At 49.8% G+C, this 230686-nt stretch carries 217 protein-coding genes, 5 tRNA genes, 1 riboswitch and 2 other annotated features (2 of these 225 cut by a window edge); of the genes, 67 read left to right on the top strand and 155 right to left on the bottom strand.

The window, feature by feature from the left end; genetic code table 11:
- Together ACAN54_RS12900 and ACAN54_RS12895 are read right to left on the bottom strand one after the other, a co-directional pair.
- A protein-coding gene (locus ACAN54_RS12900; protein ID WP_379155881.1) for a YigZ family protein crosses the window boundary here: on the bottom strand, positions 1-121 show its start. The gene continues 512 nt to the left of window position 1, outside the view; the window shows 121 of its 633 coding nt (coding positions 1-121); the start codon lies at positions 119-121; its stop codon lies off the left edge, out of view.
- Positions 122-250: 129 nt separating this feature from the next.
- Positions 251-1606 carry a glucose-6-phosphate isomerase gene (locus ACAN54_RS12895; RefSeq protein ID WP_379155073.1) on the bottom strand — a complete coding sequence of 452 codons (1356 nt, stop codon included), beginning with the start codon at positions 1604-1606 and terminating at the stop codon, positions 251-253.
- A 248-nt stretch (positions 1607-1854) separates the two neighbouring features.
- Here ACAN54_RS12895 and ACAN54_RS12890 point away from each other — a divergent pair, with 248 nt between their 5' ends.
- Both ACAN54_RS12890 and ACAN54_RS12885 read left to right on the top strand, forming a co-directional pair.
- Entirely contained in the window at positions 1855-2757 is a 903-nt protein-coding gene (locus tag ACAN54_RS12890; RefSeq protein ID WP_379155070.1) for an NAD(P)-dependent oxidoreductase, read from the top strand.
- A gap of 118 nt (positions 2758-2875) precedes the next feature.
- Positions 2876-3292, top strand: a complete 417-nt coding sequence (locus ACAN54_RS12885; RefSeq protein ID WP_379155067.1) for a GNAT family N-acetyltransferase — start codon at positions 2876-2878, stop codon at positions 3290-3292.
- Between the two features lie 127 nt (positions 3293-3419).
- On the opposite strand, the gene ACAN54_RS12880 is transcribed toward ACAN54_RS12885, so the two are convergent.
- The 3 genes from ACAN54_RS12880 to tkt form a co-directional block, all read right to left on the bottom strand.
- On the bottom strand, positions 3420-4895 hold the full coding sequence (locus ACAN54_RS12880; protein WP_379155064.1) for a M14 family zinc carboxypeptidase: 1476 nt from the start codon (positions 4893-4895) through the stop codon (positions 3420-3422).
- 238 nt (positions 4896-5133) lie between these two features.
- Positions 5134-5451, bottom strand: coding sequence for a pyrimidine/purine nucleoside phosphorylase (gene ppnP / locus ACAN54_RS12875; protein WP_379155061.1), 318 nt, complete (start codon positions 5449-5451; stop codon positions 5134-5136).
- A gap of 34 nt (positions 5452-5485) precedes the next feature.
- Positions 5486-7534 (bottom strand): transketolase, encoded by a 2049-nt coding sequence (gene tkt, locus ACAN54_RS12870; RefSeq protein WP_379155058.1) that lies wholly within the window; start codon positions 7532-7534, stop codon positions 5486-5488.
- A gap of 470 nt (positions 7535-8004) precedes the next feature.
- Between tkt and ACAN54_RS12865 the strand changes: the two genes are divergently transcribed.
- Complete coding sequence (locus ACAN54_RS12865) at positions 8005-8769, top strand: hypothetical protein (RefSeq protein ID WP_379155055.1); 765 nt, start codon at positions 8005-8007, stop codon at positions 8767-8769.
- Positions 8770-8876: 107 nt separating this feature from the next.
- Here ACAN54_RS12865 and ACAN54_RS12860 read toward each other — a convergent pair whose 3' ends face one another.
- The 14 genes from ACAN54_RS12860 to ACAN54_RS12795 all read right to left on the bottom strand — a co-directional run bounded on the left by ACAN54_RS12860 (position 8877) and on the right by ACAN54_RS12795 (position 24922).
- Positions 8877-12776 carry a glycoside hydrolase family 78 protein gene (locus ACAN54_RS12860; protein ID WP_379155051.1) on the bottom strand — a complete coding sequence of 1300 codons (3900 nt, stop codon included), beginning with the start codon at positions 12774-12776 and terminating at the stop codon, positions 8877-8879.
- Between the two features lie 64 nt (positions 12777-12840).
- Entirely contained in the window at positions 12841-15126 is a 2286-nt protein-coding gene (locus ACAN54_RS12855; protein ID WP_379155048.1) for a hypothetical protein, read from the bottom strand.
- A 5-nt stretch (positions 15127-15131) separates the two neighbouring features.
- On the bottom strand, positions 15132-15725 hold the full coding sequence (locus tag ACAN54_RS12850) for a hypothetical protein (protein ID WP_379155045.1): 594 nt from the start codon (positions 15723-15725) through the stop codon (positions 15132-15134).
- A 30-nt stretch (positions 15726-15755) separates the two neighbouring features.
- Positions 15756-16253, bottom strand: coding sequence for a hypothetical protein (locus tag ACAN54_RS12845; RefSeq protein ID WP_379155042.1), 498 nt, complete (start codon positions 16251-16253; stop codon positions 15756-15758).
- Between the two features lie 20 nt (positions 16254-16273).
- Positions 16274-16654, bottom strand: coding sequence for a hypothetical protein (locus ACAN54_RS12840; protein WP_379155039.1), 381 nt, complete (start codon positions 16652-16654; stop codon positions 16274-16276).
- 15 nt (positions 16655-16669) lie between these two features.
- The gene (locus ACAN54_RS12835; RefSeq protein ID WP_379155036.1) at positions 16670-16813 is read right to left on the bottom strand and encodes a hypothetical protein; all 144 of its coding nucleotides are present in this window, start codon (positions 16811-16813) and stop codon (positions 16670-16672) included.
- Between the two features lie 5 nt (positions 16814-16818).
- The gene (locus ACAN54_RS12830) at positions 16819-17031 is read right to left on the bottom strand and encodes a hypothetical protein (RefSeq protein ID WP_379155033.1); all 213 of its coding nucleotides are present in this window, start codon (positions 17029-17031) and stop codon (positions 16819-16821) included.
- A 205-nt stretch (positions 17032-17236) separates the two neighbouring features.
- Positions 17237-18106, bottom strand: a complete 870-nt coding sequence (locus ACAN54_RS12825) for a hypothetical protein (protein WP_379155030.1) — start codon at positions 18104-18106, stop codon at positions 17237-17239.
- A 16-nt stretch (positions 18107-18122) separates the two neighbouring features.
- Positions 18123-19172, bottom strand: a complete 1050-nt coding sequence (locus ACAN54_RS12820; RefSeq protein WP_379155027.1) for a hypothetical protein — start codon at positions 19170-19172, stop codon at positions 18123-18125.
- Between the two features lie 17 nt (positions 19173-19189).
- Complete coding sequence (locus ACAN54_RS12815; protein ID WP_379155024.1) at positions 19190-20746, bottom strand: ATPase, T2SS/T4P/T4SS family; 1557 nt, start codon at positions 20744-20746, stop codon at positions 19190-19192.
- Positions 20743-21807: a CpaE/TadZ family protein gene (locus tag ACAN54_RS12810; RefSeq protein WP_379155021.1), complete on the bottom strand. Its 1065-nt coding sequence runs from the start codon at positions 21805-21807 to the stop codon at positions 20743-20745. The genes ACAN54_RS12815 and ACAN54_RS12810 overlap by 4 nt, the downstream gene beginning before the upstream one ends.
- Before the next feature lie 20 nt (positions 21808-21827).
- Positions 21828-22604: a CpaB family protein gene (locus ACAN54_RS12805; RefSeq protein ID WP_379155018.1), complete on the bottom strand. Its 777-nt coding sequence runs from the start codon at positions 22602-22604 to the stop codon at positions 21828-21830.
- A gap of 245 nt (positions 22605-22849) precedes the next feature.
- Positions 22850-23746, bottom strand: coding sequence for a formyltetrahydrofolate deformylase (gene purU / locus ACAN54_RS12800; RefSeq protein ID WP_379155015.1), 897 nt, complete (start codon positions 23744-23746; stop codon positions 22850-22852).
- A gap of 48 nt (positions 23747-23794) precedes the next feature.
- A complete protein-coding gene (locus ACAN54_RS12795; protein WP_379155012.1) occupies positions 23795-24922 on the bottom strand; it encodes a deoxyribonuclease IV in 1128 nt (375 codons plus the stop codon).
- A gap of 171 nt (positions 24923-25093) precedes the next feature.
- Here ACAN54_RS12795 and ACAN54_RS12790 point away from each other — a divergent pair, with 171 nt between their 5' ends.
- Together ACAN54_RS12790 and ACAN54_RS12785 are read left to right on the top strand one after the other, a co-directional pair.
- Positions 25094-25558 carry a DUF2621 domain-containing protein gene (locus ACAN54_RS12790; protein ID WP_379155877.1) on the top strand — a complete coding sequence of 155 codons (465 nt, stop codon included), beginning with the start codon at positions 25094-25096 and terminating at the stop codon, positions 25556-25558.
- 16 nt (positions 25559-25574) lie between these two features.
- Positions 25575-26480, top strand: a complete 906-nt coding sequence (locus tag ACAN54_RS12785; RefSeq protein ID WP_379155009.1) for a TIGR01777 family oxidoreductase — start codon at positions 25575-25577, stop codon at positions 26478-26480.
- Between the two features lie 15 nt (positions 26481-26495).
- Here ACAN54_RS12785 and ACAN54_RS12780 read toward each other — a convergent pair whose 3' ends face one another.
- From ACAN54_RS12780 to ACAN54_RS12735, 10 genes are all read right to left on the bottom strand, one after another.
- On the bottom strand, positions 26496-28166 hold the full coding sequence (locus ACAN54_RS12780) for a DUF6382 and FHA domain-containing protein (protein WP_379155006.1): 1671 nt from the start codon (positions 28164-28166) through the stop codon (positions 26496-26498).
- Positions 28167-28183: 17 nt separating this feature from the next.
- Complete coding sequence (locus tag ACAN54_RS12775) at positions 28184-28693, bottom strand: A24 family peptidase (RefSeq protein ID WP_379155003.1); 510 nt, start codon at positions 28691-28693, stop codon at positions 28184-28186.
- On the bottom strand, positions 28693-29709 hold the full coding sequence (locus ACAN54_RS12770) for a TadE/TadG family type IV pilus assembly protein (protein ID WP_379155000.1): 1017 nt from the start codon (positions 29707-29709) through the stop codon (positions 28693-28695). The genes ACAN54_RS12775 and ACAN54_RS12770 overlap by 1 nt, the downstream gene beginning before the upstream one ends.
- 16 nt (positions 29710-29725) lie before the next feature.
- Positions 29726-31948, bottom strand: a complete 2223-nt coding sequence (locus ACAN54_RS12765; RefSeq protein ID WP_379154997.1) for a hypothetical protein — start codon at positions 31946-31948, stop codon at positions 29726-29728.
- A gap of 84 nt (positions 31949-32032) precedes the next feature.
- On the bottom strand, positions 32033-32695 hold the full coding sequence (locus ACAN54_RS12760; protein WP_379154994.1) for a TadE/TadG family type IV pilus assembly protein: 663 nt from the start codon (positions 32693-32695) through the stop codon (positions 32033-32035).
- Positions 32692-32880 carry a Flp1 family type IVb pilin gene (locus tag ACAN54_RS12755; protein ID WP_379154991.1) on the bottom strand — a complete coding sequence of 63 codons (189 nt, stop codon included), beginning with the start codon at positions 32878-32880 and terminating at the stop codon, positions 32692-32694. Before ACAN54_RS12755 ends, ACAN54_RS12760 begins: the two co-directional genes overlap by 4 nt.
- Positions 32881-32896: 16 nt before the next feature.
- Entirely contained in the window at positions 32897-33769 is an 873-nt protein-coding gene (locus tag ACAN54_RS12750; protein ID WP_379154988.1) for a type II secretion system F family protein, read from the bottom strand.
- A 14-nt stretch (positions 33770-33783) separates the two neighbouring features.
- A complete protein-coding gene (locus tag ACAN54_RS12745; RefSeq protein WP_379154985.1) occupies positions 33784-34581 on the bottom strand; it encodes a type II secretion system F family protein in 798 nt (265 codons plus the stop codon).
- The gene (locus ACAN54_RS12740; protein WP_379154982.1) at positions 34578-35810 is read right to left on the bottom strand and encodes a TadA family conjugal transfer-associated ATPase; all 1233 of its coding nucleotides are present in this window, start codon (positions 35808-35810) and stop codon (positions 34578-34580) included. The genes ACAN54_RS12745 and ACAN54_RS12740 overlap by 4 nt, the downstream gene beginning before the upstream one ends.
- Positions 35803-36972 (bottom strand): CpaE/TadZ family protein, encoded by a 1170-nt coding sequence (locus ACAN54_RS12735; RefSeq protein ID WP_379154979.1) that lies wholly within the window; start codon positions 36970-36972, stop codon positions 35803-35805. The genes ACAN54_RS12740 and ACAN54_RS12735 overlap by 8 nt, the downstream gene beginning before the upstream one ends.
- 274 nt (positions 36973-37246) lie before the next feature.
- Here ACAN54_RS12735 and ACAN54_RS12730 point away from each other — a divergent pair, with 274 nt between their 5' ends.
- Entirely contained in the window at positions 37247-38437 is a 1191-nt protein-coding gene (locus ACAN54_RS12730; protein ID WP_379154977.1) for a copper amine oxidase N-terminal domain-containing protein, read from the top strand.
- A gap of 84 nt (positions 38438-38521) precedes the next feature.
- On the opposite strand, the gene ACAN54_RS12725 is transcribed toward ACAN54_RS12730, so the two are convergent.
- The 3 genes from ACAN54_RS12725 to ACAN54_RS12715 all read right to left on the bottom strand — a co-directional run bounded on the left by ACAN54_RS12725 (position 38522) and on the right by ACAN54_RS12715 (position 40036).
- A complete protein-coding gene (locus ACAN54_RS12725; RefSeq protein WP_379154974.1) occupies positions 38522-38944 on the bottom strand; it encodes a thiol-disulfide oxidoreductase DCC family protein in 423 nt (140 codons plus the stop codon).
- 102 nt (positions 38945-39046) lie between these two features.
- Positions 39047-39325, bottom strand: a complete 279-nt coding sequence (locus ACAN54_RS12720) for a hypothetical protein (RefSeq protein ID WP_379154971.1) — start codon at positions 39323-39325, stop codon at positions 39047-39049.
- Between the two features lie 291 nt (positions 39326-39616).
- Positions 39617-40036, bottom strand: coding sequence for an organic hydroperoxide resistance protein (locus ACAN54_RS12715; RefSeq protein ID WP_379155872.1), 420 nt, complete (start codon positions 40034-40036; stop codon positions 39617-39619).
- A 185-nt stretch (positions 40037-40221) separates the two neighbouring features.
- On the opposite strand from ACAN54_RS12715, the gene ACAN54_RS12710 reads away from it, so the two are divergent.
- Positions 40222-40704: a glutathione peroxidase gene (locus tag ACAN54_RS12710; protein ID WP_379154969.1), complete on the top strand. Its 483-nt coding sequence runs from the start codon at positions 40222-40224 to the stop codon at positions 40702-40704.
- Positions 40705-40876: 172 nt separating this feature from the next.
- Here the strand turns inward: ACAN54_RS12710 and ACAN54_RS12705 are convergent.
- A tRNA-Leu gene (locus ACAN54_RS12705) sits at positions 40877-40959 on the bottom strand.
- Positions 40960-41043: 84 nt separating this feature from the next.
- Entirely contained in the window at positions 41044-41409 is a 366-nt protein-coding gene (locus tag ACAN54_RS12700; protein WP_379154966.1) for a helix-turn-helix domain-containing protein, read from the bottom strand.
- 146 nt (positions 41410-41555) lie between these two features.
- On the opposite strand from ACAN54_RS12700, the gene ACAN54_RS12695 reads away from it, so the two are divergent.
- Entirely contained in the window at positions 41556-41753 is a 198-nt protein-coding gene (locus ACAN54_RS12695; RefSeq protein ID WP_379154963.1) for an XRE family transcriptional regulator, read from the top strand.
- A 95-nt stretch (positions 41754-41848) separates the two neighbouring features.
- Here the strand turns inward: ACAN54_RS12695 and ACAN54_RS12690 are convergent.
- The 11 genes from ACAN54_RS12690 to ACAN54_RS12640 all read right to left on the bottom strand — a co-directional run bounded on the left by ACAN54_RS12690 (position 41849) and on the right by ACAN54_RS12640 (position 49586).
- A tRNA-Leu gene (locus tag ACAN54_RS12690) sits at positions 41849-41931 on the bottom strand.
- 3 nt (positions 41932-41934) lie between these two features.
- Positions 41935-42009 (bottom strand) — tRNA-Glu (locus tag ACAN54_RS12685).
- A gap of 170 nt (positions 42010-42179) precedes the next feature.
- On the bottom strand, positions 42180-43316 hold the full coding sequence (gene ald / locus ACAN54_RS12680) for an alanine dehydrogenase (RefSeq protein ID WP_379154960.1): 1137 nt from the start codon (positions 43314-43316) through the stop codon (positions 42180-42182).
- Positions 43317-43443: 127 nt separating this feature from the next.
- Positions 43444-44643 (bottom strand): ABC transporter substrate-binding protein, encoded by a 1200-nt coding sequence (locus ACAN54_RS12675; RefSeq protein ID WP_379154957.1) that lies wholly within the window; start codon positions 44641-44643, stop codon positions 43444-43446.
- Positions 44644-44719: 76 nt separating this feature from the next.
- Complete coding sequence (locus tag ACAN54_RS12670) at positions 44720-45421, bottom strand: ABC transporter ATP-binding protein (RefSeq protein ID WP_379154954.1); 702 nt, start codon at positions 45419-45421, stop codon at positions 44720-44722.
- Between the two features lie 4 nt (positions 45422-45425).
- Positions 45426-46208, bottom strand: coding sequence for an ABC transporter ATP-binding protein (locus ACAN54_RS12665; RefSeq protein ID WP_379154951.1), 783 nt, complete (start codon positions 46206-46208; stop codon positions 45426-45428).
- Positions 46177-47145: a branched-chain amino acid ABC transporter permease gene (locus ACAN54_RS12660; protein ID WP_379154948.1), complete on the bottom strand. Its 969-nt coding sequence runs from the start codon at positions 47143-47145 to the stop codon at positions 46177-46179. The genes ACAN54_RS12665 and ACAN54_RS12660 overlap by 32 nt, the downstream gene beginning before the upstream one ends.
- A gap of 12 nt (positions 47146-47157) precedes the next feature.
- Entirely contained in the window at positions 47158-48063 is a 906-nt protein-coding gene (locus tag ACAN54_RS12655; protein ID WP_379154944.1) for a branched-chain amino acid ABC transporter permease, read from the bottom strand.
- Between the two features lie 509 nt (positions 48064-48572).
- Positions 48573-48661, bottom strand: a tRNA-Ser gene (locus ACAN54_RS12650).
- A gap of 7 nt (positions 48662-48668) precedes the next feature.
- Positions 48669-48744: transfer RNA gene (locus ACAN54_RS12645), tRNA-Asn, on the bottom strand.
- Positions 48745-48833: 89 nt separating this feature from the next.
- Positions 48834-49586, bottom strand: a complete 753-nt coding sequence (locus ACAN54_RS12640) for an MBL fold metallo-hydrolase (RefSeq protein WP_379154941.1) — start codon at positions 49584-49586, stop codon at positions 48834-48836.
- A 133-nt stretch (positions 49587-49719) separates the two neighbouring features.
- On the opposite strand from ACAN54_RS12640, the gene ACAN54_RS12635 reads away from it, so the two are divergent.
- Both ACAN54_RS12635 and ACAN54_RS12630 read left to right on the top strand, forming a co-directional pair.
- A complete protein-coding gene (locus ACAN54_RS12635) occupies positions 49720-50148 on the top strand; it encodes an Lrp/AsnC family transcriptional regulator (protein WP_379154938.1) in 429 nt (142 codons plus the stop codon).
- A 33-nt stretch (positions 50149-50181) separates the two neighbouring features.
- The gene (locus ACAN54_RS12630; protein ID WP_379154935.1) at positions 50182-50835 is read left to right on the top strand and encodes a pentapeptide repeat-containing protein; all 654 of its coding nucleotides are present in this window, start codon (positions 50182-50184) and stop codon (positions 50833-50835) included.
- Between the two features lie 5 nt (positions 50836-50840).
- Here the strand turns inward: ACAN54_RS12630 and ACAN54_RS12625 are convergent, their stop codons facing one another.
- Complete coding sequence (locus ACAN54_RS12625) at positions 50841-51326, bottom strand: SprT family protein (protein ID WP_379155870.1); 486 nt, start codon at positions 51324-51326, stop codon at positions 50841-50843.
- Between the two features lie 120 nt (positions 51327-51446).
- On the opposite strand from ACAN54_RS12625, the gene ACAN54_RS12620 reads away from it, so the two are divergent.
- On the top strand, positions 51447-51806 hold the full coding sequence (locus ACAN54_RS12620) for a hydrolase/acyltransferase (RefSeq protein WP_379154932.1): 360 nt from the start codon (positions 51447-51449) through the stop codon (positions 51804-51806).
- Between the two features lie 87 nt (positions 51807-51893).
- Positions 51894-52031 carry a cortex morphogenetic protein CmpA gene (gene cmpA / locus ACAN54_RS12615; protein WP_379154928.1) on the top strand — a complete coding sequence of 46 codons (138 nt, stop codon included), beginning with the start codon at positions 51894-51896 and terminating at the stop codon, positions 52029-52031.
- A gap of 81 nt (positions 52032-52112) precedes the next feature.
- Here the strand turns inward: cmpA and ACAN54_RS12610 are convergent, their stop codons facing one another.
- Together ACAN54_RS12610 and ACAN54_RS12605 are read right to left on the bottom strand one after the other, a co-directional pair.
- Positions 52113-52280 (bottom strand): hypothetical protein, encoded by a 168-nt coding sequence (locus tag ACAN54_RS12610; RefSeq protein WP_379154925.1) that lies wholly within the window; start codon positions 52278-52280, stop codon positions 52113-52115.
- 142 nt (positions 52281-52422) lie between these two features.
- Positions 52423-52917: a DinB family protein gene (locus ACAN54_RS12605; protein ID WP_379154922.1), complete on the bottom strand. Its 495-nt coding sequence runs from the start codon at positions 52915-52917 to the stop codon at positions 52423-52425.
- A 182-nt stretch (positions 52918-53099) separates the two neighbouring features.
- Between ACAN54_RS12605 and ACAN54_RS12600 the strand changes: the two genes are divergently transcribed.
- Positions 53100-53699 (top strand): CGNR zinc finger domain-containing protein, encoded by a 600-nt coding sequence (locus ACAN54_RS12600; RefSeq protein ID WP_379154919.1) that lies wholly within the window; start codon positions 53100-53102, stop codon positions 53697-53699.
- A 183-nt stretch (positions 53700-53882) separates the two neighbouring features.
- On the opposite strand, the gene ACAN54_RS12595 is transcribed toward ACAN54_RS12600, so the two are convergent.
- The 3 genes from ACAN54_RS12595 to ACAN54_RS12585 all read right to left on the bottom strand — a co-directional run bounded on the left by ACAN54_RS12595 (position 53883) and on the right by ACAN54_RS12585 (position 56804).
- Positions 53883-54443 carry a histidine phosphatase family protein gene (locus ACAN54_RS12595; protein ID WP_379154916.1) on the bottom strand — a complete coding sequence of 187 codons (561 nt, stop codon included), beginning with the start codon at positions 54441-54443 and terminating at the stop codon, positions 53883-53885.
- Positions 54444-54487: 44 nt separating this feature from the next.
- Complete coding sequence (locus ACAN54_RS12590) at positions 54488-54754, bottom strand: hypothetical protein (protein ID WP_379154913.1); 267 nt, start codon at positions 54752-54754, stop codon at positions 54488-54490.
- 70 nt (positions 54755-54824) lie between these two features.
- Positions 54825-56804: a GTP-binding protein gene (locus ACAN54_RS12585; RefSeq protein WP_379154910.1), complete on the bottom strand. Its 1980-nt coding sequence runs from the start codon at positions 56802-56804 to the stop codon at positions 54825-54827.
- Positions 56805-57134: 330 nt separating this feature from the next.
- Here ACAN54_RS12585 and ACAN54_RS12580 point away from each other — a divergent pair, with 330 nt between their 5' ends.
- Positions 57135-58115: an S-layer homology domain-containing protein gene (locus ACAN54_RS12580; protein ID WP_379154907.1), complete on the top strand. Its 981-nt coding sequence runs from the start codon at positions 57135-57137 to the stop codon at positions 58113-58115.
- A gap of 294 nt (positions 58116-58409) precedes the next feature.
- Here ACAN54_RS12580 and ACAN54_RS12575 read toward each other — a convergent pair whose 3' ends face one another.
- From ACAN54_RS12575 to ACAN54_RS12520, 12 genes are all read right to left on the bottom strand, one after another.
- The gene (locus tag ACAN54_RS12575; RefSeq protein ID WP_379154904.1) at positions 58410-59090 is read right to left on the bottom strand and encodes an HAD family hydrolase; all 681 of its coding nucleotides are present in this window, start codon (positions 59088-59090) and stop codon (positions 58410-58412) included.
- Entirely contained in the window at positions 59060-59332 is a 273-nt protein-coding gene (locus tag ACAN54_RS12570) for a hypothetical protein (protein WP_379154901.1), read from the bottom strand. The genes ACAN54_RS12575 and ACAN54_RS12570 overlap by 31 nt, the downstream gene beginning before the upstream one ends.
- An 83-nt stretch (positions 59333-59415) precedes the next feature.
- Positions 59416-60186: a hypothetical protein gene (locus ACAN54_RS12565; RefSeq protein WP_379154898.1), complete on the bottom strand. Its 771-nt coding sequence runs from the start codon at positions 60184-60186 to the stop codon at positions 59416-59418.
- A 377-nt stretch (positions 60187-60563) separates the two neighbouring features.
- Positions 60564-61475 (bottom strand): GNAT family N-acetyltransferase, encoded by a 912-nt coding sequence (locus ACAN54_RS12560; RefSeq protein WP_379154895.1) that lies wholly within the window; start codon positions 61473-61475, stop codon positions 60564-60566.
- A 224-nt stretch (positions 61476-61699) separates the two neighbouring features.
- Entirely contained in the window at positions 61700-63859 is a 2160-nt protein-coding gene (locus tag ACAN54_RS12555) for a Tex family protein (protein WP_379155867.1), read from the bottom strand.
- 169 nt (positions 63860-64028) lie between these two features.
- Positions 64029-65237, bottom strand: coding sequence for an MFS transporter (locus tag ACAN54_RS12550; protein WP_379154892.1), 1209 nt, complete (start codon positions 65235-65237; stop codon positions 64029-64031).
- Positions 65238-65344: 107 nt separating this feature from the next.
- Positions 65345-65902: a TetR/AcrR family transcriptional regulator gene (locus ACAN54_RS12545; protein ID WP_379154889.1), complete on the bottom strand. Its 558-nt coding sequence runs from the start codon at positions 65900-65902 to the stop codon at positions 65345-65347.
- A 214-nt stretch (positions 65903-66116) separates the two neighbouring features.
- Positions 66117-66467: a type II toxin-antitoxin system PemK/MazF family toxin gene (locus tag ACAN54_RS12540; protein WP_019913013.1), complete on the bottom strand. Its 351-nt coding sequence runs from the start codon at positions 66465-66467 to the stop codon at positions 66117-66119.
- Between the two features lie 3 nt (positions 66468-66470).
- Positions 66471-66752 (bottom strand): CopG family ribbon-helix-helix protein, encoded by a 282-nt coding sequence (locus ACAN54_RS12535; protein WP_025708964.1) that lies wholly within the window; start codon positions 66750-66752, stop codon positions 66471-66473.
- A 213-nt stretch (positions 66753-66965) separates the two neighbouring features.
- Positions 66966-68147 carry an alanine racemase gene (gene alr, locus ACAN54_RS12530; protein ID WP_379155864.1) on the bottom strand — a complete coding sequence of 394 codons (1182 nt, stop codon included), beginning with the start codon at positions 68145-68147 and terminating at the stop codon, positions 66966-66968.
- A gap of 280 nt (positions 68148-68427) precedes the next feature.
- Positions 68428-69513 (bottom strand): LolA family protein, encoded by a 1086-nt coding sequence (locus ACAN54_RS12525; RefSeq protein ID WP_379154885.1) that lies wholly within the window; start codon positions 69511-69513, stop codon positions 68428-68430.
- A gap of 167 nt (positions 69514-69680) precedes the next feature.
- Positions 69681-70523 (bottom strand): methyl-accepting chemotaxis protein, encoded by an 843-nt coding sequence (locus tag ACAN54_RS12520; RefSeq protein WP_379154883.1) that lies wholly within the window; start codon positions 70521-70523, stop codon positions 69681-69683.
- A gap of 314 nt (positions 70524-70837) precedes the next feature.
- Between ACAN54_RS12520 and ACAN54_RS12515 the strand changes: the two genes are divergently transcribed.
- Positions 70838-72931 carry a methyl-accepting chemotaxis protein gene (locus ACAN54_RS12515; RefSeq protein ID WP_379154880.1) on the top strand — a complete coding sequence of 698 codons (2094 nt, stop codon included), beginning with the start codon at positions 70838-70840 and terminating at the stop codon, positions 72929-72931.
- A gap of 196 nt (positions 72932-73127) precedes the next feature.
- Here ACAN54_RS12515 and ACAN54_RS12510 read toward each other — a convergent pair whose 3' ends face one another.
- The 3 genes from ACAN54_RS12510 to ACAN54_RS12500 form a co-directional block, all read right to left on the bottom strand.
- A complete protein-coding gene (locus ACAN54_RS12510; protein WP_379154877.1) occupies positions 73128-74831 on the bottom strand; it encodes a methyl-accepting chemotaxis protein in 1704 nt (567 codons plus the stop codon).
- Positions 74828-76150, bottom strand: coding sequence for an ABC transporter substrate-binding protein (locus ACAN54_RS12505; RefSeq protein ID WP_379154874.1), 1323 nt, complete (start codon positions 76148-76150; stop codon positions 74828-74830). The genes ACAN54_RS12510 and ACAN54_RS12505 overlap by 4 nt, the downstream gene beginning before the upstream one ends.
- Before the next feature lie 251 nt (positions 76151-76401).
- A complete protein-coding gene (locus tag ACAN54_RS12500; RefSeq protein WP_379155861.1) occupies positions 76402-77604 on the bottom strand; it encodes an MFS transporter in 1203 nt (400 codons plus the stop codon).
- A 269-nt stretch (positions 77605-77873) separates the two neighbouring features.
- Here ACAN54_RS12500 and ACAN54_RS12495 point away from each other — a divergent pair, with 269 nt between their 5' ends.
- Positions 77874-78449: a TetR/AcrR family transcriptional regulator gene (locus tag ACAN54_RS12495; RefSeq protein ID WP_379154871.1), complete on the top strand. Its 576-nt coding sequence runs from the start codon at positions 77874-77876 to the stop codon at positions 78447-78449.
- On the opposite strand, the gene ACAN54_RS12490 is transcribed toward ACAN54_RS12495, so the two are convergent.
- The 4 genes from ACAN54_RS12490 to ACAN54_RS12475 form a co-directional block, all read right to left on the bottom strand.
- Positions 78423-78602 carry an aspartyl-phosphate phosphatase Spo0E family protein gene (locus ACAN54_RS12490; RefSeq protein WP_379154868.1) on the bottom strand — a complete coding sequence of 60 codons (180 nt, stop codon included), beginning with the start codon at positions 78600-78602 and terminating at the stop codon, positions 78423-78425. The genes ACAN54_RS12495 and ACAN54_RS12490 overlap by 27 nt on opposite strands.
- A 166-nt stretch (positions 78603-78768) precedes the next feature.
- Positions 78769-79530 (bottom strand): DUF3600 domain-containing protein, encoded by a 762-nt coding sequence (locus ACAN54_RS12485; RefSeq protein WP_379154865.1) that lies wholly within the window; start codon positions 79528-79530, stop codon positions 78769-78771.
- A complete protein-coding gene (locus tag ACAN54_RS12480; protein ID WP_379154862.1) occupies positions 79520-80104 on the bottom strand; it encodes a sigma-70 family RNA polymerase sigma factor in 585 nt (194 codons plus the stop codon). Before ACAN54_RS12480 ends, ACAN54_RS12485 begins: the two co-directional genes overlap by 11 nt.
- Before the next feature lie 282 nt (positions 80105-80386).
- On the bottom strand, positions 80387-81790 hold the full coding sequence (locus ACAN54_RS12475) for a family 43 glycosylhydrolase (RefSeq protein ID WP_379155858.1): 1404 nt from the start codon (positions 81788-81790) through the stop codon (positions 80387-80389).
- A 534-nt stretch (positions 81791-82324) separates the two neighbouring features.
- Between ACAN54_RS12475 and ACAN54_RS12470 the strand changes: the two genes are divergently transcribed.
- Together ACAN54_RS12470 and ACAN54_RS12465 are read left to right on the top strand one after the other, a co-directional pair.
- Complete coding sequence (locus ACAN54_RS12470; protein WP_379154860.1) at positions 82325-83464, top strand: stalk domain-containing protein; 1140 nt, start codon at positions 82325-82327, stop codon at positions 83462-83464.
- Positions 83457-84236 carry a TatD family hydrolase gene (locus tag ACAN54_RS12465; RefSeq protein WP_379154857.1) on the top strand — a complete coding sequence of 260 codons (780 nt, stop codon included), beginning with the start codon at positions 83457-83459 and terminating at the stop codon, positions 84234-84236. The genes ACAN54_RS12470 and ACAN54_RS12465 overlap by 8 nt, the downstream gene beginning before the upstream one ends.
- Before the next feature lie 61 nt (positions 84237-84297).
- Here the strand turns inward: ACAN54_RS12465 and ACAN54_RS12460 are convergent, their stop codons facing one another.
- The 11 genes from ACAN54_RS12460 to ACAN54_RS12410 all read right to left on the bottom strand — a co-directional run bounded on the left by ACAN54_RS12460 (position 84298) and on the right by ACAN54_RS12410 (position 95106).
- The gene (locus tag ACAN54_RS12460) at positions 84298-85578 is read right to left on the bottom strand and encodes a B12-binding domain-containing radical SAM protein (RefSeq protein WP_379154854.1); all 1281 of its coding nucleotides are present in this window, start codon (positions 85576-85578) and stop codon (positions 84298-84300) included.
- 115 nt (positions 85579-85693) lie between these two features.
- Positions 85694-86950 carry an MFS transporter gene (locus tag ACAN54_RS12455; protein WP_379154851.1) on the bottom strand — a complete coding sequence of 419 codons (1257 nt, stop codon included), beginning with the start codon at positions 86948-86950 and terminating at the stop codon, positions 85694-85696.
- Between the two features lie 84 nt (positions 86951-87034).
- Positions 87035-88189, bottom strand: coding sequence for a winged helix-turn-helix domain-containing protein (locus tag ACAN54_RS12450; protein WP_379154847.1), 1155 nt, complete (start codon positions 88187-88189; stop codon positions 87035-87037).
- Between the two features lie 45 nt (positions 88190-88234).
- Complete coding sequence (locus ACAN54_RS12445) at positions 88235-88939, bottom strand: YjgB family protein (protein ID WP_379154844.1); 705 nt, start codon at positions 88937-88939, stop codon at positions 88235-88237.
- Between the two features lie 253 nt (positions 88940-89192).
- Positions 89193-89744, bottom strand: a complete 552-nt coding sequence (locus tag ACAN54_RS12440; RefSeq protein WP_379154841.1) for an RDD family protein — start codon at positions 89742-89744, stop codon at positions 89193-89195.
- Positions 89745-89758: 14 nt separating this feature from the next.
- Complete coding sequence (locus ACAN54_RS12435; RefSeq protein ID WP_379154838.1) at positions 89759-90244, bottom strand: hypothetical protein; 486 nt, start codon at positions 90242-90244, stop codon at positions 89759-89761.
- 26 nt (positions 90245-90270) lie between these two features.
- Positions 90271-90699, bottom strand: coding sequence for a hypothetical protein (locus ACAN54_RS12430; protein ID WP_379154835.1), 429 nt, complete (start codon positions 90697-90699; stop codon positions 90271-90273).
- 130 nt (positions 90700-90829) lie between these two features.
- On the bottom strand, positions 90830-92656 hold the full coding sequence (gene abc-f / locus ACAN54_RS12425; protein WP_379154832.1) for a ribosomal protection-like ABC-F family protein: 1827 nt from the start codon (positions 92654-92656) through the stop codon (positions 90830-90832).
- Positions 92657-93109: 453 nt separating this feature from the next.
- Positions 93110-93424: a hypothetical protein gene (locus ACAN54_RS12420; protein WP_379154830.1), complete on the bottom strand. Its 315-nt coding sequence runs from the start codon at positions 93422-93424 to the stop codon at positions 93110-93112.
- A gap of 6 nt (positions 93425-93430) precedes the next feature.
- Positions 93431-93988, bottom strand: coding sequence for a P-loop NTPase family protein (locus ACAN54_RS12415; protein WP_379154827.1), 558 nt, complete (start codon positions 93986-93988; stop codon positions 93431-93433).
- 140 nt (positions 93989-94128) lie between these two features.
- Positions 94129-95106: a L,D-transpeptidase family protein gene (locus ACAN54_RS12410; protein ID WP_379154824.1), complete on the bottom strand. Its 978-nt coding sequence runs from the start codon at positions 95104-95106 to the stop codon at positions 94129-94131.
- Positions 95107-95349: 243 nt separating this feature from the next.
- Between ACAN54_RS12410 and ACAN54_RS12405 the strand changes: the two genes are divergently transcribed.
- Positions 95350-95826 (top strand): hypothetical protein, encoded by a 477-nt coding sequence (locus tag ACAN54_RS12405; protein ID WP_379154821.1) that lies wholly within the window; start codon positions 95350-95352, stop codon positions 95824-95826.
- Between the two features lie 119 nt (positions 95827-95945).
- On the opposite strand, the gene ACAN54_RS12400 is transcribed toward ACAN54_RS12405, so the two are convergent.
- The 3 genes from ACAN54_RS12400 to ACAN54_RS12390 form a co-directional block, all read right to left on the bottom strand.
- The gene (locus tag ACAN54_RS12400; protein WP_379154818.1) at positions 95946-96929 is read right to left on the bottom strand and encodes a diacylglycerol kinase catalytic domain-containing protein; all 984 of its coding nucleotides are present in this window, start codon (positions 96927-96929) and stop codon (positions 95946-95948) included.
- A complete protein-coding gene (locus tag ACAN54_RS12395; protein ID WP_379154815.1) occupies positions 96926-97981 on the bottom strand; it encodes an SPFH domain-containing protein in 1056 nt (351 codons plus the stop codon). Before ACAN54_RS12395 ends, ACAN54_RS12400 begins: the two co-directional genes overlap by 4 nt.
- Positions 97982-98209: 228 nt before the next feature.
- Positions 98210-101569 (bottom strand): Ig-like domain-containing protein, encoded by a 3360-nt coding sequence (locus ACAN54_RS12390; RefSeq protein WP_379154812.1) that lies wholly within the window; start codon positions 101567-101569, stop codon positions 98210-98212.
- A gap of 327 nt (positions 101570-101896) precedes the next feature.
- Between ACAN54_RS12390 and ACAN54_RS12385 the strand changes: the two genes are divergently transcribed.
- Entirely contained in the window at positions 101897-102406 is a 510-nt protein-coding gene (locus ACAN54_RS12385; RefSeq protein WP_379154808.1) for a GNAT family N-acetyltransferase, read from the top strand.
- 308 nt (positions 102407-102714) lie between these two features.
- Here the strand turns inward: ACAN54_RS12385 and ACAN54_RS12380 are convergent, their stop codons facing one another.
- From ACAN54_RS12380 to ACAN54_RS12360, 5 genes are all read right to left on the bottom strand, one after another.
- Complete coding sequence (locus ACAN54_RS12380; protein WP_379154805.1) at positions 102715-103683, bottom strand: sugar phosphate isomerase/epimerase family protein; 969 nt, start codon at positions 103681-103683, stop codon at positions 102715-102717.
- Positions 103684-104415, bottom strand: a complete 732-nt coding sequence (locus tag ACAN54_RS12375) for a ThuA domain-containing protein (protein ID WP_379154802.1) — start codon at positions 104413-104415, stop codon at positions 103684-103686.
- 316 nt (positions 104416-104731) lie between these two features.
- On the bottom strand, positions 104732-105808 hold the full coding sequence (locus tag ACAN54_RS12370) for a Gfo/Idh/MocA family protein (protein WP_379154799.1): 1077 nt from the start codon (positions 105806-105808) through the stop codon (positions 104732-104734).
- 6 nt (positions 105809-105814) lie between these two features.
- A complete protein-coding gene (locus ACAN54_RS12365) occupies positions 105815-106762 on the bottom strand; it encodes an AraC family transcriptional regulator (protein WP_379154796.1) in 948 nt (315 codons plus the stop codon).
- Between the two features lie 137 nt (positions 106763-106899).
- A complete protein-coding gene (locus ACAN54_RS12360) occupies positions 106900-107352 on the bottom strand; it encodes a NanQ anomerase/TabA/YiaL family protein (RefSeq protein WP_379154793.1) in 453 nt (150 codons plus the stop codon).
- Between the two features lie 208 nt (positions 107353-107560).
- Here ACAN54_RS12360 and ACAN54_RS12355 point away from each other — a divergent pair, with 208 nt between their 5' ends.
- From ACAN54_RS12355 to ACAN54_RS12345, 3 genes are all read left to right on the top strand, one after another.
- On the top strand, positions 107561-108160 hold the full coding sequence (locus tag ACAN54_RS12355; protein WP_379154790.1) for a hypothetical protein: 600 nt from the start codon (positions 107561-107563) through the stop codon (positions 108158-108160).
- 189 nt (positions 108161-108349) lie between these two features.
- Positions 108350-109087 carry a glycerophosphodiester phosphodiesterase gene (locus ACAN54_RS12350; RefSeq protein ID WP_379155855.1) on the top strand — a complete coding sequence of 246 codons (738 nt, stop codon included), beginning with the start codon at positions 108350-108352 and terminating at the stop codon, positions 109085-109087.
- A 4-nt stretch (positions 109088-109091) separates the two neighbouring features.
- A complete protein-coding gene (locus tag ACAN54_RS12345) occupies positions 109092-110291 on the top strand; it encodes an SLC45 family MFS transporter (protein WP_379154787.1) in 1200 nt (399 codons plus the stop codon).
- Positions 110292-110318: 27 nt separating this feature from the next.
- Here the strand turns inward: ACAN54_RS12345 and ACAN54_RS12340 are convergent, their stop codons facing one another.
- Entirely contained in the window at positions 110319-111236 is a 918-nt protein-coding gene (locus ACAN54_RS12340; protein WP_379154784.1) for a diguanylate cyclase domain-containing protein, read from the bottom strand.
- A 179-nt stretch (positions 111237-111415) separates the two neighbouring features.
- Complete coding sequence (locus tag ACAN54_RS12335; RefSeq protein ID WP_379154781.1) at positions 111416-112006, bottom strand: histidine phosphatase family protein; 591 nt, start codon at positions 112004-112006, stop codon at positions 111416-111418.
- Positions 112007-112291: 285 nt separating this feature from the next.
- On the opposite strand from ACAN54_RS12335, the gene ACAN54_RS12330 reads away from it, so the two are divergent.
- The 15 genes from ACAN54_RS12330 to ACAN54_RS12260 all read left to right on the top strand — a co-directional run bounded on the left by ACAN54_RS12330 (position 112292) and on the right by ACAN54_RS12260 (position 127996).
- Positions 112292-113446 (top strand): phosphodiester glycosidase family protein, encoded by a 1155-nt coding sequence (locus ACAN54_RS12330; protein WP_379154778.1) that lies wholly within the window; start codon positions 112292-112294, stop codon positions 113444-113446.
- 119 nt (positions 113447-113565) lie between these two features.
- Positions 113566-114264, top strand: a complete 699-nt coding sequence (locus tag ACAN54_RS12325) for a response regulator transcription factor (RefSeq protein WP_379154776.1) — start codon at positions 113566-113568, stop codon at positions 114262-114264.
- The gene (locus tag ACAN54_RS12320; protein ID WP_379154773.1) at positions 114261-115259 is read left to right on the top strand and encodes a sensor histidine kinase; all 999 of its coding nucleotides are present in this window, start codon (positions 114261-114263) and stop codon (positions 115257-115259) included. The genes ACAN54_RS12325 and ACAN54_RS12320 overlap by 4 nt, the downstream gene beginning before the upstream one ends.
- Positions 115260-115444: 185 nt before the next feature.
- Positions 115445-117070, top strand: coding sequence for a spore germination protein (locus ACAN54_RS12315; protein ID WP_379154770.1), 1626 nt, complete (start codon positions 115445-115447; stop codon positions 117068-117070).
- Positions 117067-118170, top strand: a complete 1104-nt coding sequence (locus ACAN54_RS12310; RefSeq protein WP_379154767.1) for a GerAB/ArcD/ProY family transporter — start codon at positions 117067-117069, stop codon at positions 118168-118170. The genes ACAN54_RS12315 and ACAN54_RS12310 overlap by 4 nt, the downstream gene beginning before the upstream one ends.
- A complete protein-coding gene (locus tag ACAN54_RS12305) occupies positions 118167-119399 on the top strand; it encodes a Ger(x)C family spore germination protein (protein WP_379154764.1) in 1233 nt (410 codons plus the stop codon). The genes ACAN54_RS12310 and ACAN54_RS12305 overlap by 4 nt, the downstream gene beginning before the upstream one ends.
- A 12-nt stretch (positions 119400-119411) precedes the next feature.
- Positions 119412-119645 (top strand): hypothetical protein, encoded by a 234-nt coding sequence (locus ACAN54_RS12300; protein WP_379154762.1) that lies wholly within the window; start codon positions 119412-119414, stop codon positions 119643-119645.
- An 8-nt stretch (positions 119646-119653) separates the two neighbouring features.
- The gene (locus tag ACAN54_RS12295; protein ID WP_379154759.1) at positions 119654-120751 is read left to right on the top strand and encodes a GerAB/ArcD/ProY family transporter; all 1098 of its coding nucleotides are present in this window, start codon (positions 119654-119656) and stop codon (positions 120749-120751) included.
- 166 nt (positions 120752-120917) lie between these two features.
- Positions 120918-121688, top strand: coding sequence for an ABC transporter ATP-binding protein (locus ACAN54_RS12290; RefSeq protein WP_379154756.1), 771 nt, complete (start codon positions 120918-120920; stop codon positions 121686-121688).
- Positions 121663-123612 (top strand): FtsX-like permease family protein, encoded by a 1950-nt coding sequence (locus ACAN54_RS12285; protein ID WP_379154753.1) that lies wholly within the window; start codon positions 121663-121665, stop codon positions 123610-123612. The genes ACAN54_RS12290 and ACAN54_RS12285 overlap by 26 nt, the downstream gene beginning before the upstream one ends.
- A gap of 84 nt (positions 123613-123696) precedes the next feature.
- Positions 123697-124653: a helix-turn-helix transcriptional regulator gene (locus ACAN54_RS12280; RefSeq protein WP_379154750.1), complete on the top strand. Its 957-nt coding sequence runs from the start codon at positions 123697-123699 to the stop codon at positions 124651-124653.
- A 207-nt stretch (positions 124654-124860) separates the two neighbouring features.
- Positions 124861-125319 carry an SRPBCC domain-containing protein gene (locus ACAN54_RS12275; RefSeq protein ID WP_379154746.1) on the top strand — a complete coding sequence of 153 codons (459 nt, stop codon included), beginning with the start codon at positions 124861-124863 and terminating at the stop codon, positions 125317-125319.
- 307 nt (positions 125320-125626) lie between these two features.
- Positions 125627-125881, top strand: a complete 255-nt coding sequence (locus ACAN54_RS12270) for a FeoA family protein (protein ID WP_379154743.1) — start codon at positions 125627-125629, stop codon at positions 125879-125881.
- Positions 125878-126609: a FeoB small GTPase domain-containing protein gene (locus ACAN54_RS12265; RefSeq protein ID WP_379154740.1), complete on the top strand. Its 732-nt coding sequence runs from the start codon at positions 125878-125880 to the stop codon at positions 126607-126609. Before ACAN54_RS12270 ends, ACAN54_RS12265 begins: the two co-directional genes overlap by 4 nt.
- Entirely contained in the window at positions 126587-127996 is a 1410-nt protein-coding gene (locus tag ACAN54_RS12260) for a nucleoside recognition domain-containing protein (RefSeq protein ID WP_379154738.1), read from the top strand. Before ACAN54_RS12265 ends, ACAN54_RS12260 begins: the two co-directional genes overlap by 23 nt.
- Before the next feature lie 112 nt (positions 127997-128108).
- Here the strand turns inward: ACAN54_RS12260 and ACAN54_RS12255 are convergent, their stop codons facing one another.
- The 3 genes from ACAN54_RS12255 to ACAN54_RS12245 form a co-directional block, all read right to left on the bottom strand.
- Positions 128109-128660 carry a hypothetical protein gene (locus ACAN54_RS12255; protein WP_379154735.1) on the bottom strand — a complete coding sequence of 184 codons (552 nt, stop codon included), beginning with the start codon at positions 128658-128660 and terminating at the stop codon, positions 128109-128111.
- Between the two features lie 209 nt (positions 128661-128869).
- Positions 128870-130138, bottom strand: coding sequence for an alkaline phosphatase (locus ACAN54_RS12250; RefSeq protein WP_379154729.1), 1269 nt, complete (start codon positions 130136-130138; stop codon positions 128870-128872).
- A 147-nt stretch (positions 130139-130285) separates the two neighbouring features.
- Positions 130286-131698 (bottom strand): aminotransferase-like domain-containing protein, encoded by a 1413-nt coding sequence (locus ACAN54_RS12245; protein ID WP_379154726.1) that lies wholly within the window; start codon positions 131696-131698, stop codon positions 130286-130288.
- 185 nt (positions 131699-131883) lie between these two features.
- On the opposite strand from ACAN54_RS12245, the gene ACAN54_RS12240 reads away from it, so the two are divergent.
- The 4 genes from ACAN54_RS12240 to glpX all read left to right on the top strand — a co-directional run bounded on the left by ACAN54_RS12240 (position 131884) and on the right by glpX (position 136074).
- The gene (locus ACAN54_RS12240; protein WP_379154723.1) at positions 131884-132843 is read left to right on the top strand and encodes a DMT family transporter; all 960 of its coding nucleotides are present in this window, start codon (positions 131884-131886) and stop codon (positions 132841-132843) included.
- 703 nt (positions 132844-133546) lie between these two features.
- Positions 133547-134191, top strand: coding sequence for a helix-turn-helix transcriptional regulator (locus ACAN54_RS12235; RefSeq protein ID WP_379154720.1), 645 nt, complete (start codon positions 133547-133549; stop codon positions 134189-134191).
- Between the two features lie 19 nt (positions 134192-134210).
- Positions 134211-135023, top strand: coding sequence for a pyruvate, water dikinase regulatory protein (locus tag ACAN54_RS12230; RefSeq protein WP_379154717.1), 813 nt, complete (start codon positions 134211-134213; stop codon positions 135021-135023).
- Between the two features lie 55 nt (positions 135024-135078).
- A complete protein-coding gene (gene glpX / locus ACAN54_RS12225) occupies positions 135079-136074 on the top strand; it encodes a class II fructose-bisphosphatase (RefSeq protein WP_379154714.1) in 996 nt (331 codons plus the stop codon).
- Between the two features lie 120 nt (positions 136075-136194).
- On the opposite strand, the gene ACAN54_RS12220 is transcribed toward glpX, so the two are convergent.
- On the bottom strand, positions 136195-137382 hold the full coding sequence (locus ACAN54_RS12220; RefSeq protein ID WP_379154711.1) for a YsnF/AvaK domain-containing protein: 1188 nt from the start codon (positions 137380-137382) through the stop codon (positions 136195-136197).
- Positions 137383-137733: 351 nt separating this feature from the next.
- Between ACAN54_RS12220 and ACAN54_RS12215 the strand changes: the two genes are divergently transcribed.
- The 4 genes from ACAN54_RS12215 to ACAN54_RS12200 all read left to right on the top strand — a co-directional run bounded on the left by ACAN54_RS12215 (position 137734) and on the right by ACAN54_RS12200 (position 141110).
- The gene (locus tag ACAN54_RS12215; RefSeq protein WP_379154708.1) at positions 137734-138045 is read left to right on the top strand and encodes a (2Fe-2S) ferredoxin domain-containing protein; all 312 of its coding nucleotides are present in this window, start codon (positions 137734-137736) and stop codon (positions 138043-138045) included.
- A gap of 198 nt (positions 138046-138243) precedes the next feature.
- The gene (locus tag ACAN54_RS12210; RefSeq protein WP_379154706.1) at positions 138244-139092 is read left to right on the top strand and encodes an AraC family transcriptional regulator; all 849 of its coding nucleotides are present in this window, start codon (positions 138244-138246) and stop codon (positions 139090-139092) included.
- Between the two features lie 86 nt (positions 139093-139178).
- Positions 139179-140168, top strand: coding sequence for an aldo/keto reductase (locus ACAN54_RS12205; protein ID WP_379154703.1), 990 nt, complete (start codon positions 139179-139181; stop codon positions 140166-140168).
- Between the two features lie 33 nt (positions 140169-140201).
- A complete protein-coding gene (locus ACAN54_RS12200) occupies positions 140202-141110 on the top strand; it encodes an aldo/keto reductase (protein WP_379154700.1) in 909 nt (302 codons plus the stop codon).
- Between the two features lie 55 nt (positions 141111-141165).
- Here ACAN54_RS12200 and ACAN54_RS12195 read toward each other — a convergent pair whose 3' ends face one another.
- Both ACAN54_RS12195 and ACAN54_RS12190 read right to left on the bottom strand, forming a co-directional pair.
- Positions 141166-141897: a ZIP family metal transporter gene (locus ACAN54_RS12195; RefSeq protein ID WP_379154697.1), complete on the bottom strand. Its 732-nt coding sequence runs from the start codon at positions 141895-141897 to the stop codon at positions 141166-141168.
- An 87-nt stretch (positions 141898-141984) separates the two neighbouring features.
- On the bottom strand, positions 141985-142500 hold the full coding sequence (locus ACAN54_RS12190; RefSeq protein ID WP_379154694.1) for a GNAT family N-acetyltransferase: 516 nt from the start codon (positions 142498-142500) through the stop codon (positions 141985-141987).
- A 189-nt stretch (positions 142501-142689) separates the two neighbouring features.
- On the opposite strand from ACAN54_RS12190, the gene ACAN54_RS12185 reads away from it, so the two are divergent.
- Entirely contained in the window at positions 142690-143187 is a 498-nt protein-coding gene (locus tag ACAN54_RS12185; protein ID WP_379154692.1) for a DinB family protein, read from the top strand.
- 24 nt (positions 143188-143211) lie between these two features.
- The gene (locus ACAN54_RS12180) at positions 143212-143580 is read left to right on the top strand and encodes a DUF1304 domain-containing protein (protein ID WP_379154689.1); all 369 of its coding nucleotides are present in this window, start codon (positions 143212-143214) and stop codon (positions 143578-143580) included.
- Between the two features lie 128 nt (positions 143581-143708).
- On the opposite strand, the gene ACAN54_RS12175 is transcribed toward ACAN54_RS12180, so the two are convergent.
- The 11 genes from ACAN54_RS12175 to ACAN54_RS12125 form a co-directional block, all read right to left on the bottom strand.
- Positions 143709-144191, bottom strand: coding sequence for a GyrI-like domain-containing protein (locus ACAN54_RS12175; RefSeq protein WP_379154686.1), 483 nt, complete (start codon positions 144189-144191; stop codon positions 143709-143711).
- Between the two features lie 60 nt (positions 144192-144251).
- Positions 144252-144998 carry a leucine-rich repeat domain-containing protein gene (locus ACAN54_RS12170; protein WP_379154683.1) on the bottom strand — a complete coding sequence of 249 codons (747 nt, stop codon included), beginning with the start codon at positions 144996-144998 and terminating at the stop codon, positions 144252-144254.
- 192 nt (positions 144999-145190) lie between these two features.
- Positions 145191-146576, bottom strand: coding sequence for an amino acid permease (locus tag ACAN54_RS12165; RefSeq protein WP_379154680.1), 1386 nt, complete (start codon positions 146574-146576; stop codon positions 145191-145193).
- Positions 146577-146706: 130 nt separating this feature from the next.
- Positions 146707-146786, bottom strand: a riboswitch (glycine riboswitch).
- A gap of 126 nt (positions 146787-146912) precedes the next feature.
- The gene (locus ACAN54_RS12160; protein ID WP_379154677.1) at positions 146913-148052 is read right to left on the bottom strand and encodes a 5-methyltetrahydropteroyltriglutamate--homocysteine S-methyltransferase; all 1140 of its coding nucleotides are present in this window, start codon (positions 148050-148052) and stop codon (positions 146913-146915) included.
- 146 nt (positions 148053-148198) lie between these two features.
- Entirely contained in the window at positions 148199-149590 is a 1392-nt protein-coding gene (locus ACAN54_RS12155; protein ID WP_379154674.1) for an aldehyde dehydrogenase, read from the bottom strand.
- A gap of 29 nt (positions 149591-149619) precedes the next feature.
- On the bottom strand, positions 149620-149922 hold the full coding sequence (locus ACAN54_RS12150) for an ArsR/SmtB family transcription factor (RefSeq protein WP_379154671.1): 303 nt from the start codon (positions 149920-149922) through the stop codon (positions 149620-149622).
- Positions 149923-150120: 198 nt separating this feature from the next.
- On the bottom strand, positions 150121-150501 hold the full coding sequence (locus ACAN54_RS12145; protein ID WP_379154668.1) for a hypothetical protein: 381 nt from the start codon (positions 150499-150501) through the stop codon (positions 150121-150123).
- A gap of 238 nt (positions 150502-150739) precedes the next feature.
- Positions 150740-152755 (bottom strand): sugar-binding protein, encoded by a 2016-nt coding sequence (locus ACAN54_RS12140; protein WP_379154664.1) that lies wholly within the window; start codon positions 152753-152755, stop codon positions 150740-150742.
- A 750-nt stretch (positions 152756-153505) separates the two neighbouring features.
- A complete protein-coding gene (locus ACAN54_RS12135; RefSeq protein ID WP_379154661.1) occupies positions 153506-154069 on the bottom strand; it encodes a dihydrofolate reductase family protein in 564 nt (187 codons plus the stop codon).
- A gap of 166 nt (positions 154070-154235) precedes the next feature.
- Positions 154236-154589 (bottom strand): DUF4260 domain-containing protein, encoded by a 354-nt coding sequence (locus ACAN54_RS12130; RefSeq protein ID WP_379154658.1) that lies wholly within the window; start codon positions 154587-154589, stop codon positions 154236-154238.
- An 11-nt stretch (positions 154590-154600) separates the two neighbouring features.
- The gene (locus ACAN54_RS12125) at positions 154601-155017 is read right to left on the bottom strand and encodes a MerR family transcriptional regulator (RefSeq protein WP_379154655.1); all 417 of its coding nucleotides are present in this window, start codon (positions 155015-155017) and stop codon (positions 154601-154603) included.
- 144 nt (positions 155018-155161) lie between these two features.
- Here ACAN54_RS12125 and ACAN54_RS12120 point away from each other — a divergent pair, with 144 nt between their 5' ends.
- From ACAN54_RS12120 to ACAN54_RS12110, 3 genes are all read left to right on the top strand, one after another.
- The gene (locus ACAN54_RS12120; RefSeq protein WP_379154653.1) at positions 155162-156337 is read left to right on the top strand and encodes a sensor histidine kinase; all 1176 of its coding nucleotides are present in this window, start codon (positions 155162-155164) and stop codon (positions 156335-156337) included.
- Entirely contained in the window at positions 156324-156977 is a 654-nt protein-coding gene (locus ACAN54_RS12115; RefSeq protein WP_379154650.1) for a response regulator transcription factor, read from the top strand. The genes ACAN54_RS12120 and ACAN54_RS12115 overlap by 14 nt, the downstream gene beginning before the upstream one ends.
- An 88-nt stretch (positions 156978-157065) precedes the next feature.
- Positions 157066-157893 (top strand): CPBP family intramembrane glutamic endopeptidase, encoded by an 828-nt coding sequence (locus ACAN54_RS12110; protein WP_379154647.1) that lies wholly within the window; start codon positions 157066-157068, stop codon positions 157891-157893.
- Positions 157894-158106: 213 nt separating this feature from the next.
- Here the strand turns inward: ACAN54_RS12110 and ACAN54_RS12105 are convergent, their stop codons facing one another.
- A complete protein-coding gene (locus tag ACAN54_RS12105; RefSeq protein ID WP_379154644.1) occupies positions 158107-158844 on the bottom strand; it encodes an SDR family oxidoreductase in 738 nt (245 codons plus the stop codon).
- Positions 158845-159029: 185 nt separating this feature from the next.
- Here ACAN54_RS12105 and ACAN54_RS12100 point away from each other — a divergent pair, with 185 nt between their 5' ends.
- Positions 159030-159935 (top strand): AraC family transcriptional regulator N-terminal domain-containing protein, encoded by a 906-nt coding sequence (locus tag ACAN54_RS12100; protein WP_379155852.1) that lies wholly within the window; start codon positions 159030-159032, stop codon positions 159933-159935.
- Between the two features lie 256 nt (positions 159936-160191).
- On the opposite strand, the gene ACAN54_RS12095 is transcribed toward ACAN54_RS12100, so the two are convergent.
- The 4 genes from ACAN54_RS12095 to ACAN54_RS12080 form a co-directional block, all read right to left on the bottom strand.
- On the bottom strand, positions 160192-161751 hold the full coding sequence (locus tag ACAN54_RS12095) for a histidine kinase N-terminal 7TM domain-containing diguanylate cyclase (protein WP_379154641.1): 1560 nt from the start codon (positions 161749-161751) through the stop codon (positions 160192-160194).
- Between the two features lie 331 nt (positions 161752-162082).
- Positions 162083-162658, bottom strand: a complete 576-nt coding sequence (locus ACAN54_RS12090; protein ID WP_379154638.1) for a dihydrofolate reductase family protein — start codon at positions 162656-162658, stop codon at positions 162083-162085.
- 127 nt (positions 162659-162785) lie between these two features.
- A complete protein-coding gene (locus tag ACAN54_RS12085; protein WP_379154635.1) occupies positions 162786-163376 on the bottom strand; it encodes a YdeI/OmpD-associated family protein in 591 nt (196 codons plus the stop codon).
- Positions 163377-163682: 306 nt separating this feature from the next.
- A complete protein-coding gene (locus ACAN54_RS12080; protein ID WP_379154632.1) occupies positions 163683-164714 on the bottom strand; it encodes a LacI family DNA-binding transcriptional regulator in 1032 nt (343 codons plus the stop codon).
- Between the two features lie 156 nt (positions 164715-164870).
- Between ACAN54_RS12080 and ACAN54_RS12075 the strand changes: the two genes are divergently transcribed.
- Both ACAN54_RS12075 and ACAN54_RS12070 read left to right on the top strand, forming a co-directional pair.
- A complete protein-coding gene (locus ACAN54_RS12075; protein ID WP_379154628.1) occupies positions 164871-166238 on the top strand; it encodes an MFS transporter in 1368 nt (455 codons plus the stop codon).
- A gap of 95 nt (positions 166239-166333) precedes the next feature.
- A complete protein-coding gene (locus ACAN54_RS12070) occupies positions 166334-167041 on the top strand; it encodes a DUF4386 domain-containing protein (protein WP_379154625.1) in 708 nt (235 codons plus the stop codon).
- On the opposite strand, the gene ACAN54_RS12065 is transcribed toward ACAN54_RS12070, so the two are convergent.
- Entirely contained in the window at positions 166998-167594 is a 597-nt protein-coding gene (locus ACAN54_RS12065) for a Crp/Fnr family transcriptional regulator (RefSeq protein WP_379154622.1), read from the bottom strand. The two genes, ACAN54_RS12070 and ACAN54_RS12065, sit on opposite strands and share 44 nt — an antisense overlap.
- A gap of 54 nt (positions 167595-167648) precedes the next feature.
- Positions 167649-168611, bottom strand: coding sequence for a peptide-methionine (S)-S-oxide reductase MsrA (msrA, locus tag ACAN54_RS12060; protein ID WP_379154620.1), 963 nt, complete (start codon positions 168609-168611; stop codon positions 167649-167651).
- Positions 168612-168750: 139 nt separating this feature from the next.
- Between msrA and ACAN54_RS12055 the strand changes: the two genes are divergently transcribed.
- Positions 168751-170247 carry an NAD(P)H-binding protein gene (locus ACAN54_RS12055; RefSeq protein ID WP_379154617.1) on the top strand — a complete coding sequence of 499 codons (1497 nt, stop codon included), beginning with the start codon at positions 168751-168753 and terminating at the stop codon, positions 170245-170247.
- Positions 170248-170329: 82 nt separating this feature from the next.
- On the opposite strand, the gene ACAN54_RS12050 is transcribed toward ACAN54_RS12055, so the two are convergent.
- Entirely contained in the window at positions 170330-170515 is a 186-nt protein-coding gene (locus tag ACAN54_RS12050) for a hypothetical protein (protein ID WP_379154614.1), read from the bottom strand.
- Between the two features lie 184 nt (positions 170516-170699).
- Here ACAN54_RS12050 and ACAN54_RS12045 point away from each other — a divergent pair, with 184 nt between their 5' ends.
- Positions 170700-171107 (top strand): hypothetical protein, encoded by a 408-nt coding sequence (locus tag ACAN54_RS12045; RefSeq protein WP_379154611.1) that lies wholly within the window; start codon positions 170700-170702, stop codon positions 171105-171107.
- 2 nt (positions 171108-171109) lie between these two features.
- Positions 171110-172396 carry an ammonium transporter gene (locus tag ACAN54_RS12040; RefSeq protein WP_379154608.1) on the top strand — a complete coding sequence of 429 codons (1287 nt, stop codon included), beginning with the start codon at positions 171110-171112 and terminating at the stop codon, positions 172394-172396.
- Between the two features lie 146 nt (positions 172397-172542).
- Here ACAN54_RS12040 and ACAN54_RS12035 read toward each other — a convergent pair whose 3' ends face one another.
- Entirely contained in the window at positions 172543-173169 is a 627-nt protein-coding gene (locus tag ACAN54_RS12035) for an SdpI family protein (RefSeq protein WP_379154605.1), read from the bottom strand.
- A gap of 602 nt (positions 173170-173771) precedes the next feature.
- On the opposite strand from ACAN54_RS12035, the gene ACAN54_RS12030 reads away from it, so the two are divergent.
- On the top strand, positions 173772-174743 hold the full coding sequence (locus ACAN54_RS12030) for a tRNA dihydrouridine synthase (protein ID WP_379154602.1): 972 nt from the start codon (positions 173772-173774) through the stop codon (positions 174741-174743).
- 154 nt (positions 174744-174897) lie between these two features.
- On the opposite strand, the gene groL is transcribed toward ACAN54_RS12030, so the two are convergent.
- From groL to ACAN54_RS11995, 7 genes are all read right to left on the bottom strand, one after another.
- Complete coding sequence (gene groL / locus ACAN54_RS12025) at positions 174898-176529, bottom strand: chaperonin GroEL (protein ID WP_379154599.1); 1632 nt, start codon at positions 176527-176529, stop codon at positions 174898-174900.
- Positions 176530-176595: 66 nt separating this feature from the next.
- The gene (gene groES / locus ACAN54_RS12020) at positions 176596-176877 is read right to left on the bottom strand and encodes a co-chaperone GroES (RefSeq protein WP_379154596.1); all 282 of its coding nucleotides are present in this window, start codon (positions 176875-176877) and stop codon (positions 176596-176598) included.
- Between the two features lie 392 nt (positions 176878-177269).
- Positions 177270-178043 carry a twin-arginine translocase subunit TatC gene (gene tatC / locus ACAN54_RS12015; RefSeq protein ID WP_379154593.1) on the bottom strand — a complete coding sequence of 258 codons (774 nt, stop codon included), beginning with the start codon at positions 178041-178043 and terminating at the stop codon, positions 177270-177272.
- A gap of 128 nt (positions 178044-178171) precedes the next feature.
- On the bottom strand, positions 178172-178414 hold the full coding sequence (locus ACAN54_RS12010) for a twin-arginine translocase TatA/TatE family subunit (RefSeq protein WP_379154591.1): 243 nt from the start codon (positions 178412-178414) through the stop codon (positions 178172-178174).
- Between the two features lie 130 nt (positions 178415-178544).
- Positions 178545-179030, bottom strand: coding sequence for a MogA/MoaB family molybdenum cofactor biosynthesis protein (locus ACAN54_RS12005; RefSeq protein ID WP_020429419.1), 486 nt, complete (start codon positions 179028-179030; stop codon positions 178545-178547).
- Positions 179031-179083: 53 nt separating this feature from the next.
- Positions 179084-179590: a cyclic pyranopterin monophosphate synthase MoaC gene (gene moaC, locus ACAN54_RS12000; RefSeq protein WP_379154586.1), complete on the bottom strand. Its 507-nt coding sequence runs from the start codon at positions 179588-179590 to the stop codon at positions 179084-179086.
- Positions 179581-180228 (bottom strand): 5-formyltetrahydrofolate cyclo-ligase, encoded by a 648-nt coding sequence (locus ACAN54_RS11995; protein WP_379154583.1) that lies wholly within the window; start codon positions 180226-180228, stop codon positions 179581-179583. Before ACAN54_RS11995 ends, moaC begins: the two co-directional genes overlap by 10 nt.
- Positions 180229-180540: 312 nt before the next feature.
- Here ACAN54_RS11995 and ACAN54_RS11990 point away from each other — a divergent pair, with 312 nt between their 5' ends.
- Positions 180541-182496, top strand: coding sequence for an ABC-F family ATP-binding cassette domain-containing protein (locus ACAN54_RS11990; RefSeq protein ID WP_379154580.1), 1956 nt, complete (start codon positions 180541-180543; stop codon positions 182494-182496).
- 381 nt (positions 182497-182877) lie between these two features.
- Here ACAN54_RS11990 and ACAN54_RS11985 read toward each other — a convergent pair whose 3' ends face one another.
- The 7 genes from ACAN54_RS11985 to ACAN54_RS11955 form a co-directional block, all read right to left on the bottom strand.
- Positions 182878-184398 (bottom strand): 2-isopropylmalate synthase, encoded by a 1521-nt coding sequence (locus tag ACAN54_RS11985; RefSeq protein WP_379154577.1) that lies wholly within the window; start codon positions 184396-184398, stop codon positions 182878-182880.
- 195 nt (positions 184399-184593) lie between these two features.
- Positions 184594-184874 (bottom strand) — a binding site (T-box leader).
- 62 nt (positions 184875-184936) lie between these two features.
- Positions 184937-185256: a binding site (T-box leader), on the bottom strand.
- Between the two features lie 81 nt (positions 185257-185337).
- Positions 185338-186378 (bottom strand): tRNA (adenosine(37)-N6)-threonylcarbamoyltransferase complex transferase subunit TsaD, encoded by a 1041-nt coding sequence (tsaD, locus tag ACAN54_RS11980; RefSeq protein WP_379154574.1) that lies wholly within the window; start codon positions 186376-186378, stop codon positions 185338-185340.
- Positions 186375-186899 carry a ribosomal protein S18-alanine N-acetyltransferase gene (rimI, locus tag ACAN54_RS11975; protein WP_379154571.1) on the bottom strand — a complete coding sequence of 175 codons (525 nt, stop codon included), beginning with the start codon at positions 186897-186899 and terminating at the stop codon, positions 186375-186377. Before rimI ends, tsaD begins: the two co-directional genes overlap by 4 nt.
- Complete coding sequence (gene tsaB, locus ACAN54_RS11970; protein WP_379154568.1) at positions 186899-187720, bottom strand: tRNA (adenosine(37)-N6)-threonylcarbamoyltransferase complex dimerization subunit type 1 TsaB; 822 nt, start codon at positions 187718-187720, stop codon at positions 186899-186901. The genes rimI and tsaB overlap by 1 nt, the downstream gene beginning before the upstream one ends.
- Positions 187717-188208: a tRNA (adenosine(37)-N6)-threonylcarbamoyltransferase complex ATPase subunit type 1 TsaE gene (gene tsaE / locus ACAN54_RS11965; protein WP_379154565.1), complete on the bottom strand. Its 492-nt coding sequence runs from the start codon at positions 188206-188208 to the stop codon at positions 187717-187719. The genes tsaB and tsaE overlap by 4 nt, the downstream gene beginning before the upstream one ends.
- Positions 188209-188393: 185 nt before the next feature.
- Complete coding sequence (locus tag ACAN54_RS11960; protein WP_379154561.1) at positions 188394-188579, bottom strand: H-type small acid-soluble spore protein; 186 nt, start codon at positions 188577-188579, stop codon at positions 188394-188396.
- Entirely contained in the window at positions 188576-188746 is a 171-nt protein-coding gene (locus ACAN54_RS11955; RefSeq protein WP_379154558.1) for a hypothetical protein, read from the bottom strand. The genes ACAN54_RS11960 and ACAN54_RS11955 overlap by 4 nt, the downstream gene beginning before the upstream one ends.
- A gap of 139 nt (positions 188747-188885) precedes the next feature.
- On the opposite strand from ACAN54_RS11955, the gene ku reads away from it, so the two are divergent.
- The 3 genes from ku to ligD are packed head-to-tail and all read left to right on the top strand — an operon-like array spanning position 188886 to position 191725.
- Complete coding sequence (gene ku, locus ACAN54_RS11950; RefSeq protein ID WP_379154555.1) at positions 188886-189854, top strand: non-homologous end joining protein Ku; 969 nt, start codon at positions 188886-188888, stop codon at positions 189852-189854.
- Positions 189855-189857: 3 nt separating this feature from the next.
- Entirely contained in the window at positions 189858-190805 is a 948-nt protein-coding gene (locus ACAN54_RS11945; protein ID WP_379154552.1) for an ATP-dependent DNA ligase, read from the top strand.
- A 35-nt stretch (positions 190806-190840) separates the two neighbouring features.
- Positions 190841-191725, top strand: coding sequence for a non-homologous end-joining DNA ligase (gene ligD, locus ACAN54_RS11940; protein WP_379154549.1), 885 nt, complete (start codon positions 190841-190843; stop codon positions 191723-191725).
- A gap of 195 nt (positions 191726-191920) precedes the next feature.
- Here the strand turns inward: ligD and ACAN54_RS11935 are convergent, their stop codons facing one another.
- Entirely contained in the window at positions 191921-192829 is a 909-nt protein-coding gene (locus ACAN54_RS11935) for a YitT family protein (protein ID WP_379154546.1), read from the bottom strand.
- A gap of 121 nt (positions 192830-192950) precedes the next feature.
- Complete coding sequence (gene cls / locus ACAN54_RS11930; protein WP_379155849.1) at positions 192951-194381, bottom strand: cardiolipin synthase; 1431 nt, start codon at positions 194379-194381, stop codon at positions 192951-192953.
- 188 nt (positions 194382-194569) lie between these two features.
- Here cls and ACAN54_RS11925 point away from each other — a divergent pair, with 188 nt between their 5' ends.
- A complete protein-coding gene (locus ACAN54_RS11925; protein ID WP_379154543.1) occupies positions 194570-195766 on the top strand; it encodes a M23 family metallopeptidase in 1197 nt (398 codons plus the stop codon).
- Positions 195767-195796: 30 nt separating this feature from the next.
- A complete protein-coding gene (locus ACAN54_RS11920) occupies positions 195797-196252 on the top strand; it encodes a bactofilin family protein (RefSeq protein WP_379154540.1) in 456 nt (151 codons plus the stop codon).
- Between the two features lie 44 nt (positions 196253-196296).
- Here ACAN54_RS11920 and ACAN54_RS11915 read toward each other — a convergent pair whose 3' ends face one another.
- The 5 genes from ACAN54_RS11915 to ACAN54_RS11895 form a co-directional block, all read right to left on the bottom strand.
- Positions 196297-197082, bottom strand: coding sequence for an ABC transporter permease (locus tag ACAN54_RS11915; protein WP_379154536.1), 786 nt, complete (start codon positions 197080-197082; stop codon positions 196297-196299).
- The gene (locus tag ACAN54_RS11910) at positions 197075-198001 is read right to left on the bottom strand and encodes an ABC transporter ATP-binding protein (protein ID WP_379154533.1); all 927 of its coding nucleotides are present in this window, start codon (positions 197999-198001) and stop codon (positions 197075-197077) included. Before ACAN54_RS11910 ends, ACAN54_RS11915 begins: the two co-directional genes overlap by 8 nt.
- A 474-nt stretch (positions 198002-198475) precedes the next feature.
- Positions 198476-203071 carry a glutamate synthase large subunit gene (gene gltB, locus ACAN54_RS11905; protein ID WP_379154530.1) on the bottom strand — a complete coding sequence of 1532 codons (4596 nt, stop codon included), beginning with the start codon at positions 203069-203071 and terminating at the stop codon, positions 198476-198478.
- Between the two features lie 380 nt (positions 203072-203451).
- Positions 203452-205806, bottom strand: coding sequence for a YhgE/Pip family protein (locus ACAN54_RS11900; RefSeq protein ID WP_379154527.1), 2355 nt, complete (start codon positions 205804-205806; stop codon positions 203452-203454).
- Between the two features lie 170 nt (positions 205807-205976).
- Positions 205977-206561, bottom strand: coding sequence for a TetR/AcrR family transcriptional regulator (locus ACAN54_RS11895; protein WP_379154524.1), 585 nt, complete (start codon positions 206559-206561; stop codon positions 205977-205979).
- 263 nt (positions 206562-206824) lie between these two features.
- Between ACAN54_RS11895 and ACAN54_RS11890 the strand changes: the two genes are divergently transcribed.
- Positions 206825-208024: an MGDG synthase family glycosyltransferase gene (locus ACAN54_RS11890; protein WP_379154521.1), complete on the top strand. Its 1200-nt coding sequence runs from the start codon at positions 206825-206827 to the stop codon at positions 208022-208024.
- A 121-nt stretch (positions 208025-208145) separates the two neighbouring features.
- On the opposite strand, the gene ACAN54_RS11885 is transcribed toward ACAN54_RS11890, so the two are convergent.
- Both ACAN54_RS11885 and thpR read right to left on the bottom strand, forming a co-directional pair.
- Entirely contained in the window at positions 208146-209039 is an 894-nt protein-coding gene (locus ACAN54_RS11885) for a cell wall hydrolase (protein ID WP_379154518.1), read from the bottom strand.
- Positions 209040-209122: 83 nt separating this feature from the next.
- Entirely contained in the window at positions 209123-209728 is a 606-nt protein-coding gene (gene thpR / locus ACAN54_RS11880; protein WP_379154514.1) for an RNA 2',3'-cyclic phosphodiesterase, read from the bottom strand.
- Positions 209729-209817: 89 nt separating this feature from the next.
- Between thpR and ACAN54_RS11875 the strand changes: the two genes are divergently transcribed.
- Positions 209818-210774: a D-2-hydroxyacid dehydrogenase gene (locus ACAN54_RS11875; RefSeq protein WP_379154511.1), complete on the top strand. Its 957-nt coding sequence runs from the start codon at positions 209818-209820 to the stop codon at positions 210772-210774.
- Positions 210775-210875: 101 nt separating this feature from the next.
- On the opposite strand, the gene ACAN54_RS11870 is transcribed toward ACAN54_RS11875, so the two are convergent.
- The 3 genes from ACAN54_RS11870 to ACAN54_RS11860 form a co-directional block, all read right to left on the bottom strand.
- Positions 210876-212666, bottom strand: a complete 1791-nt coding sequence (locus tag ACAN54_RS11870) for a methyl-accepting chemotaxis protein (RefSeq protein ID WP_379154508.1) — start codon at positions 212664-212666, stop codon at positions 210876-210878.
- A gap of 270 nt (positions 212667-212936) precedes the next feature.
- On the bottom strand, positions 212937-217727 hold the full coding sequence (locus ACAN54_RS11865; protein ID WP_379154505.1) for a glycosyl hydrolase: 4791 nt from the start codon (positions 217725-217727) through the stop codon (positions 212937-212939).
- 422 nt (positions 217728-218149) lie between these two features.
- Positions 218150-219559 (bottom strand): deoxyguanosinetriphosphate triphosphohydrolase family protein, encoded by a 1410-nt coding sequence (locus tag ACAN54_RS11860; protein ID WP_379154502.1) that lies wholly within the window; start codon positions 219557-219559, stop codon positions 218150-218152.
- A gap of 197 nt (positions 219560-219756) precedes the next feature.
- Here ACAN54_RS11860 and ACAN54_RS11855 point away from each other — a divergent pair, with 197 nt between their 5' ends.
- Positions 219757-220752 carry a substrate-binding domain-containing protein gene (locus tag ACAN54_RS11855; RefSeq protein ID WP_379154499.1) on the top strand — a complete coding sequence of 332 codons (996 nt, stop codon included), beginning with the start codon at positions 219757-219759 and terminating at the stop codon, positions 220750-220752.
- Positions 220753-220779: 27 nt separating this feature from the next.
- On the opposite strand, the gene ACAN54_RS11850 is transcribed toward ACAN54_RS11855, so the two are convergent.
- From ACAN54_RS11850 to ACAN54_RS11795, 12 genes are all read right to left on the bottom strand, one after another.
- Entirely contained in the window at positions 220780-221178 is a 399-nt protein-coding gene (locus ACAN54_RS11850) for a hypothetical protein (protein WP_379154496.1), read from the bottom strand.
- Positions 221175-221567 (bottom strand): hypothetical protein, encoded by a 393-nt coding sequence (locus ACAN54_RS11845; protein WP_379154493.1) that lies wholly within the window; start codon positions 221565-221567, stop codon positions 221175-221177. Before ACAN54_RS11845 ends, ACAN54_RS11850 begins: the two co-directional genes overlap by 4 nt.
- A gap of 33 nt (positions 221568-221600) precedes the next feature.
- Positions 221601-221921 carry a hypothetical protein gene (locus ACAN54_RS11840; RefSeq protein ID WP_379154490.1) on the bottom strand — a complete coding sequence of 107 codons (321 nt, stop codon included), beginning with the start codon at positions 221919-221921 and terminating at the stop codon, positions 221601-221603.
- A complete protein-coding gene (locus tag ACAN54_RS11835) occupies positions 221921-222487 on the bottom strand; it encodes an RNA polymerase sigma factor (RefSeq protein ID WP_379154487.1) in 567 nt (188 codons plus the stop codon). The genes ACAN54_RS11840 and ACAN54_RS11835 overlap by 1 nt, the downstream gene beginning before the upstream one ends.
- A 171-nt stretch (positions 222488-222658) precedes the next feature.
- A complete protein-coding gene (gene modB / locus ACAN54_RS11830; protein WP_379155846.1) occupies positions 222659-223318 on the bottom strand; it encodes a molybdate ABC transporter permease subunit in 660 nt (219 codons plus the stop codon).
- Positions 223319-223376: 58 nt separating this feature from the next.
- Entirely contained in the window at positions 223377-224156 is a 780-nt protein-coding gene (modA, locus tag ACAN54_RS11825) for a molybdate ABC transporter substrate-binding protein (RefSeq protein ID WP_379154484.1), read from the bottom strand.
- Positions 224157-224357: 201 nt separating this feature from the next.
- On the bottom strand, positions 224358-225251 hold the full coding sequence (gene nikC / locus ACAN54_RS11820) for a nickel transporter permease (RefSeq protein ID WP_379154481.1): 894 nt from the start codon (positions 225249-225251) through the stop codon (positions 224358-224360).
- Positions 225252-225261: 10 nt separating this feature from the next.
- Positions 225262-226266 carry an ABC transporter permease gene (locus ACAN54_RS11815; protein WP_379154477.1) on the bottom strand — a complete coding sequence of 335 codons (1005 nt, stop codon included), beginning with the start codon at positions 226264-226266 and terminating at the stop codon, positions 225262-225264.
- A gap of 81 nt (positions 226267-226347) precedes the next feature.
- Positions 226348-228012, bottom strand: coding sequence for an ABC transporter substrate-binding protein (locus ACAN54_RS11810; protein ID WP_379154474.1), 1665 nt, complete (start codon positions 228010-228012; stop codon positions 226348-226350).
- Between the two features lie 121 nt (positions 228013-228133).
- Positions 228134-229126, bottom strand: coding sequence for an ABC transporter ATP-binding protein (locus ACAN54_RS11805; protein ID WP_379154471.1), 993 nt, complete (start codon positions 229124-229126; stop codon positions 228134-228136).
- Positions 229123-230112 (bottom strand): ABC transporter ATP-binding protein, encoded by a 990-nt coding sequence (locus ACAN54_RS11800; RefSeq protein WP_379154468.1) that lies wholly within the window; start codon positions 230110-230112, stop codon positions 229123-229125. The genes ACAN54_RS11805 and ACAN54_RS11800 overlap by 4 nt, the downstream gene beginning before the upstream one ends.
- 251 nt (positions 230113-230363) lie before the next feature.
- On the bottom strand, positions 230364-230686 hold the 3' portion of the coding sequence (locus ACAN54_RS11795; protein ID WP_379154465.1) for a helix-turn-helix transcriptional regulator. 643 nt of this gene lie beyond the right edge of the window; 323 of the gene's 966 nt are visible here — the last part of the coding sequence; its start codon lies beyond the right edge, outside the window — the gene reads right to left on this strand; it ends in the stop codon at positions 230364-230366.

Below are 230686 nucleotides of genomic sequence, written 5' to 3'. Positions count from 1 at the left end.
CGATAAATTGTACCGCTTCTTCTTCGTTCTCTACCGGCATAACATGGCCGATAAAGCGTGATTTACGGATTACGACTTCCCGGGAACCGGGAGAGCGCACCGTCCGGTAATGTTCCAGCATCATTATTCCATTCCTAACATCTATATAATTACTTGATATATATGAGGAGCAGGCCATGGTATAGGATTACCTATGGACTGCTCCCGTGTGTTCACTGCTAGTATGAATGATCTGCGATGTTCAGCAATACTATTCGGTAAGTCTGGCTTCGAGTTCTGCTTTTTCTTTCTCGTAGCCCGGTTTGCCGAGGAGCGCGAACATGTTCTTCTTGTATGCTTCTACGCCCGGTTGGTCAAATGGGTTAACGCCCATCAGGTATCCGCTGATGCCGCAGGCTTTTTCAAAGAAGTACACCAGGTAACCAAAGGTATAAGGCGTTTGGTCAGGGATGGTCACGATCAGATTCGGTACTTGTCCGTCTGTGTGGGCCAGCATTGTACCCTGGAACGCTTTTTTATTGACAAAGTCCATGGTCTTGCCTGTCAGGAAGTTCAGACCGTCCAGATCATCCGGATCATTCTCAATGGATACATGATGCTGAACCTGTTCAACCTGAATGACTGTTTCAAAAATATTGCGGTTACCCTCTTGAATGAATTGGCCCATGGAATGCAGATCCGTGGAGAAATCAACAGAGGATGGATAGATGCCCTTGAAATCCTTGCCTTCGCTTTCGCCGTACAGCTGTTTCCACCATTCGGATACAAAGTGCAGGGAAGGCTCGTAGTTAACGAGAATTTCTGTTGTTTTGCCCTTGCGATACAAAGCATTGCGGACTGCCGCATATTGATAGCTCTGGTTGGTAGCCACATCAGGATTGTTGAACTCATCGGCTGCGGCTGCGGCCCCTTGCATCATTTCTTCGATGTTAATTCCGGCTACTGCGATTGGCAGCAGGCCTACTGGTGTAAGTACGGAATAACGTCCGCCTACATCATCAGGAATAATGAACGACTCATAGCCTTCTTCATTTGCAAGCTTCTTGAGTGCGCCCTTCTCCTTGTCAGTAGTAGCATAGATACGTTTGCGTGCTTCTTCTTTGCCGTATTTCTTCTCCAGTGCTGCACGGAAAATGCGGAATGCGATAGCCGGTTCAGTAGTTGTTCCGGATTTGGAGATGACGTTCACGGAGAAGTCTTTGCCTTCTACAAGGTCAAGCAGGTGGGTAATATATGTCGAGCTGATGTTGTTTCCTGCAAAATAAACTTCTGGTGTTTTGCGTTTGTCTTTGGACAGGTTGTTATAGAACGAGTGCGAGAGGGCTTCAATCGCCGCACGCGCGCCCAGATAAGAACCGCCGATACCGATTACGATAAGTACATCGGAATCCCCTTGGATCTTCTTCGCAGCCTGCTGGATACGGGCGAATTCTTCCTTGTCATAAGCTGTAGGCAGATCAATCCAGCCCAGGTAATCGGAACCTGCGCCACTTTTGTTGTGGAGCTGCTCATGGGCCAGCTTCACCGGAGCGGCAAAGTAGTCAATCTCATGCTGGCTAAAGAAAGAAAGAGCTTTGGTGTAGTCAAAATTAATCTTCTTGGACATCGGTAATGGTAACCTCCTGTTTATCTCTTTAGATTTGACACCGTTTGTTACAACTTTATAATAGGATACTTTAATTTACCTTTACTGGCAAGGTCTTAAGGCACATCCCGGGCTTTTGAACCATGTTTTTGAAAGTTTTGTGGAAGCGTTTGCCGCATAGAGCCAGGCACGGTTTTGTGGAACAAGCCCGGGGGGCGTGATAGAATGTAACAAAGCATATCATTTCAAAGAGCGAAGGTGGAAACGGAATGAAACAGATCGGCTTTATCGGACTCGGAACAATGGGAGCACCTATGGCTTCCAACCTGCTGCGCAGCGGATTCGGAGTTACAGTGTATAACCGGACATCCAGCAAAAGCGAACCCCTGAGAGCAGAAGGTGCCCAGGTGGCCGCAACATCACAAGATGCCGCCAAAGGCAAGGATGTTATTATTACCATGATCAGCAATGATGATTCTATCCGTGAAGTATTCTATGGCGAGAACGGTATCCTGGATGTTATCAAACCAGGCGCAACGGTAGTCGATTCCAGCACAATATCTCCTGACTTGGCCCGCGAAATCGCTGCAGCCGTGGAGGAACGGGGTGGAAAGTTCCTGGATGCTCCAGTAACGGGCAGCAAGCCCGCCGCCATTGAAGGTACCTTGGTATTCATGGTTGGCGGCAGTGCGGATGTCATTGAAGAACACCGGGATATCTTCGACTCTATGGGCAGACTGCTGCTGCATATGGGCGGAAATGGCAGCGGGGCAGTTGCGAAGCTGGCACATAACGCCATGGTCGGGATTCATAATGTTGCGCTCGCTGAAGGCTTCTCCATCGCGGTGAAATCAGGCGTTCCCGCTGACAAGTTCCTGGAACTGGTCAAGAACGGATCGGCAGGCAGCAAACAAGCCGAGCTGAAGGGGCAGAAGATTATAGATAATGATTTCAGCAACCAGTTCTCCCTTGCTCTGATGCTGAAGGATCTCAAGCTGGCTTCCTCGCTCAGTGACTCTACAGGCGTACCTTCCCCTATGCTTGGCGTAGCGAAGAGTATGTTCCAGGCCGGGTTCAACCACGGCTTCGGGGACGAAGATCTGTCCGCAGTGGTCAAATCGTATGAAGAATGGATCGGCCAGAAAATCGGCGGCAAAACCGACAAAGAATAGACTTAAGATTCATTCAGAAAATAAGCAAGTGCAATCAGGCGCAGCCGACAACATAGGCTGCGTCTTCCCACGTTTCATAGCAGAATTACTACATAACCATATCAAGGAGGACATACCTATGCTGTCCATTCGTTCAGCTGATCTTCAGGATGCTGACAAGTTAGCGGAGATCCAAAAAAGAACCTTCGATGAGGACGCCCGGCGTTTTCAGAACAAAGCTGAAGACGGACCGCCGGGATATAGCTCCAGTTCCTGGCAGAGCGAGATGATGGAGAAAGGCTTATATTACAAGCTGCTCGCGGAGGACTCCATCATCGGCGGAATGATTGTATTCGCTTCACCCGATGAACAGGAGGTTCATCTCGGCCGTATCTTCATCGACCCGCTGTATCAGAATCGGGGCTACGGGCAAGCTGCATTCCACTTCCTATTTAGCACTTTCCCCAATGCGCACAAATGGACACTGGATACACCCTCCTGGCGTTCAGAAACCAATATTTCTATGAAAAGCTCGGGTTTGTGCAGATTGCAGTAGTTCCGCTCAATGATAGTGGAGAATCACTGATTCAATATGAACGGACCGGACAATTTGAACAGGTACAAAAGAGCCCCGCTGAATAGCAGGACTCTGTAGTTATAGCAGTTATGAATTAGATTGCTTTTTATGGAGTAATTGCAGGTTCTGATGATATTTCTCCAGGTGTCTCCACATCCGTTGCTGGAGTTGCCACAGGTGCTGGAGTTGCCGCAGGTTCCTCTATTGGCCACTGGAGCTCTGCCAATCGCCCGTCGATCCACCAGTTCCCGCTTGGGGTAGAGGCCAGCAGCCAGGTTCCCCATCTTCCTGATACCTGGACGGTTTGCGGAGCTAGCATGCTCACCTTAGGAGAGAAAGCATCCGGATATTTATAGGCGGGTGAACTTACTTTTAATTCAGCAGTTGCGGTAATCTCCTCGATGATTGTCAGCTTTCCAGGGGATGGATGAATCCATCCCAGACCTTCCTTGGCCTGAACCTGATACCAATCCCCCTTCCGGGCAATAACATGAATCTTTTGCGGTTGCAGCTGGGTATGGCCCACTGAGGCTCCTATTGAAGGATACAACTCTGTTCCCCCTAGGAGACTCATGGATTGCTGAAGATACTGCACCTTCTGCTTCTTAAGCCATAGTGAATAGGATTGCATCGCGGTATACAGCCCCACCTGCTTATTCTCAGACCAAATGCTGCTGAACTGGCTTAACGGTACACTGCTCTCGCCGGCATAATTGGCAATCTCAATAGTAAACCCGGGACGGCCATATTCTTGGATGAACCAATCCTTATACCCGCCGCCCGAAGGGTTTTTCTCTGGAGTCACTAGAGAGTAACCTGTCAGGTTGGCAAGTGTCCGGGCCATTGTTTTGTCGCGAGTCAGATTGCTGCTCAGGGTATTGAAATGCCAGAATATGATCTCACCGGAGCTATGGTAGGAAACCGTAACTTCCGGATCAATCTTATGGGTGAAATCCATCATCATCTGCACTTCAGGAGCTTGCCCCGGCTTCTGCCCCTTATAATTCTGATAGGAAGGATACTTAGCTGCATTCTTAATCGTATTCCAGCTTGCCGGATATTGACGATTGAGGTCTATTCCCTGCATATTTGCTTTCCAGCGGGTGAAATTTGTACTATTTCCGTTATACTTACGCAGTGTCTGGGCCAGATTCGCCGGCAACCCCGCTGTGCCTTGTTGGGCCAGCGTCACACCGTCCGGATTCACCATCGGAACGATCCAAATGCTGACTTCATCCAGCAAACTGCGTATATTATAAGCCCCGATTGTTCCATTATTCATATAGGCATCAGCATAGGTATCGATCATTTTCATCAACAAGGAACTTGTCATCCATTCTCTGGCATGATGAGAGCCGTTAAGAAACAGCACCGATTCCCCTCTCCCTAACTTTACAGCCAACAGCTGACGCCCGTATGCAGTCTGTCCCAGCGATTCATAAGAAACCAGGTCAGGGTATTGCTTCACTAATCTATCAATATCCCTTTGCATTATCGTATAGGAATAGACCTGATTGGGGTTCACGATGTTTGCCGATGCCTGTACAGGTCCGGTAATAAAGAATAACGAGACTAGTAACATACAACTGAATAAGAATAGCGTAACCTTATGTATTTCCTTGCAAAATCCTGACTTTATCACATTCACATCTCCCATTCTATCTGCTTGAGGCATGCTGGCCTCTCTGGTAGCTAGAGGAAGTATATGAGAATGTACCTACATCGTCAATATTAATAATTGGTAGATTTATTGGCCTGCACAAAAAAAAGTGTCCCGACAGCCTAAGCTGCCGGGACACTTTACATTCCTGTGGTTTGAATTACAAATTCGGGTAAGAACAGCAATAATCAGTTAATGCGAATACTTCCAGCGAAAACTTGGAGTTACCTGGAACATGGAAGGTGTCCGTACCTTTAATTTCCTTCCACACGTCTGAGCCGGGAAGCAGTACTTTTAGATCGCCGGACAGAATTTCCATCGTCTCAGGGCCTTCGGTACCGAATTCATACACTCCAGGCAGCATGATGCCGAGTGTCACCTTGGTGCCGTCCTGCAAAGTAACTGTACGGCTGGTAACTTTTCCATCGTAATAAATATTAGCTGCTTTTTGAATTGTCGCGTTGGTGAACTGACTCATCTGCTTATTCTCCCCTTTGTCGTTAATCCATCTATTATAGCAGGGCTTTAACGCGGCTGACTACATTTTCAACCGTAAAGCCATATTCTCTAATTACAGTATCGCCAGGTGCGGAAGCGCCAAACGTTGTAATCCCAAGGATGTCACCCTGATCGCCGGTGTAACGTTCCCAGCCGAAGGTTTGCGCCATTTCAATCGCCAGCCGGGCTTTAACTTCAGGCAGAATGACGGAATCACGGTAGGCTTTATCCTGCTTCTCGAACAGATCCCAGCTCGGCAAGCTGATGACACGGACATCGATGCCTTCTTCGGCAAGCGCCGCCTGTGCTTTCACAGCCAATTGAACCTCGGAGCCTGTAGCGATAATTTGTGCTTGCGGTGTAGCGTTCTTGGAATCGGAAACCACGTATCCGCCGCGTTTGATGTTATCACGCACTCCGTCTACAGTACCTTGGAGAATCGGCAGGTTTTGGCGGGTCAGCACCAGCGCTACCGGATTCGAAGTATTTTCCATTGCATAGGCCCAAGCTGCAGAGGTTTCATTGCCGTCAGCCGGACGAATCACCGTAAGACCTGGAATGATACGCAGGGAAGCGAGCTGCTCGATAGGTTCATGCGTTGGACCGTCTTCACCAACAGCGATACTGTCATGCGTAAGCACATAAGTTACCGGAAGCTTCATAATCGAAGCCAGACGAACCGCCGGACGCAGGTAGTCGGTGAATACGAAGAACGTACCGCCGAATACTTTGAGACCACTGTGCAGTGCAATCCCGTTCATCGCTGCAGCCATCCCGAACTCACGTACACCAAAATAGATATTGCGGCCATCGTAAGAATCCGGAGTGAATTGCTCTAGACCATTCAGATGGGTCATCGTCGAGCTCTCCAGGTCGGCGGAACCGCCCACCAACTGAGGAACTCCAGCAGTCAATCCGTTCAGGGCGTTACCGGAAGCAACACGTGTGGACACTGCTTTGTCTTCAGCTTTGTAGAACGGAAGATTTGCATCCCAGCCTTCAGGGAGTTCACCCTTCAGAGCGGTTTCGAGCTGCGCTGCAAGCTCTGGATATGCTTTTTTATAGGCTGCGAACTTCTCATCCCATGCTTTGTTGGCTGCAATGCCTTTTTCCTTCACTTCAGCAAAACGGGCACGGACTTCATCAGGCACATAGAAGTTTTCTTCGTATACCCATTTGTAGAAATCCTTCGTCAGCTTGGCTTCATCTGCTCCCAGTGGGGAACCGTGAGTACCGCCGTGGCCGCCTTTACCTTGTTTGTTCGGACTGCCGTAGCCGATAACCGTCTTCACTTCGATGAGTGTTGGCTTGCTGCTGTCGGCCTGTGCTTCACTAATAGCTTTGCCCAGTGCAGGAAGGTCGTTGCCGTCTTCAACGCGCAGTACCTGCCAGCCATAGGCTTCAAAACGTTTGGCTACATTCTCGGAGAACGCCAGATTCAGCTTGCCGTCCAGCGAGATATCATTGGAATCGTACATGACAATCAGTTTGCCAAGCTTCAAATGGCCAGCAAGCGATGCGGATTCCGAAGAAATCCCTTCCATCAGATCGCCGTCACCGCAGATTGCGTACGTATAATGGTCAATTACATTGTGTTCACCTTTATTGTAAGTAGCGCCCAGCTGAGCCTCAGCCATCGCCATCCCTACTGCCATCCCGATACCCTGTCCCAGCGGTCCGGTAGTAGCATCAACACCTGCAGTATGGCCGAACTCCGGATGTCCCGGTGTCAGGCTGCCCCATTGGCGGAATTGCTTCAATTCTTCCATCGGAAGATCATAGCCGCTCAGGTGCAGCAGGCTGTACAGCAGCATGGAACCGTGTCCCGCAGACAATACAAAGCGGTCGCGGTTGACCCAAGTCGGGTGCTCCGGATTATGATTCATAGTCTTCGCAAACAGCTGATACCCCATTGGAGCTGAACCCATCGGCATTCCCGGGTGTCCGGAATTTGCTTTTTCAATCGCATCGATAGCAAGCGTACGGATTGTCGTGATGGCCAGGTTGTCCACTGTGGAGTTTTCTTTTTTGTGGATTGCTTGTTCTTTTGCCTGTTCAGTCATGAAAATAATCCTCCTCGAATTCAAGAATGTCATTTTGACTATTATTGTATCACTAAAGTGGAAGCATTTCCAATTGTTTTTGCAAACCCTATGTTCGAACAGCTTATATTTTGCGGCTTCAGCCGGATATATACATCAGTTCATCAGGTTTCCAGAGCCCCTTGGAGCCTCTCCCTTCTCACAGCAACAGAACAAAAACAGCCCGTCCTATGAAAAGAACCGACTGCTAGAGTAAATATAGAGTATGATGAATTTAACAAAAAACAATTTATTCCATATAAAAAAGAATATGCATCCCTCCAAATGTTCTGCAGTACACCTTAGACCAGCTTACGACTTAGGCTTTGGTCCAGTATCGGGATTAGACTAAAGTACGTTTTACGATGCTGGAATGTACAGTAAGATGGAATCACTGAAGTGAGCGGATATACCAAGTTATCCAATATTTCCTGCAGAAAGGGATCGCGAAAATGACAGCAAACCACGATATTTACGTTGTGCTTACCGGGACAGGCACTGCTTTTAGCGGGCTCATTAAATGGTTCACCAAAGCCGAGCTTAATCATGCTTCGATTGCCTTTGACAGTGAACTGCGCGAGGTCTACAGCTTCGGGCGAAAAAAAGCCTATAACCCCTTTATTGCGGGACTGATCCGCGAAGACTTTATCCACCCCTTTTATAACAGGGCAGACTGCGCCATCTATCGGCTAAGAGTGAGCAAAGCAGAATACGAGAAAATGTATAACCACGTGAAGGGTATGATGGAGCACCAGGATCGCTACAAATACCATTTGTTAGGCTTGATCGGTGTCCTGCTGAATGTGAAAATCGATCGGGAAGACGCATATTTCTGCTCCCATTTTGTCGCCTCAGTATTCGAAGAGTCTGCCGTTCATCCGGTACCCAAACCCTCCTGCTTCGTGACTCCCGAAGATTTCGCCGACTCCTTGTACGCTCATAAAATCTTCAGCGGCAAGCTGTCCTATTATATGCGCAGAACGCATGGAATGACAGTCCATACTTCTGGTGTACATACTTCTGGAGTACACATTTCTGGAGTACATACCTCTGGAGTACATCCTTCTGGAGTGCATACCTCTGGTGGACATACTTCTGGAGTACACACCTCTGGAGTAAATCCTTCTGGAGCACATCCCCCCGGGTCTGCAGTTCCCGCTTCAGTTGCGGCAAGATTGATGAGGCTGCAGGATGAACGTGCGGAAGAGGTTGTCTGAACGTCCTCGCTCCGCACGTGGATGCTTACATAGAATAAATTCCTTACAGCTAATATTCACAATTAGATGATTCGTCTCAAATTAAGACTCGTATATTCTCATCTGCTCTATTTGACCCTGTGATTCTGAAAGTATTCTGTCCAGTCTCCCAGCACGGTAACAGTTACCGTATCTATTTTGGTATTATATTCATTCTTCGCGGTAAACGTAAATGTAACTGGGCCGTCCGGCAGTTTTTCAAAAGTGGGATTATACAATTCCCCTCTCCACAGCGTTTTGCTGTTGTCTGTAGGACTGAGCTGCGCCGTGTACCCACCAGACATGACTACAACAATCGTATCCGGCAGCCCGGTTGCATTCGCCTGGAGCACAAAACTTTCTCCCGCCCAATATACACTATAGCCTCGCGGACTCTCCATACTCCCGCTTTTATTCAAATTATAGGCTTGGCGGTTCGCATTCCACTCTGCTGTATGCTGTACCCCACCCATAACTGTAAGCAGATTGACCATAAAGTACTTACGAGGAGAGATATGGCTCCAATTGAAGCCGTCATATACCTCTACTTCTGCTGCGTACTTCTGATTCTCCACCAAGGCGTTGGCCGGTACCTGCCACTGCGTGTCGCTAGTCGCCTGCTCTCCAGACTGAACTTCAACAGCCCCTGTTGTCAGATTAATAATCCTAACTTTGTAGCGCTGCTGCAAATCTCTATCTTCATCCTCGTACTCCCATTTGATGATGGGGGTTATCGTACTGACAATCGTGAAATCGGCCTGACTGGTGCCAGCGGGATACGTAATATTGGCCGTTGGAATACGATTCACGACCGTGATCGTCTGTATCTTTTCCCGGAACAGCCCAAGTGAATCCGTGACCCTCTGCCGCACACTAAAAGTGCCGTTGGAGCTGAATTGCTTGGTGAACGAACCCTGCGTATTCGCCAGCCCCTCCGTCCCGCCTGAAGCCTTCAGAAAATATTGATGGGTGATGCTGTCCCCCTTCACTGTGTCTTCATCTAAGGCGGTACTCTGGATATGCACAACATCTGTACGGTAGATAGGATCGGCTGCTGCATTTTTGCCCGTATCAGTCATCAGGGTAAAGCCCGGCTCCGGCGGGTTATCAATGATGAATGCTTTTTCGTTCGAAAAATCCGACCACTTCCGCTTTGAAAAAGCGCGCCCCTGAACCGTGTAGAGCAAAAATCGTTCGAGTGATAGATTAGGCAGCTGATATTGCCGAATGCCCCCCGTACTATCGCTATTCTCCACGGTTTTGGCCAGAAGTCCATTCTTCGTAAAAAACTCAAGCCGGTAGTTTTCCTGCGGATCACTCTCCGGATCGGAGTAAGTCCATTTGATCAGCGGATCTCCTTCTTTTTCTGCGTCAATAACTGTAGGATTGTTAATCGTCCCTGCAGGTGAAGTCAGAGTCATGCTTGGCGGCAGATTTTCGGCAACCATCACCTTGAGTATTGCAATATTCGATTTGTCTCCAATCTGGTCAACCACCCAATGCTCGAGAGTATAGGTACCGACTTCATCGAAGGTCTGGTTCATATTAGCGGTATTGAACATCGTTATTTTGCCGTCACTCCCGGTAACTCGCCAGTAATACTGCAGGCTGCTGCGGTCGGCCGAGTCCTCATCATCATCTGCCGATGTAAAGGTATGACTGTCATATTGATATACGACTGAGGGTCCGGTAATCGCAGCCGTTGGAATATGGTTTTTTACACTGAACAGCTGAGTCGCATAGGATGTCAAACTTCCATCGGTAACGTTCAGCCTCATTTCCCAGCCGTCCGAAATCGCTTTTTTAGCGGTAATCCCATAATTCGCCATAACATTACTGATTGTAAAGGGCTGCGTACGCTTGCTCCCTGCCCAGTTGTAAGGGTCGCTGTTCAGGCGTGTGTACCAACCATATTGCAGGCTATCCCCGTCTTCATCCGGATCCGGGGTAAGGTTGGTTGGGGTAATAACCGTGTCTCGATATACCTCGTTAGGCAGCGTAAAGCTTGCATTCGGCGGGTGATTGATTACCTGTACGGTTTGGCTGTACACCCCTGACCAAAGCCCGCGGTTATCGTGCACCTGTAAATTAATCTGATACGAACCAACTCCATATAAAGCCACATTCGGAGGAGCAACGACACCACCGTAGGAGGACCACACTTGATTCCATCCATCCTTCACGATAGACCAGCTATAGATGTCCAGCGGATCATTGTCCGGGTCAAACGACTTATCTATAACCGTAGCCGTCTTTCGGTAAGAGACGTTCAGCGGATCAACGGTAAACAGGGCGACCGGGGGTAGATTGCTTGGACTGCCTACAGTCTGCTTCATCCAGTCACTCCACACCCCAATACCGTTGGAACCATCCATATCCCTAACCCGCAGCCGGATCTCATACGGATTGGTTGTCGGCAGCTGCGCTGGGGGCTGGCCCTCGGTCCACACTTGATCTCCAACCTTTCGCCATTGCCACTGCCAGGTGATTAGCCCCTTCGTAGGGCTAGTCGTATGATCCAGATCGTAAGAATTGTCTGTGAGCTGCAGCGAGCCATTCACCAGCTTGGCCGTAAATAAGGCGACTGGTTTGCGGTGAATCATAAAGGTCATGCTCGACAGGTTATCCCGACTCCAAAGACGGTAGGCATCCAGCCGGTTGTCCGCATCCGGATTGTCTCTAGCCTGAAAGATCGCTGTATACGCTCCAGTATAGGGGAAAGACGGATACTTGCTACTGCGCCATAGTCCGCTGTCCGGGATCATTCCCATGGAATTATCGAATAGAGATGGGTCCTGATCATATCGGTAACGCTCGGCGTATTTGCTGTCATTTTCATAGTCTGAATAGGAAGTCCCTATGTCAATTGGAGTATTAATCAAGAAAAAGGCTTTATTCCTTAACCGGTTCGTTACCGAAAAAGAAGTTGACGCTTCCGCATAAAAATTAAAGGGATCGACCACTTTCACATTGACCGTATAGTTTCCCGGTGGAATTCCCTCACTGAGCACATCAATAGGAATGCTGAAATTTTTCGGGGAGCCTGTGCTGGCTATAGAGATCTTTTTATAGAACACGTTAGGGATCTCCGCAATGACGTCCACGGTGTCATTATCCACATCTTGTACGTACCCTTCCACGTTAAAAGTACTAAATCCTGGATCGTTCATCACCGTCTGGTTAGGTTGAGAAGTAAGTGTGATATTGGGTTTCTTGTTCGTGGTGAGTGGAATTATCTGTACATCCGACATTCCATATGGATAATGAACAGTACCTTTATAGTTAAGGGCGTCATACGTTACGTAATATTCAGCAAAGTTTACGGTCAATCTTAAAGATACAGGAATTTTATCAGTATAATATTGAAGATATTCAGAATGCGGAATGATGGAATATGAATTCCAATCAAAATAGCCTCCATAAGAAGGGTTCGAATACATAATATATGGGTGATACTTCATCGGATCATCTTTTAGATACGATGTGACGAGGCTATTGGCGTATCCAGACAAATCTCCATTGGCAAATGCTGTTCCCCCATAGCCTGTCCCTAGATTCGCAATAGTTTCTGCTGTACCATCCTTGTAAACTATTTCTAAAGACTGACTCCATACCGGATAATGCCCATGATATGCCCTATCTTTGTTAGCATTTTTAGGGCTATTTCCAAGTGCTTCCCGATAACTTTCCCATCTTGTTGGCAAATAGCTGTTGCTCATATCAACATAGAGGAAATGTGTTACCTGATTCCACTTCACCTTAAAAGTATTCGATGGCATATCGACATACATTGTACTTGCATACCAATCGGGATCACCCACATAATTGGCGGCCGGGCGGGACGCAACATAGCTTCTCGCTGGAGAAGTATACTCGTTGTATTCAATGATTTCGCCAGCTGCTGCGGCTTTATTAGGTATTAGATTAACCCAGAGCAAAGCTGCACCGAATAGTACTAAGGTTAACGCTATTTTCATGTAAAATTTCATTTGTTTCCCCCTACCACATCCGAACGTGAAACATAATCGTTTTTCGTTCTTATTCTTCTGGGCTCTACCACGTCCAATCCACTACAGGAGCACGGTTATAGACTTCAATTACTCGTTCGGCTAACGGCTGCGCAGGAACGCTGTTATAGGAATTCCTCGATCTCCGATCTGCCGCTGTGACAAATTCATCCATGGTGGGTTGATCAAACTCTTCTGTGGCAGTAAGCCTTACTTCATACTTCCCGACTCTGGTAAGCGACAATGTTAACGTACTGAGATTTGCATCACTAAATGTAGTCCAGGCGTTATTCGAAAAGTCTCCATCATTCTCTGCATCATAGCGATATTCCCATTTCCGGTGGCCGATAAAATCATAATCCGGTGAAAACGACATATCGATTAACGATGCCGGAGCTATATTCCCGTTCGTCGGGTCGCGGAATATCTTGCTTGGTGCCGCAAAATAGACGACCGGTGGTTCATCTGGAACAATATCAAAAGTAATACTTGCCACATCCGAATACCCTACATTATTCTCGACATAGATCGTAGCTTTGTAGGTTCCCGCCTTTTTGAACACCACATCTTTGTCATCTGTACCATTCAGCGTTCCACTATACTTGATGTCCGCTGCCGTTCCGCCTGAAACCGCCTCGATGGTAAATCTTGTTTTCGCATCGACAATTGGAAAGTGTTCAGCCGGATTATGGCTGGCATTATGTAGGGTAACTTTACGGTTTTCCTTCTTAGTCCCCAGGATGGTTATAGCTGCCCTTGGTATGGGAGCGTTGACCTCCAATTTAGCAGAGGTAGATGCAGATAGACCATCATTGTCTGTGACACGCAGATTGATCGACTTCCATTTGTCTATCTCTGATAATGGATACCAGGTGAATCCGTATTCCCCCGTGACCGTATCCATGGCTCCTGGCGTAGCGTATTTGTAATTCTCGATTCTACCATCCGGATCATATGAATTTTTGCCGTATACCAAAAACTCTTCACCGGCCATCACAGAGTCCGGGATATCCAATACTGCTACAGGCGGCTTATTACTACCGGAAGGCGGCGGATTATTTGCCGGGGTTTTAGAAACACCCACCCTGGCTTTCATTGTTTTACTCAGTGAGGTAATGCTCCCAGCAGACGTAATCACTGGTTTTGAAAAACGAACGGTGACCGTTACCGTATATTCCTGTTCAAAGTCGCCTCCAGCAAACTTCGCCTTCGGAATGATGAAATTATCAAACGCCCTTGAGCTGGCTAGTACCTTAGTGCCGTCCTTCTTGGTGCTGACCGCTGAAGAGTCCGATTCCTTAGCGTAGAATACCCACTCCATGATATTAGAGTTATCCGTGTAGGCCAGCAGATCACCGGTGATCTTCAGCGTAACTGGAATGTCCTTACCCTCATCCTTCGCAGGATTCGGGCTGGGACTCACAACGGCTACGCTGCCGTCTAAGGTTGGTTCGGTTGGTAGGGAATAGTCAAAGCTTATTGATCCAGAGTAACTATATGACGTCACCTTTGCGTCAGCCAAATAGTAGTAATAGCCGGTTACTTGATACCGCCGGCCTTCCGCATGTCCGGAAAGATCATGGTGTCCATCATCAGGCTCAGCACGATAAATAGTATCTAAAAGACCTTTTTGAGATTCCGGAATGTAATAATCAATGAGTATTCGTTGGTCTTTAAAATACACTTTTGATATATTTGCAGTTTTCTTGATATCTTTGTTAGAAAACTCTAAAACTCGCACTGATGACTGAATAATTGCTCCTGAATCAATCACTACATTTGATGAATTGTAAAACCACTCCAGTCCAGTTGTTGTCAAATTAGACTTGGTTGTAACCAATCTTTTAGGCGGATTTTCGGATGGTGTTTTCCTATCATCTGCATTTAAGTCAAAGGAGTCCATTGTATTCGTTGTTGCATTGTAGTCATTAATCTGCCAACGTCGTCCATCCGAATATAGCCAAATGGAATTCCCTGGAGTCGTACTAAATGGTTGTTGGAAACTCCCATCAAATCCCTGAACATTACTTATGGTTTCTGTGATGCTTTTCCCCTTAAGTGTAGCTTTTATTTTGCCGTTTTCGATAGCTAGACTTATAACTTCATTATTCCCATTGTACTTTAAACTACTTGTTGAGACCAAAGAAGCACTGATGCCACTTGGTAGATCCAAATAAAAGCTTTTCGCGCTATTATTTGATCCTGTCAATCCATTTGTAACTGGTAAGCTTACGGTAGCCGACTTTGTACTAGCTGCCTGTGTGTTAGAACAGTTGAAGAATGAAAATATAAGCGAGAAGCTCAGAAGAATCAGACCAATCTTACTTTTCATCCCCCCTACTCCCCACGATTCACTATATATTTCTCTGCTTTACTTCCTTTGATATTTAGCCAAATCACAAAATGGTCAAATTTTGTTCCTGAATACATAAGCCCTTGATACGTAGTTAATTTTTCTCCTGGCTTTAAACTCCAATCCCATATAGCTTCCTTATTATTTTTCTTTTTCACATTTATTCTCGGCATAGTTTCAGCAAGAATACCACCATCAGTTAAAGACAATCTCCATTTAGGATCAGGACTGTTTGCAGACTGTTCAATCGGAATTCCCCCTTTATTTTCTATTATTATTTTTGTCCAAACAAAGTAGTTTCCTGTCCCCGTATATCCATATTTCTTAATCAACGCTTGTGCATCTTTGGACTTAATATCATAAATCATAATCTTCTCCAGCGTGTAGCTCAATCCTCCGGCTGTGAGCGTCACAGGCAACTCCACATCTTTCACTAATCCATACTTGGAGAGATTATCTCTCATAATTGGTGCTGCTGTTGGTTTTGCGGTTGTTGCATGAACAGAGCCCACTTGACCTAAAATCGAACCAACCAACATTGCAGCTGCCAAAACTGCTTTCATCATTGTTTTTTTCATTTTCAAAATCCCCCTATTTGTTTTGTTTGATTAATCATTCATCTTATACTCCTGTACAGCTGGTACAACAATGGCCTCCTGCACTTTCGCACGGGAGATCAGCACTGGATGGGCCGTCTCAATGACGGCAACAACGGAAGGGCCTTGTATGTATTTGGTAATGCCATAGTTGCTGTCTTCGTAGAGAAAAGGAAAGGTAACTCCGCTGGATTGATCGATAATATCGAACTTTACGATCCTTACTTGGGTTTGAAGACGACTTCCCGTCAGAGGAGACAGGTCGTCGTCCAGCCCAAGATTAGCCTGCAGAGATTGCCGGAAGGTCGCAACAGCTTCAACAGGATCAATAATCAGACGTCCTTGTGCACGCGCGGACTCATTCAGTTCCTGTGAAGCATCATGAACAGCAATGTTATTGGCATCTTTCAACATGCTGCGCAGCGTATCCCATTCCTGATTCTGAATCTGAAAAAACCAGGAGTAAATAAAGATGAGCAGTACAAACGCCAGCTTAATAATATAATCCATAGATTAGCTTCATCCCTTAATCAGTCGAGATACTCACTCATGATCGACCCGTGGCCATAATAACGTGTAGGCTGGGCCGTGCCAGAAAAATTATAGGGAAACAGATTCATCCGTGGTGCTGAGATGTATACATCCATCCGCTGTTTGCGTTCCTGTACGGTGTCTGTTCTGCTTGTGATTTGAATAGAGCCCTCAGGAAACCCGACTGCCATCAGATTAGAGATGACTTCACTTTTCATTGAAGTTGTAACCATCCCCTCTGTTGCCGCTTTTTGCGTAATATAGGAGGTATTAGCCTTGACCTGCAAATCGAGCAGATAATCAATGTAAGTGAAGATCGGCTGCAGGATAATGAACAATACAAGCCACAAGAATAATGCCCGGAGAACGGTAGCCTTCAATGCTTACGCCCCCTATTAATACTGCTCGACTTGTTTGGTGTGTGTGATGATATCATCTTGACTGCTGCCGATAATATTCGTTGCCACTGCGATGAACATGCCCGCAATTACAAACCCGATGGCCAGAAACATTGCGACTGAGATGGAATCTTTCTTCATCGTGATTAGACCGAAATATGGGACTGGGTCTGAGCAAGTATAGCTGATGGTACGGACTCTATCGGTTGAACCATAGTTACACCCGGTATTGTCGGTCTGTTGTCGTCTGTGGCGTTAATGACATCCCGAACAACTGGAATCAAAATGGCAATTACGATGGCAACACACAGGAATCCGATAGCGATGAACAATCCAGTAGAAATGGCGTCTTTTTTCATTGTTAATATCTCCCTATTCATTTTATATTTTTAAAAGATTCTTGAATATAACAAAAATTTCAATCGATGCAATTCATGGATGCTGGACCGCGTTAGTTGGACATTTATTGTTGCGATCTCAAGGAGCAGAATCAAGCAACTTAGCCAATTCGAGATCTTAACAAAAATTTCATTCGATGCAATTGATAGATGCTGGACCGCAAAATCACTGAAACATCCCCACCCCATTGAAATTCCCTTTGATCAGCAAAATGTACTGCATTGCCAGCGACACTATCATCAGAAAGGTAGCGATAGATGGAATCACGTTGATGATGGTGGAGATATCTCCGATGAATGACCATTTTTTCAAATATTGATCACTGGAGATCTTGGAAATGATCCTGCCTTGCTCCCGCAAATAATTAGCAGCTTCCGTATCGTCGTCCATCCCCTCCGTAGCGAGCAGAATAGAGCGGATATCGTTGATAAAAGCGTGGTTGTCCGGGAATTTGCCGCAGAACCATTCAATTGCCCGCTCGGTCCCCTCGTCTACTGCCCGCTCAGACAGCTCATACAGATCCTGACGGATGTAGTTGAAATGTCCGGCCGTTCCGGCGCAAAAAGCTCCAAACTGCATATAGCCCCGCTTGCGCAGCCGGTTATTTTCATAGAGACGTATGAAGGAGATTAATTCGCCGTCTTTTTGAATAAGTGTCTTTTGATGAAGCCAAGCGAGTAGCCACCCTAGCGGAAGATATCTTAAGGGACTGGTGATCACAAGGATCAGAACAGCAACAAGCAGATCATAAAGGGAAAACGGCTCCGAGCGCAGAAAGTCGCCAGCAATCTGAACAAGTATGTAGATCAGTGCGGCCGAATAACGGAACAGTGTGATTTTGCTTGCGGAAATGGCTAGACCGCTGTTATTCAGAAGCCGCTGCAGCCGCTCATTATGCAGCCGCTCCCCAAGCAACCTCCACCTGCTACCCACCTGAAGAAGATAACGCTCCTGTCTAGTGCTGCTGCTCACAAAAACCAGCAACGAGAGATATGCAATTCCCAGTACGGCAATCAAAAGTAAAAGTCTATCCATAATTCAATTCATCACCTCAGTGGTAGTCCAGCTTTGGCCTGGCGAGTATGGTACTGATCATGAAAGAGATGAACAGCCCGGCAATAATAACCATCAAAAAGGTTAATCCAACCGTAGTCTGAAACTGCAATTTTATATAAACATCCGGCTTCAGCATGTAGATAAACGTTCCCACAGAAGACACAAGAACCACCAGATTACCGTACAGCCCAAGACTGATCGCATCCCTGCTGCCCGCCTTCACGGTCAGAATAGTCTCCCGCTGCTGCTCCATAGAACGGCTAAGCATCATAAGTGTGTTCTTCAGATATCGGGTCCCTTCTTTCTCGCAGTAGAGCAAATCCGAGACAAATTCCACCGCAAAGGTAGTACCAATTGCCCCCGCAAAGCGTTCTGCCTCACGTGTCAGCTCCCGCTCATTGCTATAGTTGGAGAAGGAGGCTCCCAGCAGTCTCAGCGGAGTTTTCAGCACATTATCTTTCGTTAAAAGTTCAGCGGTTTTGGTTAAAATCGAGTCTACCGACAGATGAGTGAATTTGGTCGCAATTTTGATGACATCCAGTAGATCGTAGCTTCCACGTACCTTGCGCTGCGCATAGAGGTATCTCGTCCGCAAATAGGGAATACTGGCTGCAATAACTGCAACAAAGAGCGGAAAGCGCCAACTTCCTTGAACCGGAATCCGATCATCGAAGCTGATGCCCTCCAAAAACGGATTGTTGAGACTCAAATGCCCAGGCAGCTCAGTTAGGGTCAGCAATCCGGAGAGAGACACTGCGCTGAAGAGAAACAACGTGCGAATCGCAAAACGCGTGACACTAATTCCCGGCTCATACTTACGCTTAGAAAAGTAGAGCAGATCATCCAAATGCCGGTACAGCCACCTCCGCTTTTTATTCGTGCTGACCTTTTTACCAAAAAGACTGATCCGTAGGCTCATATGCTGGTCGATCTTTTGTCCAAACTGCCTTAAATGCCTCTCAATGAGCGGCTTTACTAGTAGCCACAGACCACCGGCAATCAATAAATGAAAGGCAACCTGAAGCACATATAGCAGCAGTTCCACAAGCTCTCCCCCTCATTTCATTCGTTCAGGACAATCTTTGACTTGAGACTTTCTTTCAGTGGTCCGTCCATCGGTTTCAGCGCAGCCAGATGCCCAAGCTCTTGCAAAAGCACCCGTGATGCACGCGGATTTTTCTTCTTCATCTTCCTCATCAGGCCAGTCGTCAGCTTGTCATTATAACTCCATGCGGACTGTTCATCTTCCCAACGCATCAGATCATTGGCGAATACAGAGTTGGCGGCTTCGTCATAATAAACCTCGGAGATCCGCGCCAGCCGCTTTTTGCCGTCAGCTACACTTTCGAGAATAAACACCAGTTCACAGGACTTGAGCGCAGAGATCAGATGCCCCTTCAGGCTCCCGCCGATCCTTGTGGATACCGCAAAAGCACCCTGATATGGAATATCCTCCGAATCCACTGTATGAAAGGTTCCCGTAATCCCGTCATAGCCCTTTTCGCCGCTCCACAGATAAAACTCCCATTCGTTGTAACGCATCTCTGTCATATAGAGAATGTTCGGGTCATGCCGCAGCGACTCCACCCCCACCTCCATCAATTCCTCGTTGGCTGCCTGAATCGGAATAATCCGGTGTCCTTTGATCTGATACGGTAGAATCGACTCCGGATGCTTCTCGATCATCACAACCCCCATGCAGGAAGAAGAACCGAGCAACTGCTCACCGACAATCGTGTTGGCAAAGGTGGTTTTTCCTGATCCGACCGCACCGGCGATAATGGTATTCCGGAATGTACCCGACAGTGCGCGGATCAACTCAATGGCTTCTGCGGGAATACATTCAGTGCCGGCTTGATCTTCAAGGTCCAGGAACTCTACCACCTGCCGCCGCAGCGAGATCGTGGTGAAGCCTTCCCACACTCTGGGCGACACCCAGATCGCGAGCCGGATGAAGCGGCCGGGCCAGAGGGGATCATCCATTTTGAACTCTACTGAGGGGTTATCCTTGTTGAGTTTTTTATTGGGATCGCTTTTCAGCAAGGAGCGTTTGAGCTGTTCTACCCGGTCCAGTGAAGGCATCTCATAGGGATACACCACAAATTTCCCATGATGGTTGTAAAATATCTGCCGTCCAATCATCTGCAGCCCGGTAGATTCGCTATAGGACCGGTCAGTGAACCAGCGGTAAGCGGGTCCAAATCCCTTCCATTCGTGAAACAGCGCCTCTGCTGCTGTTCCGTATGCTTCCGGCACTTTGCCGGTAAACGGTGTTTTGCGCAGATATTTCTCAATCTCATTCATGAAAAAGCTGACGGCCTGTGGATCACCAATCAGTGCCTTTGCATTAAGCTCAAAATAACCATCATCCTCACGCTCCAGCTCGGCGTTCATGTCGCTTTTCATTTTTTGCAGAAACCCGTAAAATTCCTCCTTGCCCGGCTTGCTGATACTCAGCACACTTCGCTTCAGGGAGAACAGCCTGCGGTTGTCCTGAGGATTCGGCAGCCAAACCGCCCTATGAACCTGTTCAAGATCCGTGTCAATCCCCCGAACATGAACCTGCGGCTGTGCTTCGCTCCGCTTCTCCAACCACGCCTCATCCCGGTATTCAATCATTGAAAGATCCCCTTCTTTCGTGTTTCCGGTGCCAGGCCGATTGAGACGAGCAATGCGTGAACCTTGTCGTCCACCTGCTGCAGCTCTCTTTTGCCGAGTGGAAGACTGTCCTGAAGTGGCTGGTAATAGGGCAATTCAAGCAAAATCTCACTGCCGAAGCGGAGCGCCAGATTCTTGGATGAGCTCATTTCCTCCACATTGCTGCGGTTGATGATCCACTGGAAATCCTGCGGATGCAAGTCCATATGACCGGCAAGCTCCATAAGGGGCTGAAGGCGGTACTCATGCTTCGGATGCGTAACCATCATGCGCAGAGCGGATTTGTGCATCCCCACATACCATGCCGCACTCTCTGGAATAGACCCAAAGTCAGCAATCACCACATCGGCATTCTCAGCAGCTTGGGCAAGCAGATATTCAATCTCCTCTTCCTGATAATCCTGAACACTTAAATAATCGAAGTTACCTGGCAGATAGGCGTAACCCTCCTGCTTAACCAATCCATCAAAATCCGCTGCCTGCAGCATTTTACCAGTCAACCGGGGACGAAGCCGGTCGAGGCTGATGGCCGTCTTACGGTCGAATCCGGGATCATACAGATCAAGTCCGAGCAGAATCACACGTTGCCCCGCAGCAGCAATCCGCCGGGCAAAGAGTTTGGCTATACTCGTACAGCCGATGCCTGGGCCAGAGCCGAAAAATCCGACAAGATTGCCGCTCCCTTCGCGCTCCTCCTCCAGAATGAAGCGAAGCTTGTCCACAATCGCCGAAGTGGTCGCCCGTGGCGGGATGAAGAAGATCCCCAGACTTTCACATAACATATGAATCGCCTGATAGCTCCTCACCCCCTTTTGCCGGTAAATATATAATATGGAGGAGCCCGGATATCCCTGCCGCAGTTCACTTAAGCCTGAAAAGGGTACCTGTTCGCTTGTAACCATCAGCAGCTGCCCTTGAGTCTGGGAAGGCTCAGGCAGGACATTTTGCGTAACTACCGTAAACCCCGCAAGCTTAATCTCATTGATGGTGAGCTGATCCATCCCATAACTGAATATTTTCATTTCATTCTCCTCCTTCCTTCTTACTCAACGCGCACAATCCACAGCTTTTTGCCTTGCTCCAAATATTGCCCCAGCCGTTCACCGTCACTTTTTTTCAACTTCAGTTCGGGTGTTGCCACTTTGCCGGTCGAGGTGAAGCGGTTGTTCGTGTTGCCGTTATCGGAATCCTGGACATCGTTGTTGTCCTCAGTTCTCACATAATTAACAGTCACACCGGTGAGAAACACCCTGCGCGGGAGTACGGAAGGCTCTGAGTCTTTGTCTCCTATCCCCGTTGTTGAACCAACTGTTCCTGAGATTTCACTACTCGCAGCTGTTGATTCGTAGCCGCCTCGCCGGGCGGGGTTCGCCGTGTCCCCTTCGACCAGATAAATATCCACCTTGTCTCTGCTGCGCAGTGAACCGTTAATCGCATAGATCGCCTCCTTGGGAATCGGAAAAATCCCCTCGTCCTGCTGCGGCTCCAGATCACTGACATCCACAAGAGATGCCGTCAGAATACTTCCGTTCGTCAGATTCACATTAGTGATCTTATGCTCCACCTGGCTGATATCCGTGATTACCCCTGAAGGAATGTCCTTGGTCTGGACAGAATCCAGATAAAGATCGCCTGGCTTAAGTTCATAATTTTTCGGCAAAAAGCTGTCTTGAGCCACTTTGATCTTCACTACAGTCTGCGACAAGACATATGGCTTGAAGTAGAGATCGTAGCCAAGCAGACCACCGAAGCCAATAACCAAAATGAGAATAGCCAACAAATAATTGCGTCTTAACAAATGTCCCCGTTGTGAAGCCACACTTCTTACCCCCTTATTAATGCAATAGTGGACATGACAAAATACACTTTGGCATAGTGCGCCAAAATGTCGGTAAAATGCTTTTTCACCTGTAATAGTTGAGAAAAGTATTAGATTATCAATGTGGGGTTTCTAAGCTTGAGGTTAACTGCGGGAGTGAAATCCCGCCCGGAGAAGGAATCCGGTGAACCGCAGACATTGCCCATATGCGGGCAAGGCTGCTGATATTCACCGGAGTAAAGTCATTAATTAAATACTACTGTCTTATTATGGTGGACAAGGATTCTGTCTTCGATATGCCATTTGACCGCCCGGGCCAGAACAACCCGCTCAATGGTGCGTCCGATACGTTTCAGTTCATTCACGTCATCACTATGGCTGACCCGCTGCACGTCCTGCTCAATAATCGGACCACCGTCCAGCTCTTCAGTAACATAGTGGGCGGTTGCGCCGATGATTTTGACCCCACGCTGATAGGCCTGTGCGTAGGGCTTGCCCCCAACGAATGCAGGAAGGAACGAATGATGAATATTAATGATCCGGTGGCGGTAATGTTCTATGAACGACGGTGAGATAATCTGCATGTAACGCGCCAAAATAATCACGTCAATATCATCCCCGATGACCTCAAGCTGGCGTTGCTCCGCTTCCGCTTTGGTGTCTGCTGTGACCGGAATATGATGAAATGGGATGCCGAAGGATTCCACATAGGCCTGCATATCCGTGTGGTTGCTGACAACCAGTGCGATATCTGCATCGAGATCCCCTGCCTGCCACTGCCAGAGCAATTCCACCAGACAATGGTCCTCTTTGGACACAAAGATAGCCAGCCGCTTCTTGTGGCTAACACTAAAAATTTGCCAGTCCATCTTGAACCGTTCAGCAACCCCGCCGAAGATGGAACGCACCTCATCAATCCGCTCATCCAGCTTGGGCAGATCAAACTCCACTCTCATAAAAAACATTCCGCCATCCGGGTCCATGGTGTATTGATCCGATTGAACAATGTTTGCGCCATGCTGGTACAGAAAATGCGATACTGCGGCTACAATTCCCGGACCATCCGGACAGGAGATGAGCATGCGTGCCCGGTCCGGGTATTGTCCGCTTGACGAATGATCTCTTTTCACATGCAACTCCATAATTCTCTTTCCATCCTCTCATCTACGTTGCGTAATCTATAGGGTGACTTAAGCGTTCACTAAGAGTTGCTTGCCTGCAAGCCAGGCAATAAGCCTCTGATTGATGGCTTCCTCGCTTAGCTGCGAAAATAACTGGGCCTCGGCAACCATATCGTACAGACGTTCCAGCGGCTCACGCGGATCAGCCTTTTTGGCTTTGGCATCGTTCTTCAGCAATTCCCATACATTCAGCACATACTGGCGGGGATCAAGCTCCTGTTTGGCAAAAAAAGCTTGCAGCTGCTCAACCTCATTCAGAAACTCTGCTCCAAACCGTTCAACTACATTCCCGCGCAGCAAGGCAATTTCCACTTCATACATTGGACGTAGTGTCTTCGGATCTTTTCCGATCCAAGGCGTCTCCAGAATGAATGGCAGACCTGCAAGAGCTTCGTGATGAACTACCTTGTTGATAGTCTCAAAGCCTATATATCCTGAGCCAATAGGAGTATGGCGGTCTTTGCCTGCCCCGCGCGGATTTTTGCTGTCATTAATATGGATGACACCCAGCCGGTTCAGGCCAATGATCCGGTCAAATTGCTGAAGCACACCATCCAGGTCGCCGACAATATCGTATCCGGCATCATGAATGTGACAGGTATCGAGGCAGATGGACAGCCGCTCGTTATGTGTGACTTTGTCGATAATCGAGGCGATTTCCTCGAAGCTGCGGCCCACCTCTGTTCCTTTACCAGCCATCGTTTCGAGTGCAATATGCACTTCCGTCTCGTTAGTACCGCCAAGCACCTCATTCAGGCCATCAGCAATCCGCTGCACGCCGTATTCAGCATCCTTGTCTGTGTATGCTCCCGGATGGAGTACAATATGTTTCACCTCAAGCGCATGGGTACGGCGGATTTCCTCCTGCAGAAAATCAACAGCCAATTGAAATGTGCTTTCCTTATAGGAACCCAAGTTGATGATATAGGGGGCATGGACTACAATTTCTTCCACACCGTTCTCCTTCATCGCCAGCTTGCCCTCAGAGGGATACATCGATTCAATCGGTTTGCGGCGCGTGTTCTGCGGCGCACCTGTATATATCATAAATGAGGTCGATCCGTACTCATTGGCTTCATTGGCCGCACTCAGGAGACCCTTGTCCGCACAGGACACATGTGAACCTATTTTCAGCATGCTTTTTTCCCTCTTTCCTTCACGAATTAACCCTTATTCTACCGTGATCGGGAAAATAAATCTAGGCAAGCTCCATGTGCCTGCTTCCGCTTCGCAAAACTATGGAAATACGCTATACTTTAAATGAGAATGAAGTTTGTGACAATCATCATTGTCAAAGGCGGTGTAACCATGTCATTTAAATCAGGCTTAAGCTTGTTATCCGCAGCACCAAGCAATTGGTTTATGAACTCCATCGCATTTTGGACTTTTTTGCTGCTGGGCTGCATGTGCATCGGCGGCTATTTCATGTTCCGCAAATTCCTCAAAGTATTGCCCAAAGCCGATGGCAAATCTAAGTTGGACTGGCAAAATTATTGGGTCGAGCGCAGCCGTCCTCTGTGGAGCGACGAAATGAAGGCTTTCCTGGATCAGCTTGTCCAGCCTGTGCCGGGTCCCTTCCGCGATATCGCCAAGCACTCCATAGCTGCCGAGATTGGCAGGATCGCTGTGGAGAGTCAGGCGCCGGAAGTCACACGCGAGCATTGTATCAGAGGTTATATAGTAGCTACACCACGGCGCGACAACCGTTTTCTCATCAGCTTCCTTGAAAAGAACGGCATTGACTACTCTCCTTACCAGCATCTGATCAAGTAATCGAAGGAGCGATTGTATGAAATACGTAATCTGCGGCGGCAGCGGATTTATCGGACGCGAGCTTACTGAATACTGGCTGCAGGCCGGGCATCAGATCATCGTTGTCGGCCGCAAAAAGCCTGAATCCCAAACCGCTGCCCATCCAGGCCTTAGCTTCCTCACCTGGAACAATCTGACCTCAAATCCGGAGCTAGCTGAAGGTGCAGATGCTCTAGTCAATCTTGCCGGTTCCTCGCTCAGTCAGCGCTGGAGTCCAAGCGGCAAGAAGGCCATTATGCAGTCACGTCTTGAAACCGTTTCAGCGGTAGCCAAACTGTTGAATGCTCTGCAAAATAAGCCTAAAGTGGTTATCCAATCTTCAGCAGTAGCTATCTATGGCACATCACTGCAGGATACGTATGACGAGAACTCACCAGCCCATGTCATGGACTTTCCGTCCGAGGTTGTTAAGGCTTGGGAAGCGGCTGCGGACGAAGCTTATAAGAACGTAAGAGTGGTCAAGCTGCGCACAGGAGTAGTGCTGGGTAACGAAAGCGGCGCTTTCCCCAAAATGAAGCTGCCCTACATGCTCGGCTTTGGAGGTAAAATCGGCAGCGGACAGCAGTGGCTATCCTGGATTGATCTCACAGATATTGTCCGGCTGATCGATTTCTGCGTTCAAACTCCCGGAATTGAAGGTCCTGTTAATGCCACTGCCCCGCACCCTGTTACCAATGAGGCATTTGGCAAAATGATCGGCAAGGTTTACCATCGTCCGCACTGGTTCCCCATCCCGGCATTTCTGCTGAAGACTGCCGTCGGCGAGCTGTCGGAAATCTTACTGGAAGGGCAGAAGGTACTCCCTGCCAAAGCCTTGGAACACGGATTTGTTTTTACTTACCCTGCCTTGCAATCTTCATTGGAACATCTGAAATCGGAATAAACGTCTGCTCCCCTCTCAAGCGGACCGGAAGGTGTAGCAACCTTTAACTATTGTAAACATTGCTCCCTCAGTCAGCGGATACTCCTTGTAGGGGATCATGGCCTCTCCTTGAAACATTGTTCCGTTTCTGGAATCCAGATCCTTCAGGATGTACCCCCCCGCGCTCTTGGAAATCTCTGCATGCACTCTCGAGACCCCCTCGGATTTCTCTACATATTGGGCTACATCAGGAGACCGGCCAATAAGAAAGCTGGGACGGTTCAGTTCGATTTTCTCAGGAATTCCGCCTGCATTTTCCTGAATTCTTTCAAGATAGGGCGCTCCCCGCAGCCTTCCTTCCTGCTCCTGTTCCTTTTTAGAGGGATGCTCATGCTGCAGCAGTGCTGTAGCCTCTACAAACAATGCAGGCTTTGGAATAGGTGGTTGGATTAGACTACGTTCAGGCAATTCGGCTTTCATCACTGTATTTTGAAGGTCAGTGTGGGTAGCCGTATCCATTTTCCGTGCCGGCAAGGGTATCCCTGGAGCAGCAGATCCATTGAGAGGAACTACAGTGCTTCGGCCAAAATCCCATTCCAACTCTTTTGAATTCCTCCAGCCCTTAGCCGTAATTTCGTTCTCTCCCCCTTCTTCTTCCTTCGAACCACCCAAAATCAGTCTTCCACTCCACACCAGCCAGCAGAATATACCTAATAGGAATGTCATTAGTACACAGATGGCCATCCAAAGCGGTTTGGGATGATTCAAATATAGAAACTTCCACAGAACCGCATCAGCCAAAACACCGCTCAGCATCGCATAGGTTCTGTAGGCAGAGGAATCAGAAGCTGCATCACTCTCAAGATCTCTATCATCCGGCTGCAGCTGCAGCTGTTCCTCTTTGAGCTTAAGCCGCGGATAACCGCTCAGCCCTGAAGCCGGCTTGGGGGATTCTCCAGCCACATTTCCGAAGCTCAGATCCGGCCTGCGCAGCTCATCACCAACGGGAGCAATGCCAGACACCGCGCTGCTTCTTCCCTGTATACTCCGTTCTGCAGCAGGTACATGCACATCAGGCACACGGGTATTTGATGTGGGTCTGGCAGTATCCGTATGCCATTGTGTCCCTTCACCTTCTGTCAACAGCCCAGCCAGCAACTCCTTTAGCCTCCCCGGAGTGAAACCCTCTTCCCCACAATATTGCAGCAGCCTCTGAACCCCGTCACCAGACAGCTCTCTGACAGACGCCATAAGCGCCATAATCAATGTTTTTAGCACACTCCCTGTATTTACCGAAACGTCTGCCGATTGGATAGGTAGGTAAGTGAGGTATACTTTGCCGCCTTGCAGGGGACCATCGATAAAAATATAGTCCTCATGCAGCGCATACTGCTCTGCCTGCAGCATGTACAGTCGCCCTTCCTCCATCCCTGACGCAATCTGCAGCAGCAGTCCAAAAAAATCAGTCATGCCGAGCTTCTCACCCTTCAGTAGATGACTGAGCATTTTCCTGCGGGACAGCGAATATTCCAACGTTACCTCCAAATCTATTTCCCTGAGCTGCAGCCGCAGATGTTGGGGAATTCCGGAATTCATCAGCATCTGGGCCTGAACCATGTTGAGCTCAACCGGCTTCAGACCCCCGGGCTTGCTGAGCAGCATCGAGATGCCATCCTGCTGTACAAAATCACGGCTTAATCCAAACAATACCCCTCACCTCTTCATTATAAGTACAAATAAGCGCAGATGAAGCCTGGCATAACCGCCAGCATAAAAGGGAATTTCAACGCTTCCTTGCTGCCTATCTTCAATATCCGGGAATCCCGGAGCATGAGAAACCCGGCACTTCTGCTGATCATTCCCCTTACACGGCTCCCCGTTTCTCGCCTGGCGAGGACGATGATCCAACCAATCACTGCGCCGAACAACACAGAATATACAGTGACCTGCAGCGTAAATAATATTCCAGTCCAGGCACCAATCCCTGCAAAAAGCTTTACGTCCCCGGCACCAACTGCCCCCAAGAGATGCATGATCAGCAGCAGTAACAACCCTGTACCTGCACCGCATATAGACATTAGAATTCCGTGACGTCCGGCAATCACTCCTTGTGCAATCAATCCGGCAATCAGCAGCGGAAGCGTAATCCAGTTCGGTATTCTCATGAAACGGATATCCATAAGGAGTGCTATTGTTAGGAATGGCAGGCAGCCCCAGAATGCCCATACCGTCATTATCCTTTCCCTTCTTCCACTTGATTTCTTTTCACCACAGTAAAAGTCGCCTCCAGAGAGGTTCCATCCTCCAGTTGAATAACAAAAGGCCAGGTTCCCGGTGTTGTGTTGACCCCGATTTTCCATTCCCACTCGAGATATCCGTTCTCATCCGCCTGCTTCGACCCCAGATATTTAGCGGTACTCTGGCCGCTTTTATAGAAGATAGACAAGCTCGCAGAAGCATTTGGCGGAATCTTGACCCGAATCCTGCCCTGGTGATTCGCTATTCCAGGATTGGGTTTCTCCAGAATCACAATGTTACTATGCTCTTCTTCACCTTCTGCGCTGCCTTCATTCCCTACCGCATCTACATTCCCTATCCACAACCGTTCCACCGCACTGGCCTCAAGCACAATGCGCTGATTCAGAAAAGGAACCTTCATCGGCAGCGCATAGCTCATAACGAGTCCAAAGTATGGCTTCTCCCCCGTCTTCAGGTCCGGAACAATCACATTCGAAACATGTATGCGGTCATAATCCAGCCAGTCCGTTGAAAGATAAGGCTTTATTACAGGCTTGAGCGCCAGATCTAGCGCTGCTTCAGATGCCTCTGCCTGCAATTCCTGCAAAGGTTCCTCGCCCCGCTTCACGGCAGTGCTGACCCAATCCGCTATGGGCTGCGGCAGATCAGCCACATAGCTGTCACTCCACTCTTCAAGCGAGAGCCGCGGGACGCTCCATTTATCCGGTGATGCGGCATCACCCGGAACCTCTCCTGATTCATCAGACCCGCTGACAGTATCTCCTTTCTCCCCCCATTTCTGCGCTGCCAATGCAGCAGGGTACATATGAGTCGAGATTACCTTAACTGTATCTGAAGCAGTGCTCTGCAGAGCCGTCGAATATAAGGTCATTTGCACGATGAAGATCAGGAACAGAACAAAGAGCAGAAACATAGGCAGGACCATTGCGGCTTCAACTACCATACTGCCTTCAGTTCCCGGATTTTCTTGTCTCCGATTCCTATATCCCACCTGGTTCAACCTCCCGCTAGTAAGAAAAATCAGCCTGCACATTCCGGAAATATAATTTGCCCTTCACTTCACCGGGAAGACCTGCGCTATAGTCCAGCAGCTTCACCACTCCCGGCAAAAACCATAACGGCATAGCCATTTTGATATTTGCTGCTGTGTATGTGAATTTCTCATCCGGATTACTTCCGGTATTCAGCCGGATTAAGGCGAGCATACGCGACAATTGAACATCACCGCCTCCATGCAGTACCAGAAACAAACGCAGGTAGTCCCGGTAGCTCAGTTTGACGGGTATGTATTTGGACAATGGAATTTCACCATTCGTGCATAACATCAGCATATCCTGTACAGCCTGCTCAACTCCGTACAGAAGTGCTGAAGCCAATATAAGCAAGGGATTGGCAAGTCCGGCGCATTCTGTGAATCCCTCCATAGTACGTATAGCCAGCCGTACTGCAAAAATCTCTCCGTAAGCCGCCGCTATATTCCCCGCAGGATTATAAAATCCATACAGAATATACTCCAGCTCCTGGGCATTTGGATCAAGCTGATCCGCCAGCATACCTGTGCCTTCATCTATAGAGCTTGAAGCCAGACCAGCCAGCCGGGAAATATCAAAGGGAGGAAAATACATCGCTGAATACTCTGTCTGAAACAGTCTGTCCCTGGCCCCTTCCATCATATTGCCCATTGCACTGTAGAGACTGTCCACTTTGACCATCGCGGTGCTCCCGGCAGTATAGGGATTCTGATCGGACATTCCTATCTCTGTTCCCTGGTCAACTCCCGAGTTGAAAGCAATATTATCATTGTAATACTCATGCAGACTCTGGTACCGCTTCATAGCTTCGCCGGCACTCGCGCCAAGCCCGCGGATCTGGTCCAGCAGCTTCATCGCATCGCTAAGCTTGCCTTTCGCTTCCTGCTCTACCTGCTTGCGCTGAGCATCATAGGTGCGATGGGCTTCAATTTGAGCACTTTCACCAGCAATGAGCGTCCCCGCGTTTCCATAATTGCCTATATAATTGCTTACCGCTTCTGAAGCGTTGAGAATACTGGCGTTCATACTGGAAATATCGGCATTCAGTCCAGAAGCTGAGCTCAAGCTGCCTGGTATAAGGGCCGCCTTCTCTACCACAGTCTGCGAAGCCGCCCGCTGTGCCGACAAGCTGTTATCCATCGTGCTGATCTCACTTGCCTTGAGGATAAGCGAATCCTCCTGCTCCCGCAGCTTTTTAATAGGATCTGCACTTAATTCAGCAGAAGTGTCCGGGATATCCCAGTCACGTGCTGAGTCCTGAGCAGAATCCGGCCCACTGTTCCGGGACTGCTCAAGCAGGCTATTCATTTCACCATTCAGAGTTTTCACCCGATCCAGTGCGGCTGCCGCTTCCTCTAAATAACGTACCTGTTTCGCCTGATAAGCAGCCTGTGTACCGGAAAAGCGGGCAAGCAGTTGACTGGATTGCTGTAGATATGACGCCAAAAGCCCCTGGTATCGTGCAGGCTTCTTCTCTTCACGATACAAATCGGCATTATATTTATCTACATAGTCTCCGTACATAGCTGGAATATCTGCTGCAGTGCCAATGTTGCCTATGGGAGCAGGCAAGATACTTCCACCAGGCGGATTCATGATAAGCTCCTGTAGTGCTTGTCCACTCTCCCCTGCCTGCTTCCGCAATTTCATCATCTGATCCAATGCTTCCTCACGCTCATCGTACAACGGCTGCAGCTTGCCGAGTACTTTGGTTGTCCGTGAAGCTTCGCCCATGGCCGCCGACATGGGCTTGAACTTGCCGGCCAGCTCCAGGGCAAAATCAATCGGTGCCTTGTATTTCATCTCTTCCACAATCTGACGGCGGAAGATGTCATAGCTTCCAAGCGGACGGCTCCAGCTAAAGGAGGAGGAATCCAGACCCAAAGGCAGCAGATTAAAAGAATCGCCCCGTCCGCTCTCATACAGATTATCATTCAGCACACTGGCCAAAAGCTGATCACCATCGTTGCCGCCATAGGCAAACAATCCGTACTTATCTTTCAGTTCGATATCATAAGAAGACATGACTGAGCGGACTGCAGCCCTGGCCAAACGCTCTTCCTGCACATTTACAGCGGCAATGCGCGCATAGTCGATCAGTACAGCGGTAAACAAAAAGACAAATGCCAGCACCATAATTAAAAAGATAGAGACTGAACCTTCAGATTTCCTGAACATACGCCCTACGACCTTCTTCAATCCATCTTCTCCTCCTTCCTTGCCGCTGTTGCTGCTCCCAGCCATTGATAATGGATCCCTGTATTTCAATACGGATCCTCGTGTTCAATGCAGCTTGTTCAGCATGACGGCAGCATTTTTCCTATCCATGCCTGTCCCTGACTTAGCGTTTTCCGTATTACCCTTAAATTTGGCCCCATAGTAACGCATAAGATCAATGGTCCGAATGAACTCTACAGGTTCGGCAACCACGGAACGGGCCTGCACCACCGGCACTGCCTTATCTGACAGAATCTCATCCAGCACAGGCAAATTCAGCATCCGCTTCAGCTCTGCGCTGACTTTACGTCCCGTAAGGCTATAAGCATAGTTCATCTCTCCTGGCATATTTGCCGGAATCATAGCAGATGCATGCGTTAGCTTGACCACAGGCAGTGCACCCTCTTCCCCGGCTGCAGGCAGCGTAATCGATGCTCCACCATTTGGTGCATCGATACCGAACAAAGAGGAGAGCAGATCATCGTCTCCAATGCGCCAATAGAGAGAGTCGTATTCGCCAATAGCGTAAGAACCTTTGGTTTCTTTGCGGCTGTTATCCCAATTGTAGGCGGCACGTTCCGTAGCGGCCGAAGCTACCTGCAGCAGCATCGACTTCTGGTAGCTGTACAAGCAGAAGAACAGCAGCAGCATGGTGATGCACATAATAATCGGCAGCAGTAGAGAGGCTTCAATCGTAAAGCTGCCCTCGTCTTTCCGGAGTGTGCTCACTCGAAAACTTCCTGGCTCTTTTCACCGGCTGTTTTAATCAAAGCTTCAACTACGTCCTGTATTTTGTCCTTAAAAAGAAGCACTACCGCAATCAACACAGCGATGATCATAATCATCTCCAATGTACCCAGCCCTTCCTCATCCTTCCAAAAGCTCTTTGCAGCCTTCACCATCATTGAACTCATCATCAGCTTCCTCCTTTTACATTTTGAGCATCATGAACGCCGGTGTTCCCACCAGCACAATAACAATCAGAAAGATAACCACCATTGGAAAAACCAGTTTCGATGAAGCCTGCTCCCCACGTGTCCGGCTGATAGATTTCCGTTTCTCCCAGAGTATCCGCGAGAGATCACGCAGCGACAGGACAAAATCAGCTCCGCCCCTGCGGTAATTAAGCAGTACCGTGGTAGTGAATAACGAGACTTCCTGCACCGCACAGCGTTTACTGAAATTCTCAAAAGCCTGCTGAAACGAATAGCCACTGTCCCACTCATCAGTCATTTTGTATAACTCCTTATAGAGCGGGTGTGTCATATCTCCTCTGCGGCTTTCCACACAACGGATGATTGCCCGCTGCACCGTCTCTCCTGCACCCACCAGAAGCACTATGCTGTTCAGAAGTTCCGGAAGCTCAAGCATGATATTCTGTTCCCGGAGCCGAACCTTCTTATGCAGGTCACTAACCTGGGCAACCGGTAATATAACCGCCAGTACCCCACCTAGTGCCACTCCGGTTGTCTCCCCGCTAAATAGCGTATACGCACATCCAGCTGTCAGAAACAGCCAACTATAAGTGATCATCTCTCCCATAAAAAGCAGTGTGCGCTCCGCACTGTAACGGTTTCCGTAGGTCCGCTGAAGTGAACGCTGTATGCGGAACATGACAGTTGGAGCATGACTTCCAAGCTTCCATCTGTCGATCAGCCAAAGGAACGGTTCACCAAGCCGCCGCAGCCGCAGCCCTTCCATGGGAATGGCACGTAGTCCCGCGTAGCGGTTGCCGCATTTCAGGCGGAGCAGGCCCCATCCAAGTGTCAATAACAGCATGACGGCGCCGCTTAGCCAAATCATTTATTTCACCTCCTTTACAGGGGAATATTCATGATTTTGGAAGTCCACAGATAACATAAGAACAGCACCCCGAGAGCTAGCGTAGAAATGGCTATCCCTGCACCTGTATACATAGGCTCCATATAATCTCCTGCTGTAAGACTCATGAAAATCACCATAATGAGCGGCGAAACCAATAGGGCCTTGGCCTCAAATTTCTTCTGGGCGATACTGACGGCAATATCCTGCTGAATATCCAGCTTCTCGCCGATGATGGTTGAAGTGCGCCTCACGATCTCTACCAGGTCACCCCCAGTACGCTTACAGACAGAGAATACATCCGCGAACCGCTCAACATCTTCCATGCCGGCCCGTTTGCTAAAGTCATTCAGCGCTTCTTCTACCGGCTGCCCGTACTCCATGCGTGTACAGATGATGTTGAGCTCAAAGATCATATCGCCGCCCCCTTCCGGGTCAAGCATGAGCAGGTCCTGCACTGCTTCACGAAATGCATTCTCAACCGAGCGGCCGGCGGACAGGGAAGAAGAAAGCGAGAACAGCATTTGCTTAAATTGCAGATTGAGTGCAGCACGGCGCCGCCGGTGCAGGTACTCTCGTAGCAGCCGCGGAGCATAAGCCCCGCCCGGCACCAGCAGCAGTGACAACAGCACATTGTGATAAAAAAGATACCCGGTCGCCCATAGCAGCGTTCCGCCAGCCAGCCTCGCCATAATTTTTTGCATAGAAGTTAATATGTACACTGTATAATCGGGCAGTTGTGCCTTCGCTCTGGTATCACGTATTCTTTTCGGCTTGTTTTTGAATGAGATCAAAGTGCTTTCTCCTTCTTGTAAATTCCAGCCATTCTGAGCTTAGCGGTATGCAGCATCGGATTCCCGCTGGGAATTAGTCCCCCTTGTACCCGCCCGTTCTTCTCCCCTGTTTCACGGAATTCATATAGCGGGCTCAGGATCACCTCTCCTTCCCGGACCCCCGTAACCTCACAGATCTCCATCACCCGGCGTGATCGGTCACGCAGACGCGATAGATGCACGAAGATATCAATTGCGGAGCCAATCTGCTGCCGGACAACCGACACTGGCAAATCGGCTGCACTAAGTACCATCGTTTCCAGACGGCTGAGCATATCTTGCGCACTGTTAGAGTGGCCAGTAGATAAGCTGCCATCATGGCCTGTATTCATCGCCTGCAGCATATCGAGGCATTCTGCTCCCCGAACCTCGCCGACTACAATGCGGTTGGGCCGCATCCGCAGCGAGGAGCGAATCAGATCACGGATGGTGATCTCGCCGCGTCCCTCCGTATTGGCGTTTCTTGTCTCCAGTGAGACGAGATTCGGTACGGTCACGATCTGCAGCTCCGCTGAATCCTCTATAGTGATCACGCGTTCCTGCGGCGGAATGAATTGTGACAAAGCATTCAGAAAAGTAGTTTTACCCGACCCTGTGCCGCCGCTGATAAAAATATTGTATTTGGCCACCACAAGCATCTGCAGCATTTCCGCTGCTTCCGCGCTTATGGCTTCCCGGCGGATCAGCTCGTTCATTGTCATCGGAGTTTCGGGAAACTTACGAATGGTCATCGCCGGTCCCTTGAGAGCTACCGGCGGCAGAACGATATTGACACGGGAACCATCCTTCAGCCGCGCATCAACAATTGGTGAGGAATCATTAACCACCCGGTTCACACCCGATACCACAGACTGGATAATATCCTCGAGCCGGCTTCTGGACTCAAAAGCCAGCGGCAGGCGCCGGATCTGTCCCTCCTCCTCTACGAAGATTTCATCGTGACTGTTAATCATGATCTCGGTGATAGCCGGATTATCCACCAGCGGCTGCAGTACATCCAGCCCCCGGAAGGAATCAAACAGCTTCTTGACCAGGGCATGTTTCTCTTGTGCCGTCAAATACCGCAGGCTATCCCGCGCAAGAATTATCCGCTCTATATACGCCGTAAGCTCACGGTTGCCTACAGCAGAAGTCAGATCCAGTCCGGAACGAATCTCACTGCGCAGCGACCTGAACATTTCCTCATTCATATACATTCCCGGTAAAGACATGCGGCAGTGCCGGTTCAATGACTCCTGAGCATAGCTGCTGCACACCCGCCGTGAATTGTGGGGAATTGAGACACAGCTCCCCATGGTGCTGCATACTCCAGGATGGAATATAAGGAAGCACAGTATCCATCTGTACCCCTTCAGGAAGAATCCCTGCGTTATGCGCATCAGCTGCAAGGTTCATGACAAACCTGCTTTTGGCAGCAACCTCCTGCAGAATTCCAGCGTGTGGATTACTGCAGTGCTTCAGCCACCCCGCAGTCTTATGCTGACTGGTCTTAGATCCCGTCACTACCCAGAGCAGAAGTCCGCATCTGTGGAGGACTGCCTGGGTTTGCTCCTCTTCAAGGGCTCCCGTATCAACAATGACAACATCATAGCGCCCTGACCCGGACAGCTGTTCCAGCACATCCAGCGTATCCTTGCGTGTCATTTGCAGCTTTTCCTTAAGATTCTCCACAGGTCTGAAGGCTTCACTCCTTAGACTCTCGTGCCGGATTACGTACCTTTCAAGCTCCAGCTCTGCCTTTACTTGACCCCCTTCCCCTTCATTCGACTTCAGTTCGTAGAGCAGCCGCTCCAGACCGGGGGCATTTCCATCCGGCATACGCAGATACAATCCGCTGCTATCCACACTCTCCAGATTCAGATAAAAAACAGACAATCCCAGCCCTCCAAGCTGCTTGGCCAAGTTGAGGGCAAGCGTCGTTTTGCCGCTGCTGCCACTGGCGGAAAGAACCCCAATCAGCAGCGTCTCCTCCTTGGGGATAGATGCCATTCTGCTGCGCTTCACATCACACAACTGGAGAATAGAGTCCAGCAAAGAAGGAAGCGATTGATACTTTGCAATCACCTGCCCACCCGCCAGATTTCCGGAAGGTTTGCCGCGGACGTCCCCTGTATCGCTGAGAACCGCCCACGGAACGGTATTCTTCCCCTCCACCAGCCAGGCCTCGATAAATGAAGGATCGGCAACCACAGCATCCGGCACCTCCTCTCCGTTCATGAATTCCATAAACGTATCAGGCCGGCTGAAAGCGCTGATCCGCAGCATCCCTCCATATTCACTATGGTGAATATAGTGCAATAATGGCTCAATGTACTGGCTCTCCCGGACTGCGAGCACGATTCTTGCCGCCATGCTTCCACTCTCCTTTCTGTATAAAGACGCAAAAAAAGCACCGCCAATAACCGTGGGATACGGTCATTGAACGGTGCTTCCGTTACTATTCCTATAATTTACAGCAATAGTAGCATATATATAAGAGCACAGCAATAGCTTTTTTTCCATTACTCCAAAATCCCATGAACTCCCATATCCAGTACTGGATATTCTCAAATCCCCCGTCCCCATGTATAATACATAAGCTCATAATTTATCTAACACAAATCATAACAAAGGGGATTACCAAAACATGAAGCTCGTACCCGGTTTTCTTGCAGTTCTGGCCTTATCCGGTGCCATCACCGTATCTGCAGCAGCGGCGGCAGACCAACCTATCACCGTAACCATCGATCAGCAAAAGCTGAATCTAAGCACCAGTGCACCAGTCAAAGACCATGATGCCATCCTCGTTCCCATGCGCCCTATTTTTGCGAAGCTGGGACTCACCCTGGTATGGGATGCTAAGACAAGCACGATTACTGCCTCAAAAGAGGGCCTGACGATCATTCTGCAGCTTGGCAGCAAAAAAGCAAGTGTGAACGGAACGGTGAAGCAACTTACTACTGCACCCAAAATGATCAACAATGTCACCTATATCCCTCTCCGTTTCGTAGGCGAAGCGACAGGCAACAGTGTCACCTGGAACGCCAAAGCAAATACCGTAGAAATCAAAAGCAATCAGAGCAGTGCCGTGACAAAGGGAATCTCGGAGCTTTTTGATAAATACGTCAGCTATTCCAACAAAAATGATTTTGAGGGATTCCTGAGTCTGATTGATCCGAAGTCGGCACTTGCCGCAGCCGCCCCTGCACTCAAGGAGCAGATGATAGCAACGAATACAACAACAGCGATTGTCTCAATGGACATTATCGATGTTCAGGCGAAGGAAGCGACAGTGGACGTAGTGGAAACAGCCGTTAGAAACAGCGGAGCCTTTACACCTGACAGCACCTCAGAGTACATTTATTCACTTTCCAAAAATACTGGCAGTTCCGACTGGCTGATCAACAATGTGCAGATTAAGGCGATCCAATATTCCCTGCCTGACGGAATCCTAGAAGCCAAAACATCTGCTCCCGCTGCTGATGAAGATCAGATAAAAGCTGTGCTGCAGGCCAATACAGATTACTCCAACAAAGAAGATCTCAGCGGATTAATGTCTACAATAGACGAATCCTCTCCAGCCTATGAAGAGAGCGAACAGACCTATAAACAGCTTTTCGCCGCTTATGACTTGGAGTCTGCTGTAGAGTCTTCCAAAATCATTTATTACAATAATAACGAGGCCGCCATCTATGCTGTTCTAACCTCCAAAAAGCTGAAGGGTCCGCAGTTCACCGACTTCCGGGCTGAAACCGTGACAACCCTCAAGAAATCAGCAGATGGCAAATGGAAGCTGGTTGAGACTTACAATCTCAAGATGGAGCCGCTGACCAAGTAGACTAATTTAATATTTCCTGATATAAAAAACGCAGCAGACTCCTCCTGCCGGGAGCATCTGCTGCGTTTTTTTCTTCATAACCTCTCACAGAAACCGTTGCCGGATCTCCGGCGTCGGCACCAGGCACTGCTCGTCCCTGCCGAACCAGCGGTAACGGTTCCTGGCTACCAATCTGTACAGGGCATTGCGCAGCGGCCGGGGGACAGCAATGAGCAGATAAGCAGCCGGCCATGGAAAACGCAGTCTCCGGGCAATCCGCAGCACAGCAGCCGATTCCGTATAGAAGATCCCATCCTCCAGCAGGACTACTGTGTTCAACTGCCCCGGCACAAGACCGCTGTCTTGCATCAACTCACGAGAAATTTCGCTCTGTAAAGGGGCAAACAGAAACCTGCCCTTGGGATCGCGCGGAATAATAAAGCGGACTACACCCTGACACAGATGGCAGACCCCGTCGATCAGCACAATAGACTTGTCTTCCATGGCAGCAGCTTGCTCTTTCTCCATGTTGCTCCCTCCTTCTCTCAGGAAAGTATACACTATGCGATATCCTGAAAAAAACAAAAACGCGGGATAAGCTCCCGCGCCGTCATAATCCGTCCGTTTAAGTTATTCTGCGATTGCCTTGTCGATCCATTCGTCCCCGATCATTTGCCCTTCGAAATCAGCTGTGAAAGCCTCCATGCATTTACAGATGAAGTCTTTGCGGCATACCGGACATGGTGTCTTAAGCAGGCGGCTGATGTTCGTCATTTTCCATTCCGGAAACCGATTGTAGAACGCGCGGCACTCCGTTCCATCAGCAAGCTTGATAATGAACTCGTACAATCCTTCCTTATCGTTGCTGCTGGCTTTGGTCACATTCGTAATATTCGGTCTGTAAGACATCTTCATCACCCATTATTTAAATTTTTGGTAGTTAAATAGTACACGCGACATTAACAGATACTTAGACATATTAAAGAATTTTAGGGTTGATGTCAACCAAAGCTGACTCACTGGACTGGCATTTATACGTTTGCCTGATTTTACCGACTCCATTTAGACATTATTTCCAGATAACCACTTGGATATCCCATGATATATAGAGTCAGCGTCAAAAAACCGGACATCCCTGTCCGGTTCATATTAGATACACACGATATCCAGTTAATGTTGCAATTCCGCCTCTTACAATGGTTACAACACGTTAAGTTCAACCTCAATATTGCCGCGGGTTGCTTTGGAATAAGGGCAGAATGCATGCGCCTTCTCGGCCAGGTCTTCGGCCTTTTCACGTTCAATGCCGGGCATGCTCACATCCAATCTTACCGCCAGTTTGAAGCCTCCATCGCTCTCATCCTTGCCGATCAGCACATTGGAAGTCACAACTACATCCTGAAGCTTCACACCCTCTTTACGGGCAATATTCGCCAGCGCACTTTCATAACACGCCCCATAGCCAGCAGCGAACAACTGCTCCGGATTGGTACCCATGCCCCCTGGTCCACCCAGTTCCTTCGGCATTTTCAGATCATGCTTGAGTGCACCATCCGAGGATTCTACTGAACCCTCACGTCCGCCCCGTACTGTAGCTGAAGCAGTGTATAAAGCCTTCATTTTTAATGCTGTCATCGTCCAATCGCTCCTTTTCAAGCCGATTTTTTACGTATGCATACTGTTAACTTAAACAACGGACACCATTTGAAACGAATATATATTATTGTCACCTCCATTCGGCTTGCTTCTTTCAATAAATAGTGTACAATTGAATTGTGATAAATCATTTTCGGGAGGAATTATCCATGAGTATTTATGAGTTTGAAGCGAACACCCTGCGAGGCCAGGAAGAATCCCTATCCAAGTACAAAGGCAAAGTGCTCCTCGTCGTCAATACAGCCAGTAAGTGCGGACTTACTCCCCAGTATAAAGGTCTCCAGGAAATGTACGATAAATTCAAAGACCGCGGGTTTGAAGTGCTTGGCTTCCCGAGCAATCAGTTCAACGAGCAGGAGCCGGGCGGAAGCGAAGATATCGCAGAGTTCTGCGAGATCAATTATGGTGTAACCTTCCCAATGTATGAAAAGATTGACGTCAAAGGCGACAAAGCTCATCCGTTGTTCAAATACCTCACCAAGGAAGCACCAGGCATACTGGGCTCGAAGAGCATCAAATGGAATTTCACCAAGTTCCTGGTTGACCAAGAGGGCCGGGTACTCAAGCGGTTCGCACCGCAGACTACGCCAGATCAGATTGAAGCGGATATCGCCAAGCTGCTTGGAAATTAATCACCTCATAAACGAAAGAGACTCTTCATTCAGGACGGAATGCCTGTGAGAAAAAGTCTCTTTTTTTATGCGGACTATGTACTTTTCTTTAAATAAGAGCTAGTGGTGTAATGCCCAATATAATACAAAAAAGCCCTTCTCACGAAGGGCTTTGCTGCATTATGCAATGTTATGCGGTAGAGAGGACTCGAACCTCCACGGGTATACACCCACTACCCCCTCAAGATAGCGTGTCTGCCATTCCACCACTACCGCGCGGTGAATAAAACGGTAAAGCATTGTTTGAGGCCAACATTCAATATTATAAATCGATTATTACGAAAAGTAAAGGTACCGTTATTAGGAATTTTCTCCCATTTCCTTTTGCTTGCGATATTGGGTGAAGGCGATATATTCCTTAATGAAGTTCTGCTCTTCAGGCAACAGATCATTACTTTGGCAATTCAATTGCCGCATTTGTCCAAAAAAATACTCCTCCGAACCTTCACGCACCATTTCTGGTGATTTATTGCCTAAGATCAGCCAATCCAGACTCACATGAAAAAAAGCCCCAATCTCGATGAGCTTATGCGTCCCGGGTGTTGACTTCCCTCTTTTCCAATCCCCCATATTCCCAGTACTAATATTCAACTGTTCACAGAATGATTTCTTGGTGATCCCCTTCTGCTTAATCAAGTATTCAATTCGGTCGTAGATGGACTGCATATGCCAACCGCCTTCCACTATATTTGGACACACTTATTTGCGTAATTAATATTGTAAAATGACGTAAAAAAGTATATAATTAACTATTATTATTTCTTCTCCCATTATATCATACGGCTGGATAGTCGATAAGAGGTGAGATCCTTTTGAACAGTAAACGTCCCATAACCCCATACGGCTGGGCAATCAAACAGCGCCTGACAGAGCTGCACCTGGACCAGAAAAAGTTCTGCGAGATCTATGACATTCCGCCTTATCGCCTGTCCAACCTGATCCACGGCTCCCGCAGAGCTGAACGCTACCGGCGTCAGATTTCGGAGCTTTTGGGCTTGCCTCCATCTTAGCTGTTTCCTTCCGTTTGACTAACCTGTTCCTATACAAAAAAACCGCTCCTCATCAGATGTAATACCTGATTCAGGAGCGGTCTATTGTGACTGTATGCGGTAGAGAGGACTCGAACCTCCACGGGTATACACCCACTACCCCCTCAAGATAGCGTGTCTGCCATTCCACCACTACCGCATATGGTGACTCGTATGGGATTCGAACCCATGTTACCTCCGTGAAAGGGAGGTGTCTTAACCCCTTGACCAACGAGCCATGATTGATAACTTATGTGTTTGTCACAACAAAAATGAGTATATCAAACAGAACGGATTTTGACAAGAAGTTTTTTTGCATCCAATAGCGGGGACCTGCATCCGTCTGCAATCCATCCTCCCCGCTATTTTCAAATCCCATCCCAAAGATATCCGTTCGAGCATCTGCACTTAGATTCGTCCTCCGGCAGTAGCCAGCACCTCTATGCCATTAGCGGCTTCATAGCCTAGACTTTGCGCTACGGCCTGATTGGTCACATACCCGGCGGCCACGTTAATCCCTCTGGCTAAGGCAGCATTGTTCAACGCAGCAACATGAATGCCCAGATTAGCAATCTGCAAGGCATAGGGAATGGTCACATTGGTAAGTGCCAGCGTTGAGGTTCGGGCAACAGCCCCCGGCATATTAGCCACAGCATAATGAACAACCCCGTGCTTCACATAGGTCGGATGCTCATGAGTTGTGATCCGGTCAATCGTCTCTATCGAGCCGCCCTGATCGACCGCCACATCCACAATGACTGAACCTTCCGCCATTTGCTGCACCATATACTCTTTTACCAGCTTGGGTGCCCGGGCACCCGGAATCAGTACTGCGCCAATCAGCAGATCCGCTTTGCGGACAGCTTGTTCAATATGATAAGAATCCGACATGATAGTAACCAGACGCCCGCCAAAAATATCATCAAGAGCCCGGAGCCGGTTCGCATTCACATCCAGTACGGTAACTCTTGCTCCCAACCCAAGTGCAACCTTGGCTGCATTCGTACCGACGATGCCCCCACCAACAATCACCACTTCGCCCGGTATAACACCGGGAACTCCACCAAGCAGCACACCTTTGCCGCCATGCGGTTTCTCCAGTAGCCCTGCTCCAATCTGAACCGCCATCCGTCCCGCTACTTCACTCATAGGAATGAGCAGCGGCAAAGAGCCATCCTCCAGCTGAATCGTCTCATACCCGACCGCTGTTATCCCGCTCTCCACTAGGGCTGCGGTCAATCCGGCTTCGGGAGCCAGATGCAGATAAGTGAACAAGATCAAACCCTTGCGGAAATAACCGTACTCTTCCGGCAGCGGCTCTTTCACTTTTATAATCATATCTGCCTTGCTCCACACTTCAGCCGCGGACTCCACGATTCTTGCACCCTTATTCAGATACTCACTATCATCAAAACCACTGCCCGAACCCGCCCACTGTTCAACGAACACTTCATGACCTGCTCTGCGGAGAGCCTCTACTCCAGCCGGAGTGATTGCAACACGATTCTCGTTGTTCTTGACTTCTTTGGGTACGCCAACAATCATTTTTATCGCCTCCTTGGATGTGATCAAGAGTATAAGCCTACACTTTATAGGATGCGAAAAGAAAGGCCCAAATGGAGCCTTTCTTTTCAAGAGATATTGTTTATTTTATCATATGCGCAAGCTCTGCTTAAGGATTAACCTTCGTTTCGAACGTTTGCTTGCCGTCAACGAATTTCAGCACAACCGCTGCTTTTACCGGGTCATGCGTTTCGTTCAGAGTGATTTTGCCGGTAGCCAGCTGCAAGTCTTTGGTTGCCGCCAAAGCATCTTTGATCTTGGCAGGGTCTGCTTCTCCGGCACGGGTGATGGCATCGGCAACCAGCTTCAACGCGTCATAACCCAGAGCCGCCATCCCGTCAGGCACTGCGCCGCCATTAGCCGCTTTGTAAGCATCCACGAAGCTGGTAACTTCAGTAGCTGTATCTTCCGGAGAGTAGTGATTGGACATGTAAGTGTCATTAAGAGCCTCTGCACCGGCGATTTCAGCCAGCTGTGGAGAATCCCAGCCGTCCCCGCCCAGGAATGGAGCAGTGATCCCCATCTCACGTGCCTGCTTCAGAATTTTACCGACTTCTTCATAGTAGCCTGGCAGATAGATCACATCCGGGTTAGCGGCTTTGATACGGGTCAGCACGGCTTTGAAGTCAGAATCCTTCTGTTGGTAAGACTCCTGGCTCAGCACTTCGCCGCCTTTGGCTTTGAAGGTTTCTTCGAAGAACTTCTGCAGACCTTTGGAATAGTCACTCGAAGTATCGGTGTAGATTACTGCAGTCTTGGCTTTCAGGGAATCCAGGGCAAAATTAGCCATAACCTGGCCTTGGAAAGGATCGATAAAGGCAGCGCGGAATACCCATTCGTTCACTTTGGTGGTACGTTCATCCACAGTAACTTTCGGATTGGTGGCGCCCACCGCTACGAGTGGAATTTCTTTTTCGGTTACCACCGGAACGATACCCAGTGTGTTAGTCGATGTGGAGGCACCAATAATGGTAACAACTTTATCGTTAGAAATCAGTTTTTGCGCAACCTGCGTGGCTTCCTCGGACTTCGAGGCATTATCAGCTACGATCAGTTCCAGCTTCTTGCCCAGGATCCCGCCCGCGTCGTTAATCTGCTGTACAGCCAGCTTCGCGCCTTTTGATGCGGAGTCGCCGAAAGAAGCCTGGCCGCCTGTGAGTTCAAGGTCAGCACCGATTTTGATGGTGTCCCCGCCAGCGTTGCCGCCGCTTGCAGAATTGCCGCTGTTCTCTGTGTTGTTGTTACCACAGCCCGATGCTAATACTGCTGTCAGTACTGCCGACAAAATAATGGCCCCAATTTTCTTCATAGTTTCTCCCAGCCTCCCGATAAATTGAATTTGTATATGATGGTTCTATGATGCTGCATAGTAGGGCCTGACAGACTTAGTGTCCGAGATAGGCCATTTTAATCTCTTCGGAATCCGCCAATTCCTTGGCGTCTCCTTCCAGCACCACTCTGCCCGTCTCCAGCACATAAGCGCGATGGGCAATTTTGAGGGCCTGATGAGCATTCTGCTCCACGAGCAGTACCGTTGTGCCGGCATCATTTACTTCTTTGACAATTTTAAAAATATCCTGAACCAGAAGCGGGGCAAGCCCCATGGACGGTTCATCCAGCAATAGCAGTTTGGGGTGTCCCATTAGGGCGCGGCCCATAGCAAGCATCTGCTGCTCGCCGCCGGATAAGGTTCCGGCCTGCTGCTTCTTGCGCTCCAGAAGTCTCGGGAAGGTGTTGTAGACTCTCTCGAAATCAGCCGCCAGGCTCGTGGGACTTTGGAGGTATGCGCCAAGCTCCAGATTCTCCTCTAACGACATATTGGCGAATACACGCCGTCCTTCGGGACAATGAATCAGCCCTTGCTTCACAATCGCCTGAACACTCTGGTTCGTAATGGATTTGTCCAGAAATTCAATAGCGCCTGTCTTTGGCTTAAGCAGGCCTGAAAGCGTCTTGAGCAGCGTCGACTTACCGGCGCCATTGGCACCAATCAATGTCACAATCTCTCCTTGTTTCACTTCAACGCTAAGATCTTTCAGAGCATGAATGGCTCCGTAATAAACATTGATTCCCTGTACTTTGAGCATACCCTTACGCCTCCTGTCCCAAATACGCTTCGATAACCCTCGGATTGCTCCGAATCTCCGCAGGCGTGCCATTCGCAATCAGGATACCGCGGTCAAGCACATAGATCCGGTCGCAGACGCCCATAACAAGAGACATATCATGTTCAATCAGGAGAATCGTTAGATCAAATTCCTTGCGGATCCAGGCAATGAGGTTCATCAGATCACGGGTCTCATTCGGGTTCATACCGGCAGCCGGTTCGTCCAGCAGCAGCAGCTTTGGCCCGGCAGCCAGAGCACGTGCAATTTCAAGACGCCGCTGGTTCCCGTAACTAAGATTACTGGCAACCTCACCGCTTTGCTCGGCCAGATTGAATATTTTCAGGATATCCATGGACTTCTGTGTGATCTCATCTTCTCCCTTGAAATGCTTCGGAAGCCGTAGCATCGAGGAGAACAGCGAGTGTCTGGCATGCTGATGAAAGGCAATTTTTACATTTTCCAGCACGGTCATGGATGTGAACAACCGGATGTTCTGAAAAGTGCGGGCTGCCCCTTTATGATTAATCTTATAGGGCTTCATGCCGCCGATGGATTCGTTGTTAAGGATGATGCTGCCAGTAGAGGGAGGGTATACTCCGGTCAGCAGGTTGAACAATGTTGTTTTACCTGCACCATTCGGGCCGATCAGTCCGATAAGCTCGCCTTTGTCAATATGGAGGGAAACTTCACTAAGGGCTTTAAGTCCGCCAAAAGAGCGGCTGGCCTCTTGAACATCAAGGAGCACTACTTTCGCTGATTGCGTCATTTGCCTTGGCCTCCTTTTTGCCGAAATTGCCCAGAGAGAATCTGGTTTTGCCAAGCAGACCGCTAGGACGGAAGATCATCATCAGGATCAAAACAATAGAATAGATAATCATCCGCCACTCCGGAAATTCTCGCAAGTAAGTATAGAGCAGAGTAACAAAGACCGCTCCGACGATAGAACCGGCCGTACTGCCAAGCCCCCCGAGAACAACCATAACGATGATTTCGAACGACTTCAGGAAGTTGAAGCTGCCTGGGGTTATTACATAGAACGTATGGGCTGACAAGCCGCCCGCCATACCGGCGAATAAAGCGCCAATGGTAAAAGCGACGATCTTGTAACGGGTCGTATTGATCCCCATCGCCTCAGCAGCAATTTCATTCTCACGGATAGCGATACAAGCCCGGCCGTGTGTAGATCGGATGAAGTTATTGATTACAACTACGGTGACCAAAGTGAACAGGAACAGCATGGTCCATGTGGTTTTGGCTGGGATGCCGCTTAGTCCTGACGCACCGCCAACATATTCCGTATTCAGCATAATGATCCGGATAATTTCACCAAACCCCAGAGTGGCAATCGCCAGATAATCACCATTCAGGCGAAGCGTCGGCATGCCGATCAATACACCGAACACCGCAGCGAGCAAACCTCCAGCAATGATCGCCGGAACAAACGGAACATTATAGTCAAGCGTCAGGATTGCTGATGTATAAGCACCTACCGACATAAACCCTGCATGCCCAATGGAAAATTGTCCGGTAATCCCGGTAATCAGATTGAGCGAGACCGCCAGCATGATGTTCACACCGATCAGAAGCAGCATAGACCTCGTCACATCACTGAATACTCCCGTTGTTAAAAGAACTTGAACAATTCCGTAGAAGGCCAGGGCAACAATAATTCCCACCCAGAAGTTTTTATTTAGCTTCTTCACGCTGATTCCCTCCTACACTTTCTCCCGGACATTCTTGCCAAACAGCCCGGATGGTTTAAAAATCAGGATCAGAATCAATACGGCAAAAGCCACACCATCACGCCAGGAGGAAAATCCGAGTGAGGAAATCTCCGTCTCCACCGTTCCGAGCAGCAATCCGCCAACCAGCGCTCCAGGAATACTTCCGATTCCTCCAAGTACTGCAGCAACAAAGGCCTTAAGCCCTGGCATCACACCCATCAGTGGATCGACGGAGTTATAAGTCATACCGAAAATCACGCCAGCTGCAGCTGCAAGCGCCGATCCGATGGCAAAGGTTGCCGAAATGGTACGGTCTACGTTGATCCCCATCAATCGCGCCGCCTCTACATCGAACGATACCGCACGCATGGCTTTGCCGGTCTTGGTATAACGGACAATATATTGCAGGATAAGCATAAGAATTATCGTTGTTAGCAGAATCATTACCTGATTGGATTCCACTTGGATCGAAGATCCGAAGAGCGTGTACTGTTTCTTCTCCATGATGTCCGGGAAGCCTTGGGCCTGAGGCCCGAGAATGAGCACTCCGGTATATTCGAGAAGAAACGATACCCCTATGGCAGTAATCAGCGCAGCAATGCGTGTGGATTTGCGCAGCGGTTTGTAGGCCAGGCGTTCAATCGATATGCCTAGCAGCGCACTAATCGTCATCGAAATGACCAGCGACAGGATCAGAACGACAATCGGAGGAAAACCTGCATCCGCCAAATATTTAGCACTGTACAGTCCGATAAACGACCCCACCATAAAGACATCCCCGTGAGCAAAATTGATCAGCTTGATAATACCGTATACCATGGTGTAACCAAGGGCGATCAGAGCGTAGATACTACCTACTGAAATCCCGTTAATTAATTGCTGAATGAAATACTCCATCGCCATCCCCTTTTCCGCGTATAATCTTACTCCCTTTCTCCAAGCTCACACGTTTTTTTCTTTTTGACCTCTTTGATGTTATTTATATTAACACAGGGTTATACCTCCGTCACTAATAAAAATGTAATGTAATAGAAAATTCAGATTTATATGTAAATTAACTTAACATAAGCAGTTATATTAAGGTTATATTTAGTGCCGAAATGAAATATTTCGAAGGAAAGCGAAGAAAATCAGAGGTTTTTGAAGCACGCAGCTTTGGGTAGCTTATTCCTTTTTCATTACAATACTTTGATTTTCCGAAAATAATATAACTTTTGTCTCTTTACAGCATCAATCCTTCAATTAACTAAAGGAGTAATGAGTTGTATTAACAGGTTCTTCATCGGAGGAGGGACGGGGATGGGTACAAAGTTACTCCGTCAGAAATCAACAGACAAAAAAAGAGCTTCCTGACGGAAGCTCTCTTACATGATATAGTTTATAAAGTTATGCAAGTGTATTCAGAACGGAGAGAGAGGGATTCGAACCCTCGCACCGCTTACGCAGTCTAACCCCTTAGCAGAGGGTCCCCTTATAGCCACTTGGGTATCTCTCCAAGAAAATGGCTCCCCGAACAGGACTCGAACCTGTGACAACTCGATTAACAGTCGAGTGCTCTACCAACTGAGCTATCAGGGAACATTCACATGAACAAGAAATAATTTATCATGATTTTGTGGTCTAGTCAAGCTTATCGCATAACTTTGATATCGTTTTCACGTGCCGGATCAGCACCACTCTCCATCTCCCGGAATCTTGACCCGGTCCAGCAGTCCCTCCTGCTCCAGCCGGGCTCTAAGATGTTCACGGGTAACCTTACAATGGTTGATGGCCTCCATATGCACAGCAATCACAGCTGCCTCAGGCACATAGTTGCACAGGTCCACAATATCTTGCTCATTCATCGTAATATGCCCTCCGTTCAGAAACTGCGCTCCTCCGCTATTTACGATGATAACTTCGGGTCTGTGCTCATCCAGGGCCTGCTTCACTTCATCGCACCAAATCGTGTCGCCTGCTATATACAAGACAGGTTCGCCTTCGGCGCGGAACACAAAACCGGACACCTTCCCCATAAGCTCTCCGATTTCTCCAGTGCCATGCCGGCCGTCGGTCCGCTTCAGGGTTGTGTTCTGGAAGTTTGAAATCTCATTGTCCCCAATCACGGATACATGCTCAAAACCCTGCCTCCTGAGCGTCTCTCCATCCCCATCCTGACATAGAACTGGAAGCTCATGCGGCAATAGAGACACTGCGGCTGTATCCCAATGATCCCGGTGCAAATGTGTGACTAGCACAGCATCAGGCGAAAGCCACTGCTGAACCGGCCCCGGCAAAGGTACTAAAGGGTTATTACGTGCGTTGGCAGTATTCGGAATAGGCGGATTCGCCTCTTGTTCACTAAACATGGGATCCACCAGAAACGAAGTACCGGCGTATTCCAACCAGAGGGCTGCGTTGCGGATAAGCTGAACTTTCATCAAAAAAACACCTCTTTCATCCATCCTGTCTTCTGCTACAATCTAAGTATAGACGCCTCTTCGGTCAGAATACATTGTGCGGCGAAAGAGATTGGGCAGTTCTGCTTTCACCCGGAAAGGAATTATCGTACAAATGGACGACTACACAATAGATGAAACAGATTACAGAATTCTACAATATATAATAGAAGATTCTCGGTTAACCCAGAAGGAAATTGGGGAGAAAATACACATGACAGGCCAGGCGGTAGGCGCGCGAATCCGCAGAATGCGGGAGTTGGACATTATAGAGGGCTATACCGTGCGATGGAATCCACAGAAGCTTGGACAGAGCATTCACGCTTTGATCACTGTGTTCCTGAGTACGAACAAATCACACCCGCTTTTTCAACAATTTGCCTTGGGCCATGAGAGTGTGGCTGAGCTGCACCGGGTCAGCGGTGAAGGGTGTTACTGGATGCGCGTATATGCCAAAGATCAGGAGGAACTGGCAACTTTTCTGGACCAGCTGCTGGAGTTCGGCAACTATCGGGTAAATCTGGGAATAGGCAAGCTGAAGTAGAAGCATCAATTAATAGTTACCTGGAGGCCATAGATGAAAAACAAGATTGATTCACCCAAAATTACCGATGCGGATTCTCTGCTGGTACAGCAAATTGAAACTCTGCTAACGAAGGAAGAAATCAGCCAGTGCCTTATCAGTGACTGTCTGATTGAATATCAGGAAGCGTCCAGGGTCTCGTTCGATAAAGTGGTTTTTCGAAATGTAACCATTACTGAGTCCACACTGCATGCCATTGAACTGACGGATGTGATATTTGAAAATTGCGATTTGTCTAATGTAAACTTCAGCGACGCTTTTGTGCACCGGACAGAATTCCGGAACTGTAAACTGACCGGAACGGATTTCAGCAGGGGACGGTTTCAGAATGTACGCATGGTGGATTGTATCGGGGATTTTGCCAGCTTCCGGTTCGGTAAATTGAAAGGAACGGCTTTTGCGAACTGCCGGCTGATCAGCAGTGATTATTATCAGGCCAGTCTGAACCAAGTCGAATTCCTAGAATGCGAAATCGATCAGGCTACCTTCGCCGGCTGCAGGTTAAAAGAGATCGATCTCAGCGACTGCAGCTTCTCCGGTCTGAATGTCGATATTGAAGATCTCGCAGGCTGTATTATTTCCGCAGAACAGGCAGCTTCCTTCGTAGGGCTTCTCGGCCTGATCATCAAGACCGATCCCGATATTTGAAACTCCTATTTAGCTTTCCCTTGGCCTGCTTCCAGTGCAATCAGCTTAAGCTTGCCGGCACAATTGCCGCAGCGGTAGCGCTTCGGATCGGCCTTGCGTTTGCGCGGATACTCTGTAGAACAGGCAGTGCAGACAAGCTTATACCGGTAAGGCAATGGCTTACGAGCCTTCGCTCCGGGCAGGGTCTGGCAAAACCGGCTGCCGCCGACCACTGCGAGCAGTTTTTTGAAATCCGCATCCCGGTGCATATATCCCCGCTTCGCCAAGTGCAAATGATAATGGCACAACTCGTGTTTGATGATGCGCTCGGTCTCTTCCCTACCGAATATCTCCAGCTGCATCGGGTTGATCTCGATATTGTGACTCTTCGTAAAATACCTTCCACCCGTTGTGCTCAGCCGGCTGTTAAAGCTGGCCTTGTGCCGGAAAGGGACACCAAAGCTGTCTTGCGATACCTGCTCGATCCACTGTTGCAGTTCTTCATTGTTCATTCTAGTCATCGTCTCTCTCACAAGTCCTCTCCACAAGAAATTCTGATCTCTACTTGAATTGTAACTTGCCCATAGGCTACACTGTCAAGAAGGAAGACAAGTTCGGAGGGAGAATGACTTATGCCGAAAATGCGGTATGTAATTTTGCAGCAGCATCAGGAGTTGCTATTCGTAGAAATGCCGGAGGAATATGCGTATCAGCTGAGCGCCCTCAATCTTCGCCTCAATAAAGAAATCGATAAGCTAACCGCGGATGATATCCCGGATCTGCCGCTTGCTATAGCAGAATGCGATTCCCTGGAGCTGCTGCGCGAGGAGCACTCACCGGAATCCGGACTGGCCTATATCAACCGCCTGGAGAGCGCTTTTTCATCCATTCAGGAGAGCAATTATCCGCTGATCTCATTATTAACTGAAATCCGCGCGCTTCAAGCCCAGCTTGAGCAGTGGTACGAAGAGGAAGAAGAAGGCGTACACTAGGAACCCGGGAAATACGGTCCGCGGCCGCACCTTTGGGCGGCTTCTCCCATATGCTATCTTACGTTAGCATGCAGAGGAGGGGTACTCATGCCGCAGTGGCTCTGCCATCAGCTCATGAAGGCCTATTATAAAAAAGACCGGCGTCAGATTAAACTGCTGAACGAATGCTGGTTTTTTTACCGCAATTCCGCCGAATCCCGTGATTCTATTCAGCGTGAGTTATAGGTACATGGATGATTCAAACAAAACCCATCCCCAGAAGTTACGGGATGGGTTTTGACGTAGGAATGGTTTATCTGAAATCTTCTAGAACATCGGGAAGACATATTTAACCAGGAAGAACAATATTCCAAAGATGATAATAATATAAGCGGCATATTTGATAAAAGTCGAAGCGACAAGGCTGGAATCCGATTTTTTATGCACCTCAGTGCGTTCCACTTCAACACTTCTATCTCTAGTATTCGGTTCCATCATCAATCTCTCCTTTCGAATCTCTCGTTGATAGCATCCATTACCCCACCTCTTTCCTGCTTGAAACAAACAGCCGCAGCCCCGGGTTCTCTCCATAATCACGGAGAACCGGAGTTGCGGCTTCATGTAGCACCTTGTATGTTTAGTTGAAACTACGGTTCGCCGGCCAGGAGCCCTGCAACTTACGGACCAGTACAATCTGGCCGGTGTGATAGGAATCATGAAGAATCAGACTCATCACTTCTTCCCCTGGAGCATGCCCGGAACCTCCCCATTCATATGCGCCTTCCTCCAGCGCCTCAATCACTTCCCGCAGCGAAGCGTGAATCTTCTTCAGCTTGGCTACCGCCTGCCCCCAAGCTTCTTCCCCGCTGTCCGCAACTGTAAAAGTGGCATCATTGCTCCCGGCATCAGACGGGTTCGGCAATCCTTTGAGCTTGTTGAGCAGACGTTCCTTGTAATAAGTTAGATGGTTAACCGTCTCCCAGATGGAGTTACCTGCAACTCCTTGCGGCTTCCAGATGGCCTGTTCGCTGGTCACACCTTCCAGTGCTGCGCTAAGCGGCGGCGCCCAATCCTCGATATCCATCACATAATCCCAATTTTCCAGCAAAACATCACTAATCTTATTCTGCATGTTTTACCTCCTATAACATCCATATAGTCTGTGTTGAGCTTGGCTTTCCCGAACATCTCCATTCAATAGGTAACGGCTTAAATACACGTATAATGGTTACATTGAAAATGTAGCATATTCTCAGCCACGGATCAAGTAACTAGCAAATTTATATTTTAACTGTTACAATCAATGAAAAATGGATGGTCTGGAAGGATGGATCAGAGGTGCTGTGGGACGATTTCATTAACAGCTATTGGCGGGATTGGCGGACAAGCAACCGTGGCGGCGACAAGGATAGGCTGATGGATCAGGAATGGCTGGCTTCATGGCTGAAGCGTCATTCCCTTCAGGCAGAACTGCCGCTTAAGCCTGCAGAGCTGGATCAATTGCAGCAGCTAAGGAGCCTCCTGTGGGCGGGGGTGCAGAAGGTAGTCTATGAAGATACAGTAGACCGTGCTTTGCTGGAACAGCTAAATGGATATATGAACAAAGGACCGGCCATTCGGCAGATCGTCTGGAATAATGCTGGCCTGGCGCACCTCTCTCTTGTGCCACAGCGTGCGGATTGGGCACAGGTGATGGCCGAGATTGCGTCATCTTTTGCCGCTGTGCTTATGGAGAAGGAACACTCACGCATCCGCGTATGCGAGAATCCTGATTGCCTATGGGTCTATTATGATGATACCCGTAACCGCTCGAAGCGCTATTGCGACGATAAAATGTGCGGTAATCTGATGAAGGTCCGTCGTTTCCGGGCACGTAAGAAGGCGGACGCCGGAGGCGACACCAGGACTGAATGACGTTAGGAACTGAACGTTCTAGGCTGCGCAGCTCAGATTCTTTGTCGGGGAATCAGCAGCTATGTACACGGTGGATAAACCGGGGGGCATCCCTTTTGGCCTGGTATTTTCGCTGCATAGAGCCTGGTGTCCGCCTACTGAACGTTTTTGGAGGTTATGATGGATCCCGGCTCATTACAAGGACTAGTCCTCCCACATCCTCGTTACCCGGACAAGCTCCCCGTCCTCTAACTCCAGCCGGTAAATATCTGGCATCGTCGTGGATTGCCAAAATTCATATCCGTACCACGTGTCAAAATCATTCAACATCAGGGTCATAATGTCACCATGTGTACCGACAGCAAGTGTGCTTCCTTCATACTTTTCCAATAAAAGATTAAGCTCTCCAGCAGCCCTGGCCTGCGCTTCGGCACTGGACTCACCACCTTCAAAAGCAGCTGTAAAATCCTGATACACGCTCCGTTTGGCCTCCACAAAGCTCACACCTGCTATATTCCCAATCGTCCGTTCCCGTAGCCCTTCAATCCGAATGATCTCCTTCTGCTTCTCATCAGCCAATGGCTGGATCGTCTGAATGGCCCGTTCATATGGACTGGAGACAAACAGATCTATTGATTCCTTTTGCAAAATAGATCTGACGCGTTCCGCATCGGCCTTTCCTTGTTCGGACAATCCTCTTTCCCGCTCTTGGCCTTCTGTATATAATGATTCCGCATGACGGATCAAATAAATGGTTGTCGTCACTTTGCAGCCTCCATATCAAGATCTATTCTGCCAACGCTGCCTCACTAATCTAGCGGTTTCCCTTGATTTAAATACTCACGCTCCAGCTCCGCCTCTATTTCCTCGTTGCTCAGACCCGTATCCCCTTCGTCCGTGATTCCCAACTTTTCTTTGATCCGCTGCACATCTGAGTGAATCTCTTTGGTCCTGACATAGATGCTCATCACCATGCCAAACACGACTGCGAACAGCAGCAAAATACCATAAGATCCTAGAAAGACGGGTAAAATCACAGCAGCTATGATTGCAAAAAGCGTTGCCCATATGATCATCTGCACCCCTCCGCTTGTTAAGGTACCTCATTATATCGGCGAATTCCGGATAACATTCCAGCGTTCGCGTCTAACCCTGCAGCGCCTTACGCACGCTTAGAATATATCTGGCCTGGTCAAGCGGATTCACGCCCCGGCGGGTGCGCTCGGCTCTGACGTCTGGAGGGCATTCCTCGTAGCCGGCAAAAAAAGAAGTGAATGTGCTGCGCCCCTTCGTGTAAGAGCTGAGACTCACCGGATAATCGAGCGAGGTTGCCAGCGGGAGTCGTCCTTCGATGATCATCCGCTCGCCCTGGAGGACTGGCGGCTCGAACGTGCCGCGCATCTGTACAAGGTCGTTCATGACGCGGCCGCCATTCTCTTCGGGAACGACGATGCGGACCTGGAGAATCGGTTCCAGCAGCTTGGTGCCAACCCGGTTCAGCCCGTCCATGATAGCCATAGGCGTAGCCACCGCAAAATCCAGCGGATGCGTATGCCACACATGATGCTGCCCTTCAGTCAGCGTTACTTTTAGGTCGGTAACCTCCCAGCCGTATAACCCCTGCATCAGTGCTTCCGGGACACGGCGGGCTGTTTCGTTCTGGTACTGCGGCAGCAGATCGGAGCTGCGGACCAGCGATTCATATTGGAGGCCGCTTCCCGGCGGACCTGGCTCAATAAGGAACCGCAAAATGGCCCAGCACGGCTTCGGCATCAGGTAAGCGACATAGCCTTCGCCCACACGGGCAGGCGTCTCCTTGTAGATGACGGACGGCTGGCCGAAGGTGACCTTCAGGCCGTAACGACTGTCCAGTACACTGTCCAGAATCTCCAGCTGGATCGGTCCCATAACCTTTATATGCAGCTCCCGCTCCTCCTGCAGCCACTGGGTATCGAGCAGCGGATCTTCGTCAGCCAGCTCCTGGAAGGCTCCGATGACCTTATGCTCCTCTACATCTGCCTCCCAATGCACACGCACCGTAAGCAGCGGGACAGCCAGCTTGGCTTCCTGCGGAATCGCATCCGGAAGTCCGAGCACATCACCGATTCTGACCCCGGACAACCCATAGACTACGGCGATATCCCCGGCCTCCAGTGCGCCAACATCCTCCGTGCGCCCTCCTTCCACTTTGCGGATCTGTGTCACCTTGCCCTGAACATCCTGCGAATAATTCATCACCGTATCCCGGTTGCGGATTGTACCTTGATAGAGACGGACAAACGCCATACGGCCCATGCTTTTGTCACGCTGAATGTTGTACACGATGCCGGACACCGGCAATTCCGGATTTCCTCCGGCACGGGGAAAATAATCGGTCATCGCATCAAGCAGCTGCGTGATGCCAAGACCTTTGGCAGCTACACCGTAGACGAGCGGGAACAGCTTACCGGAAGTTGTCTTGGCGATCAGCTGTTTCTTCCAGGCTGTCATATCAAGCGGAGCACCTGACATATATACCTCCAGCAACTCCTCGTCCCGTTCAGCCAGCGCTTCGAGCAGTCCCGTCCGTGCCGCAGGGCCAGCCTCTTCTGCCCATAAATCCACAGCACCGGCATATTCCTGTTCTTGACCGAAAGCCTGCTGGACCGGTAGGATATCACCCGAAAGATACGTTCGCGCCTGGGCCAGCACAGCTTCAGGGTCTGCGCCGACCCGGTCCATTTTGTTCATAAAAATCAGCGTCGGAATCCCCAGCTTGCGCAGCGCATTCCAGATCATCTCACTCTGGGCCTGCACACCTTCAACCGCTGACAGAATAAGTACGGCACAGTCCATCACCCGTAAGCTCCGCTCCACCTCGGACAGGAAATCTACATGCCCCGGGGTATCGACCAGATTCATCTGCACACCCCGCCATTCGAACGATGCCAAGGACGCACGCACAGAAATCCCCCGCTGGCGCTCCACATCCATGGAATCGGTCAACGCCGTTCCACTATCTACACTGCCCACAGATTTAATACGGCCACTCTCAAAAAGAATATGCTCCGTAGTGGTTGTCTTCCCCGCATCGACATGGGCAAAAATCCCTACATTGATCCGTTCCAATCCCTGCTGCTGAATCATCTATGTTCTCCTGTCATGAGCTGAAATTATTGTAATAGCGCTATCATTCTTAAGTGTACAGCGAAGTGGCGCTTGTGTTCAATCCTGAACCAGCCGTCCCACTTCGACCCAACAGATTGGTTCATACCAGAGGCATAGGGTATTACTTACTGAAGCATGCTAGCAATCATTGGAGACGCAATACTTGGAGATCCTATCTGTAAAAGCGATGATTAGAACGAAGTGAAGTCTGTCCTACTTCAGCTTAGGAGAATGAATTTCATTTTTTTGGAGTGAATCTGCAACATTTCTAATGTTTCTGCCATCTAAGAGGATAAGAGGTGATGCACAATGAACAAACAACTTTTCCAGATGAGCGCGAAAAAAATGACTATAGCGTGCGGCATTCTGGCGGCAAGCCTATCTTTTGGAGTATCCGCTTTTGCTTTTTCCGATTTACATGGAGATCCTGCTGAGTCCAAAATCAACGCACTGCATCACAAAGGAGTTGTGAATGGAGTGACAACGGACAGATTTGCGCCCAAATCGAAGGTTACCTTTGCCCAAGGCATCCAGTTTATCGTAAACGGCCTGCAGTTGTCCCCACAGCCATCGACCGGCAGCAGCACTGCTACAGCTAGTACCTACTTTGACAAAGTAAAAGATAAGGCCTGGTATGCTTCAGCGTTCCTGATTGCGAAGCAAAACGGCCTGACCCTGGACCCGTCGGTTGATCCGAATGCTGCGATGACACGCATCCAGTTCGCCCATCTGCTGACTCAGGCCTTGCAGAGCAAAGGAGATTTCCCGGTCACCCTGATGTATTCCAATATCTCGGATGGTGGCAAGCTGTCCAATGCAGAAATGAACAGCCTGCAGATTCTGGTGAATACCCATCTGGTGACCCTGGAGAAAAACAATACCTTCCGTCCCAATGATGCCGTGACCCGTTCTGAAGCCGCTGTCTGGATCTATGACGCTGCGGAGTTTGCCCGAACGGTGATCACTCCGGATGACAGCACCACGGCTCCTTCCCAGATGTATGAAGGATCGGTAAGCCTGGAAAAAGCCGGCGATGGCGTCAACAAAGCCACGGTAACCGTGAGCAATCTGCCGAACCCGGGGTATGGGCTGACCATTAACCGGATTGAATTCGGCCAGAACAAAACAGCGGTCATCTATTTCAGCGTAACCAAACCGGCACCAGGCCAAATGTACCCTATGGTTATCTCCAAGGGCACTGCCGTAACGTATCTGCCGGAAGGCTATACCGCAACAGCCCAGTCACTGACAGCCAATCCTTCTCCCTCTGGCTCAGATACTACACGCTGAGCATGCCTAAAAAAAGTCCGCATTCCCTCAAGGAATGCGGACTTTTTTGGGTGTGGAGAAGTGGACTTCCTCCCTTAAACAGGGAGCGTAATGAGGTGGAGGCGTTGATGAAAACGAAATATCGGGATTTACAATTCAACCAATACTTGTTTCCCCCTTATCTTAAAAGATTGACACTGTGTCAAAGTCAACTTCTATTTTTGATAAAAAATTTACGTGAATATTTCGCTATACTAAACTGCCCTTTAGTTCAACAAAAACAGCCGATCGTCATGACCGGCTGCCATCGTGTCATTATTCAGCTAACGTTCCCTGTGAGCGTAGTACGTATTGAGTTAATTGCTCTAAATCATTTATAATTGCGTCGGCATCAACTTCATGAGAAAATTGTTTGTTTCTTTTCCATACTGCTTTAATCCCTACATCGCGACTCGCTCTTATATCGTTTTCCGGATGGTCACCTACAAACAGAGCGTCTTCTGCTTTCACTCCCAGTTTTGACAGAGCTCGAATGAAAATTTCTGGGTTTGGCTTTCGCAATCCCTCCCATTCTGATATCAGAACCTCGTCGAATAAATGACTAATACCCAGTGCTCTGAAATTATCATATTGGAATTGTCCGTATCCGTTAGAGACTAGTGCTATTCTTACTCCATTGTTCTTTAAAAGAGTAAGCATATTCACCAAATTAGGGAAACCTATGCAATGTCTTTGAAAATTAGTCAAATAATCACTTAGAAGCTCTGTCCACTCCATATCTTGAATTGAAAACTCATCTATAAGCTGCTGGTAAACCTTATCTTTCCAAACATATCCATGATTATCAAGCTCGATAAACCGTTGCACAAAAATGTCTTTCTCAACTAATTGAAGTTGTGTATACCGGTCGTACTGGTCTCGCACAAAAAAGAAAAGGGAGGTATCACGGTCTAATAACGTACCATCTAAATCAAAGAGTACTGCTTTAATACCCACATTCTCAACCCTTTCAGAGATGTTTTCTGTAAATTGTCCGTTACTTCAATGGACAACGGCAGCTGATCGAGTGACCGGCTGTCGTTGCGCTTGGTGGAGCTATCGTTTCCAGTTAATGTGTCATATATTGTAACTATCCTGCCCGTTAGCGTAATAAACGGCTGCTTGCGCAACCATTCAAGAACGTTTCCTGTTTTCTTCTGACAGTATAAAAAAAGACGCAGCCACGGGTTGATCGGCATGCGTCTATTTACAATACATCCGCTATTTTCAGCGGTGTATCTCTTTTACAGTACAAGCCTGACTACCTGCGTCCCTCTTCCCGTCAAGGTGTCCATTGATCATGAACGATACCAACCAGCGCGTGATCCGGCCCCATCTTCTCGAATACCAGGCGCAGGCTGCGCCAGTCCATTCCTTCATGTGCGGGATCAATACCCGCAATATGATATTCCACGAAGTCGTAACGATCCTTGGGATAGACCTCATTAATATTATTCAGCGTCGTCCCTTGTCCCAATCCTTTGTTGAGCGCGGTTTCGGCCTTATTCAAGAAGTCCGCATCATATACAAAGCGCTTGAAGTACTCCGCAAAGGTTAGCTTTATTATTTCTCCTGTTCCGGCGTATTCACGCCATACATAAGGCGTGGGGTCTTTCATCAGACCCTTCAGCTGATCCCGGGTAAATACCAGGTCGGTTGCTGTATCAACATAAGCGTAAGGTGAGAACCGGACGCCTTTATCCGGGTGAGCCCAGGATGCTATAGTCTCCATATTTCCTGCCTTCAGGGCTCTTACCACCGTTACAGCCGCTTCCTCGGCGGTAGGCGGCATTCCTTCCTCGGGGGCAGCCGAAGCCTGCGGCTGCTGACTTTCTGCCGGTTCCGAAGAGAGTGGGGATGCGGACGGGGACGCGGCCTGCGTTGGGGACGGTGATGCATCCTGCAAAGGTGACTCCGACGGGGACTCCTGGGCCTGCTCAGGTGCCAGTGTAGCATCAGGGCCGGCTTCAGGTGCTGCATTACACGCTGATAAGACTAATAGAACAGCGGCTAGCGCAGAGCATCCGAATATTCGCACAGTATTCTTCTTCATGAATTCCCTCCTCATGCTGCTATGGTTCTGTGTATAAAGACGTATTTAAATGGAAAAAGTTGCAAGTGAAGATGCGCAACTCGCTGAAAGGTTCAGCACGAAAGATATATTAAGTATTATTACCCGTTCCGCGAGGGAGGCCAGCCTTTCGATAAAAGGGGTACCGACAAGCTGATTGTCACCGGTTATAGAGTTGCTTCTGAATCATCAGGGGGCCCATATGGATGATCGGACGAAATGTATTGTACAACGAACCAAAAGAAAACCTTCTAGATCTCACAGGCAATATCTGTGAGGTCGTCCAGAAGGTTGTGATCAATAGTAGACATAACGCGCTAAATGCGGCTTTCCAAGCAGAAGTCTACAGCTCTATAACTCTACAGCTCTATGTAATATCTGGTTTCTTCGCTCTCTGTACGGAAACCGGCAGAATGATACAGAGCCTGGGCGGAGCGGTTATCGGTTCCGGTTACCAACGATGCGGTTTCAAGCCCATGACCTTTCAAATATTTCAAGGCTTCACTGAGCAAAAATCGGGCAATCCCTCGTCTTCTCCAGGCTTCCCGGACAAACACATCTTCAACAATGCCACCCCCGTCTTCCTGCCAGGCCATCACACTGCCAACAATCGTTCCTGCTTCACGCGCGGTGATGGCGGTCCATAGCGGATGCCCGCGATGCTCGGCAAGACGATTTGCTCCAATCGGAGCCTCCGGCCACACCTCAGCTTCCAGCTGCATATACTGTGTCTGCTCCTCGGGGGTTTCCATACGCCAATGCATGAACTCCAGTCCATCAGGGAGCGGCAGATCCACAACAGGCTCAGTCAAGTCACGTTTCAGGGTATATAAGCTGTGTAAATACTGATACTCCTGCTGCTGCTGAAAATAACGGTTGTAGCTCTCTTCCACCACGTAGTTCCCAACACATAGTATGGTTCCATGGCTGCCCGGCAGCGTCGCCTTGAGCTCACGGGCCCGGGCCAGTAACCGCTCATGTACAAGATTCAGCAGCTCCACATCTTCTTCCCTGCCCGGCCAAACCCGCAGATTAATGAAGATCTTGTGCTTGCTCTCCGGCACACATTCGGGTGCGATAATATTAAATACCGCAATCTGCCCTTTGGCAACCATCTGTTGTCCTTCAAAAGCACAAAACACATTCGGATAGTTCTCTTCTTCCCCTACCCACCAGAACATCACAGGCCCCCCTGAGGTTACCGCCTGATATAATTCTCCCAGCGCCGGCATGTCATCCTGGTTAAAGTTCCGAATCACATATTCATTCAATAATGTCCCCTGCCTTCTTCTAGATTATTCCAAATTATAGCATGGTAAAAAAAAGTACAGACAGCTAAAAAATGAATATACCTATTCAGTACCAAGAGCTGGCAGGTTTTTCTCTAGTGAAGCTTGCATTATTATAGTAGTTCCTGCAGGGACGCCTCCGTGTGGATTTGAGAGTAAAAAAGCCATCGGCTTCGAATTCCGAAGCCGATGGCTGGCTGTACAGTTTACTTCGCGCCTCCGGTATTGTCACGCGGCGGACGCATGGTCAGGCTGACACGGCCTTTTTTCAGGTCGACGCCCATTACCCATACGGTAACGTTGTCTCCAATGGAGACCACATCCATTGGATGCTTCACAAAGCTCCCGCTCAGCTGGGAAATATGCACCAGCCCGTCGTTCTTAATACCGATATCGACAAAGGCGCCGAAATCGATTACGTTACGTACGGTTCCCTGCATCTCCATGCCGGGAACCAGATCCTCGATCTTCAGCACATCCGTGCGGAAGATCGGCAGCGGCAGCTCCTCACGCGGATCGCGGCCCGGACGCTGCAGGCTCTCCAGGATGTCGCGCAGCGTAGGCACGCCGACTTCAAGCTTCACGGCCAGCTCGGCGGCATCCTGCGATTCAAGCTGGGAAGCGAACTCCTTGCTGCCAAGCGAGGAGACTTCGAGCCCCAGCTCGCGGAACAGACGGTCCACCACCGGATAGGATTCCGGGTGAATGGGTGTCCGGTCCAGCGTATTGTCGCCTCCTGGAATGCGCAGGAACCCGATGCACTGCTCATAGGACTTGGCGCCAAGACGCGGCACCTTCTGCAGCTGCTTGCGTGTGGTGAACTTGCCGTTCTCCTCACGGAATTTCACAATATTCTTGGCAATCGTCGCATTGATCCCTGCGACATAAGACAGCAGGGAAGCGGAAGCGGTGTTCACGTCAACACCGACATGGTTAACTGCCGATTCCACCACTCCCTTAAGACTCTCCTCCAGATGCTTCTGGGAGACGTCATGCTGATATTGTCCCACACCAATCGCCTTCGGATCGATCTTCACCAGCTCCGCGAGCGGGTCCTGCACGCGGCGGGCGATGGAGGCGGCGCTGCGCTCCGCCACATCCAGATCCGGGAACTCCTCCTGCGCCAGCTTGGAGGCGGAATACACACTGGCTCCGGCCTCATTGACAATGAGGTACGCCAGCTCCGGATCGCCGATCTCTGCGATGACCTCGGCGGTGAACTGCTCCGTCTCCCGCGAGCCGGTGCCGTTGCCGATCACTATGAGCTGTATGCCATATTTGGCAATCAGCTCTTTGAACTTCGCCGCCGCCTCTTTCTTCTTGTTGTTCGGCGGCGTCGGATAAGTGACTGCCACCTCCAGCAGCTTGCCGGTGTCATCCACCACGGCCAGCTTGCAGCCGGTACGGTAGGCCGGGTCGACGCCGAGAACGTTTCGACCCTTCACCGGCGGCTGCAGCAGAAGGCTGCGCAGATTTCCGGAGAAGATGGAAATCGCTTGCGTCTCCCCCTTTTCCGTCATCTCCCCGCGCACCTCGCGCTCCACGGAAGGTGCGAGCAGCCGCTTGTAGGCATCCTCGGTCACTGCTTCCAGCAGGTCTTTGACCGGTGACGGCCCCTTAATCAGTTTCCGCTGGATAAAAGCATGAATCTTGTCGGCAGTCACCTCTATACCGACTTTCAGCACATTCTCCCGCTCGCCGCGGTTGATGGCGAGAATGCGGTGCGGCGGCATTTTATGTACCGGTTCACGGTAATTATAGTAATTCTCGTAGACGCTCTCCTGCTCTGCATCCTTTGCTTCCGAGACCAGCATGCCTTGGCTGGCTGTATACTGGCGGACCCAGGAACGGATTGCAGGATCATCGGCAATGTTCTCCGCTATGATATCCATCGCGCCCTGGAGCGCCAGCTCGGCACTTTCTACACCTTTGTCCACATCTATATATTTCGCAGCTTCCTCTAAGGGGTTACCCTGCCGGCGCTGCTCCATAACCCAGTCAGCCAGCGGTTCCAGTCCTTTTTCCTTCGCGACACTGGCTCGCGTCTTGCGTTTCTGGCGGAACGGGCGGTACAGATCCTCCACTTCCTGCAGCTTCACTGCCTTGAGAATCTGTTCCTGTAGCTCCTTCGTCAGCTTACCCTGCTCCTCAATGGCGCGGAGGACATCCTTCTTACGGTCCCCCAGATTACGCAGATAGCTCAGCCGTTCTTCAATATCACGCAGCACGTTCTCGTCCAGCTCGCCGGTCATTTCCTTACGGTACCGGGCGATAAAAGGGATCGTATTCCCTTCATCCAGCAGCCCCACCGTTGTTCGCACCTGCTTCACACTGATGCCAAGCTCCTTGGCAATCGCCTGCGTGATCGTTTCCTGCTCCTGGCGGGCCAGCGCTTCTTCAGCCGCCGGACCCCCTTGATTTGTATCCACTGTCAATGAAATCCCTCTTTCCGTACACGATCTGTGTTCATATGATCTCCCTGAAATAGTATCACAGATTAGCCCCGCGCCAAAATGCAGGAGAAGCCCATTCCCGTTATTTTCCTTGGAGACCCGGGCGGCTCATCCGTTTTCTTGAAGTAAGCGACATTAAAAAGCAGAGTACGAGTACAAGCGCAGCCACCGCGTAGGGAAAGTTAATATCCAGGTCAAACAGGACGCCTGCTACAACTGGTCCGGCAATATTGCCGAGACTGGTATAGGCAGAATTCATGCCCATCACAAAGCCCTGTTGTGATTCCACAGCCATTTTGGAGAGCTGTGTGCCGACAGCAGGACGCAAAATATCCATGGCCAGAAACACAATGAAGGTTACAGTGACGATCGCCCAGTAGCCCTGAACAAACAAGGTCAGAAAGATGAACAGCCCTGAGGCCAGCAGAGAGGCCGAAATGACCTTATTTTCACCAAAGCGGTTCAAAATCCAGCTGAAGGCCGTAACCTGAATAACTGCTCCCGAAATCGAACCAAAGGTGAGGACAAAAGCGATATCCTTCGGCGTGAACCCGAACTTGCGGTCCACAAACAATCCGAATACCGTCTCATAATTAGCAAGTCCGAAGGAAAGCACGAAAACAATCAGCAAACCGAAAAAGTAGGGTTCCCGGTAGGAACGCACCAGTTGGGAAACAAGGCGGTCTTTACTCCCCTCCATGGACCCGGCTGCGGCAAGCTGCTCGGTTGAACGGGACTCCGGCAGTACAAAGAAGGTCACCACTGCCACGAAGGCCGCTGCCGCAGCAGCAGCGAAGAAAGGGACACGAAGGCCAAGCTCAGCCAGGTACCCACCCAGACCCGGTCCGATAATAAAACCAGTGGTTATAGCGGCATTAATCAGCCCCATGCCTTTAGCCCGTTCCTCCATGGAGGTCGTATCCGCCACATAGGCCATAACTGCAGGCATGATTAGGGCTGCTCCGGCGCCTCCCAGCATTCTGGACACAAACAGCAGCCAGCTGGACTCGGCAAGACCAAACAGCAGCTCCGACAGCGCGAAGACAACCAAGCCGCAGACAATAATTTTTTTGCGCCCCACTCTGTCGGACAGCCCTCCGGCCCAAGGCGAGAGAATCAGCTGGGTTAGAGAAAAGGCAGCCACCAGCAAGCCAACTACACTGCCTCCAATATGCAGCTCATTCATGTAAGTCGGCATAATGGGAACAACTAATCCGATCCCTGTAAAGGCCAGAAATATATTCAGCATCAGGAGCAGCATCGCGCCCCGGTTTCTAAGTAATAATGTCATTTGAGTATCCTCCGTATTTCCGAACCCATTCGTGATATCTCTGGTGTTCCCGTAAGTAAATCATAAGAAAATCACCCAACGGGTGAATACCGCGTAGTGCCTATATCTTAGCGTGCACGCATACCTTGCAGCAGAAGTCTGATGGCTTCCCGGTAATACTGCATAATATCCTCCGGTGCCTTAGCAGAGGCTATGATCTCACTGACTCTGCCGACCCCTTCCAGCAAACCACTCACCACGATTACATAATTATTCAAATTGCCGTTCATCAGGTATCCGGAGTCCATCCCTTCTTGCAGAAGACTGCGGCAGGCCTCCGAGGCGGATTCATAGAGCCGTGCAAGACGCTCTTGCACCTCTTCCGAGAGGGAATGAGATCTGGCATATTCCTCAAGTGCCCGGATCAGCGGATTCTGGAAATCATTCGCATAATGCTCGCCAAGTGCGTAGAACCGCTCCTCGACACCACTTATGCGGCTCTTCTTCTGTGTCCACTGGAGCAGCCATTGCTCCGTATCCTCTTCCACAACGTACAGGAAAAGCTCATCCTTGCTGGGAAAATGATGATACAGGCTCCCTTTGCTGACTTGGGCCGCTGAGCACACCTCGTTCATGGTTACAGCTCCGTACCCTTTTTGCGCAAACAGCTGTGAAGCCTTCTGCACAATGCGTTTCTTCGTCTCTTCTCCGTCAGAACGTCCTTTAATCCTGATTACCTCCTTCTAGACCGACCATACGGTCTAATTATATCACAGAGCTGCCTCAAACATGAAATGGCTGCCTCCTTAAGTGCCTCGAGGCCTATAGAGTCAAAGAGGCACACCCGGTTACCCCGGGTGTGCCTCTTACTACATTAACGGTCATCTATAGTCTGCCTGATTAAAAATCAATCAGTCCCAGGCTGATTTGCAGCGAATCATCCACCAATTTCATAGTTTCGTCATCCAGGTGGGTGATCTTATCGGTCAAGCGTTGTTTGTCAATGGTCCGGACCTGCTCCAGCAAAATGACAGAATCCCTGTCAAAACCGTGAGCAGCCGCATCTATTTCCACATGAGTCGGCAGTTTAGCCTTCTGAATCTGGGCAGTGATGGCTGCCACAATGACTGTCGGACTGAAGCGATTGCCGATGTCGTTCTGAATGACCAGTACCGGCCTTACTCCGCCTTGTTCTGAACCCACCACCGGCGAAAGGTCGGCAAAAAAAACGTCGCCGCGTTTAACGATCAATATCTACACCCCGCTTACTAAGCGGCCTAGAGTACTGTCTGCATCTTCCTCCGCGAGAAACGCCTCGCATGCCATGGTCAAATTGATTTTAGCCATTTCCATATAGCCACGCTGCATCGAATCGCGTATGGTCCGTTTCCTCCGTTCGCTTAGATACAGCTTCATGGCCTGCCTGATCAATTCACTCCGGTTGGAGTTCTCCAATTGGACGATCCCATCCACTTCCTGCAAGAGATGATCGGGCAAGCTGATCATGATTCTTTTGGTGTTCTGCAAATTGGCCACCTTCTCTTCCACCCCCACAAACCTTCTGCCCTTGTGTTCCAGTGTTACAATATACAAGGAATTTTATACAAGGAATATATGCCGCCAGTATATCAAGTATGCTGCATTCCATTATAAACTACAAATGGCGGTTCGTATAGACCATAAGTCACACTAGTCTACACGACCTACTCCTTCTATATCAGTTCCAGTATGAGTAACACGGTAAGGCCATTAAGACTGATGCAAGGGGTTTACCAGCTTAGGAGCAGCGCCTTCGCGTATGAACACACGCGGCACCCGGTGGGCCAGCATACAGATTACCTCGTAGTGAATCGTTCCAAGATGGAGTGCCAGTTCATCTGCCGTGATCGACACGGCGCCCTGGCGGCCGATGAGAACAACCTCTTCGCCAGCTTTGATTTGTTTCGCTTCTTCAGCGAAAGATTTGAGCGTTACCATACACTGGTCCATGCAGATGGTACCGACGACAGGAACGCGGCGTCCGCGTATTAGCACCTCCGCTTTGCCTGTTAGCATGCGGGAATATCCGTCAGCATACCCCACAGGAAGCGTTGCAATGATCTCTTCGCTGTCTGTGAAGTATCGGGTGCCGTAGCTGATGCCCCAATCGGGCGGCAGGGTTTTGACATACACCGCCTGCGTCTTCAGCGTCATTACCGGGTGTAAAGCCACCAGCTCGCGGTTCACCTCTGTAGAGGGGTAGAAACCGTACAAGCTTATGCCTACACGCACCATGTTTCTGGATAAAAGAGGTGTATCAATGGCCGTAGCGCTATTGCCCGTATGTATGATCGGGATGTGAATGTTTCTGTCCCGAAGCGTTTCGGCCACGCTCATGAACCGTCGGTGCTGCAACAGTGTATAGCTTTTGTCTTCTTCATCTGCTTTGGCAAAATGTGTGAACATTCCCTCCAGCTCCGCCTGCGCTACAGCATGCACTTCAGCGATGAAATCGGGCGCGTCAGCCGGTAAAAGTCCCAGCCTTCCCATCCCGCTGTCAATCTTGATGTGCACCTTCAGCCGGTGCTCCGGTGTAGCAGGAAGCTGTCTTATTGCCTCCAGCACCTCCGGTGTGAATAGTGTTACGGTTACATGGTTCTTCCAAGCAACGGCTATTCCTTCCGGTGAGGTGTAGCCGAGTACGAGAATAGGAATTAGTATTCCCGCTTCACGCAGCTCCAATGCCTCATCCAGAAAAGCTACACTTACATAGTCCGCTCCGAGTCGCTCCAGCTCCCGTGCCACTTCCACCGCTCCATGGCCGTACGCATTACCTTTGACGCATCCCATGAATTTGGTCTCCGCTGGAAGAACCTTACGGAAAGCCTCATAATTGGCACGCAGATCATCGAGATTAATCTCAGCTACTGTAGGTCGATAGCTTGCTTGCACTTCAAGGTCACCTTCTAACATTGTAGTAAAACATCTCTGCAGCATCTCATTAATGTATGTCTTACTTCAATGGTAATGCTAATGGAAGGCGGCTGTCAATGTAACAGGAACTATCTTAGTGCAGAACCTTGCCGGACTGTCCTCGTCTAATCAGACCTCTGGAAACGGTCGCGCCGTCCTTCTAAGAACGGTAACCGTTTCAGCGAGAAATAATAAAAAAAAGCGGACACTGCATGTAGAGGAAAGACTCCCACAATACGCAGTATCCGCCTACTCCTATTTACTTACCCGTTTGTTCCTCCATAGAAGCGGCAATCTGCATCATTTCGCTAACCGGAAGATTTGCACTGGTAATCCGGTACTCGATACCATCGCTCATCCAGGTAAGTGTCTGCTGTTCATCACCGCTGAGGAGACCTGCTGTGAAGCCCAGATCAATCACACTGCCCGGAGCCAGCGAGACGGCACGGTCCAGCGGACGCGATTCCATAATCGTATACTGGTAGGTTCCGTCATAACGGATCAGTACTGAATGATCTTTGCTGTCCTCCAATTTATTGGAGTCCTTAAGCTGGACACCTGCAGGAATATATCCCGGTTCAATGATACCGAAATCTCCGAGTTCGGCGGTAACCGGCTGCCCTGATGGATCACTATTCTCCGGTACAGCCACCGGATTGCCGTTCTCGTCAACTTCCGCCACTGTGCTCTCGGATGGCATGCCGGTGGCCATATTCTTTTGCATATCAAAAGAATCCTTTGTGAATTCCGGATCAAACTTGAAGCTGTCGAACTTCACGTTCACCACAACCTTGGCTTCGGAATCAGAGACCTGAACCTGCTTCGGCTCATAGGTTTTCTTGGCTAGCCAAATCTTCTGGCGGACCAGTGCGCTGCTCTGATAATTGGCCGCTACCTCGAACACATAATTGTCTCCATCCTCCACAAACTGGCGGTTGTTATCAGAGACAATTCCCCGGACCAGTGTCTGGTACAGGTAGACCTGACCTTGGTTGTCCGGCCAGTCGCTCTGGAAGCGGAAGCTTTTTCCAAGACTTGGTGTCAGTACGAATACGCCCTCATCATTGCGCAGCACGATTTGCGTAACATCCTTCTGGACGTTCGACAGGCTGATCCGATAGTAAGAAGGATTCTTATACCAGACCTCCACTTTATACTCCTGTGGCTGCTCGCCGGTGTACAGCGTCATCGTGCCTGAACCCTGGTAAGCCCCCTGCTTGCTCTCCAATTTATCAGACACACTGTTCAAATCCTTGACCACGGAAGCGGCATCCTTCTTCCCGCACCCCGCAAGCACCAGGGTCACGCTCATAATGATAGCGAGTACCCATGTTATCCGGCGCATGACATCATCCCCTTAACCTGTTTTGAAAAGCATTGATTAGTACATGTCTATGAGGGACTTGCCTACAATATGCTGACAGGCATGACAAGCATGAGGGATAATCGCGGACAACCGGACTTCAATCTAAAAAACCCGCGCTAGGCGCGGGCTTCATGATACTCTTCTCCTCAGATTAGCCGGGCGATCTTCTCAATCTCTACGGCTGATGCAGCCAGCTGCTGCATGGAGGCGGTAATTTCCTCTGTCGCTGCAGCCTGACGCTCACTTTGCGCCAGACAATCCATCAGCGTGGCATCCATCTGGTTAATATTCTTCTTGATCATCTGCAGGATACCGGCGATGTCCTTCGCGGACGATGCGCTGGATACGGACATCTTCCGGATCTCCTGCGCGACAATGCCGAATCCCCGCCCATGCTCGGCTGCATGTGCCGCTTCAATAGAAGCATTAAGGCCCAGCAGGTTGGAGTTGTCTGCTACCTTCTGGATGAAATCCAGAATCTCGTCTGTCTTCTGAAGCTCCTCTACAACCCTCTGGCCCAGCACCTTCAAATCGCTTACTGTGCTCGCCAAATCTGTGGCGGTTCCGGCAATCTCCTCCGAAGTGGAACTGATCTCTTCTGAGGTCACCGCCAGTGAGTTCGCCGCAGAGCTCAAGGTTTCCTGATTGCCGAGGCTGATTCCTATCGTGAACACTCCAACAACTGCCCCGTCCCTGTCCCTGATCGGCATAGAGGAGGATTTGAAGGGCCATCCGTAGACTTCCTTCGGTATGTTTGCGCTGACTGCTTCCCCTGTCTCCAGCGCCATCCGTATTCCCCCGCTTGGCGGAACCGGAGTGCCCTCTTGGATGCGGATATCCAGTTCCGTCCCCGGAAGATAATAGATGAACTTATCCAAATCGGCCAATGCGAACATTACATCAAGTGGAAATAGCTGCTGCACCAGCGGCAATGATATTTTCAAAGATTCCAGTAAAGGTTCGATATCTGTTTCACTTTGGTTTTTCATGACTACAACAGCTCCTGTGGAAATATTTTTGATCATTATAGCACAGTAAAAAATAACGTTATATTAGATATTACCTTGAATTCCATAGATATGGCTTCCATCCAGATCGGTTCAGAGAACATCAGATATTTTAATTTTTATATCATTTTTTTTACATAAATACTTGTTACAACTAGATTGTAGCGACAAGCGGTATATCCAGAAAATCAGAAAGGGAATATGTAAAATATTATCATTAAATTAAAACAAATTTTGAACCGATAATGTAACGAAGCCATTTACAAGTTACATCAAACACAGAGGAGAATGAACAGATGGGGAACAGCGACAAAGGATTCAAAAACAAAATATTCAAAAACAAAGCATCCAATAAAATAGGCAATATGTCTCTAAAAGTTAAACTTCCCGTATTATTAAGCTTGCTGGTTGCTGTCGTTCTCTTGGCGACTTCAGTAACGGTATATCTATTCTCATCGGATCTGCTGCTCCGGAAAAGCAGGGATGAAATTAACGCCAATGGCGACCGCATAGGTGAAGGACTGTGGACTGCGATGCAGTTGCAGGAACAGACCTCTTTTGTAATTTCTGTGCATAATACCTTCAAACAGCTATTAGAGCTTAGAAACCAGGGAACCTTGTCCGATCAAGCCTTTTTTTCTTCAGAGAATCCCTACTTCAATAAAGCAAATTCGATTCTTCAAGACACGCTGAAAGGAGCAAATGGCAGTGATTCCTTGCTCGTACTTGATTCCCATGGGACTATCGTGGCAGGAACAAAAACCGAGAATATAGGACAATCCAGATCGGACCGTGAATATTTCTCCAAAACGATTAAAGGAGAAGCATTTATCAGCGATGCGATTCAATCCAAAAGCAGCAACAAATTATTGTTGGTCTTCGCCCAGCCGATCAAAACAGATGACGGTAAGACGCTAGGCGTTCTGGCAATGACTGTAGACAGCAGCTTCTTCCTCGAAAAGCTGGGCAATATTAAGATTAACGGACAAGGCCAAATAGAGGTTATAAGCCGAAGCGGAATTGTATTGTACAACTCGACCGATCCTAAGAGGATAGGGAAAAGCGTCGGTAACAATCCGGGGATCAAAATGTTACTGGATATTCGCGCAACCAAGGAGCTGGATACCCGGTCGGTCGAATATGGCAACCAGTATTTGCGGTTCAATAAAATCCCAAAGGCCGATCTGTCCGTTTCAGTGATCGACTCTTATGAGGACATCAAACGCCCTATTCAGGATATGCTGATGAAAATATTCATTGTAACCGTAATCGCCCTGCTGGTTGCGATTGGGTTCGGATTACTGTTATCCCGCTCCATCACGAGACCCGTTGGCAAATTGACCTCGCTGTTCAAAACTTTGGCGGATGGCGATTTGACCGTGACGGCAGATGGCAAGTATAAAAGTGAGTTCAAGGACTTGGCAGACAGCTTCAATGTTATGGTCCGGCAAAATAAAGAACTCATCACCAATATGAACCAATCGATTACAGTGCTCAATACAAGCACCAATGAGCTTGAGAAGACCTCCAAGCAGACCGCCCGTTCCATTAATGAAACCTCCGTCACCTCAACGGGAATAGCCCAGGCGATGGAGCTGCAGTCCAATGACACGGAGCATATCGTTGATAAGTTCTCTGAATTCAGCAAGAAAGTTGCTGCAATGAACGACAACGCGCAATCGGTCAGACAGCGAGCAGAAGAAATCGTCGAAGTCTTCCAGATCAGCAATCAGGTCGTCGAGGGTCTGATCCAGATCAGCGACAAGAATGAACAGGAAGTCCAGAAAATCTCCGCTATCACTGTCAAACTTCAGGACAGCTCTAACAGCATCAGCAATATTACAGGAGCCATCAATCAGATTGCGACTCAGACCAATCTGCTCGCGCTTAATGCCTCGATTGAAGCGGCAAGAGCCGGAGAGCATGGAAGAGGCTTTGCAGTAGTGGCATCCGAGATCCGCAAGCTCGCTGAGCAAAGCTCGAAGCAATCGAACGAAATCTACGAGATTATTCAACAAAACCTTGCCTTTGTGGAAGAAAATAATGATAGTGTGATCCAGATCAATACGATTTCCGCCGAACAGGATGAACTCGTAGGGCAGACTCAACAAGCTTTCCAGACCATTTTGGACAAAATCACAGATATCACGGTTCAAATTAAAACCATGGCCGATGAAATGGCCCATATGCAGAAAGACAAGGATGACGTTCTCGATTCGGCCCAAAGCCTCTCCGCTACCGGAGAAGAAGTATCCGCATCGGTGGAAGAAGTTACAGCTACTATGATGGAGCAGTCCTCTACCGTTGAACAGTTGGCAGAGATGGTAGGAACGATTGATCAGCTTACGAAAAACCTGGCAGAAGCAGCCTCTAAATTCCGGGTGGAGTAACCCCGAACAACCAGACCCTCTCTAAATAATAATAGGTGACCCGCAAGAATGACACTCTGACAAAGTGATCTGCCCTGCGGGTCTTTTGTGTGTGGACATGCCGGCTGGAGAAGTCGTGCTTATCCGGGTACACCAGCAAAAAAGAGATGACTCCTGGACAAATCCAGAAGTCATCTCTTGTAAGTACAATAATCTTTTATACCGAAAACTTGGCTATACTATCCTGCAGCTCTTGGGCCAGCTCGGAGAGGAGTCTGGAAGCAGCCGCAATCTCTTCCACGCTGGCTAATTGTTCCTGAGCAGAAGCCGAGACATCATGCGCCCCCTCTGACGATAATGCGGTCATCTGGTTAATCTGCTCAAAGGCAATGACCAATTCGTGTGTTTCGTGAGACATCCCTTGGGAAGAATCCGATACACTCTTGATCTGTTCGTTGATCTCTTGTATAGAAGCTTCAATCTCTGTGAAGGATTGGCCGGCAGTCCGGACAGCATGTATCCCCAGCTCAACTTCCTTCTCTCCCTGTACGACCATTTCAATGGTCTGGCTGGTCTCCAATTGAATCGAACGAATGACATCCGATACCCGCTTCCCGGATTCAGCCGTCTTCTCAGCAAGCTTGCGCACTTCACTAGCCACCACAGCAAAACCCCGTCCATGCTCGCCTGCTCTCGCCGCTTCAATTGCTGCGTTCAGGGACAACAGATTGGTCTGGTTGGCAATATCCGTAATAATCGCAATGATATCCCCGATTTCTTTGGAGCTTTCGCCCAAAGCACTTACCACCTTCGAGACATCACCCACGTTCGCCGATACAGCTGACATTTGCCGGATGGCTGTTTCAACCGCCTGAATCCCTTCCGATACCAGGCTGGAAGCCATATCCACCGATTCTTTGACATGGACGGAGCGCTCGGCGATTTGTGCAGCCTCTCCATCCATCTTCTGAACGAGCGCAACGCTGGCTTCAATACTATTCACCTGTGTCTGAGTACCTTCAGCCACCCGCTCCGTAATCATCGCTACATGCTCTGTCGCCTGACCGGTCTGCTCGGCACTGGCAGTCAGCTCCTCGGAAGAAGCCGCCACCTGTTCTGCATTCGAACCGACTTCCTGAATCAGTACACGCAGATGATTAGCCATATTGTTGAAGGCCACCGACAATTGACCAATCTCATCTTTATTTTTGATATCAACCGATGTATTCCGCAAATCGCCATCCGCAATCTGGACCGCCATCTTCTGAAGTTTGAGGATTGGATTCGATATCATTCTGCTGATTAGAATAGAGGCAATCGCCCCCAGCACCAGGGCTGCACCCGTTAGGGCAAGCACCAGCAGCTTAATCCGGGATACTTCATCAAACGTATTATTAGCCTCGACGGTAAGATCATCCACCTGCAGCTGAACCAGCCGTTCTGCAGTGCTGCTGAATTTATTCAGTACAGGACCCTGTGATTCAAGTATTTTCAGATACGTCTCCGGATCATTCTGCTTCTTACTGTCTATGACCTTCATTGCGGTAATACTATAGCGTTCCTGCAAGAGATCAAGACCGGCAAGAATTTGCTTGTCTTCGCGATCGTTGATTAACAGCTTCAACTTTTCCAGAATGGTAACAAAGCTTGTACGAGCCTCGTTAAACACAGTGATGTTATTCTCGTCCCCGTTGACCAGATAGCTGTTCAGACTGGATTTCTCCGACTCTACATCAATCCTTAAATCTTTGAGCAGCTGAACGGATTGGGATTTATTCGTAAGCAGATGAGTATAGGATCTGTTCACCTTCGAGAGGTAGGCATAACTGCTGACAGATACAACGAGCAAGAGAATCAGGACCAATCCAAAGCCGCTGTAGAGCTTTTTTCTTATCGTAAATGTGCCTAGTAGTCTGCTCATTTCTCTGACTCCTCCTTGGTTCCCTGCAGGGTGCTGTTAGCCTGTATCCGATATTGCTTAGCCCCGTCTTCGGGAGTGGTGGTGCCTTCAATAACGTGACTCAATATTAACTGAATCGCATTTTTCAAAACCCCAGCATTTCCGGGTGAAGGAGGATCGATCGGCGTGGAATGGGTCTTCAGATAATCAAGCAGTTCGTACTGCTGTTTGCCCACTTCATCTGCTTTGGCGGATAGACCTGCAGAGATCGCTTTAGATACCGGGACTCCGCGTTCCCCCTTAAGAATATTATTGGCCTCTACATTATTTACAAAGAAATCAATGAATTTGACGGCTTCCTCCGGATGTTTCGAATAGGAAGAGGCCATTAAGAACATGGAAGGTTTGATGAATCGGCCTTCAGCTTCTTTGGATATTTGCGGAAAAGGCAACAGGTGGATTGCATGTCCGGCAATTTTGCTAAGTGCACTGGTATTGTTGCTGAACGCAAAGTAAAATGCCGACTTGCCGGTAATTAAAGGATGATTCTCATCAATCGGCCAATCCTTCAATGAATCCTTGCTCAGCAAGCCTTCGTCCACCCATTTTTTATAGAGGGCAAAATAATCAGCCAGTATCTTATCGTCATCATATCCAAGCCCGCTTCCGTCAGCATTATACATCTTAACCCCGCGGCTTCTCAGATAGAAATTGACATTAAACATGTTGCCTAATGGATAGAAATCCGGTGTAGATATTTCTTCTTTCAGCTGCACAAGCGTTGCATGAAGATCATCAATCGTGTAGTCCTTCGTTGGGACTGTAATCCCTGCTTCCTGGAAGAACTCGGGGTCGTACAGCACCGCTTCTGAATTCATTCCTATATTAATGGCATACAGTTGTTTATCCTTCATCCCTGGAGCCAGTGTATCCGGTAAAATATCCGCTGTGGATAGGATTTTCTGCTGGATATAAGGATTAAGCGGCTCTATCAAACCCCGGTTAATATAGTTGAAAATAAATTCATAATCTCCCTGAATGATATCTGCCGTGTTCTGGTCAGCTGTTTCCATAGCTAATTGAGTAGCTACCTCATCATTGACCGAATAATCCTCTGTAATGATTTTGACATTTGGATGACTCTTCATGTACAGATCAATGACCTTGAGGGTATCTTCTTTGCGCTGCTGCTTCCCCCACCATATGAATTTCAAAGTCACTTTCTGGTCTGCTGTTTTCACTTCGGTGTCTTTTGCAAAACCCGTGCAGCCCGTTAGTGCAGATAGTACTAAAAGACTAGTAAACACCCATAATAACCCTCGAAATTTCTTTTTTTTCAAAAAAACCTGCCCCTTTTTGTCGAAATTTGTTTAAAATTTAGATTTTTTGTAGATTTTTATCTGTGTATTTTATATATCGGATAAGCCATCTCGTTAATGAATAAGTTCCGAGTGAGTAGTTCAAAAGTTCTAGTCTGGATTGTTGTAATTACTTTGTTGGTCCTTTCCATAAAAAAGACTGCTCCCAGGCGCTGATGTGATTCAGCTTGGAGAGCAGTTGTTATAACAAAACAGGCTTTATCTTTGTTGACTTACGCTTGTTTTTTCTCAGTTAAATAGTACAAGAAAGCCAGTACCGGAAGCATCAGTCCGATCAAAGTGGTAAGCCCCCAGCCGCCATAGGCATAGGACCAGCTTCCGAGAGAGGAGCCAATAGCTCCGCCAATGAAGAAAATTGCCATAAATAGTCCGTTCAAGCGTCCTCTGGCTTCACTGCCAAGAGAATATATTGCACGCTGCCCAAGCACTAGATTTCCCGATACTCCCATATCCAATATAATCGCCCCAGCCACCAGCAGTCCCAGCGTCACTTTGGAATCACTCTGAAATAGATAAGCGAGTAAAAAGGCTGCGGCCGCCAGTCCAAACGCAAGACCTGTGAGCGGCCGGGTCCACCCCCGATCAGCCCATCTCCCGGCAATAGGAGCGGCTACCGCTCCGGCTACACCGGCTAGAGCAAAGAGAGCAATCCCCTGCTGGGACAGATGATAGGTATCGGCCAGACGCAGTGAAACAGTTGTCCAGAAGAGACTGAAGGCTCCGAAAAGACTGGCCTGATACATAGCGCGGCGCCGCAAGACTGGAGTGCTTTTTAGCAGGGTCCCGAGGGAACGGATCAGTCCGCCGTAGTTCATTGCAGGCACAGGCTGGCGCTCTGGAAGAACACGGGATAACAGAATCGTTAGTAGAGCGATCACTACAGCAGATATAGCAAAGATCGCATGCCAGCCCCAGAGACCGGAGATGAAGCTGGCCAGCGGACGGGCAAACATAATTCCCAGCAGCAGCCCGCTCATCACATTTCCCACTACCCGGCCGCGATGTTCATCACTCGCCAGATAGGAAGCATACGGTACCAGAATTTGCGCAGCTACTGAACCAAGTCCAATCAATAGAGAGGCACCCAGAAACAACGGTGCATTCGGAGCGAAGGTAGCTGCTACGAGAGCAACCACCACAACAGACAGTGAGATCGCTGTGAGGCGGCGATTTTCAATAATATCACTAAGGGGCACAACGAACAGTAGGCCAATCACATAGCCGATCTGGGTCAGTGTCACAATAAGGCCCGCTGCTCCTGAAGAGAGATGGGTAGCTTCGCTGATCGGTCCAACCAGCGTTTGAGCATAATACAGATTGGCTACAATCAGGCCACAGGCTGCCGCTAATAGAAAAGTAATCCAGCCTGGGACCGCATTCCTTTCCTGTCCTTCTTGTGCATGTGTCGCACTCATCCCTCGATTTGCCTGTTTTACCTGGTTCAATGTGAATACCACCCTTCATTTAAATACTGAACGAATCGTTCATTAATTATGATTTTATAATATACTGAACGTACAGTTTTGTAAATAGACAATTTAAATTTAACCTATAAAGTATTTCCATACGATTCACCCCCCATCAGGCTGGATTACTGCATGGATGTTTTTGTATAATGAACGTATAGTTTCTCAAGTGAACCGGAATATGGCTAAGGGTATATTGAAACAGGGAGGATTGGATTATGGATAAAAAAAGAGGACGCCCGCGCAACAACGAAGCTGAAGCTTCCATTCTTGCCGCATCCTATGATCTGCTGCTGGAGACGGGATTTGGCGCGGTAACTGTTGAGAAAATTGCGGAGCGGGCAAAAGTCAGCAAAGCGACGATCTATAAATGGTGGCCGAATAAAGCAGCCGTGGTTATTGACGGGTATCTGTCTGCCGCTTCCGCCAGGCTGCCTGTGCCGGACACGGGTTCCATACAAGAGGATATTAGAATTCATGCGACGAATCTTGCTGTTTTTCTGTGCAGCCGTGAAGGCAAAGTCATTACCGAGCTCATAGGGGAAGGACAATCGGATGCGGGCCTGGCTGAGGCATACCGGACGAGATTCTTTGCACCACGCCGCCAGGAAGCCAGAGACCTGCTGGAGCGTGGAATAGCCAGAGGTGAACTTAGAAAGGATACAGATGTGAATTGCAGTATTGATCTTATGTATGGTCCGATATTCTACCGCCTGTTGATCACAGGAGATACACTGAATGGGGAGTATATAGAAAAGCTGTTGGCCTTAGCTTTCGAAGGAGTTCTCGCGTAGCGATTCTTCCTTTGTATATTTATTAATCAATTCATCCAGCTTCATGGATTGTCTGATCACTTTCGGATCCAGCAGCCCATAGACGGTTTCGATCTCATTCAGCTTCCTGCGCTCCGTTTCGATACGCTTCTGAAGGACTTCGAGCTTCTTCATATACAAAACCTCCTTAAGGTATTTTAGAGGTTTATGTGAAATTATAGGATATAAGGGAAATTGCAGCAGTGAATGAAAAACCACCGGAATGCAAGGTTATACTTTCCGGCGGTTTTTGCTGTGCTATGGATTTGAAGCAGGACGGTTCATTAGTGCAGCCTATTCCCTACTGTGAGCTTTGCCCCAGCCTGATGCCCAGCTTCTTAAGATATGGGTTCAGCTCTTCGATCAACCGTGCTTGGCTGCTTAGTTCATCCTTAGTGAACCGTTCCGGATGAGTGCTGCCATCCGGGTCCGTTACTTTGGCATCCAGAGCCTTCCATTCGGCGATTAATTGCTGGAACTCGGCAAGCTCCTCACCGCTGAAGGTCTGCTTCGCCTTGGCAAGCTGCTGTTCCAAGAATGTACCGAAATCCAGCTGTTCTACTGATTGTCGGGGTGCTCCGGTGTTCTCCAATTTGCTGTAATAGGGTTCAAGTTCTGCCACCAGCTTGTTAAATCGGTCCTGATCCGCAGCGCTCAGCTTTTCGGGATGAAGCTTCCCGGCAGCATCAGCTATTTGCAGATTGAGGCCGCCGATCTCATGCAGTAATGAAGTCATTGCTCTAAAGTCTTCTTCACTGAGGTTCTGCTTCGCCTGCTGAAGCTTGGCTTCAATCCGGTCATACTGCTCCAGGGTGCCCCCCATTTGAATAAAATGGTCCTGCGAGCCGTACATAGAATCAGCCAAATAACTGTATCCAGCATAGACTCCGGTCGGAATAATCAGTGATGCCGCTATTATCGTAGCTATTAGCCATTTTTTCATGCGTCTTCCCCCTTGTCCGGGTGAAATCCCGTTCAGGATCTTCCCCTTCAGTTCCGGTGGAGCGCTCCAGCCTTCGGTTTCTGCTTGCAGCGTCCGCCGCAGGTTCTCTTCAAGACTCATGCATATCCTCCACCTTCCCTATCCTAATGGTGTCAGCCTTTTGTTTCCGGCGCAGCTTCTGCAGTGCAGCATGAATACGGGATTTGACAGTTCCCAGCGGAATACCGAGAATGACGGCGGCCTCTTCCTGGGAATATTCCTGCAAGTAGTGCAGAACAATGACCTGCCTCAGCTTGTATGGGAGACTGTTGACCTTATCCATCAGCATCCGGCTGGACAGCCTGTCTATGACTTCACCAGTAAAATCAGCATCCAGGACTTGGCTAGTGTGCTCCGCTTTCCTGGTGATCCGGAGCTGTCTCCAGCCTTTTCTCCGGTAAGCTTGAACCTGCCGCATCACCAGTCCTATCAGCCAAGGCCTAAACGCCCGTGCCCCATCATACTGCTTCAGCGAGCGGTGCAGCTCGAGATAGATATCCTGCACCACATCATCCGCATCGGAAGGCTCGGAAATGAGGAAACGCACGATCCGGTAGACTTCACGAACAGTCGCTTCATACAATTCCCCATAAGCTTCACGGCTGCCGGCCAGCGTGCGCGCAATGAGCTGCGAGTATTCGGTTTGATCTTCCATCTGCCTTTCCCTCCTTCAGGCTTACACTATGTATTGGAATAAATCGCTCAGATCGTTCGATTTATTTTGGGAGGCTTGGAGGGAGCCCTTTCTGCTGGAATAAATACTGGACTACTGTACCGGAGAGGCCCCATACCAGGGCTCCTCCGGATGCTACAATAATTCCTTGGGTCCTCGTCATGTGAATCAAATCCCCTTTTTGTCCAGAGTGACAAATATTAGGATTCATTATACGGGACCGCAACTGTTCCGTATCGGGATATATGTCATACGACAGGGCAGCTAATTCCCCATCAGCTTCACTTCGTATAACGTTGGGGTATACCAATTATTCGGATTATTCCATAGTACGGCTTTCACCAGATTAATCCGCACATATCTTGCGCTGAAATTGACTGCATCCGTTGTAAAGCCATACGTTGTATTGCTGGTGCGGTCTATCGTCGTCCAGTTGCTTCCGTTCGTGCTGTATTGAATGGTGTACTGATGATAAGCTTCCGAACCGTTGTACAGGAACCAGGAAATATCCACCTCCTGGACAGTTTTGACCGAACCCAGATCTACCTGCCACCAGGACGGCCAGGTTACACCGCTTGCCTTCCATTCTGTTGCATAATTGCCGTCAGCCACTCTGGAAGCATCAAAGCCGGTGGCCGATGAACTGGCAGTGGTGCTTTTACCAGCAGCTAGATTCGTCCATGACGGAAGAGTAACGGCCCCCGTTACAGCATCTATTCCCCAACTGCTCTGCCATTCGAGCGATGCCGTTCCGGTCGTTCCATCCAAAGTTAGCGGCAGCCAAATGTATCTGGAATCTCCAAGCTGGTTGGATTTCCAGCGGTTCCCCATATAGATATACGTTGTCGCTGAGGTTCCTTGAACCGGCAATATATAATTGGACTGTGAGTAAAAGGCCGAGGTGTTGCCGAGGTTCTCTAACGCTGACCAGGGTCCGCTCATGGAGCTGGCTGTCATATATTTGGCCTGGTTAGGATACCAGCCGGAGGCTCCCGAGGTAATGAGGAAATACTTGCCGCCCTGCTTGGCGACTGCCGGTGCTTCCCGGTGTCCGCTTGGTGCAATCCAGCCGAGAAAGTCCGACACATTAAGATAGTCGTCCGTCAGCTTGAAGGAGGCCAGTGAATCGTTAGCCCCGCCGCCAGAATTAGATGCGCTGATCAGATAGGCGCTCCCGTCATCATCCTTGAATACCGTCATATCTCTGGACTCATATCCCAGGGGCCTGAAGCTGCCCAAGTAAGTGTAGTTCCCCCATACCGTATCACTGGTGGCAACAGCAACACGGCCAAGCGAGTAATCGGTACCGTTCTCATAATGCATCCACATCACGTATTTGTGTGTAGCTTCATTATAGATGACCTTGGGACGTTCAACCTTGCTGCTAGCCAGCTCTGTGCTGGAGGTTGGCTTCAACGGATAGCTTACCCACTTCCAGTTCTTCAGATCGGTTGAAGAATAGCAGACTACATTGCGAAATGAAGCTGAATTATGCAGCTTATCCTCACCAATCCAGTAATAAGTAGCGCCTACTTGGATTACCGAACCGCCGTGGGCTTGAATCGTGCCTCCAGTCGTGTCATACCACACGGGTCCGTTATTGATTGTAACTGCTGCTGCAGCAACAGATCCCGGCTGTCCTGTCAGCAAGTACAAGAACACAACCATGCAACCCCCAATTATCCATTGCTTCCAATTAAATTCCTTGCCAGTTTTTCGCCCTATACTCAACATACAATCCCTCCTCTTATCAGATGGAAAGCGCATTCATAAATCGTTTAGAGCATAAAACAAAGGCAAGTATAAGCCCAGTGTACTTTTCTCACTTTAGTGAAGGATCTATACCACCATTTATGCACTTTATAAATATATTTGAACAAAAAACAGGAACATCCATAAATGGAACCTCTTTTCGTTCTCCTGTATGTCTTAATGGGTTCGGCAGCCAACAGGTCTATAAATTGATGCATACTCTGCACCTCCACCCGATCATCCCTACTGGCGGCGCTAACTTCATCTCTGCTCTAAAGCAATTCATTGAAATCTGCCGCAGCTTTCCGCCGGAACTGTAGCCGGGACTTCCTACTCTCTGCCCAAACGTAACAGCCCTGACTTCTTATTGTTAACAGATCGTGTCCTCCAGGCGGATGATTTACAGTATAATTGAACAGATTGGAACTTTTAGTCTCTGGAGGTTATTCTGTGAAAAAAATACTGACTGCTTCTGCACTCGCTCTGCTCATTGCCGGATGTGCGGCAGCTCCAACTATAGATTCAATATCCGCCGCCGCGCCACTTACGTTGTCCGTGGATGGCCAGCCTGTTCTGCCCATGCTTCATCCTTTTCATTCCGGAGAGCTCCTCTATGTGCCGGCAAGAGCGCTGCTGGAATATTATCCGGTTGAATTAAAATGGGATAATATCCACAAAAAGCTCACGCTTACCGATAACAGCTCCAATACGGTTCTTTCACCCGGCAGTTCAGCCATGCAGGTTCGATATACGCAGACGGACGGAGGTTATGAAGAGAGGCTGGAGGGGCCTGTCATTCTAAGGGATGGGCATGTGTATTTTTCTGCCGATATGATATCCCTGTTAACTGGTGCCGAGCTCGCAGCCTCTGGTGACACAGTAATCATAACCTCTGGAGATGTCAGTACATCCGTGCGGGTTCCCGCTGAGCCACTGGCAGTTGCAGCTGGAAGCTCCGGCAAGGTCAAGCTGTATGCAGCTCGGAAGGATGGCAGTACCTATAAAGGATTCATCCTCGAAGTGAACGGTAGGAAGCACAGCTTCGAGTGGGAGGCCCCCAGACAATTGTCATATTCTCCGGAGCTTTACTATGCCGATGTGGATAGCGACGGCAAGCCGGAAGCTACAGTGGTATTCAACCTGGGAACAGGCACTGGAATTTCTACGGAGGAGGTTCATGTGGTCAAACCGGAAGATTGGAAGGAGCTTGCACTACCAGCAGCGGAAAAAGCAGCCTCTGCAGGGCTCTCCTCCAAGATCTCGCTCGACAACGGCGATGTTGTGGTTCACCTGGAGCTGGCTGGCTCTGCTCCATCGAAGGTTACCTTAAGGCTTCCCGGCCGCGCCGGGGATGGCGGTCTGGAGCATTTTGGCACACAGGCAGGCATCGGGGCAGTTACTCATTATCAGGTGGTAGATGGCAAGCTGAAGGCAGAGACCAGCGTAAATGCTGGAATTGAGGAAAGTATGGGGACATTGATGCTGGACTACAAAGCAGGCAATGGAGGATTAATGCTGGACTCGATCAAGTTTGAACCTCACGATACCACTAAGCAATACGTGATAAAGGAGCAGTCCGACCATGATTGATGCTCATATTCATCTGGAGCAATATACAGATTCAGAGCTGGAACCTATGCTGCGCGGACTTGCAGGGCATGACCTCCATTCGCTGGTTGCGGTCTCGATGAATCTGGACTCCTGCATCCGCACACAGGACATTGCGCTGCGTTATCCCGGCCGGGTGAAACCGGCTTATGGCTTTCATCCCGAGCAGCCGGTTCCGGCGGAAGAAGAGCTTGCCGCGCTGATGAAATGGATTGGTCAGCACGCAGAAGAAATGGTGGCTGTAGGCGAGATCGGGCTTCCCTACTATTCAAGAGCCGAGGCGCTTCAGCGTGGTGAAACATTCGAAATGGAGCCCTATCTTCGGGTTCTGGATGAGCTGCTTGCTCTGGCTGCCCGGCTGGACAAGCCAGTGGTGCTGCATGCTGTATATGAGGATGCCTTAACTGTCTGCGACCTGCTGGAGAAGCATGGCATCACCAGAGCTCATTTTCATTGGTTCAAAGGCCCGGAGGAAGCGGTGCGTCGGATGGTTGAACGCGGCTATCATATCTCCTTCACACCGGATATTGTATATGAACCAGAGATTCAGGAGCTCGCCCGCCGTTATCCGCCGGGGCTGGTCATGGCTGAGACCGACGGGCCATGGGCATTCGAAGGTCCTTTTGCCGGACAATCTACCCATCCGGCGATGGTTCATCATGTTGCGGATGCCTGGGCAGCGCTACATGGATATTCTGCCGTTCAGGCGAAGGCGATGCTGACCGCCAACACGGCGCGATTTTATCAGCTGTAGCCTGGGCTACTGAATCCCCTGCCGCTTCACGTTACCACCAGACCATCCAATCAGCTTCTTATCAGCCGCGCTTGATCGCCAGACGGTAGCCAAGATTCATGACAAAATTATAAACGGGATGTGTTCTCGATACCCGCATCCGGCGGATGAATGATGGCAGTGAATAGAAGCGACGCCGGAAATCGAGATATCCCTCATACAATTGCTCAGAAGTCATGCCCAGAGGACGAAAGACCACATCAGTCTTGCCGTTATATAGACTCCAATTCTCATTCAGTAGACGCTGCTCCCGCTTCATTTGGGCATATACCGGTGTCTGGGGCAGCGGTGTCAGCAAGCTGACCGTCACACCATCAATCCCAAGTGCCTCGCAGCCATCCAGCGTCTGCCGGAAGGAATCTGTCGTGTCCTCATCGAACCCGAACACAATGCCGGCCTGAATCATAATGTTATACCTGTGCAGCTTGGCGATAATCTCCTGGTAGGCCCCCACCCGGTTCATCCCTTTATTCACACCGCGCAGCGCGGCTGTCGAGAAGGATTCCAGGCCCACGAACAGGTATAGACAGCCTGCGGCACTGGCTTTGGCCAGCAGCTCATCGTTACTGCAATCCGCCAGAGTTACCTGTGCCGCCCATTTTTTACGCAATGGTCTTAGCTGCTCCATCACTTCCATGGCATGGGCTTTATCTGCGAAAAAGTTGTCATCCCAGAACACAAAAAAACGTGACTTCATCAGGGAAATTTCATGAATCACTTCACTGACCGGACGGGTACGGAAACGGTTATGGTAGATTTGCTTCAAGTTGCAGTAAGAGCAGTTGTAGGGACACCCGCGGGTGGAGAATACGGCCCCTTTCATCAGTGAGTTTCTATGTAACAAATCCCACCGGGGCAATGGCAGATTCGTCAGCTCCGGAATATCCACCGAACGGTACTCGGTCCGATAATTCCCCTGGTAAAAGTCCTCCAGCAGCAGGGGCCAAGTGGCCTCCGCCTCTCCAATGACAAGGATATCACAATGCTCCGATACCTCCTCTGGCAGCAGTGTGGCATGGGGGCCACCCATCACTACCTTCGCGCCTCCAGCCTGGAATCTCTCCGCCATCCTGTAGCAATGCCCGCTGTTTGGTGTATTCACCGTGATCGCTACCAGATCAAACCTCTCCCCGTAGGGAACTTGCTGCTGATATTCATCCACAAGTGTGATTTCGTATTTTGTTTCATCTATGAATCCGGCCAAATAAGGCATTGTAATCTGTACGAAGTTATTGAACTGTTTTCTCCGGAATTGATTAATTTTCTGGTTCTCCGGCTGGACCAGCAGAATGCTTTTTCTCATGGGACACCTGCCTGCTTCATAAATTTATGGGGGAGAAATGGGATATGCTGCGCTTCTACCTTTTTACACATTCGCCCATGCGTTCCCATTTCCTCCATAAAAGAAAAAAGCCTCTTCAAGCTTGTCCTGAGGCCAGAGTTGTCGGCCAGAGTAATCGGCCAAAGAGGATACCACCCAGCCCAAGAAGGACTTGAATGATGCCAAAACTCACGAAGATGCTGCCAGGCCCGGCAATCTGGACCAGCAGTCCTCCCAGCACCGGGGCGAAAATCATTACAAAACCAAGTACGGTGCTTAAGATACCAAAGATCCTGCCGGTCATGTGGGGCGGGGTCTCTTTTTGCAGGCAATAATTGAAGGTCACGAAAAAGGTCCCATTCCCGATACCCAGGATGAATCCGAGCAGCAGCACCCACACTACAGAAGCGCCGGACTGAAGCAGACCAAGCCCCCCCACTGAGCCACCGATCAGCACATAGCCCATCCCCAGTCTGAGGCCATAGCCCGTTCCCGGATTCAGCTTATTGAGCAGAATAATGATACATACCGCACCCGCCCCGGAGGCTGCAACCATCCAGCCCAGCAACGATTCATTCACCGGTGAGATTACCCGGAACAGGCTAGTGAACTGAAAATCAATGATCTGGATCGCCAGGGCTCCCGCAAGTCCAAATAACATCGTATGCAGCAGCAGGCGGCTGCGCAGCATAAAGCTCCAGCCCTCTGTCCACATCATGCGTATAGGCACCCGTTCCTCCTGAGTCTGTGCCGCGGGGAGTTCACCTTCCGTATGGATGTTTTTGACGGAGAGCAGCAGCAGGTAGGAGCATACACGAAATGCAGCGTTCAGCAAGATACACCACTGCGGGCTAAGGAGGGTTAGAGCTACGCCGCCCAGCAGAGGACCGGCGATCTTGGAGCCCTGGTTCACGATACCGTTCAGTGAGGTGGCTTGCAGCAGTTGATCTTCCCTGACAATACTTCGGGTCATGCTCTGCTGGGCCGGAACATTCAGCGTGGAGATCGCCGAACGCAGCGCAAGCAGCGGCAGCAGCCACAGCATGTTGGGTGCGAACAGCACTAGTACGGTCAGAATCGCAGTTAGCAGATCGCATAGGCGCATCAGCTTCAACTTGTCATGCCTGTCGGCAGCGGCCCCGGCTACAGATCCGAGTAAAAGGTTCGGGAGCGCCATGGCAACCGGAATCAGTGCCAGCATCAGCGGAGTGACCTGCCAACGGTAGCCGACGAGCACCTGAATAGCCAGTGTATCGAACCAGTCACCAAAGGTTGCTGTGGCGAAGGCGCTGTACACGCGCATGTATACTTTGTTGTGCAGCAGGCTGTGTCCCTGCTTCATGGAAGCTTCCATCTGTCATTCCTCCAGGTTACATGTAGATTCATGGAACAGTTTCGTTCGATGATCTAACGGTAACAGGGAAATGTCAGAGAATGATCAGAGGGATTCCAGCAACTGCTGCATTAGTTCCTCCAAAGGCTGCTCCAGCCGCTTCAACCCGGATTTCTCCAGCTCCAGCGCAAAGATATTTTCATATTTATACTGCAACGCTTGCTCAGGCGGAAACATCCGGCAGAAATGCACAATCTGATACAACGCATATAGCCGCAAGGGGAGGAACCCTGTCAGCTCCTGCACCTGCAATCCCTCATCCAGCAGCTTCTCTGCCTCACGCCACTGCTTCTGGCGGACATACCAGAGGCCCTTTACCACTTTATAGCTCCCAATCTCCCGCAGAAAAGGCTTTTCCTGCAGAATCCATCCAATATCTTCTTCCATCTTAATAAGCTCATCGTTCCCGGTCCCTGCCACCAAGTTCACTAACCATTCCGTAATCTTGATGACGGGGATGAAGTTCTCATAATGGAGCTCCGCAATCACCTGATGTGACCGCTTCAACCTTTCCAGTGCTCTCTCCGGTTGTCCCGCAAAGGTGTATAAATCCAGAATCGTAAGAATCTCCAATTCTATTTGGTGGGATGGATGCAGAAGCTTATGCTCAATCACCTGCTCGCAGTAAGCCAGCCTCTCCTTGGGATCACCGGAGAGAAAGTAGAATACACACAGATAAAAAAGCCGATTCCTGAGCGGAACCTCATCCGTATACAGCAGCCAATCCAGATCTCCCTGTACAAAATGAATGACCATCCAATATTCCGGGTCCAACTCGTAGCCGAGAATGTCCTTCTGACGCGCCAAAGTAAGCATGGATCTGCCTTGACCGTATACATGAAATTTGGAGAACACATCGCGCATGGTATCGCGCAGCTCCGAATCCTTCGTTGTTGGATGGATCATTACACCGGCAGGAGATCCCGGCAGGGTCAGACTGTACCCAAAGCCACGGACGGTCCGAATACCCACGCCGTTCAGGACGGCCAGCTTTTTGCGCAGGCGATAGATATGGTCATCCACTGTGCGTTCTACCGGATACTCCAGCGGCCATACATGATCCAGCAGCTGCTCCCGGCTGAACGTACGCTCCCGGTTGCGGTACAGAAATTGCAGAAGAGCGAATTCCTTGGGCAGCAGTGTGATCGTTATCCCGCCTGCTGTAACCGTGAACTCGCTCCCGTCTAATTCAAGATGCATAGCCGAACCTCTTTTCCAAGGATAAGTCCATGGAAGTATTATAGCTTATCCGGCCATATTGTTAATCGAATCCTGTTCGGAAAATACAGAGATATGATCCACCTTACCGGAAGCCTCCGGAATGATGAACTTGAGATCATAGCGCTTGCCTGCCTGATAAATGTAGATTTTATCACTGCCGTTGACCGTGGTGCGATCCGGTGTGCCGAGCACCGCTTCAATCTGCTTCAGCGTCAGCTTCTGCAGATCGGCAGCACTGGAGCGGACATCAAAGATCTTGCTGCCCTTGTTAAAGCCGAATACCACGTGCTTCTTACTGTATGTTGCATAGATGCCTTTGCCCGCTGACTCCTTCGTATCCGGCTCACCCCAGTCTGCTTCCACCTCGTCAATTAATGCGGTGTGTGCGGCATATTCCACACCCGGCACTTTGCCTTGCTGTGCCAGCTGTAAAAGCTCTGCGAGCAGCTTGTTACTGTCCTGTGTTACGGAAGTTTGTGGTACGGAGGTCGCGGCGGCGCCTCCGCCTGCAGCACTTGGCGAAGCGGCGGACGGTACTTCCGACGGTTCTGTGGAAGGAGGCGCAGACGGGCTGCTTGCTTCCGGTTGTAAGGTTGCCGCAGCTTCCGCTGTAGGAGCCGCTTCCTGGGAGTCGTTCCCCGCGTTATTATTGGAAGAGCTGCAAGCGCTAAGCCCCAGCATAGCAGCAAGTATTAGAATTCCGGCTGTCGATTTGAATGAAGTTGTCATGATTTGTTTCATCTCCTTGGGTCGTCTGTTCTCTAGAGCATTCTGTTAATCCAGACGGGTGACAATAAGTAAAAGTTGCAGCAGAGATATTAGCCGAATTAGCAAAAAAAGCGTCCCCGTCTGCTCAGTAGCCGGGGACGCGCAAGGTGATTTTATCTAGATCAGATTGGACTTCTTCAAAGCGTATTGCCTGTTGGGACTATAGGCTTCACGCTTATTACCACTGGTGTTTCCGTCCGTTGACTGATCTGCTTCACTTCAAACTATCCATCGCTTCCTTATCAACCACGTACGTTCCCGCCATCAGATCATGTACGGCCCGGTTATTCTTCAAGAATGCGACGCATAGGCAGTCTATGATAATCACAAAACCCAAAAATGCATTCATACCAATCACAAGCGGGAGCCATTCCCCGCCATTACTGAAAAACGACAGGTTGTCATACGCACTCAAGCTCATAATAACTGCCAGCAATGAGTTCAGTATATATATACTATACCGGATCAATGCCTGCTTCACAGAGGGCAGCTGTCCGTCCGCATTAATAATTCTGACCTTCAGAAGCAGCTTTCCGGGTGTCCCGCCATACTTGACTACCATATAAATATTAAATGCGCCAAGCAGCGCAAACTGGATAAATAACGGTATCGCCGAATGATAATACTCTGTCGCCCAGACGAAAAACTTGTTGATTAAATAGGCCGGAAGAAGCAGCACCAGAACATCCACTATGCTGATCAGCACTCTTTTCCAAAACCCTACAAATTCACTCGCAACCAACTGATCTTCTACACTTCGCTCCATCTTCGCCTCCAGAGTTAAGAACTGTATGCAGCCAAAATATCCTTCCCTACCTGCTTCGCTTCTTCCAGTGTGCTCGCCGGACCTGCAATATTCCCCTCTCCGTTCTTAAGGTTATAACGCTTATCCAGATCGGTCAGCGTAATCCAGAACCGGTCCAGCTTCTTCGATGCAGATATCACCCCTGTTATACGTGTTGAGTGATCAGCATCCAATGCCGTCATAACCCCAAGATAATAGCCTCCGCTATCCTTCAGTTTTATTTTATAGGTCAGATCCTGATCTACAGTGAGTGTTCCGTTAAAAGTACTTTTGGAGAACAGCAAGACACCCCGGACAACCTGGCCTTTAAAGTAGAGAGTTGTGCTTTTTATGATTCCGGATTCATTCGTATAGATAATACTCCCGTATTCCCGCTCCGCATGCTGCGGCCGCATCCAAAGATAGAGCAGTACAAGTACAATTAGGGTCAGTCCAATTCTTAGCCATACTTTTTTATTCATCGTTCCTCCCGTGGTGTTCTTCTAGTCTATTGCTTCTGCACTGTAAACGTGAACGTCCACGTGGCTGTGTTGCCGGAATAGCGTCCCCGGTTTTCAACGACGGTCACCTTGATGGCTTTGCTGATTGTTTTGGTGATAGCCGAGGCTTTGATAGAAGCGGTCGCCGTGGCGGAGTCCGGAATTTTGTCCTGTTCTTCCGCATATGCCTTCAGTTGAACACTTTCTGTAGACTTCAGGTCCAGAACCACGGACGAGCCCTCTTGGATCTCTTTATCGTTAATAGATGCCTTGGTATACCACTCATTACCCACATGATTGTTATCGGTCAGTTTTGCACTGACCAGGGTTACCTTAACCTTGATGTTTTTGGATGCCGCCGAAGTGGATTGTACCGGTACGGCCATACTGAACAGGAGTAGCAGCAGTAACATGATTCTGATTCCCTTAATGCGCATTTGAGAGTGCCTCCCTCATATTTTAACTGTATGAATTATACATTTCGCCAAAATGGGCCATGATCCTCCACCTCATCTGTAATTTTTTGGTTTTTTCGTTATTTCGGTACCGCCAGTTGTAAAAGGTTAGCTATTCCCGCTCACGGATCGTTCGCTGCAGCTGCACGATTTCGGCCATCAGCTCACGGTCTTCTTCCACCGTCCCTTTGGCTTCGCTGTGCATCAGTTGGTTCAGCCGCAGCTTTAGCAGCTGCAGTTCTCCTTCCCGTGATTGCTCTTCCGGAGTAAGCACCCGGCTCCGATCCTTGGCCGCATATTCCTCATAGGTACCCGTGAACAACCGGGGTTCTCCTCCACGCTCCAGTACAAGCATCCGGTTGGCCACTTTAGCATGCAAATACCGGTCATGCGAGACGATAACGAGCCCGCCGGGATATGAAGCCAGCGCTTCTTCCACCCGCTCCCGGGTATCGATATCCAAATAGTTAGTCGGCTCATCGAGCACGAGCAGATTGGCACGGCCAAAATACAGCCGCAGAAAGGCCACACGGCATTTCTCACCAAGGCTTAAATCTCCGATCTGTTTATACACATCCTCCCGCGGGAACAAGAAGCAGCCCAGAATCGTCCGCGCCTCCGTCTGCGTCATGCCGGGAAGCTCCAGCAAGCTGTCCAGGATGGTTGATGACAGAGGCAGATCATCCAGTTCCTGGGCAAAGTAACCCACCCGCGTGCGGGGATGCATGCGTACTTCGCCACCGTCAGGCTCCAGTTGACCTGCGATCAGCTTCAGCAGCGTGGACTTGCCGGCACCGTTGGGTCCAAGGACAGCAAGACGGTCCCCGCGCCGCAAAGTCAAATTGAAGTTCTCCAGCAGTGCAGGGGTTTCCCCATATGCATAACGGACACCGTTCATCTCAAGCAGCGAATCTCCCCGGAAAACCTCCCCTTCCAGCTTCATGCTCAGCTGGGACGCAGCCTGCGGGAGTTCTACCCTGTTCTGTTCCAGGCGCTTCAGACTCGACTCCTTGGCATGGAGGCGGGAGACATTCTTTTTGGCTTGGGCGCGCCGGAAATCGTTCTGACCGGCAGCAAGGTGGGCCTGCTGGAACCACCTGGCGTAACGACGGATGCTCTCCAGCAGCTTTTCCTTCTCCAGCTCCTGCTTTCTGTACTGCACCATAAGCGTCCGCGACTCTACCTCCTTCTGCTCCCGGTACTGTGTATAGGCTCCCGGATATCGCCGGCAGCCCTGCGGGCTCAGCTCCAGCACTGCCGTAGCCGTCCGGTCAATGAATCTTCGGTCATGGGAAACGTAAAATACCGTCCCCGGATAATTCCGCACCCATTCTTCCAGCCAGTACATTGTCTCTTCATCCAGATGGTTCGTCGGTTCATCCAGTATGAGCAGCTTCGGTTGACGGGCCAGCAGCGCAGCTAGCTGAACTCTGGTCTTCTGACCCCCGCTTAGCTGGCGGTAAGGCAGCTTCCATACCTCCGGATTCAGCATCAGCTGGCTAAGGCATTGCTCCGCCTTGGCCTCCCAGCCATATCCATCCAATTGGAGGTAGCGTTCATATACTTCCCCGTATTCAGCTACCAGCGCTTCATCGTTACCGCCTGTCGCATGGAGCATATGCCCCAGCCGCTCCAGCCTGCGCTTAAGGTCATCTACCTCAGGGGAGCCGGACAGCACATATTCCAGCGCACTGACATCAGACCGGATCTCCAGCTGTTGGTCCAGTACGCCCCGTTCCTCCGGCGGCAGACCGTGAAAGACGCTGCCCTCCTCGAAGGCATAACGTCCGAGTATCCCCTGCAGCAGTGTCGTCTTGCCGATTCCATTGCGTCCAAAGAGCAGCACGCGTTCTCCCTCGGCAATTTCAAAAGAAACATTCGTGAACAGGGAAGTACCGTTCCATTCTTTGCGTATATTTTTAACCTTGATTATGGTCATATCCATTCCTCCGCTTCCATGAAAATACAAAAAAACCGCAGCCAGCGGCCTGCGGTAGAGCATGTATGAAGGAGGGAGGATGCCATGGAACAGCCAACAGACTACGCTCCCTGTTAAATCGCTAGGCGAGCCGTCCATTTAGCTATGTCCATCTATATCAAGCATCGTAAGGTCCCCGATCGACACACGTATCCCCTGACCGTACACCCCAAGCAAAAACAGCTGTGCCGTCCTAACATAGAGACGGTACGGTTTCAGCTTATATATCAAAGGGTGTCCCGTGGCTTGTGCATAAGCACATCCCTAGTTAATGGTCTTATGAGAAGAAAACGTGTTAGTTATTCATCGCTTCGGTGAACCTCCGTAATTGTCCGAAATGTCATATTACTTATAGCATATGCAGCTCCAAGAGCTTAAGCAAGGTCAAGAACCTCTATATTCAAAGTTTACCCATTAGTTATTGCTCAGCAGCGGGACAGCAAACGGCAGCAGAATCAGCAGCAGGGAGAGGCTCGTTAAGCTAACCGTCAAATTCCGGCCCAGCTTCTGATTCTTGTCAGATTTGAACCAGCCTTTGAACTGCCAATAATTGCGGTACAGCACAAAAAATAAAATGAAATTTCCGATCGCAGCGCTCCCGGGGTATATCGTCCAGCCGTACAGCAGCTTAAATAGGACGTATTCCAAGCCACCCAGTATTCCTAATGTCAGTACCAGCATAAGACACATACGTAATATCTCGATCACAAAGGTTACCAGCTTGCTCATCATGCATCACCTCTTCCCGTGAGTAAGAACTCGTTCTGCGGCTTGACCCAAATGGATATGCGTACTGCTCCAGCGCAGAATCTCCTGATTATTTTGGACGATCATCCGCTTGTAGGCATAATCCTCGGTCAGTTCCATAATTCTGGGCATATCCACCCGCCCATAATTCCTATTCCATTCAAACAGCATCTTATACAGATTCTTTAATGTCTGGTTGTAATTTCCCCGCTCCAGGCCGAGCCTTGTTCTGATAAATCTCTGTACCACCCGCAAGTCCTGGACTAGCCGGTTAGGCTGGATCACAATAATATAATCTGCCTGCCGGAAGCTCTCGCTCCCCCATTGATAATGGACCCCTTCGATGATCCATGCGTTAAGAGCAGCAGTTTCAGCTAATAACGAATCTCTAACCTCCGGTGTATTCCGCAAGTTCGGAACCGTTCTGTCCCATACAAAGTTATCTGTTTCAAAGTAAGGGATGCCATAACGCTTGGATAATTCCCTGGCCGTATAGGATTTACCGCTTCCACAGCCGCCAATAATCCGAATTCGAATCTCAATCACCTTCCAATCAACCTAATCCAGCGGATTTCAGCCTCTACCTCTCTAAGCTCTAGTATAACTGCCGTACCATTAAATGGTAACAAAAAAAACAGCAGGCGTCTGCCCGCTGCGATCCGGGGATTCTCTAGTGCCGATCCTTCCTAAAAGGTGACCGTTGCCTCCTGCTTACTCCATTTGAACGGAAGACCAAACAGCTCTGTAAGGCTTCCAAGCGGAAGATAGAGACGGTTGTTCACATTTTTGGAGGCGATCATTGGGAGGGTTTGGCCCTGTACAACCGCTTGAGCGGTCAATGGGATATGCGTCACTGAACGGTCACCTATGGTGATCACCAGTGCTCCGGTTCCAGCATCCTGCATCAGCGTCCCTCCTAGCAAAGCTACCGTTTCCCTTAATGGGACATACACCCGTGAATTCTCCAGAATGAAGTCATCCTTAAGTTTCAGGCGTTGGCCATCAATGATGAAGGTGCCAGTAAACGCAGTAACCCCGAGCAAATAACCATTTTGGACTGCAATGCTAACCAGACTGAGTGCTGAAGAGGTAATCACTACTTTTGTGTTCTTGGCAATCTGCGGATACAGCCAGTGGATGTCTTCATTATGCATCCGGATGCAGCCGCCACTAACATATTTACCGATAGAAGATTCGTTATTATTACCGTGAATGGCGTACGTTGTGCCCTTTGTGCCGTTTACTTCAAGTCCCAGCCAGCGGTCCCCGAGCGGATTCGCCGGATCTCCTCCGGGAATATGTTCTTTGTAATAGGGCCTGTTCTTGATCTTGACGACAATTCTGAAGCTGCCTTCTGGCGTGAGGCTCTTGGTCTTGCCTGTGGCAACCGGAAAGGTCCGGACCAGCTTGCCGCCACTGAAATAGCCCAGCGTATTCGTCTTTTTGTTCACAATAATCAGATCCGAGGACGATGCTGCCGATGCGTTAGACGCTCCCTGGAAACCTAACGTTAGCAGGAGCAGAAATACAAGCGTCACCGTAATGCTCCGTGTTAAGTGGAAACGGCTTCGCCGTCCTTTTACGGACAGTATCCGTTTCAGCGAAAAATAGAAGGGAAAATTATTGTAAGTCCTTGGTCTGGCAACTAAATCATGCAGATTCATGCAGCCCCTCCTCCAGATAATGGGTGATTATGGAAACTCTTTTCTAGATAGACGGAAGGTTGCAGCAAAAGTTGCAGTGCAGCTCGTACCTTTCTATTGAACCCCGTCCCACCGGCAGTGAAAGAGTAATTGTAGAATTGGAGCCGCTAGACCAGGCAAATCAAGCAAATGAATATTCATTACTTTCCTCAGAGATAATAAGGGTGCAATCCAAAACCGAACATGCCAAGGAGGCAAAATATTTTGAATTCCAACATGTCCAGCCAGATCAACCAATGTGAGCAAATCATTCAGCAGCTGATCTCTCAAACACAACAAGCCACCCAAAACTACCAACAGCTGCTTCAACAGGAACAGCAAAATGCTGCCAAGCTTGAAGAATTGGCAGACCGTGAACGTAAAGCCAGTCAAATGATCCAGCAGGCTCTGCAGGGTCATCAGACAGCTATGCAGCAGCTGCAGCATGCATCCCAACTGTGTAGACAGATGGAGCAAAACGCTCAAACGTCCAGTTTCAGCACTGGCATTCAGGGATTTGGCACAGGGGCTCAAGGCTTCAACCCCTCTTTCAACCCGGCTTTCCATTCTTCCATGACCCAACCAGCACAGATGCAGCATATCCCAATGATGCCTTCCTTCAATTCGCAGCAAATGCATTCGCCTATGTCTTCAAGCCCATCCTTTGGTTCATCCATGAATCAAGGCCGCAACTTTCAGTAATTAAATAACACTTCAACTTCAAACGGGTTCCTCAGCAGCCTATTCCGGCTGACGGGGAACCCGTTTTGAAGTTGTCAGGAGCCGGGAAGACAAGAATCCATTGCAGCTGCAAGTGGGCTTCATACCACGAGCCGTCCCCGTTTCTCGGCGAGTGTGATCGTCGCTTCAACGCCGGAGTTGAACTCCAGGAAGTCGCTTTCGACCCCGTCACTGAAGATGACTCCATCCTCCGGCATCTGTGAGGTGATCTTCAGCGGGGCCTTGCTGCCAATCTGCCCGAACACCAGCCCGGCCGAAGTATTCCGGCTGGGGAAAGGCTCCCGAACCGAAAAGTACAGGTTCGGGTGATCCCACGGGAGACGCTGCTCCATCCCGGCAGTGTCTGGCTCCACCCCGGCGGATGCCCTTTCGCCAGCGACCCCCTGCAGCTGCGCCGCGCTGCGAACAATCCCCGCCGCTCCGGCGAGCACGCTTTTGAGCCAGCCGGTGGAGCCCATACCAGTGGAGACAATGATGCCGCTGGAGGATTGCTGCTCGGTGACACCGTTCAGCTCCACCTGATAGCGGGCGGACACATGGGTCTTGCGGCCAATGAACAGATCATTGACGCCATAAAGGCTCTGCCCGTCATTGAGCTGCGCTTTGGCAAGCGTAACCTCCCGTACCTGGCGCTGTCCCCGGAACACCTCCGGCACCAGCCGCCGGAGATCTTGGACGGTGAACGGCAGCAGCACACCGTCCCAGCGCTGCGGATCGGGATTGACCCCGATCAGCGGCTGCTCCTGCAAGTATTTTAGCGTATTGGCTACAAGTCCGTCCTGTCCCAGCACCACTACAGTGTCCTGCTCCCCGAAGATGAAATTCGGCACATGCTGGCGTTCCAGCAGCTGCACCCGGCCCACCGCACCCAGCTCGATGACTGCAGTCTCCACGGCCTTCCGGTAATGAAAGTCCTCGCTGAGATAATCGCTGAAATCCGCTCCGAGCCGTTCGATATTGAACTGCGCCTGCTGAATCGTATTATAACGGACTACCAGCTCTTCAAGGCGGGACTTGCGCTTGATCAGGATGATTTTGTTCTCTGTGCTCCGGCTCCCGCTCATCGCCCCCCGCCTCCTCTCGCAGCATTCCCGCCGTTTCCTGCCGAACCGCCCATCAGTCCCTGAAGCAGATCCGGCGAAATGTTCAACTGTCCGATCTTGCCTGCATTCTCCGCCAGCTCCTGGAAGGCAATCGCAATCAGCTTATCCGGCTTCATGCCTACATTGGTCAGGGCCTGCAGCACACCAGGCGCTACGCCCTGCAGCGAATTCATCACTGCCGACAGCTCATAGGCTTTGGCATCTGCTTCGGCCCGCTGGTTGGCTACAGTCAGCCCGATCAGCTCCTGCTTCTTCTCTTCAAGTGCGGTGTCGAAGCTGAGCTGTTCCTCCTTCATCTCATTCTGCTTCTGCTTCACCGACCGTTCGGCGTCCAGCTGGGTTTCGCGGATCTGCTTTTTCTTCGTCTCGACAGCAATTTCCGTATTCAGCTCATTCTCCTTCACGCGGCGCTCCTGTTCAATGGAAGCATTACGGCGCTCATATAACGCGTTGTCCGCCACCCGGAGAATCTCTTCTCTGGCCTGTGCCTCCAGGGCGCGCAGCGTCTCCTTATTCGGGACGATCGCCAGAATCGACAGGCCCATCAGCTCAATGCCCAGCTTCTCGATCTCCGCGTTCTGTACTATTTCCTGGGTAATGCTCTTCGCCAGACGTTCGCTCGCCTTAATCGCTTCACGCAGCGGCAGCTGCTCCAGCTGCTTCTTGGTCAGAACCTTGGCGATATTGATTACGCGCTGCGCCAGCTTGCCAGGGTCATCGGAGAGATACGTATTTTTGCGCAAATTATAAGTGTAATTGAGAATCTGTGTAGTTTTGCGGTAGTCGGCAATCCGGTAGGTCAGTTGTCCCTGTACGGTCACTGTCTGGTAATCATTCGTAACCTCTTCGAACATGAACGGAACATCAATGGAGGATACCGGCACCACAACAACCGAAGTCGTAGGCGCATAATAATGAAAAGAAAGACCCACTCCCTCACGCACAACCTTACCGTTCTTCACCTTAAGTACATAGTCGCTGGGCTGGAATTTTACGAATCTGAATCCAAACATGATTATTTCCTCCTTTTGTCATCTGTTATTAACAATTTGTTATTAACAACATCTTAGCACAGGATTTTGATATTATCAATATGTTAATAACAAAATTATCATAAAAAATACGCCACACTCTCCAGTTTCGGAAAATGTGGCGCAAGCAGCGGAAATCTATGCATAACCATAACAACGACTGCACACAGCTGTTTATGACTATTTATTGGTGATCATTTATTATTACCGCTATTTCACAGTAACCTTAACCTTGACGGCTTTACCGCCGTATTTCACTGTAATATAGGCCGAACCTTTGCTGTTTGCCTTGATCAGGCCGTTTTTACCGGTGGCTACCAGTTCCTTGGTCGAGGCCCACACCGCGCTCTTGGACACATCGGCTTCACTGCCGTCTTCAAAAGTAGCGGTAGCGGTCAGCTGTACGGATTGACCCGCCGTCAGCGTCAGATTCATCTGGCTGATCTCCAGGTATTTCAGCACATCTACGGTGACAGGAACCTTGACGGTTTTGCCGCCATATTTGGCCGTCACATAAGACTTGCCGTAAGCCACTGCTTTGACTGTGCCTCCGGCAACCGTGGCGATTTTGTAGCTCCCGCTTTTCCATTCTGCCTTGTCTGTAACATCCTTCGTTTTGCCGTCGCTGTACGTGATTGTTACGGCTACTTTCGAGGTATCTCCGGATTTCATCGTCAGGTTGGTCACAGACGCATTAATCTCCGACACTTGATCCACTTCAACGCTGATCGTCGTCTTTTGACCGCCATAGGAGGCTGTGATGGTTGCCTTCCCTTTCAGAACGCCCGTTACCAGCCCTTTCTTCACCGTGGCAATCGTCGCCTTGGATGTGGTCCAATCCGCATCTGCGGTCACATTCGTCTCTACACCCTTCGAGTCAGTAGCTGTCAGCGTGATCTGCTCTTTGTCTGTCGCTGCCATCGTAATCAGGCTCACATCTGCCGCAAGCTCATCCACCAGTCCAACCTTGACGGTAATGGTTGCAGATACTGTACCTAGTTTGGCCGTAATTACCGCTGTACCCGTGCCTACTCCGGTAATCAGACCGTTGTCAACGTCAGCAATTTTTGCATCGCTGGTGCTCCATTCGACTTCATCCGTCAGGATCTTGTCGCTGCCATCACTATATTGTCCGGTAGCTATCGCCTGATAAGTCTCCTCTTCCTCAAGCTCTGCCGTTTTGGCTTGCAGTGTCAGCTTGTTCGGGGTCCCCGCTGTTACTTTAATGGCTGCAGTCTTACCGCCGTAGGAAGCGGTAATCACTGCGCTGCCTGTGGCGTATGCGGTGATGGTTCCATGGCTTACATCTGCCACATCGGCATGATCCGAGCTCCAGACTGCATCATCCGTCACATCCTGAGACGTGCCGTCTTCGTAATTCGCCATAACCGTTACGTCCTTGGTCTGATCCACGCCGAGATTCAGCTTGCTGATGGTGAGATTCAGCCGGGAGGCGGTTTCGACCTTCACGGTAATGGTGACAGTTTTGCCGCCGTACACTGCAGTTACTGTAGTCGATCCCGACTTATAGCCAGTAATCAGACCTTTGGTAACTGTAGCGATATTCTCGTCTGCTGTGCTCCATACCGCGTCATTCGTGACCACACCAGGGACCCCGCTCGCATCCAGCGCGGTCAACACCAGCTGCTGCGTCTTGTTCAGTCTTAGGAATACAGTGTCATCGTCGACGCTGAGCTTGTTGCTTTTGCCTACAACTGTCGTCATGGTTACCGTCTTGGATGCGTAGGTTGCAGTAATTGTCACCGTTCCTTCCACGTAGGTTGTAATCACTCCCTTAGCCACAAAAGCCACCGCATCATCACTGGAACTCCAGACGGCCTTGCTTGTCACATCCGCCGTAGTTGCATCAGCAAAAGTAGCCGTCAGCACCAGTGCCTTGGTGGCATTCACCGCAAGATTCACGCTTGTCTCACTAAGGGCAAGATGTCTAGCCGTGCCGATATCTACGGTAACCGTTGCTGCCACACCGTTATAAGTACCCGTGATCGTGGCCGTACCTACGGAATACCCTGTGATCAGACCTTTGCTGACCAGAGCCACACTCTTATCGCTTGTGGTCCACACCGCGCCGCTTGTCACATCAGAGGAAGAACCGTCTCCGGCAACAGCCGTCAGCTTCAGCTGCTTCGTCCCTCCCGATTGCAAAAACACGCTCTCTTCACTGGCAACGAGCTTGTTGACAGCCCCAACTTCAACATCAATTGAAGTCTCTAGCGTGCCGTAAGCCGCACTGATGGTAGCCGTTCCCGCGAGCTTGTAAGTGGTGATGACTCCCTTTTTGACATAGGCAACGAGTTCTTCGCTTGAGCTCCAGGCAGCCTCTGAGGTTACGTCTTCCGTACTGCCATCGGCATAGGTTGCTGTAAGTGTCAGCGTATGGGTGGAGCTTGTCTTGAGGCTAAGCTGCTCCTCACTTATATCGAGATACCGCGCTACAGCAACATCTACATCCACCACTACCGATTTATCACCGTAGGTTCCCATGATGGTAGCTGTTCCGGCGGTATAGCCGTACACTTTGCCTTTATATACATAAGCGATGCTGGAATCGCTGGAACTCCAGATGGCTGAGTTCGTCACATCCTTGGTGGTTCCGTCAGGATATACCGCTGTCAGCTTCAGCTGCTGATCTTCTTCCAGATTCAAAAACACGCTCTGATCGTCAACCATTAGCTTACTCGTCTGATCTACCGTCACTTGAACGGTTGTTGTTTTGGTGCCATATTTGGCCGTGATAACCGCAGTTCCCTGCTTGTACCCTGTAATGACGCCTTTGAGCACGTCCGCAACTTCTTCATCACTGGAGGACCAGGTAGCAAGGGGAGTTACATTCTCCTGCGTACCGTCCGCAAACGTGGCAGTTAGAACAACAGATGAGCTGTCATTCAGCAAAAGCGCAAGCTCCGGCTGATCCACGCTAATCCGCTTGGCGACCTCTACGTTCACTGTGACGGTTATGGTTTTTTTGCCATAGACACCTGTAAGGGTAGCCGTACCGGAGGAGATCCCCTTTACGTTACCGTTGACAACGGTGGCAACTGCTGCATTGCTGGTGCTCCAGACGGCCTTATCCGCCACAGTGGCATCAGTGGTATTGTCGGAAAAGGTAGCCGTCAGAATAACCCTGTCGGTCTCTCCCTTGCGGATATCCAGGCTTTGCACATTCTGCGTCAGAGCTTTGACCTTCTTCGTTACCGTAACGGTGGCCGCCTGGGAGAATCTCGTCCCGTCACTGTATGTATACACGGCCACAATGGTTGCCGTCCCTTCCGCTTTTGCGGTGACGATGCCATTGTAGACACTTGCGACAGCCGGTTTGTCACTGGACCAGTCACTGCCTACAGTGACATCCCCTGACGTGCTGTCTGAGTAGACCGCCGTAGCTGTCAAAGCTTGCGTGTCTTCCATGGCAAGTGAGAGTTCATTTGCGCTCAGTACGATTTTGGAGACCGTAACCGCAGTACCCGCCAGTGCCGGGCCTCCGTTCCCGAACACCAAAACCATCGATAAAATCATAAGAAAAAAATAATTAACCCTTTTCTTTTTCAAATCTCTTTCCTCCTAGCCAAATTATGATTTCATTCTCTTATCGACATTTGCCGACCTTCAAATCAGGTACTAAAGAACCAAATAACTTCTTATAACAACGATAATACGTCAATATTTTCCCTTATTTATGTATGGGAGCCGCTTTGTTCAGACCTACTCTGCCGATCCGAAAAACAGGCAAGCTGAGAGCATCATAACAACCCTAACTGAATCTATTCTGAAAGCGGCAAAGAAAATTTGAACGAGCAGTTTTCTCTTCCAGGTCTCTCCAAGACTCTATATAATGAATTTCATATGATAATTCTAAGCGGAAGGAATGAACGAGGAATGAGCCAGGAAATAACGGTCATACAGCTTGAGGAATTGCAACCGGAGATCCTGCAACAACTAAATAAACTGATTATAAATGTCGTTGAAGACGGTGCCTCTATCGGTTTTCTGCCTCCGATGGCAACGGATGAGGCTGCTGGTTTCTGGCAAGGGGTACTGGCTCCTGGCGTCCTGCTCTGGGTGGCACTCGAGGGAGAAACGGTAGTAGGCACGGTGCAGCTTCACTTCGTATTGAAGCCCAACGCCCCGCACCGGGCGGAGATCGCCAAGCTGATGGTTCATCCGGAGCATCGCCGCAAAGGCATTGCCCGCCTGCTGATGGCTACCGCAGAGCAGGCAGCCGCAGCAAATGGCCGGACCCTATTGGTGCTGGATACGCGCGAGGGTGATCCTTCCAACCTGCTGTACCAGTCACGCGGATTCGTGGAAGCAGGCAAAATCCCGAATTATGTCATCAACGGCGACGGGGAAATGTCCGCCACGGTGATTTATTACAAGTACAGCTAAGCTAGGGAGCAACCGGACCAGCTCCGGGGAGCAGCGGTTTTCGGCAGAGGGGTCGGGTGCCAGGCCGTAAACAACGTCAAACGCCCGCCCGCGAGCTCCAACGGCATTTTTGCCGTTGTTTTCGGGCACATGCCCGCGCGCGGCCTCAACAACGGCATTTCTGCCATTGTTTCCGGGCCACCCTATTCCCTGGGACAAGTCCATCCATGGAATAGGTTCTAAGCGCAGCAAAAAAGCCATCACCAGCCTGCGAAATAAGCAGGCCAGTGATGGCTTTTGAACATTTTACATATACAACGGTTGTTCCCCTACGCCCACCACATATCAAGAGGCTGTTCGCGGATCAGGATCGACTGCAGATTGGTCACTGCGCGGTAGAAACCTTCATCCACAGACATCAGCGGATCTTCGTGCTCAATGCTTACCACATAATCATAACCGTAGGTACGCAGTGCACTCATGATATCCGACCATTCGGATAGGCTGTGACCGCAGCCGACGGAACGGAAGGTCCATGCCCGGGTCTGCACATCGCCATATGGCTGCATATCTGTCAGACCGTACATATTGATGTTGTCCTGATCCAGGTAGGTGTCCTTGGCATGAAAATGGTGAATCGCTCCGGCCTTACCAAGAATTTTGATCGCACCCACAGGCTCAATCCCCTGCCACCACAAATGGCTCGGGTCCAGATTTGCACCAATCGCCGGACCCGTAGCTTCTCTCAGCTTGAGGATCGTGTACGGAGTATGGCACAGGAAGCCCCCGTGCAGCTCGATGCCAATCTTTACGCCATGTTCTTCCGCAAGCTGGGCGATCTCCTTCCAATAAGGGATCAGCTTGTGCTCCCACTGCCAGGTCAGAATATCACTGTACACTGTAGGCCAAGGGGTGACCGGCCAGTTCGGCGCTTTGGCGTCTTCGCTGTCCCCGGCGGTGCCCGAGAAGGTGTTGACCACAGCAACGCCCATCAGCGATGCGAGCTTGATCGACTTGCGCAGGATTTCATCCCCTTCGCGGGCTTCCTCTTTATCCGGTGAAATCGGGTTGTTATGGCAGCTGAAGGCGCTGATCATAATGCCACGTTTCGTGAACTTGTCCAGATAGGCCTCACGGGCAGCTTCGCTCGCCAGCAGCTCATCCGTAGGACAATGCGGATTGCCGGGATTGCCCCCGGAACCGATCTCGACGGCGTTCAGACCGGCGGCAGCGATTTTATCCAGCATTTCATCCAGGCTTAGACTTCCGAATACGGGATCAAATACTCCTAATTTCATCTAGACTCCCACCTTTTCTCTAATTGGCTCCAGCGCCTCGGAATGTCCGTATACAGGATAATCCCGCTTAGCTGGCGCACACCAGTTCACGCCATTGATTATGACCCGCTGAATCTCTTTGTTGTAATAGGTCGGGTACGATTCATGTCCGGGCTGAAAATAAAAAATCTTCCCGCTGCCGCGCCGGTAGGTCGAACCGCTCGGGAACACATTCCCGCCTTCGAACCAGCCGACAAAAATCAGCGATTCCGGTGCCGGAACATCGAAATGCGCTCCGTACATCTCTTCCTGCTCCAGGTCGATATATTCGCCAATCCCTTCGGCGATCGGATGGCCTGGCTCCATGACCCACAGGCGTTCTTTTTCCCCGGCTTCGCGCCATTTCAGATCACAGCTTGTGCCCATCAGCTTCATGAAGATTTTGGACATATGCCCTGAATGCAGCACCACCAGCCCCATTCCCTGAAGCACACGCTGATGAACACGGTTCACAACCTCGTCGCTCACTTCCTGATGGGCCACATGTCCCCACCATACCAGCACGTCGGTATTATTCAGTACTTCCTCCGTCAATCCGTGCTCCGGTTCATCCAGCGTTGCCGTCGCTGTATCCAGTCCGGCCTCGCTGAGGAAGGAAGCCAACTGGGCATGAATCCCCTGCGGGTAAACCTCGCGGATCCGCTCCTCCTCGCGTTCATGACGATATTCATTCCATACAGTTACTCTGGTCACTATGAACACACTCCTGGGATTTCATGTCGTTGAACTATTTTGGGATTTTGATGGAATTAAGGGGGAAAAGACCCGCTATTTCTTAGCAATGCCCCATTATTTCTCAATTAGCGGGAATTACTCCCTGTATAATCACCCACACAGGTACGGCGGAAGAGATAAGCCAAATCTAGAGGGAGGATATCCCGTTATTTGCCTAAACTATCCACCCTTTTCTCAATTAGAGGGTGTTTTTCCCTTTATGTTGGCGTTATTAGACTTTTCCCTCATTATTTCAAACAAGTAGATCTGTCTAAATTTTTCAAGTTGAATCGGTTTAGTCAAAAAATACAGGCATACCCGTCTCCGACGATTTGTAGATGGCCTCCAAAATACGGGTAACCACCAGCGCCTGCTCCGGCTTCACGACTGGCTCTGTATCATTCACAATGCTGTCGATCCACTGCTTGGCTTCAGCCACCGCAGGATCATCTCCTGCACCGTCGTAGAAATCCACTCCGGCAGCATCCAGGCCAATCAGCTTCTCATACGTTTTGCCGTATTCTTCCCCGTTAATGCGCAGGCCCTTCTCCATATCCGCTCCGCCTTCTGTACCACAGAGTACGGTTTTGGCTTCACCGACATCCAGGATATTCAGTGCCCAACTGGCTTCAAGGACAATGGTTGCCCCGTTCTCCATGGTAATGAACCCGATGGCAGAGTCTTCAACAGTGAACTTCTCCGGGTCCCACGACCCCCAGGCATTCGCGGCATTCTTGCGGCCGGACAGCTTGTGATAAGCATTGCCCACAGCGTATTTCGGCTTGTAATTATCCATCATCCAAAGAGTAAGATCCAGGGCATGAGTCCCGATGTCAATCAGCGGTCCTCCGCCTTGGGCTTCCTCATCCAGGAAGACACCCCAGGTCGGCACAGCGCGGCGGCGGATCGCCTTGGCTTTGGCATAATAGATTTCTCCAAGTCCGTTATTCTCACATACAGTATGCAGGTAAGTTGAATCCGCTCTGAAGCGGTTCTGGTATCCAATCGTCAGCTTGCGGCCAGTCCGCTTAGAAGCATCAATCATCGCCTGCGCTTCCGCCGTGGTCTTAGCCATAGGCTTCTCACACATCACATGCTTGCCGGCTTCCATGGCAGCGATGGAAATTTCCGCATGGGAAATATTCGGTGTGCATACATGAATCACATCTATACTTGCATCCTTAAGCAGCTCTTGATAATCGGTGTAGACCGCAGCGCTTTCATTACCGAACTCTGCTTTTGCCTTCTCGGCACGTTCAAGCACGATATCGCAGAAGGCAACCATCTCGGCTCCCTCCACTTTTTGTAGTGCTGGCATATGCTTGCCGTTCGCAATTCCGCCGCAGCCGATTATTCCTATTTTCAACGTCATACTGGCTTAACCTCCACTGGTTTTGATATCTCTATCATACAAATCCGCCCCGGTGCTTTCTTCCTGCATTCTTGCTGTATTATTCCTGAATATTGTCTTATGGTATTTCAGCGGAGAAATCCCGGTAGCATCCTTGAAAAAATGGTGAAAGGTCTTCACGCTCCCAAACCCGGCGGCTTCAGCCACAGCAGACATGGGCAAGTCCTCGTTCAGCAGAATCCACTTCGCCTTGTTGAGCCGGTATTCATTCAGGAAGGCTACGAAGGTCATCCCCGTATTCCGCTTGAACAGCTTCGTGAAATAATACGGGCTGAAGCCCATGTAGCGGGCCACCTCATTCAGGGAAATCGCTTTCTGATAATGCTGCTCCACATAGGAAAAAACCCGCTCCAGACGCTCTAGCGTCTCCCTTGACTGGGTCAGCGTATCTTCTGTGAACTTGGGCTGCCGCTTCAACCCGCTCCTCGGCACCTCGCGCAAAATAACGGTCAGCAGCTCAAACATCCTCGCTTTGATTAAATAGGCATACCCTTCACGCCGCTGGGTATCCTCCTCGTAGATGCTCTCGATCAGGGAGATAATCCGGGCGGTGGCCTCCTCCGGCCATGACTGGCTTGAGTACTCCATCTCCGTAAACAGATCCCGCAGGGAATAGCCGCTGCCCCCAAGTGCCGCAACCTCCTGAAACAAATTCAGGTCGAACTGGATCACCACCCGTTCACTTTCAGGCGAAGCGAGAAAATAATGCACATCCCCGCCGTTAATGAACTGAACTTCGCCTTGTTCCATACGAATGGGGGTATCATTAATTCCCAGATTTAGTCTTCCTTTAGTCACATAGATGATCTCGATTTCCTTATGCCAATGCGGATAACAGAGCTCATCCCCTCCACAAATCAGGCTGCGAAAGGGAAAATGCTTATCCACGTCCGGAAGTTCCAGATATATACTCATGAGTGCGGCTCCTTGTCCGATTTCAGATGTAATTCATTATACTCCGTAACCGCTATGGCGGCATGAAAAAAGGAGCCTCACGGCTCCTTGGATGTGTCTGCATACATGAAAATGTGAAGCTGAACCTATCCGATGAATCACAGCTTAATCTTCAATACTACCTTCCGTACCGCTTCCCGTCTTCCCGCTTCAATCCCCGTCATATGACCGTCCTGCGGATAACAGACCACGAGCGCTCCCGGTCCTGCAGTTACTGTGGATTTCACTTCTCCTGTGAAGAAAATGGCATCCTTGTCTGCACTGTAGTCATCTCTAACTGCCAGCTGTTCAATAGCGGCATAGCCGATTTTTTCGGTACCTTCCAGAATATAATGCAGGTCCAGGTTCACCCGGTGTGCTTCCCAGAAGCATTCCCCAGCATCCTTTGTTTCATATTCATTAATGAAATAGAACATGTCATCGTTCACATCATGGCGTCCAGCCGCCTGTCCGGCAAAATCAGTATCGCGCAGGAACTGCAGTCCTCTCTGAATCTTCTCCCCGTAAGCCGCCTCATTCTCCAGCAAATGTTCCAGTGTATCTACTATCATCGCCGATATCCTCCTAATAATCTCTATTGTGTTCCCCCTACTTGCGGAATAGAAAAATATTATATGATCCGTACAGACTCAGTCTATGTATTTGTTCACGTCCCTTGCGCATATCTATTACTATTGGAGCTATTCGCTTCCAAGCCGAGTTTCATTATAAAGCCCCTTGTCATCCGATGCTCCATAAAAAATTTAAGGAGGCGGCCAAATGCTCATTTTCCTGATGTACATGTTCGCCGGATTAGGAATTGCATTGCTGCTGGCAGCAGCTGTACTGCAGATACAACGCTCTTCATCTCCGCCCGCCCGGAACACACCCGCCTTTGGCATGGCGTCTTTCAATTGCAAATTTACCGAACAATATATCACGCCGGATCATTGCCATATTATCGCACTGGATGAGGAAGGCCATAACCTGGCGGTTGGCAGGTATGATCCCGGCAGCCCGGAAGCAGCCGTTCCTACCCTTTTTCCTTGTGAGCAAATTCTGGGATCGGAGATTGTTGAAAATGCACTTACCCTCACCAAGGTCAGCAAAACCAGCCGGATTACAACCAGCGCTTCCAGACGTACACCCGGCTTGGCTGTAAAGTCAGGTGTACTCCACACGGCCCAGGGCCCTGACAACACTGAAGAAATCAAGGAACTTACATTAAAAATCTATCTCAACAGTGCGGATACACCCGTTCTCTCCATTCCCTTCCTTCCAAGGCTTGCTCCTGCCAAAAAATGCGACCTTCAATATTCCCAAGCCTTCTCCCAAGTCCAGCAGATACACGAAAAGATTCGCGGGATTGTCTCTGCCTGATTCCCCCAGCCGCATAATCCTGTTATTTGTTCCATTAGCGTTATCACAATGTTAAACTTACCCTATATTGCACCCTTCCCCTAAAAAGGGACAGGGTTTCTTGCTGTAGTGTGGAATATGAAATAGGAAAGCCCGCACCTGCTGCGGCGGAATTACACTAACATTAACGAGACGGAGGAAATGAACACCATGAATAAGACGATTAATTTTGCACACCGCGGCGCTTCTGCAGTCTGCCCGGAGAATACGATGGCAGCTTTCCGCAAGGGGCTTGAGCTGGGTGCAACCGGCATCGAAACCGATGTGCAGATGACCCTTGACGGAGGGCTGGTCATCATTCATGACGAAGATTTAAACCGTACTACGAACCGCAGTGGACTCATTAAGGATACAACCTTAAGTGAGGTACTTGAAGCAGACGCCGGTTCTTGGTTTGGCAGTGAATTTGCGGGGGAACGCATTCCTATCCTTGAAGAGCTGCTGGATTTGCTCCAAGGACGTGACACGATCCTAAATATCGAGCTAAAAAATGGCATATACCTCTATCCCGGCATGGAAGAAAAGGTGATCGCTGCTGTACGGGAGTATGGCATGAGCGAGCGGGTTGTGCTGTCCAGCTTCAATCATTATTCACTCGCATACTGCAAATCGCTGGCACCGGAGATCCGTACGGGTATTCTGTATGGAGAAGGCTTATACCGCCCTTGGGATTACGCGGCCACTCTGCAGGCAGATGCGCTGCATGCCTATCATTTCGCTGTACTGCCGGAGTTTGTTGCCGAAGCGTCAGAGCACGGGGTCATCTATCATCCATGGACTGTAAATGATCAGGAACGGATGAAATACCTGATCGATGCCGGTGTTGCGGGGATTATTACCGATGTTCCAGATGTGCTAGCCAGTCTGCTGGCGTCCAAGGGAGTGTGATATTTTGAAAAAAGTCTGGCTGCTCGGCTTCGGCTTTTTCAGCATCAGCATTACATGGAGCTTGTACAACGCGTTCGTTCCGTTTTTTCTGGAGAAATATGTGCATAGCGTGGCCCTGATCAGCTTCATGATGACCATTGATAACTACTTCGCGCTATTTCTGCAGCCGTGGATCGGCAACCGCAGTGACCGGACCGTGACACGCTTCGGGCGAAGAATGCCCTATTTGATGATCGGCATGCCGCTGGCTGCCGTGCTGACCCTGCTGATTCCGTTCCACAGCGGACTGTTCACTCTCCTGCTGTTCATGATGATGATGAACCTTGCCATGAGCCTGTACCGTTCACCGACGGTAGCGCTAATGCCGGATATCACGCCGGAGCCTCAGCGCACCAAGGCGAACGGACTAATCAACTTTATGGGCGGAATAGGGTCTATTTTGGCTTTTGGCGCAGGGTCTTACCTCTATGATGTAAGCCCTGTGCTGCCCTTTGCTGTAGCTGGTCTGATCACACTCTTGTGTCTGTATATTGTCTCGCGGTTCATTAAGGAGAATCATCTCCAGCCCAAAGACGAGAGCGGCCCGATCAGCAAACCGGCACGCATCTCCCTCAAAAAACAGCTGGACCGGACAACGGTTTGGCTGCTGGCGGCGATTTTTTTCTGGTTCGTGGCTTATCAGGGGGTGGAGACGTTATTCACCTTGTACGGCAAACATCATCTGGGACTTAGTGAACAAGCAGCTTCGTTCTCGCTCACCTTCTTTTCGCTTGCTTTTGTGATCTTTGCAATTCCCAGCGGCTGGCTGGGCGGACGGTTCGGGAAGAAAAATATCATTATTCTCGGCGTTTGCGGATTGATGGGGGTATTTGCTCTTGTAGGGTTTGCGGAAAATGTGCTCCTGCTGCGCATTCTGCTTCTGCTGGGCGGGATATTCTGGGCTTGCATCAATATCAATTCCTATCCCTATGTAGTGGCTACAGGGGACGAAGAGAGTATCGGCACGCGGACGGGAATCTACTACCTGGTCTCATCACTCGCTGCCATTACATCACCGCCCCTGCTGGGGCTGCTGATTGATCTCACCGATTACTCTATTCTGTTCTATGCCGCCGCCGTCAGTATGGCCATTGCCCTGATCTGCCTGCTGATGATGAAGGGGCGTGCAAAAGCAGTGAACACCGTTCATCCCAGAAAAGCGTAAGAACTGAGCTAAGTGTTCATTTCCTGCTCAAGCCCGCATGGAGCTTCCTTTGTTGCCAAGTCCACTTGGACGGGCTGTACCGCCGTTGATCAGGCTCACTGGGTTGGCAGCGGGCTTAACGGGGGAGCTTTTCTCCTCCTTATACACCGAATAACGGCCGCTCCCCAGCTGCTTGGCGTTATACATGGCCGAATCAGCCTCTTTGAGCAGCCTCTGACGGTTGATCCGCCCATGGCTCATAGTGATGCCGATGCTGGCTGAAACAAACAGCTCATGCTTCTCAAGTCTATAATTCCGGGTCGTCTTCTCCAGAACCCGTAGTGCCAGCTGTTCCGCCTCCTTGCGGCTGCAGTGCTTGGCGATCATCACGAATTCATCCCCGCCAATGCGGAAGATATGCCGTTTGCCCTTGCTCGAGAATTGAATCAGTGCGGTACCGACCGCCTGAAGCAGTAAATCACCCACATGATGTCCAAGCGTATCGTTGATGGCTTTGAAACGGTTGAGATCCAGAAACAGCACTGCGAGCTGTTCATGGGGCTTGCAATGGTCCCAAAAGTGATCCATTCCATTCTTGTTCAGGAGACCCGTCAATGAATCCCGGTAAGCCAGTTCCTTCAGCTGTTCACGCTCTGCAAGCAGCATACGCAGCCGGTAGAACAGGTAGAACATCCCTGCCAGTGTCAGGACATACAGGGTAATCGGAAGGATATATCCTCCGTTACCGGAACCGGGTGCGAATCCAGCGTCCTGAAGGGACTGCGAGCCCAGCAGGTGCATCACGCCCAGTCCGGCACTACCCGTTACGATCATGAAGACCGCGCGCACTGCGCGGGCTTTTTGAGTTCTGCCGCTGAATTTGCGGGACAGATAGAACATACTATAGACGGTCAATGCTGCGATAAGCACCGAGGATAAGGCGAGCATATAGTTGCGGGCTTCCATGGTTCGTCTGCACTCCCTTTGGCGTGTGAATAATTTCGCACTTTGAAGCTTTACTGTACAATAATACACTGATCATTATCTAAACACCACCATGAGGGTCATTTGGAGGTTTACTGGCACACTTAAAAAATCCGCCCCTGACAGGACGGATTGGCGGGCCGGATGTTACCGGCCAGCCCTTACTCTGACCGCTCAGCATCCATATGCGACACACAGTTATATAACGCACACGTCCAACCCTTATCGTCCTTGACAATATGCGATATCGAGGTATTTTTCAGCAGCACAGTTACATCGAGTTCTGGAACCAGTCTTCTCAGCGTGCTGCGCAAAATGGCGCCATGACTGACCACCAGGATCTTTTTGCCGGGATGCCTTGCCGCAATTTCTTCGATGGCCCTGCTGCCCCTCTCCTGGCCGGAATCGTCGCTCTCCAGCTTCATATCCATGTTCCTCCAACCGCTTCCCCAGCGCTGCACACGTTCATTTTCTGTGGTGCCCTCGATCAGTCCACCGTTCATCTCCCGAATCCCCGGGACCAGTCCAGTGATTGGAATCCCAAGCCGCTCCGAGATCACCTCTGCTGTCTGCACCGCTCTCAGCAGGTCGCTTGAATAGAGATAATCCCATTCCTCCCCGCAGAGACGCGCGGCAATGGCCGCTGCCTGGCGCAGCCCCTCCTCATCCAGCGGATTATTGGTATGTCCCTGTATCCGGCCTTCTTTATTCCACAATGTGCTGCCATGCCGAATCAAGCCTATGGTTGTCATTATGCTACCTGCCTTTATTTAAGTATGAAAGTTCCTGAACCATTCTGTAGATTATAAACCATCGCTGCAGAAGATGCATAACGCTCCCACCAGAATCTTATACAAGATACATGAATAATGGAGTGGAAATAATTGACGCTACTGTTACACGGCTATATGATAATATGGGCACGTTTGCTGGCATGCTGGCATTCACGCCCTTTTCCATCCTGCCTGCTCCAAGAGGCGGCATCCGTTGCTCTGCAACGGATGTGTATTTTAATTCAAAGGAGATTACTGTTTATTATGAAAAAGCTGTACGTACTATCGCTTACCCTCATCATCTTGCTCTCAGCACTAACCTCTCTACCCGCCAACACAGCCGCTGCCGCGGCACCCAAAACCGCTGTCTATGTGGACAAAAACAATCACTCTTTCATCCCGCTGCGCTTCCTGAACGGTTTTGCCGGCATTCAGGCAGGGGTTGGCGGCCAAACCGGGAAAGATATCACCATCTCCAAAGACGGGGTATCCGTAGTTCTGGCATCCGGACAAGCGGCCGCCACCGTAGATGGCAAGTCCGTACCGCTAACTGAGCGGCCTTTCAGCAGCAATGGGACCACATATGTTCCCCTGTCCCTCATTAGTCAAACTCTCGGTATCCAAATGACATGGAGCAGAACCGCTGCCTCCCTTACGCTTGCAGCAGATGAGACCTCTGCCACATTGCCTGTATTATCCGGCAATCTGATCTCGGCTGGCTCTCCGGCAGTAGCAAGCTCCACACAGACCTACAAGGTAGGCGGCAGATCCTTTACAGTACAAATGGTGACTGTGTCGCTGCTGCATCCCGCTCTCAAGCTGGATGTTGTTCTTGCAGGCAACACCATAGGCAAGACAGAAGCGCTCGGCAGCATCGCCAAGCGCAGTGGGGCTGTCGCCGCCATAAACGGTACATATTTCAATGCCTATGCCGACGGGGCCTACAAAGTTCCTTATGGATATATTATCAGCGGCGGGAAAATGCTCAAGAACAGCCCGGCTGACAAGCGGACCGTATTCACTTATGACAACAACCTTCTGGCCGAGATGATCCCTGGCAGCGAATTCATGGATCACTTCAATTCCGGGAGGGTTACAGGCGCAATCCAGGCCGGTCCACGACTGCTCGTAAACGGCAAAGTGGCCCTGAATGTGGCTGGTGAAGGCTTCAAAGACCCTAAAATATTGACGGGCGGCGGCTCCCGCAGCGCGCTCGGGCTGACCCAAGACCATAAGCTGATCCTGCTGACCTCCGGCGGGGCAACCATTCCCCAGCTGGCACAGATCATGAAGCAGGCCGGGGCGTATCAGGCGATGAACCTGGATGGCGGGGCTTCCAGCGGACTGTTCTATGGCGGCAAATATTTGACTACGCCAGGGCGGCTGATCAGCAACGCCCTTGTGGTCAAAACCAAATAAACTAATTTCATAAACCTCCATGCACCGGTCTTCGGATCGGATGCCATGGAGGTTTTGTAGTTTTTTTGCAAGATTTTCCCTGAACATGTTACTGTATATGGCATAAAGGGAGGGAGCTCATGGAAACCATTCTGATTGTTGAGGATGACGCCAAGCTGGCAGACCTGCTGGGGGCGTATCTTTCGAAATATGATTTTCGCATAGTAGCTGTTGAAGATTTCAACCGAGTGCTGGAGACCTTTGAGCAAGCTGAGCCAAGCCTGGTGCTGCTGGATGTCAACCTGCCCAAATATGACGGTTTCTATTGGTGCCGGCAGCTGCGCAAGACCTCGCTGTGCCCGATTCTGTTCATCTCGGCACGTGAGAGCGGAATGGATCAGGTAATGGCTCTGGAGAACGGCGGCGACGATTATATCACCAAGCCCTTTCAGTACGAGGTGGTGCTGGCCAAAATCCGCAGCCATCTGCGCAGGGCCTACGGCTCGTATGCCCAGAATCAGGATGAGCGCAAGCTGCAGGCGGGCGGGCTTACGCTTTTGCCGGAAAGGTATGTCATTCAATACGCCGGACAGTCTGCAGAGCTTACCCAAAAGGAGGCCATTCTGCTGGAAGCGTTGCTGCAGCGGGAAGGCCGGGTCGTCAGCCGGGAGCGGCTGCTGGATCTAATGTGGGAGGATCAGCATTTCATTGATGACAATACACTTAACGTCTATATTACGCGGGTACGGCGGAAGCTCAAGGATCTGGGGCTTGATGAAATCGTGGAAACGGTGAGAGGTGCAGGCTACCGGCTGAGCACTTCAGGAGAACCATTGTGAGGCTTTTTATGAAAGACCAGGTTCCCCTGCTGCTCTTCTATCTGCTGCAGATGATCCTCGTGCCGTCTCTGTATTATCTGTCCGGCGAATCCAGGCCTCTGTCGATCATTCTATATGGAATGTCGCTCAGCGCTGCGATTCTTCTCGTCTATCTGCTGTACAGATATATCCAGCATCACAAGATGTACATCCGTCTGGAACAGCATGCCTCCGCCCCCGGGGAGCTTCCCGCTCCGCTGGATGATGCGCCGCTGCCCGAAGCCGTAAGCGAACTGCTACAGGTTACCCACCGCCATTATCAGGAACAGCTGCAGACCCATATCAGCCGGATGGATCAGCATATCGTATTTATCAACCGCTGGGTACACCAGATGAAGACTCCGCTGTCCGTTATCCAGCTTACTCTGCAGGAGCTCGATGATGAGGCGGCAAACAGCATTCAGGAAGAGCTGGAGCGGCTTCGCAAGGGGCTGGAAATGGTGATTTATACCTCCCGTCTGGAACGGTTTGAAGATGATTTCCAGGTTCAATACCTTCCGCTGCGCAGAATCGTCAGTGAAACAGTCGCCGAGAACCGCAGGCTGTTCATCCGCAGGGGAATCAAGGCAGACATCCGGGTAGATGAAGGCTTGTCTGTCTACAGTGATCCCAAGTGGCTTATGTTCGTACTGACACAGATTCTGGTGAATGCCGTAAATTATACTTCCGGTTCGGGCAAAACCGTTACATTCACCGCACAAAGCGACGATAAGGATACAGTGCTCAAGATTACCGATCAGGGTATCGGCATCTCTCCTGAAGATCTGAAAAGGGTATTCAATCCTTATTTCACGGGTGAACGCGGACGGCAGTATCATGAATCGACAGGCATGGGCCTGTATCTGGTCCGTGAGATTTGCGGCCGTCTCGGCCACAAGGTCAGCCTGGAGTCCTCGCCCGGAATGGGAACCACGGTATGTTTTACGTTTAGCGGAACGGCCAGATTGAAAGAGTAGTCACAGAGAGTGCAGCTCATATCTTCGAACAAGAGCTCCGTTCACAGCCATCACGGCTATGGACGGAGCTCTTGTTGTACCGCAGACGCTAAGGACAGTGTGCGCATACAGGCAGAATAAGGAATTGAGAACCCGGGGATAATAACGCCAAAGAATCCAGATTCCAGCAGAATGGAGGTGTTACGATGACAACCAAACCTAAGCCGGCCCGCAAGAATGCCAGTGATCCCGTAGAAAACTCCGTTCCCGCGCCGCTTCCTCTGGATCCCTCACTGGAGGTGAACCTCCAGGAGCTGGACCAACGGGTCGGCCAAAGCTCAGATGTCATCGTCCGCAGATTCATTAATGAGTCTTTAAGCTCACTTTCGCTGGCTTTTGTGTACATTGACGGCTTGGTCAACGCCGATGTAGTGAATCAGACCGTACTTCAGCCTTTGCTGGAAACGGTCACGCTAAAGAGCGAGTCCATCACCGCCACAGAGGCTTACCGTATGATCAAGGATCAAATACTGCCCATTGGCGGGGTCAAAGAGGGCAAAACACTGGGAACGCTCCTATCCATGCTCTTCGATGGATATACTCTCATCCTGTTCGACGGGCTCCAGATGGCGCTGGCCGCCGATACCTCCGGCTGGGAGAAGCGCAGTATCAATGAGCCGACCTCTCAGGGCGTCATCCGGGGTCCCAAGGAGGGCTTTACTGAAAGCCTGCGGACAGGTACCTCTATGCTTCGGCGCAGACTCAAGACCTCAGATCTGCGTATCGAGGAGTATAAAATCGGCCGGCGCACCCAGACCGGAGTAGCCCTGGTCTATTTGGAGGGAATCGCCAGCGGGCAGGTACTGGAAGAAGTCCGGCGCCGCCTGAATGCGATTAATACGGACAGTATTCTGGAGAGCAACTACATTGAAGAGTTCATCCAGGACGGCGGTCTGACACCCTTTCCGACGATCCAGAACACGGAGCGCCCGGACGCGATGGCCGGAGGCATTCTGGAAGGGCAAATCGGGATTATTATTGACGGCACACCCTTTGCGCTGCTTGCGCCGTCTACATTTTTCAACTTTTTCCAGTCCAGTGAGGACTACTACCAGCGTTATGATATTTCCTCCTTCCTGCGGCTGATCCGCTATGGGGCTTTTTTTGTATCCATGCTGCTGCCTGCTCTATATATTGCCATTACTACCTTTCATCAGGAAATGCTGCCGACCACCCTGCTGGTTAGCCTCGCTGCCCAGCGGGAGGGGGTACCGCTGCCGGCTCTGGCAGAGGCGCTGCTTATGGAGCTGACCTTCGATGTGCTGCGTGAAGCCGGAGTCCGCATGCCGCGCACCATCGGCCCTGCCATTTCAATTGTAGGCGCCTTGGTGCTGGGACAGGCTGCCGTTCAGGCCGGGCTCGTCTCCGCTGCTATGGTTATTGTGGTTTCTTTTACGGCAATCTCCAACTTTGTAATTCCATCGCTGGCCATCGCCAACTCCATCCGTCTCATCCGTTTTGTGATGATGTTCATCGCCGCTACACTTGGACTCTTCGGCATCATGTCCTTTCTGATGGTGCTGCTGATTCACTTGGCCGGGCTGCGCTCGTTCGGTGTTCCATACCTGTCACCGGTAGCCCCGATGGTTCCGCGTTACCTTAAGGATATCTTAATCCGTGTTCCACTCTGGAGCATGACGATGCGTCCCAAGACCAATCTTGGTAAGGAAACGCGCAGACAAGGCTCGGACCAGAAGCCACAACCGGCGGAAGGCAAGCGTGGCCAGGTGCAGTCCGGGAAGCCCAAGCCACAAGGGGAGGACTCTGTATGAATGGAAAAGTCGGCACCACCCAGGCAGCTATGCTGATTGTGAATACAATCCTGCCCACAGCCACCGTCGTACTGCCCGTGATCATCAGCAACTATGCCGAGCAGGATGCGCCCCTGGCTATTCTGCTGTCCACTTTCTTCGGGCTGCTTATCGCAGCTCTTGTCGGCAGCGCCGTCGCCCGTACCCAGGGAGCGCCGTTCCTCCAATGGGTCGGTGAGAAAAGCTCGCCTGTTGCCGCCACGGTCCTCGGTCTCTTGATGCTGCAATTTTACCTGGACACTACCTCGACCATTCTGCGTGAATTCGTCAATTTCCTGAAGGATAACGTGTTGTTCAATACGCCAATCCCGTTACTGTGCACGCTGATCCTGCTCATTACCATCTATATGGTCAGACAAGGTCTGGAAGCCATCGCACGGGTGAACAGCCTTGTGCTGCTGCTCTTTGTCTTTTTTGTGCCACTGTATCTGTTCGGACTGTTCAATGAGATGAATGTGCACCGGCTGCTGCCTATGTTTGATCATTCTCTGACGGAGTTGACGCTCGCCAGTATTACACCAACCACATGGATGTCTGAGGTGGCAGTGCTGCTGTTCCTGACACCTTATCTCCAAAATCCGCAGAAGGCCAGGATCATCGGCTGGACAGGTTTGATGATTGTTGCTGCCCTGATGATGTTTTCCCTGGTTACGACACTTATGATCTTTGGTCCTGATTTTATCAAACTGAGTGCTTATCCCGGATTCACTGCAGCCAGCATTGTACACCTCGGGAGATTTATCGAGAAGCTTGATATTCTGTTCATTTCCTACTGGGTTCTGTCCATCTACCTGAAGTTTTCAATATTCCTGTTTGCTACCGTAGAGTGCTTCAAGCAGACCTTCAAGACGGGCAGCAGCAGTCCGTTCCTCGGTGCCCTGGGCCTGCTCATCACTCTGGAATGTATGTATACGTGGCAAAGCACAGAGAAATTGAACCTCTATAACAAGGAAGGGCGGTTTCTTGTCTTCTTCCTCTTCAATGTACTCGTACCTTTAGGAGCCGTCGGACTGGACCTGTTCAAGAAGAGCAAACCTAAGCAGAAAGGATGGGACACTTGAATATTCATAAAAAAGGTCTCATTCCCCTGCTGGGCCTTACTCTCTTATCCACGCTGCTGACCAGCTGCTGGGATGCACGGGAGCTGAGTGAGCTTGGCATTACTTCCGGGTCGGCATATGACTGGGAGGATAACCAGTGGAAGGCCACCTACCAGGTCATTAACCCCTCATCCGGATCCAGTGGTATGGGAGGCAGTGCGGGAGGAAGCACCAGTTCGCCTCCGTTTGTCACCTTTACAGTCAAAGGAAAGACCATTATGGAGGCGATTGAAAAAACCAATCTGACAAGCACCCGTGAGATGTTCTTCTCCCATTCCAGAATTACCGTGCTGGGGGAAAGTGTCGCCAGACATGGTGTTAACCAATTGGTCGATATGTTCCTGCGCAAGCAGGATGCCCGGGAGACTGTCTATGTATTTATTACCAAGGGGGAGGCTGGAAGTATACTTAATCAGCTCATGCAGCTGTCCAAAAATCAGGGAGCCGGCATCCAATTGATGATCGAACAGGAATCCCGTCTGCTCTCTTATTATCCAGGCCTGCGGATGTTCGAACTGGCGATGGCCCTATCCTCCGAATCAGGCAGCGCGCTCCTTCCCGAGATCATGCTTACCGGGCAGAAGGTTATGGACGAAACGACAGAAACCGGACGTACAGATCTGCAGACCCGGCTGGCCCTCGGGAGACTGGGTGTGCTGAAAGGAGATAAGCTCATCGGCTGGCTAAGTCAAAAGCAGGCGTTCGGCTTGTCCTTCATGACAGATAAGATTAAAACAGCGACCATAGCCTTCACTTCAAGACCCAAGTCCGGCGAAAACCCGGATGCCTCTTTTATCCTCCAAAAATCCAAAACCATCGTTCATCCCAAGTGGGATCAAGACCATTATGTAATTGATATGGATATCAAAGGCAGTGGTGTGTTAACGGAAGTTGGCAGCGTTATGGATTTGAACGACCGCGCTTCGATTACCGAAATGGAAGCTTCCATTGAACAGCAGGTACTGGAGCTGGTGAACAATTCATGGAAAGAGGTTAGAGCGCTGGGGGCTGATGTTACAGGCTTTGCGGTCAGAATACACCGCAGTGACCGTAAACGCTTCAAGCAGATTAAGAAGGACAAGAACTGGGACAAGACGTTCCAACAGATTGAAATCCGGCCCCATGTTTCGATGAAAATTGAGCGGACAGGGCTCAGCAATAAATCTTTCGAATCTGTGCACGAGAAATAAAGGGGCTTATCTATGAATATAGCTGTAATTCTGGGGCTCTATATCCTTGCGTTCTGGCGGGGCTGCACTATGCTGTCAGGAAAGAGGCGCAAGCTGAACAGGCTGTGGTTCGGCTTAATATTGGTTTACTGTGCCTACGTTAATATTTGCGGTATTACCAGAACTCCGCATATTGGTGTGTCCAGCCTGTACACCTCTTTCTTTCAGCCTACGGGCAGAGCAATTATCAAATGGTTAGGAGGTTGAATCCTGTCATGCAAAAAAAGGAACAGGTGTCTGCCCTGCAAATCTCATTCATGATCATGCTGTTTGAGATCGGCAGCACGCCGCTGTTTCTGCTTGGAGGCAAGGCCAAGCAAGATTCCTGGCTCGCTATGTGCACCGGCTCGATAGCCGGCTTTATTCTGCTTATGCTTTTGATATGGATTCAGCAACGTTCGCCGAATACAGACCTTATCGGCATGCTTACCTTCCATTTCGGTCGTTATGCAGGTTATATAATCGGGGGAACCTACAGCCTTTATTTCGCCTACGAGGCGATGCGCAATGTACGTGACTTGGGTGAACTAACGGCGCTTACCATGCTGCCGAGATCACCCATGTCCATGACGATGCTGATATTTGTCGGGATTGCCATTTATGCTATCTGGAAAGGGGCCGAGGTGATGTTCCGCCTGCCGGAGGTTCTGCTGCCGATGGTACTGTTCTTCTATCTCTTGCTAGTTCTGTTGCTCGGAATCATGGGCTCCCTGGATTTCAATCGTCTGGCACCTGTCTTCGAGAATGGATTCAAGCCGATTGCAGACGCCGCGCTTCCCGAAATCGTCTCTTTCCCCTTCGGGCAGATGATTGTATTCCTGATGCTGTGGTCCTTATGGGACAAGCCAGGGGTTCCCGTGAAAAACACTTTGACAGCCTATCTACTGATCAGTATATTTCTGATCTTCATGAACGCCTTGAATGTAGCCGTCCTGGGACCTACAGTTGCAGGAATCAGCCAATTGCCCTTTTTACAAACGGTACGCACCTTGTCCAGTCTGAAGTTCATCGAACGTCTGGATATTCTGGTGACCATCCAGCTCTTCGTCGGCCTGCTGATTAAGATGATGCTGTTCTTCTTCTGTTCGGTGAAGGCAGTAGCGGAGCTGACCGGAAAACCGGCTAAATGGTGGGTGTTCCCCGTAGGTGCGGTCATTTATGGTGCTTCCTTCCTGGAGAGGGATTACACGCAGCATATTGCGATTGGCCTGGGACCCAGCCTGAAGGTCGACCCTGTATTCCAGGTAGCCATCCCTCTCCTGCTGGCTCTTTCCATCCTGCTGCGCAGCAGATTTGCCCGCTCCCCCTCTTAAAGTACGAACATAACCTTAACCGGACTGTAAGGGTACATTAAGGTAAACCCATAGCTTACTGGAAGTCCATCCTGTACACTCGGAAACAGAGGCGAAACATTAAGCACAGCCGCATCCTGAAGACTGGGATGACACTCATGTTTCCGGCAGGAAGGAATGGAATAGAATGAATGTACTCGAAGTAACCGCACTGAATAAAGTGTATCCGGGCAAGGTCAATACCCAGGCCCTCACCGATATTCATCTCAGCATGGAGCAAGGCGAGTTCGTCGGCATAATGGGACCCTCGGGCAGCGGCAAAACAACACTGCTCAACATGGTTTCGACGATTGACCAGCCCACTTCAGGTCTTGTCAAGATCGGAGGAAACAATCCTTATCTTATGAATAAAAAGGAACTGGCCTTGTTCCGCCGCAGGCAGCTGGGCTTTATCTTTCAGGATTTCAATCTTCTGGAGACATTAACCGTAGCCGAGAATATCGTACTCCCCTTGACCCTCGACAACCGCAAACTGACCGAGATGGACTCCCTGTTGCACAAGGTTGCCGACCGGCTGAATATCAAGGATATTCTGCATAAGAGGACCTATGAAATCTCCGGCGGACAACGTCAGCGAACAGCTATCGCCCGGGCTATGATCACTTCCCCCGCAATGATCCTGGCCGATGAGCCTACTGGGGCGCTGGATTCCCAATCATCTCGGATTGTGATGGAGTCGCTGGAAGACATCAACCGTAAGGAAGGCACGACACTGATGCTGGTCACACATGACCCGCTGGCGGCAAGCTACTGCAACCGCATCGTCTTCATCAAGGACGGCAAGCTGGCAGCGGAAATCCACCGCGGAGACAACCGCCAGGCCTTCTTCCAGAAGATTATCGACACACTTTCATTCTGGGGAGGGAATTCGCATGAGCTTTCCTCAATTCGCGTTTAACAACGTTCGGCGCAATATGCGCGCGTACATGGCCTTTTTTCTCAGCAGTTCTTTCATGGTCATGATCTTTTTTTCTTATTCGGTGTTTATGTACCATCCTGGCGTTACGTCTGTGAAGATGGGCGCGAGTTCGGCTGCCGGGATGAAGATCGCTTCATACATTGTGTTCGTCTTTGCTTTTTTCTTCGTACTATATTCGATTAGCGCCTTTCTTAAACTGCGGAACCAGGAATTCGGAATTCTGATGATCCTAGGTGCACGTCCGGGGCAGATTAACCGGCTGATTCTACTGGAAAATATGCTGATCGGCCTGCTGTCCATCGTAACCGGGATGGCCGCCGGGATGCTGCTGTCGAAGCTGTTTCTGCTGCTCAGCACCACCGCGATAGGGGTGGACAATCTGCCGTTTTATTGGCCGGTGAAGGCGCTGATTACGACCTCGGCTGCTTTCGTTGCCCTGTTCCTGGCTAATTCCGTGTTCACACTGCTGTTCATCCGCAAAAACCAGGTCCTTGAGCTGCTGAAGGGCACCGTGAAGCCCAAAAAAGAACCCAAGGTCTCCTGGCTGCTATCGTTCCTCGGGGTGGCCCTCCTATCCGCCGGTGCCTACGCCATCTGGAGCCCCCTATCCCCTATATCTCTGCTGGCAGCCGCTGTTACAGGGATTCCCGGCACCTATTTCTTCTATTCGCAGCTGTCGGTGCTGGGGATGCGCCTGCTGAAGCTAAGTCGTAAACGGGTATGGCGGGGAACCCGTCTGCTGTGGATTTCGGAGATGAGCTATAAGATCAAGGACAACGCCCGGATGCTGTTTATGGTCACAGTTGTTACCTCTTTGGCTTGTATGGCTTCGAGTCTACTGCTGTCCATGAGCCAGGCCAACCGGACGAGTTATATGAACAGTCCGTTTGCCATTGATTACACCATTTATAAAGATACAGCCGCTATCACTGACTCCGGGCTACAGAAGATCCGCAGCACGCTGGATAAAGCCGGAATCGAGTATACCGAGAACAAGGTTGAATTCGTCCGCAGCTCCATCATGGAAAAAGGCCATAATAAGTCCAACAGCGTTCAACTTCTTCCCCTCTTCCGCTATAACGAGCTCGCTGGGCAGATCAGATCTGCAGGGCTGCCTCCTCTAACGGATGGGGAAGCGGTGCTGATTATTAATCCCCAATACGATAACTATGATTATGAGCCGGGCCAGAATGTGGTAGTATCTGGACCGAATAGACAGACGTTAACCTTGAAGCAGGTACAGAAGCCAAAGGCGATGCCATTCGGTCTATATGATTCACCTGTATTAATTGTGAGTGAAGGGTTCTATAAGCAATCAGCAGCTTCTTCCGGCAGTTCCTCCCGGATAGAGAACTATTACTATTCCGTCCCGGCATGGGGTGAGGCTGTGCCGCAGTCCGATGAACTGGAGTCAGTCCTTTCAAGTGAACTGGTGAAGTGGAATCAGGACCGGAACCATGCGAATGACAACTGGGATACCTCAATCCTTACCCGGGCAGACAGCTATATGGCTACGAAGCAGGGGACATCCATGCTCAGCTTCATCGGGGTCTTCATCGCGCTGATCTTCTCGCTCTCGTCTGCGAGCTTCCTCTATTTCAAGCTCCATACTGAGCTGAATGCAGATATGCGAATGTACCATTCCTTATCCAAAATCGGCCTGAGCGTCAAAGAAATGTCGTCTTCCGCAACCCGGCAAATCGCTCTGCTGTTCTACATTCCTATTGTGATCGCTGCGGTGCAGACGCTGGTAGTGATCCGCCCGATACTGGATCAGATCCACATCCAGAATGTCACTGTTCCGGTTGTGATTACGACCGCAGCCTTTTTAGCTGTACAAACTGTTTATTTTATTATTGTCAGATCCCGCTATATTCACAGTCTGAAGAAAATGATGGTGTAATCAGGCATTGGTTGGACGACAGGCAGTTCTACATGTACACTGGCTATATTAAGCAGTCAAGGGTACAAGGGGGTTCCAAGGCTCATGTCCAAAGCCGATTATATGTTATCCATTCTATGGATGCTGCAGCAGCGCAAGCGAACGGCTGCCGAGCTGGCCGAAGAGCTGGAGCTGAGTGTCCGCTCGGTCTACCGCTATATTGATGCCCTCTGTGCCAGCGGTGTCCCCGTAATCGCCGATTCCGGTCCAAGAGGCGGTTATAGTCTCCCCGAGCATTTCAGTTCAGCTCCACTGTTCTTCGACGCCGGGGAACGGCGGGCGCTAGTCCACGCCTCAGCCTTCGCACGGGGAAGCGGATATCCATACGAGCAAGCGCTGGATGCAGCGATCACCAAGCTTAAACGTTACAGCAATGCCGAACAGCTGTCGCACATGGAGCGTCATGAAACTGGGTTGGAGACGCTGCATGCACCGGCCGCTCCGCTTGCGCAGCTGCTGGAAGAACTGGAGGCTTGTACAGCGGACAGCCTTAGGGTGGAGATGGATTACCGCAAAGGCAGCGGCTCTCCCTCCTCCTCTCGTAATATAGATCCATACGGACTGGTGCTGTGGAAAGGCCAATGGTATCTGGCCGGATTCTGCCACCAGCGTCAGGAAATCCGCAGCTTCCGGGTGGACCGTATCACTGGCGTGCGGAGGACAGGAGAAAGGTTCCTCCGCCCCGCCGGATTCTCGGCACGTGAGTTCCTGCTGCAGAGCCTTCTGCCCGGCCATGACAATCCAGCAAAGCTGACTACAGTGGTCATAGCCGCCGCAGAGGAAGTATTAAATGACCTTTGCAGCCACTGGCTGTTCGGTCATACGCTGGAGCAGCGCAGTGCAGATACAGCGAAATTTCTGCTGGATGAGGCTACTCTCTACAGCTACGCCCCTTACTTTCTGCTGCCCTACGGCAAAGCACTGTCCATCCTGGAGCCTGCCGCCTTGAAGCAGAAGCTCGCAGCGGTGACAGCAGAGCTGGCGGTATATTATTCAACCTAGAACGCGACTTGAGAATGTCAGGCTCATCTTGGCGGAATGCCTTGTTATACAAATCGGTTCCACTAATATCGTAGTCTATTCTCCAGTTCATCTTACCCACAGTATTTTTTCTAAGGATCACTGACCGTATCTGTCAGTGATCCTTTTGTATAGTGGAGACAAGGTTACGGTTAGTTAAGAATATACTTTCAGGGAGGAACGATTAGAATGAACGAATTGAAATATGAATTTTATATTGCCGGCACCCCGGCGAAGGTGTGGGACACGCTGGTTTCACCCGGGCAAGTCAAGCAGATCTATTATGGGTCTGTGATCCGCTCCACCTTCAACCCTGGCGAGCTGCTGGAATACGTGGGTCCCGGAGCAGAAGGTGACGAGACGATCCATGTATTCGGAACGGTGCTGGAATACATCCCGGAGAAAGTATTAAGCTTCACACACCAGGTAGGTCCTTCCTATCTTAAAGACCGGGAAAACTACGAATCCCGTATCTCCTGGCGGCTGGAAGCGACTGGCGGCTGCACCCGGCTGACACTCATTCACGATAACTGGCATCCGGACGATCCTGCTTATGCAGCCAGCGACAGCGCCTGGTGGCATATTCTGAGCAATATCAAAACCCTGGTTGAGACCGGACGGACTCTCGACTTTGGAAGCTTCGAGTAAAAAATAACCGTTCAGAGTCCCACAGACCGCTAAGCTTCGTCTTAGGCATGATGGAAGTAGTCCTTAACCTAAACGCCCAGCAACCTGCCATCGGCTAGGTTACTGGGCGTTTAGCGCGTTTAGGGCGTTCTGGCCGCGGCCCGCTCAACAACGGCATTTCTCTGCAATTTTTCTTTCCCTAGGGAAACTTTTTTGTTGCAGGGACAAATTTATTTACGTATACTACTATTGTGGCACACTACAAGAATCTATCCCTAGCGCACAATATATAATTTTATCTGAATATGAAATGAAAGAAGGGGAAATTATGGCTGGAGCTCTTATACCATTGTCTGAGGCGGTGAACGGCAGCAAGCTGGTGATCAGCGGCATCGAAGTGCAGGAGGTGCTTCGGAGAAGGCTGCTGGATCTCGGCTTTGTCATCGGCAACGTAGTTGAGGTGCTGCGGCGCAGCCCTCTGGGTGACCCTACCGCATTCCGGGTGAGCAATACAACGATTGCGCTGCGGCGCGAAGAAAGTGCATTAATCTACGGAACTTTGATCGGAGGCGGAGACGAATGAGTCTATTCACTGTAGCTTTTGCCGGGAACCCCAATACAGGTAAAAGCACGCTGTTCAATCTTCTGACCGGACTGCGTCAGCACACTGGCAACTGGGCAGGCAAAACCGTTATAACAGCCGAAGGCGAATTCACCCACAACCATCACACCTACCGTGCAGTCGATCTTCCAGGCACCTATTCGCTGTATTCCAATTCCGCCGACGAAGAGGCAGCTAGAGACTACATCATTTTCGGAGAACCGGATGTGACACTCGTAGTTCTGGACGCAACTTCGCTGGAGCGCAATCTCAACTTGGCGCTGCAGGTGCTGGAGATTACCGGGCGGGCAGTGATCTGCATCAACCTGATCGATGAAGCCCGCAGACTGGGCATCGACATCAATCTGAAGTCAATCTCGAAGCGGCTGGGGGTTCCGGTCGTAGCCATTTCCGCCAGAAGCAAAATCGGCATCGGCCCTCTTCTGGATCAGATTGAACGTGTCGCTACGGGTGCTTTCACGGCACAGCCGCTTCGCATCAGATATAGTGAGGACATTGAACAGGGTATTGCCGAGTTGATCCCCATGGTCGAGCAGGCCATCGGCACACAATATCCGGCACGCTGGATTGCCCTCAGGCTGCTGGACGGTGATGACAGCTTGTTCACTTCGCTTAAGGCTCATATGGGACGCAACAATAGTTACGTAGCAAAGGAGGTTGTGCCCCATGGAGTCACCGCCTGTCATTAAAGGAACGGATGCCATGGATTCCCTCCTGTCTATCGCGAAGAAGCTGGCGGACAAAGGGGCAATCCGTGACGATATTGTCAGTGGGATCTACGGGGTATCGTCAGGTATTTGCCGCGACTCTGTTACCTACAACGATCAGAAGAAACTTGCAAGCACCTATAAGCTGGATCATATCGTCACCTCCAAAATCTGGGGTTTCCCCATTATGCTCGCCGCCCTCGGCCTGGTGTTCTGGATTACGATTGCAGGTGCCAACTATCCTTCAGGGTGGCTCGCTTCCTTCTTTGGCTGGATTGAAGGCTATCTGACGGCGGGGTTCGAGGCGTTAAATGCACCAGCTTGGCTGCATGGGGTACTCGTGCTTGGACTGTACCGCGGAACCTCCTGGGTAATCAGCGTCATGCTGCCGCCCATGATGATCTTCTTCCCAGTGTTTGCCCTGCTTGAGAATTTCGGCTATCTGCCGCGCGTGGCGTTCAACATGGACCGGTTATTCAAAAAATCCGGCGGTCACGGCAAGCAGGCTCTGACCATGTCGATGGGCTTCGGCTGCAACGCTGCCGCCATTCTCTCCACCCGCATTATCGAATCTCCCAGGGAGCGGATGCTGGCCATTCTGACCAATAACTTTGTACCCTGTAACGGACGTTGGCCGACGCTGATTCTGCTCTCTTCCCTGTTCATGGTAGGAGGTGCTGCAACAGGCGCACTGCACACTTTATCAACAGCACTGGTGCTGATGGGTATTGTCCTGATCGGGATCACTGTCACCTTGAGTGTCTCCTGGGTCATGTCAAAGACTGCGCTGCGCGGAGTACCCACCCACTATACTCTGGAGCTTCCTCCGTACCGCCGTCCACAAATATGGAAAACCATACTGATCTCCTCCAAAGAGAAATCACTGAACGTGCTAACCCGTGCCATCGTCGTCGCTGCACCAGCGGGAATCATCACCTGGATTCTGGGAAATGTGATGGTCGGAGGTGACAGCGTACTTAACCACATGGCTGCTTTTTTTGATCCCTTTGCACATTTGCTCGGTCTGGACGGCTTCATTATTATGGCTTTCATCCTGGGACTGCCGGCCAATGAAATCGTGCTGCCGATCCTGCTTATGGGATATATGTCCTCCGGCGCGATGGTCGATATCGATGGCCTCGGCGGGATCAAGGATATATTCCTGAGTCATGGCTGGACCTGGCTGACCGCGCTGAATATGATGCTCTTCTCACTGCTTCACTATCCATGCGGTACCACACTTATCAATATTTACAAAGAAACCCGCAGTATGAAATGGGCCGTCCTCTCTGCCGTCATCCCGCTTGGAATCGCGATTGCGGTAACCTTTGCCGTTGCCCAGGCCGCCCGGTTGTTCGGCTGGGTGTGATGCCGGCAACTTTAGAGGCACCCTGTAGAATGACTATAGCGGCAGACGCAAAAACTCCTTCACAGATGTAACCGTGAAGGAGTTTTTATATAAACATGATGCAATGAATAGCTTACTTGGCAGCTTTGGCGGCAGCTAGAATAGCTTTCAGGTAGCCTTGGGTATCGACAAGAGTAGCTCCGCTTACAGCGTCAACCATTTGCTCTTTGCTCTTTGCAGCCAGTGAAGCTTCAAGTGACTTGATCGTTCTGCCTGTTGCATATTTCTCAATGGCAGCCATATTCTTGTCATAGGAAACTGTTGATTTGGCTTCTTCTTTCATATGTTCGCTATAGTATTTGGCATTTGCTTTCTTGGAAGCCAGGACCATTGCAGGATCTTTGTAGTTCTGTCCAAAATCCTTATCTGAGTTAGGTACTCCTGTTGCAACATCAGCACCCAGGAATTGATAGTCGTCCAGCGAAGCGGCTACGATTACACCATTTTGGACTACGGCAACTGCCACCGTGAAGCATTTCGTACCATGAGCGGCAGCTTCTACCCGGCCAACCTTAAGCGGTGCACTTGCGGCAGAAGATACACTGTTCAGGGCGCCGCTGTTTCCTACGCCTACTACGGCCAGCGAGATGCCGGCTACCAGCAATAATTTTGTTACCTTTTTCACAACCATTCCCCCAGTCAATATTATTAAAACGCTTACATTCTATTATTATCAATATCTATCAATTCAGTCAGTTACAAATGTTACTAGAAAAATGTAAATACATGGAACCCATGCGAATGGCTCTGGATAGAATCCTTAACTCAAAAGAAAAAGCCAGCCGGAAATCCGGCCAGCTTCTCTATTGCAAAGGGACTAGCTCCCTCTGCGATTTATTTCTTCACCTTAAAACCATAAGCCTGCATCATCTTATCGAACACAGCTGTGTTCTCGAAGACTCCTGTGAAGAGCTGGGCGTTTTTACCCATCGCTGTTACCGGAATATCAACCGCTGTATGGCCTGAGGTTGTCCAGTCCACCACAAAGCTTTCTTTGGAATTAGCGATTGCGAACGGGCCGTCTTCTTTGGAGATGCCGTCACCTGTCTCATCCTCTGCATCGACAGATTCGATGGAAAGTCCTCCGGTTTCATGGTCAGCCAGCACTAGCACCAGCGTGTCCGGGTTCTTTTTCGCAAAATCCTTTGCCACCCGCACAGATGCATCCAGAGCCTGGCCGGATTTAATCGTCATTTTGGCATTGTTTCTGTGACCAAATTCATCCGTACCTTCTTCCTCCACCATCAGGAAAAAGCCTTTCTTATTCGCGGACAGGGTGTCGATCGCTTTCTGGGTCATTTCCGGCAGGGAGACAACAGGGTTGTAGATATCCCCTTTGCCTTCCTCATTCTGCTGGAACATCTCCTCGTTGGCGAACAGTCCGAGCAGCTTGCCGTTCTTGGCCTGCTTCAAGCCGTCTTTGGTCGATACATAATTGTAACCCAGCTGTTTCGCTTTGGTGATCAGATTACCCTGGGTTCCTTTGCTCTTCTCGGAAGGATCTTCAGCCGGAGCATCCGGGAACTTACCTGCTTCGCCGGCCGGATACCAGAAATCCTCACCGCCGCCAAGCAGAACGTCCACTTTACTCGAGGTCAAGAGCTGCAGTGCGATGTCGCTTTGCTTCGAACGGTCATCCACATGTGCGCCAAAAGCTGCGCCCGTAGCATCCGTAACCTGGCTGGTGGTTACCACGCCTGTGGACATGCCCGCATCTTTAGCGTATTCCGCAATGGTTTTAACCGATTTCTTGTTGGCATCCATGCCGATGGCGCCATTATATGTCTTCACTCCGCTGGCATAAGCTGTGGCGGATGCAGCTGAATCTGTAACCGGTACGGTAGAGCTTGTATGTACCAGACCCGCGTAGGGCATATCATCCATGGCCAATTTCCCGTTTTCGCCTACGGTCGCCAGCCGGATCGCATTACGCGCCGCTGCCCCCATGCCGTCGCCGACAAAAAGAATGACATTCTTCGTCTTTGAGGAAGCCGCCTCTGCCGGTTTGGAAGGCTGTGCAACCACTACACTAGTAGCCAAAAGCGCCCCAGCTGCAGTTACGGTAAGAGCAGTCTTGAATCTATTCTTTTTCTGAGAATTCATATATACCCTCCTTAAGGTTAATTACTACCTCATACTAGAGCACATATGTTAAGGGGATATTTTATCAATATTGGATTAATGTAAAACGTTGCTAAATCCATTCAGTAATTGTAAAAATCGAGTATTCCATTTTTTGAAGACAGCCTATTATAGCTCCCGAGCCAGCGCCGCCAGACGGCGTATTCCTTCGCGCAGCACCCCTTCGCTGGCGAAGGAGTAGCTCAGACGCAGCCAGGACTTCATCTCACCCAGCGGATCGAGAATCTCACCAGGGACAAAGGAAATGGACTGTTCCATAGCACGCTCAAACAGCGCGGACACTGATATAGACTCCGGCAGCTTCACCCAAAGATTAAGCCCGCCCTGCGGGGGCGTCCATACCCATCCGGTAGTGGCAAGCTCCTCCTCCATAATCTCCTTATGCACCTGGAGTGCGATCCGCAGCTTCCCGAGATGCTGCTGCAGTCGCGGCGAGGTGTAGTAGTGCAGAAAGATTTTCTGGTTCAAAATCGGTGTGCCGTTATCCGCCAGCGATTTGGCGGTAATCAGCTGCTCCATGAACGGGTACCGGCAGCCAATAGCACAGATCCGCAAGCCCGGGGCGACATATTTACTGAAGCTGCTAATGTAGATGACCCACCCCTCCGTATCATAGGCAAAAAACGGCAGAGGAGGTTCCTCCTCGAAATACATGTCACGGAACGGATCATCCTCCACGAGCAGACAGCGATAACGCTCCGCCAGCTCAACCAGGAGCTTGCGCTGCCGCGCTGGAACAGTATAACCCGTAGGATTGTGGTGTGTAGGATTCATATAGAACATTCTTGGCCGGTGTCTGCGCATCAGTTCCTCGACCTGCTGCAGATCATAACCCTCAGGAGTAATCTCAACGGGTACCAGCCGGGCTCCCAAGCGCCGGAAAATATCCATCGCCACACTATACGTCGGCCGCTCTACCAGCACCGCATCCATCGGCCCGAGCACAATGCCCGCGATCAGATTGATCGCCTGCTGGGCGCCCGAGGTGATCAGCAGCTCGCCCGGCGACAACTGCAGCCTGTGCTTTTCCCGGAAGTGGCGGCTGAGCGTCCCCCGCAATTCCTCGTCCCCCTGGACGGAGGAGTAGGTTCCCATGACCTTTGGATAGAGGTCGAACACTTTTTTGACATAGTCGGACAAGAATAGGTTGGGCAGCAGTCCAGGATCAATCAAAGCTTGCGAGAACTGGAAGCAGACCGGAATCCGCTGAATATCGGACATCGGGTTCGCCAGTATATAGGAGGCTATAGCCGAATTTTCTGCCGCTTCTTCTGCCACACTGCTGATCGGTGACACGTAATAGCCGGATTTATCTTTTACATACACCTTCCCGTCTTCCATCAGCTCCCTATAAGCCTTGAATACGGTAAGCCTGTGAACCTTCAGCTCTTCAGCCAGCAGCCGGATCGACGGCAGCTTGTCATGCGTCCGCCATTCTCCACGCTCCATCCGGTTGTGCAAGTGTTGATATACCTGGCGAAACAATGGGGGGTTCTGCTCTGCTCCTGCCGCTTTTTTCATCAGTCTGCGTCTCCTTTACCTAATAACTCCACCAAACCGCGAAGCCATCATTCACTTGGCCCTATTGTACAATATTTTGCTCCCTATCTGTTCTGTGGTCTGCAATCTGTTCTGTCCGGTTGACGCTATGATTAACCAAACACAGGGGCGACTGCCACCTTATCATCACAAAGGGGAACTGAAACATGATTATGCTTGCTTACTCGCTCGTCTGTCTGATTTTTGGCACGACCTTCCTGGCTATCAAAATTGGCGTGGACGCCGGAATGCCTCCGTTCTTCTCAGCGGGTTTACGCTTTTTCGTTGCAGGTGCAGTCCTCTTCCTCTTTATGACCTGGAAAGGCAAAGCCAGCTTCACCCTGCTCCTGCGCAAAGAAATGCTGTTCACCGGCGCGGCGCTGACCTTCGGAACCTTTTCCGCGCTGTACTGGGCCGAGCAATATGTCTCTTCAGGGCTAGCTGCTGTGCTGTCGGCTACCGGTCCGATGATGATTCTGCTAATGCAAGCCACTTTACTCCGGCAAAAAGCACCCTCCTATTCGCTGATTGGCTGCATCATCGGCTTCACCGGGGTTCTGCTGCTCGTGCTGCCTAGTCTTGCAATTGATGTCTCTCCCCTATGGCTTACCGGCTGTGCTGTAGTGCTGATCGGAGAAATATGCTACGCGGCGGGAGCCATTTACTCCAAAAAAGTAACCCGCACCTTCTCCGACGAATCGCCCGTCGCCCTAAATGCAGCTCAGATGATGTACGGCGGTGTGCTGCTGTTTCTTCTATCCCTATTTACAGAAAAGGTGCACCCTGAGGTACTCTTGTCCTTCCGTACAGCCGGCTCTCTGCTCTACCTGACCGCAATTGGCTCCATGGTCGGGCATACACTGTTCTACTGGCTGGTGGCCAGAACCAATCCGGTCTTCCCGTCCACCTGGCTGTATATCTCCCCACCGATTGCTGTCGGTGTAGGCTTCATTTTCTACGGAGAATCCGTAACCTGGATCACCCTGCTCGGCGTATTCACCATCATCGCCGGCACCGTGCTCGTCAATGCCGTCGCACTCAAGCAGCTGCTGTTCAAGCCGAAGCGCAGTACCCCGCTGGTGCAGCCAGTAGCTGCGGATGCTTATTCGCAGAAGCAGATTCTGTAAGAGCGGCTGCCTGCGCTGGAGAGCGCTGGTCGCGGAGCCGGGCGGTGCTGGCGGCGGTGCTGGGCCGCGCTCGGTGCTAACAACGGCATTTTTGCCGTTGTTTTGGCCTACAGGGCCGCGACCGCGCTAACAACGGCACTTTTGCCGTTGTTTCTTTTTTCCTCGCCTTTGCCCTTGCACCTGCACTTGCACCTGCACTTGCACCTGCACCTGCACTTGCACCTGCCACCTGCACCTGCTTTATGAATCCACCTCTTCTCTCTTCTAGCTTCCCACTTCAAGCTTGACTCTCTTCTCAGTCTCTCCTCTCCTCTCCTCTCCTCTCCTCTCCTCTCCTCTCCTCACCTAGCTACCATCCCTTATTCCTCTTTATCCCATAGCCCTTGTTCCCTCTTCCTCATCCTCTTCCTCAATCAATCCCCCTTTCTCTCAGGTAACCCCCCATACCACACTATTCATACCCTTCCCCCACAGCAGATCTCCATCATCTCCCTGGGCAGAGCATTGGTGATATGCCTATTTCAACAAATAAAATATATATGACGTATTATATATTGCATTAATGACCATTATTGCGTATTATATAAGCAAGTTAAGGGTTAAATATTCCAATAGGACGTTAGAATGGAAGGGGGGAATCGGTTATCGGTGCTCCTGTTCTGTGAAGGAATACCTGTATGTATCCGGAAAGTGGAGGGAACTTGTGATCGAACTGACATCCCGTCAACTACAAATTATTGAAATTGTCAAAAAAAGAGCACCTATTACCGCCGAGCAGATTGCGGAGCATCTCAATCTCAGCAAGCCGACGATCCGCTCGGACTTGTCCGTGCTCGTCATGCTGGAGTACATTGACGCAAAACCCAAGGTCGGGTATTTTCCCGGCAAAAAAACCTCGCAACGCCTCAGCGGCAGCTATTTGCTGAAGGAAACCAAGGTCAAGGACATTCAGAGTATCCCGATTATTATCCGCGAGACGACAACGATTCAGGATGCTGTTGTCACTCTGTTTCTGCAGGATGTCGGTACGCTGATTATCTGTGACGGGGACGGCAAGCTGACCGGAGTGGCCTCGCGCAAGGATTTTTTGAAGGTTACACTGGGCAATCCCGGTGCGGTATCCATGCCTGTGAGCATGGTAATGACCCGCCAACCCAAGGTCGTGACGGTTTCTCCCGAAGATACGGTGCTGGATGCCGCACAAAAAATGATTTTTCACGAGGTGGACAGTTTGCCGGTGGTGCTTCCCGGCATGATGGAAGAAAACAGCCCAAGTCTCGACGTTGTCGGACGGCTGACCAAAACTTCCATAGTCAAACTTCTCCTCGATCTAGAAGCCAAAGGATAACGGGAGGAATCGAAAGCGTATGGAGCCATCCTCACATTTCATTACAATATGCTCGGATTCTATAGGAGACACAGCGGAGGCTGTCGTACAGGCTGTCATCCATCAATTCCAGAATCAGCGTGTCACGATCAGAAGATACGGCAATGTAAGACATGAAGACGAGCTGCGCAAGCTGATGGAAGAGACCGCCCAGCTTCAGGGATTTGTCGCGTACACACTGGTCCAACCGGAGCTGCGGGAGATGATCCGAGAGGAAGCGGTACGTCTCGACCTGCGTATTGTAGATATCATGGGCCCGATGATGCAGGCATTCATTGATACTTTTGATGATTCGCCCCAGGCCCGGCCAGGGCTGCTTCACCAGCTTGATGAGGATTATTTCCGCCGGATCGAGGCGATTGAATTCACCGTAGCCTGTGACGACGGGCGTGATCTTGGCGCGATGCTGAAGGCGGATATTGTGCTGCTGGGGATGTCCCGTACCTCCAAGACCCCGCTCAGCATCTTTCTCGCCCACCGGGGCAAAAAGGTCGTGAACTACCCGATCGTTCCCGAAATCGGCCCGCCGCAGCAGCTGATGAGCCTGCCGCCGAACCGTCTCATCGGTCTCACCATGAAGCCCGAGTACATGCTGAAGATCCGCTCCGAGCGTCTGAAGCAGCTTGGACTTCCGGCAGGCTCGCAATATGCCAGCCTGGAGCGCATTTCTGAAGAGATGGAATATGCCGCCGTGCTGTTCCGTAAGCTGGGATGTCCCGTTATTGATATTACAAATAAGGCGATTGAAGAGACAGCAGGTATTATTATGGGCTATATTACCGATTCTCCGTAAGTTTAGATGATTGCAGGCCTGAACCCATACAACTAACATACTGGAGGGAAATCATATGGAACGCGAATTGGCACTGGAAATTATACGGGTAACAGAACTGGGCGCTTTATCTTCAGCCCGCTGGATTGGAAGAGGCGACAAGAATGCTGCGGATGATGCGGCCACAACCGCCATTCGTTCCATGTTTGATTCCGTCTCCATTGATGGGACCGTGGTCATTGGTGAGGGTGAGATGGATGAAGCGCCGATGCTCTATATCGGCGAGCAGGTCGGGAACCGGAACGGCCCTTCGGTCGATGTAGCCGTTGATCCACTGGAAGGCACGGAAGCAGTGGCCTGCGGGCTGCACAATGCCCAAGCCGTGATTGCCATCGCTGACCGGGGCAGCCTGCTGCATGCCCCTGACATCTATATGGAGAAGCTGGCCTGCGGTCCCGAGCTCGCCGGAAGACTCAGCTTGGAGGATCCGGCTGAGGTCACCTTGCGCAAAGCCAGCCTCATCACCGGCAAAGCGCCCTCCGAGTTGACGGTAATGACCCTTGACCGCAAGCGGCACGAGAAGCTCATCGCCACCCTGCGAGGACTAGGCGTGCGCGTCAAGCTGATCGGCCACGGCGATGTGGCCGGAGCCATTGCGGCAGCGCTGCCGGACAGCGATGTCGATCTGTACATGGGTTCCGGCGGAGCACCGGAAGGCGTGCTGGCAGCCGCGGCGATGAAATGCCTCGGCGGAGAGTTGCAGGGCAAGCTGCTGCCGGAGGGTCCCTTCGAGCTACAGCGCTGCCTCCTGATGGGTATCGAGAATCCGACACGCGTGCTCTCGATGGAGGATATGGTCGGCACCGGTGACGTCATTTTCGCCGCGACCGGCGTAACTTCCGGCGAATTCCTGAACGGCGTCCGCTTCATCGGCAAAGACCGTGCCGAGACCCATTCCGTCATTATGCGGGCGCAGAGCCGCACGATCCGCTATATCCGCAGTATACATTTCCTGCCTGGCAAGGATATCCCACAGGTAACGGCCAGCAGAGCGAATGCGGCTTTGATGTAAGGTACACTCCCCTCTCTTGAATCCGTTGTTTCGGGGTACAGCAATAAAGAAGGGTTTCCCCTAGTCCGGCAGGACTTAGGGAAACCCTTCTTTATTATGGATACTCTAGCTTTTTGTAGCTTAACGGGTACGGCTGTGGTCTCTCAGAACTTCATTATTGTTCTTAACCTTTACTTCACCAGTCTTATCTACCCGCGCTTCCTCACGTTTCACTGTATCTTCCACACGCTCGGTCCCCTGGACTTCACGTTTATGCACATCCACTTCACCAGTGACCACCGTATTCTTGTGAACATTTACCTGTTCTTCACTTACCGGAATGCGGATCGTCTCATCTGATCCGATAGGTTCAGACGTGGAATCGTTATTCACAGCGCGCCGTTCAACCACAATTTCCTCATGGCTGACTGGAACATTGATGGTTTTCTGCTCCTCGACAATTTCCTTACGCACATTAACTTCACCCGTCTGGACCTTATTTTTGGACACATCCAGCTGTTCTTCACGCAAGCGCAGTTTACGGGCTTCGTCGTTATCCCTGTCAACATAATCAGTAGACCGCGTATTATCTAGTGTTGTGCTGTCTATGCCATCCGCGGAACCGGAGTACACATCTCCTGTCATTCCCGGCCGGTTCACATCATCGAGTCTTCTGCTCTCCCGAAGATCATGCGCCGGTGCTGAATTCATCGTATCCAGCCCTGTATCCTCGCGCCCTTCCAGACCGGAGCCGTTAAATGTAGCATCTACGGTGTCGCTTACGGAATGACGGGCACTAGCCTCTGCCTGTCCTTCAGGAATTGCTTCATCTATATAACGGTCGGAATTTGCGGAGTTATGACTGCGGAACACAGAGTACACATCATTGGCCCGGGAGCTGTCTGCATCCACCATGACAAGAATCCGGCCTTCATCCACATAGTTGTCGTAACTTTGCGCTTCATCCTCCGGTATGCCAAGTCCAATCAATCCGCCTACAAGTCCGCCGGTTCCAGCGCCCACCGCAGCTCCTGCCAGCGTAGCCGCAATCGGTCCCGCAGCAAGGATAGGTCCGATCCCTGGAATGGCCAGCGCTCCAATCCCTGCCAGAAGTCCGGTTACACCACCCAGCACACCGCCGGTTGCTGCTCCTGAAGCCATTCCCTCAGGGGCTTTGGTGCCCGTCTCATTATTAATGTTCTCTACATCTTGTTTGTTTCGTGCAATCACTGAGATATCGTCTGTCATAAATCCGCGGCCTTTTAACTCCTCAATAGCCTGCGAAGCCTCATGTTCGGTATAAAATACACCTACAATTTTCTTATTCATTACGATTCCCTCCTGATAGCATTTTTTTTGGGTATTCCTTTATCATTCAGTTTGTTTCACATCTCTTACTTAACCAAACAACTAAGGTCGAAACTGTTTACTAAACCTTTCCACGCGGAATCCACAAAACAATTTATGAAACAGGAAATAATTCGGGAAATAGTCAACCAGACACATTTTCATCAAAAATATTGAAATTAAGTTAGATAATCTAACGTGAATATACTGGTTTTTCACCATTTGTTAAGCCTTTAGGAACTTTGACCGTTACCCCGATACAGATTATGCAAAAGGGACTATACTCCTCATAAGATACGGTTAACTATCATCACATTACTAAGGAGGCATACTATGAATATGCGGCTAAAGGTTTTGAAGAAGCATCTGCTCTTCTGCTGCAGCGAGCACTGCAATAATCAGGACGTGGAAGATGTCATGCAGGAATTCAAGGAACAGCTTGTGGACAAAGGGATTAACAAAACCGTTAAAATCAATAAAACCAGCTGTCTCGGCCTTTGCGGCAACGGTCCTTTTGTTATTGTCTACCCCGACGGCATCTGGTATTACAATGTGACTACGGATGATGTGGAACGTATTGTAGAAGAGCATCTGGTGAATGGTGAGCCGGTCGAAGAACTGGTCATGCTCAAGATGGAAGCCTGATTCCGGCCCGCTCCTGTTTGGCTGCCTTTTCATCATCCGGTGCCCCCCGCTATGCCTTCCCTATTCTCCATCCCGGAAGTCCCGCCCTACGCTTGGGGTCTGGGACTTTTTTTGCGGTTAAGCTGCCTTGGGCGATCTATTGTATAATGAGGTGTATCCTAATCCCGGAGACATTCCATACTGAAAAGAGGCTGAAGCATGGCCATATTCCAATATAATTCCGAACGCCCTTTCCGGGGCAATCCCGATCTGCATCTTCATTATTGGGGACGTGAAGCATGTGCTCCTGGACACAGCGTCGGCCCCGGCGTACGGGACCTGTACAAAATCCATTTCATTCATGCGGGAACCGGCCAGGTGACTGTCGGGAGAGAAACCCATATTCTGCAGCAGGGTCAGGCGTTCCTGACGTATCCCCATATCGTTACTCATTATGCCGCAGACATGGAGCATCCCTGGACCTATTCCTGGGTTGCTTTTACAGGGGAGGAAATGGGCTATTTGCTGTCCAAAACCTCACTCGCACCCGAACACCCTGTCTTCCCCATGGATGATTCACTGATGCCCGCGCTCTATGACCGGCTAACTGCTGAGGCTGACCATGCGGGCAGTCTCGATTTGCCGCTGAAGGCGATTATGTATGAGTTCTTCGGACTGCTGGTACGCATGGTTCCGGCGGCTGCAGACCCCATCCCGCTTCCCCGGCAAAAGAGCATCTACGTCGAGCAGTGCCTGCACTATCTGCATGCCCATTACTGTGAGAATGTGACCGTTGAACGCATGTCCTCCTCCCTGAAGCTGGACCGCAAATATTTATCGGCATTATTCAAAAAGACCGTCGGCCTGCCGCCTCAGCAATACCTGCTTAATTTCCGCATTGCCAAAGCCTGCGAGCTGCTGATGGAGACTCCCTGTACGATCGGTGAAATCTCACGTTCTGTCGGGTACCAGGACCCGCTCTTATTCTCGCGCATGTTCAAGAAGGTCAAAGGCTGCTCACCCAAGGAGTACCGCATCCGCCATGCCGATAATGACATTGTTCTATAAACTTCTTCCTTGCTGACATACGTTTGCCCCCACGCTTCCGCTACAATAAGCGTATGCTAACAAAACTTTAGGGAGGCAACAATTAAATGTATAGTCCAAATCCTGAACGTTACAACCAGATGAAATACAACCGTACCGGCCGCAGCGGCCTGCTCCTTCCAGCGATTTCGCTTGGACTATGGCATAACTTTGGCGGGAATGATGTATTCGAGAACGGTCGCGCCATGATTAGAAGGGCCTTTGACCTGGGGATTACCCACTTCGACCTGGCCAACAACTACGGCCCGCCTGCCGGATCAGCCGAAGAGACCTTCGGGCAGATTCTGCGCAAAGATTTCGCCGCTTACCGCGATGAGATGATCATCTCCAGCAAAGCAGGCTATTACATGTGGCCAGGCCCATATGGCGAATGGGGCTCGAAGAAGTATCTCGTCGCAAGTCTCGATCAGAGCCTGAAACGGCTGGGACTGGATTATGTGGATATTTACTATCACCACCGTCCGGACCCGAATACACCTCTGGAAGAAACGATGGCCGCCTTGGATCTGCTGGTTCGCCAAGGTAAAGCGCTGTATGTCGGCATCTCTAATTACAGACCTGAAGAAGCACGTGAAGCCGCACGCATACTCCGGCGTCTCGGCACACCTTGCCTTATCCATCAGCCCAATTATTCCATGATGTCGCGCTGGATTGAAGAAGGGCTCCAGGATGTGCTCGCCGAAGAGGGCATCGGTACCATCGCCTTTTCACCGCTGCAAAAAGGCATCCTGACCGACCGCTATCTCCATGGAATCACACCGGATTCCCGCGCAGCCGGACCGAGCGTATTTCTGTCCGAGAAGGAAATTACTGCAGAAGTCATCAGCAAGGTCAGTAAGCTGAACGAGCTGGCGGCTGCACGCGGACAAAAAATGTCGCAGTTGGCCTTGTCATGGGTGCTTCGCGGCGGCAAAGTAACTTCAGCCCTGATCGGCGCAAGCAAGGTCAGCCAGATTGAAGATGCCGTAGCCTCCCTGAATGCTCCTGAGCTCAGTGCGGAAGAACTGGAGCAAATCGAGACTATTTTACGGGGATAACCCCCCACAACTACAGCACAGAAAGGAATGCAGATGAACACACACCGTTTAGGAGCATCCGATTTATACGTGAGCACTATGGGGCTCGGCTGCATGTCCCTGGGAACAGATGAAGTCAAGGCTACAGCCATCATACATGAGGCACTGGAGCTGGGAGTCAACTTCCTGGACACCGCCGATCTCTATGATGACGGCCGCAATGAAGAGATTATCGGCCAGGCGCTTCGCGGGCGCCGGGCGGATGTCATCCTTGCCACCAAAGTGGGCAACCGTAGAATTCCCGGACAAGAGGGCTGGAGCTGGGATCCTTCCAAAGCCTATATCCGCTCTGCAGTGAAAGAAAGCCTGCGCAGACTGCAGACCGACTATATTGATCTCTATCAACTGCATGGCGGTACACTTGAAGATCCGATGGACGAGACCATTGAGGCATTTGAAGAACTGAAGAAGGAAGGGGTAATCCGATATTACGGCATCTCCTCCATCCGTCCAAATGTGATCAGGGAATATGTCTCCCGTTCCCATATTGTCAGTGTCATGAGCCAATACAGCATCCTGGACCGCCGTCCCGAGGAAGCGATTCTGCCGCTGCTGCAGCAGCACGGCATCAGCCTGATTGCCCGGGGACCGCTGGCAGGTGGGATATTAACCGAGCATGGGAGTGCCAAAGCACACCGGGATTACCTGGGCTATGACAGCGGGGAACTGCCGGTTCTCCATGAACGTCTGGTGCAGCAGACTGGAACTGCCCGCACTCTGACGGAGACCGCCCTGCATTATCCGCTGGCAAATCCTGCTGTGGCCGCTATCATTCCAGGTGCAAGCAGCCTGGAGCAGCTGCGGCGGAATGCAGCAGCTGCGGCATCTCCCCCACTCACTCCGGCAGAGCTGGCTGCGATTCAGCACACCAGCAAGAGCAACCGGTACGCGCAGCACCGATAGAACAGTACAAGCCAAAGAGGCCGTCCCTGTGGACAGCCTCTTTGTTGGTTCTCCCTCACCCAAAGACCTGGGTAATATACACCATCGCCAGCAGACCAAAGATAAAAGAATAGGTAGACGGGCGTTCGTACCCGTGACCGTGGCTCTCGGGAATCAGCTCCTTATAGACAATGAAGAGCATCGCTCCAGCGGCAAAAGCCAGCCCATACCCCACCGCGTTCTGCATATAACTGGCTGTAAAATATCCGATCACCGCCGACACCATCTCCATGAGGCCGGTTAAGGCGGCCAGCATCAACGCTTTTCGCCGGGTCACCTGGGAATTCAGCAAGAACACTGCAAGAATCAGACCCTCTGGCATATTCTGTGCTCCGATGGCAATCGCCACCATGGGACCGAGGCTTGACTGCTCACTGGCATAGCTGAAACCCGTACTGAGTCCTTCGGGAATATTGTGAATGAACAGAGCGATCAGCACGAGCAGAGCTTTGGAATCCATGTTGGTGAAGCCAGGTTTGTTCTCTACATCGATATGTGGAATATTGTTCTCGATTAGATCGAGCAGCAGTATTCCGGTTATCAGACCGAGGCTTAACGCGAGGATTCCCGATTCATTAATCGCCTGCGGCATTAGGCCAAAGGTGGATGCGGATACCATGATTCCGGCAGTGAAGGCTACCAGCACATCCTTCCATAGCTCGGACAATCTTCGGACAAACAGAACGGGAACCACCCCAAGCACGGTAGCCATAGCCGACAAAAAGCTGCCAAGCAGCGCAGTTTGCAAGTCTTCAACCCCTTTAGTGGACAGGACTCTTAGACCCAGCTTATGCTTCCGGCAGGCACGGTTATGTCTGTTATTTACATATATCCTCTACTGCTCCGGCAGTAGCGGCAGATACATCAAATCCTCATCCAGGTAGCCAACCCCCAGCTTCATCGCCCTCGGCTCTGTGCCATAGCGGATAAATCCCAGAGATTCATATAGCCGTTTGGCGGACAAGTTAGCCGATGTTAAGGTCAGATTAAGGATTTCCAGGTCCGGTACCTGCTTCGCCCGCTTAATCAGCTCCAGCATTAAGAGCCGCCCAATCCCCTGCTTGCGTACACACGGATCAACATATACCGAATATACATGGGCTTTGTGACGGATCTTCGGTCTGCTCTCGCGGAAAAGGGTTACGATACCCACCAGCTTTTCTTCCGCATCGAAGGCTCCAAGGGTGAAGTTCTCATCCGAGGGTTCCAGCCTGATCCGGGTGGTGACTATGGAGATCTTAGACTCCGACTCATAGGAACTGAGGAAAGCTTCCGGATTCTGCAGCAGTGACTGCAGCCGGAGCTCGCGGTATATCTCCGCATCGGCAGATGTCAGCATTCTTATGTACAAAGGTATCCCTCCTGATCCGGTTCTATCTTAAACTTATACTACCTTAGATATTTCCACTTGTATTGAATCGGCTAGAAGCCCTGGGCAATTGACAAAATGGCTGAATTTAGGTATATTTACTTTTATAAAATTAGATTTTGCAAAATATAATTTAAATACAAATGTTTAAATCAAGAAAGGAGCTTCATGATGTCCGAGTCCAATTCTGCTTTTGGCCAGGCTCTTGTGAAATCGTTAATTGGAGAACGCGGACATATTCCGATTGCCAGAGCCTTGCCGGATATTACATCCGAGCTCGCCGGACAACGTACGGAAGGGATTCCGTACAGCATTTATCAATTATTGAGGCATATGAGCTATTGGCAGGATTTCATGCTGACCTTCCTGGAGGGGGGCAAACCGCAAGCACCAGGAAGTGTGATGGAAAGCTGGCCGACAGAGGAAGCACCCGGGGACGAGGCAGAATGGCAGGACACCGTGAGTCATTTGCTGCAAGGCGTAGAGAAGGCGGTTGCTTTTGCCCAGACCGTACAGCTGGACGAACCGCTCCCCGGTTTTCCGGGGGAGACCAAGGGCGGAATTTTACGGAATATCGCCTCTCATAATTCCTACCATTTAGGAGAAGTTGTTCTGCTTCGCCGTCTACACGGGGCCTGGCCGCCACCTGGCGGGGGCTATCCCGCCTAATCCAACACAAAAGAGGGAATTGAAATGATGATTTTGAGTACTATACTTGTCGCGCTAGTAGCGCTGGAGCATGTGTATATTTTGGTCTTGGAGATGTTCATGTGGACCACCCCAAGAGCACAGAAGGCGTTCGGAACCACCAAGGAGTTCGCGCAGGACACGAAATCACTCGCAGCCAACCAAGGGCTGTACAATGGTTTTTTGGCCGCCGGACTGGTGTGGGGCTTGTTCCATCCGAATGCCACGTTCGGATTCCAGCTTCAGCTGTTTTTTCTAATCTGTGTCGGGGTTGCAGCGGTCTATGGCGGCATCACGGCCAAGAAATCCATTCTGTTAGTCCAGGGCCTCCCGGCTTTTCTGGCGATAATCGCCCTTCTTCTGGCGAATCTGTAAATCTGATTTTTGACCATTCTATTCGAACATGCGGATGGCTTCCAGATTGAGGAAAGACATTCGTAGGATAACTAAGTAAGAGGGGGCCTATAAGCTATATATTAGCTGCTTAGGCCCCCACTTGCATTCTATTTAATAGCTATATAAATCTCCAATTCGGCGTTTGCCGGATCCAAATCCCTCGCATCATATCGCTCAAAGTCGCCAGTATAGGTTCTTTCATCCGGTGATTCCTTGAAGTAAGTCCAGATCTCATGCCACGCCTCAGCTACTACTTCGTGCACAGGCCCTTTTTTCGTCTTAAATACGAGGTATTTACTTTCGGGAACGACCGCAACTGCATAATCATTGTTACCTTGAACCGAATCACTGCTTGATTCATGCCCAATGACAACCGTGTAAGCTCCGCTGGCATCACTCTCATAATCCGTATACACCGCGTAAATGAAATGCGGATTCCTAGCCCCGGCTGCAGTTACGAGATTGCTCTGAAAATAAGTCTCCCACAGCTTGGACAATTGCCCTTCCGGTCCTGCCTCTGCGGCGTTCGTAGTACGTACAGATACTCCGGTAATTATCAGTTTTGGCTTGTGAATTGAAAAAGTGTTCATGGTCCATCCCCCTCTTGCACTCAATTATACAAGGAGAAAGTAGACAGCTTGCTGTCATGTTTAACCGTTATCCCCCAAATCCACTATGACACCGTTGTTCTCCAGATTCTGAATGACCTGCTCCGCTTGCTTATTCAGCGGGTTATCTGCCAAAAATACTTCTTTTAAATGCGGCATAGTCTCCAGTACTTCAATATCCTGAATGAGGTTATCATCCAGATAAAGATGCTCCAAGGTTGAGTTATTTTTTAACGGCGTCAAATCTTTAATTTGATTACCGCTCAGTATGAGCCATTCTAACTTCAAATTCTGAAGAGGTCTTAGATCTGCCACCTGATTATTGCCAGCCAGAAGATCCGTCAGCTTATGTAGATTCTTAAGCGGTGCTAGACTCTTTATCTTATTGCCTTGAACAACCAGATTTTCCAGTGAACTTAACCCGGATAGCGGTGAAAGGTCAGTAATCTGATTCCCGTCAACGGCTACAAACGTCAGTTTTTTCAGCTTACTGAGCGGTGTAATACTTTTAATCTTTTGGCCGGGAACAAACAAGCTCTGCAGGTTAACGGCATATTCAAGTCCTTGCAAACTGACGATTTTATTCTTGGATTCCATAGGATACAAAGAATCCAACTTCTGCAGATCAACTGCCTTCACCTCTTTATTAGCCGGCAGCTTTAATTCCGCCCGAATGGCTTTTGCCAAAGCCGGGTCCGTAATGAGAGATGCGGCCCAAATGGATGTTACCGGTAAGAATACGACAACCAAACAGAATACGATGATACTTTTTACTAATTTAGCAGGCATTTAGATTCTCCTTTTTATAAACCTGAATAGTGACCCTCCTTTCTTTTATCGGATTTTTCACAAAAACTTACAGCACCTCTCCCATGACTCTATGATTATCCTGCCTTTGATTCATGAGGTATAGCCCCGTATTAAATAAAAAAAAGCCTCCAAAACCACTGGGAAGCGGAATGGAGGGCTGCTGTGATTTTATTAATGGCTTGTTGGTTCTGCACTAATTACTTTGTCGCTCTGTTCCCTTTTCCTGTTATTCACCGAATACAAAACAAACAACAGAATAAACCACAGAGGCGTAAACAATAATGCCGGACGCGTATCTTCAGCAAACAGCATAATCACCAGTATCGCAGCAAACAAAGCTAAGACCACAACATTAATCGCCGGCGTGAACGGTGCTTTGAATTTGGATTTTGCCTGCAGATCAGGCCGGGTCTTCTTATATTGGATATGGCATACGAGAACCACACCCCACACCCAGATAAAACAAATGGCACTTATAGTGGTTACAATTCCAAAAGCCTGCTCCGGAACGAGTTTGCTCAGAAGAGCCCCGGCAGATATGACAAGCGTGGATACGAATAACGAATTCCCGGGGACATGATTTTTATTCAGTTTGGCAAAATGAGCGGACGCCCGGTCCTTCCGGCTCAGATTATATAGAATCCGGCTGGTCGAGAACATCCCGCTGTTGCATGCGGAAGCGGCTGAAGTTAATACGACGAAATTGATAATCCCCGCAGCGATTGGAATCCCTACCAGACTAAAGGTTCTCACAAAAGGGCTTTCCGCCGGACTGAGCTCCGTCCATGGGTTAATGCACAGCAGGACGAATAACGCACCAACGTAGAAGAAGAGGATACGCAGAGGGATTTTGTTGATCGCGGACGGGATATTTTTCTCCGGATCTGCAGTTTCCGCTGCCGACACCCCTACTAATTCCACGCCGACATAAGCAAATACAACCATCTGGAAGGAAAATAAAAAACCTTTCACACCGTTCGGAAACACCCCTCCGTGTTCCCACAGATTCCGGACCGTTACCGATCCTGCATCCGTTTTGAGCCCCATAATCAGGAAAATGACGCCAATACCGATTAACGCAAGGATCGTGATGACCTTGATTAGAGCAAACCAGAACTCGAGTTCTCCGAAGTTTTTGACGGTCAGTAAATTAAGTCCTAACAAAATGATCAGGCAGACGACAGCCGGTACCCAATGCGGAATATTGAACCAGTACTGCACATATACGCCTACTGCAATTACATCAGCCATGGCCGTCATGATCCAGCAGAACCAATAGGTCCAGCCCGTGATGAACGCGACCCGGGGACCCAGATAGTCTTCGGCAATATCCGTGAATGACTGATATCCCGCTTTTGACAGCAGAAGCTCTCCAAGTGCCCTCATTACGAAAAATACAGCGATACCTACGATTAGATAGGTAATCATGATGGATGGCCCTGCCTGCTGAATCGCTTTACCCGACCCCAGGAATAATCCTGTACCAATGGTGCCTCCGATGGCGATCAGTTGAACATGCCGGTTTGCCAGTTCTCTTTTTAATTCGGTTTGTGCCATACCTTATTCCCCCTTATGAATACATACATTGATGCACAAAAAAAAAGAGACTGGATGTCATCCAATCTCCCGGTTCATAAGAATAGGAAAGAATACTTGCCTGCTGATGCATCAGCATGACAAATACATTCCGTACTCTTCTGTCCTTTTGCCTGAGATTGTGAACCCTTCGGCGCCGCGAAATTCCGCGGTCTCTCCAGAAGCTGCTCCTGCTATAGTGTGATCCATAGCAATCATAGCTTGCGAATTATGAAGTTAATGTACAATGTGTTTCTGATATTCTAACATATTACTTGCGATGTGAGTGTTAGATCAGTGATAAAAGTCTCAAGCTAATTATTTCCAGATTTCTTCGGCAATCTCTTTAATATAGGCCAGTTTGTTCCACTGCTGTTCTTCTGTCAGGCGGTTGCCTTCTTCCGTGGAAGCAAATCCGCATTGGGGGCTTAGGCAAATCCGGTTCAAATCGACGTATTGCTTCGCTTCCTCAATGCGCTTCAGAATATCCTCTTTGTTCTCAAGCTCACCAAATTTGGAGGAGAACAGGCCAAGCACAACCTGCTGATTGTCCTTCAGGAAACGAAGCGGCTTGAAATCACCTGCCCGCTCTGTATCAAACTCCAGATAATAGCCGGAGTAGTTATCAATGCTAAGTAGCGTTTGCGCGATAGGCTCGTAACCTCCGCCTACTCCAGCATAAGTCGAAACATAATTGCCCCGGCAGACATGTGTTGTAACCACGAGATCGTCCGGCAGACCCGATACCACCGCCTCGTTCAATCTGGCAAATTCATCCGCATAATCAGCCACATTCACGCCAATCTGCTGCATGAATGAAATAAACTGTTCGTCGCAAAGTGCCCCCCACGTGCAATCGTCAATCTGAATACTGCGGCAGCCTGCTTCATAGAAGGCAAGAATCGACGCTTTGTACGCCTTGGCAATATCCGACACCAGTTCCTCCCGATTCGGATAGATGGCGTTCGTAGTTTCCTTATTTTCTGCCCGGTCCAGCTCGAACAGGAATTGCGCAGCCGCAGGAATTGATTGACGCGCAACAACGTCTTCGCCTGCAACTCCTTTTAGGAATGCATAATGGGATACAAAAGGATGACTGCTGTAACCTATTTTGCCGGTCAGGCGGGCGGTTTCCGGTCTGGACTGTGCGCCGTTGAATTGATAGCCCTGGTCAATAATCGTCCGCTCTACACCGTCAAATCCCCAGAAGAAGTCCAAATGCCACCAGGAGCGGCGGAATTCACCGTCGGTTACCGCTTGCAGGCCAACCTCTTTTTGTTTCTGTACGAGCTTAATGATTTCGGCGTTCTCCACTTCCTGGAGCTGCCCGGCAGTAATTTCACCGTTCTTGAATTGCAATCTGGCCTCTTTCAACGCGCCCGGGCGCAGGAAGCTGCCGACAATGTCATATCGGAATGGAGTAATGGTTCTCTTCTTAGGTTCGGTTTGTGTGCTCATAGGTTAATCTCCTCGTAAAATAGAATGAATTCAATATAGCATACCCAATGGATATGCCATTCTACGAAAGAGATATAGCAGGCTATAGGAATTGGTTATAGCCGGAATGAGCATTGAAACTTTGACTTAGCATGTGAACTGCGGCATTATCGCATGATCTTCCTGACCCACTTGACCTTGTCGCCATAAGGCGGAAATAAGAAAGGGATATCCAGCTTCGTGCTCTTGGTCAGGACGCTTTTGGTATGGGAGAACAGTTCGAAGCTATATTTCCCGTGATACGCGCCGATCCCGGCATTCCCTACTCCCCCAAAGGGCAGGTGGTGATTGGCAACATGGCTGATCGTATCATTCACACACCCGCCGCCGAAGGAGACTCGTGAGAGTACTTCCTGCTCAACCTGAGATTGTTCGGTGAACAAGTACAATGCCAATGGTTTGGGACGGGCGTTCACCATTTCAATGGCCTCCTCCACCTGACGGAAGCCCATAATGGGCAGTATTGGCCCAAAAAGTTCATCCTGCATCGCAGGGTCCGACCAAGAGGTAGCGGCAAGAAGCGTCGGCTCGATATAGAGCTCCTCTCTGACTGTTGTCCCGCCCGCAAGCACGCTATTGAGCTCCGCTTCCAGAATGGCGGCCAGCCGGTCGAATTGGCGTTCATTAACGATTCGGCCATAATCCGGACTAACTCTTGCGTCCGGCCCGAAGAAGGTGGCCAGCACCCTTTTCATCCGGGTAATCAATTCCTCTCTAATCTCTTCATGGGCAAGCACATAATCCGGGGCAATACAGGTCTGACCGGCGTTGATCATCTTCCCCCAAATTATCCGTTTGGCCGCAACATCGAGATTCGCAGTCCGCTCGACGATTGCCGGACTTTTGCCTCCAAGCTCCAGCGTGACGGGCACAAGGTGCTCTGCTGCGGCTTTCATGACAATCTTTCCAACCGGCACACTCCCTGTAAAAAAGATATAATCAAAAGGAGCATGAATCAGCGCCGAGGTGGTCTCCTTCTCTCCTTCAATCACCCGGATATACGTCTCGTCAAAGGTTTCACCGATGAGCTTTTTAACGGCAGCAGTCACTGCAGGGGTATTCTCGGAGGGTTTCAAGACTGCACTGTTCCCTGCCGCAATGGCTCCGATCAGCGGCTCAATCAGCAATTGGAACGGGTAATTATAGGGTCCGATGATTAGAACGGTTCCGTAGGGCTCTTTATACTGGTGACTTCTGGATAATGCAAGATAGAACGGTGTTTTTACCCTTTGCGGCTTCATCCACCGCTTCAAATGCTTGCTCATGTAGCGGATGCTGTCCAGCGTATAGCCTATCTCCGTCGAATAAGCATCAAATTCACTTTTGTGCAGATCCTGATACAACGCCGCCAGTAACGTCTGCTCGTTCCGTCTGATCGCGTCCGCCAGCTTTCCCAGCTGCTCCAGACGAAACTCCACGCTTCGCGTATAACCGCTATTGAATCTCTCGCGGTACTCCTGCAGGATTTCATTTACCTGCTCCGGGTTCCACTGCTTCATATTCCTGCTCCTTTTTAAATAAAATAGGTTTAGAGACAATCCCGTTCCAAAGCCATTAGAAGCCTTCTTAACAAGTCCACCGATTCCTGCATAGACAACTCATAATATCGCTGGGTCCCTAATTGCTCAACTTTGATTACTCCTGCATTCCTGAGCAATTTCAGATGATGGGACACTGCCGGCCGGGACAAAGTCAGCTTCTCGGTAATTTCATTCACCGTCATCCTGCCATCCTCGGATAGATGGAGCAGAATATCCTGACGGTGCGGATCGCTTAAAACTTGAAGAATTGGAAGGCTTTCGCGAAAAATCTGCAATGCCTGCTTTCCCATACTGGTGCCTCCCTGTCTCTGTAGTCTAAATGTTTAAACATTTAAACCAATGGTATAGTCTTATCTTACACTTTGCTTATTCCATAAGCAAGAGTGCTCCGATGAGTGGATGATAAAATGCCGCCTCTCCACAAAAAAGAAGGTGCGAGAAGCCGGTTCATCACCGGACGCTTCTCGCACCTTCATCTTCTTGTCTGTCTAGATCAACGCGTTGAAATGGCCCTCTGCATCAACCGTTGCCGTCCGGGGATCGGTCAGACCGATTCCCTTGAATCCTCCCTTTTGTTCAGTCCGCCAGACCGGGGAAGAGTCTTGAAGCGGAGGCGCCGGTACAAAATCGACGGAGGTGATACTCCCGCTTTTCTGCACCAGTTGGGCCTCAAGCAGTCGAATTTGCCGCTGCAGCTGCTCACGGCGGTAGGGAGTCTGCCGATCTCCACCCTGCGCTGCATTCACCTTGTCGAGTTCCATCAGCAGCCGGCTCCGCTGCTTCTCCAGGGAACTAACATCGCTTTGTGTGCTGCCGTATGCTGCAACGGGCTGTACCGGGCTTAGGCCAAATACTGTCTGTGCCGCCATGATCTTTCCCTCCGTTTCCTTGGCCCTCATTCTCAGTTCAGGCCTTTCGAAAGTTCTAGTCATATCTATTACCCGGCCGTCGCCGCGATGACAACATTCCATCGGCATATCCAAAAATAATCGTCGCATAGTCCCAGTCTGCTTCTTGTTTCGACCCTCCCTAAGGCCCACACTGAAGCCCTCAGGTGCAAATTAATGCAAATGCCGGAGCATCTTTAAGAAAGAGATTCTGAAAAGTCTATTTTTTAAACAAATCCGGCAATATGTCATAAATATATTGGTTCACCCAATTCCATGCATGTGTGCCGCCATCGCTGACGATAAAATAGAAATTCCCTTTATTCATGTCCGCTGAATATATGAAATTCTCTTTGAGCTGCTTCATGGCATCGATCTGAGGCTTCATGTTCGGATAAGCGATGTCCAAGCTGCCTGTGGCGCAGAACAGGTAGTAATCCTGTGGCGTGTAACCGGATTGTTTGGCTACATTGGCAAGATACGCCGCGGTTTCCTGTGCCTTGGTTCCTCCACCTCCCTGACCCATGATCCAACTGTCACCGCTCAGTGGCATATAATACTTGAAATAATCGAGACAATTGATGAACGTATACCAAGTCGTTACAGACCCCATGGAGAACCCGCCGAATGCCCGATGCCCTCGAGATGCTTTTAAATCCTCAGTACTAGCGGACGCTGCATAAGTATGGTATTTGGTTTCCACCATTGGAACAATGTCTTTCATTAATTCCTCGGGGAAGTACTCTGGTTCATTTTTCCCTCCATAAAAGGTAGGTGTCACTACAATAAGCGGCTCAATATCACCTTTGGCAATCATATTGTCCAGGATTCTCTTCATCTCTTTGCTTTCGCCGGGGCCGCCAAAAATGAGGTTTTCATTCTCGCCCCCGCCATGCATTAGGTACAGCACATTATATTTCTTACCAGCATCAGAAGCGTTGTAACCGGGGGGAAGATAAACGTTCAGCTTCTTTACGTCTTTCCCATTATTAAGATTAGTCGCAGTGTATGACAAACTTTCGATGGTACCCGGCTGGTTACTCTCTAATCGATATTCGTCCGGAATCGGTGTAAATTCCTTCTCATTTGCCGCTTCCTCGGTTAATACCAGCTTGCTGACCGCTTCTTTTATAGCAGCGTATTGTATGTCGATTTGGCTCTGGGTAACCTTCTTGCCGTTAATAACACCTTCTGCAGCTTTAACGGCAGCTGTTACAATACTTGCATTTTGGTAACGTGTGAGATCAAGCTTTTGCGTACTCTTGATCAAATTCAAGAGATCATAAGGATTTAGTCCACTGACAGCATTTTTGGTCTTACCTGTGAGAAGGACATTTCCGAACTTCCCTGTATCGTTCCATGCAGTGCCTGTAGAATCAAACGCATTAATGGTCCCCGCCCGCTCTGAACCTTTAGCATCGTTAACCTGCAGCTCGATTCCGATCACTTTTCCGTTTTCAGGCTTCTTTTGCAAAGCAATTCTTGCCTCCACTATATAACCGTCCTTCACTTTCTTAGTAGAAGTGTAAAACCGTTCACCATTCCCTACGTCAACAGACTGAATATTTTCGTAGTTGACGCGGAAATGCATATCATCGACACCATATTCCTGTGACTTGTCATTGTTCTCATCCAGGAAAATTTCCAATGAATCTTGCATGTATGGCGTTCCGGATTGTACAGACAGGTTCTTATCTTTGATTTCTGCAAGGATATACAGGGCCTTATCATCCCATAATGCTTTAAATACAGCCGAAGTATCGATACTACCCGATACATATTTCGGTGTAATCCTTGGCGCGTTATTCCATATATTATCTAATGTACCGTCCATTACCGGCGAACCGAAGTAGGCAACCATTCTCCCTTGGGCGTCCAATCCACTGCTGTCTACCGGTATTTTTTGGGGCTCCACCTGTGAGTTTGTGTTTTTCTTGACCACATTGATTTTGGCAGTCAGGGTTATCGACTCTTTATTTTCCTTTATCATTTTACACGTAATGGTTGCAGCACCCTTGGCAAGCGCTTTCACAATTCCGGTCTGATTAACCGATGCCACCGATGGATCACTGCTGCTCCATTGAAAGGTCGAACTTGACTGCTGGTTAGCAATCTGCAAAGTGAACGTTTCCCCAACCGACAGTACTATAGTTCCCTTGTGTATAAATCCAGGTTTATCCTTGGGTGACGCTGCCGACGCATTTGACGATAAGCCTAGAACATTTGCAAATATCATGGAGAAAAGAGCCAAGAACACAACTGGTAACCGAAATTGCGTTGTACCTTTCTTCAACAATATCGCCTCCGTCAATGAAATTGGTACTTCTGATGTAGAGCCGCACCTCGCTTTCCACAAAGGATATCATACGAGAATTGCTTATCCACTCACTTGCAATTACGTTTTAGCAAGCGGCTTTATTTTATCTTATTTCAATATAAATATCAATGTGTTGAGAACGAATGCAAACACATATAATCGATCATTTCCATGGACTGAAATATAGGCTTCTTTAACTTTATAAGTGAGATGTACTTACAGTAATTTAGCTAAAACGACAATGCCAATGAGTTGTTCAGATCAAAGCGGGTCTGCGGGTGAGGTAAGTGGTGAAAACGATCGAATGGAGGGGGAGACGTAAAAAATGAAAAACCGCATCCTACTGGGGATTCGTTAAACCCTTATTGTGAAAATAAAACATTTTCAGAATCGCATTCATTTAATCAGTAATTTTTTTAAGCTCAAAAATAGTTACCTCTGATAACAAGATAAGCCTATCGTTATTAACAACTAAAAAGCTTAAACCTACAGGTATGCTCATTTTTGTCGATTATAATTTTATCGCCAATAAATATTAACATTATTTATGAAAAGGTTACCTTCCGCATAGACGGCGAAGGGAGCGTTCGGGGACATGCTCACCTTAACGATCTTGCCCCCGTTCGATCCTGGAATTTTCAATTCGGAGACGGCTGTATTCGGGCACATTCAAGTTGTTGAGTTCTCATCCAAATGATAGATTAGTTGCACTAAGCCTGAGGAGAACTTTCTTGTACTAACCATTTTCAAATTCAACCTCTGTTTTATGTTCACAAAGAGCGGTTTCCCTTCTCCCAAAACAACAGGATGAATAGATAACCTAAATTCATCAATAAGTCCTAAATGAATAAAAGTTGTGATAAGGCTTGCTCCACCATATAGCCAGATATCTTTGCCCGGTTTATTCTTTAAGTTATTTACTTCTTCAAGAATATGATCATTTATGAATATTGCTTTATGATCAGTACCTGTTTGCGTTCTGGAAAATACATATTTCTCTTTACTATGAATCAATTCCCATAACTCTTTATCAGAATCCGTATCATCGATTGACGGAGTGAATTGTCCCCATAGATCATAGCTTTTTCTCCCATAAAAAATAGTATCAATTTGATGTAAGAAATCATTAAATCCCAGCTCAGGGTCCATAATGCACCAATCGACTTCACCATTTTTCCCTTCAATAAAACCATCTAAAGTAACCGCTAAATCTAAAATTATTCTTCGTTTCATGATTTGTTACTCCTTTCGTCATCTATTGAAGACAATACACAATATAACTCTCTAGTATCCATTCCTTGATTCCTCCCTTCTATCCTGTATGTTACATTGAAATTACGACAAAACTTGTCGTAATTGGGGATACCATACCAAATTAAATCCGTCTGCTTTGTATACGTTAAAGCCTTTGTATATGAGTATTAGTAAATAAAGAATCCTGATATTTCAACCCAGCACCTATTGCTCTATCCATACAGATATGAGCGATCCAGATGATCGATCCTACTAATAGATAATCATTTGAAAAATATAAGTAAGCTAACGCAAAAAGCAAAGGAAAAATAAAGGTGTGTCCCAAATTATAAACAATCGCACCTATTTTCTTATTCATTGTGTACCCAAGCATTGTAAGGTCAGGAACGAATAAAAGAACAACAAACAACCAAACGGGATACTGTAGCTGCATGTAAATAAAAAAGGAAAGTGCTAAGGCAAGTGCATATTCAATATGAACGATTTGTTTATTCGTCATTATCTCTCTCCTTATAGATCTTTTTGAAATAAACCAAGCATGAGTTTTTCAATATCTTCTATATTCTCTAAATACTTCACCTCACTCGCACGTTCTTTAATGGTCTGCACGACTTTCAATCCCTGTTGATAAAACCGGATTTTCTCCTCAAGTTTCATGATTTTTTGATCGAATAACAGTACTGTTGTATCCTTACATTCTGATGATATAGATTTGTTGTCTCGTAATAGAAGTAATTGTTGAATTTCCTTTATTGTAAAACCTAATTGCTTTAATACGATGATAAGCCGTATCTGTTTTTCACATTCTTCATCAAATTCCCGATAACCATTTTCTCGCCTTATTGGATTCAATAAGTTCTCTTTCTCATAATAACGAATGGTATCCGGTTGAATCTGATACTTGGTCGCAAAATCCTTGATTTTCACTTTAGCCCTCCCTTCAGTAAAATCATAACATTGGAGTAAACTCCAAGGTCAACTATTCATTCGGCCTATTTTCCCCTTATAATTGATTGATACACTGGAAGCACTGATGCTGATTTATTTTCACTGGAAAAGTGGGATGACGATATGAAAAAAATATTATCTTTTATGGATTGGGGCCTATTTGCACTTCGATCGTATCACTATATTTTGCTAGCGTCCCGTCTATTGCAAGAAAGTGAATTTTCGTTCCTAACGGTAGTGAATATCCTTTGGCTGATTCTAGCGCTTGTCGTCCCTATGCTGTTCTGGTTCCCTGGGCTTAGAAATAACAGGACTTGGTTCTGTATACTGGAGCTGTTGCTGGGCGGTTCGTATTATGTAAATTCTTCCATCCATCCGGATCTGACTTCAAGGGCGGACTATTTGCTGCTCAGTCTTATCATGGGATACTTAATGACGAAGAAGACGATCTGGGTTATTCCTGTGCTGGCTTTCATTCCTTTTTTATCGCAGACTTACTTGCATTTGCCTTGGGAGCAGGCGTTTAGCTTCGCATCAGACAATTTGCTGTTCTGCTTTATCGGCATATGGGCGAGCTCCGTAGCCAAAGCATATGAAGAGAAGAATAAACTGGCACTAGAAGTGGAGCGGCAAAATAAGCTGCTAACCCTCTACTCTGCGGAAATAGAGACAATGACGCTTCAGGAAGAGCGCAACCGTATGTCGAAGGAGCTTCATGATACATTGGGGCACTCCTTTATCTCGCTTATTATGAGCCTTGATGCTTCAATTGCCCTTCTGGATCGGAAGCCTGAAGAGGTTAAAGGCCGTTTAATCCGCTTAAGGGCACTCGCTGAACAAAATCTGGACGACATGCGAAACATTGTGCATGAAATGGGAGAAGAAGAGGGGGCGAGTATTACACAGCAGGTAGAGAACCTCGTCCTCCGTTTCCAAGAGCACACGGGAACTGTAATAACCGTCAATCTGCTGGGGACAGAGCCTAGAGTGCATTTTGAAGTGCGGCAAGCGGTCATACGTATCATTCAGGAAGCTTTTACGAATGCGCTAAAACATGGAAGGGCATCTCAATTGTATTTGGAGCTGGAGTTTTCCGTGAGCAGGCTGCGGTTAATTGTTCGAAATAACGGCATACCGATTAAAAAAATGGATTATGGCTTCGGATTGACCACGATGAAGCATCGAATTGAGCGATTGGGAGGCAGCTTGTCCGTGGATTCTAAGGAGGAAGCTGAGGCGATTACCGAAGTCAGATGTGAAATTCCGCTGAAGGGAGTACTGCTGCATGTCGAACATTAAGGTGCTGATTGCTGATGATCAAGAATTGATCCTGGAAAGCTTACATATCGTGCTGTCCATGGAGGAAGATATCGAAATAGCTGCGTTGGCAAAAAACGGGGAGGAAGCCATTCATGGCTGTGAGCAGTATCATCCCGACATTGTGCTGATGGATATCAACATGCCTGTCATGGACGGCGTAGCTGCAACTGCCCTGATTAAGAAGCGATTTCCTGACATCAAGATTATTATGCTGACCTCTTATAAGGAAGTAGAGTATGTGCTTGCGGCTTTAAGTCATGGCGCAGAAGGTTATCTGCTCAAGGCTATCCATCCCAAGGATTTGGCTGCAGGTATACGCGTGGTTCATGCGGGAGGCACCTTAATTACCCAAGAGATGGCGGGCAAAATGATTAAAAGCATGAGCATGAACAATTCCTCCGCCTTAAAAAGTAATGAATACGGGCTCAGCGCCCGTGAACTTGAAGTGCTGCATAAGCTGGCTTCCGGCCTGCGTAATCAAGATATTGCTGAAGCGCTTTTTCTTAGTGAAGGGACAGTGAAGAATTACATCTCAACGATTTATTCGAAGCTTCAAGTCAAGGGAAGGCGAGAAGCTGCCCGCATAGCCCGAGATTCGGGCATACTGGATCACAAGTAACCATGTCATGACCAAAGCGCACTGTGTCTTTATGACTTTTTCAGTATAAACTCATAACTACCAAACGTTATAGGAGCTGATGAAAGACATGAAGAAAAAAAGGTCCCGCAACATAGAGCGGTTGCTTCGCTTTCCAATAACCTGGATGCTTGTGGGTGCGATCGCTATTATTCTTGTACAGGGGTTATTCCTTGTGCTGACCGAGCGAGTAGACGGGGCCGGTTCCCTATTCTTAACACTCCTGATGGGTTTAGTAGCCATCCTGGTGTATAAGCTTATTATGAAATACGTGGCTCTGCGGCCCATCCCAGAGCTATCCGGGCAGCACGCAGGGTTGGAAGCTATCCGAGGCGTAATCACCGGAGCGATTTTTATCGTAGTATCCACGCTTATTATTGTTATACTCGGCGGCTACACCTTTCATTGGGCGGCTGCTGCAGATCCGGGTTCTATTCTCATGACGTCGATTGAAACGGCGCTGAGCGCAGCCATTGTCGAGGAACTGGTGTTTCGTGGATTGATGTTTCAAGCTATACAGAAATTAGGGGGCAGCTGGATTGCACTCGCGATAACTTCGCTTACCTTTGGAGCCTTCCATCTTGGCAATCCAGGAGCAACACTATGGAGCGCACTTGCCATTACCCTAGAAGCAGGGGTTCTGCTCGGAGCTGCATTCTTGTGGCGCCGTAATTTGTGGTTCGCCATGGGGCTGCATTTTTCTTGGAATGCACTTGAAGGTTCGCTTGGCATTCCTGTGTCCGGACTCCCTGCGGCCGGGTTGTTTACTGTGAAGGCAAACGGCGCAGCATTGCTCACGGGAGGGGATTTTGGCCTGGAGGGCTCCATTGTTACGGTGATCCTAGGACTTGTGATTGCCATTCCGATGCTGATCGGCGCTACACGGAAACGGCCATGATTTGTTTCTCTCAGATTAGGATGGAAAGTTGGATCTTGCAAAAGTTTGTCCAGCTCATGAACTCGCGAATCTAAACTGAATTAGCCTTTTGGATAAATAGTATAACGTAAATAAAGTTCCCCACAGCATGCTGTGGGGAACTTTATCCCATCAGAGGCGAACCGCCAATGCTACTCCCCTTGTCCGTTCGCCGCTCCCAACCCTCCACCATATTCAATTAAACCCGCCGTTTACGCGTATCGTTTGTCCCGTTATCCAACGGGCTTTGTTGCTGACGAGCAACTCGAGAACATTCGCAATGTCCTCCGGTTCGCCGAGCCGTCCGAACGAGTTCATTCGACGGAACGAATCGACCAACTCCGGTGATTTGCCGTCCAAGAACATATCGGTTGCCACTTGCCCGGGTGCGATGCAATTGATGACAATGTCCTTGGGACCGAATTCCTTGGCCAATTGACGTGTTAACTGCTCAATCGCTCCTTTCGTTGCAGCATATACGCTGTATGTTGGAAGCATAGCACCAGAGACGGACGATGAGAAGTTAATGATGGTTCCGCCTTGCATCATATGCTTCATCGCTTGTTGGCAAGCAAAAAGGGTCCCTTTCACATTGAGCGCGAAATGCCGATCAAAAGTCTCCTCCGTAATATCAGCAATCGCATGATTTTCCATGATGCCAGCATTATTGACCAATATGTCCACACGCCCAAAGCGTTCTAGCGTTTCCGAAAACAACACTTCAATTTCGTTCACCTTGCTCACGTCGGCTTGGATTGATACCGCTTGGCCGCCTAATTGCTCAATCGACTTTACCACCTCGTCCGCTTTGCCCCGGTTCGAGGAATAATTGACAGCAACCTTCGCTCCGGATCGCGCTAATTGGATGGCCACTTGGCGACCGATGCCCCGTGACGCCCCGGTGACAATCGCGACTTTTCCATGCAAACTCATTTCCGTTCCTCTCCTTTATCAAGCTCTGAATTCAGCCACTATTTGCTAGGTTTTGCAATTTCATTATAGTATGTAATCTTAGCATGCCGTTAGACCATTCCTGTTCGATCCTTGCCTAATTCTCTTCCGTCTCCCTATAATAAAGTGAAAATTTACCTTTTTAGAAAGGAAGGCCTACATTGACCATGGACGAGTCGCTTTGCATGGAACATGCCTTGCAGCAATTGGCAATCTTAATTCGCCGCCATGCTCCAAATGCGGGAACTTATCAGACGGCGGTTCCAAATTTATCCGTGATGCATGCCACCCAATTGTCGGAACCGCTGGAATCCGTCTACCAACCATCCATTTGCATCGTGGCGCAAGGTGCTAAGACGGCCACGCTGGCTGGTGAAACCTACCGGTACGATTCTTCAACATACTTAGTCACTTCCGTCGAATTGCCGATACTGGGCAGAATAGTCGAGGCATCCGCTGAGATTCCCTACTTAAGTATAAAACTGAGCTTCGACGCAGCCTTCATCCTGGAGATCGTAGAAAAAGTGCCTCGGCCGGCTTCCGCAGGAACGGAAACCGGCCGAGGCATAACCGTGAATCAAACTTCTCCTGCTTTACTGGAAGTCATCATGCGGCTCATGCAACTGCTCGATACGCCTGAGGATATTCCAATTCTTGCGCCGCTTATTATCAGGGAAGTTATATATCGATTGCTTCAGGACGAACAAGGGGCACTCCTTTATCAATTTGCGACAAGCGGTAGCCATTCCTATAACATCGCTCAAGCAATCCGATTCATCAACCGTCATTATGACCGCCAACTGCCTATAGGCCACCTCGCAGAATCCGTGAATATGAGCATATCGGCGTTTCATAAGCATTTCAAGCGCGTCACCGCGATGAGCCCTTTGCAATACCAGAAAACGATGCGTTTACAAGAAGCTCGACGGTTAATGCTGACGGAATCCCTTCAAGCCTCTGATGCGGCGTTCCGTGTCGGCTACGAAAGCCCGTCCCAATTCAGCCGTGAATATGCCCGCATGTACGGCCGACCACCGACGCGGGATATTCAAGAGTTTCGCGATTCGACCTAAGAATTTTACAGGCTCATGTAAAATATTCGATTCTTCAAAAAACATTCGTCACTTGTGATACGGTTCTCCGTGTTTCATTAGATGGTAAACCAACTAGAGAAAAAAACAGAAGGTTATCTTCTTGATTTTCTTCCGGTTTTTTTCACTAAAAATGGTGCCCCTCGCCATTTCTCATCTCCATTTTACTCATTACCGTACATGCGCCGCATTGGGGGCACCTCAATCATCCAAAGCTTCAATGATAGGCATTTTGCTCTCAATCTACCAAGTTTTCAGTAAAAACCCGCACTTGATTTCGACCAGCTCTTTTGGCAGCATAAAGTGCTTCATCCGCTTTTTGAAGAAGTTGATAGATTGTTTCCTCCACAGCTCCAGTCGTTACGGATACTCCAAAACTGGAGGTAACCGTTACCAATTTCTCGTTTTCAACTAGAGGCTTCTGTTCAATGCAAAATCTAAGGTGATTAGCGAAATTTTCCCCTTCCCCTAGTTTATAACCAGGTAAAGCGAGTACAAATTCTTCACCACCATATCTAGCAAATAGTATATGTTCTCCCATCTCAGCCTTACATATTTGAGCCACATGTACTAGCATTTGATCTCCGGTTTGATGCCCATGAGTGTCGTTGACTTTTTTAAAATGATCAATATCAAATAGAATAATCACAAAGGATGACAATTCACCCTTTGCTTTCATTAAGCTTTGCTCACTTTTCTGGAAAAAGGCACGCCGATTGTATATTTGTGTAAGATCATCACAATAGGCTTGACGCTCTAACTTTTGTTGTAATGTATGTAGCTCTGTTATATCCGTAAATATAATTAGTAAGCCAGAGTTGTTATTTGATTGTTGAAGCATAGAAATACGTAGCTGATAAATATAATTAGCTTGATGAATTGTAACATTCAATTTGTCTGATATCGTATCTAATGGAACAGGGAATGATTGATCCGTTAGCATATACCAAACTTGATCAAATGGCTGCCCTAACGTTGAACGGTCCAATTCACTAAACATATTTTTACAAGCTTGATTATATTCGATTAATTGATAGGTATCATTAAGCACAATTACACCATCGTTCATACTATTAAAGATCGTTTCCTTCGCAACTGGCATAATTGATAACATTCGAGAGGAAGTGATAGACCATAGGTACAAAACAGAAGAAATCCAAATAACCATTGGTACAGGATCGATACCATCGGGTGTCACTCCTATGAATAATAAAAATGCAGTTACTATTGGAAGCAATTGACCGCAGATGAGGGCAAATAACTGAGATCGATATACACTAACTGTTTCCTTCCAGCGTGAAAGTAGCAATAAGAGCGCAGCTAACATACAGCTGAAAATGTAAATATTATGTACAGCAAACCATGCCCCATATTCAATCTCACTATATGGAGCCCCAAGTACCGAATGGATATCATATATTCTATAGTAAGAATGATGGAATTCATTTGTTACATTGATGAGAAAAGTAAAACAAGGCATTGTAAGTAAAGCGATTATTCTTTTTCTCGTTATTTCATAACCCAAATATTGCATGACAAACAATAATCCTAACGGAGGGAAAAATGGCATCCCTGTATACTGTACAATATTCCAAAATCTAAGTTGTTCTAACGAAGTCGATGTTAAGCTAAAGGCATAACCAAAGCAATAAATCATTGAAGCTAATGTATTCCACATGAACAAATTAGCGATATTTGTAAAATAATGTCTTCTCCTATAAGTATAGACAAGTATAGACAAATTCAGAACAGCCGAAGTACAAACTAATGTTATATAAGCTGCCAGCCTCGAATCCAATAGTCATGCCTACTTTCATACAGTATATATATATTTATGTTAATAATATCAACATATGATTATTACTTCATGAAATAGATTGTTTTTAACTTAGCATGACACTCATGACAGTAGCAACATATTTCGCGAAGCATAAATGCTATGATTACTGTTTCGTTTATACCGATCTTTGTAAGGAGCTTGACATTAACTGTTATTTCCGCCTTAGTTATAAACGCTTTTGGCTCAAACTGTTCATTAAATTTCGCCCTACTTATGGTACGGTTCACCGTGATTGATCTTAAACTATTGACCTATCATTTGAGGGAGCGTCTACTTCAGGAGACAACGGTCATCTTACCGTCTGGTATACGAGACCTATGGCTCCAGAATCAAATGTCTTGTTTTCCAAAAGTGTAAGATTGATCTTATCCTTAAGACCTTGGAATAACGGTAACCCGCTGCCGATCAGGACGGGAGAAACCGTAATTTTATACTCATCTATTAAATTAAGCTGCATAAGATAGTGTGCTAACCTGGGACTGCCAAGGATGACCATATCCTTGCCTGGCTGCTGTTTGAGGTTCTGGATCTCTTCCTCGATACCTTCTTTCACCAGTCTGGAATTGTTCCATTCGACTTTCTCCAGCGTGGTGGAAAAAACGATTTTGGCGGTCTCTTCGATCCACTCGGCATGATTCCGTTCATGCTGCGAAGCTGATGGGTTCGAAGGCACAGAGGGCCAGTAATTGTGCATCATCTGATAAGTCCCACGTCCCCAAATGACAGTGTCAGCAGTACTCAGAATGTCTTTCGCGTGTTTCTCCAAATCAGCATCGTAGGAAACCCAGCCAATATCCATTTCACCGTTTGGCCCTTCTACAAAACCGTCAAGCGATGCGTGCAGAAATAGAACGAGTTTTCTCATTTTCAGCTCTCCTTTGTTATTGAGGGATATCTAGATTATACATTAACTACATTTTAGTATATTTCAATTTTGATGTTTCTTATGGATTGCTAATATATTCTGACCTTCCGTAGCTGAGTTGCGTATGTTAAGGGGAGGAAGGATGAATCTTTTCGCCTTTCTCAAGCATCTGGATGAACTGCCGGATCCGCTTCTCTCGGGTTTCTGTTTTTTTGGCATTGTGAATTCGAAATACGATTGCGTATTTATTTTGTCTGTCGAGCGTATCATAGAACGCCTTGGCCTTGGCATTGCGCTCCAACTCGATCGCGAAGTCCTCGGGCAGCGAGGCGATGCTTTGAGATTCGTAGGCTTTATCCCAGTTCCCGTTCTTTTGGGCCTCTTCAATTGCCTTATATCCGGAAGTCTTCATTCGTCCGTTTGTAATCAGCTGTTGCGCTTTTTCTTTATTGACTTTCGACCAGATGCTCTTGGCCCCGCGCGGAGTGAACCGCTGCAGCCATGTTTTCTCATCTAACGCTTCTTTCTGACTGTCAACCCATCCGTAGCATAAGGCAACCTCGAGCGCTTCATTGTATGAAATCGTAACGACGCCGGAATTTTTTTTCGCAATCTGTAATCGGATGCCGGGTGAAGTATAATTATCGTCGAGCCAGCTCTCAAAAGACAGTGGATCGGCAAAGGACATAACCGGCAAGTCACTCGATTTTTTCACCATATGAGTCGCCTCCTGATTCAAGTGTACACAATAATAGCTGACAATGGCAGTCAGTGATTTCCGACCAGTGTTATTGGAATGAATGCCCCTTTTTTGATCGTGCTCGTGAGAGTTAGCCGAATTGAATCAAGAAGCCGAGCGATGTAATTAACTTGTGTGGTTAGAGCCAAGATACCTTGCACTGTTAAAAAAAACAGCAGATCTCGTTCATGAGACCTGCTGACCTGCTGTTACTATTCTATTAACTTGGCAGTTGTGATTTTTTAGCAACCCTTATGTGCCATTCAGCACAACTGACAGGCGTCGCTACAGTTCATTTGTATATCCTCCGCAGGATTGCCGAAAGATGAACGGGGTCTCAAACACGACCGAAGAATTGTGATCTGTCGTTCCTCGTATGGCCTCCAAGATCAGATTAATGGATACACGAGCCATCTCCTCCACCGGCAGCTTCATTGTGGATAAGGACGGCACTGTGTATCGTTCGATCTCGTGGTCGCCGTATGTCATGATCTCCATTTGGTCCGGAATCTTGATACCCGCTCCATGAAAGACCGATAACGCCGCGACCGCCATAAGACTGATTGGGAAAAATACAGCCGTTGGAGGTTCACCCTCCCCCGCAAGCATTCGCAGGGCCGCGTCATTCCCTCCCTCCATGGTCATGGGGGCACTCTGGATATGCGCCTCACTCAATGTTAATCCATACCGTGGGCAGGACTCGATGAATCCCGTTTGGCGCTGGCTGTTTTTGGTCTTTTCCATATAATCGGGCATGATAATACCCACATGTTTGTGTCCCCGGATTGCGAACAGTTCGGCGGTCTTTCGCCCGATTTCGAAGTTATCGACATGGACGTTGGCATAGACACTACTCTCCCGGTTGAAAATGACCGTGGGCAAGCCTAATGGATTTTGTTCCAAATAATCTTGATCCTCTTGAGAAATCCCCGTCAAGATTACTCCGTTGAACAGCCCGGTGTCGCACCTGCTCCTCATCTTATGGATCTGAGAACGCCGATAGGGATGGATCGTCATCTCGAACTCGTTCTCCTCTTGCATCATAACGCCCTGCGCTCCCATGAAGAAACGTCCAAGCATGTCAGCAGACAGGTCGTTCGGCCAGAATGCGGCAATGATCGGAATATTCTTGTTGCCGGACTGCCGCAGGCGACGGGCAGCCACATTGGGTAAATACCCATATCCCTTCGCTGCCTCAATTACTCTTTCCTGGGTTTTTTTTGAGATTCTCATCTCATCTCCACGGCCATTCAATACCAGGGATACAGTTCCAACAGATAAGTTTGTTTTCTCGGCTATCTCTTTAATGGTGGACATTGATTTCACCCTGTTCTTATTGATTACGACTATCCATATATTCCTTACTAGTGTATCAGAGATCGCAGCTTTCACCTATTCCATACTTCATTTCACGGGTTGGAGCTTCCTTTGAGGTTTGACAAATAAGACTACCCAATGATACCTTAATAATGCTTGCTAAAACGAAATTGCAATAGTGCACTTATCAACCGTGGAGACCAGAAAATGAAAAATAAAGCAGTCATTTCTAACTCGCCCTCACTGTGGACCACAGACTTCGTACTAGTCACCACTGTCATGACACTTACGCGTATCTGCACCCAAGTTCAGACCATATCCATGCCTCTCTATTTCCAGCATCTCGGGGCAAGCATTACACTGGCGGGGCTATCCATGACTGTCTTCACGATTGCTGCTATGGTCTGTCGTCCGTTCGTCGGAGCGTTGTTGGATCAACGGGGAAGGAAGCCGATCCTGATCATGGGACTGTTTCTATATGCCCTCTCCACATTGGCTTACGGTTTCATTACCGTGATTCCGCTTCTGCTTGTTTTTCGTATCATTCACGGAGCATCATTTTCGGCCGGTTCTACCTCAACCAGCGCCATGATTACCGATATCCTGCCAGAGAAGCATATGACACAAGGGCTGGCATATTACGGTATGTTCGGCACCCTGTCCATTGCCCTAGCTCCGTCCATGACTCTTTACCTCATCGAACATTCCACCTACATGACGCTCTTCAGCGTAACATCGGGGCTTAGTTGTATTGCCTTGTTGATTGGCCTAGCCGTTCATTCCGAGCGAAGCCGTCCCCCCAAAATAGCCGATCACCGAAACAAGCCAGAGTCGGAGCCGATGGCTACCCCGACACCCGTTAAATACTCCATATGGAACTCATTTATCGTAAGGAAGGCTTGTTCTCCTGTGCTCACCATGCTATCGATAACCATCGCGACGAGCGCTGTTACTGTTTTCTTGCCAACCTACTCCAGAACTGCCGGTATCCCCGGCATTGGCCTTTTTTTCTTGGTGCAAGCAGCTGGCTTGGCCGCATCCAGTGTAGTGGTCAGCCATCTTTCTAAGCAATGGGGGGCGGTTATGGTGATCCGCTGCAGCTTACTCGCGCTTGGCTTCTCTATCATGATCATTAGTCTATGCCCCACCCTATGGGCGATTCTGTGTGCGGCCGCGGTTTTCGGATTTGCCAATGGACTGTTGATGCCTCAACTCAATGCCCTGGCTGTACTGAGCGCAGAACCCCATCGCAGGGGGCAGGCAAGCGCCATGTTCTACCTGGCGCTTGATATTGGGATCGGGACCGGCGCGGCGGTCTGGGGAATGGTCTCCGATACCATCGGTATCCGGTGGATCTACCTTATTGCCGGATGCTTGCCCTTAATAACTCTGTTGGTCTCTGTATTGTGCCGTATCGATTACAATCTGACATCCGTTCAAGCAGAACAACAGACGCGGTCACATGGCAACGTTGGTACCACGCCCGCAGGGCGGTCGAATGAAGGCGATCTCAACGTTCCTTGATGATTATGCATGGTGAACTCTCTTGACTTAAGTCAATGCTCCCGTCTTACCCCCTTAGTACAATGGAAGCAGAATGTATGAGAGGGGGAATGTTAATGTCTGCAGCAGTAGCGCGAACGGGGGGAATATCCCTTATTGTGATGGCGGTGGCCGCCGCATTTTCGTATGGATATATTCATGGAAGTCTTATGGTGGAGGGAGATCCAGCCGTTACCTTCGGCAACCTGCAATCTTCTCCCCTGCTATTCAGAGCGGAAATTCTGGGGTGGGTACTGATTATCGCCTGTGATGTCGTAGCCGCATGGGCGTTATATACGGTTCTGAAACCTATGCAGCAGGCACTGTCCCTGTTGGGTGCCTGGCTGCGCCTTTCTTATACCGCGATACTAGGGGTTGCGGTCTCCAGCCTGGTTGTCGTCTCCCTTCTTACTGACAGCAGGGGCCAGGTACTGGCCGGCTTTACACTACAGGAGCTACAGGGGGAGATGTTGCTTTTTCTTCAGGCTTTTGAAGTGGTGTGGTCGATCGGCTTGATTCTGTTCGGAATGCATTTGCTCATCGTGGGCTTACTGGCCTTTATATCAGGGAATATCCCGAAGCTTATTAGTATTCTGTTGCTGCTGGCTGGGGCGGGTTATATCGTGCTTCATATGAGTAGCCTACTTGTTCCTGAGTATGAAGAATTTATAAAAGTAGTCAAATGGGTATTTATGCTGCCGATGACGACGGGGGAGCTGGGTCTTGGCCTATGGCTGCTGTTCAGAGTCCCGGCTCCGCGGGTTCACGTTGAAGCCGCTTCTTGATCCGGCTCAGTGACTCCGGCGTCATTCCGAGATAGCTCGCCAGCTGATGCTGGGGGACGCGGCTGATCAGAGCGGGTCTTTTATGAACGAGCGCCTTCAGACGGTCTTCAGGAGAAGAGGCAATAAACGCGGAGAATTCCTCCTGCATCTGACCAAAGCTTTCCTCAATCATTTGGCGGGTCATGGTCTCCAGCTGTGTATGTTTGGTGTACATCGCCTTCTCTATATCCAGCGGACCGACGACCAGCACACAATCCTCCAGACAGGTCAGGGTATACTCCGACGATTTATCCGCCTTATGCGCATTGAAAATGGAGATCGCCTGCTCCTCTGTATAGAAGTTAGAGGTGATATCCCGGCCCATAACATCAACCGCATGCTGCCGCACGCATCCCTTCAGGACAAAATAGCAATAGCCGGGAACCTCCCCCTGCCTTAGCAGAACGGTTCCCTTGCTGTATTCTTCGACAAGAATTTCGTCCAGAATGGCATGCTGCTCTTCATTGCTTAAAGAGGTCAGCCGGTTCATATATTGGAGTAAAAGATGCTTCATATTCCAGCCCTCCCCACGTCTTATCCCTAATCATCCAGACGTTAATTACTGTGATTACTTAAACAGCTCCAAATACCGCCCCAGCCCATTCGCCTCCAGCTCTTCCTTCAAGATGAACCGTAGTGCAGCCGAATTGATCCGGTAGTGCTGCTTCGCCGGCTCCGGTCCATCGAAGTACAAATGACCCAGATAGGCTCCGCTCAGCCTGCTGCGCAGTGCAGTCCGTACCTCACCCCCGCTGTAGTCCGCTTCACGCCGGATCAGCCCTTCGGCAATCGGCCCTCTGAAGCTGGGCCAGCCGGTGGAGGAATCATATTTGTCTGCCGAGCTGAACAGCGGGTCGCCGCTGATCACATCCACATACACACCGTCACGGAATTCGTTCCAATACTCATTCTCATACGGCGGCTCTGTCGCCTTATGCTGCGTGACCTCATATTGCAGCCGGGTCAGCCGGCTCTTCAGGTGCTTTTGATCCTCACGGCTGTTCCAGTGCTGCTCCAGGAATTCATCCCGTCCCGAGCCCTTCAGATAGAGCTTATAATCCAAAGGATGGGTTTTATAATAATTCTGATGCAGGGCTTCAGCAGTGTAAAATGGAGCGGCAGGGAGAATCTCCGTCACTATCGGCTTATTGAACCTTTTACTTGCCTGAAGCGCCGCTTTGGATGCCTCCGCCTTCTTCCTTTGCTCTTCACTATGCACAAAGATTACCGTCCGGTAGGAATAGCCCCGGTCCATGAATTGTCCGCCCTGATCTGTGGGATCAATTAGCTGCCAGTAGATGTCTAACAGACGCTTATACGGGAAGATCTCCGGTTCAAATGTAATCTGCACAGCCTCCACATGTCCCGTCGTTTCCGTACCCACTTCCTCATACGTCGGATTGACAGTGTGGCCGCCCGTATACCCGGAGACCAGCGAGATGATGCCCGGCAGCTCGTCAAAGGGCTTAACCATACACCAAAAACAGCCGCCCGCAAAGGTGGCAAGCTCCATTCTGTTCTTTTCGTCCAAGCAGCGCACCTTCTTTCGCGAATTTCCCTTATTATATACGATTATCTAAGGAACGGTTGAACTTCAGCGGAAAAGGGTACTGGAAAGGACAGCTTATACTTTAGGCAGGGTACTCTTTATCACCAGGAGGATTACAACAATGAATGCTACAGGAAACGCAGATATAGATACAACTAATACACAGCGGCTAAGAATTGCCCTTACCGGAGCAAGCGGATATATCGGACATAACCTACTGGAGCAACTGACTAGGGAATATGATGTCATTGCGCTGTCAAGACACGGAGACCAGAAGGAGAACAGCAGTCATGTAGAATGGCGTTCCTGTGAGCTGTTCTCCATATCCTCTGCGGAAAAAGCCTTGGAAGGCGCAGACTATGCCATCTATCTGGTCCACTCCATGATGCCGACTGCGAAGCTGACACAGGCGCACTTCGCTGACATGGACGCCATACTTGCCGATAATTTCGCCCGTGCTGCCAGCAAGAATGGCATCCGGCAGATCATCTATCTCAGCGGCATCATCCCGGACAACAAGCCAGAGGATCAACTGTCCCGCCATCTTCGCAGCCGGGTGGAGGTGGAGCGGGTGCTGGGCTCCTACGGCGTACCTGTCACAACGATCCGCGCCGGTCTGATTGTAGGGCCGCAAGGTTCATCCTTCCCGATTCTGGCCAAGCTGGTCCGACGCCTGCCGGTCATGGCACTGCCGGAATGGACTCGTACCAAGACCCACCCCATTGCACTGTCTGATGTCCTGCGGGCCTTGACAGCAAGCATCGGGAGGGCGGAGTTGTACAACCGGGTCATTGATGTGGGCGGGCCTGACTACATGACCTACAAAGAAATGATGATCCAGACGGCAGAGGTCATGCATAAGAAGAGAAAATTAATCGACATCCCGCTTCTGACCATTAACCTGTCCCGCCTGTGGGTCACACTGATTACCGGTGCACCCAAAGAGATGGCTTATCCGTTAATTGAGAGCCTCGCCCACCGGATGGTCGCGAATCCAAGCCGCGAGGTCCCTGGCATCAGCGATGGCCGGATACCCTTCCGGGAGGCTGCGCATACAGCTCTTGAGGCGGAGGCTAAAGATACAGCAGCCCGCAAATCGAAGACTAAGGACCATTCAACAGTCGATAAGAGGAGTAACGGCAAATCGCCTGCGACCCCCTCCCCTAAGAAGCAGCGCCTCTCGGATGTGCGATCCATACAGCGCGTAATCCTTCCACCCGGCAAAAATGCCGAATGGGCTGGACGCTACTATCTGGAGTGGCTGGGACACGCGCTCGGATGGTTCATCCGTATCAATCATGATGGCAGCAATATTTACCGGGTCACTACACGGGTCAGCCGGAATCCGATCCTGGAATTAACCTATCTGCCCGAGCGGAGCCATAAGGAGAGCACGGTTTACCGCATATCGGGCGGGGCTTTTACCAAAAAAGGAGATACCCATGATGGAAGGCTGGAATTCCTCCAGCTTCCCGGTTCCCAGGAATGTATTATCGCTATTCACGATTATTTGCCCTCCTTGCCCTGGTTTCTGTACAAATATACGCAAGCCAAAGTGCATTTATGGGTCATGTATGCATTTCGGAGGCATTTGAAGCGAATGTCCGCACCATCCTAAGCAAAAGCCGCACTGCAGGTCCTAAGACCTCACAGTACGGCTATTTTTGCAGGTAAAAAAGATTGGCACCATCTTCTCCTATCTAGTCCACAAGCTCATCCAGTTCGGCTTCCAGTTCAACGAGCTTGTTCTTCGCTTCATCCAACGTTTCCTTATCCCCCGTAGCTTCGGACCGTTTGATCGCTTGCTTGGCAGCTGCAATCTGCTGTTCCAGATAGAGAATATCAGAGGCATTCCCTGAGCTGTGCAATATCTGTGAATAGGTCATTCCCGTCATCCTTTCAGATATCTTGTTACGGATTGTTCTTCTCGTACTTTATATAATAGTGGGTCTTGCCATCCCCGTACAGCCTATCACTGATTTGTCATGCCATTTCATGCAAGAACCTATTGACTTGTAAATCTATTGTACCTATAATCAGTCTATGACTTTTCATGTAAGGAGATCTGACATGATAATTGTGGATGAAGTATACCAAACGGTTGTTTATCGTCTATCTGCAGAGGAAATAAAACACCTCATCGAACGTCTCAAGATCAAGAAAGAAGGAGAAATCGAGGGGATTAAGGATAAAATCAATAAGTATGAGCAAAAAAGGCGGGCAGAAGAGGCGATGTACCAATCGCTCTCCCCTATCCGCAAATGGTTTGCAGGACACCCTGCCAGCCATCATACCGCCGTTGAGTATATCGTTCATGTAAAAGACCGGTTTAAACGAATTGACAGCATTAAAAGAAGCATTCAAGAATTGAATCAGGTCTTACTCCTTCTAGATAATCATCCAACTACGGAAGAGATTCCGCTGTCACCAGAGATTATACGTGAAATCAAAATCATTAGGGGCATGGAGGCACTATAGAAATGAATGTGACGCTGGAGCAGCTTGGCGGAGGAGTGGATACGATTTGGGTCGTATTGAGCGCCGCTATGATTTTGCTGATGGAGGGTGGTTTCGCCCTGCTAGAAGCCGGTTTTGTAAGGTATAAGAATAGTGTGAACATCATCATGAAAGTGTTTGCCGATATCACCATAGGAACGCTGATATTTTATATTTTCGGATTTGGGCTCATGTACGGCAAAGACGCCGGCGGTTTGGTAGGCACGAGCGGATTTATGCTTCGCGGGGATCTCTCCAATCTCCATTTCACCATCTCGCTCGACACCTTCTGGCTGTTCCAGGCGGCATTCACCATCGCTGTCATCTCCATCGTGTCGGGTGCGGTTGCCGAACGGATCAACTTCCGTGCTTATCTGCTGTACGTTATTTTAATGACCGGCCTGATCTATCCCCTCGGGGGGCACTGGGCCTGGGGCGGCGGCTGGCTTAGCCAGATGGGCCTGCAGGACTTCGCAGGTTCGGCTGTCATTCATGCTCTTGGAGGATTCTCGGCACTGGCGGCAGCAATCGTAATCGGCCCTAGAAAAGGAAAGTTCAATCAGGCCGGGAACAGTACGGTTGCCCTGCCCAGCAATCTGCCGTTAGCTTCAGTCGGAGCTTTCCTGCTCTGGTTCGGCTGGTTCGGCTTTAACGCAGGAAGTACCTTAAGTGCTACCGATGTCCGGATCGGACATATCGCTATCACTACCATGCTATCTGCAGCAGCAGGCGGCGGAATCACACTGATCTATACTTTATTCCGTTACCAGCGTTCAGATGCACCATCCGTAATTAACGGCTCCCTCGCCGGTCTGGTCGGTATTACTGCCGGCTGTGCGTTTGTCAGTGACGGTGCGGCTATCCTGATCGGCGCCGTCTCCGGTCTGCTCATGATGGCAGCCACCAACTGGCTGGAAGCCCGCCGCATAGATGACCCGGTGGGTGCCTTTCCGGTGCATGCCGTATCCGGTGCTTGGGGGACCATAGCTGTAGGTTTGTTCGCCACAGATGGTGGACTGCTCTATGGCGGCGGCTGGCATCAGCTAGGGGTACAGGTCCTTGGACTGGTTACATTAGCCGCCTGGGGTTTCGCAACTACCTGGTGTGGTCTGAAGCTGATCGGAAAGCTGGTCCATGTCCGCTCCAGCGAAGAAGAGGAAGACATCGGTCTCGATATCAGTTATCACGGCATGATCGCCGTACATCGTTCTGCTGAATTTATTGAGCTTGAAGATCATTACCTGGCTGAAGATGATAAATCCCTGCATTAAGCCTGATAGTAAATAGCTCCCATCCCTTACCGGGGATGCCTATCCAGGGAAAAGCCGCCGGAATTACCGGCGGCTTTTTTATGTGCCTATAGGACACCACTACTCAACTTAATTAGTACTCATTATAGTGAAGAGCCTCAAAAAACCTACACATTTAGCTGTTTGTATAATTTATATGATACATAGGTAGCTATACCGGCCCCTATTATCACTAATATTATTGAAACAAGCGTTATATATTCGGTAATTACGAAAGACAACCCGACGATTAATAAACCTATGGCTAAAAAAAGATTTGCTGCAAAATGATTAGCTTCCACCCATACCCTCTCATCTTTCAAAGTCCACTTCGTTCTAAGGCCATAAACTTTATTAGGCTCCGTTTTTTTCAATGGAATACATAATACAATAATAACAAGCCCTATAAAAATCCCGGCAAAAAATTTAATGCTAACTCTAAAGTCTAAACCTACTGCAATTAAAATTAGATGAATGGCCAATAAAAAGCAAAGCAGCATATTATGAACTCTGTTAATTACGGAGATATTATTATTTCCAACAGAGCCCACTTTTCTCTTGAAAGGCAAGAAGAGAAGCTGAGTAACTAACATTACCAGTGGCATGACACTTACAATCCATATTTTATTTATTGGCTTATCGAATCCTCCGCTGGTCCAATGTGTTGGCACATGCTTAGGCAAGATTATAAAAGCAAGGATAGAAATAATTACACTAACAATAATTATATTGATCTGGAAAAAATCCCTTTTCATTCCAAGATCGTCCTCCCCATTATTTTAAAAAATAAAATTCCATAATTTTACTTGATGTAATTTCTAAATATTATAATTTGATTCATTTTTTGTCAACTTGCCCGCATCAGATGCTGGCGAATAGAAAAGAGATAGAACCAACTCGAACTTTCTAATCAGAATGGAATGCCTGACAGTGTGATTGCAAGAATTGAGGCTGGAGAACATTCCTTAGAAGATGTAGAGGAACAATACAGCGTGAGGAAATAAAAGAATTTTTGGCTGCGGCTGAGGAGATGGCTTGGTATTCCTTATAATCATGCAACGAGTAGGTCATAAAAAAGATGTGACAAAAAAAGAAAACGGACCCCTTACTGGGTCCACACACTCATGATATCAAAGGTTTGGAGGTGACATCATGTCGCCCATTCTACTACACTGTTTTTATGTGTTTTCTGGTTCCGTAAATAAATATTATGTGGGGACAGGTTGCAGGATTGGAATCTATATCACTCACACCATTGATTCTGTGCATCACACGAAAAAGAATGATACTATGTATGATGGGTAAAAGACTTTGCTATAGATTATATCATTTTCATATTGCAACAGGAGAAGATAACATGGAATCAAATTTTTGGATGGATCTACCAAAGCCGTTTTTTATATTAGCTCCAATGGAAGACGTCACAGATATTGTTTTTCGTCAGGTCATTAGAGAAGCTGCAACACCTGACGTATTTTTCACGGAATTCACAAGTACCGAAAATTATTGTAACCCTGTTGGAAAAGAAAATGTAGGTGGCCGATTAATGTTCACAGATGATGAGCAACCGATTGTCGCTCATATTTGGGGCAATAAACCTGCACTTTTTGAACAGATGAGTATGGATATGAAAAAACTTGGTTTTCGTGGTATCGATATAAACATGGGATGCCCAGTACAAAACGCCGCAGCCAGTGGAAAAGGGGCTGGATTAATCCGCCATCCTGGAGTTGCAGCAGAAATTATTCAAGCAGCAAAAGCAGGTGGATTGCCGGTTAGTGTTAAAACAAGATTGGGTTACTCTAATATTGACGAGTGGCGCGATTGGTTAGGACATATATTGAAGCAAGATATTGCGAATCTGTCCATTCACCTTCGTACAAAAAAAGAGAAGAGTAAAGTAGATGCACACTGGGAACTAATTCCTGATATAAAAAAATTACGCGATGAAATTGCTCCAAATACGTTGTTAACCATTAATGGAGATATTCCCGACCGCGCAACAGGATTGCAATTAGTAGAACAATACGGCGTTGATGGTGTCATGATTGGCCGCGGCATTTTCACCAATCCATTTGCTTTTGAGAAGGAATCTAAAGAACATAGCGTGAAGGATTTTCTCAATTTACTTCTTTTGCAGTTGGACCTTCACGATAAATATTCAACAGAAACCCTGCCACGTTCATTTAGACCACTTCTTCGCTATTTCAAAATCTATGTTCATGGATTTAGAGGCGCAGGCGAATTAAGAGATCTACTAATGAAAACCACTTCAACAGACGAAGTGCGTCGTTTAGTAAGACCTCTTTTAGATCAAGAATTAGATTGAAGCACCTAAATACAACTCCCGTTTCGATAACTTGTTAATCAAAAATAATAAGAGACCTCCCAAAAGTTCAATGAACTCTTGAAGGTCTCTTATTTTTGCACTATGAGGTCATGCAATGGTCGCTCATCATCGAATTACTTCGATAATGATTGTATTACATCATGCCGCCCATACCGCCCATGCCGCCCATATCTGGCATGCCGCCGCCTTTTTCAGGCTCTGGCTTGTCAGCGATAACCGCTTCGGTAGTCAGGAACATTGCAGCTACGGATGCTGCGTTCTGCAGCGCGTAACGGGTTACCTTGGCAGGGTCAACGATCCCTGCTTCAAACATGTTTACCCACTCATCAGTAGCGGCGTTGTAGCCGATGCCTACAGCTTCTTTTTTCAAGCGGTCCACGATAACGGAACCTTCTTGACCTGCGTTCGCAGCGATCGTGCGAACTGGTTCTTCGAGCGCGCGCAGCACCAGGTTAACACCAGTTCTTTCGTCGCCTTCAGCTACTACTGCAGCTACAGCAGCATATACGTTCACAAGAGCAGTACCACCACCGGATACGATACCTTCTTCAACCGCAGCGCGGGTTGCGTTCAGGGCGTCTTCGATGCGCAGTTTGCGCTCTTTCAATTCTGTTTCAGTTGCAGCGCCTACTTTGACAACGGCTACGCCGCCAGCCAATTTAGCCAGACGCTCTTGCAGTTTTTCTTTGTCGAACTCGGAAGTGGTTTCTTCCAGCTGGGAACGGATCTGGCTAACGCGTGCATTGATGTCCGCTTTGTCGCCACTGCCGTCTACGATTGTAGTGTTTTCTTTGGTTACACGTACTTGACGGGCATTACCCAGTTGTTCCACAGTAGTGCTCTTCAGGTCCAGACCGAGCTTCTCAGTGATCACTTGGCCGCCTGTCAGAGCAGCGATGTCCTGCAGCATAGCTTCACGACGGTCGCCGAAGCCAGGAGCTTTAACAGCTACAGCATTGAAGGTTCCGCGCAGTTTGTTCACGATCAGCATCGCTTGAGCTTCGCCTTCGATATCTTCAGCGATGATCACCAGCGGGCGGGCCTGCTGTACGATCTTCTCGAGCAATGGCAGGATTTCCTGTGTGCTGCTGATCTTTTTGTCGGTGATCAGGATGTACGGGTTCTCCAGAACAGCTTCCATTTTGTCCGTATCTGTGATCATGTACGGGGAAATGTAACCGCGGTCGAACTGCATACCTTCTACCACTTCAAGCTCAGTCAGGAATCCACGGGATTCTTCAACGGTGATAACGCCGTCTTTGCCCACTTTTTCCATAGCTTCAGCAATCAGTTGGCCCACTTCATCGTCAGCAGCAGAGATAGCAGCTACTTGAGCGATAGACTGGGAATCTTCGATAGGCTTAGCGATCTTTTGCAGCTCAGTTACAGCAGCTTTAACCGCTTTGTCGATACCTTTACGCATAACCATTGGGTTAGCGCCTGCAGTTACGTTCTTCAGACCTTCGCGGATCATGGCTTGAGCCAGAACGGTTGCAGTTGTAGTACCGTCACCGGCTACATCGTTAGTCTTGGTAGCTACTTCTTTGACGAGCTGTGCGCCCATGTTCTCAAAAGCATCTTCCAATTCAATTTCCTTGGCGATGGTAACACCATCGTTAGTGATAAGCGGGCTGCCGAATTTCTTCTCCAGCACCACGTTGCGGCCTTTTGGTCCAAGTGTAACTTTTACGGCATTTGCCAAAGCATCAACTCCACGCAGCATTGCGCGGCGGGCATCTTCACTGAATTTAATTTCTTTTGCCATTGTGTTGTTAACCTCCTAAAATTTTTGTAAGTATATTCGGTTATCACTTATGAAAGGCTATCCGATCTAGTCGAGAATCGCGTGAATGTCGCTTTCCTTCATAATCAGATATTCTTTGCCTTCGTATTTAATTTCAGTTCCGGCATATTTCGAGAACAGCACACGGTCGCCTTCTTTAACTTCCAGCGGCACACGTACTCCGTCTTTCAGGGCACCGCTACCTACAGCGATAATTGTACCTTCTTGCGGCTTCTCTTTGGAGGAGTCCGGAAGCACAATCCCGAAAGAAGTGGTCTGCTCTTGCTCGCTTGGTTCTACCAATACGCGTTCACCTAGTGGTTTGATCATGAAAAAATAGCCTCCTTTGAAATATGTTGTTTACCTTGGAAAACATAAATGGGCTACCGTTGATGCTCATGCGTTTCAGCGGCAGTTGTGAAAAACAGGATTCTCAGCACAGCAGATGCCGGCGGCTGCCATATTTTTCACCAGCGTTAGCACTCAACCCTCTGTAGTGCTAACAACAATTTTTATGATACTCAACTTGAGGACGGATTTCAAGTCTTTTACGTAAAATCATCCAGCTTTTGCGGAAAAATATGGTCCACAGGGTTGTCCTGCCCACACTCTCTTACATTCTATCCACCGGAGGACAAAATATGCCATCCTCCTGCAGATAGAATTATATGCATCCGTTGGTCAGGTCTCCATGCCCTATTCTCAGAGCACGGCCTGTTCACTTACCTGGACTCCTCTTTCCTGACGTATCTCGCCTCCAGCTCGTTGTCCATGGCAAGCTGCTTGCGGTAGACGAAAGCAGACAGGAACACGCTGAATTCGTACAGGATCAGAAGAGGTATCGTCACAAGAAAGTCCGAGATGAAATCCGGCGGTGTGATAACCACGGCAATAAAGACGAGTGCAAAATAAGCGTACCGGCGCATTTTACGCAGGCGCAGCGGATTGAGAATTCTCAGCTTGGTCAGGAACATCACGACAAGAGGAAGCTCGAACAGCAGTGCCAGCGGGATAACCAGACTGAACATAAAGCTGAAGTACTGGGCAATGCCGTAGGTCTCTTCCAGCCCCATGCTGCGGGTAATCGTAATGGTGAACGACAGCGCCATCGGGAACACAATATAATAGGCAAAGGCAACACCGAGAATAAAAAGGATGAACACATAAGGAACGTAACGCAGAGCCGCACTCCGCTCCACCGGACGCAGGCCGGGGCTGACGAATGCCCATAGCTGATAGACGATAAACGGAACGGACACGGCTAACGATACGGCCATGGCGATTTTCATATACATCCCTATACCATCCCAGAAGGAGAAGGCATGCAGCACAAAGCCCTGAGCCTGATCGGCATGAATCAGATAGAGGTAGATCGGTTTGGCAACGAATAAACCTGCAACCAGACCGGCCACAAAGACAATAAGCACATAGATAATCCGTTTGCGCAGTTCGGTTAGATGATCCACCACTGACATTTCTTCCGCTTCCAGAGACATGACTGACACCACCCGATGACTTATGTATGAATCCATAACGACAAACATATTAATTCTTAGCTTTCAAAAAAAGGGCGCCGCCCAGTCTCAACAGCACTGAGTGAAACGCCCCCGCGTGAAAAATGATATTATTCCGGCAGGCGTCTGTCCTGCGGAAGATCTGCTGCCATAGTCTGCGGGGCTACCGTTGCCGGAGCTTCGCTTTTCTTCACAGGTTCCGGATCACTGATAATCTCGCGTGCCCCGTCCTTAAACTCACGAAATGTACGTCCGACGGCACGGCCCAGTTCAGGAAGCTTATTGGGACCAAAGAGCAGCAGTGCCAGGATGACCAGTAAAATAATTCCGGGAGCACCAATACCACTTAGCATGTGTCATTCCTCCTTCTCACTCTGTCCGTTCATGATATCGTCAACAGTAAATTAATAATACCATAACTTATGTCACACATCCATCAGCGATCTCTGACGATTCCTGGTGACATGACCGGAGAAAAAGAAATTACTGCCGGTATTGACCAGTTACCATGAGAAGCGCTTCCGGCAGTTGATCCATAATTGCCGCCAGGTTCTCATGTACCCCCTTAGGCGTACCAGGCAGGTTCACGATCAGCGTTCTTCCACGAATACCGCAAATCCCCCTGAATAGCATGACCGCGCGATTCTTCTGCATAACCGTGCTCCGCATAGCCTCTGAGAGCCCAGGCACCTCCCGTTCAATGACACGCCGGGTCGCCTCAGGCGTTACATCACGAATCGCAAGATCGGTACCCCCGGTAGTCAGCACCAAATCTGCCTGGAAATAATCCGTCAATTCAATCAGTGCAGCAATAATCTCATCCTGTTCATCCGGTACGATCCGGTATTCCACGATCTCGCCGCCTAGCTCCTCTTCCACCAGCTCCCGAATAACCTGGGCGCTCGTGTCTTCCCGTTCGCCTCTGGCCCCTTTATCGCTGGCCGTCAGGATTGCTGTTTTCCACGCCATAGGTTGTCCCTCCCTCTCACTAATCTATGTATAGACGGCCGGCTTTACGGCCTTCAATCTGCGCTTTGACCTGCATCTTGCTGTTGTGGTTCTTCCAGCGCATAATCTCCGGTTTTTCCTCCACTCTTATTCACCAGCAGTGTAGGTCCGATAATCATATCCTTCTGCAATGCCTTACACATATCGTAAACGGTCAGCGCAGCTGCCGAAACAGCGGTTAGCGCCTCCATCTCGACTCCGGTTTTACCGGTTGTCCTGACGGTTGCTTCTATATATAGCTGGTCTTCATTGTTATCCCAGAAGCGGATATCGATGCCGGTTAGCGGCAACGGATGGCACATGGGAATCCAGTCAGCGGTTTTTTTGGCTGCCATGATTCCGGCCACCTGTGCAACGGCAAGCACATCGCCTTTGCCGATGACTCCCGCCTTGATTGCTGTGAGCGTTCCCGGAGCCATCTTGACACTGCTGCGCGCGGCTGCAGTCCGCTTGGTAATCTCCTTGTCGCTCACATCCACCATGCGTGCTCTACCTTGCTCATTGAAATGGGTTAATTCCATGGTCTGTTCTCCTCCCGGCAGTGAATGATGCCGTCTTCCGTAATCAGCATGTCCATAAAGGCATCGTGGTCATCCATTGGCACTTCAGGAACCAGTTGATGGCTGAAAGCCAGCCCAATCCAGAACGGAGACTTCAGGGCGAACGAGGAATCCTGCTGCCATGCAGCCCGCAATCGGTCATAGTAGCCTCTTCCATAGCCAAGCCGTCCACCCTTCCGGTCAAAAGCCAGTCCCGGCACAAAGACTACATCAGGAAGACGCAGCGCTTCCGGCTCCGGCTCATTCCCGAAGCGGGACAATGGCTCCAGAATGCCATAAGCTCCTGGTGCAAGCTCTTCCCAGGATTTAACCGCATGAAGACTCATGGTTCCTGTTGCCGGTAAAACACGGGGCAGCAGTACTTCCCGGCCATGTGTCCAGGCCTCTGTGATCAGCGCACGGCAGTCCAGTTCCGAACGGAATGGAACATACGCCAGCAGTGAAGCGACTTGTTGCTTCTGCAGCCAATCGCCGGCATATTTGCAGACCTGAGCAGACATGAAGTCCCGTTCGACTGAAGTAATCCCGTCACGGACAGCTGTTCTCTCTGCACGAAGTCCGCGTTTGAGTTCGTTCAGCGGCGCACTGTTGCCTGTCATAGACAGCTGCCTCCCCTTGGTTATATCCTAGCTTATCATAGTTTGTAAACTCAGTTTACCACTCTTCTCACCTGTTCGCCAAGGTTGGACTTATTACGTTGTTAAAGGAACCATTACCATCCCGAAACCCCGCTCATGTCCTGCAGCAATTGCCGCGAGAGGGATCAACCATCAAGCAAATCACAGCATAGCCGGGCCGCGCCTCCCCTCGCGCAGCAATCGCTTTTCATGTAAACTATAGAATAAGGTTTTTTGTACAGCCCCGGCAATATACGCCGAGGTGAAATATGCAAGGGCGGAGGTTTCATCGGTATGCTTCTTCAAGCGACAGGAATTACAAAATCATATGGAATACAGAGCGTGCTGGACGGCATCAGCCTGCAGGTGAACGAGAAGGAACGGGTCGGCCTGGTCGGTGTGAACGGGGCCGGCAAGTCTACTTTTCTGCAGATTCTCGCAGGAGAAATGTCCTTTGACAGCGGGCAGATTCATAAATCCAAGGAAACTACTATCGGTTATCTGGCTCAGAATAGCGGATTACAATCAGACAAGACCATTCAGGAGGAAATGCTGGCCGTATTTGCCCCACTGATCGAAGCGGAAGCGGAGCTGCGGCAGCTGGAGGCAGACATTGCCGATCCCAAGCTGGCAGATGATCCAAAGCGTTATGAGGATCTCCTGGAACGGTATGCCAGACGCTCGGATTGGTTCAAGGATCAGGGCGGCTATGAGATGAATACGCGAATCCGCAGCGTGCTTCATGGGATGGGGTTCGGCGAATTCTCTCCGGATACACCCATCGCCACGCTAAGCGGCGGCCAGAAGACCCGGCTGGCACTGGCACGCATTCTGCTGCAGGCTCCGGATCTGCTGATGCTGGATGAGCCGACCAATCATCTCGACATCGAGACACTCACCTGGCTGGAGGATTATCTGCGCAGTTATGCCGGAGGCATTCTGGTTGTCTCCCATGACCGCTATTTCCTTGACCGGCTGGTAACTACAATCGTGGAGATCGAACGCCACCAGTCACGGAGATACACAGGCAACTACAGCCGTTATATGGATCTGAAAGCCGCAGAGTATGAGATCCGCCTGAAGCAATACGAGAAGCAGCAGGATGAGATTTCGCGGATGGAGGAATTCGTACAACGCAACATCGTGCGTGCTTCCACGACCAAACGGGCGCAGAGCCGGCGCAAAGCACTGGACAAGATGGACCGCATCGATAAACCGCTCGGTGATTTGAAAAAAGCCAGCTTTTCCTTCGAACCGGACTTCAACTCCGGCAAAGAGGTGCTCCAAGTGCGGGACGTCGCAGTTGCTTTCAGTAAGGACGCAGCGCCGCTATTCAGGAACGCTTCCTTTGAACTGCGCCGGGGTGAAACGGCAGCCCTCATTGGCCCGAACGGAATTGGCAAGTCCACACTGCTGCAGTGCATGACCGGTACGCGGGAGCCTTCGGCAGGCACGGTCAATTGGGGAACCAAAGTGAAGATCGCCTACTACGATCAGGAACAGACTCGTCTTAATCCGCGTAATACCGTGCTGGAAGAGCTGTGGAGTGAATATCCGATGCTGGAGGAGGCACGAATCCGCACGATTCTCGGCAATTTTCTTTTCAGCGGTGAAGATGTTCTGAAGAAGGTTGCCGCACTCAGCGGCGGTGAAAAAGCGCGGGTCGCCTTGTCCAAGCTTATGCTGCGCGGTGCCAACATGCTCATTCTCGATGAGCCTACCAACCATCTGGATCTGGTGAGCCGCGAGGTGCTGGAATCGGCACTGATTGATTTTGAAGGCACCCTGCTCTTCATCTCCCATGACCGTTATTTCTTGAACAAAATGGCCGAACGCGTACTTGAGCTCCACCCGGGCGGGATTGATCAATATCTGGGTAATTATGATGACTATGTTGAGAAAAAGAAAGAGCTCGAAGCGATCGCCCTGGAAGAAGCGGAGCTGGCCTCTGCCAAGGCACCCAAAAACGCCGACACTGAAGCTTCAGCAGCAGAAAAAGGCACCGCCCTTTCTTATGAAGCAGAAAAACAGGCCAAACGCGAGGAACGAAACCGCCAGCGCAGGATTTCCGAACTAGAAGAGAATATCTCCGGGCTGGAGGAGGCCATCACCAGAATTGAGAATGAAATGACCAAACCGGAGGTTTTCCAGGATTATATGGCACTTCAAGAGCATGAAAGTGATTTGAAGCTCAAAAAAGAGCAGCTTGGAAATTTATTTAGCGAATGGGAGAAACTTGCTGACGAATAGTGTAATGGCTCTAAATAAATATTTTTTAACTGTTCCCGATTTATTCATAAATAGTTATACACAGGGATATCCACAGTTTCCGTGTATAACTACTAGCAAAAAAAGGCCCTTGGGGCCTTTTTTTATGCGTAAAATCGCGTTTTTCCTTGTCAAGGACTTTTTATCCACCGAACTATCCACATTATCCACAATCCCCACAAAAAATCACCTCTTAGTAAATACGTGATTATTGTGTTTTGAAAAATGCCGTTATTGCTGATTTTACACGGTTTTTACACAATTCAGATAGAATATGTGGATAACTTTGTCCACAGCTTGACAAATGATTCAGCGGTTATCTTTTTCTGCTTTTTCCGTCAAAAAAGATCTGGATTCCAACCACTAGAGCAAAGCCGAATTGCAAGCCGCGATATACGCGTTCCCCGCCGCCATTACAATATCCTGATGAATAGCCGTTCCTCTAAAATGATTGCCTTCCCTTTCCACTATGACCGCTGCCTCTGCTTGCGCATGCTCTCCGCTACCCAGAGAATGCAGCTCAAGGCCGGCAAAGTTAATCTCCTCGGCAATCCCTTGCCCAATGGCGGTAATGACGGCTTCCAGCGGCCCGGCACCGGTACTGGTATGCGAAGTCTCCTTACCGTTTCTCAAATGCCGCACCGTAACAGCGGCTACCCTGCGCGGCGCACTTCCTGCCAGCACCTGAACCTCACCTAACTCATACACCTGCGTCTGCTGGCCTGTTGTGCTGCTGACCATCTGCAGCAGCTCGTCGTCGCTGACAGCCTTTTGGCGGTCAGCCGTCTCTTTGAAGGATTCATACAGGGCATCCAGCTCCTCTGAGCTGAGGGTAATACCATACTTTGCTGCGCGATCCTTCAGGGCATGCCGGCCGGAATGCTTACCAAGGATGATCATGCTGCGGGGAATGCCCAGACGCTCCGGGTCCATAATTTCATACGTGCTGCGGTCTTTCAGCAGGCCGTCCTGATGAATCCCTGATTCATGCTGGAAAGCATTTCTGCCGACGACCGGCTTGTTGTAGGCAATGGGAAAATGCATCGCCCCGCTGATGATCCGTGAAGTATCGTACAGTTTATCCAGAACAATTCCTGTTTCCGCCCCAAGCACATCCCCCCGGGTCTCCAGCGCCATGACCAGCTCTTCCAGCGCACAGTTTCCGGTGCGCTCGCCCACGCCGTTGACGGTTACTTCAATCTGGGTGGCACCGCCTGCGATAGCGGATAGACTATTGGCCACGGCAAGCCCCAAATCATTGTGACAGTGGGCGCTGTAAGTCACGGTATCCCCGCCTCTGGCCCCAAGACGGACCCGGCGGAACATCTCACCATATTCCTCCGGCAGTGCGTAGCCTACCGTATCGGGAAGATTGATAATCGTGGCGCCCTCCTCAATGACGGCCTCAACCATTTCGATCAAGTCATCTATACCCGTCCGCGCCGCATCCATAGCAGTGAACTCCACCACCTCACTAAATTGCTTTGCATAGGCCGTCATCTCTCGGGCGGCGGCTACCACTTCAGCCCGGCTCTTGCGCAGCTGATGGCGGAGATGTATATCGGAGGAAGAGATGAACAGATGAATCCGCCGCCGTTCCGCATCCCGGGTCGCCCGTACCGCCGCATCAATGTCCCCTTTGACCGCCCGGGCGAAGCCGCAGATTTCCACCCCCTGCACCTTCCGGGAGATCGTCTCCACAGCGGCAAAATCCCCCGGGCTGGATACCGGAAATCCCGGTTCCAGTACATCTACGCCCAGTCCGGCCAGCTTATAGGCCAGAATAATCTTCTGTTCCGGAGTGAGGCTGGCACCGGGAGCCTGTTCACCGTCACGCAGCGTCGTGTCAAAAATCTGAATACGTTTCTTCACTGGAATAATCATGGAATACCTCCTGAAAGTTTTATGAGCATTGCTTCTTAGACCCAGCTTCTTACCAAACCCGCTTCGTAAGCTTAGGCTAAGTTTTACTGTACTTAAGCTTATAGAGCCTCACGTCGACTTGAGGCTCTCCTAATTTCCCGCCCACTGCTGCCGGCAGCAAGTACCTGAATAACACAAAAAACCCGCCGTCTCTATTCAAGAGACGGCGGGTCACCCCTCCGCGGTACCACTCTTATTGACGCACAGCTTTCTTGTGTGAGCAAAGCATCAGCTGCGTCCAGCTCTTCCCCACAGATGCCTGCCAAGCCATGGCATTCCATGAGGGTCCGGTAACGGGGACATCCGTAGCGGCATATCAACAACAGTTCCGCCGCTCCGCTCCCGGGCGAGATTCAATGCCTCCGGTGACTGCGTCGCACCCTCCCGCAGCTCTCTGTTCACCTTCATCATCTACTGCTCCCGTTCATCACGTGTACTCTATATTGGTGTGAAACCAATACATCCTTATAAATAATCACAAAAAAGCCTGCCGTCTCATTCAAGAGACGACAGGCTGTTCACCTTCGCGGTACCACTCTTGTTGATATCCCGGTTCAGCCAGCACTTTAGCTGTTCCTCACGATATCCACTCTACGCCTTGCAAGCAAACCTGGAGCAATCATAGGTTCCATCCTTGCTGTGCAGGGCTACCCTCTTACGGAGGCGAACCGTAACGGTGTACGAAAGGTCTGGACAATAAACCTCCTGGCTTCCACCGTTCCGCTCCCGGACGAGTTCAGGTCTCCTTCGACTGCGTTGCACCAACCCGCAGCTCTCTAATCCCGGAGGTTCCTTACTGCTTCCATTCATCGCGTTTGTTCAAATTATGAATAATGATTGAGCTGATTATACCCGCCGGCTCCAAAAGATGTCAATAGGCTAATCTATAAAATGAATGCCCTAGACCGACCATTGTTCCAGCGACAACCCTGGATCGGCAACCATGTCCAGAGGTGTACTGCCGTCATGCCGCCATTTCACATATGCTGCGGCACCGATCATGGCCGCGTTATCGGTGCAGTAGACTGGAGGCGGAATAATCAGCTCGATGCCTTCTGACGCGCAACGCGCAGTCAGTGCTTCGCGCAAGCCCTTGTTCGCCGCTACGCCTCCGCTTAGCAAGAGTTGCTTGGCTTTATTGGCTTTTACAGCCCGGACTGCCTTCTCCACCAGTACCTCGACCACCGACTCCTGGAAGCCGCGGGCAATTCCGGCCACATCCGGCGTTAGGCCCTTCATCTTGCTCTGATTGACCACATTCAGCACCGCCGACTTCAGGCCGCTGAAGCTGAAATCATAGGAATCCGGCTCCAGCCAGACCCGCGGAAGCGGTACAGCTTCGGCCGCTTCGCGGGCCAGCCGGTCCACATGGGGACCGCCCGGATATGGAAAACCGAGCGCCCGAGCGACTTTGTCATAGGCCTCGCCCACAGCATCATCGCGGGTACGGCCGATAATCCGGAACTCACCTTCCCGCTGCATGCTGACCAGCTCCGTATGTCCACCCGATACAACCAGTGTCATGTTGGGATACTGCAGCTCTTTAACCAACCGGTTGGCATAAATATGCCCGGCGATATGATGCGTACCAATCAGCGGCTTGTCCCAGGCTAGCGCAAGGCTTTTGGCAGCTACAACACCGACCAGCAGCGCACCTACCAAACCAGGCCCCTGTGTGACCGCAACCGCCGTCAGCTGTTCAGGCTGTATGCCAGCCGCCTCCAGCGCTTCCTCTATTACCAGAGTAATAACCTCCACGTGCTTGCGTGATGCCACTTCGGGCACGACACCGCCAAACGCTCGGTGCGTATCGATCTGGCTTGAGATGATGTTCGAGAGCACCTCGCAGCCGTCTTTGACCACTGCAACGGAAGTCTCGTCACAGCTGGTCTCGATAGCCAGTATAAGCACAGGCTGGACTTCACCCGTATGTGTCTTCATTTCAGATCCACGCTTCCTTCCGTAATCCCTTGCTCATCATACTCCGGTAAATCTGCCCACATGATCAGCGCATCCTCGCGATTATCCGAATAATATCCTTTGCGGGTGCCTGCAGGACGGAAGCCCTTTTTGCGGTACAAATTCTGGGCGACCTCATTCGAGACCCGAACTTCCAGCGTGATGGACTTCATACCCAGGAAAGCAGCCGTCTTCATCAGCTCGTCCAGCAGCCTTTCACCCCATTTGCGGCCCCGGTACATCTCCAGCAAGGCAATATTCGTAACATGGGCTTCGTCGACAATAGCCCACATTCCCGCATAGCCGATGATATGCCCATTCAGCTCCATAACCATATATTTCGCAAAATGATTATGCGACAGCTCATTGCGGAAAGCTTCTTCCGTCCAGGGCATGGTGAAGGCTTCCCGTTCAATAATCAGAATCTCGGGAATATCCTCAAGCTTCATCTGGCGGAATATCGGCTCTGTTCCCTGATCTTTTACCGGCTCCGGTTCCATCATTATTGATTCAGGCTCCCTTCACTGCTCCGGCGCAGATTGGCTTCTGCTTCGGAAAGCTGAGTATAATTCGGGATCAGACTGTGCAGATCATCGCTTCCCGCCCGAAGGCGTTCTTCACCCAAATAGCCTGCCCAGCGGCCTTCCAGCTCATAGGGCACAGACTGCACCTGACCCAGTTCACGCAGCAGTTGGGTAGACTCTTCACTTGCGTGCAGGCCGGTCTCACCGACAAACCAAATCACGCGCGGCTTCATACCTTCAGCTGCAGCCTTCTTCAATCTGTCGGCCAGGTGCAGCACCCAGTCTGCCATGAGGCGGATGGCGTCCGGTTCAAGCCTGTGGGGCGCCCGTTCCCCATCTGCTGCGAACAATGCCGTATAAGCTTGTCCACGGCGCGCATCCAGTAGAGGAATGATCCAATCCGGTCCTGTTCCGGACCGTTCATTCACTTCTGCTTCCTCCTGCTGTGCCAGAGCCGCAACCAAGCCGCCCCAAGCCAGTACCTGCAGGCTGGAAATACCTGCTGCAGGTACCTTCCAGGCCCAGGCCAGTGTCTTGGCAGCAGTAACAGCGATGCGTGTTCCCGTATACGATCCGGGACCCAAGCCGACGGAGACTCCTCCAATCATGGCAGAGGTGGTACCGGTAGCCTGCAGCGCCTGCTCAATGATCGGCAGCAGGTGAACAGAATGGTTCCGTTCCCCCGAAGCATTCGTCTCGTGCAGCAGCTTGCCGTTTTCTGTTATCGCTACACCAAGTACAGCTGTAGATGTATCCAATGCCAAAAACCGCTTGCGCGGCTCTTCAATTTGATTCTTCATCTTTCGTTACCCCACTTCTGGATCATAGCCCGGCATAACTCGCCGTAAGGCTCCCCGCTTCCGGTCACCGTAATCAGCCGTTCCTCCGGCCCGTAAGTTTCCATGGCGATATGGAGATGCTGCGGCGGCATCAAATCCGAAATTATACTGCTCCATTCCACCAGGCTCACACCCTGCCCATAAAAATATTCATCCAGTCCCAGCTCATCCGCTTCCTGAAGGGAGATGCGGTATACATCCATATGGTACAGCGGCAAACGTCCCTGATATTCCTTGATGATTGTAAAAGTAGGGCTGCTGACGATTCCTTCCACACCCAAATGACGCGCAAAGCTCTGCGAGAATGCCGTCTTCCCTGCGCCCAGTTCGCCATCCAATCCAATAACCATACCTGCCTTAACTGATGCGGCCAGCTCTGCTGCCAGTACATCCGTATCCGCCAGGCTATATGAACGGTAAGTGAACACCGTTTCAGCGTTGTTGTTCAAGCTGCAACTACCACCTCTACATATTAAAATACTCCAGCTTTCCAAGTTACAATACTTTCAATTATATCGGTATGATACTTCCACCGCAACAACCGTCCCTTTCTTCATTATCACAAAAAAAACCGATTGAACGGGGAATCCCCCCTCAATCGGTCCCTTTTTTTCCTGTGCATACTCCCCAGGTCTTAGCTTCCCTGCTCTTCCAGACGTTCCACTCCAACGGTATGCGTATTGGTTGGACGTGAGCCCACCTGCACTGTAGCCATCCCGTTATCGGTATCCACATGTTCGATCCAGACCGGCTCCCCGTCCAGATGTACAGAGATCATATCCTTGGAGGCATAAATTTCCTTGGCCCGTTGTATGTTCATTGCTCGGTCTCCTTAAAGTTTGGTATAGCTTCCGCGTCCAGCGGGTTGACATGATCGTACGATTCTTCGTCTTCTCCGGTTTTTACAATACTCTCCCAATCCACTACTTCAGCCGGGATATCCTGCTCTGATAGTACATCCATCCATGTATTTCGTTCCTGTTCCATTTCTGCTACCTCCAATTGAACGCAGGGCTCCTTCATGTCTGGCTTATTTTTTCCCAATCTGCACAAAAAATGCATCAGGCTAGAAAAAGACCTGCTGCCGCATACTAAGCCAAAGCCTATTGGATCAGGAGGGATCATCATGCATACCGTTTGGAAAGGGGCCATCAGCTTCGGGCTTGTCCATGTTCCGGTCAAAATGTTCTCCGCTACCGAAGACAAAGACATCTCACTTCGCTACATCCATAAGGAATGCGGAAGTCCGCTGTCCTATGTGCGCAAATGCCCTGTCTGCGACAAGGAAGTGGCCTGGGAGGAAATCGGCAAGGGCTATGAGTATGAAAAGGGGAAATTTGTCCTGTTTGACAAAGAAGAGCTGGATCAGCTGACAGAGGAGAGCAGCAAGAGTATTACCATTTTGGATTTTGTGGATTTGACCGAGATCGACCCGATCTATTTTCAAAAAACCTATTACCTCTCTCCCGATCAGGCGGGAGCCAATGCGTATCGTCTGTTGATGGAAGCCATGCGCCAGACCGGCAAGATCGGGATTGCCAAAATCTCCATCCGCTCCAAAAGCAGCCTTGCCGCCATCCGCGTGCTGGCAGACTGCCTGGCCATCGAAACCATATATTATCCGGATGAAGTCCGGCCTGTATCCCAGGTTCCGGGATTGCCGGAGCCCGGCATCGTGAATGACAAAGAGCTGGATATGGCCAAACTGCTGATTTCCCAGCTATCCACCCCGTTTGAGCCGGGCAAATATACCGATGACTACCGCCAGCGGATGCTTGATCTGATCACTCATAAGGTTGCCGGCGAGGAATTCCATATTGCCCCGGCCCGCCAGGAGACCAATGTCATCGACCTGATGGCCGCACTTCAGGCCAGTATCGAGGCTGTGCAGCATATCCCTGCAGATCCGGGACCGTCTGCTGCCTCCGCCAAGACAAAACCGCAAACGGCTGCCTCCCGTAAAAAAACAGCTGCTTCCAAGTCAACCAAGCCGTCCGGCGGTGAAGCAGTCATCAACGAAGCTACCGGGCCGATTCCGGTCATTGCGCCTAAACCGAAGAGGCGCACAGCAAAGAGCAAAGAAACAGGTGCTTAGCCCATGAAGCTGCAGCCGGTAGTTCCCTTTGAGCCTGTACTGGCATCACAGCTGCCGGAAGGCGACCAGTGGATTGCGCAAATTAAATGGGATGGCGTTCGTATGCTTTCTTATTACGACGGGAATGAAGCAGAGCTCATTAACCGGAGGGGGAACCGCCGTACCCTGCAGTATCCTGAAATCGCTGACCCCAGAGCATACTGCGCTGCTAACTCTGTGATATTGGATGGTGAAGTCATCGCACTCAGCGGCGGCAAACCTTCCTTCCACGAGGTCATGCGCCGGGACAGTCTAAAGAATACTGCAGCTATCAAGGCCATCCGCCCACAAGTACCCATACTCTATATGATATTTGATATTTTGTACTGTGATGGCCTATGGCTTCTGGACCAGCCGTTATCGAGCCGGCAACAGACCTTAAACCGCATCCTGCTTCCCCATCCCCATGTGCAAAATGTACCCAGTTATGCCCGTCCCTCCGAGCTTCTGACTGCTGCACAGAGCGGTAGCCTGGAAGGGATTGTATGCAAGGACATCAACAGCACCTACGCACCTGGAGGAAAAGACGGCCGCTGGCAAAAACGTAAGATCATCTCCGACGTAACTGCCGTCGTTGGCGGCGTAACCTACAGGGATGGTCTTGTGAATGCTCTCCTTTTTGGCCTATATGACAGCGAAGGTCAGTTGCATTACATTGGACATGCTGGAGCAGGCAGAATGACCGTCCAGGACTGGCGCAGCTTAACAGCACGGGCCGAGCAGCTTCGAACTCCCGATATGCCCTTTGCTGCAGTCCCGCAGCGGAGTAAGGGAGCCGTCTGGATTACACCCCTGCTAGTGTTCAAGCTGCATTTTCTGGAATGGAACAGCTCGGGAACCCTTCGCCAACCTGTTATTCAAGCCCAAGTAGACATTCCGCCGTTGTCCTGCCGGATAGAACAAAAAGGCTGACAACACAGACGACACCCTTTTCAAGGAGACAACCCATGCCCAAGACCATCCGAGGCTCCATTACCGTTGAAGGACAAGAAATCACCATCACGAATCCGGAAAAGCTGCTATGGCCCGAGCGCGGCATCACCAAAAAGATCTATCTGCAAAAGCTGGCCGCGCTCTCCCCTTACCTGCTGCAATACTGCAAGGACCGGCTTTTGACGGTGATCCGCTATCCGCACGGCGTTCCGGGCATGTCCTTTTATCAGAAAAATGCGCCTGAACCCCTGCCTGGTTTTGTCCGCACAGCAACACACGAGAACATAACCTATATCGTTTTGCAGGGGCTGCCGGAGCTTTTGTGGCTGGGCAATATGGCCGCCCTGGAGTTTCATCCTTCGCTCCATTATGTAGGAAGTGAGCTGCCCTGCGAATGGATGATTGACCTTGACCCGTCGCTTGAGGTTGAACCACGCATTATGGAAGCTACTTCAGTTGTAGGCGAGGTGCTGCAGTCTCTGGGACTTGCCTCAGTGCCGAAGACCTCCGGTGCCACAGGTGTCCAGATTATTGTACCTATCCGCCCTGGAGTCACCTTCGATGGCCTGCGCCGGATCGGACACTTTGTCGGACGGTATGTGACAGAGAAACGTCCGGACCTGTTCACCCTGGAGCGGCTAAAGAAGCATCGGGGGGACAAAATATATTTTGATTACCTTCAACACTACGGCGGCAAAACGCTGGCTGCACCTTACACGCCACGCGCCCGGCCCCTGGCTACCGTCTCCACGCCTCTTCTATGGGATGAGGTCCGGAGGGATGTCTCACCTGCTGATTTCCACCTGCAGAATATTGAGGAGCGGCTCAGCCGTCTGGGGGATCTGATCGCCAAAGTGCCTGCACAGCCGGTGGATGCTCTGATCGCCAAGCTCCCTTAATTTCTGCTTACCAAAAAAGCAATAAGCCCGCAAATGCCTATACCGGCTGCGGGCTTATCAGGCGTCCAACATATGGACGGAAGGTATGCTATATGAGAATGCGGCGAAAATGGATAAGGACGCCGAATTGATTACTCTGCGGTTCGTAAATATACCTTCCTTCGGTAGCACTCCCGTTTTTTTTGGCGGGCAGGACTAGTGGATTGATTTTTTCTTGAAGCGGCCGCCCTTAACATCATGAATATTGCCAATCGCGACAAAGGCTTCGGTATCCCAATCTTCAACAATAGCTTTAAGCTTCGCTTCTTCCAGACGGGTAATCACGACGAAAATCACTTTCTTGTTATCTCCGGAGAAGCCGCCTTCCCCATCCAGATACGTAACACCACGTCCGAGGCGCTCGGTCAGCGCTTCCCCGATATCACGGAATTTATCGCTGATAATCCATACTGATTTTGATTGATCCAATCCCTCAAGCGTAACATCAATCACCTTAAAGGCAATGTAGTACGCGATCAAAGAGAACATCGCATTGTTCCAGCCAAACACAAAGCCTGCACCGGATAGAATAAACAGGTTGAAGAACATAACTACTTCACCTACAGAGAATGGAAGCTTCTTCGAGACCAGAATGGCTACGATTTCTGTTCCATCCAGCGACCCGCCATACCTTACCACCAGGCCGACACCCACACCTAGAATTACCCCTCCAAACACTGCGGCAAGCAGCGGTTCACCTGTTAGCGGTGCTACAGGATGCAGCAGTTGGGTACCAATGGACATCAGAACTACAGCAAACAAAGTGGATAAGGCAAAGGTTTTACCAATCTGCTTATAGCCGATTACAAGAAAGGGCAAGTTAAGCAGAGTCAGGATTATCCCCAGCGGGATATGAAAGATGTGGGATATCATAATAGAAATACCGGTAATGCCTCCGTCAATCAATTGATTGGGAACAAGAAAAATCTCCAAAGCCACAGACATCATCGCTGATCCAAGCACAATCATTACAATCCTTTGGATCAATCTGGCCCTCTTAAAAGCTTCTGATTTCTGAGGTTTCTTCTGTCCCTCATTCGTAAATATTTGCTGGCTTACAGTCATAGAACTCCCCCTGTGAAAAGTATAGTTACTGCTTATACTTTCATTATATCATAAAAGAGGGATGTTTATGGCACTAACATGTTATAACCTTCGAAAAACATTGTTTTCCGGTTCAAAACTGTCATAAAAGCGGGGATAACAGCTGACAGAGGCTTTCTATGCGCTTGACATTATTCCCTCTTGCGCGGAACTTTTCCGGATCGATAAACTGGCTATGCTCCAAATCCTGCTCGAAGCCAGCTGCAAGTGCTGCAATCACCTCCGGACTAAGCATGAGGGCTGTCAGTTCAAAGTTGGAGTAAAAGCTCCGCATATCCAGATTAGCACTCCCTACCGTCCCCAGAACATCATCAATAATCATCACCTTGGCATGCATGAATCCTTTCTGATAACGGTAAAATTTCACTCCTGCATCCTGCAGGTTTTCCAGGTAGGAAAGCGACGCCTTGTATACCAGCCTGTTGTCCGGTTTGTCCGGAATGATAATCCGCACGTCCACCCCTCCAAGCACCGCGCTCTTCAGCGCCCGGCAGATCGTAGGATCGGGGATAAAATAAGGCGAGGTAATCCATATCCGTTCTTTCGCCGCTGTAATTGACGCAAAATACATCTCCTGTGAGGCGTCCAGTGCCGCGTCGGGTCCACTAGCGACAATGAGAACTGCCTCTTCTTCGACACAGTCATGTGCCGGAAAAAAGCGGGGATGGCTCATCCCCTCTCCCGCTGCAAGCCGCCAATCTTTCAGGAAAACATACTGCAGGCTATAGACTGCATCCCCTTCCAAACGGAGATGGGTATCCCTCCAATATCCCATCTTCGGGTCCTTCCCCAGATAATCATCCCCAACGTTCATGCCTCCTGTAAACCCTACACGCCCGTCGACCACGATGATCTTACGATGATTACGGAAATTGAACCTGCGGTCCAGCAGGGAAGTTAGTGGCGGCAGGAAGAAATGAACCTCCACTCCGGCATCTCTCAGCGTACTTATGAAACCGCGTCCGAGCTTGTGGCTGCCTAGTCCATCACACAGCAGGCGCACCTTCACCCCCTGACGTGCTTTGCGAACCATGACCTCCTGAAACTGCTGCCCGATCTTATCCCCACGAAAAATATAGAACTCCATATGGATGTGCTCCCGCGCTGCTTCCATAGCTTCCAGCATGGAGTCATAAGCTTCCTGCCCCTCTGCCAGCACTTTGCATTTATTCCGGCCCGTAACCGGAATCTCAGACAGTCCGGTAAGCAGGAACAACAGCCCTTTATAATCTGAAAAATGTGGATTTCCACTCTCGTCTGCATTCTTAACAAGCTTGATTTTACCGGATACATGGGCACGGATCTCCCGAAACAACGAAATACATCTCTTCTTGAGCTTGCGGCTCTGCCAATAATCCCGGCCGAAAAAGTAATAGAACAGCAGCCCGAGTGGCGGGCAGCAGAAGGTAACGAGCAGCCAGGCTAACGCTCTTTGCGGGCGGTGGAATTCAAGCAGCAGGATTACAGCAATCTGCAAAATAAAAAGACATAAAAGAATCGCCAATATTATCAACCCGTCACCCTCTTGATATTTATAGTTAGTGGCACCATAAGTCTCCCTCTTGATTTCCAGCAAACCGTTGTCATGTTCCCAGCGGACATGGAATACATAGAGTAGTAGGACAATTCGGATGAGCCCACAGCAATCAGGACTTCAGTGAACACACAGGCGGCCGCACGAGCCGCAGGAAAGGAGAAGCTATGAAGAATCAGCCCGATCATAACCGGATCACGCTGCTTGTTGTCCGTGAAGCCGGACGTCCGGTAAGGCAGCTTCAGCTATCCAAGCCGCTTGCTCTGGCGCTGCCAGCTGCTGCTGCCCTTTCTATCTCCAGTCTGGTCACTTCCATGCATTTTCATGCCTCCCGCTCCATATCCGAGCTGGAAGCCGAGGCTGCGGCGCTGTCCTTAACCAATCTTCGGATGGAAATGAAGGTCGCTGATAAGGATCAGGCCTTGCTGAAGCTTCGCAGCCAGGTTAGCGAGTTATCGGAGGAAGCGGACAGCATCAAAGACAAATTAAAAAGTGTAAGTGAACTGGAGCAGCAGCTACAGTCTCTGATTGATAAAGGGAATAGCCCAGCCACCGGCGGCAAAGAGGAACCCTCTGCCTTCGATACATCCAGCACCGTAAATCCCCCTTCAACCGCATCAAGCAGAGTGTCATCTGCTCCGGTAGAACTACTGAATTCTGGCGGGACGTCTTTCACCACTGTGTCCGCAGCTGCCGCATCCCCGTTCCTGGCTGCTCCAATCCCTCTTGAAGCCACATCCGCGATCCAGGGCAACACGTTCACGCCTCAGGTTGGCGGGGAATATATCGCGGTCTATCAGAACGATCCCCAGGAGCTGGTGCGGAAAACGAAGGATGATTATGAGGAAATCCGCAGCATGCTGGATGAAATGATGAGCAAGATCCCGGCTACGATTACAGAAGCCAAGCAAGCAAATACCGCCAAAGCCAGTCTCCAGGCCAAAAAAGCAATCGCTGAAAAAGCCCGTCTGGCACCTGTGGTTATCTGGCCCACTCCTTCAAGGGTCATTACTTCCAGCTTCGGGTACCGGTCAGACCCATTCAACGGGACTTCTGCCTATCATTCTGGCATTGATATAGCTGGCAGTATCGGCGATCCCGTATATGCTGCCATGGAGGGTGTGGTGATCTCCGCCGAACAAATGGGCGCCCGCGGCAAATATATCATCATCAAACATGACAATGGACTTGAGACATGGTACATGCATTTGAACGGAATGCTGGTTTCCCCCGGTACCAAAGTACACAAAGGCCAGAAGATCGGACTGCTCGGCAATACCGGACGAAGCACGGGACCCCATCTTCATTTTCAGGTGGTCAAACAAAACAAGCCGGTTAATCCTTTAAGTTATGTACAGCCTTAAGCAGATTTGTTGGAAAAGGAGGAAGAATGCATGTGGTATAAAAACAAACAGCAAGCAGCGGTGAAGTCTACCGACTCACTGATCGGGCATGGAGGTACGCTAGAGGGCAAAGTGACTTGCGACACCAACTTACGGATTGAAGGGAATTTCAGCGGAGAGATCCACTGCCACGGTACTGTAACAGTCGGTGAGCAGGGAACCGTCCGGTCCAGCATCAAAGCACAGGATGTCATCATTGCAGGCAGGGTTTACGGGGATGTGATCGCCGATCAGAGACTAATGCTGACAGGTACCGGACAGCTGCACGGCAATATTCTGGCGGGTACACTATGCATCGTGGAGGGCAGTGTGCTGAATGGCTCCATTGTGATGGCCGAAGAGCCCGCCACTGAAAAAGCGGGCGGGCTTCAGCCAAACGGGCATAAGGACAAGACCGACAACCGCGGCTCCAAACAAGCAGAAGCAGAAACAGCTTCAACATCCTGATGAAACCCGCTGCCTAAATCGGGCTAGTGTGCAATCCGCCTGATTTAGGCAGCCACGTCTCTTTTGCGGAATACAATCCAGGACACTAGCATGAATAGAAGATAATAGACGGCAAGTACTGCGATGGCAAATCCTAAAGTAACCCCGCCCGGTCCCTTGTCCGTTGAGAGATAACCATGCAGATCCATGTGGGTAAAGATCAGATATTTGGCCCACGCATAACGTTCAGGGCTGAAGATGGCAACAAAAATATCTTTGGCAAACATAATGAACAGAGACAGTCCGATCGCCAGTCCGCTTGCACGGAAGACACTGGACACCATAAAGGCAATAGCTGCGGTCAAGAACAACTCCGCATAGCTGCACAGGATCCCCAGGAATGTGTATTCTGCCGGACTCCATGACGACGTTGAAGCTCCTCCAAGCCCGGAAGAAGAGGAGAATATAAGCGCAGACACATACCCAAATACGATCAGTACAGCAGTGCTCAGTAAGCTGAACAGAATTAAAGAGATATACTTGGACAACAGTATTTTGGAACGGCTCCATGGGCGGATCAACAGCAGCTTAATAGTCCCCCAGGAAAATTCGCCCGCAACGGAGTCAGAGGCGATTACTACTGTAAAAATCGTATTCAGGAAAAAAGCGACGCTCACAGTCATTTGAAAGCTGTTCCACAGCTCTGTTGTAGAGGTGTCACCGCTTGTAAAGTAGAACAGCGCCGGAAATAGCGCGCTTATCACAGCCAGAATAATGAGCATGATCCATGTACGAATTCGACTATAAATTTTAACGTTCTCATTATGTATGAGAGCCGCGAAATTACCCAATGCCTTCACCTCCGGTGATTTCCAGGAATTGATCCTCAAGTGAACGGGCCAGCACTTTAATGCCGTAGACCTTGATTCCGCCCATGACCAGCTTCGCATTCAAATCAGCGATCGCTTCCCGGTCTGCCGTCAAGGCAATTCCTCCATCCTTCAGCACCCCGGTCCCCAGCAGCGCCAAGGCCGCTTCAGGATCACTAACCTCAAACAACGTCTCGCCGATCGGCAGGACCTCAGTGCCTACTGACTTCAGCTGCTTCACGTCAATCAGCTTGCCATTCTGGATAATGGCCACCGTATCGCACATCAGCTCCATCTCGGATAACAGATGGCTGGATACAAACACAGTCGTGCCTTCCTCCTGGCATAAACGGCGCAGATAGTCCCGCAGCTCGCGGATCCCCTGCGGATCAAGACCATTCGTCGGCTCATCCAGGATCAGCAGCTTGGGACGGTGCAAGAGCGCCTGGGCTACACCTAGCCGCTGGCGCATACCCAGTGAATAAGTCTTCACTTTGTCGTGTATCCGCTGCCCTAACCCAACCAGATCTACAACCTCTTGAATCCGCTTCTTGTCCACGCCTTGCACCATCCGCGCATATTGGCGCAAGTTCTGGTAACCGCTCATAAACTTGTACATCTCAGGGTTCTCCACAATTGCCCCAATATTCGCAATGGCTTCTTCAAAATGATCTTTGATGCTTCGCCCACAAATCAGGATATCTCCGCGGCTGATCGAGATCAGTCCAACCATCATGCGAATGGTAGTTGTTTTACCAGCACCATTCGGCCCGAGGAATCCGAAGATTTGACCGGGCGGGATATCAAGGGTCAAGTCGCTAACCAGCGTCTTACTGCCGATTTTTTTGGTTACACCCATTAAGCTGGCTACGGGCTTCACCACTTCTGCCGTGTTCGGCATGGTCTCACTTCCTTTCGTCGGTGTATATAAAACAATTGATAGTTCCACAATCAAGGTGATAGCCGTAACTGCGGGGAATGTCTGGACTTCCGGTCGCTGTTGTTCACGGATTTCCTGATTGGTACCGCAGCATGCGGTTGAAATCCGTGAACAAAGGCGATCGCTAGCGCTCCTCCAGTTCCAAACTTCCCCTCCGTTACTTCCACCTTATTGTAGTTTAATCAATTCATTTTATATGGGTTTTATTTTACCACAACTTTCCTTTTTCCTGAAAACCGAAAAAAATACAGCAATAGTAAAAGGGACAACCCCCCTCCGGTTAAGGAGAGGATGTTGTCCCTTGATTGGTTGATACTCGATGAAGCCCAGTCACAGTTGTAAAGATATTCAGCAAGCAATCTGCAACTGGCGGCTGTTAACCAGATCAGCCAGCCATTACAGCTGCTTGTAGTTTACTTCGAGAGCTGTTAGCGGTTAGCCGCCCACACGGGCAAGCTCGCGCATATTCGCTTCAAACGCAGCCATCAGGGCAGCTTCACCGGTCAAGCCGGTTTGTTCTACCTTGCGGATCTGCTCCATCATCCGTTTGTAGTCTTTCGGAATAACACGGGCAAACTTCGGCAGAGCCTCATCCCATGTATCCAGAATGCGTTGACCGGCATTACTGCCTGTAAGCTCGGTATGACGGATGATCAGATTCTGCAGTTCAGCAATTTCCTCTGGCTCTTCCACACGCTCCAAGAGAACCATCTCAATATTGCAGCGCTTGACGAACGTATTATCCGGATCATATACGTAGGCGATACCGCCTGACATGCCTGCCGCAAAGTTGCGTCCGGTGGCGCCAAGTACAACCACACGACCTCCGGTCATGTATTCACAGCCGTGGTCTCCCACGCCTTCCACAACGACATTCGCACCGGAGTTGCGGACGGCGAACCGTTCACCGGCAATCCCGCTGATGTAAGCTTCACCGCTGGTAGCACCGTACAGGGCGGTATTCCCAATGATGATATTGTCCTCAGCGGCAAAGGTCGCCTTAGAGGACGGCTTAATGATCAGCTTGCCTCCAGAAAGTCCCTTGCCGACATAGTCATTAGAGTCCCCTTCTACCGTGATCGTGATTCCCTTCGGTACGAAGGCACCCAGACTCTGTCCGGCAGAACCGGTGAAATGCAGACGGATCGTATCATCAGGGAGTCCTGCTGCACCATATTTACGTGTCAGCTCACTGCCCAGAATGGTTCCAACCGCACGGTTGACGTTCGTAATCGGCAGCGAAGCTTCAACCACAGTTCCGGATTCCAAAGCCGGTGCGGCAAGGTCCAGAAGCATCGATACATCCATTGTTTCTTCCAAACCGTGATTCTGGGTCTGACTGCGGAAGCGTGTGCTTCCTTCCGGCATAGCCGGAGTATGCAGCAGGCTGCTCAGATCTACGCCCTTCTTCTTCCAGTGGCTCGAAGCTTTGACAGCATCCAGACAGTCTGTGCGTCCAACCATTTCCTGAATCGTGCGGAAACCAAGCTCTGCCATGATTTCACGCAGATCCTGTGCCACAAAGGTCATAAAGTTCACGACATGCTGCGGGTCACCCGTAAAGTTCTTACGCAGCTCCGGATTCTGTGTAGCTACACCAACCGGACAAGTATCCATTTGACATACACGCATCATAATGCAGCCTACCGCTACAAGCGGTGCAGTAGCAAATCCGTACTCCTCAGCACCGAGCAGTACAGCGACTGCCAGGTCACGGCCGCTTAGCATTTTGCCGTCAGTTTCCAGTACAACACGGTCGCGCAGATTGTTCAGCATCAAGGTCTGATGCGTCTCAGCCAGACCAAGCTCCCAAGGCAGACCAGCATGACGGATAGAGTTCATCGGCGATGCGCCTGTACCTCCATCGTAGCCGCTGATCAGGATAATATCGGCACGGCCTTTGGCTACCCCGGCAGCGATAGTTCCGACACCGACTTCAGACACGAGCTTCACGTTAATATTGGCACGAGGATTAGCATTCTTAAGATCGTAGATCAATTCTGCCAGATCCTCAATAGAGTAAATATCATGATGCGGAGGCGGAGAGATCAGACCTACACCCGCCGTGGAGCCGCGCACTTCGGCGACCCAAGGATATACCTTGCGGCCCGGAAGCTGTCCGCCTTCACCCGGCTTGGCCCCCTGCGCCATCTTGATCTGAATTTCGTCCGCATTGACCAGGTAATTCGAAGTAACCCCGAATCGTCCCGATGCCACCTGCTTAATCGCACTGCGGCGGGAATCACCATTGCTGTCCGGAGTAAACCGGGCCGGATCTTCTCCGCCTTCACCCGTATTGCTCTTACCGCCAATGCGGTTCATGGCAATCGCCAGTGTCTCATGCGCTTCCTTACTGATCGAGCCAAAGGACATGGCACCGGTCTTGAAGCGTTTCATGATCGATTCTGCTGACTCTACCTCATCCAGTGGAACAGGTGAATTCGCAGGCTTGAACTGCAGCATGGAACGCAGCGTCTGATGTTTCTCGCTCTCTCCTTGTACAAGTGCCGCATACTTCTTGTACAGCCCGTAATCACCGCTCCGCACGGAGTGCTGGAGAAGATGAATGGTCTGCGGGTTGAACAAATGTTCTTCCCCGTCACTGCGCCATTGGTATTCACCGCCGGAATCCAGCACCTTGTCACTGCCATCCTTATCCGTAAAGGCGCGGTTATGAGAGGCAAGCGTCTCTGCCGCCACTTCTTCCAGACCAATACCGCCTATGCGGGAAGGGGTCCAGGTGAAGTACCGGTCCACGAACTCCGAATTCAGGCCGACCGCTTCAAAAATCTGCGCTCCCCGGTAGGATTGGATCGTGGAGATGCCCATTTTGGAGAGTATTTTCACCACGCTCTTTGTCGCAGCTTTGATATAATTCTTCACAGCCTTCTCATGCGAGATTCCGCGCAGCAGGCCCTGGCCGATCATGTCATCCAGACTCTCGAATGCGAGGTACGGATTGACCGCACTCACCCCATAGCCGAGCAGTAGCGCATAATGATGCACTTCACGCGGTTCGCCGGATTCCAGCAAAATGCTGACCTTGGTACGGGTTCCCGAGCGGATCAGATGATGGTGCAGGCTGGAGACGGCAAGCAGTGCCGGAATAGCGGCATTCTCACGGTCTACACCACGGTCAGACAGAATCAGAATATTGTGGCCTTTGGCCATAACGCGGTCAGCAGCTTCATTCATCCGCTCCAGCGCAATGCGCAGTCCCTCCGCACCCAGCTCAGCTGGGAACAGAATCGGAATCGACATCGACTTGAATCCTGCACGGCGGACGTGGCGGATCTTCGCAAAATCCTCATTGGACAGGATCGGTGAATCCAGCGAAATCTGCCGGCAGCTCTCAGGTTCAGGCTTAAGCAGGTTGCGCTCAGGTCCGATCGTTGTCGCTGTAGAGGTAACCAGCTCTTCACGGATCGCATCAATCGGCGGATTGGTTACCTGGGCGAACATTTGTTTAAAATAGTTATAGAGACGCTGTGGACGGTCAGACAGTACAGCCAGAGGGGCATCATAGCCCATCGAGCCTACAGCCTCCGCACCAGTAGAAGCCATCGGCTCAAGCACCTTGCGCAGATCTTCAAAGGTATATCCGAAGGATTGCTGAAGCTGCTGCACATTGTCATGCTTCGGATTCGGCAGCTCTGGAGCCTCAGGAAGCTCATCCAGTCCGATCAGATGCTCATCCAGCCACTGGCGGTAAGGCTGCTCGGAAGCAATGGCGGCTTTGACTTCTTCGTCGGAAATGATCCGGCCCTGCTTCGTATCTACCAGCAGCATACGTCCTGGTCTTAACCGGTCCTTGTATAGTACATCCTCGGCAGGAATATCAAGCACTCCGGCTTCCGAGGATAAAATAATCATATCGTCTTTGGTTACATAATAACGCGCAGGGCGAAGGCCGTTGCGGTCAAGAATTGCACCGATCTGCACACCGTCGGTGAAGCCCATTGCAGCGGGTCCGTCCCATGGCTCCATCAATGTGCTGTGATATTCGTAGAAAGCCTTCTTTTCTTCGTCCATGCTGTCATGATTGCCCCAAGGCTCAGGAACCATCATCATAGCCACATGCGGCAGGGAACGCCCGCTGAGGTAAAGGAATTCGAAGGTGTTGTCGAACATGGCAGTATCGGAGCCGTCAGGATTCACAACAGGCTTGATCTTGCTCAGGTCTTCACCGAACACTTCACTCTTGAACAAGGACTGGCGTGCATGCATCCAGTTCACATTGCCCCGCAAAGTGTTAATCTCACCGTTGTGGATCATGAAACGGTAAGGATGGGCACGTTCCCAGCTCGGGAAGGTGTTCGTGCTGAAGCGGGAATGCACAAGGGCAATCGCTGATTCCAGCGCTTCATTCTGCAGATCCAGATAGAACTGCCCTACCTGCGCAGTGGTCAGCATGCCTTTGTATACGATCTTTAGACAGGACATACTTGGCACATAGAAAGATTCGCCTTCTTCTGCACCGCCATAGCGGATCGACAACTCGGCACGTTTGCGGATAACATACAGCTTGCGCTCAAATGCGAGATCATCCTTGATGCCTTCGGAACGGCCGATGAATACCTGACGAACATAAGGCTTGGCCGCCTTGGCTGTCTTGCCCAGCATCTCGTCAAAAGTAGGTACATCGCGGTAACCGAGCACCTGCTGGCCTTCCTCGGCGATAATCTCGCTAAGGAGTGCTTCATGGCGGGCCCGGATCTCCTCGTTGTGAGACAAAAAGATCATGCCTACGCCGTAATGCCCTTGCTCAGGCAGTTCAAAGCCCAGCTTACTGGCTTCTCCGGCAAAGAAACGATGCGGAATCTGCAGCATAATGCCGGCGCCGTCACCCGAGTTCGGTTCGGCTCCCTGGCCTCCACGATGCTCCATGTTGAAGAGCATAGTCAAAGCGTTACTTACAATATCATGGGACGGCTTGCCTTTAATATGGGCGACAAACCCCATCCCGCAGGCATCCTTTTCAAACTGGGGATCGTACAGGCCCTGTTTGACGGGCAGTTCAGTGTGTCTCATTGTACGCAACCTTTCTATTATAAAGTAGACGGATTTCAGGAAAAATTTTCAGTGTTAATTCTTAATATTTATTCAAGACAGATTGGTTATATTATTTTATCATCGACCTGACATGAGTGCAATTTAAACTTTTTTATGAGCTTGATTAACAAATGCTTTTGCGTCACAGCTTTAGCGGATAAAAGCGTAAAAAATCTTTGTTATGCATAAATATGCAGTAATAACGAATAAGCACTTATTCAATGAAAGCGTTTCATTCATTTTCCTGACACAATCGTGGAATATTTTGGTCTTCCTTTTACTCTAAATGATAAAAATAGCAAAAAGAACGCCCCGGAGAGGAGCGTTCTTTTTGAATTGCTTTATGAAGTATTTTTCAATTATAAACTTAATACTTGATCTTGTTGCATAGCCACTTCACTATCCCGGTCACGGGTTATGAAGTAGGTAAAGGTACAAGCCAGGAATACTATACCATAAATGGCCAGCATTCCGGCATCGCTCCACATAGTATCGAAGTTACCGGTTGAGATTACTGCCTTGAACCCTCTTACGCTATAAGTCATAGGCAGCAGCGGGTTGAAGAACTTCATCCAATCCGGAATCAGCTCGAGCGGGAAGGTTCCGGCGCTAGTTGTCAGTTGGAATATCAGGACAACGATAACTACGAACCGGCCCGGCTGATCCATCCAGGTAACAATGGCTTGAATCATCCACATGAAGGCAATACTTGTAATGAAGGTAAAGGCATAGAACAACGGTACATTCTGCACTTCAAGTCCAAGTCCGTAGAGAACGATAAGGATGGCCATCAGGGACTGGAACACGCTCATCATCGAGAAGGTAAGGGTGCGGCTGACGAAACGGTTGAACCGGCTGGCACCAATCACTTCGGAATCACGCATTGGAATAACAATGGTGCAGATAAGTGCGCCTACGAACAAACCAAGTGACAGGAAGTAAGGTGCAAACCCTGTACCATAGTTCTGTACAGTAGTGAATTCCTTCTCTTCAATCTCTACCGGCTGGGCAAACATCGATACCAGCGCATCGGTTTTCTTCACGGTGCTGGTCTGTGTAGCGGCATCACCGAGCTTCACTGCCAGCTCCCCGGAGCCTGCCTTCAAGTCGTCCAGTCCGTCCTTAAGCTGTACGGCTCCATCGCTCAGCTTCTTTGAACCGTCTGCTACAGAGGTGAGACCGCTGCTAAGCTGACCGGCTCCATCCATTAGCTTCGACGTGCCCGCTTCCAGCGCTTTGCCGCCGTCAGCAAGCTTCGCACCGCCTGCTGCCGCTTCGTCCAGCTTCGCACCGAACTGCTTCATGCCTGCGGCGAGCTTGCTGCCGCCAGTCTCCAGCGCTCCGGCTCCGGCCAGGAGCTGCTTCTGTCCATCCAGCAGCTGGGTGCTGCCGGCATTCAGCTGCTGTGCCCCGTCATGCAGCTGGGTCACTCCAGCATCCAGCTGTTGCGAACCCGCGTGCAGCTGATTCGCCCCCTGCACCAGCTGCTCCTGACCGCTATGCAGCGCAGTTGCGCCATCGAGGAGCTGCTGCTGGCCCTGATCGAGCTGTGCAGTCCCTTGAGCAACTGCGGTGCTGGCCGCGAGCAGCTTCTGTACATCCGGGCTTGCCGCCAGCTGCGGATTAGATTTGGCCAGCTGTGACAGGCCGTCCGCCACCGCTTTGGCTCCCGCGCTTACCTTCGCACTGCCGTCCTTGGAAGCTTTCAGTCCCGCTTCCAGCTTCGCGCTGCCGTCTACGGAAGAGGTCAGTCCCGATTCCAGCTTCGCACTTCCATCCACAACGGACTTAATGCCGGCTTGCAGCTTAGTGGTTCCGTCTACAGCCGATTGGGTACCTGCTTGCAGTGCAGCTGCTCCGGCTGCGGTCTTTTGCAATCCGGCATTGAGCTGCTTACTGCCGTCCGCGGTCTGTGCTACGCCATCCTGCAATTGTTTATGTGCTGCTGACAACTGCTGGAGTCCGCCGGCAAGTGTGCTGCTGCCGGTCTGCAGAGCAGCCGCACCGTTATTCAGATCTGCCACACCTTTAGTAAGCGGCGCAGTTCCAGCCAAAAGCTTACCAGTGCCTTCGCTCAGCACCAGCAGGTTATCCTTCAGCTTGAGCGCACCGTCGTCCAGCTTGGTGGCCCCATCGGCAATCTTGGTGGCGCCGTCGCCCGCTTCGCCAAGACCGCTGGCGATATCGGTGATTTTATCAAAAACAGAGGTAGTATAAGCTTCTGTAATTTTTGCAGATACTTTAGTCTTGATATCTTTCACGGCTGTACCGCCGATTTGGCCTGCCAAGAAATTATAGCCTTCATTGGGCTCATAGATGATCTTGGCCTGCTTCGGGCTATCATCCAACAACGTAGTCGCATTCTCGGAGAAATCTTCCGGAACCACGATGGTCATATAATAAGTCTCGTCTTGCATGCCGGCATCAGCTTGTGCCCGGGTGACAAAGTTCCATTTGAACCCGTCCGTTTTCTTCAGCTCCTCTACCAGGTCATTCCCGGCAGTAAGCTTCGTCCCCTCATAATCTGCACCTTTATCTTCATTAACAACAGCAACGGGCAGCTCGTTCATTTTGCCGTACGGGTCCCAGAATGCCTTCAGGAACAATCCGCTGTACAGGACCGGAATGAACAAGACAACAAACATTGGAATCAGCACCTTGGGATTCTTGAGCACTGCGCCCAGATCCTTGGCAAATACGGATAAAGATTTCATTCTGGTTCTCTCCTTCTGATCATATGCTCTCTTTAAAATGCTATAACTATCTAAAAAAGGTGAATCTCTTGAAAACTTGCAGTAACACCAAGTGACTGATTTCCCCATCCGGTCATTCAAGAGCAAATAAAAACTCCTGCCGGAGTCGTGTGAGGCTGCCAAATCTCTAGTTAATGTAACTGCTCAGCCAACCCTTCTGCCAAAAAGAGATGAAAATAGCTTGTAATCTGATCCTTCGTCAATGGCACATGCACCTTGTTCAGTTCGGCTGTAAGCACAATATACAGTCTGAACATTACCAGCGATACAATTTTGGGGTCACAGGGTTTCACTTCCCCTTGCTCAACAGCATATTCTACTTCACGCTGCAGATATTCCAGTACCACATTCTCAAGTTTGTCGAGACCTTCGTTCGCCTGAGGGGTTCCAAAATCCCGGCTTTCCTGGGAGAGCTTGATGAACAGCTCATGTTCGCTGCGAAATTCGAGCAGAGCATCTAGAACACGGTGCAAATTTTCAAAAAATGACCGGTCCCGCTTGATCTCCCGCTCAGCGATGACTTTCATTTCCATCATCACATCACGTAGTATCTCATCAAACAACTGTTCCTTGTTCGTAAAAAAGGTGTAGATGGTTCCTTTGCCAACATTAGCGATCTTCGCGACCTGATCCATGGTTGTTGCCTTGTAGCCGAATAATGAAAAAGACTTGGTTGCGGCTTGGAGCACCTGTTGCCTTCGATCTACCACAGCCACCGGAGCGCACTTCCTTTCTTCATAAAATAGGCTGCCATACTGATATGACTGTTTTACTATTCTGGTCAATCGGTCAATACCCACTTTATCACGTTGCTTCCAAGTTTGCAATACTTGGGGGAAATCTTTATTTTTTTAATTTTTGCAGTGTTTTAACTTTCTATTTACGTCTAATTTGTATAATGTGAGAAAAGAAGCAATATCCCTAGTATAATAGAAGAGAAGATTAATCCTACCCATGAAGGAAAGTAGCAGGTGAACTTATGCGAAAGAAAAGAGTACTGCTGTTTTCGGAAGGCTTCGGTACGGGCCATACAGGGGCAGCCTATGCTCTGGCCGAAGGAATAAAGCGTCTCAGCCCGGATGTACAGTGCCGGGTCATTGAGCTTGGCAAATTCCTTAACCCTACGGTCGCTCCCTGGATTCTTTCAGCTTACCGCAGAACAGTCAGCAGCCAGCCGAAGCTGGTCGGCATGATGTACAAAACCCAATATCATAAATCTCTGAACCGGTTGACCAAGCTGGCGCTTCACCGGATTTTTTATACACATGCCTCACAGGTCATCGAGCAGCTGAAGCCCGATCTGATTATCTGTACGCATCCTATTCCGGCCGCTGTAATTTCACGCTTGAAACGGCAGGGGCTGGATGTGCCCATGTATACTCTGATTACGGATTATGATGCACATGGTAGCTGGGTCAATGAAGAAGCGACCCGTTATCTGGTGCCCACTTCCCGGGTCAAGTCCATACTTACCGGCCGCGGGATCTCCCCTGACAAGGTTACCGTTACCGGGATGCCTCTGCATCCCAAGTTCTGGGAACGGTCAAACAAAAAGCTGCTGCGTAAGGAACTTGGACTTGCTGATATCCCTACAGTACTAATTATGGGGGGCGGCTGGGGAATCATGTTCGGAAAAGAAGTTATGGACTCGCTCACCGCTCGTATGGATGATATCCAGCTTGTCTTCTGCATGGGCAGCAACGACAGGCTGATAGCCAAAATGAGAGCAAATCCCCTGCTGAACCATCCCAATGTGAAGATTCTGGGATACAGCAGCGAGATCAATAAGCTCATGGACGCTTCTGATCTGCTGATTACGAAGCCCGGAGGGATGACCTGTACGGAAGGCCAGGCCAAAGGCATTCCGATGCTTTTTTACAGCGCTATTCCCGGCCAGGAAGAAAAGAACTGCCAGTATTTCGTGGAACTGGGTCTGGCCGAGGAACTCGATTCCGGTGTAGTCGACAAATGGTTCTCGCTGCTCCTGCGTGAGTATGCTGGCCTTGAAGAGCTGCGCAGACGGCGGCTCACCCCGGATCACCAGCAGCCGAACCACTGCGCTTCCACCGTGCTCCAGTTACTAGGTGGACCTGTAGCCGGAATATCTGCGGATCTTCGGGGAGGACGGGTTGCTGCTGCCCAGGCACGAAATGAAGAAGCCGTCTACGTTACACCTTAAACGGCGATCCACCTTTAACGCGAACATAACCAAATAGAAACGGTACCGGCTAACAAGTCCGGTACCGTTTCTATTTGTAATGAAGCCAAGTTGCCTCAGAGCTATTTTCAGGACTTGACTTCTATTTATAAAAAGTATGATTGCCGATCGTTTTGGCGTACTGTCTGGAATGATGTACCGTCAGATCCTGGGCAAGCTTAAGCGACAAAAAGAAATACGTATCGTCAGTCACTGCTTTGTTGCCGGAGAGCGCAGCAGCAACAGCCTTAATACTGTCCCCGTTTGGCTTCACGCGCTTAAGACGCCCGTTGGCCACAGGACTGAATTGGCTTTTCTGATAAATCACATCATGAATGGTGTCGGGAAAATTGGCTGACCGTAGCCTGTTCAGAACAACGTTGGCGACTGCCACCTTGCCCTGGTACGGTTCACCTTCTGCTTCTGCCATGACGATTTTTTGCAGCAGTAGCAGGTCTTCTTCGGATACCGCGTAGCTCCAGGTCGCTTGACCTCGCTGCTCCTGGCTTAATAGCTTTGTCCGAGAGAAGAACAATTGAGTGGGGGGGTGTTGCTGAATTGCCGTGTGTTTGGTATTTACGAGCTGGCTCCCCTTAGCCACCGCCTGCTTGGCCACTTGCTGTGCCACGGGCGGAGTCGACTTCACCACAGCTACCTTTTGCCGGAGAATGCCAGTCCTCACTGCTGTGCCTTGGGGCTTCAGTATATCGGGACTGATCCACTCCATGTTCTGCCAGTTCTTCTTGGTCTGGGCCAGATTGGCGGCTGTGGTGTAGAGCATGGGTTTTGGGGTATTCTTGGTCCTTATCAAGCTAGTCGAGGCTTCACTGGACTGTGTCCACACCGAGGTTTGACCATTCGAGTTGAAATGATTCATTTGTACTGTATTTCTGCCTTTAGCGGATCCTTCAGAACCGAGCAGGCTTATCGCAGAGAAACACACCAGAATAACGCCAACAAGCAGCGCAATACAGCGGTTTTGTTTAAAAATTACCATTTTATACCTCCTAAATTTACGGCACATTCCTATTGTATGTAACCGAAAATGGAAGCTTTGAAAACTTACTAATCGATTTTATTTCAGAAAAAAGTTAATTTTTCGATCATTTCATACATAGGAATGGCATGCATCCTGGTAGCATACACCACAAAACCATCCACCGTCCAGTTTAATTTACCATAATATTCCTCATTATAAGGCGGCTGAGCACGCAAATCAGTAAGTCTCCCGAGGCTGAACGGAAGTTCACCCCTGTATTTGCGGGCTAAAGTAAGATGAGGTTTAAACTCTCTGGCTTCGGGTATGAAACCAAGAGGACGTGTGGCGGTAATCACATGTTTCTGGAGATCCAACAGTTGCTCCATGTCGCCGGAAACGCCCGCCCAGAGCACCTTTGGCGCTTCCGGGCGCCCAAATGTCCCCCAATCTGTGAGGTGCAATTGAAATGGCTTACAAGTTGAAGCCACCTCTTTCAGCGCCTCAAGAAGAGCAGGAATTGACGGTTTCGGTGTATCTCCGAGAAATTGCAGGGTAATATGGTAATCCTCATAATGTGTCCATTTAGCAAAATTCAGCGAGGCAGACAAAGCGCTGCTCTCTTTCCCCAAGCTTTTGCATAGTAGAGAGGGAAGATTTACCGCAATGAACAAACGCTCCATTTCAGAGCCGGACAGCTTAGGTTCCATTTCAATTTCACCTTTCAGAGCAGATTTGTTATCCTTATTCTATACAGAATGAGACAGACTATTAAATAGTATAACGGGAGGGAACCATCTTGACGAAGTCCATTGTATGTCTGCACACTCTTTCACCACGGCAGCAAGAGCTAATCCGCGAAGCTGCCCCAGGTTATTCCCTTATGCTTGGAAACGGCAAAAATCCTGATCTTGCGATGCTTGCTGAAGCAGAAATTGTTATCGGCTGGGGCAAAGGAATCAGCGATACACTACTGAAGCCGGAGTCCCCGCTGCGCTGGCTGCAGACCTGGTCGGCAGGCGTGGAGAAACTTCCTCTGGACGCTATGAAGAACAAAGGTATCCTCCTGACTAACGCCAGCGGTGTGCACGCCGAGCCGATTACAGCAGTCATATTCGGCTTCATGCTGCTCTTTACGCGAAATCTGCATACGGCTGTGCGCAACCAAATGAACCGCCGCTGGCATTCCGAAGGCAATGAGAGCGAACTGACCGGCAAAACCGCTGTTATAGCAGGAACCGGTGCCATCGGCAGTGAAACCGCAAGAATCGCGAAGGCCTTCCGGATGAAAACTGTGGGTATCAGCCGCTCCGGTAAGCCGGTGGACGGCTTCGATGAAGTCTACACGACTGGTCAACTGAAGGATGCCGTAGGTCAAGGTGACTTCGTGATCAATACCCTCCCGCTTACTGAAGAGACGCAGCAGCTGTTTGATGCGGAGATTTTCTCAGCCTGCAAACGAGGATCTTATTACATTAATATTGGCCGGGGAGCCACAACTCATACCGAAGCTCTGATGGATGCGCTGAACAGCGGCCATTTGGCCGGTGCCGGCCTGGATGTATTCGAGACCGAGCCGCTTCCACCGGAACATCCGCTATGGGGAATGGAGCAGGTTGTCATCACACCGCATTGTGCCGGTTCAACGGACCGCTATGCGGACAGGCTGGTTGATATTTTTGTAGAGAATATGAAGTCCTATTTGAATTCAGGAACGCCTTCACGCAATCTGGTAGACTACAGCCGCCAGTATTAACGGAGTAAGTAAAAAAAGGGGGGTGTCCTAAGGACAACCCCCTTTTTCATGTGCACGAACCGTTTCCGCATCAGCAAAAAGCCTGCTAACACTACGCTCTGCTATACCTGAAACCGTGTTACGGATTCTTTCAGCTCTCCCAGCAAGGATCTAAGCTGTTCTATCCCCGTTGCCACCTCATTGGTGGAGTTGACCTGTTCATGGGCCGACGCCGACGTCTCTTCCACACTGGCTGCGGATTGCTGGGCCAGTGCTGAGATATGCTGGCTGAATTCATTCATGGTTTCACTTGCTCCCGTCATCTGCTGGAGGTCATTGCCCATCTCTTCAATGGTACTGGACATCCCATACACAGACTTGTTAATCTCAGCCAAGGCTTCACCTGTCTCCATAATTTTGCGGCTGCCTTCTTCTGTTTGCTCCACACCGCTACGCAATTGCTGGACCATTTCCCTGGAATCTTGCTGGATACCTTGTGTGATGGCTGTAATCTCCGAGACCGTCTGCTGGACATCCTCGGACAGCTTGCGCACCTCTTGTGCAACAACAGCGAAACCGCGTCCGCTCTCTCCGGCTCTCGCCGCTTCAATGGCTGCATTGATTGCCAGAAGATGTGTCTGTTCTGAGATGCTGCGGATTGATCCCACCAGCCTGAATATGCCTTCGTTCTTGAGATTCAACTCTTCTACGGCCTTCATGGACTGTGACACCACCTCGGCAATTTGGTTCATTTGCGCTACTGAGCTTTCCATTAATTCTTTTCCTTTATCGCCCTTTATCCGTACCTGCTCAGAATGCTCCGACAGCTCTACGCCTTTGCCGGCAAACTTCTCAATCACATTATTCATATTTTCTACAGCTCTCGATGCGTCTACAGCTGCTTCGGCCTGACTTCCAGAGGCCTTGGCCAGCTCCTCCATGGTAAGGGCAATCTGAATCCCCCCTTCCTTGGTTGCATTTACATTATTAACCAAACCTTCACTTTGCTCTGCAATAATCTCTTCAACGCTTCTGATCCGATTGACAATTTCCAGAAGAGTCCGGTTCGTGTCATTTACCGTTTTAGCCAAGAGGCCGATCTCATCCTTATTGCCAACACGGGTATCCTCAGCTGTCAGATCACCATTTGCTATGCGCTGCAGATGGGCTGTCACCTTCTTGACCGGAAGAATCATCATCCGCCGGATGAGCATGTTGATCCCCCCGGTTACAAGCAGCACTACCGCCAGAACGGCAAGATTCAGAATCCAGGAGGTTCTGTAAATGTCATCAGCCTGCTCCCCTTTATCCGCAGCTTCCTTTTGATTGTACGCCACAAGTTTCGCGATATCGGTCTGCATGGCATTAAACGCGGCAATCCCTTTTTTCGAGACTTCCAGAGCAAGCTCCTCATCACCTGAATCGCTAAGCTTGATGGTCTGGCTATTGATGGTCATGTACTCATCCCACTTATCCTGAAGAGCATTGAACTGCTGCAATTGATCTTCGCTCTGAAGCGTCGCCTTATAGTTTTTCATGGTTTCGGCCAACTTGCGGATGTATGAATCATGTTCCTGCTCAAGTTTTGCCTTCTCAGTACCTTCGGTATCCAAAATATGCTGCATGCTGACAGACATAATATGCTCCGAGTAGTAATTAATAGTATGTATCTGATTCAGCGCAGGAATCATCTCGTCAACGATCTGGCCCGTATTCTTCTCCATCTTGTTCATTTGAGACAGGGAGACTCCCCCTAGAATCATCACCAGTATGGCCAAGACCACATAACCGGAGGCTATCTTAGTCGCGATGCTGCCTCTGATGCTGCTTACCGTCCGCTTGATAATCCCACTATTCCATTGATCCGGGGAACCTTTCTTCCAAAAACTACTTTGCCTGAACTTCTTAATCATATATGCGCCCCCTCCATCTTTTTGCGAAAACATAGCTTCAACTTCCACTTGTTACATTTCATTTTCATAAATGGGCAAAAATAAAGACTATAGTCTTTATTTCGGCAGGAAATACCCGAAAATTTATACTTATTTTCCTAAAAATCGCGACTTTGGTCCGGGTCCCATATATACAGCGTCCCTCTCGTGCTGCCACCCGGCTGAGAAAGAATACAGCGGTACTCCCATAGGGGAATACCGCTGCGTATTGAGCTTAATACTTGAAAATGATTAACGGGAAATCGTCACTTCGTCAATATACATGGTGGCCACCCCTGCCCCCGGAGGCGTCAGAATCTGAATGCCCAAACTGTTTGCTTGCTTCAGATCAGCCATGGTGAACGGCTCCACCCCATTCCCTACAAAGATATTAAAGATAGTGCTGATATCGCTGAAATCAATTACGAATTCAGTAAACCCGTTACTGGATACCTTCTGCGCCCCGGAATCCAGCCATACGGTATACCCCCGGAGCTGAAGGAACAGCTTTGCCTGAACCTCAGGAAGGGCAGAACTCATTCTGACTTTTGCAGTAAGCTTCGTATAAGGGCTCAGATCGAGATCGGCATATTTGGCAGCCGCCAGAAATGAATTGTCCGTCCATGAGAACTCCAGCTTCAAGGACTGCTGGCCTGCAGCGTACACATCCTTTGACACGGACACCGCTCCATTATTGAGTGCCCAGCCGTCTGTGCCGGACTCAAATCCATAATGAATATCGGGAACAGCTGACGTTAATGCAACCTCCTGTAGATAGAGCGTAGCGGTTCCTCCGCCTCCTGACAGGTCCTCAATTTTGACTCCGATCGTCTTTACCGCCGATAGGTCGACGCCCGGTGCCGCTGCTGCAGCCGGTAAAGAAATTGACAATGTTGTATACCCGCTCGAATCAACAGTTATGGGTGTACCGCTGTCACTCCACGCCCAGCTTGAACCCGTTTTGATAAACAACCGAGCTTTGGCTGTACCGTTCGACAGTTTAACCTTAGCATTAATTGTATCCAGACCGGATATATTCAGGTTCGCAGGGTCCACGGCAAGCTCAAATGATTCTTTGTAGCTTCCATCGGCATTCTGGCCTGTGTTTACCAGATCAAATTGTACACCAGCCGCTTGTTCCGAAGCCGCGAATTCCGGAGCCTGGGCATTAGCGGAATCTCCATTTGCTGCAACCCAGCCTACAATATCCGCAGCACTGTTGAATGAATACAATATTCCAGCTGCGTGGGCACCCGGCGCTCCGCCATTGTCGCCGGACATATCAGGTAGCGATGCATCATATACCGCCTGAATATCGTCAAAATACAGCGTACCCTCATGGGCCTGTGCATCCATTGCGTTCACGTAGAGATTCAGACTTTGCACTTTCGCCAGTCTTTCCTTCGTAAGCGCACCCCCTGTGCCCCAGCTCATTTCGGTCAAATCTTTGAGGCTTAAGACAACCTTACCGTTAGAGCCCGGATTAATGACCGGATACGCTTCAAAGTATCCGCCGTCAATCACCAGTTGAACGACCAGCTTGAGCGGCGCCCCTGTCTGGGCATAAGAGCTGCTGCCGTCAGAAGCCACCCACAAGCTTAGTGCGTTATAATCAGACCAATCGAGTGAGCCCAAGCTTTTCCCGATCCCTGTATATCCTGCGTTATTGATAGTGTAGTGGAGCTTCATTCCATAGTTGCCCGAGTATTTACGGTCTTGGCTTAACGTTACACCGATATCATCTCCACCGGCCTTGGGGTATTTAGCCGCAAGCGCATCGTCACTTGAACCATAGGATTCAAAATTATCTATCAGCGCAGTATCAGACACCGGAGCAGAATAGGTATTATAGAGACCTAAATTATCTACATAAATAGGCAGTTCCCCTTGAGCGGCAAGACCGCTTCCTACAAGAGATAGAGCCAGGCCGGTTGCCGCTGCTGATTTATCAGCCTTATCCAGTTCAACTACGGCATCGAACTTATAGTACTGAGCTCCGGCAACAGTCACTTTATCCAGATCAGACAAGGATTTGTAGCTGGAATCCATCCCGTACTTGGTATTCCAGTCTTCCGGTAGCTGCACGACTCCCCGCACTGCGGCATTACCCGATACATTTTGAGCGGCCACAGGGATCAGAGCTGTGAATTTCACACGATTAACCTTGGACAGGTCTATTCCTTCGAGCGCATCAGGTGTCAGTTGAAGCTTCAATTCCTGCCAGGTATCATCAGCAGACAGCCCTTCCGAGATCCGGATCGCCAGCTTGCCGTCTCCATCCAGTACGGAATGGCTAAGATCAGTCTTGATGGTGTCACCATTTCCGGCCAGCCCGGACCATGTGCCATTATTCTGAATCTGACCTACATCTGCCACCGTGTCGAAAGTGATCTCTTTGAGCGGAACCTCGCTGATCTTCACGAATACAGAAACACTTTGTGTGAGCACCGTATCCCCCGGCCCATAGGACTTCACCGTAATCTCTGTAGAATTACCGTTCAAGCTAGGGTCAGGCATCCAGGCCGCAGTGTAATATCCGTCTGCGCCAAGTACCATAGCCTTCTCTACTGTGGAGTCTCCTATTCTGTACGTCACTTTGGAAGGTACAACATTAGCCACCTTAGCACGAATGGTTGTCGTTGACTCCCTTACCGTTCCGATATTATTCGGAGTAACGATATGCATAAACGGCTCTGGAGTTGCCGCGTTCATCGCAAGACCGTACTTGTTGTCATTCTTCACATCACCGGCAAAAGCGGAGTAAGGATCGTTATAGAAATTAACGAAGTCCGGAAGCAGCTCATGGTCTGCTTTTTTAGGCACATTCTTATAAGGAACGTAGAGATTATTACCCTCCCCGAAGTTGGCCCAGGTCAGCATATAGGAGATCTTTGCTGCATCCGGGTCAGCCTTGATTGCATTAAGCACCTTAGTGAACCATTCCAGCTCATTATTTCCGGTCGTCTTCATCCCTGCGGCACTATAGCCGTATTCCGACAGGGTGACAAGCTTGCCTCTGCTCTGAGCCAGGCCGGATATCATCCGCAAATCCTTAACAAGGCCGTTCAGGAATGCCTCAGATCCTGCATTATCCTTATTGTCATATTGGTCCATACCTAGAATGTCCACATATTGGTCACCCGGATAAGTCGTCAAATACTCGCTTTCATTTCCATTAAACGAGCCATTTGGAGAAAAGACATACAGGAAATTGTGGACGCCTTTGACGTCGCGCAGGTACTCCACGGTATACCGGTATAATTCGGCGTATTCACTCTTGGTAGTGGTTGCCGCCCCCCACCAGAACCAGCCGCCGTTCTGTTCATGGAAAGGGCGGAACAGGACCGGAATGAGATTGCCGTCATCGTCTTTAAGGTTGTTCGCAAAGGCTGCAATCCGGTCAAGGTAGACATTGAAGTCGGCATTCTTGTCACCACCGGGCAAGATGCGCTCGACTACAGATGCTGTGGCGCCTTTGGTATTGCTGGTATCATTAAAGCTTCCGCCTGTAGCAAAATTGTAAGGATGAGTACTCATCGTCACGATTCCGCCCAACTCATGAGCATGCTTCATGGCAGCGCTCAAGCCCAGCCGGCTGGCCTCATAGTCTCCGCTAACACCCGGAGGAGCCTCATGGCCGTCCAGGCTAAGGGTATCCCAGCCGAATACTGCCGGGTAGTCACCGGTCGAGCTGTATACGTCGGATATTACGTTCCCTGCTTCATCTTTACCGGCAAAAGACACGGTTGTATCATGCTGATGTCCGAACATGACTTCCTTACCGCTTTTCTCATTAAGATAAGCAAAGAGGGATTTGGTAGCCGCTGTAGCAGAAGGATCAACGACTCGTACAGTAGGAGTTACGGTTCCTGTTCCACCGCTGCCGCCGGAGTTACCCGAGCTTCCGGAGCCGATGGTAACCGCAGGCATTCCCGCTCCGGTCAGCGTAGCCACTCCCGCCTTAACACTATAGATTCCTGCCGCCAGAGGCTGGCCGTTCATGACAACAGATGCTGCACGCACCTCAAGCCTGTTGATCGTTCCCTTGCCCGTCAGTGAAGTACCTGCGGCACCACTGCCGATTACCATCTCGGAGATCACTGCATTCTCGTTCACCTCAATAATAGAAGCGCTTTCAATATTCATACGGCTTATAGTTGTAGAGCCCTCATCAGCTATACGTACTTTACCTTCCGGACGGTTAACATACACCGCAGCCAACTTAGAATTATTGAAATGGATGGAGTTCTCCCCGCCCCCGGCGGTGTATACGGTACCCCGCACCGTTACGTTCTCCAGAGATGCTTCTCCGCTGCCAATGCCGGGCGCCAAATATAAATTGCCCGAAATCACACTGTCTTTGAGTACAGCACCTGTGTGGTTGATCAGTACATTGCCCTGAATAGTCCCGCCTGTAACCGTTCCGGCCGTCTTAATGTAGCGGTTGATCAGTCTCTCAACGATGCTCACCATCTCAGCCCGGGTTATGGCAATGTCCGGACGGAAGCTGCCGTCAGGATATCCGCTGAGCGTACCGTTCAGCGCCTGAACGGATTCCTTGGCATAACCGCTAATAGTGCTACTGTCCGTGAAAGAGACAGGCGCCGCATCAGCGCTTGGTTGTAATGAGAATACTGCCGCCAAAAGGGCAGCTGCATCCTGGCGGGTTACTTTTGTATCCGCTTTCGCTTTATTGTCCGGGAAGCCTTTATAATAGCCTGCCTGTTTGGCGATAGACAGGTCCTTGGCATACCAGGCTCCTGCCGGCACATCTGCAAAGGAAGTCTCTGCAGCAGCACTGAATCCGAAAAGCTTGTTTACAATGCTGACCAGTTCAGCCCGGGTCACCTGGTTATCTGGCCGGAACGATCCGTCAGGGTATCCCTGAACCACACCGTTGCCCCGCCACTTTGCAATGCTGTCCTGGGCCCAGTGTGTCCCCAATTTCTCATCCGACTTGCTGCTTGCAAGTGCGGGTGCCGCCATCGAAATAACCATGATGGAGGTAAGGAGCAGCGCGAATCCTTTTTTGAATCTCTTCATTCATTTGTCCTCCTTTTGTGTAAGGGTTTTCATAATACAAAGAAACACAATAACTACATTGGCAATATTAGCATTTAAACAATAAATAAACAATAACAAAATTACCTACCCTCCTTAAATTTATTCTTTGATTCACGTCACCGAAAGTATATGCAATGAACAAGAACTACATAAAACCTATATAATACAGGAATATCTCAACTATATCCCTCCTACAAAATTGATATAGACAACAGAATTATACCAACCATAAATAACTAACAAAATAATAACAAAATAGAGCAAGAGAACACCAGAATTCAAAAAAGAAGACCAGAAATGCAAAGGAAAGACCAGAAAAAAGCCGTACCCGCTACAGGTACGGCTTACTTTATTAGTAAGATTCACTTCCAATACACCGGCTTCCAGTAATCCGCTCCATCCTAGTCCAGATCATAAATGGAGCCGACCTTTAACCCATATAGCTCGTTGTATATTTTCTCGGCAAAAGCGTCCGTCATTCCGGCGATATAATCAATGACCATATGCTCCCAAGTCCAGATGGGTTTAGTCTGGCGCTGATCCTTCTCAAAACGCTGCAGCCAGTCGCTTGGGATAATCGCCCGTGAGGTTTCCGGGTCCAGGAACGCTTCCCATAGGCGCCGCAGAATCCACTCGCTGCGTTTTTGCAGTCGTTGCACCCGCAGATCACGTATCATCGTGACCCAGGCGAAGCTTTTCAGCACACTGACGGTCCGCAGCATATCCTCGTCCTCCTGACCCTCTTTAATGAAGGTAACCTTCTTCCAGTCCCCGTCCTCAATGACTCCAAGGCTGGCGACAAAGGTGCTGACCCAGTAAGCCTTGACCTCACGCCGAGTGCGGGAATAGTCATTTTCACAGGTTGGCATCTTCTCCATCCATACCCGAAGGAACGAGCTCAGCACCTCATTAACCTTAATGTGTATATCCGCTTCCTTCCAGCCCATCCAGAAGGCATCCTCCAAAGTGGTGATTTTCTCCACGATCAGCTTCTGGATATACGCATCATGCATGAAGTGTTCATGCACCTCGATTTTACCGGCCTTAATGCCGTCCTCCAGATCATGGGCTGAGTATGCAATATCATCACAAAGGTCCATCAATTGAGCTTCAAGCGTCTTTTTCCCTTCCGGGACTCCCCACTGGCTGCGGATCTCCGAAATATAATTCCATTCGTGCAGATACATGCCCTTCTTCAATACTGTACCGGGAAAAGGGTATTTATTAATGCCCAGCAGCACCGCATCCGAGAGATTCAGCCCGTCGATATTCTCACGTTTCTCCAGGAACATAATCAGCCGGAAATTATGGGCATTGCCTTCAAAATGCTCAAACTGCCGTCTCATATTCTCACGGATTGTCTCCTGCTGCACCGGACCTGCGCTTGATTTGCGAACCGCCTCCTCCGTCTTCTTCGTTACAAGGCGTTCTAATATGCCATCGAGTACCTCTTCCCCTTTGTGGCCAAATGGCGGATGACCGAAATCATGGGCGATTGCCGCACATTCTACCACCTCCGGATCAATGACCAGCCCGGGATTATCCGCTTGTCCGGTCTCCACCTCCGGGTAGGAGCGCAGCAGACTTTTGGCCGCTTCACGGGCAATCTGTGCCACCTCCAGCGAATGGGTCAGGCGCGTGCGGTAATAGTCGCCGGTGCCTGCACCGAATACCTGGGATTTACCTTGCAGCCGGCGGAAGGTCGGCGAATGGATCAGACGCGAATAATCGCGTTCATATGCTGCTCTAGAGGTTTCCAGGCGGGTAATCTCCGGATATTGCCGATGCTCTCTTTTTTCAATTAGTGTCATATCCGCTGCCCCCATCCTTGTTCTGTATTTAATATTTCATTATAGTCATTTTGCCCGGAACTTTCACTCTAAAATACATATAGGCAGGGCATCCTTCCAAGTTCTTTAATTGCGAAGGAACTTAAAATAGGGTAGTCTTGAGCTATTATGGCTGTATTCAGAGAATTGCCGCAGTTCATCCTTAGGAGGCTTTATCCATGTCCGACAATACTTCCTACACCACTGAAGAGATCGCCCGGTTGTTGAAGATATCAAAACTTAAAGTCTATGATCTCATTAAAAAAGGTGAGCTTCCCTCCTACCGGGTAGGCAAGCAGATGCGTGTGGATCTCTCCGATCTGGAGGCATATAAACAGAACTCGCGCAGCGGGGCGTCCGGAAGTCTGGCGCCAGCCCCAGGACTGGTTGAAGCCCCGTTGTCCGCAGTTCCCCCTACCCTGCCGACGCAAATTGCACAGACGCAGGGGCATTCAAGCAAGACCACTGGCATAAATGTGGTGATAACCGGCCAGGATATGTCGCTGGACATTTTGGCTACGCATCTGGAGCGCCGTGAGTCTTCCGCCCGTCCACTGCGGTCGTACGCCGGGAGTCTGGACAGCCTGATTGCGATGTACCACGGAGAATCCGACATTGTCAGCACTCATCTGCTGGATGGAGATACCGGAGAGTACAATCTACCCTATATTCGCAGACTACTGGTCGGCTTTTCTTATATCGTAGTACGAATGCTGACGCGGAGTGCAGGCTTCTATGTACAAAAGGGCAATCCGAAAGGCATACGGGACTGGTCTGATCTGAGGCAGAACGGAATTAGGCTGGTCAACCGTGAGCGCGGCGCAGGAGCAAGGGTCCTGCTCGACGAGCAGCTTCGCCTCCATGGCATCCCATCCTCCAGCATCAGCGGGTATGCGATTGAAGAGAACAGCCATTTTGCCATTGCCGGCAGAGTCGCCCGGGGAGAAGCCGATGTGGGCATCGGCACAGAAAAAGCCGCCAAAATTATTGACGGCATCGATTATATTCCGCTTATTCAGGAGCGGTACGATCTGGTGATACTCAAGAAACCCGAGCACGAGGCACTGATCGGAACCGTTATTGATATTCTGCGCTCCACCGCCTTCAAGAACGAGCTCAGCTCCATTCACGGCTATGACCTCAGCGAGACTGGCACGGTCATTTTCGAAACTTGATACTTCTACCGCTTTGGGCTTACTCGCTTACTCGGATGCCTTCTTTTCCTTGGCGTACTTGAACTTAAAGCTTCCCTTCGTTCCGGTTCCTACGATCTCCAGCTTGTAGGTGCCGGTTTGTTGTATCTGCAGGTCTTCCTCACCTTCCTTGTCCGTCTCCAGCTCTTTGAACAGCTTATGGTCAGGATCATACAGCTTCATGGTCAGTTCACCCTTTTCCACCTTGGAGGCATAGCTTATATGAATGGTATCGCCTTCCTTAAGCTTCAGATTATGCTTCTCGGTGCCGGACAGCAGCCGGTAAGAAGCCTTGATTTGGTGCGGGGTACTGGAACCCACGTACATCAGCTTTTTCTCGCATCCAGTAACCATGATCAAAGAACCTGTTAGAATCAGCAAACATAGCCCCTGCCAACGTTTGTTCACTTGAATTCACTCCCCTGATATATAATCTGTCCGCAGTGCGGGCAGTATTGGGCGTGCATACCGCTTGCATTCTGCACCCTCTGCCGCTTCCGGGCAAAAAGATACAACACAACCCCCATAAAATTAGGTATATAAAAAACGGCAGTCATCCACAGCCATGTATTCATTTGTTTGCGCGAAGAATCCTTATATACGAACACACCCAAAGCTACGTATAAACCGACAAACAGCAGGATTGCCAGTGCCGTTATAGTCACCCAGACCGGATCCTCCTCCCACATATCGGACATATAGGGAATAATCCAGTAGCCGGAATAGACCAACAGAATAATCATTATTGTTGTGATGCCCCAAAATACCAGCAGACCCAAATAGGTATGTTTATTCATTTCCCTTCCCTCCTTTCACCTGAGCCACAAAGGTCAGGTTTGTGCAATTTCCGCATCTCTGCCCGACATATACAACAGAAGCACCACTGAGGCAACCGCCGGAACAACCCCTAAGGAGAGCAGGAGCGTCAGCTTCCAGAGCAAGGGAATCGGTCCCATTAGCAGACATCCCCACAACAGGAGCAGAGCCAGTGCAATCAGTACCGCCAGAGCTGCAAACCTTGTTCCCGGCACTTCCTTCCAGCGCATTCGCCGCAGAGTTACAGGAACCAGCCACGCCGGAGCCGGAATCTCCCTGCTATAATATTCACGCAGCATTTCTTCACACTTCTCATCCCCGGCCTTATCCCTCATCAATACTCCTCCATCCATGGCTCTACTGCTTTTTGCAGCAGCTTCTTGCTCTGATTCAATCTGGACTTCACAGTCCCAGTGGGAATACCCAGCATTTCTCCGATCTCCTCATAGCTGAACTCTTCATAATAGAAAAGCACCAATGGACCCAAATACCGTTTGGGCAGCTTGCGGAGCCCCTTCTCCAGACAGGCGTTCCGTTCATTCTGCAGCAGTTGCTCCTCCGTCAGCGGCGCCCCGTCCCGAAGTTCAGCCCAGGGTACACGGCTGTTTTCCCCACCGGCAAGCCGCTCATAGAGCTTTTTCCATTTCCGGTAGCTGTCCCGGTGCAGATTCAAGGTCAACTTGAACAGCCACGCCTTAAAAGACCGCTCCGGATCGTAACGACCCAGCTTGCGGATCACCCGCACCCAAACCTCCTGAAACAAATCCTCCGCATCCGGAGCATTCAGGCTAAGGTGGCGGCAGAACCGGTACAAATCATCCTGGTATCTTTCCACTAAAGGTCCGAGCATTTCCTGTCTGCCCGTCAGGTATCCTTCGATGAGCTGCTTATCAGTGATCATGTTCCTCTGCCCGCCCTTTCATATCCTATTACGAAAGCATCCGGCTCTTTGTTCGAAATTTCACAAAACTCTTATTACTAAAATAATACAGCAAAAAGCAGGTCCCCTGGGCACTTCAATGCCCTAGAACCTGCTCTTTATTCGGAAATGGATGATTTACATAGCCTTCCTCTACAAGGAACGGCGGTTGACGAACATCAGCATGAGTGCGGAGATGACAATAATCGAGCCTACCCACATCCAGGCCAGCGTCATATTTCCGCCATCGACAGCCACATAAATGGCAGTAGGTACAGTCTGTGTACGCCCCGGAATATTGCCAGCCACCATAATGGTAGCTCCAAATTCCCCGAGCCCCCGGGCAAATCCAAGCACATATCCGGCCGCCAGCGAACGGCCGGCGAGCGGAAGCGTCACATACCTGAGCACCTGAAGTTCACTGGCTCCCTGCGCACGTGCAGCGTCCTCGAGATCCTTCTCCACCCCTTCAAACCCGGCCTTCACCGTACGGTATACGAGAGGAAAAGCAACAACAACCGCAGCTATGACTGCCGCCCCCCAGGTAAAAAGAATAGTATGCTCCGTAAACAGTTCGTACAGCTTCCCAATCCAGCTCCGCCGGCCCAGCATCACCAGCAATACGAACCCGACCACGGTTGGCGGCAGCACCAGCGGAAGTAGCAGCACGGTTTCAATCAGACTGTAGCCGGGAAACCTCCGTCCCGCCATCGCCTTGGCTGCCAGGGTCGCCAGCAGGAACACTATAATACTTGTGATAACTGAGATCTTAACCGAAAGCCAGACCGGGGCGAAAAAATCGGTCCAATTGATCTCCACTGCTCTTCACCCCGTTTATATTTTGATAAGCCAAACTTTAGATTTCTATAATTTATTCAGCAAGCATAAAGCCGTAGCTGGTGAAGATATCACTTGCTGACTTCGTCTGAACATAGCTGTAAAAAGCTTTGGCCTCTGTCTGATGCTTCGATTCCTTCATGACACCTACCGGATAATTAATCGGCTTATGCACATGCGCACCTACAGTAAGAGCAATCCTCACTTTGTTCGAAGTAAGAGCATCCGTCTTGTAGACGAATCCGGCATCAGCATTTCCGGTTTCCACATAAGAGAGCACCTGTCGCACATCCTTGGCAAATACCAGCTTGCTTTGCAGCGTATCCCATACGTTCTTTGCTGTCAATGACTGTTGTGCATATTGTCCGGCTGGAACCGATTCGGGTTGTCCGATAGCTACTTTCTTGAAAGCTTTATCCGTAAGCTGTGTAATGGTAGTGATGGAGGACTTGGAATCCGAAGGCACCACCAGCACCAGCTGATTCTTCAAAAGCTCCGTATTATCAGAAACAAGGCCGCCATCGACGAGTGCTTTCATTTGCTTGTCACCCGCTGAGAAGAACAGGTCGGCAGGAGCCCCTTGTTCAATCTGTTTCTGCAGAGTACCGGAAGCGCCGTAGTTGAAGACAAGATCAATATCCGGATGCTGTTTCTCATAGAGAACCGAAATCTTATCGAGACTGTCCTGCAGACTCGCTGCGGCTGAGATGATAATTTCAGTCTTTTTCGCCGCCTCGACTTGCTTCTCCAGCACCGCCAACAACCCCGCCGCCAGCAGCACAGCCATTACAACCCCTGCGAACTTCTTGAACATCCCCATTCCTCCTATGTATGTATCCTGTATATTTTGAGGATATTTTAGCATATCATTTTCAAATTTTCTATACGTTTGATTATGTTTACATATATTTAGTTATATATAGTTATTTATTATTCATACTGTGCTTCGAAAAAAAATACACAAAAAATCCTTCTAGGCCTTGTAATCGCCTAAAAGGATTTTATGGACTGGGCATTAATTCTTCATTCGTGGATCCAGCACATCCCGCAGACCGTCCCCCATGAGATTGAAGCCCAGCACAGTCAGCATGATGGACAAGCCGGGAAACACTACCGTCCAAGGAGCCTTCTGGATAAATTGCCGGGAGTCAGAGAGCATCTTGCCCCACTCCGGGTCAGGCGGCTGGGCGCCAAGGCCCAGGAAGCCAAGGGCAGCGGCTTCGATGATGGCCGTGGCAATACCGAGTGTACCCTGCACAATAATCGGTGTCAGACTGTTAGGGAGAATATGAGTAAGCAGAATACGGGTGTTGGTCATCCCGATCGCTCTGGCCGCCGTAATATACTCCTCCGACTTCAGTGAGAGAACCTTCGCCCGCACAAGCCGGCCATAGGATGGGATATTTACGATCGCGATAGCATACAGCGCGTTCTGCAAGGAAGGTCCAAGGATTGCCACGATCGCAATAGCGAGCAGAATACTTGGAAAGGCAAGCAGGATATCGAACAGGCGCGAGATCAGCATATCAATCCATTTACCGTAGAAGCCGGCCAGTATGCCCAGAAACGTTCCCGCTATAATGGATCCAATGACCGAGAAGAAGCCGACCCACAGCGAGATACGTGCCCCATATATAATTCGCGTGAACATATCTCTCCCCAGATCATCTGTACCAAACCAGTGATCAGCCGACGGCGCTTTTAGCCGGTTAACCAGCTCCTGCTCTTTGAAGCCGTACGGCGCGATAAGCGGCGCCAAGAGCGCTATCAGCACAAAAAACACAATAATGCATAGTCCGAGCATAGCTGTCTTGTTCTTGCGGAAAGCCTTCCACGCATCGCGCCAAGGTCCGGATACCTTGTCGGCAGGCTCAGCCTTAGGTGTTACATTCATTGATACCTGTCCCATGGTTCATCCCTCACTTGTAATTGATGCGCGGATCGATAGCAGCATAGAGCAGATCCACAAGCAGATTGATCACAACAAAGATAAAAGCAATGATCAGGATCCCCGTCTGAATGACCGGATAGTCACGGGAACTAATCGCCTCAAATATATATCTTCCTACGCCCGGCCAAGCAAAGATCGTCTCTGTCAGCACAGCACCGCCGAGAAGAGCGCCTGTCTGCAAGCCTATTACCGTCAGCACAGGAATCATTGCATTCTTGAGCGCATGCTTGTACACGACCAGGAATTGCGACATACCCTTGGCTTTTGCCGTACGAATGTAGTCTGAATTCATAACCTCCAGCATGCTGGAACGGGTCATCCGGGCAATAATCGCCATCGGAATTGTGCCCAGTGCGATGCTTGGCAGGATTAAGTGCTTAATTACGGTCCACAGCTGTCCCCACTGTCCAGCGATGATGGTGTCAATCACATAGAGATTGGTGATACTCTCGACCGGATTGCGCTGGTCCATCCTTCCTATTGAGGGAAGCCAATGCAGCTTCAGCGCAAATAGCAGCTGCTCCATCAGCCCAAGCCAGAAGATCGGCATGGAGACGCCAATAAGTGCAATGACCATAGCGGTATAGTCAAACCATGAATTCTGCCGCCAGGCACTCAGAATCCCCGCATTGACACCTACAATGGTTGCGAACAGCATACTGGCAGCCGTAAGCTCCAGCGTAGCTGCAAGGTAGGGCATAATTTCTTTGGCAATCGGCGTCTTGGTTCGTATGGAGGTCCCCAGATCCCCTTGCAGCAAATCACCCATATAGTTGAAATACTGCTGCAGCCAAGGCTTGTCCAGACCGAGCTGCTCCCGAAGCGCCTGCTTCGACTGCTCCGTGGCCTTTTGACCTAGAATGGTTTCTGCGGGATCACCCGGAATGGCATGAATAATGGAAAAAACGATAATTGTCATCCCGATCAACACAGGGATTAGAACCATAATGCGTTTTAATAGGTAGGAGTTCAAGTTCGGCTCACCTTCCAAAGTTCCTTAAGCATAACTTGCCGCCCTGTTGCAGCGGCGGCAAGGAAATGCTTAGGGAGCATACTATTCGAAGTAAATTTCGCTGTAATATTCCGTACCTGTCGGACCTGGAACATAACCCTTCAGATTGGCTTTAGCAGCCAGTAGAGGCGTAGTATGCACCAGCGGAATCCAAGGCGCATCCGCTTTGATGATTTCTTGAGCTTGCTTGTACAGATCGGAACGTTTGGCCTGATCCGTCTCCTTCTGGGCATTAATCAGGAGAGTATGCAGCTCCTCATTTACGTAGAAGGTACGGTTGTTGCCTGGAATCGCATCCTTGTCGAGGAGCGTGTACAGGAAGTTATCCGGGTCCCCGTTATCACCTGTCCAGCCAAGCATGTAGATATCATCTTTATCTCCGGCTTTGGTATCATCCAGATAAGTCGCCCATTCCGGGGATTCAATAACCGTTTTGACGCCGATTTTTTCCCAGTCAGCTTGAATGGCTTCCGCTACCTTTTTACCGTCAGGCATGTATGGCCGGGATACAGGCATTGCATATAGCGTCACAGTATCCGGCAGGCCATCAGGGTATCCGGCTTCCGCCAGAAGCGCCTTGGCTTTATCCAGATCGTATTCGTAATCCTTCACGGCATCGTTATATCCCCACAGTGATGGAGGCATTGGATTCACTGCGGCAGTAGCCTGGCCTGAGAAGAAGGCATCGATAATAGCTTGTTTATTCACAGCATAATTCAGCGCTTGTCTTACTTTTACATTATCAAAAGGTTTCTTCTTGAAGTTGAAGCCGAGGTAAGCAACATTGAACGGCGGACGCTCTATCTTCTGCAGTTCAGTATTACCTTCAAGCGTGGACAGATCATCCGGGCTCAAATCCTCCATGAGATCGATCTCGCCGTTCTGCAGGGCATTGAAGCGCGCCGAGTTGTCCGGAATAGAGCGAACAATGACTTTGTTCAGCTTAGGAAGGCCTTCTTTCCAGTAGTTAGGGTTCTTATCCAGCGTAATGGAATCATTGTGCTTCCATTCGGTGAAGACAAAAGGCCCGGTGCCTACTGGCTCATTTTTGAAGTTTTCTTTCTTTTCTTTAATAGCTGTTGGACTGGCAATCCCGAACGAGGTCATCGCAATATTTTGCAGGAATGGTGCCTGAGGCTGGTTGAGTATAAATTGCACGGTTGTGGCATCTACAGCTTTTACTTCCTTGATCACACGGCTGCCGTCTGGACCGAACATGGAATCATAATAATCAAAAGAATCGCCCTCGAATTTGAATTCACTTGCCGGATCACTCCAGCGGGTGAAGTTGAACACTACAGCTTCTGCGTCAAAATCCGTTCCATCGTGGAACTTTACACCCGGATGCAGCTTAAAGGTGTAAGTCAGACCATCCGCCGAAACCTCCCAGCTGTCAGCAAGCGAAGGCTGCACTTCAGAAGTCCCCGGTTTATACTCCAGCAGAGAGTCAAATACCTGATGGGCAATCTTCAGAGATTCGCCGTCGGTGACAATGGCCGGATCCAGCGAGGCAGAGTCGCCGCCGCGTCCCACAATCAATGTGTCCTGCGTAGTTGCTGCTTCAGGTGAGCTCTCCGGTGCCGTGGTTGCCGCTGCATTCGAGCCAGCAGTTGCTTCTGTAGCGGAATTGTTGTTACCTCCGCAGCCGCTTAATGTCAAAACCGCCCCCAGCGTTACTGCCAGTGCAAGACTACTCCATTTCTTCATCTCTAGAAAACTCCCTTCTTCGATTAAAAGTGTTAAAACGTTTATATGGAGCCGCGCCAAAGCGCTGCCATATACCAGGGCTAATGATCGCTTAAGAAAGTGTCTTCTTCGCTGAATAATTCTAGGCTAATTGAGTATGGGCCTCTGGGGTATACAAGTGACATGCGGTTAAGTGTCCATCCCGAGTCTCCAGTAGCGGGGGTCTTACATTACGGCAGACATCCATTACCCGCGGGCAGCGTGTATTGAAGGCACAGCCTACCGGGGCATTCGCAGGGCTTGGCACCTCTCCCTGCAGAATGATCCGTTCCTTGCGGATATCCGGATCAGGTTCAGGCACTGCTGACAGCAGCGCTTGAGTATAAGGATGTTCAGGCTGGTCGTATAGTTTGTTCTTATCGGTAATTTCTACAATCCGTCCTAGATACATTACGGCGACACGATCACAAATATGCTTCACCACACTGAGATCATGGGCTATGAATATGTAGGTTAGTCCGAATTCTTTCTGCAGATCCTGCATTAGATTAATGACCTGAGACTGGATGGACACATCCAGCGCAGATACGGGTTCATCAGCGATAATCAGCTTCGGTTGCAAGGCCAGCGCTCTGGCAATCCCGATCCGCTGGCGCTGACCGCCGGAGAACTGATGCGGATACCGCTGAAGGTGAGCTTTGGCCAGACCTACAACATCCGCCAGCCGCTCTACTGCGGCCCGCCGTTCTTGTGCATTGCCTACGCCATGCACAATCAGGGGTTCTTCCAGGATACGCTGCACGGTATTGCGCGGGTCCAGTGAAGAGAACGGATCCTGGAAAACAATCTGCATTTCCCGCCGGCGCTTCCGCATCTCTTCCATAGACAGCTTCCTAATATCCTGGCCTTCAAACCAGATTTCTCCCGCGGTAGGCTCAATCAGACGAAGCAATGAACGTCCGGTTGTCGATTTGCCGCAGCCGCTCTCCCCTACAAGGCCAAAGGTCTCACCTTGTTTCACTGTGAAGGAAATATCATCTACCGCCTTGACATAAGCCTCAGTCTTATTGAAAAAACCTTTATGGATCGGATAATATTTTTTGAGGTTCTTGACCTCCAGCAGATTCTCACTCATACCGCATCCTCCTGTTGACTATCATGCAGCCAGCATCTGCAGCTGTGATTCTCATCCTGCAGCTTCAGCTGCGGAAGCGATTGATTGCAGATCTCCATTACATTCGGGCAACGGGGTGCGAACCGGCATCCCTGCATTTCCTTGCTCAGGATAGGAACATTCCCGGGAATGGAATACAGCCGTTCCCTGGTTTCGTCCATTCTTGGTACCGACTCAATAAGCCCCCGGGTATACGGATGAAGCGGGTTCTTGAAAATATCCCGTACGCTGCCTTCCTCCACCACCTTGCCGGCATACATCACGGCGACCCTATGGCACATCTCCGCTACCACGCCAAGATCATGAGTGATGAGCATCACCGCTGTCCCCTGCTCCTCGTTAAGCTTGCGGATCAGATCCAGAATCTGTGCCTGTATCGTTACATCAAGTGCCGTCGTCGGCTCATCGGCAATGAGCAGTTCAGGACTGCAGGAGATCGACATCGCAATCATCACCCGCTGCCGCATTCCTCCAGACAATTGGTGGGGATACTCATCAATAATAGCCTCTGGCCGTGGAATGCCTACCTTGCTCAGCATATCCACGGCATGTGCACGCGCTTCCTTCTTGGAGAGCCCCTTGTGCAGCCGGACAGTTTCTATAATTTGCTGGCCTACAGTAAACAAAGGATTAAGAGAGGTCATCGGTTCCTGAAAAATCATCGACACAGCGTCACCGCGGATTTTCCGCATTTCTTTTTCCTTCAAAGGAACGATATCCTGGCCCTTCAGCCAAATATGTCCACTCACTATTTTGCCCGGCGGATTCGGAACGAGCTTCAGAATGGACAGCGAAGTAACGCTTTTCCCGCAGCCCGACTCTCCAACCACACCCAGAACCTCACCTGGATTAATATACAGATCTACACCGTCCACAGCCGGCACTTCGCCTCGGTCGGTAAAAAAATGAGTGTGAAGATCCTCAATTCTCAAAATGGGCTGGATCAAGATCATACCTCTCTTCTACTTAAAAATTGAACAAAGGTCAAATGAGAGAATAGTGAGTTATCTCATAGACGGCAGAATCATTAACCCAAACCTGACATCATGCGGCAGAAATGTGAGTAAAATAAACATAGTTGTTATTTAATGTATAACATTACTATAGAAATCTATTGTAGACAAGGAGAATTTACGCATTTAACTAACATCAGTGGTTATAACGGAATAAAATAATTCCTGTTAAAATAAATCTTGTATTATTTGTATAGTGACAACCATTTCTCCAGTTGATTTCTTAATAACTCCCGATAATATTGAGGCTCGAGAATCTCCGCTTCTTCTTCGAATTTTAAGATCCAGCGTACAAAACCAATATCCTGTTCCACCGCCACCTTAAAATAAACACACCGATTCTGACGGTCTACCCTTACAGGTCTGACGAACATATCCTCATTCTTGATCCGTTCCATCATCCGTTCTGAAAACCTGATCTTGAACTCTACCTGCAGACTGTCCTGATCCAGAGACCATTTCTTCTCCATAAAAGCCTGCAAATCAAATTCCTCTTTGGAAAACCAGT

Source organism: Paenibacillus diazotrophicus, assembly GCF_042610465.1.
The sequence above is the reverse complement of the archived record's forward strand: the minus strand, read 5'-3'. Positions and strand labels throughout refer to the sequence as shown.

Excerpts from the sequence above, each read along its gene's own strand:
- ACAN54_RS12895 (WP_379155073.1), bottom strand. The coding sequence starts at position 1,606 with ATGTCCAAGAAGATTAATTTTGACTACACCAAAGCTCTTTCTTTCTTT.
- ACAN54_RS12890 (WP_379155070.1), top strand. The coding sequence starts at position 1,855 with ATGAAACAGATCGGCTTTATCGGACTCGGAACAATGGGAGCACCTATG.
- ACAN54_RS12885 (WP_379155067.1), top strand. The coding sequence starts at position 2,876 with ATGCTGTCCATTCGTTCAGCTGATCTTCAGGATGCTGACAAGTTAGCG.
- ACAN54_RS12880 (WP_379155064.1), bottom strand. The coding sequence starts at position 4,895 with ATGTTACTAGTCTCGTTATTCTTTATTACCGGACCTGTACAGGCATCG.
- ppnP (WP_379155061.1), bottom strand. The coding sequence starts at position 5,451 with ATGAGTCAGTTCACCAACGCGACAATTCAAAAAGCAGCTAATATTTAT.
- tkt (WP_379155058.1), bottom strand. The coding sequence starts at position 7,534 with ATGACTGAACAGGCAAAAGAACAAGCAATCCACAAAAAAGAAAACTCC.
- ACAN54_RS12865 (WP_379155055.1), top strand. The coding sequence starts at position 8,005 with ATGACAGCAAACCACGATATTTACGTTGTGCTTACCGGGACAGGCACT.
- ACAN54_RS12860 (WP_379155051.1), bottom strand. The coding sequence starts at position 12,776 with ATGAAATTTTACATGAAAATAGCGTTAACCTTAGTACTATTCGGTGCA.
- ACAN54_RS12855 (WP_379155048.1), bottom strand. The coding sequence starts at position 15,126 with ATGAAAAGTAAGATTGGTCTGATTCTTCTGAGCTTCTCGCTTATATTT.
- ACAN54_RS12850 (WP_379155045.1), bottom strand. The coding sequence starts at position 15,725 with ATGAAAAAAACAATGATGAAAGCAGTTTTGGCAGCTGCAATGTTGGTT.
- ACAN54_RS12845 (WP_379155042.1), bottom strand. The coding sequence starts at position 16,253 with ATGGATTATATTATTAAGCTGGCGTTTGTACTGCTCATCTTTATTTAC.
- ACAN54_RS12835 (WP_379155036.1), bottom strand. The coding sequence starts at position 16,813 with ATGAAGAAAGATTCCATCTCAGTCGCAATGTTTCTGGCCATCGGGTTT.
- ACAN54_RS12830 (WP_379155033.1), bottom strand. The coding sequence starts at position 17,031 with ATGAAAAAAGACGCCATTTCTACTGGATTGTTCATCGCTATCGGATTC.
- ACAN54_RS12825 (WP_379155030.1), bottom strand. The coding sequence starts at position 18,106 with ATGGATAGACTTTTACTTTTGATTGCCGTACTGGGAATTGCATATCTC.
- ACAN54_RS12815 (WP_379155024.1), bottom strand. The coding sequence starts at position 20,746 with ATGATTGAATACCGGGATGAGGCGTGGTTGGAGAAGCGGAGCGAAGCA.
- ACAN54_RS12810 (WP_379155021.1), bottom strand. The coding sequence starts at position 21,807 with ATGAAAATATTCAGTTATGGGATGGATCAGCTCACCATCAATGAGATT.
- purU (WP_379155015.1), bottom strand. The coding sequence starts at position 23,746 with ATGGAGTTGCATGTGAAAAGAGATCATTCGTCAAGCGGACAATACCCG.
- ACAN54_RS12795 (WP_379155012.1), bottom strand. The coding sequence starts at position 24,922 with ATGCTGAAAATAGGTTCACATGTGTCCTGTGCGGACAAGGGTCTCCTG.
- ACAN54_RS12790 (WP_379155877.1), top strand. The coding sequence starts at position 25,094 with ATGTCATTTAAATCAGGCTTAAGCTTGTTATCCGCAGCACCAAGCAAT.
- ACAN54_RS12785 (WP_379155009.1), top strand. The coding sequence starts at position 25,575 with ATGAAATACGTAATCTGCGGCGGCAGCGGATTTATCGGACGCGAGCTT.
- ACAN54_RS12775 (WP_379155003.1), bottom strand. The coding sequence starts at position 28,693 with ATGACGGTATGGGCATTCTGGGGCTGCCTGCCATTCCTAACAATAGCA.
- ACAN54_RS12755 (WP_379154991.1), bottom strand. The coding sequence starts at position 32,880 with ATGAGTTCAATGATGGTGAAGGCTGCAAAGAGCTTTTGGAAGGATGAG.
- ACAN54_RS12750 (WP_379154988.1), bottom strand. The coding sequence starts at position 33,769 with ATGATTTGGCTAAGCGGCGCCGTCATGCTGTTATTGACACTTGGATGG.
- ACAN54_RS12740 (WP_379154982.1), bottom strand. The coding sequence starts at position 35,810 with ATGAATGAGGAAATGTTCAGGTCGCTGCGCAGTGAGATTCGTTCCGGA.
- ACAN54_RS12735 (WP_379154979.1), bottom strand. The coding sequence starts at position 36,972 with ATGGCGGCAAGAATCGTGCTCGCAGTCCGGGAGAGCCAGTACATTGAG.
- ACAN54_RS12730 (WP_379154977.1), top strand. The coding sequence starts at position 37,247 with ATGAAGCTCGTACCCGGTTTTCTTGCAGTTCTGGCCTTATCCGGTGCC.
- ACAN54_RS12725 (WP_379154974.1), bottom strand. The coding sequence starts at position 38,944 with ATGGAGAAAGAGCAAGCTGCTGCCATGGAAGACAAGTCTATTGTGCTG.
- ACAN54_RS12720 (WP_379154971.1), bottom strand. The coding sequence starts at position 39,325 with ATGTCTTACAGACCGAATATTACGAATGTGACCAAAGCCAGCAGCAAC.
- ACAN54_RS12715 (WP_379155872.1), bottom strand. The coding sequence starts at position 40,036 with ATGAAGGCTTTATACACTGCTTCAGCTACAGTACGGGGCGGACGTGAG.
- ACAN54_RS12710 (WP_379154969.1), top strand. The coding sequence starts at position 40,222 with ATGAGTATTTATGAGTTTGAAGCGAACACCCTGCGAGGCCAGGAAGAA.
- ACAN54_RS12700 (WP_379154966.1), bottom strand. The coding sequence starts at position 41,409 with ATGCAGTCCATCTACGACCGAATTGAATACTTGATTAAGCAGAAGGGG.
- ald (WP_379154960.1), bottom strand. The coding sequence starts at position 43,316 with ATGATTGTTGGCGTACCCAAAGAAGTCAAGAACAACGAGAATCGTGTT.
- ACAN54_RS12675 (WP_379154957.1), bottom strand. The coding sequence starts at position 44,643 with ATGAAGAAAATTGGGGCCATTATTTTGTCGGCAGTACTGACAGCAGTA.
- ACAN54_RS12670 (WP_379154954.1), bottom strand. The coding sequence starts at position 45,421 with ATGCTCAAAGTACAGGGAATCAATGTTTATTACGGAGCCATTCATGCT.
- ACAN54_RS12665 (WP_379154951.1), bottom strand. The coding sequence starts at position 46,208 with ATGACGCAATCAGCGAAAGTAGTGCTCCTTGATGTTCAAGAGGCCAGC.
- ACAN54_RS12655 (WP_379154944.1), bottom strand. The coding sequence starts at position 48,063 with ATGGAGTATTTCATTCAGCAATTAATTAACGGGATTTCAGTAGGTAGT.
- ACAN54_RS12640 (WP_379154941.1), bottom strand. The coding sequence starts at position 49,586 with ATGAAAGTTCAGCTTATCCGCAACGCAGCCCTCTGGTTGGAATACGCC.
- ACAN54_RS12635 (WP_379154938.1), top strand. The coding sequence starts at position 49,720 with ATGGACGACTACACAATAGATGAAACAGATTACAGAATTCTACAATAT.
- ACAN54_RS12630 (WP_379154935.1), top strand. The coding sequence starts at position 50,182 with ATGAAAAACAAGATTGATTCACCCAAAATTACCGATGCGGATTCTCTG.
- ACAN54_RS12625 (WP_379155870.1), bottom strand. The coding sequence starts at position 51,326 with ATGAACAATGAAGAACTGCAACAGTGGATCGAGCAGGTATCGCAAGAC.
- ACAN54_RS12620 (WP_379154932.1), top strand. The coding sequence starts at position 51,447 with ATGCCGAAAATGCGGTATGTAATTTTGCAGCAGCATCAGGAGTTGCTA.
- cmpA (WP_379154928.1), top strand. The coding sequence starts at position 51,894 with ATGCCGCAGTGGCTCTGCCATCAGCTCATGAAGGCCTATTATAAAAAA.
- ACAN54_RS12610 (WP_379154925.1), bottom strand. The coding sequence starts at position 52,280 with ATGGAACCGAATACTAGAGATAGAAGTGTTGAAGTGGAACGCACTGAG.
- ACAN54_RS12605 (WP_379154922.1), bottom strand. The coding sequence starts at position 52,917 with ATGCAGAATAAGATTAGTGATGTTTTGCTGGAAAATTGGGATTATGTG.
- ACAN54_RS12600 (WP_379154919.1), top strand. The coding sequence starts at position 53,100 with ATGGTCTGGAAGGATGGATCAGAGGTGCTGTGGGACGATTTCATTAAC.
- ACAN54_RS12590 (WP_379154913.1), bottom strand. The coding sequence starts at position 54,754 with ATGATCATATGGGCAACGCTTTTTGCAATCATAGCTGCTGTGATTTTA.
- ACAN54_RS12585 (WP_379154910.1), bottom strand. The coding sequence starts at position 56,804 with ATGATTCAGCAGCAGGGATTGGAACGGATCAATGTAGGGATTTTTGCC.
- ACAN54_RS12580 (WP_379154907.1), top strand. The coding sequence starts at position 57,135 with ATGAACAAACAACTTTTCCAGATGAGCGCGAAAAAAATGACTATAGCG.
- ACAN54_RS12570 (WP_379154901.1), bottom strand. The coding sequence starts at position 59,332 with ATGCCGATCAACCCGTGGCTGCGTCTTTTTTTATACTGTCAGAAGAAA.
- ACAN54_RS12565 (WP_379154898.1), bottom strand. The coding sequence starts at position 60,186 with ATGAAGAAGAATACTGTGCGAATATTCGGATGCTCTGCGCTAGCCGCT.
- ACAN54_RS12550 (WP_379154892.1), bottom strand. The coding sequence starts at position 65,237 with ATGACATTATTACTTAGAAACCGGGGCGCGATGCTGCTCCTGATGCTG.
- ACAN54_RS12525 (WP_379154885.1), bottom strand. The coding sequence starts at position 69,513 with ATGCGCCGGATAACATGGGTACTCGCTATCATTATGAGCGTGACCCTG.
- ACAN54_RS12520 (WP_379154883.1), bottom strand. The coding sequence starts at position 70,523 with ATGAAAAACCAAAGTGAAACAGATATCGAACCTTTACTGGAATCTTTG.
- ACAN54_RS12515 (WP_379154880.1), top strand. The coding sequence starts at position 70,838 with ATGGGGAACAGCGACAAAGGATTCAAAAACAAAATATTCAAAAACAAA.
- ACAN54_RS12510 (WP_379154877.1), bottom strand. The coding sequence starts at position 74,831 with ATGAGCAGACTACTAGGCACATTTACGATAAGAAAAAAGCTCTACAGC.
- ACAN54_RS12500 (WP_379155861.1), bottom strand. The coding sequence starts at position 77,604 with ATGAGTGCGACACATGCACAAGAAGGACAGGAAAGGAATGCGGTCCCA.
- ACAN54_RS12495 (WP_379154871.1), top strand. The coding sequence starts at position 77,874 with ATGGATAAAAAAAGAGGACGCCCGCGCAACAACGAAGCTGAAGCTTCC.
- ACAN54_RS12490 (WP_379154868.1), bottom strand. The coding sequence starts at position 78,602 with ATGAAGAAGCTCGAAGTCCTTCAGAAGCGTATCGAAACGGAGCGCAGG.
- ACAN54_RS12485 (WP_379154865.1), bottom strand. The coding sequence starts at position 79,530 with ATGAGTCTTGAAGAGAACCTGCGGCGGACGCTGCAAGCAGAAACCGAA.
- ACAN54_RS12480 (WP_379154862.1), bottom strand. The coding sequence starts at position 80,104 with ATGGAAGATCAAACCGAATACTCGCAGCTCATTGCGCGCACGCTGGCC.
- ACAN54_RS12475 (WP_379155858.1), bottom strand. The coding sequence starts at position 81,790 with ATGGTTGTGTTCTTGTACTTGCTGACAGGACAGCCGGGATCTGTTGCT.
- ACAN54_RS12465 (WP_379154857.1), top strand. The coding sequence starts at position 83,457 with ATGATTGATGCTCATATTCATCTGGAGCAATATACAGATTCAGAGCTG.
- ACAN54_RS12460 (WP_379154854.1), bottom strand. The coding sequence starts at position 85,578 with ATGAGAAAAAGCATTCTGCTGGTCCAGCCGGAGAACCAGAAAATTAAT.
- ACAN54_RS12455 (WP_379154851.1), bottom strand. The coding sequence starts at position 86,950 with ATGGAAGCTTCCATGAAGCAGGGACACAGCCTGCTGCACAACAAAGTA.
- ACAN54_RS12450 (WP_379154847.1), bottom strand. The coding sequence starts at position 88,189 with ATGCATCTTGAATTAGACGGGAGCGAGTTCACGGTTACAGCAGGCGGG.
- ACAN54_RS12445 (WP_379154844.1), bottom strand. The coding sequence starts at position 88,939 with ATGACAACTTCATTCAAATCGACAGCCGGAATTCTAATACTTGCTGCT.
- ACAN54_RS12440 (WP_379154841.1), bottom strand. The coding sequence starts at position 89,744 with ATGGAGCGAAGTGTAGAAGATCAGTTGGTTGCGAGTGAATTTGTAGGG.
- ACAN54_RS12435 (WP_379154838.1), bottom strand. The coding sequence starts at position 90,244 with ATGAATAAAAAAGTATGGCTAAGAATTGGACTGACCCTAATTGTACTT.
- ACAN54_RS12430 (WP_379154835.1), bottom strand. The coding sequence starts at position 90,699 with ATGCGCATTAAGGGAATCAGAATCATGTTACTGCTGCTACTCCTGTTC.
- abc-f (WP_379154832.1), bottom strand. The coding sequence starts at position 92,656 with ATGACCATAATCAAGGTTAAAAATATACGCAAAGAATGGAACGGTACT.
- ACAN54_RS12420 (WP_379154830.1), bottom strand. The coding sequence starts at position 93,424 with ATGAGCAAGCTGGTAACCTTTGTGATCGAGATATTACGTATGTGTCTT.
- ACAN54_RS12410 (WP_379154824.1), bottom strand. The coding sequence starts at position 95,106 with ATGAATCTGCATGATTTAGTTGCCAGACCAAGGACTTACAATAATTTT.
- ACAN54_RS12400 (WP_379154818.1), bottom strand. The coding sequence starts at position 96,929 with ATGAGCGGGAGCCGGAGCACAGAGAACAAAATCATCCTGATCAAGCGC.
- ACAN54_RS12395 (WP_379154815.1), bottom strand. The coding sequence starts at position 97,981 with ATGTTTGGATTCAGATTCGTAAAATTCCAGCCCAGCGACTATGTACTT.
- ACAN54_RS12385 (WP_379154808.1), top strand. The coding sequence starts at position 101,897 with ATGAGCCAGGAAATAACGGTCATACAGCTTGAGGAATTGCAACCGGAG.
- ACAN54_RS12380 (WP_379154805.1), bottom strand. The coding sequence starts at position 103,683 with ATGAAATTAGGAGTATTTGATCCCGTATTCGGAAGTCTAAGCCTGGAT.
- ACAN54_RS12370 (WP_379154799.1), bottom strand. The coding sequence starts at position 105,808 with ATGACGTTGAAAATAGGAATAATCGGCTGCGGCGGAATTGCGAACGGC.
- ACAN54_RS12365 (WP_379154796.1), bottom strand. The coding sequence starts at position 106,762 with ATGAGTATATATCTGGAACTTCCGGACGTGGATAAGCATTTTCCCTTT.
- ACAN54_RS12360 (WP_379154793.1), bottom strand. The coding sequence starts at position 107,352 with ATGATAGTAGATACACTGGAACATTTGCTGGAGAATGAGGCGGCTTAC.
- ACAN54_RS12355 (WP_379154790.1), top strand. The coding sequence starts at position 107,561 with ATGCTCATTTTCCTGATGTACATGTTCGCCGGATTAGGAATTGCATTG.
- ACAN54_RS12350 (WP_379155855.1), top strand. The coding sequence starts at position 108,350 with ATGAATAAGACGATTAATTTTGCACACCGCGGCGCTTCTGCAGTCTGC.
- ACAN54_RS12340 (WP_379154784.1), bottom strand. The coding sequence starts at position 111,236 with ATGGAAGCCCGCAACTATATGCTCGCCTTATCCTCGGTGCTTATCGCA.
- ACAN54_RS12335 (WP_379154781.1), bottom strand. The coding sequence starts at position 112,006 with ATGACAACCATAGGCTTGATTCGGCATGGCAGCACATTGTGGAATAAA.
- ACAN54_RS12330 (WP_379154778.1), top strand. The coding sequence starts at position 112,292 with ATGAAAAAGCTGTACGTACTATCGCTTACCCTCATCATCTTGCTCTCA.
- ACAN54_RS12325 (WP_379154776.1), top strand. The coding sequence starts at position 113,566 with ATGGAAACCATTCTGATTGTTGAGGATGACGCCAAGCTGGCAGACCTG.
- ACAN54_RS12315 (WP_379154770.1), top strand. The coding sequence starts at position 115,445 with ATGACAACCAAACCTAAGCCGGCCCGCAAGAATGCCAGTGATCCCGTA.
- ACAN54_RS12310 (WP_379154767.1), top strand. The coding sequence starts at position 117,067 with ATGAATGGAAAAGTCGGCACCACCCAGGCAGCTATGCTGATTGTGAAT.
- ACAN54_RS12300 (WP_379154762.1), top strand. The coding sequence starts at position 119,412 with ATGAATATAGCTGTAATTCTGGGGCTCTATATCCTTGCGTTCTGGCGG.
- ACAN54_RS12295 (WP_379154759.1), top strand. The coding sequence starts at position 119,654 with ATGCAAAAAAAGGAACAGGTGTCTGCCCTGCAAATCTCATTCATGATC.
- ACAN54_RS12290 (WP_379154756.1), top strand. The coding sequence starts at position 120,918 with ATGAATGTACTCGAAGTAACCGCACTGAATAAAGTGTATCCGGGCAAG.
- ACAN54_RS12285 (WP_379154753.1), top strand. The coding sequence starts at position 121,663 with ATGAGCTTTCCTCAATTCGCGTTTAACAACGTTCGGCGCAATATGCGC.
- ACAN54_RS12280 (WP_379154750.1), top strand. The coding sequence starts at position 123,697 with ATGTCCAAAGCCGATTATATGTTATCCATTCTATGGATGCTGCAGCAG.
- ACAN54_RS12275 (WP_379154746.1), top strand. The coding sequence starts at position 124,861 with ATGAACGAATTGAAATATGAATTTTATATTGCCGGCACCCCGGCGAAG.
- ACAN54_RS12270 (WP_379154743.1), top strand. The coding sequence starts at position 125,627 with ATGGCTGGAGCTCTTATACCATTGTCTGAGGCGGTGAACGGCAGCAAG.
- ACAN54_RS12265 (WP_379154740.1), top strand. The coding sequence starts at position 125,878 with ATGAGTCTATTCACTGTAGCTTTTGCCGGGAACCCCAATACAGGTAAA.
- ACAN54_RS12260 (WP_379154738.1), top strand. The coding sequence starts at position 126,587 with ATGGAGTCACCGCCTGTCATTAAAGGAACGGATGCCATGGATTCCCTC.
- ACAN54_RS12250 (WP_379154729.1), bottom strand. The coding sequence starts at position 130,138 with ATGAATTCTCAGAAAAAGAATAGATTCAAGACTGCTCTTACCGTAACT.
- ACAN54_RS12245 (WP_379154726.1), bottom strand. The coding sequence starts at position 131,698 with ATGAAAAAAGCGGCAGGAGCAGAGCAGAACCCCCCATTGTTTCGCCAG.
- ACAN54_RS12240 (WP_379154723.1), top strand. The coding sequence starts at position 131,884 with ATGATTATGCTTGCTTACTCGCTCGTCTGTCTGATTTTTGGCACGACC.
- ACAN54_RS12230 (WP_379154717.1), top strand. The coding sequence starts at position 134,211 with ATGGAGCCATCCTCACATTTCATTACAATATGCTCGGATTCTATAGGA.
- glpX (WP_379154714.1), top strand. The coding sequence starts at position 135,079 with ATGGAACGCGAATTGGCACTGGAAATTATACGGGTAACAGAACTGGGC.
- ACAN54_RS12220 (WP_379154711.1), bottom strand. The coding sequence starts at position 137,382 with ATGAATAAGAAAATTGTAGGTGTATTTTATACCGAACATGAGGCTTCG.
- ACAN54_RS12215 (WP_379154708.1), top strand. The coding sequence starts at position 137,734 with ATGAATATGCGGCTAAAGGTTTTGAAGAAGCATCTGCTCTTCTGCTGC.
- ACAN54_RS12210 (WP_379154706.1), top strand. The coding sequence starts at position 138,244 with ATGGCCATATTCCAATATAATTCCGAACGCCCTTTCCGGGGCAATCCC.
- ACAN54_RS12205 (WP_379154703.1), top strand. The coding sequence starts at position 139,179 with ATGTATAGTCCAAATCCTGAACGTTACAACCAGATGAAATACAACCGT.
- ACAN54_RS12200 (WP_379154700.1), top strand. The coding sequence starts at position 140,202 with ATGAACACACACCGTTTAGGAGCATCCGATTTATACGTGAGCACTATG.
- ACAN54_RS12185 (WP_379154692.1), top strand. The coding sequence starts at position 142,690 with ATGTCCGAGTCCAATTCTGCTTTTGGCCAGGCTCTTGTGAAATCGTTA.
- ACAN54_RS12180 (WP_379154689.1), top strand. The coding sequence starts at position 143,212 with ATGATGATTTTGAGTACTATACTTGTCGCGCTAGTAGCGCTGGAGCAT.
- ACAN54_RS12175 (WP_379154686.1), bottom strand. The coding sequence starts at position 144,191 with ATGAACACTTTTTCAATTCACAAGCCAAAACTGATAATTACCGGAGTA.
- ACAN54_RS12170 (WP_379154683.1), bottom strand. The coding sequence starts at position 144,998 with ATGCCTGCTAAATTAGTAAAAAGTATCATCGTATTCTGTTTGGTTGTC.
- ACAN54_RS12165 (WP_379154680.1), bottom strand. The coding sequence starts at position 146,576 with ATGGCACAAACCGAATTAAAAAGAGAACTGGCAAACCGGCATGTTCAA.
- ACAN54_RS12160 (WP_379154677.1), bottom strand. The coding sequence starts at position 148,052 with ATGAGCACACAAACCGAACCTAAGAAGAGAACCATTACTCCATTCCGA.
- ACAN54_RS12155 (WP_379154674.1), bottom strand. The coding sequence starts at position 149,590 with ATGAAGCAGTGGAACCCGGAGCAGGTAAATGAAATCCTGCAGGAGTAC.
- ACAN54_RS12150 (WP_379154671.1), bottom strand. The coding sequence starts at position 149,922 with ATGGGAAAGCAGGCATTGCAGATTTTTCGCGAAAGCCTTCCAATTCTT.
- ACAN54_RS12145 (WP_379154668.1), bottom strand. The coding sequence starts at position 150,501 with ATGGCGGCACAGACAGTATTTGGCCTAAGCCCGGTACAGCCCGTTGCA.
- ACAN54_RS12140 (WP_379154664.1), bottom strand. The coding sequence starts at position 152,755 with ATGATATTTGCAAATGTTCTAGGCTTATCGTCAAATGCGTCGGCAGCG.
- ACAN54_RS12135 (WP_379154661.1), bottom strand. The coding sequence starts at position 154,069 with ATGAAACGAAGAATAATTTTAGATTTAGCGGTTACTTTAGATGGTTTT.
- ACAN54_RS12130 (WP_379154658.1), bottom strand. The coding sequence starts at position 154,589 with ATGACGAATAAACAAATCGTTCATATTGAATATGCACTTGCCTTAGCA.
- ACAN54_RS12120 (WP_379154653.1), top strand. The coding sequence starts at position 155,162 with ATGAAAAAAATATTATCTTTTATGGATTGGGGCCTATTTGCACTTCGA.
- ACAN54_RS12115 (WP_379154650.1), top strand. The coding sequence starts at position 156,324 with ATGTCGAACATTAAGGTGCTGATTGCTGATGATCAAGAATTGATCCTG.
- ACAN54_RS12110 (WP_379154647.1), top strand. The coding sequence starts at position 157,066 with ATGAAGAAAAAAAGGTCCCGCAACATAGAGCGGTTGCTTCGCTTTCCA.
- ACAN54_RS12105 (WP_379154644.1), bottom strand. The coding sequence starts at position 158,844 with ATGAGTTTGCATGGAAAAGTCGCGATTGTCACCGGGGCGTCACGGGGC.
- ACAN54_RS12100 (WP_379155852.1), top strand. The coding sequence starts at position 159,030 with ATGGACGAGTCGCTTTGCATGGAACATGCCTTGCAGCAATTGGCAATC.
- ACAN54_RS12090 (WP_379154638.1), bottom strand. The coding sequence starts at position 162,658 with ATGAGAAAACTCGTTCTATTTCTGCACGCATCGCTTGACGGTTTTGTA.
- ACAN54_RS12085 (WP_379154635.1), bottom strand. The coding sequence starts at position 163,376 with ATGGTGAAAAAATCGAGTGACTTGCCGGTTATGTCCTTTGCCGATCCA.
- ACAN54_RS12080 (WP_379154632.1), bottom strand. The coding sequence starts at position 164,714 with ATGTCCACCATTAAAGAGATAGCCGAGAAAACAAACTTATCTGTTGGA.
- ACAN54_RS12070 (WP_379154625.1), top strand. The coding sequence starts at position 166,334 with ATGTCTGCAGCAGTAGCGCGAACGGGGGGAATATCCCTTATTGTGATG.
- ACAN54_RS12065 (WP_379154622.1), bottom strand. The coding sequence starts at position 167,594 with ATGAAGCATCTTTTACTCCAATATATGAACCGGCTGACCTCTTTAAGC.
- ACAN54_RS12055 (WP_379154617.1), top strand. The coding sequence starts at position 168,751 with ATGAATGCTACAGGAAACGCAGATATAGATACAACTAATACACAGCGG.
- ACAN54_RS12050 (WP_379154614.1), bottom strand. The coding sequence starts at position 170,515 with ATGACCTATTCACAGATATTGCACAGCTCAGGGAATGCCTCTGATATT.
- ACAN54_RS12045 (WP_379154611.1), top strand. The coding sequence starts at position 170,700 with ATGATAATTGTGGATGAAGTATACCAAACGGTTGTTTATCGTCTATCT.
- ACAN54_RS12040 (WP_379154608.1), top strand. The coding sequence starts at position 171,110 with ATGAATGTGACGCTGGAGCAGCTTGGCGGAGGAGTGGATACGATTTGG.
- ACAN54_RS12035 (WP_379154605.1), bottom strand. The coding sequence starts at position 173,169 with ATGAAAAGGGATTTTTTCCAGATCAATATAATTATTGTTAGTGTAATT.
- ACAN54_RS12030 (WP_379154602.1), top strand. The coding sequence starts at position 173,772 with ATGGAATCAAATTTTTGGATGGATCTACCAAAGCCGTTTTTTATATTA.
- groL (WP_379154599.1), bottom strand. The coding sequence starts at position 176,529 with ATGGCAAAAGAAATTAAATTCAGTGAAGATGCCCGCCGCGCAATGCTG.
- groES (WP_379154596.1), bottom strand. The coding sequence starts at position 176,877 with ATGATCAAACCACTAGGTGAACGCGTATTGGTAGAACCAAGCGAGCAA.
- tatC (WP_379154593.1), bottom strand. The coding sequence starts at position 178,043 with ATGTCTCTGGAAGCGGAAGAAATGTCAGTGGTGGATCATCTAACCGAA.
- ACAN54_RS12010 (WP_379154591.1), bottom strand. The coding sequence starts at position 178,414 with ATGCTAAGTGGTATTGGTGCTCCCGGAATTATTTTACTGGTCATCCTG.
- ACAN54_RS12005 (WP_020429419.1), bottom strand. The coding sequence starts at position 179,030 with ATGGCGTGGAAAACAGCAATCCTGACGGCCAGCGATAAAGGGGCCAGA.
- moaC (WP_379154586.1), bottom strand. The coding sequence starts at position 179,590 with ATGGAATTAACCCATTTCAATGAGCAAGGTAGAGCACGCATGGTGGAT.
- ACAN54_RS11995 (WP_379154583.1), bottom strand. The coding sequence starts at position 180,228 with ATGACAGGCAACAGTGCGCCGCTGAACGAACTCAAACGCGGACTTCGT.
- ACAN54_RS11990 (WP_379154580.1), top strand. The coding sequence starts at position 180,541 with ATGCTTCTTCAAGCGACAGGAATTACAAAATCATATGGAATACAGAGC.
- ACAN54_RS11985 (WP_379154577.1), bottom strand. The coding sequence starts at position 184,398 with ATGATTATTCCAGTGAAGAAACGTATTCAGATTTTTGACACGACGCTG.
- tsaD (WP_379154574.1), bottom strand. The coding sequence starts at position 186,378 with ATGAAGACACATACGGGTGAAGTCCAGCCTGTGCTTATACTGGCTATC.
- rimI (WP_379154571.1), bottom strand. The coding sequence starts at position 186,899 with ATGATGGAACCGGAGCCGGTAAAAGATCAGGGAACAGAGCCGATATTC.
- tsaB (WP_379154568.1), bottom strand. The coding sequence starts at position 187,720 with ATGAAGAATCAAATTGAAGAGCCGCGCAAGCGGTTTTTGGCATTGGAT.
- ACAN54_RS11960 (WP_379154561.1), bottom strand. The coding sequence starts at position 188,579 with ATGAACATACAACGGGCCAAGGAAATTTATGCCTCCAAGGATATGATC.
- ACAN54_RS11955 (WP_379154558.1), bottom strand. The coding sequence starts at position 188,746 with ATGGAACAGGAACGAAATACATGGATGGATGTACTATCAGAGCAGGAT.
- ku (WP_379154555.1), top strand. The coding sequence starts at position 188,886 with ATGCATACCGTTTGGAAAGGGGCCATCAGCTTCGGGCTTGTCCATGTT.
- ACAN54_RS11945 (WP_379154552.1), top strand. The coding sequence starts at position 189,858 with ATGAAGCTGCAGCCGGTAGTTCCCTTTGAGCCTGTACTGGCATCACAG.
- ligD (WP_379154549.1), top strand. The coding sequence starts at position 190,841 with ATGCCCAAGACCATCCGAGGCTCCATTACCGTTGAAGGACAAGAAATC.
- ACAN54_RS11935 (WP_379154546.1), bottom strand. The coding sequence starts at position 192,829 with ATGACTGTAAGCCAGCAAATATTTACGAATGAGGGACAGAAGAAACCT.
- ACAN54_RS11925 (WP_379154543.1), top strand. The coding sequence starts at position 194,570 with ATGAAGAATCAGCCCGATCATAACCGGATCACGCTGCTTGTTGTCCGT.
- ACAN54_RS11920 (WP_379154540.1), top strand. The coding sequence starts at position 195,797 with ATGTGGTATAAAAACAAACAGCAAGCAGCGGTGAAGTCTACCGACTCA.
- ACAN54_RS11910 (WP_379154533.1), bottom strand. The coding sequence starts at position 198,001 with ATGCCGAACACGGCAGAAGTGGTGAAGCCCGTAGCCAGCTTAATGGGT.
- gltB (WP_379154530.1), bottom strand. The coding sequence starts at position 203,071 with ATGAGACACACTGAACTGCCCGTCAAACAGGGCCTGTACGATCCCCAG.
- ACAN54_RS11900 (WP_379154527.1), bottom strand. The coding sequence starts at position 205,806 with ATGAAATCTTTATCCGTATTTGCCAAGGATCTGGGCGCAGTGCTCAAG.
- ACAN54_RS11890 (WP_379154521.1), top strand. The coding sequence starts at position 206,825 with ATGCGAAAGAAAAGAGTACTGCTGTTTTCGGAAGGCTTCGGTACGGGC.
- ACAN54_RS11885 (WP_379154518.1), bottom strand. The coding sequence starts at position 209,039 with ATGGTAATTTTTAAACAAAACCGCTGTATTGCGCTGCTTGTTGGCGTT.
- thpR (WP_379154514.1), bottom strand. The coding sequence starts at position 209,728 with ATGGAACCTAAGCTGTCCGGCTCTGAAATGGAGCGTTTGTTCATTGCG.
- ACAN54_RS11870 (WP_379154508.1), bottom strand. The coding sequence starts at position 212,666 with ATGATTAAGAAGTTCAGGCAAAGTAGTTTTTGGAAGAAAGGTTCCCCG.
- ACAN54_RS11865 (WP_379154505.1), bottom strand. The coding sequence starts at position 217,727 with ATGAAGAGATTCAAAAAAGGATTCGCGCTGCTCCTTACCTCCATCATG.
- ACAN54_RS11860 (WP_379154502.1), bottom strand. The coding sequence starts at position 219,559 with ATGACACTAATTGAAAAAAGAGAGCATCGGCAATATCCGGAGATTACC.
- ACAN54_RS11855 (WP_379154499.1), top strand. The coding sequence starts at position 219,757 with ATGTCCGACAATACTTCCTACACCACTGAAGAGATCGCCCGGTTGTTG.
- ACAN54_RS11845 (WP_379154493.1), bottom strand. The coding sequence starts at position 221,567 with ATGAATAAACATACCTATTTGGGTCTGCTGGTATTTTGGGGCATCACA.
- ACAN54_RS11840 (WP_379154490.1), bottom strand. The coding sequence starts at position 221,921 with ATGAGGGATAAGGCCGGGGATGAGAAGTGTGAAGAAATGCTGCGTGAA.
- ACAN54_RS11835 (WP_379154487.1), bottom strand. The coding sequence starts at position 222,487 with ATGATCACTGATAAGCAGCTCATCGAAGGATACCTGACGGGCAGACAG.
- modA (WP_379154484.1), bottom strand. The coding sequence starts at position 224,156 with ATGTTCAAGAAGTTCGCAGGGGTTGTAATGGCTGTGCTGCTGGCGGCG.
- nikC (WP_379154481.1), bottom strand. The coding sequence starts at position 225,251 with ATGGGACAGGTATCAATGAATGTAACACCTAAGGCTGAGCCTGCCGAC.
- ACAN54_RS11810 (WP_379154474.1), bottom strand. The coding sequence starts at position 228,012 with ATGAAGAAATGGAGTAGTCTTGCACTGGCAGTAACGCTGGGGGCGGTT.
- ACAN54_RS11805 (WP_379154471.1), bottom strand. The coding sequence starts at position 229,126 with ATGAGTGAGAATCTGCTGGAGGTCAAGAACCTCAAAAAATATTATCCG.